Annotated in this window: 213 protein-coding genes, 1 other RNA gene, 1 pseudogene and 1 CRISPR repeat array (2 of these 216 only partly in view); of the genes and pseudogenes, 117 read left to right on the top strand and 98 right to left on the bottom strand. The window is 39.4% G+C overall.

Annotated elements, in window-relative coordinates; all coding sequences use genetic code 11:
• Positions 1-636, top strand: partial view of a phosphate ABC transporter ATP-binding protein PstB gene (gene pstB / locus I6L31_RS04220; RefSeq protein WP_370684998.1) — the 3' portion only. 279 nt of this gene lie to the left of the window's left edge; the window shows 636 of its 915 coding nt (coding positions 280-915); its start codon lies off the left edge, out of view; its stop codon occupies positions 634-636.
• A 149-nt stretch (positions 637-785) separates the two neighbouring features.
• On the top strand, positions 786-1,748 hold the full coding sequence (gene sohB, locus I6L31_RS04215) for a protease SohB (RefSeq protein ID WP_005004765.1): 963 nt from the start codon (positions 786-788) through the stop codon (positions 1,746-1,748).
• 30 nt (positions 1,749-1,778) lie between these two features.
• Here the strand turns inward: sohB and I6L31_RS04210 are convergent, their stop codons facing one another.
• From I6L31_RS04210 to I6L31_RS04170, 9 genes are all read right to left on the bottom strand, one after another.
• Entirely contained in the window at positions 1,779-2,411 is a 633-nt protein-coding gene (locus I6L31_RS04210) for a DUF2238 domain-containing protein (RefSeq protein ID WP_004988360.1), read from the bottom strand.
• An 85-nt stretch (positions 2,412-2,496) separates the two neighbouring features.
• Positions 2,497-3,885, bottom strand: coding sequence for an adenylosuccinate lyase (purB, locus tag I6L31_RS04205; protein ID WP_005004764.1), 1,389 nt, complete (start codon positions 3,883-3,885; stop codon positions 2,497-2,499).
• A gap of 78 nt (positions 3,886-3,963) precedes the next feature.
• Positions 3,964-4,701: a high frequency lysogenization protein HflD gene (gene hflD, locus I6L31_RS04200; RefSeq protein WP_004988352.1), complete on the bottom strand. Its 738-nt coding sequence runs from the start codon at positions 4,699-4,701 to the stop codon at positions 3,964-3,966.
• Positions 4,702-4,725: 24 nt separating this feature from the next.
• Positions 4,726-5,859 (bottom strand): tRNA 2-thiouridine(34) synthase MnmA, encoded by a 1,134-nt coding sequence (gene mnmA, locus I6L31_RS04195; RefSeq protein WP_004988349.1) that lies wholly within the window; start codon positions 5,857-5,859, stop codon positions 4,726-4,728.
• Positions 5,860-5,863: 4 nt separating this feature from the next.
• The gene (locus I6L31_RS04190; RefSeq protein ID WP_005004761.1) at positions 5,864-6,349 is read right to left on the bottom strand and encodes an NUDIX hydrolase; all 486 of its coding nucleotides are present in this window, start codon (positions 6,347-6,349) and stop codon (positions 5,864-5,866) included.
• Between the two features lie 627 nt (positions 6,350-6,976).
• Entirely contained in the window at positions 6,977-7,516 is a 540-nt protein-coding gene (locus tag I6L31_RS04185) for a gamma carbonic anhydrase family protein (RefSeq protein ID WP_005004756.1), read from the bottom strand.
• Between the two features lie 175 nt (positions 7,517-7,691).
• On the bottom strand, positions 7,692-8,840 hold the full coding sequence (dacC, locus tag I6L31_RS04180) for a D-alanyl-D-alanine carboxypeptidase PBP5/6 (RefSeq protein WP_005004753.1): 1,149 nt from the start codon (positions 8,838-8,840) through the stop codon (positions 7,692-7,694).
• Between the two features lie 113 nt (positions 8,841-8,953).
• On the bottom strand, positions 8,954-9,355 hold the full coding sequence (locus tag I6L31_RS04175; RefSeq protein ID WP_004988340.1) for an MCR_0457 family protein: 402 nt from the start codon (positions 9,353-9,355) through the stop codon (positions 8,954-8,956).
• Positions 9,356-9,505: 150 nt separating this feature from the next.
• Positions 9,506-9,880 (bottom strand): MCR_0457 family protein, encoded by a 375-nt coding sequence (locus I6L31_RS04170; RefSeq protein ID WP_004988337.1) that lies wholly within the window; start codon positions 9,878-9,880, stop codon positions 9,506-9,508.
• Positions 9,881-9,981: 101 nt separating this feature from the next.
• On the opposite strand from I6L31_RS04170, the gene surE reads away from it, so the two are divergent.
• From surE to I6L31_RS04155, 3 genes are all read left to right on the top strand, one after another.
• Positions 9,982-10,749 (top strand): 5'/3'-nucleotidase SurE, encoded by a 768-nt coding sequence (gene surE / locus I6L31_RS04165; protein ID WP_004988335.1) that lies wholly within the window; start codon positions 9,982-9,984, stop codon positions 10,747-10,749.
• A gap of 144 nt (positions 10,750-10,893) precedes the next feature.
• Complete coding sequence (locus tag I6L31_RS04160; RefSeq protein ID WP_004988332.1) at positions 10,894-11,742, top strand: peptidoglycan DD-metalloendopeptidase family protein; 849 nt, start codon at positions 10,894-10,896, stop codon at positions 11,740-11,742.
• A gap of 108 nt (positions 11,743-11,850) precedes the next feature.
• Positions 11,851-12,780 carry a LysR family transcriptional regulator gene (locus I6L31_RS04155; RefSeq protein ID WP_004988328.1) on the top strand — a complete coding sequence of 310 codons (930 nt, stop codon included), beginning with the start codon at positions 11,851-11,853 and terminating at the stop codon, positions 12,778-12,780.
• Between the two features lie 133 nt (positions 12,781-12,913).
• On the opposite strand, the gene I6L31_RS04150 is transcribed toward I6L31_RS04155, so the two are convergent.
• Complete coding sequence (locus I6L31_RS04150) at positions 12,914-14,125, bottom strand: aspartate aminotransferase family protein (RefSeq protein WP_004988324.1); 1,212 nt, start codon at positions 14,123-14,125, stop codon at positions 12,914-12,916.
• Positions 14,126-14,286: 161 nt separating this feature from the next.
• Between I6L31_RS04150 and grxD the strand changes: the two genes are divergently transcribed.
• A complete protein-coding gene (gene grxD / locus I6L31_RS04145) occupies positions 14,287-14,628 on the top strand; it encodes a Grx4 family monothiol glutaredoxin (RefSeq protein WP_004988322.1) in 342 nt (113 codons plus the stop codon).
• Positions 14,629-14,697: 69 nt separating this feature from the next.
• On the opposite strand, the gene I6L31_RS04140 is transcribed toward grxD, so the two are convergent.
• From I6L31_RS04140 to ahcY, 6 genes are all read right to left on the bottom strand, one after another.
• Positions 14,698-15,933 (bottom strand): multifunctional CCA addition/repair protein, encoded by a 1,236-nt coding sequence (locus I6L31_RS04140; protein ID WP_004988319.1) that lies wholly within the window; start codon positions 15,931-15,933, stop codon positions 14,698-14,700.
• A 94-nt stretch (positions 15,934-16,027) separates the two neighbouring features.
• Positions 16,028-18,298, bottom strand: a complete 2,271-nt coding sequence (locus tag I6L31_RS04135) for an NADP-dependent malic enzyme (protein WP_004988316.1) — start codon at positions 18,296-18,298, stop codon at positions 16,028-16,030.
• A 144-nt stretch (positions 18,299-18,442) separates the two neighbouring features.
• Positions 18,443-21,304 (bottom strand): GGDEF domain-containing phosphodiesterase, encoded by a 2,862-nt coding sequence (locus tag I6L31_RS04130; protein ID WP_005004749.1) that lies wholly within the window; start codon positions 21,302-21,304, stop codon positions 18,443-18,445.
• A 149-nt stretch (positions 21,305-21,453) separates the two neighbouring features.
• Positions 21,454-22,179, bottom strand: coding sequence for a 16S rRNA (uracil(1498)-N(3))-methyltransferase (locus I6L31_RS04125; protein ID WP_004988312.1), 726 nt, complete (start codon positions 22,177-22,179; stop codon positions 21,454-21,456).
• Positions 22,180-22,201: 22 nt separating this feature from the next.
• A complete protein-coding gene (metF, locus tag I6L31_RS04120) occupies positions 22,202-23,038 on the bottom strand; it encodes a methylenetetrahydrofolate reductase [NAD(P)H] (RefSeq protein ID WP_005004747.1) in 837 nt (278 codons plus the stop codon).
• 131 nt (positions 23,039-23,169) lie between these two features.
• Complete coding sequence (ahcY, locus tag I6L31_RS04115) at positions 23,170-24,552, bottom strand: adenosylhomocysteinase (protein ID WP_005004744.1); 1,383 nt, start codon at positions 24,550-24,552, stop codon at positions 23,170-23,172.
• A gap of 253 nt (positions 24,553-24,805) precedes the next feature.
• On the opposite strand from ahcY, the gene I6L31_RS04110 reads away from it, so the two are divergent.
• From I6L31_RS04110 to I6L31_RS04100, 3 genes are all read left to right on the top strand, one after another.
• Positions 24,806-25,348: a cysteine peptidase family C39 domain-containing protein gene (locus tag I6L31_RS04110; protein WP_005004741.1), complete on the top strand. Its 543-nt coding sequence runs from the start codon at positions 24,806-24,808 to the stop codon at positions 25,346-25,348.
• Positions 25,349-25,516: 168 nt separating this feature from the next.
• The gene (locus I6L31_RS04105; RefSeq protein ID WP_005004740.1) at positions 25,517-26,482 is read left to right on the top strand and encodes a DUF4424 family protein; all 966 of its coding nucleotides are present in this window, start codon (positions 25,517-25,519) and stop codon (positions 26,480-26,482) included.
• A gap of 300 nt (positions 26,483-26,782) precedes the next feature.
• Entirely contained in the window at positions 26,783-28,729 is a 1,947-nt protein-coding gene (locus I6L31_RS04100; protein ID WP_005004738.1) for an oleate hydratase, read from the top strand.
• A gap of 53 nt (positions 28,730-28,782) precedes the next feature.
• Here I6L31_RS04100 and proP read toward each other — a convergent pair whose 3' ends face one another.
• Positions 28,783-30,264 carry a glycine betaine/L-proline transporter ProP gene (gene proP, locus I6L31_RS04095; protein ID WP_004988297.1) on the bottom strand — a complete coding sequence of 494 codons (1,482 nt, stop codon included), beginning with the start codon at positions 30,262-30,264 and terminating at the stop codon, positions 28,783-28,785.
• Between the two features lie 533 nt (positions 30,265-30,797).
• On the opposite strand from proP, the gene I6L31_RS04090 reads away from it, so the two are divergent.
• Positions 30,798-31,850: a sensor domain-containing diguanylate cyclase gene (locus I6L31_RS04090; RefSeq protein ID WP_005004734.1), complete on the top strand. Its 1,053-nt coding sequence runs from the start codon at positions 30,798-30,800 to the stop codon at positions 31,848-31,850.
• 30 nt (positions 31,851-31,880) lie between these two features.
• On the opposite strand, the gene I6L31_RS04085 is transcribed toward I6L31_RS04090, so the two are convergent.
• From I6L31_RS04085 to I6L31_RS04065, 5 genes are all read right to left on the bottom strand, one after another.
• On the bottom strand, positions 31,881-32,270 hold the full coding sequence (locus tag I6L31_RS04085) for a carboxymuconolactone decarboxylase family protein (RefSeq protein WP_004988292.1): 390 nt from the start codon (positions 32,268-32,270) through the stop codon (positions 31,881-31,883).
• Positions 32,271-32,349: 79 nt separating this feature from the next.
• A complete protein-coding gene (locus I6L31_RS04080; protein WP_005004733.1) occupies positions 32,350-34,836 on the bottom strand; it encodes an acyl-CoA dehydrogenase in 2,487 nt (828 codons plus the stop codon).
• Between the two features lie 603 nt (positions 34,837-35,439).
• Positions 35,440-36,156: a tRNA (guanosine(46)-N7)-methyltransferase TrmB gene (gene trmB, locus I6L31_RS04075; RefSeq protein WP_005004732.1), complete on the bottom strand. Its 717-nt coding sequence runs from the start codon at positions 36,154-36,156 to the stop codon at positions 35,440-35,442.
• A 99-nt stretch (positions 36,157-36,255) separates the two neighbouring features.
• Positions 36,256-38,184, bottom strand: coding sequence for a sensor histidine kinase (locus I6L31_RS04070; protein ID WP_005004729.1), 1,929 nt, complete (start codon positions 38,182-38,184; stop codon positions 36,256-36,258).
• A complete protein-coding gene (locus tag I6L31_RS04065; protein WP_005004727.1) occupies positions 38,130-38,837 on the bottom strand; it encodes a response regulator in 708 nt (235 codons plus the stop codon). The genes I6L31_RS04070 and I6L31_RS04065 overlap by 55 nt, the downstream gene beginning before the upstream one ends.
• Before the next feature lie 171 nt (positions 38,838-39,008).
• Between I6L31_RS04065 and I6L31_RS04060 the strand changes: the two genes are divergently transcribed.
• The 4 genes from I6L31_RS04060 to I6L31_RS04045 all read left to right on the top strand — a co-directional run bounded on the left by I6L31_RS04060 (position 39,009) and on the right by I6L31_RS04045 (position 45,359).
• A complete protein-coding gene (locus I6L31_RS04060; RefSeq protein ID WP_005004723.1) occupies positions 39,009-41,510 on the top strand; it encodes an ESPR-type extended signal peptide-containing protein in 2,502 nt (833 codons plus the stop codon).
• A 62-nt stretch (positions 41,511-41,572) separates the two neighbouring features.
• A complete protein-coding gene (locus I6L31_RS04055) occupies positions 41,573-42,781 on the top strand; it encodes an IS256-like element ISAba26 family transposase (RefSeq protein WP_000343018.1) in 1,209 nt (402 codons plus the stop codon).
• 55 nt (positions 42,782-42,836) lie between these two features.
• A complete protein-coding gene (locus tag I6L31_RS04050; protein WP_005004720.1) occupies positions 42,837-44,255 on the top strand; it encodes a YadA family autotransporter adhesin in 1,419 nt (472 codons plus the stop codon).
• 492 nt (positions 44,256-44,747) lie between these two features.
• Complete coding sequence (locus I6L31_RS04045; protein ID WP_005004719.1) at positions 44,748-45,359, top strand: glutathione binding-like protein; 612 nt, start codon at positions 44,748-44,750, stop codon at positions 45,357-45,359.
• A gap of 49 nt (positions 45,360-45,408) precedes the next feature.
• On the opposite strand, the gene I6L31_RS04040 is transcribed toward I6L31_RS04045, so the two are convergent.
• The 6 genes from I6L31_RS04040 to I6L31_RS04015 form a co-directional block, all read right to left on the bottom strand.
• Complete coding sequence (locus tag I6L31_RS04040; protein ID WP_005004715.1) at positions 45,409-46,107, bottom strand: hypothetical protein; 699 nt, start codon at positions 46,105-46,107, stop codon at positions 45,409-45,411.
• Between the two features lie 85 nt (positions 46,108-46,192).
• Positions 46,193-46,978 (bottom strand): thiazole synthase, encoded by a 786-nt coding sequence (locus tag I6L31_RS04035; RefSeq protein ID WP_005004712.1) that lies wholly within the window; start codon positions 46,976-46,978, stop codon positions 46,193-46,195.
• A 12-nt stretch (positions 46,979-46,990) separates the two neighbouring features.
• The gene (gene thiS / locus I6L31_RS04030; RefSeq protein ID WP_004998328.1) at positions 46,991-47,188 is read right to left on the bottom strand and encodes a sulfur carrier protein ThiS; all 198 of its coding nucleotides are present in this window, start codon (positions 47,186-47,188) and stop codon (positions 46,991-46,993) included.
• Positions 47,189-47,199: 11 nt separating this feature from the next.
• Entirely contained in the window at positions 47,200-47,565 is a 366-nt protein-coding gene (locus tag I6L31_RS04025) for a DUF423 domain-containing protein (RefSeq protein ID WP_005004709.1), read from the bottom strand.
• Between the two features lie 111 nt (positions 47,566-47,676).
• The gene (gene rpoH, locus I6L31_RS04020; RefSeq protein WP_004988265.1) at positions 47,677-48,543 is read right to left on the bottom strand and encodes an RNA polymerase sigma factor RpoH; all 867 of its coding nucleotides are present in this window, start codon (positions 48,541-48,543) and stop codon (positions 47,677-47,679) included.
• Between the two features lie 133 nt (positions 48,544-48,676).
• Complete coding sequence (locus I6L31_RS04015; protein WP_005004706.1) at positions 48,677-48,913, bottom strand: sulfurtransferase TusA family protein; 237 nt, start codon at positions 48,911-48,913, stop codon at positions 48,677-48,679.
• A 390-nt stretch (positions 48,914-49,303) separates the two neighbouring features.
• Here I6L31_RS04015 and I6L31_RS04010 point away from each other — a divergent pair, with 390 nt between their 5' ends.
• A complete protein-coding gene (locus I6L31_RS04010; RefSeq protein WP_004653893.1) occupies positions 49,304-49,516 on the top strand; it encodes a cold-shock protein in 213 nt (70 codons plus the stop codon).
• A gap of 104 nt (positions 49,517-49,620) precedes the next feature.
• Positions 49,621-50,772, top strand: coding sequence for an ATP-dependent RNA helicase RhlB (rhlB, locus tag I6L31_RS04005; RefSeq protein ID WP_004988257.1), 1,152 nt, complete (start codon positions 49,621-49,623; stop codon positions 50,770-50,772).
• Positions 50,773-50,867: 95 nt separating this feature from the next.
• Here rhlB and I6L31_RS04000 read toward each other — a convergent pair whose 3' ends face one another.
• Positions 50,868-51,245 carry a hypothetical protein gene (locus I6L31_RS04000; protein WP_004988255.1) on the bottom strand — a complete coding sequence of 126 codons (378 nt, stop codon included), beginning with the start codon at positions 51,243-51,245 and terminating at the stop codon, positions 50,868-50,870.
• A 208-nt stretch (positions 51,246-51,453) separates the two neighbouring features.
• Here I6L31_RS04000 and I6L31_RS03995 point away from each other — a divergent pair, with 208 nt between their 5' ends.
• The 13 genes from I6L31_RS03995 (at position 51,454) to I6L31_RS03935 (ending at position 64,417) form a co-directional block, all read left to right on the top strand.
• The gene (locus tag I6L31_RS03995; protein ID WP_005004702.1) at positions 51,454-52,029 is read left to right on the top strand and encodes a nitroreductase family protein; all 576 of its coding nucleotides are present in this window, start codon (positions 51,454-51,456) and stop codon (positions 52,027-52,029) included.
• A gap of 35 nt (positions 52,030-52,064) precedes the next feature.
• Positions 52,065-53,138 (top strand): NAD(P)H-dependent glycerol-3-phosphate dehydrogenase, encoded by a 1,074-nt coding sequence (locus tag I6L31_RS03990; protein WP_004998322.1) that lies wholly within the window; start codon positions 52,065-52,067, stop codon positions 53,136-53,138.
• Positions 53,139-53,203: 65 nt separating this feature from the next.
• Positions 53,204-53,659, top strand: coding sequence for a SixA phosphatase family protein (locus I6L31_RS03985; protein WP_004988250.1), 456 nt, complete (start codon positions 53,204-53,206; stop codon positions 53,657-53,659).
• A gap of 23 nt (positions 53,660-53,682) precedes the next feature.
• On the top strand, positions 53,683-54,822 hold the full coding sequence (gspL, locus tag I6L31_RS03980; protein WP_005004698.1) for a type II secretion system protein GspL: 1,140 nt from the start codon (positions 53,683-53,685) through the stop codon (positions 54,820-54,822).
• Positions 54,822-55,301 carry a type II secretion system protein GspM gene (gene gspM, locus I6L31_RS03975; protein WP_005004687.1) on the top strand — a complete coding sequence of 160 codons (480 nt, stop codon included), beginning with the start codon at positions 54,822-54,824 and terminating at the stop codon, positions 55,299-55,301. The genes gspL and gspM overlap by 1 nt, the downstream gene beginning before the upstream one ends.
• 91 nt (positions 55,302-55,392) lie before the next feature.
• Positions 55,393-56,397: a quinone-dependent dihydroorotate dehydrogenase gene (locus tag I6L31_RS03970; protein WP_004988247.1), complete on the top strand. Its 1,005-nt coding sequence runs from the start codon at positions 55,393-55,395 to the stop codon at positions 56,395-56,397.
• A gap of 3 nt (positions 56,398-56,400) precedes the next feature.
• Positions 56,401-56,988: a CvpA family protein gene (locus tag I6L31_RS03965; RefSeq protein WP_004988245.1), complete on the top strand. Its 588-nt coding sequence runs from the start codon at positions 56,401-56,403 to the stop codon at positions 56,986-56,988.
• 24 nt (positions 56,989-57,012) lie between these two features.
• Complete coding sequence (gene purF, locus I6L31_RS03960) at positions 57,013-58,551, top strand: amidophosphoribosyltransferase (protein WP_005004686.1); 1,539 nt, start codon at positions 57,013-57,015, stop codon at positions 58,549-58,551.
• A gap of 82 nt (positions 58,552-58,633) precedes the next feature.
• Complete coding sequence (locus tag I6L31_RS03955; RefSeq protein WP_005004685.1) at positions 58,634-60,523, top strand: M48 family metalloprotease; 1,890 nt, start codon at positions 58,634-58,636, stop codon at positions 60,521-60,523.
• An 89-nt stretch (positions 60,524-60,612) separates the two neighbouring features.
• A complete protein-coding gene (locus I6L31_RS03950) occupies positions 60,613-61,281 on the top strand; it encodes a hypothetical protein (RefSeq protein WP_005004683.1) in 669 nt (222 codons plus the stop codon).
• Between the two features lie 150 nt (positions 61,282-61,431).
• Complete coding sequence (locus I6L31_RS03945) at positions 61,432-62,391, top strand: 2-hydroxyacid dehydrogenase (RefSeq protein WP_005004680.1); 960 nt, start codon at positions 61,432-61,434, stop codon at positions 62,389-62,391.
• A 143-nt stretch (positions 62,392-62,534) separates the two neighbouring features.
• Positions 62,535-63,947 carry a M48 family metalloprotease gene (locus I6L31_RS03940; RefSeq protein ID WP_228128623.1) on the top strand — a complete coding sequence of 471 codons (1,413 nt, stop codon included), beginning with the start codon at positions 62,535-62,537 and terminating at the stop codon, positions 63,945-63,947.
• Positions 63,948-64,057: 110 nt separating this feature from the next.
• Positions 64,058-64,417 carry a hypothetical protein gene (locus I6L31_RS03935; protein ID WP_034698744.1) on the top strand — a complete coding sequence of 120 codons (360 nt, stop codon included), beginning with the start codon at positions 64,058-64,060 and terminating at the stop codon, positions 64,415-64,417.
• Positions 64,418-64,529: 112 nt separating this feature from the next.
• Here the strand turns inward: I6L31_RS03935 and I6L31_RS03930 are convergent, their stop codons facing one another.
• On the bottom strand, positions 64,530-64,976 hold the full coding sequence (locus I6L31_RS03930; protein ID WP_004988228.1) for a GatB/YqeY domain-containing protein: 447 nt from the start codon (positions 64,974-64,976) through the stop codon (positions 64,530-64,532).
• Positions 64,977-65,007: 31 nt separating this feature from the next.
• Positions 65,008-65,223 (bottom strand): 30S ribosomal protein S21, encoded by a 216-nt coding sequence (rpsU, locus tag I6L31_RS03925; RefSeq protein WP_001136722.1) that lies wholly within the window; start codon positions 65,221-65,223, stop codon positions 65,008-65,010.
• Positions 65,224-65,368: 145 nt separating this feature from the next.
• Here rpsU and tsaD point away from each other — a divergent pair, with 145 nt between their 5' ends.
• Positions 65,369-66,385, top strand: a complete 1,017-nt coding sequence (gene tsaD / locus I6L31_RS03920) for a tRNA (adenosine(37)-N6)-threonylcarbamoyltransferase complex transferase subunit TsaD (RefSeq protein ID WP_004988225.1) — start codon at positions 65,369-65,371, stop codon at positions 66,383-66,385.
• A gap of 85 nt (positions 66,386-66,470) precedes the next feature.
• Here tsaD and I6L31_RS03915 read toward each other — a convergent pair whose 3' ends face one another.
• The 5 genes from I6L31_RS03915 to I6L31_RS03895 form a co-directional block, all read right to left on the bottom strand.
• Positions 66,471-67,562: a porin gene (locus tag I6L31_RS03915; RefSeq protein ID WP_004988223.1), complete on the bottom strand. Its 1,092-nt coding sequence runs from the start codon at positions 67,560-67,562 to the stop codon at positions 66,471-66,473.
• Between the two features lie 254 nt (positions 67,563-67,816).
• The gene (locus I6L31_RS03910) at positions 67,817-68,230 is read right to left on the bottom strand and encodes an HIT family protein (protein ID WP_004988221.1); all 414 of its coding nucleotides are present in this window, start codon (positions 68,228-68,230) and stop codon (positions 67,817-67,819) included.
• A 112-nt stretch (positions 68,231-68,342) separates the two neighbouring features.
• On the bottom strand, positions 68,343-68,612 hold the full coding sequence (locus tag I6L31_RS03905) for a YARHG domain-containing protein (RefSeq protein WP_004988220.1): 270 nt from the start codon (positions 68,610-68,612) through the stop codon (positions 68,343-68,345).
• A gap of 84 nt (positions 68,613-68,696) precedes the next feature.
• Positions 68,697-69,569: an NAD(P)-dependent oxidoreductase gene (locus tag I6L31_RS03900; RefSeq protein WP_004988219.1), complete on the bottom strand. Its 873-nt coding sequence runs from the start codon at positions 69,567-69,569 to the stop codon at positions 68,697-68,699.
• Positions 69,570-69,572: 3 nt separating this feature from the next.
• Positions 69,573-70,670: an alpha/beta fold hydrolase gene (locus tag I6L31_RS03895; RefSeq protein WP_155237301.1), complete on the bottom strand. Its 1,098-nt coding sequence runs from the start codon at positions 70,668-70,670 to the stop codon at positions 69,573-69,575.
• Between the two features lie 143 nt (positions 70,671-70,813).
• Between I6L31_RS03895 and I6L31_RS03890 the strand changes: the two genes are divergently transcribed.
• The 8 genes from I6L31_RS03890 to I6L31_RS03855 all read left to right on the top strand — a co-directional run bounded on the left by I6L31_RS03890 (position 70,814) and on the right by I6L31_RS03855 (position 77,270).
• Positions 70,814-72,004, top strand: a complete 1,191-nt coding sequence (locus tag I6L31_RS03890) for an O-succinylhomoserine sulfhydrylase (RefSeq protein WP_004988216.1) — start codon at positions 70,814-70,816, stop codon at positions 72,002-72,004.
• A gap of 34 nt (positions 72,005-72,038) precedes the next feature.
• The gene (locus tag I6L31_RS03885) at positions 72,039-72,368 is read left to right on the top strand and encodes a YbaB/EbfC family nucleoid-associated protein (protein WP_004988215.1); all 330 of its coding nucleotides are present in this window, start codon (positions 72,039-72,041) and stop codon (positions 72,366-72,368) included.
• 24 nt (positions 72,369-72,392) lie between these two features.
• A complete protein-coding gene (gene recR, locus I6L31_RS03880) occupies positions 72,393-72,989 on the top strand; it encodes a recombination mediator RecR (RefSeq protein ID WP_004988213.1) in 597 nt (198 codons plus the stop codon).
• 253 nt (positions 72,990-73,242) lie between these two features.
• Positions 73,243-74,385: a ribonuclease D gene (locus I6L31_RS03875; RefSeq protein WP_004988211.1), complete on the top strand. Its 1,143-nt coding sequence runs from the start codon at positions 73,243-73,245 to the stop codon at positions 74,383-74,385.
• Between the two features lie 111 nt (positions 74,386-74,496).
• On the top strand, positions 74,497-74,802 hold the full coding sequence (locus I6L31_RS03870) for a YcgL domain-containing protein (RefSeq protein ID WP_005004668.1): 306 nt from the start codon (positions 74,497-74,499) through the stop codon (positions 74,800-74,802).
• On the top strand, positions 74,795-75,196 hold the full coding sequence (locus I6L31_RS03865) for a hypothetical protein (RefSeq protein ID WP_005004667.1): 402 nt from the start codon (positions 74,795-74,797) through the stop codon (positions 75,194-75,196). The genes I6L31_RS03870 and I6L31_RS03865 overlap by 8 nt, the downstream gene beginning before the upstream one ends.
• Before the next feature lie 22 nt (positions 75,197-75,218).
• On the top strand, positions 75,219-76,070 hold the full coding sequence (locus I6L31_RS03860) for an AAA family ATPase (protein ID WP_004988203.1): 852 nt from the start codon (positions 75,219-75,221) through the stop codon (positions 76,068-76,070).
• 12 nt (positions 76,071-76,082) lie between these two features.
• A complete protein-coding gene (locus I6L31_RS03855) occupies positions 76,083-77,270 on the top strand; it encodes a vWA domain-containing protein (RefSeq protein ID WP_005004663.1) in 1,188 nt (395 codons plus the stop codon).
• A gap of 373 nt (positions 77,271-77,643) precedes the next feature.
• Here the strand turns inward: I6L31_RS03855 and rplI are convergent, their stop codons facing one another.
• The 10 genes from rplI to ppsA form a co-directional block, all read right to left on the bottom strand.
• Complete coding sequence (rplI, locus tag I6L31_RS03850) at positions 77,644-78,090, bottom strand: 50S ribosomal protein L9 (protein ID WP_004988199.1); 447 nt, start codon at positions 78,088-78,090, stop codon at positions 77,644-77,646.
• An 8-nt stretch (positions 78,091-78,098) separates the two neighbouring features.
• Positions 78,099-78,326 carry a 30S ribosomal protein S18 gene (gene rpsR, locus I6L31_RS03845; RefSeq protein WP_004988197.1) on the bottom strand — a complete coding sequence of 76 codons (228 nt, stop codon included), beginning with the start codon at positions 78,324-78,326 and terminating at the stop codon, positions 78,099-78,101.
• A gap of 11 nt (positions 78,327-78,337) precedes the next feature.
• Complete coding sequence (rpsF, locus tag I6L31_RS03840) at positions 78,338-78,727, bottom strand: 30S ribosomal protein S6 (RefSeq protein WP_004988194.1); 390 nt, start codon at positions 78,725-78,727, stop codon at positions 78,338-78,340.
• A 180-nt stretch (positions 78,728-78,907) separates the two neighbouring features.
• Positions 78,908-79,786, bottom strand: coding sequence for a heme o synthase (gene cyoE, locus I6L31_RS03835; RefSeq protein WP_004988191.1), 879 nt, complete (start codon positions 79,784-79,786; stop codon positions 78,908-78,910).
• Positions 79,787-79,796: 10 nt separating this feature from the next.
• On the bottom strand, positions 79,797-80,126 hold the full coding sequence (gene cyoD, locus I6L31_RS03830; protein ID WP_004988185.1) for a cytochrome o ubiquinol oxidase subunit IV: 330 nt from the start codon (positions 80,124-80,126) through the stop codon (positions 79,797-79,799).
• Positions 80,126-80,746 (bottom strand): cytochrome o ubiquinol oxidase subunit III, encoded by a 621-nt coding sequence (cyoC, locus tag I6L31_RS03825; RefSeq protein WP_004988184.1) that lies wholly within the window; start codon positions 80,744-80,746, stop codon positions 80,126-80,128. Before cyoC ends, cyoD begins: the two co-directional genes overlap by 1 nt.
• A gap of 4 nt (positions 80,747-80,750) precedes the next feature.
• Positions 80,751-82,739 carry a cytochrome o ubiquinol oxidase subunit I gene (cyoB, locus tag I6L31_RS03820; RefSeq protein WP_004988183.1) on the bottom strand — a complete coding sequence of 663 codons (1,989 nt, stop codon included), beginning with the start codon at positions 82,737-82,739 and terminating at the stop codon, positions 80,751-80,753.
• Between the two features lie 3 nt (positions 82,740-82,742).
• Positions 82,743-83,804, bottom strand: a complete 1,062-nt coding sequence (gene cyoA, locus I6L31_RS03815; protein ID WP_004988182.1) for a ubiquinol oxidase subunit II — start codon at positions 83,802-83,804, stop codon at positions 82,743-82,745.
• Between the two features lie 293 nt (positions 83,805-84,097).
• Positions 84,098-84,862, bottom strand: a complete 765-nt coding sequence (locus I6L31_RS03810; RefSeq protein ID WP_005004658.1) for an RDD family protein — start codon at positions 84,860-84,862, stop codon at positions 84,098-84,100.
• Positions 84,863-84,930: 68 nt separating this feature from the next.
• Positions 84,931-87,318, bottom strand: a complete 2,388-nt coding sequence (gene ppsA / locus I6L31_RS03805) for a phosphoenolpyruvate synthase (RefSeq protein ID WP_171064976.1) — start codon at positions 87,316-87,318, stop codon at positions 84,931-84,933.
• A gap of 149 nt (positions 87,319-87,467) precedes the next feature.
• Here ppsA and ppsR point away from each other — a divergent pair, with 149 nt between their 5' ends.
• On the top strand, positions 87,468-88,304 hold the full coding sequence (ppsR, locus tag I6L31_RS03800) for a posphoenolpyruvate synthetase regulatory kinase/phosphorylase PpsR (RefSeq protein ID WP_004988177.1): 837 nt from the start codon (positions 87,468-87,470) through the stop codon (positions 88,302-88,304).
• A 109-nt stretch (positions 88,305-88,413) separates the two neighbouring features.
• Here the strand turns inward: ppsR and I6L31_RS03795 are convergent, their stop codons facing one another.
• Entirely contained in the window at positions 88,414-89,415 is a 1,002-nt protein-coding gene (locus I6L31_RS03795; RefSeq protein ID WP_004988173.1) for an LLM class flavin-dependent oxidoreductase, read from the bottom strand.
• A 153-nt stretch (positions 89,416-89,568) separates the two neighbouring features.
• A pseudogene (locus tag I6L31_RS03790) lies at positions 89,569-89,997 on the bottom strand (hypothetical protein).
• Positions 89,998-90,361: 364 nt separating this feature from the next.
• Here I6L31_RS03790 and prfA point away from each other — a divergent pair.
• Both prfA and prmC read left to right on the top strand, forming a co-directional pair.
• Entirely contained in the window at positions 90,362-91,450 is a 1,089-nt protein-coding gene (prfA, locus tag I6L31_RS03785; protein WP_005004653.1) for a peptide chain release factor 1, read from the top strand.
• Positions 91,450-92,271 (top strand): peptide chain release factor N(5)-glutamine methyltransferase, encoded by an 822-nt coding sequence (gene prmC / locus I6L31_RS03780; protein WP_005004652.1) that lies wholly within the window; start codon positions 91,450-91,452, stop codon positions 92,269-92,271. The genes prfA and prmC overlap by 1 nt, the downstream gene beginning before the upstream one ends.
• Before the next feature lies 1 nt (position 92,272).
• Here prmC and I6L31_RS03775 read toward each other — a convergent pair whose 3' ends face one another.
• From I6L31_RS03775 to I6L31_RS03765, 3 genes are all read right to left on the bottom strand, one after another.
• Positions 92,273-93,112 (bottom strand): ABC transporter permease, encoded by an 840-nt coding sequence (locus tag I6L31_RS03775; RefSeq protein ID WP_005004650.1) that lies wholly within the window; start codon positions 93,110-93,112, stop codon positions 92,273-92,275.
• A 3-nt stretch (positions 93,113-93,115) separates the two neighbouring features.
• Complete coding sequence (locus tag I6L31_RS03770; RefSeq protein ID WP_005004648.1) at positions 93,116-94,087, bottom strand: aliphatic sulfonate ABC transporter substrate-binding protein; 972 nt, start codon at positions 94,085-94,087, stop codon at positions 93,116-93,118.
• A gap of 231 nt (positions 94,088-94,318) precedes the next feature.
• A complete protein-coding gene (locus I6L31_RS03765; RefSeq protein ID WP_005004645.1) occupies positions 94,319-95,359 on the bottom strand; it encodes an AraC family transcriptional regulator in 1,041 nt (346 codons plus the stop codon).
• Between the two features lie 153 nt (positions 95,360-95,512).
• On the opposite strand from I6L31_RS03765, the gene I6L31_RS03760 reads away from it, so the two are divergent.
• The 3 genes from I6L31_RS03760 to I6L31_RS03750 all read left to right on the top strand — a co-directional run bounded on the left by I6L31_RS03760 (position 95,513) and on the right by I6L31_RS03750 (position 99,397).
• Entirely contained in the window at positions 95,513-96,283 is a 771-nt protein-coding gene (locus I6L31_RS03760) for a 3-hydroxyacyl-CoA dehydrogenase (RefSeq protein WP_004988160.1), read from the top strand.
• Between the two features lie 210 nt (positions 96,284-96,493).
• Entirely contained in the window at positions 96,494-98,134 is a 1,641-nt protein-coding gene (locus I6L31_RS03755; protein ID WP_005004642.1) for an AMP-binding protein, read from the top strand.
• 130 nt (positions 98,135-98,264) lie between these two features.
• A protein-coding gene (locus tag I6L31_RS03750; RefSeq protein ID WP_223235881.1) for an IS3 family transposase occupies positions 98,265-99,397 on the top strand; the annotation gives its coding sequence in 2 pieces (ribosomal slippage) (positions 98,265-98,517 and positions 98,517-99,397; 1,134 coding nt in all).
• A 95-nt stretch (positions 99,398-99,492) separates the two neighbouring features.
• Here I6L31_RS03750 and I6L31_RS03745 read toward each other — a convergent pair.
• Positions 99,493-100,071 (bottom strand): flavin reductase family protein, encoded by a 579-nt coding sequence (locus I6L31_RS03745; protein ID WP_005004636.1) that lies wholly within the window; start codon positions 100,069-100,071, stop codon positions 99,493-99,495.
• A gap of 241 nt (positions 100,072-100,312) precedes the next feature.
• Between I6L31_RS03745 and I6L31_RS03740 the strand changes: the two genes are divergently transcribed.
• The 3 genes from I6L31_RS03740 to aroC all read left to right on the top strand — a co-directional run bounded on the left by I6L31_RS03740 (position 100,313) and on the right by aroC (position 103,181).
• On the top strand, positions 100,313-100,501 hold the full coding sequence (locus I6L31_RS03740) for a hypothetical protein (protein ID WP_051062665.1): 189 nt from the start codon (positions 100,313-100,315) through the stop codon (positions 100,499-100,501).
• Between the two features lie 53 nt (positions 100,502-100,554).
• A CRISPR array of direct repeats spans positions 100,555-100,813; the repeat unit is 28 nt; unit sequence TTTCTAAGCTATCTATGCGATAGGAAAC.
• Positions 100,814-101,065: 252 nt separating this feature from the next.
• A complete protein-coding gene (prmB, locus tag I6L31_RS03735; protein ID WP_005004631.1) occupies positions 101,066-102,076 on the top strand; it encodes a 50S ribosomal protein L3 N(5)-glutamine methyltransferase in 1,011 nt (336 codons plus the stop codon).
• Positions 102,077-102,089: 13 nt separating this feature from the next.
• Positions 102,090-103,181: a chorismate synthase gene (aroC, locus tag I6L31_RS03730; protein WP_005004630.1), complete on the top strand. Its 1,092-nt coding sequence runs from the start codon at positions 102,090-102,092 to the stop codon at positions 103,179-103,181.
• A gap of 62 nt (positions 103,182-103,243) precedes the next feature.
• On the opposite strand, the gene I6L31_RS03725 is transcribed toward aroC, so the two are convergent.
• Entirely contained in the window at positions 103,244-103,729 is a 486-nt protein-coding gene (locus tag I6L31_RS03725) for a hypothetical protein (RefSeq protein WP_004988150.1), read from the bottom strand.
• 36 nt (positions 103,730-103,765) lie between these two features.
• Complete coding sequence (locus I6L31_RS03720) at positions 103,766-104,824, bottom strand: linear amide C-N hydrolase (protein ID WP_004988147.1); 1,059 nt, start codon at positions 104,822-104,824, stop codon at positions 103,766-103,768.
• A gap of 523 nt (positions 104,825-105,347) precedes the next feature.
• Here I6L31_RS03720 and I6L31_RS03715 point away from each other — a divergent pair.
• From I6L31_RS03715 to I6L31_RS03705, 3 genes are all read left to right on the top strand, one after another.
• Entirely contained in the window at positions 105,348-105,584 is a 237-nt protein-coding gene (locus tag I6L31_RS03715; RefSeq protein WP_004988145.1) for a hypothetical protein, read from the top strand.
• A gap of 634 nt (positions 105,585-106,218) precedes the next feature.
• Entirely contained in the window at positions 106,219-106,461 is a 243-nt protein-coding gene (locus tag I6L31_RS03710; RefSeq protein WP_004988139.1) for a hypothetical protein, read from the top strand.
• A gap of 72 nt (positions 106,462-106,533) precedes the next feature.
• Positions 106,534-106,782, top strand: a complete 249-nt coding sequence (locus I6L31_RS03705; protein ID WP_004988137.1) for a putative hemolysin — start codon at positions 106,534-106,536, stop codon at positions 106,780-106,782.
• 56 nt (positions 106,783-106,838) lie between these two features.
• On the opposite strand, the gene I6L31_RS03700 is transcribed toward I6L31_RS03705, so the two are convergent.
• The 3 genes from I6L31_RS03700 to I6L31_RS03690 all read right to left on the bottom strand — a co-directional run bounded on the left by I6L31_RS03700 (position 106,839) and on the right by I6L31_RS03690 (position 109,379).
• The gene (locus I6L31_RS03700; protein ID WP_004988135.1) at positions 106,839-107,639 is read right to left on the bottom strand and encodes an undecaprenyl-diphosphate phosphatase; all 801 of its coding nucleotides are present in this window, start codon (positions 107,637-107,639) and stop codon (positions 106,839-106,841) included.
• A gap of 495 nt (positions 107,640-108,134) precedes the next feature.
• The gene (locus tag I6L31_RS03695; protein WP_005004626.1) at positions 108,135-109,001 is read right to left on the bottom strand and encodes a VOC family protein; all 867 of its coding nucleotides are present in this window, start codon (positions 108,999-109,001) and stop codon (positions 108,135-108,137) included.
• 159 nt (positions 109,002-109,160) lie between these two features.
• Entirely contained in the window at positions 109,161-109,379 is a 219-nt protein-coding gene (locus tag I6L31_RS03690; protein WP_004988129.1) for a hypothetical protein, read from the bottom strand.
• 582 nt (positions 109,380-109,961) lie between these two features.
• Here I6L31_RS03690 and I6L31_RS03685 point away from each other — a divergent pair.
• Complete coding sequence (locus I6L31_RS03685; RefSeq protein WP_004998228.1) at positions 109,962-110,297, top strand: hypothetical protein; 336 nt, start codon at positions 109,962-109,964, stop codon at positions 110,295-110,297.
• A 228-nt stretch (positions 110,298-110,525) separates the two neighbouring features.
• A complete protein-coding gene (locus tag I6L31_RS03680; RefSeq protein WP_005004624.1) occupies positions 110,526-110,834 on the top strand; it encodes a hypothetical protein in 309 nt (102 codons plus the stop codon).
• 112 nt (positions 110,835-110,946) lie between these two features.
• On the opposite strand, the gene I6L31_RS03675 is transcribed toward I6L31_RS03680, so the two are convergent.
• Positions 110,947-111,876, bottom strand: a complete 930-nt coding sequence (locus I6L31_RS03675; protein ID WP_005004623.1) for an AraC family transcriptional regulator — start codon at positions 111,874-111,876, stop codon at positions 110,947-110,949.
• A 186-nt stretch (positions 111,877-112,062) separates the two neighbouring features.
• On the opposite strand from I6L31_RS03675, the gene I6L31_RS03670 reads away from it, so the two are divergent.
• Entirely contained in the window at positions 112,063-113,298 is a 1,236-nt protein-coding gene (locus I6L31_RS03670) for an alkane 1-monooxygenase (protein ID WP_005004622.1), read from the top strand.
• 57 nt (positions 113,299-113,355) lie between these two features.
• Here I6L31_RS03670 and I6L31_RS03665 read toward each other — a convergent pair whose 3' ends face one another.
• The 5 genes from I6L31_RS03665 to I6L31_RS03645 all read right to left on the bottom strand — a co-directional run bounded on the left by I6L31_RS03665 (position 113,356) and on the right by I6L31_RS03645 (position 118,695).
• Positions 113,356-113,847: a GNAT family N-acetyltransferase gene (locus I6L31_RS03665; protein ID WP_005004621.1), complete on the bottom strand. Its 492-nt coding sequence runs from the start codon at positions 113,845-113,847 to the stop codon at positions 113,356-113,358.
• A gap of 91 nt (positions 113,848-113,938) precedes the next feature.
• Positions 113,939-115,144 carry an acyl-CoA dehydrogenase family protein gene (locus I6L31_RS03660; protein ID WP_004998221.1) on the bottom strand — a complete coding sequence of 402 codons (1,206 nt, stop codon included), beginning with the start codon at positions 115,142-115,144 and terminating at the stop codon, positions 113,939-113,941.
• A gap of 15 nt (positions 115,145-115,159) precedes the next feature.
• Positions 115,160-116,443 (bottom strand): acyl-CoA dehydrogenase family protein, encoded by a 1,284-nt coding sequence (locus I6L31_RS03655; protein ID WP_171064997.1) that lies wholly within the window; start codon positions 116,441-116,443, stop codon positions 115,160-115,162.
• Positions 116,444-116,686: 243 nt separating this feature from the next.
• On the bottom strand, positions 116,687-118,060 hold the full coding sequence (locus I6L31_RS03650) for an ABC1 kinase family protein (protein WP_004988110.1): 1,374 nt from the start codon (positions 118,058-118,060) through the stop codon (positions 116,687-116,689).
• 329 nt (positions 118,061-118,389) lie between these two features.
• Positions 118,390-118,695: a hypothetical protein gene (locus I6L31_RS03645; protein ID WP_004998216.1), complete on the bottom strand. Its 306-nt coding sequence runs from the start codon at positions 118,693-118,695 to the stop codon at positions 118,390-118,392.
• Between the two features lie 462 nt (positions 118,696-119,157).
• Between I6L31_RS03645 and I6L31_RS03640 the strand changes: the two genes are divergently transcribed.
• The 10 genes from I6L31_RS03640 (at position 119,158) to I6L31_RS03595 (ending at position 130,780) form a co-directional block, all read left to right on the top strand.
• Entirely contained in the window at positions 119,158-119,898 is a 741-nt protein-coding gene (locus I6L31_RS03640) for a HesA/MoeB/ThiF family protein (RefSeq protein WP_407652499.1), read from the top strand.
• A 47-nt stretch (positions 119,899-119,945) separates the two neighbouring features.
• On the top strand, positions 119,946-121,244 hold the full coding sequence (locus tag I6L31_RS03635; RefSeq protein WP_005004617.1) for an ABC1 kinase family protein: 1,299 nt from the start codon (positions 119,946-119,948) through the stop codon (positions 121,242-121,244).
• 17 nt (positions 121,245-121,261) lie between these two features.
• The gene (gene folB / locus I6L31_RS03630; RefSeq protein WP_005004615.1) at positions 121,262-121,642 is read left to right on the top strand and encodes a dihydroneopterin aldolase; all 381 of its coding nucleotides are present in this window, start codon (positions 121,262-121,264) and stop codon (positions 121,640-121,642) included.
• The gene (locus I6L31_RS03625; RefSeq protein WP_005004613.1) at positions 121,599-122,054 is read left to right on the top strand and encodes a 2-amino-4-hydroxy-6-hydroxymethyldihydropteridine diphosphokinase; all 456 of its coding nucleotides are present in this window, start codon (positions 121,599-121,601) and stop codon (positions 122,052-122,054) included. Before folB ends, I6L31_RS03625 begins: the two co-directional genes overlap by 44 nt.
• 291 nt (positions 122,055-122,345) lie before the next feature.
• Entirely contained in the window at positions 122,346-124,043 is a 1,698-nt protein-coding gene (kdpA, locus tag I6L31_RS03620; protein ID WP_005004609.1) for a potassium-transporting ATPase subunit KdpA, read from the top strand.
• Between the two features lie 6 nt (positions 124,044-124,049).
• Entirely contained in the window at positions 124,050-126,074 is a 2,025-nt protein-coding gene (kdpB, locus tag I6L31_RS03615) for a potassium-transporting ATPase subunit KdpB (RefSeq protein WP_370684948.1), read from the top strand.
• A 9-nt stretch (positions 126,075-126,083) separates the two neighbouring features.
• Positions 126,084-126,680, top strand: a complete 597-nt coding sequence (gene kdpC, locus I6L31_RS03610; RefSeq protein ID WP_005004603.1) for a potassium-transporting ATPase subunit KdpC — start codon at positions 126,084-126,086, stop codon at positions 126,678-126,680.
• A gap of 57 nt (positions 126,681-126,737) precedes the next feature.
• Positions 126,738-129,395 carry a sensor histidine kinase gene (locus I6L31_RS03605; RefSeq protein ID WP_004988071.1) on the top strand — a complete coding sequence of 886 codons (2,658 nt, stop codon included), beginning with the start codon at positions 126,738-126,740 and terminating at the stop codon, positions 129,393-129,395.
• 10 nt (positions 129,396-129,405) lie between these two features.
• Positions 129,406-130,110, top strand: a complete 705-nt coding sequence (locus tag I6L31_RS03600) for a response regulator (RefSeq protein WP_004988069.1) — start codon at positions 129,406-129,408, stop codon at positions 130,108-130,110.
• A gap of 112 nt (positions 130,111-130,222) precedes the next feature.
• Positions 130,223-130,780, top strand: a complete 558-nt coding sequence (locus I6L31_RS03595; RefSeq protein ID WP_004988067.1) for a DUF2799 domain-containing protein — start codon at positions 130,223-130,225, stop codon at positions 130,778-130,780.
• A 69-nt stretch (positions 130,781-130,849) separates the two neighbouring features.
• Here I6L31_RS03595 and coq7 read toward each other — a convergent pair whose 3' ends face one another.
• The gene (gene coq7, locus I6L31_RS03590) at positions 130,850-131,485 is read right to left on the bottom strand and encodes a 2-polyprenyl-3-methyl-6-methoxy-1,4-benzoquinone monooxygenase (protein ID WP_004988065.1); all 636 of its coding nucleotides are present in this window, start codon (positions 131,483-131,485) and stop codon (positions 130,850-130,852) included.
• A gap of 4 nt (positions 131,486-131,489) precedes the next feature.
• On the bottom strand, positions 131,490-132,809 hold the full coding sequence (locus I6L31_RS03585) for an MFS transporter (protein ID WP_004988063.1): 1,320 nt from the start codon (positions 132,807-132,809) through the stop codon (positions 131,490-131,492).
• A gap of 166 nt (positions 132,810-132,975) precedes the next feature.
• Here I6L31_RS03585 and I6L31_RS03580 point away from each other — a divergent pair, with 166 nt between their 5' ends.
• The 7 genes from I6L31_RS03580 to I6L31_RS03550 all read left to right on the top strand — a co-directional run bounded on the left by I6L31_RS03580 (position 132,976) and on the right by I6L31_RS03550 (position 147,128).
• On the top strand, positions 132,976-135,729 hold the full coding sequence (locus I6L31_RS03580; protein ID WP_004988061.1) for an autotransporter assembly complex protein TamA: 2,754 nt from the start codon (positions 132,976-132,978) through the stop codon (positions 135,727-135,729).
• A gap of 23 nt (positions 135,730-135,752) precedes the next feature.
• Entirely contained in the window at positions 135,753-140,285 is a 4,533-nt protein-coding gene (locus tag I6L31_RS03575; protein ID WP_004988059.1) for a translocation/assembly module TamB domain-containing protein, read from the top strand.
• A gap of 282 nt (positions 140,286-140,567) precedes the next feature.
• Positions 140,568-141,095: a DUF4124 domain-containing protein gene (locus I6L31_RS03570; RefSeq protein ID WP_004988056.1), complete on the top strand. Its 528-nt coding sequence runs from the start codon at positions 140,568-140,570 to the stop codon at positions 141,093-141,095.
• Positions 141,096-141,193: 98 nt separating this feature from the next.
• The gene (locus tag I6L31_RS03565; protein WP_010588644.1) at positions 141,194-141,553 is read left to right on the top strand and encodes a hypothetical protein; all 360 of its coding nucleotides are present in this window, start codon (positions 141,194-141,196) and stop codon (positions 141,551-141,553) included.
• Positions 141,554-141,699: 146 nt separating this feature from the next.
• Positions 141,700-141,969 carry a hypothetical protein gene (locus tag I6L31_RS03560; protein ID WP_004988050.1) on the top strand — a complete coding sequence of 90 codons (270 nt, stop codon included), beginning with the start codon at positions 141,700-141,702 and terminating at the stop codon, positions 141,967-141,969.
• Between the two features lie 285 nt (positions 141,970-142,254).
• Positions 142,255-144,894, top strand: a complete 2,640-nt coding sequence (locus tag I6L31_RS03555; protein ID WP_004988048.1) for a bifunctional aconitate hydratase 2/2-methylisocitrate dehydratase — start codon at positions 142,255-142,257, stop codon at positions 144,892-144,894.
• Between the two features lie 71 nt (positions 144,895-144,965).
• A complete protein-coding gene (locus I6L31_RS03550) occupies positions 144,966-147,128 on the top strand; it encodes an ATP-binding protein (RefSeq protein ID WP_005004599.1) in 2,163 nt (720 codons plus the stop codon).
• Positions 147,129-147,269: 141 nt separating this feature from the next.
• Here I6L31_RS03550 and I6L31_RS03545 read toward each other — a convergent pair whose 3' ends face one another.
• The 3 genes from I6L31_RS03545 to rbsK form a co-directional block, all read right to left on the bottom strand.
• Complete coding sequence (locus tag I6L31_RS03545; protein ID WP_005004597.1) at positions 147,270-147,755, bottom strand: Lrp/AsnC family transcriptional regulator; 486 nt, start codon at positions 147,753-147,755, stop codon at positions 147,270-147,272.
• A gap of 225 nt (positions 147,756-147,980) precedes the next feature.
• Positions 147,981-148,250, bottom strand: a complete 270-nt coding sequence (locus I6L31_RS18290; protein WP_005004595.1) for a VOC family protein — start codon at positions 148,248-148,250, stop codon at positions 147,981-147,983.
• A 215-nt stretch (positions 148,251-148,465) separates the two neighbouring features.
• The gene (gene rbsK / locus I6L31_RS03535; protein WP_005004590.1) at positions 148,466-149,386 is read right to left on the bottom strand and encodes a ribokinase; all 921 of its coding nucleotides are present in this window, start codon (positions 149,384-149,386) and stop codon (positions 148,466-148,468) included.
• Between the two features lie 263 nt (positions 149,387-149,649).
• On the opposite strand from rbsK, the gene I6L31_RS03530 reads away from it, so the two are divergent.
• Entirely contained in the window at positions 149,650-149,997 is a 348-nt protein-coding gene (locus I6L31_RS03530) for a hypothetical protein (RefSeq protein WP_004988028.1), read from the top strand.
• A 68-nt stretch (positions 149,998-150,065) separates the two neighbouring features.
• On the opposite strand, the gene glnG is transcribed toward I6L31_RS03530, so the two are convergent.
• Both glnG and glnL read right to left on the bottom strand, forming a co-directional pair.
• Entirely contained in the window at positions 150,066-151,541 is a 1,476-nt protein-coding gene (glnG, locus tag I6L31_RS03525; RefSeq protein WP_004988027.1) for a nitrogen regulation protein NR(I), read from the bottom strand.
• On the bottom strand, positions 151,528-152,637 hold the full coding sequence (gene glnL / locus I6L31_RS03520; protein ID WP_005004588.1) for a nitrogen regulation protein NR(II): 1,110 nt from the start codon (positions 152,635-152,637) through the stop codon (positions 151,528-151,530). Before glnL ends, glnG begins: the two co-directional genes overlap by 14 nt.
• 340 nt (positions 152,638-152,977) lie before the next feature.
• Between glnL and rimO the strand changes: the two genes are divergently transcribed.
• From rimO to lpxA, 12 genes are all read left to right on the top strand, one after another.
• Positions 152,978-154,321, top strand: coding sequence for a 30S ribosomal protein S12 methylthiotransferase RimO (gene rimO / locus I6L31_RS03515; protein ID WP_004988023.1), 1,344 nt, complete (start codon positions 152,978-152,980; stop codon positions 154,319-154,321).
• 58 nt (positions 154,322-154,379) lie between these two features.
• Positions 154,380-155,108 carry a UMP kinase gene (gene pyrH, locus I6L31_RS03510; RefSeq protein ID WP_004988022.1) on the top strand — a complete coding sequence of 243 codons (729 nt, stop codon included), beginning with the start codon at positions 154,380-154,382 and terminating at the stop codon, positions 155,106-155,108.
• 80 nt (positions 155,109-155,188) lie between these two features.
• On the top strand, positions 155,189-155,743 hold the full coding sequence (frr, locus tag I6L31_RS03505) for a ribosome recycling factor (RefSeq protein WP_004988020.1): 555 nt from the start codon (positions 155,189-155,191) through the stop codon (positions 155,741-155,743).
• A 4-nt stretch (positions 155,744-155,747) separates the two neighbouring features.
• Positions 155,748-156,497, top strand: coding sequence for a polyprenyl diphosphate synthase (gene uppS, locus I6L31_RS03500; RefSeq protein ID WP_005004586.1), 750 nt, complete (start codon positions 155,748-155,750; stop codon positions 156,495-156,497).
• Positions 156,498-156,500: 3 nt separating this feature from the next.
• Entirely contained in the window at positions 156,501-157,322 is an 822-nt protein-coding gene (locus I6L31_RS03495; RefSeq protein WP_005004584.1) for a phosphatidate cytidylyltransferase, read from the top strand.
• Complete coding sequence (gene ispC / locus I6L31_RS03490) at positions 157,323-158,519, top strand: 1-deoxy-D-xylulose-5-phosphate reductoisomerase (RefSeq protein WP_005004582.1); 1,197 nt, start codon at positions 157,323-157,325, stop codon at positions 158,517-158,519.
• Between the two features lie 2 nt (positions 158,520-158,521).
• Complete coding sequence (rseP, locus tag I6L31_RS03485) at positions 158,522-159,877, top strand: RIP metalloprotease RseP (RefSeq protein WP_005004579.1); 1,356 nt, start codon at positions 158,522-158,524, stop codon at positions 159,875-159,877.
• 39 nt (positions 159,878-159,916) lie between these two features.
• Positions 159,917-162,439 carry an outer membrane protein assembly factor BamA gene (gene bamA / locus I6L31_RS03480; RefSeq protein ID WP_005004577.1) on the top strand — a complete coding sequence of 841 codons (2,523 nt, stop codon included), beginning with the start codon at positions 159,917-159,919 and terminating at the stop codon, positions 162,437-162,439.
• A gap of 56 nt (positions 162,440-162,495) precedes the next feature.
• On the top strand, positions 162,496-162,996 hold the full coding sequence (locus tag I6L31_RS03475; RefSeq protein ID WP_005004574.1) for an OmpH family outer membrane protein: 501 nt from the start codon (positions 162,496-162,498) through the stop codon (positions 162,994-162,996).
• A gap of 3 nt (positions 162,997-162,999) precedes the next feature.
• Complete coding sequence (gene lpxD, locus I6L31_RS03470) at positions 163,000-164,070, top strand: UDP-3-O-(3-hydroxymyristoyl)glucosamine N-acyltransferase (RefSeq protein ID WP_004988005.1); 1,071 nt, start codon at positions 163,000-163,002, stop codon at positions 164,068-164,070.
• Positions 164,071-164,077: 7 nt separating this feature from the next.
• Entirely contained in the window at positions 164,078-164,563 is a 486-nt protein-coding gene (gene fabZ / locus I6L31_RS03465) for a 3-hydroxyacyl-ACP dehydratase FabZ (RefSeq protein WP_010588642.1), read from the top strand.
• Positions 164,560-165,348, top strand: a complete 789-nt coding sequence (lpxA, locus tag I6L31_RS03460; protein ID WP_004988003.1) for an acyl-ACP--UDP-N-acetylglucosamine O-acyltransferase — start codon at positions 164,560-164,562, stop codon at positions 165,346-165,348. The genes fabZ and lpxA overlap by 4 nt, the downstream gene beginning before the upstream one ends.
• A 64-nt stretch (positions 165,349-165,412) precedes the next feature.
• Here the strand turns inward: lpxA and I6L31_RS03455 are convergent, their stop codons facing one another.
• Complete coding sequence (locus I6L31_RS03455) at positions 165,413-166,297, bottom strand: YbgF trimerization domain-containing protein (protein ID WP_005004571.1); 885 nt, start codon at positions 166,295-166,297, stop codon at positions 165,413-165,415.
• A 376-nt stretch (positions 166,298-166,673) separates the two neighbouring features.
• Here I6L31_RS03455 and ffs point away from each other — a divergent pair.
• Positions 166,674-166,770: signal recognition particle sRNA small type (gene ffs, locus I6L31_RS03450), an RNA gene on the top strand.
• A 10-nt stretch (positions 166,771-166,780) separates the two neighbouring features.
• On the opposite strand, the gene I6L31_RS03445 is transcribed toward ffs, so the two are convergent.
• From I6L31_RS03445 to I6L31_RS03430, 4 genes are all read right to left on the bottom strand, one after another.
• On the bottom strand, positions 166,781-167,266 hold the full coding sequence (locus I6L31_RS03445; protein ID WP_004998127.1) for a regulatory protein RecX: 486 nt from the start codon (positions 167,264-167,266) through the stop codon (positions 166,781-166,783).
• Between the two features lie 51 nt (positions 167,267-167,317).
• Positions 167,318-168,364, bottom strand: a complete 1,047-nt coding sequence (gene recA / locus I6L31_RS03440) for a recombinase RecA (RefSeq protein WP_004998126.1) — start codon at positions 168,362-168,364, stop codon at positions 167,318-167,320.
• A 159-nt stretch (positions 168,365-168,523) separates the two neighbouring features.
• On the bottom strand, positions 168,524-168,964 hold the full coding sequence (locus I6L31_RS03435; protein WP_004987998.1) for an RNA-binding S4 domain-containing protein: 441 nt from the start codon (positions 168,962-168,964) through the stop codon (positions 168,524-168,526).
• Positions 168,948-169,655 (bottom strand): HAD-IA family hydrolase, encoded by a 708-nt coding sequence (locus I6L31_RS03430; RefSeq protein WP_005004567.1) that lies wholly within the window; start codon positions 169,653-169,655, stop codon positions 168,948-168,950. Before I6L31_RS03430 ends, I6L31_RS03435 begins: the two co-directional genes overlap by 17 nt.
• 13 nt (positions 169,656-169,668) lie before the next feature.
• Between I6L31_RS03430 and I6L31_RS03425 the strand changes: the two genes are divergently transcribed.
• Both I6L31_RS03425 and I6L31_RS03420 read left to right on the top strand, forming a co-directional pair.
• Complete coding sequence (locus I6L31_RS03425) at positions 169,669-170,529, top strand: 3'(2'),5'-bisphosphate nucleotidase CysQ family protein (RefSeq protein ID WP_005004565.1); 861 nt, start codon at positions 169,669-169,671, stop codon at positions 170,527-170,529.
• A 59-nt stretch (positions 170,530-170,588) separates the two neighbouring features.
• On the top strand, positions 170,589-171,332 hold the full coding sequence (locus tag I6L31_RS03420; protein ID WP_005004562.1) for a histidine phosphatase family protein: 744 nt from the start codon (positions 170,589-170,591) through the stop codon (positions 171,330-171,332).
• On the opposite strand, the gene I6L31_RS03415 is transcribed toward I6L31_RS03420, so the two are convergent.
• Entirely contained in the window at positions 171,327-172,319 is a 993-nt protein-coding gene (locus I6L31_RS03415) for an acyltransferase family protein (protein WP_005004560.1), read from the bottom strand. The genes I6L31_RS03420 and I6L31_RS03415 overlap by 6 nt on opposite strands.
• Positions 172,320-172,398: 79 nt before the next feature.
• Positions 172,399-172,668, bottom strand: coding sequence for a 30S ribosomal protein S20 (gene rpsT / locus I6L31_RS03410; RefSeq protein ID WP_004987979.1), 270 nt, complete (start codon positions 172,666-172,668; stop codon positions 172,399-172,401).
• A 209-nt stretch (positions 172,669-172,877) separates the two neighbouring features.
• On the opposite strand from rpsT, the gene I6L31_RS03405 reads away from it, so the two are divergent.
• From I6L31_RS03405 to I6L31_RS03390, 4 genes are all read left to right on the top strand, one after another.
• A complete protein-coding gene (locus I6L31_RS03405; protein ID WP_005004558.1) occupies positions 172,878-173,543 on the top strand; it encodes a Rossmann-fold NAD(P)-binding domain-containing protein in 666 nt (221 codons plus the stop codon).
• An 11-nt stretch (positions 173,544-173,554) separates the two neighbouring features.
• On the top strand, positions 173,555-174,067 hold the full coding sequence (gene rraA, locus I6L31_RS03400; RefSeq protein WP_005004556.1) for a ribonuclease E activity regulator RraA: 513 nt from the start codon (positions 173,555-173,557) through the stop codon (positions 174,065-174,067).
• A gap of 15 nt (positions 174,068-174,082) precedes the next feature.
• Positions 174,083-174,865, top strand: a complete 783-nt coding sequence (locus tag I6L31_RS03395) for a glutathione S-transferase N-terminal domain-containing protein (protein WP_005004555.1) — start codon at positions 174,083-174,085, stop codon at positions 174,863-174,865.
• Between the two features lie 168 nt (positions 174,866-175,033).
• Positions 175,034-175,975, top strand: coding sequence for a Dyp-type peroxidase (locus I6L31_RS03390; RefSeq protein WP_004987972.1), 942 nt, complete (start codon positions 175,034-175,036; stop codon positions 175,973-175,975).
• A 185-nt stretch (positions 175,976-176,160) separates the two neighbouring features.
• On the opposite strand, the gene I6L31_RS03385 is transcribed toward I6L31_RS03390, so the two are convergent.
• The 5 genes from I6L31_RS03385 to I6L31_RS03365 form a co-directional block, all read right to left on the bottom strand.
• Entirely contained in the window at positions 176,161-177,831 is a 1,671-nt protein-coding gene (locus I6L31_RS03385) for an FMN-binding glutamate synthase family protein (protein ID WP_004987969.1), read from the bottom strand.
• A gap of 114 nt (positions 177,832-177,945) precedes the next feature.
• Positions 177,946-179,118 (bottom strand): ribosomal protein uL16 3-hydroxylase, encoded by a 1,173-nt coding sequence (locus I6L31_RS03380; protein ID WP_005004554.1) that lies wholly within the window; start codon positions 179,116-179,118, stop codon positions 177,946-177,948.
• A 103-nt stretch (positions 179,119-179,221) separates the two neighbouring features.
• Positions 179,222-179,818 (bottom strand): Type 1 glutamine amidotransferase-like domain-containing protein, encoded by a 597-nt coding sequence (locus I6L31_RS03375; RefSeq protein WP_005004551.1) that lies wholly within the window; start codon positions 179,816-179,818, stop codon positions 179,222-179,224.
• Positions 179,819-179,842: 24 nt separating this feature from the next.
• Complete coding sequence (locus I6L31_RS03370) at positions 179,843-180,436, bottom strand: Maf family protein (RefSeq protein WP_005004549.1); 594 nt, start codon at positions 180,434-180,436, stop codon at positions 179,843-179,845.
• Entirely contained in the window at positions 180,436-180,819 is a 384-nt protein-coding gene (locus tag I6L31_RS03365; protein WP_004987958.1) for a DUF2237 family protein, read from the bottom strand. The genes I6L31_RS03370 and I6L31_RS03365 overlap by 1 nt, the downstream gene beginning before the upstream one ends.
• Positions 180,820-180,957: 138 nt before the next feature.
• On the opposite strand from I6L31_RS03365, the gene I6L31_RS03360 reads away from it, so the two are divergent.
• From I6L31_RS03360 to I6L31_RS03345, 4 genes are all read left to right on the top strand, one after another.
• Complete coding sequence (locus tag I6L31_RS03360) at positions 180,958-182,145, top strand: phosphoglycerate kinase (RefSeq protein ID WP_005004546.1); 1,188 nt, start codon at positions 180,958-180,960, stop codon at positions 182,143-182,145.
• Between the two features lie 135 nt (positions 182,146-182,280).
• Complete coding sequence (locus I6L31_RS03355) at positions 182,281-182,568, top strand: hypothetical protein (protein ID WP_051070639.1); 288 nt, start codon at positions 182,281-182,283, stop codon at positions 182,566-182,568.
• A 122-nt stretch (positions 182,569-182,690) separates the two neighbouring features.
• Positions 182,691-183,728, top strand: a complete 1,038-nt coding sequence (fba, locus tag I6L31_RS03350; RefSeq protein WP_004987944.1) for a class II fructose-bisphosphate aldolase — start codon at positions 182,691-182,693, stop codon at positions 183,726-183,728.
• An 87-nt stretch (positions 183,729-183,815) separates the two neighbouring features.
• Entirely contained in the window at positions 183,816-184,670 is an 855-nt protein-coding gene (locus tag I6L31_RS03345) for a DMT family transporter (protein WP_005004541.1), read from the top strand.
• 553 nt (positions 184,671-185,223) lie between these two features.
• On the opposite strand, the gene nfsB is transcribed toward I6L31_RS03345, so the two are convergent.
• The 3 genes from nfsB to I6L31_RS03330 form a co-directional block, all read right to left on the bottom strand.
• Positions 185,224-185,877, bottom strand: coding sequence for an oxygen-insensitive NAD(P)H nitroreductase (gene nfsB, locus I6L31_RS03340; protein WP_005004528.1), 654 nt, complete (start codon positions 185,875-185,877; stop codon positions 185,224-185,226).
• 114 nt (positions 185,878-185,991) lie between these two features.
• Entirely contained in the window at positions 185,992-186,711 is a 720-nt protein-coding gene (locus I6L31_RS03335) for a UDP-2,3-diacylglucosamine diphosphatase (RefSeq protein ID WP_005004526.1), read from the bottom strand.
• A gap of 18 nt (positions 186,712-186,729) precedes the next feature.
• Complete coding sequence (locus I6L31_RS03330; protein ID WP_004987932.1) at positions 186,730-187,239, bottom strand: peptidylprolyl isomerase; 510 nt, start codon at positions 187,237-187,239, stop codon at positions 186,730-186,732.
• A 168-nt stretch (positions 187,240-187,407) separates the two neighbouring features.
• Between I6L31_RS03330 and I6L31_RS03325 the strand changes: the two genes are divergently transcribed.
• Both I6L31_RS03325 and I6L31_RS03320 read left to right on the top strand, forming a co-directional pair.
• Positions 187,408-189,135 carry a glutamine--tRNA ligase/YqeY domain fusion protein gene (locus tag I6L31_RS03325; RefSeq protein ID WP_005004524.1) on the top strand — a complete coding sequence of 576 codons (1,728 nt, stop codon included), beginning with the start codon at positions 187,408-187,410 and terminating at the stop codon, positions 189,133-189,135.
• Positions 189,136-189,285: 150 nt separating this feature from the next.
• Positions 189,286-190,056 (top strand): hypothetical protein, encoded by a 771-nt coding sequence (locus tag I6L31_RS03320; RefSeq protein WP_005004522.1) that lies wholly within the window; start codon positions 189,286-189,288, stop codon positions 190,054-190,056.
• A 16-nt stretch (positions 190,057-190,072) separates the two neighbouring features.
• Here the strand turns inward: I6L31_RS03320 and I6L31_RS03315 are convergent, their stop codons facing one another.
• Positions 190,073-190,603 carry a lecithin retinol acyltransferase family protein gene (locus I6L31_RS03315; RefSeq protein WP_005004519.1) on the bottom strand — a complete coding sequence of 177 codons (531 nt, stop codon included), beginning with the start codon at positions 190,601-190,603 and terminating at the stop codon, positions 190,073-190,075.
• Between the two features lie 167 nt (positions 190,604-190,770).
• On the opposite strand from I6L31_RS03315, the gene I6L31_RS03310 reads away from it, so the two are divergent.
• Positions 190,771-191,544 carry a phosphodiester glycosidase family protein gene (locus tag I6L31_RS03310; RefSeq protein WP_005004518.1) on the top strand — a complete coding sequence of 258 codons (774 nt, stop codon included), beginning with the start codon at positions 190,771-190,773 and terminating at the stop codon, positions 191,542-191,544.
• 26 nt (positions 191,545-191,570) lie between these two features.
• Here I6L31_RS03310 and I6L31_RS03305 read toward each other — a convergent pair whose 3' ends face one another.
• From I6L31_RS03305 to putA, 4 genes are all read right to left on the bottom strand, one after another.
• On the bottom strand, positions 191,571-191,798 hold the full coding sequence (locus I6L31_RS03305) for a hypothetical protein (RefSeq protein WP_004924955.1): 228 nt from the start codon (positions 191,796-191,798) through the stop codon (positions 191,571-191,573).
• A gap of 251 nt (positions 191,799-192,049) precedes the next feature.
• A complete protein-coding gene (gene trmA, locus I6L31_RS03300; RefSeq protein ID WP_005004516.1) occupies positions 192,050-193,135 on the bottom strand; it encodes a tRNA (uridine(54)-C5)-methyltransferase TrmA in 1,086 nt (361 codons plus the stop codon).
• A 76-nt stretch (positions 193,136-193,211) separates the two neighbouring features.
• The gene (locus tag I6L31_RS03295) at positions 193,212-193,682 is read right to left on the bottom strand and encodes a GrpB family protein (RefSeq protein ID WP_005004513.1); all 471 of its coding nucleotides are present in this window, start codon (positions 193,680-193,682) and stop codon (positions 193,212-193,214) included.
• A 96-nt stretch (positions 193,683-193,778) separates the two neighbouring features.
• Complete coding sequence (gene putA / locus I6L31_RS03290) at positions 193,779-197,549, bottom strand: trifunctional transcriptional regulator/proline dehydrogenase/L-glutamate gamma-semialdehyde dehydrogenase (RefSeq protein ID WP_005004511.1); 3,771 nt, start codon at positions 197,547-197,549, stop codon at positions 193,779-193,781.
• Positions 197,550-197,683: 134 nt separating this feature from the next.
• Here putA and I6L31_RS03285 point away from each other — a divergent pair, with 134 nt between their 5' ends.
• A complete protein-coding gene (locus tag I6L31_RS03285) occupies positions 197,684-198,172 on the top strand; it encodes an Lrp/AsnC ligand binding domain-containing protein (RefSeq protein WP_004998069.1) in 489 nt (162 codons plus the stop codon).
• 32 nt (positions 198,173-198,204) lie between these two features.
• On the opposite strand, the gene putP is transcribed toward I6L31_RS03285, so the two are convergent.
• The 5 genes from putP to I6L31_RS03260 all read right to left on the bottom strand — a co-directional run bounded on the left by putP (position 198,205) and on the right by I6L31_RS03260 (position 204,052).
• Positions 198,205-199,698 carry a sodium/proline symporter PutP gene (gene putP, locus I6L31_RS03280; RefSeq protein ID WP_004987912.1) on the bottom strand — a complete coding sequence of 498 codons (1,494 nt, stop codon included), beginning with the start codon at positions 199,696-199,698 and terminating at the stop codon, positions 198,205-198,207.
• Positions 199,699-200,077: 379 nt separating this feature from the next.
• Positions 200,078-200,779, bottom strand: a complete 702-nt coding sequence (locus I6L31_RS03275; RefSeq protein ID WP_004987911.1) for an SIR2 family NAD-dependent protein deacylase — start codon at positions 200,777-200,779, stop codon at positions 200,078-200,080.
• Positions 200,780-200,908: 129 nt separating this feature from the next.
• The gene (locus I6L31_RS03270) at positions 200,909-202,204 is read right to left on the bottom strand and encodes an MFS transporter (protein ID WP_004987908.1); all 1,296 of its coding nucleotides are present in this window, start codon (positions 202,202-202,204) and stop codon (positions 200,909-200,911) included.
• 362 nt (positions 202,205-202,566) lie between these two features.
• Positions 202,567-203,484, bottom strand: a complete 918-nt coding sequence (locus I6L31_RS03265; RefSeq protein WP_005004510.1) for an alpha/beta fold hydrolase — start codon at positions 203,482-203,484, stop codon at positions 202,567-202,569.
• Positions 203,485-203,509: 25 nt separating this feature from the next.
• A complete protein-coding gene (locus I6L31_RS03260; RefSeq protein WP_004987904.1) occupies positions 203,510-204,052 on the bottom strand; it encodes a PadR family transcriptional regulator in 543 nt (180 codons plus the stop codon).
• Positions 204,053-204,177: 125 nt separating this feature from the next.
• Between I6L31_RS03260 and I6L31_RS03255 the strand changes: the two genes are divergently transcribed.
• The 3 genes from I6L31_RS03255 (at position 204,178) to I6L31_RS03245 (ending at position 207,944) form a co-directional block, all read left to right on the top strand.
• A complete protein-coding gene (locus I6L31_RS03255) occupies positions 204,178-206,202 on the top strand; it encodes an NADPH-dependent 2,4-dienoyl-CoA reductase (protein WP_005004509.1) in 2,025 nt (674 codons plus the stop codon).
• A 63-nt stretch (positions 206,203-206,265) separates the two neighbouring features.
• Positions 206,266-206,673 carry a nuclear transport factor 2 family protein gene (locus I6L31_RS03250; protein ID WP_004987897.1) on the top strand — a complete coding sequence of 136 codons (408 nt, stop codon included), beginning with the start codon at positions 206,266-206,268 and terminating at the stop codon, positions 206,671-206,673.
• A gap of 185 nt (positions 206,674-206,858) precedes the next feature.
• Positions 206,859-207,944, top strand: coding sequence for a YheT family hydrolase (locus I6L31_RS03245; RefSeq protein WP_005004508.1), 1,086 nt, complete (start codon positions 206,859-206,861; stop codon positions 207,942-207,944).
• Between the two features lie 79 nt (positions 207,945-208,023).
• Here the strand turns inward: I6L31_RS03245 and I6L31_RS03240 are convergent, their stop codons facing one another.
• Positions 208,024-208,476, bottom strand: coding sequence for a hypothetical protein (locus I6L31_RS03240; protein ID WP_005004507.1), 453 nt, complete (start codon positions 208,474-208,476; stop codon positions 208,024-208,026).
• Positions 208,477-208,702: 226 nt separating this feature from the next.
• On the opposite strand from I6L31_RS03240, the gene I6L31_RS03235 reads away from it, so the two are divergent.
• From I6L31_RS03235 to I6L31_RS03205, 7 genes are all read left to right on the top strand, one after another.
• Positions 208,703-210,340, top strand: a complete 1,638-nt coding sequence (locus I6L31_RS03235; RefSeq protein WP_005004504.1) for a CTP synthase — start codon at positions 208,703-208,705, stop codon at positions 210,338-210,340.
• A 25-nt stretch (positions 210,341-210,365) separates the two neighbouring features.
• Complete coding sequence (gene kdsA, locus I6L31_RS03230) at positions 210,366-211,223, top strand: 3-deoxy-8-phosphooctulonate synthase (RefSeq protein ID WP_005004502.1); 858 nt, start codon at positions 210,366-210,368, stop codon at positions 211,221-211,223.
• Between the two features lie 97 nt (positions 211,224-211,320).
• On the top strand, positions 211,321-212,610 hold the full coding sequence (eno, locus tag I6L31_RS03225) for a phosphopyruvate hydratase (protein WP_004987883.1): 1,290 nt from the start codon (positions 211,321-211,323) through the stop codon (positions 212,608-212,610).
• 12 nt (positions 212,611-212,622) lie between these two features.
• Entirely contained in the window at positions 212,623-213,012 is a 390-nt protein-coding gene (gene ftsB / locus I6L31_RS03220; RefSeq protein WP_005004500.1) for a cell division protein FtsB, read from the top strand.
• Positions 212,978-213,697, top strand: a complete 720-nt coding sequence (ispD, locus tag I6L31_RS03215) for a 2-C-methyl-D-erythritol 4-phosphate cytidylyltransferase (protein ID WP_005004499.1) — start codon at positions 212,978-212,980, stop codon at positions 213,695-213,697. Before ftsB ends, ispD begins: the two co-directional genes overlap by 35 nt.
• A 188-nt stretch (positions 213,698-213,885) precedes the next feature.
• Positions 213,886-215,157 carry a D-amino acid dehydrogenase gene (locus tag I6L31_RS03210; RefSeq protein ID WP_005004494.1) on the top strand — a complete coding sequence of 424 codons (1,272 nt, stop codon included), beginning with the start codon at positions 213,886-213,888 and terminating at the stop codon, positions 215,155-215,157.
• A 134-nt stretch (positions 215,158-215,291) separates the two neighbouring features.
• A complete protein-coding gene (locus I6L31_RS03205; protein WP_005004493.1) occupies positions 215,292-217,199 on the top strand; it encodes an esterase/lipase family protein in 1,908 nt (635 codons plus the stop codon).
• 3 nt (positions 217,200-217,202) lie between these two features.
• On the opposite strand, the gene I6L31_RS03200 is transcribed toward I6L31_RS03205, so the two are convergent.
• Positions 217,203-218,231: an ABC transporter substrate-binding protein gene (locus I6L31_RS03200; RefSeq protein WP_005004491.1), complete on the bottom strand. Its 1,029-nt coding sequence runs from the start codon at positions 218,229-218,231 to the stop codon at positions 217,203-217,205.
• Positions 218,232-218,822: an ANTAR domain-containing response regulator gene (locus I6L31_RS03195; RefSeq protein ID WP_004987864.1), complete on the bottom strand. Its 591-nt coding sequence runs from the start codon at positions 218,820-218,822 to the stop codon at positions 218,232-218,234. It lies immediately after the preceding gene.
• 447 nt (positions 218,823-219,269) lie between these two features.
• Between I6L31_RS03195 and I6L31_RS03190 the strand changes: the two genes are divergently transcribed.
• From I6L31_RS03190 to moaCB, 9 genes are all read left to right on the top strand, one after another.
• Positions 219,270-220,619, top strand: coding sequence for an MFS transporter (locus tag I6L31_RS03190; protein ID WP_004987861.1), 1,350 nt, complete (start codon positions 219,270-219,272; stop codon positions 220,617-220,619).
• Between the two features lie 42 nt (positions 220,620-220,661).
• Complete coding sequence (nirB, locus tag I6L31_RS03185) at positions 220,662-223,208, top strand: nitrite reductase large subunit NirB (protein ID WP_005004489.1); 2,547 nt, start codon at positions 220,662-220,664, stop codon at positions 223,206-223,208.
• A gap of 11 nt (positions 223,209-223,219) precedes the next feature.
• Positions 223,220-224,866, top strand: coding sequence for a nitrite reductase small subunit NirD (nirD, locus tag I6L31_RS03180; protein WP_005004487.1), 1,647 nt, complete (start codon positions 223,220-223,222; stop codon positions 224,864-224,866).
• An 82-nt stretch (positions 224,867-224,948) separates the two neighbouring features.
• A complete protein-coding gene (locus I6L31_RS03175; RefSeq protein WP_005004486.1) occupies positions 224,949-227,729 on the top strand; it encodes a nitrate reductase in 2,781 nt (926 codons plus the stop codon).
• Positions 227,726-228,334, top strand: a complete 609-nt coding sequence (mobA, locus tag I6L31_RS03170) for a molybdenum cofactor guanylyltransferase (RefSeq protein WP_005004484.1) — start codon at positions 227,726-227,728, stop codon at positions 228,332-228,334. Before I6L31_RS03175 ends, mobA begins: the two co-directional genes overlap by 4 nt.
• A gap of 113 nt (positions 228,335-228,447) precedes the next feature.
• Positions 228,448-229,488 carry a GTP 3',8-cyclase MoaA gene (moaA, locus tag I6L31_RS03165; protein ID WP_005004483.1) on the top strand — a complete coding sequence of 347 codons (1,041 nt, stop codon included), beginning with the start codon at positions 228,448-228,450 and terminating at the stop codon, positions 229,486-229,488.
• Between the two features lie 2 nt (positions 229,489-229,490).
• The gene (locus I6L31_RS03160) at positions 229,491-229,742 is read left to right on the top strand and encodes a MoaD/ThiS family protein (protein ID WP_004987846.1); all 252 of its coding nucleotides are present in this window, start codon (positions 229,491-229,493) and stop codon (positions 229,740-229,742) included.
• A 1-nt stretch (position 229,743) separates the two neighbouring features.
• Positions 229,744-230,241: a molybdenum cofactor biosynthesis protein MoaE gene (locus I6L31_RS03155; protein WP_005004482.1), complete on the top strand. Its 498-nt coding sequence runs from the start codon at positions 229,744-229,746 to the stop codon at positions 230,239-230,241.
• Between the two features lie 35 nt (positions 230,242-230,276).
• Positions 230,277-230,686: the 5' portion of a bifunctional molybdenum cofactor biosynthesis protein MoaC/MoaB gene (gene moaCB, locus I6L31_RS03150; RefSeq protein WP_004998023.1), read on the top strand. Its footprint extends 514 nt past the window's final position; the window shows 410 of its 924 coding nt (coding positions 1-410); it begins with the start codon at positions 230,277-230,279; its stop codon lies beyond the right edge, outside the window.

The raw sequence follows: 230,686 nt of genomic DNA, 5'->3' as shown, positions 1-230,686 counted from the left end.
GGTAAATCAACATTCTTACGTACCCTGAACCGTATGAATGATACGATTGATAGCTGTCGTGTGACGGGTAAGGTATTATTGGATAATCACGACATTTATGATCCAAACTTGGACGTAGTGTTACTACGTGCTCAAGTTGGTATGGTATTCCAAAAACCAAACCCATTCCCAAAATCAATTTTTGACAACGTTGCTTATGGCCCTAAGTTACATGGCTTGGCACGTGATAAATACGATCTCGAAGAGATTGTTGAAAATAGTTTGCGTAAAGCAGGTTTGTGGGATGAAGTCAAAGATCGTTTGAATCAGCCAGGCACAGGCTTATCGGGTGGTCAACAGCAACGTTTGTGTATTGCACGTACTATTGCGGTTAGTCCAGAAGTGATCCTGATGGATGAACCTTGTTCGGCACTTGATCCAATCGCAACGGCTAAAGTAGAAGAATTAATTTCTGAACTTTCTAATCAGTACACCATTGCGATTGTAACGCACTCGATGCAACAAGCAGCACGTGTTTCTGACCGTACCGCATACTTTCATTTGGGTGACTTGATTGAAGTCAACTCTACTGAAAAAGTCTTTACTCAACCTGATCATCAGTTGACTGAAGCGTATATTACGGGTCGTTTTGGTTGATTCTGTTCTGTTAAGGAAAGCACCTTTGGGTGCTTTTTTTATCGAAAAAATGGCTGTATATCATCTTGTTTTCAAAAGTCATATTGAAATTTTCTAGTTTAGCCCTCATCTTTTGTTCATAAACAGGAACTGTAGAGAATAAACAGCTTATGCTATTTCATTTACCTAAATTACCCGCTGAACTCCATGTCAGCCATTTAAACGCGCGAGTGAATGAACAGCGTAAAAAAATAGCTCAAACCACTGCGTCAAAATTCGAGCTATTACAATTAACTCAACAACTGGCGAAAGAATCCAGATCGCGTAAGAAAAATAACCAAAAAGTCTTTGTACTCGATTTTAAAGGTGATATTCAGGCATCTGCTGTTGATCAACTACGTGAAGAAATTACACTGGTATTAGCAACTGCCAAAGCAGGAAAAGATCGTGTAGTGGTTCGTTTAGAAAGTCCAGGCGGCATGGTACACGGTTATGGCTTGGCAGCAGCACAATTGGTTCGTCTGCGTGATGCAGGGTTTCATGTCACCATTGTGGTCGATAAAGTGGCCGCGAGTGGTGGTTATATGATGGCCTGTATTGCGAGTGAAATTATTTCAGCGCCATTTGCCATTTTAGGTTCGATTGGTGTTGTGGCACAGGTTCCAAATTTTAATCGTTTGCTGAAACAGCATAATGTCGATTTTGAACTGTACACAGCGGGTGAATACAAACGTACCGTGACCATGTTTGGTGAAAATACGCCTGAAGGTAAAGCCAAATTTGAAGAAGAGTTGCAACAAACGCATGCGCTATTTAAGCATTTTGTGGAGAAATATCGTCCACAACTGAATGTTGAGAAAGTTGCAACAGGTGAACATTGGTACGGACAAGATGCTTTAGATTTAAATCTGGTGGATAAATTACAAACATCTGATGAATACATTTTGGGCTTATTGCCACAACATGATGTCTATGTCATTAGCACACGTAAGCGTCCAACCTTAGGTGAAAAGCTTGGACTGCAAGCCGCGCAATTGGCGGATCATTTGATTCCAACTGTAATGAATAAATTTGTGGAAAGTTTGAGTAAAGCGAATAGTAATTTGGTTCAAATGCGTGATCCTAAACTTTAATTTTTTTGCTGCATCTTTAAAAGCACTCGATTAAGAGTGCTTTTTACTGAACAGATATTGTCCCAAACCATAGATTATGGTTCCAATCGTTGCCATGAGCATATCTTTATGCGCATCCCACATATCACCTTGTTGTCCATTATATTTTTCAGCCGCTTCAGGTGACATGCCGATCGCGATGGCCCACTCTATGAGTTCATAGGCCATACTGGACGCCATGACAAATTGTAAGACGAGCAAAAATAAGGTACGGGGTTGGGCTGTTGGAAACCAAACTTGAAAACAACGATAAAAAAATGGATAGAGCAAAAAGCCATAGCTAAAATGTACCAAACGATCATACATGTTGCGCTGCCATCCAAAAAAATGATCTAAATCAAAATGGAAAATCGCTTTAATCCAGTCGTTATAAGGTACATAAGAATATAAATAATGAGCTGCCAGAATATGAATAAATAGAAAACCCAGATAGAAACTAAAACTTAGAAAATCTAAGCCAATTTTTTTAAAGCTAATCACCAATAAAATAAGCATCAAGACAGTCCCCACTTGATGCAATAAATATGATTCAACTTCTAGGGGATGAATGCTGGCAATCGCAATTTCAATAAAAATAAGCAGAAAGCCAAGCCAGTGTCTTAGGGTAAATTTTTTCTCAATCATATCGAATCATTCTTTTTTGTTTGTAATAGGCGATAAAAAACGGAACCATTTTACAATGATTCCGCTCTATTTTAACTGATATCGATTAAAGCTTATTGATTAAATCGTTGATTTGTTGAGCTTGTTCTGCTGCATTTCCCGTATAGGTTGCAGGAGTCAGTTCAGCAAGGCGAGCACGTTCATCAGCCGGAACTTGAGCAAGTTCCTCACCATTGACAAAGTTCACCATCATGTCACGGGTCATTGCTTGACCACGCGTGAGCGCTTTTAATTTTTCGTATGGTTTTTCAACATTGTAGCGACGCATCACCGTTTGAATCGGTTCAGCCAGAACTTCTTGAGCTTGGTTTAAATCTTCATTTAAGCGATTTGCATTTAACTCAAGTTTACCAATCCCTTTTAAGCAAGCATCAAAGGCAATCAAGCTTTGAGCAAAACCAACACCCATGTTACGAAGAACAGTAGAGTCGGTTAAATCACGCTGCCAACGCGAAACAGGGAGTTTCTCACCTAAATGACCGAGTACTGCATTGGCAATACCTAAGTTACCTTCAGAGTTTTCAAAATCAATTGGATTGACTTTATGTGGCATGGTTGAAGAACCCACTTCACCATCTTTTAATTTTTGCTTGAAATAGCCAAGAGAAATATAGCCCCAAACATCGCGGTTAAAATCGATCAAAATCGTATTATAACGACGTAGTGCATCAAATAATTCCGCCATATAGTCATGCGGCTCAATTTGCGTAGTGTATGGGTTAAATGCCAAACCTAAAGATTCAACAAATGCTTGTGCATGTGCCGCCCAGTCAATCTCTGGATAAGCTGACAAGTGCGCATTGTAGTTACCTACAGCACCATTGATCTTGCCAAGTAATTCAACATTTTCGAACTGTTTGATTTGGCGAGCCAAACGATAGGCAACGTTCGCCATCTCTTTACCCAAAGTAGTTGGACTTGCAGTTTGACCATGTGTGCGAGATAACATGGGTTGGTCAGCATGCGTCGTCGCCAAAGCTGCAATCGCATTCAAAATTTGTTTCATACTAGCGATTAAAACTTCACGACCATTTTTAAGCATTAAAGCATGAGACAAGTTGTTGATGTCTTCAGATGTACAGGCAAAGTGAATAAATTCACCTGCATCTTTTAATTCATTAATATTGGCAATTTTTTCTTTTAAAAAGTATTCAACTGCTTTTACATCGTGATTGGTAGTGCGTTCAATCTCTTTAATACGATTGGCATCATCTTCAGAGAAATTGCTTACAATGGCATCTAAAGCGGCATTGGTTTCACTTGAAAATGCTGCAACTTCAATGATTTCTGGATGGTTTGCAAGCGCTTGTAACCAACGCACTTCAACAGTCACACGAGCATGAATTAAACCAAACTCAGAAAGATAGGGACGTAAAGCATCACATTTGCTTGCATAACGTCCGTCAAGTGGCGAGAGTGCGGTGAGCGCGTTCATACAGGTTCCTTCATATCCCTCCTTTTGTTAAGAGGAGGCTAGGTGGGGTTTAAATATAAAATAAAATTTGTTGCAACATCAAAGTTCGACCATTTGATACTGTAAACGAGCGAGTGTTTGAATGTCTTGAAGCAATTTACGTTTGCTAAAAATCATATTCCATGAGCTACCACCTAACTGCCGCCAAAGATGCGCCATTTGCAATCCAGTAAATAGACAGGCTCGGATACGGTTGGTGTGATTGCTATCTTTGAAAGCTTCAGCGTTGCCGCGAACCATGATGCGCGGATTAATCTGACCTGCTGTCTCGACATAGGTTTGCGCAAGGTTGGCAATAATACTCGGATGTAAATAGTTATTATCGAAAAATGACAGTTGTTTTAAAATTTTTTGCTGTGATTTTTCAATAATTTCAACATATTCTGGGTTTTTGTAGACTTTCTTTTCAAGTTGCAACAATGACATGGCATAAGTCATAGGCAGCTTGGCATTTGAGAGTTTAGGTAAACGCGATTTCGGTGAGCTTGAAAAAGGTTGAGTAATACTACTTTCCAGTGTTTTTAAACCCAGTGAAATATCGGCAAGCTGATGAAAGAAATCCAGTGTTTGCGTACTTGAATTCATAGCAGGGCGTATATTGAGACAGGCCTTAATCAGTTGTTCAAAGTAGAAGTTTCCACTTTCACCAATACTTTGTTGACCTGTCATCGCTGTCATGTGGGTCAACTGCGCGGCCTGAAAGACACCCGCAAGCGCCAAGGCACGGTTTTGACGTACATTCAGTGCTTGAGGCTGTTGAAAAGGGGTGTCAACCATGCCTAAGATTCCTTCATATATACTTTAAATAAAATCGGGTTTGGGTGCATTGGTGTTCAAGATTACACCGCCACCTAAACAGATCTCATCGGCGTAAAATACAACGCTTTGTCCTGGCGTGACCGCCCGCTGTGGTTGATCAAACTCAACACGAATACCATTTTCAGTATTTTCATCACGATAAATGGTACACGCCTGATCAGGTTGACGATAACGGGTTTTGGCTGTACATCGAAAACCCGAAGTCGGGATCTCTTGCTCACCTGCCACCCAGTCAATCGACTCACTCCAAAGCTGTGTGCTTTGCATAAGCGGATGTTCATGACCCTGACCAATCACCAGTCGATTATTGGCGATATCTTTATGTAGTACAAACCATGCGCCTTCAGGTGCATTCTTCAAACCACCTAAACCAATACCACCACGTTGACCCAGCGTATAGTACATTAAGCCGTGATGTTCACCAACCTCTTGACCATTATCCAAAACAATTTTTCCGGGTTGAGCAGGTAAATATTGTTTAAGAAAATCATTAAAGCGACGTTCACCAATAAAACAAATACCAGTCGAGTCTTTTTTCTTGGCTGTTGCTAAATCAAGTTGTTCCGCGATTTTACGCACTTCTGGTTTTTCAATTTCGCCCACAGGAAATAAGGTCTTATTAATTTCTCGACCATGAACCGCATGCAGAAAATAGGTCTGATCTTTATTATTGTCGACGCCACGTAATAAAGGTGCATAACTTTCACCACGTGAGTTTTGCAGACTTTCACCACGACGTGCGTAATGACCTGTGGCAATAAAGTCTGCACCTAAGGTCATCGCATGATCTAAAAATGCTCGGAATTTAATTTCTTTATTACAGAGGATATCTGGATTTGGGGTACGTCCCGCAGCGTATTCAGCAAGAAAATGCTCAAACACACGATCCCAATATTCCATGGCAAAGTTAGCCGTATGGAGCTTAATACCAATTTTATCGGCAACCGCTTGGGCATCTGCCAAATCTTCTAGTGCTGTACAGTATTTCGTTCCATCATCTTCTTCCCAGTTTTTCATGAAAAGACCTTCAACCTGATATCCTTGTTGAAGTAAAAGTGCAGCAGAAACCGATGAATCGACTCCACCAGACATCCCGACGATGACGCGTTGTGACATAGGATTAAGCATCCAGATTTGAAGTGAAAGAAGGAGAGTGGTGCTCATAAATGAGCGATAAAGGAAAGCGTTGACCGCTTAAAGCATCTTGAATGGCTTTGGTGACCAACGGACTACGTGCGCGAGCTGTTTCCTGCAATTCATCCAGATTCATCCAGACAGCGCGGACAATACCTGTATCTAATGTCGCATTTAGGTCAACATTGACACTTTGCGCTAAAAAGCAAAAACGGTAATAGGTCCGATCTGGAAACATCGGTGGTGTATAAGTATATATGCCAAGCAAGGCATCAATTTCAACCGTATGGCCTGTTTCTTCAAGAGTTTCACGAATCGCAGCTTGGATCAGGGTTTCACCAGATTCAACATGACCCGCAGGTTGGTTGAATACGGTATGGGTCACGCCTTCGCTATGTTCTTCGACAAATAGAAAACGTCCATCTTTTTCAACAACCGTGGCAACGGTAACGTGCGGTGTCCAAATGGTCATAAAAAGCACCCTGATTTAAAAGCAGTATGATACAAAATTTGGGGCGCGGTGGCTAGGCTGCATCTACTATTGGCGACAATACTTACGGACATTGAGAATGAAAAGAAAGTACAGTGCAAAAAACACACACAGAAGGTATTGTAAACTCATGATGATTGCACTGATATAAGGGTGTGAAAATTGCCTTAAATAAGTGAAGTATGCGCCTTTTTTTGAAAAGTCTGGCATACGATCATCAAGTAAAAACCAACTTAAGCACATAAAAAACAGTATAAATAAGAAAAAGATAATTCCTAAAATGCCAAAAAAACCGCGGTACTTAGGATTAAATTTGGAATAGTACAATCTCAGATTTTTTCGTTGTATAGCGTTGAGTGTAATGACTAAATAATTAAAAAAACAAAGAATTAGTGTAATCAATGTACATATTGCGAAAAAGTCATTCAGAAATTTGTGCTGGTTTGAAAGCTTCGTCACCATAGTGGTGTGGAGTAATCCAGAAAAATTAAAATCGAAACTCACAAAGATCAGCGCAATCATCAATGGAATAAGATAGAAATAATAATAAGGCACGACGTTATCGAGATAAATTAAAAAAATAGGCGTATCTCGGCGTGTTCTCATTGACTATAATTCCTTCAAATAATTATTTTTCACCTTCACATAATTCTGCGCTGAATAAGGTAAAAAGGCTTTTTCTTTATCGGTTAAAGGCCGTACTTTTTGAACAGGACTTCCGACATACAAATATCCACTTTCCAAAACTTTACGTGGTGGAACCAAACTGCCTGCACCAATCATCACATCATCTTCAACAGTCACATCATCCAAAATCACGGTATTGATGCCGATTAAAACACGATTGCCAATTGTACAACCATGTAAAGTCACATGATGACCAACGGTGACATCTTCACCAATAATTAAAGGAGAGCCTTCAGGTTTGCCAGTTTGCTTATGTGTCACATGTAGCATGGAGTGATCTTGCACATTGCTGTTTTTACCAATGCGAATATGATTAACATCACCACGAATCACCGCGAAAGGCCAGACAGAAACATTTTCAGCCAATTGAACATCTCCAACCACCACAGACATTTCATCGATATAACAACTCTCATCAATTTGTGGATATTGATCTAAATAAGGTCGAATGTTTTGGGTCATGGTGAGCTTCAAAGTCAAAGATTAGGGAATTATAAAATAAAAAAGCATTCAGACTAAGTGCCTGAATGCTCAAATGACTGACTTTAGACTTCTTTCACCATTGTTTAAACTCTCTTTATTTTTCTCCCAGAGGCAGAAATAAAAGGGCCTGATGAATGAAGTCTTTTAAACATGATTAAAATAAGTTACTAAAAAACATTTTGATATGATCGATCATACGCGCTAAGAAACCTGCTTCTTCTACAGGCTTTAAAGCCACAAGTGGTTTTTCAGCAATGACTTTACCATCAAGACTTGCCACCAATTTACCTACCACTTGACCTTTCGCCAAAGGCGCATTCAGTTTAGGCTGAATCACCAGTTGAGTTTTGATGTTATCCGCTTGACCTTTCGGCATAGTAACATTGAAGTTTTCAGCTAGACCAATTTGAACTTCATCTTCCTTACCAAACCAGACTTTAGCTTTTGCTAAAACTTGATTTGCAGGTTGAACATTGACGGTTTCAAAGTTAGAAAAACCCCAAGCCAATAATGTACGTGTTTGAGAAGCACGTTCATTCATGCTTGGTGTGCCAAAGATCACAGAGATTAAACGCATAGGACCGCGCTTACTTGATGTGGTCATACAAAAACCAGCTTCGTTGGTATGACCTGTTTTTAAACCATCAACGCTTGGATCTGTATAAAGTAACGCATTACGGTTACCTTGTTTGATTCCATTAAAGGTAAATTCTTTTTCAGAATAAATCGGGTAATATTTTGAACTGTCTTTGATAATATGTTGTGCAAGAAGCGCCATATCCTTTGCAGAAGAATAATGACCGTCAGCAGGCATCCCTGTTGAGTTAATAAAGTGAGTATTGGACATGCCAATACGCTTAGCTTCCTGATTCATCATGTGGGCAAACGTTCCTTCGTTACCTGCAATATGTTCAGCCATTGCAACAGAAGCATCGTTACCCGATTGCACAATAATACCGCGTAACATTTCCAGAACGGTCGCTGTACCATTTAAAGGAACGTACATACACGATTCTGCACTGCTGCCACGACACCATGCGGATTCGTTCATGCGAACGCTTTCATTTTCAGTCAATTCACCCTTTAAAAGTTTTTGCTCAATGATATAACTGGTCATCATTTTGGTCATTGAGGCAGGGGCAAGATGTTCGTTTTCATTCTTCGATGCGAGAATTTGCCCCGTCTCATAATCCATTAAGACATAAGATTTATTATTTAATTCTGGGGGTGAGGATAAAACAGTTGCTGCATAGGTAAATGATGGTAAGAGTATAAGTGCAGCAAAGGTGCTTTTTTGAATCATTCTAGGCGTTCCGATAACTTGTGTGAAGCAGACGAGCCTAGCATTTTAGGATAAAGCCAAGCCGACTTCTACGTTAAAAGTCGGCTTATTTCATACATATTGTAAATAATCAGTTATTTCGAATAATAATTACGGACATCATCGCAAATTTGACGATTGTCATCATCAGATGCTTTTTTGGCATCTGCACGAGCTTCTTTCAAAGCAGGTTGAAATTCTTTGCTTTTAGCACGTTTCTTTAAAACCTCAACAGCGTTTGGTTCATTGTTCAAATAAGCTTTGACCAAGTTTTCATAAGCTTTATTAAACTTTAAATCCTTACCAATCAGGCTTGGACATACCTCAGACAAGACATAAATTGCCGCAAGTTCTTGAGGGGTAACGTTATCAGAAGTTGGAGTAACTTCAATTTGTTCAGATTCAGCTTTTTTGTCTTTGGCAAAGGCAGTGCTGGTGAAAACGCTAGAAGCGAGGAGAAATGATAATCCAGCTATTTTAAACACATTTTTTTTCATAAAAACTCAAACTCAAATAAGACTTAAAGAATTTGAATCACTTATAGCATGAAAAGCAGTTTTAATTTGTATCTTTGCTGTAGAACTTATGCAGAACTAGGTTCTAAGTAATTGAATTATTTAGAACCAAAATTTGACCAGATCGACAACTTATTCTTGATAACTTAAAACATCTTCACATACTGTTTTTTGTTCATCAGTCGAAGTTTCTTTGAGTGTTTGATGTGCGTCAGCCAATAGAGATTTATATTCAGCATCATTTTGTAATGCTGCAAACGTCATATTTTGACCCGAATAGGCTTTTAGATTAGTTTGAATCAATTTTTGAATATTTTGCTCAAATGTCGCATTTTTCCCAATCAGAGTAGGGCAAACTTCACTTAAAACTTGTGTTCCTGCAATATCTTCTTTGACTAAAGCATTACGTTCTGCCTGAGACAATGCTTCATTTGCAAATGCCATTTGACTAAATGTGATTGCCGTTAAAGTAAATAAACAAAAGCGTGATATAAATGACGTTCTCATGGTTTCACAAAATTATTAATGAATTTAGTCGCTAAATATATATAATTCAATGAATATTTCAATTGAATAACCTCATCAGTCATTTATCGAGATCGTGTTTTGTGAATATTCTTATAGCCAACGATGATGGTGTCTTTGCACCCGGCATTCAGGCGCTTGCGCAAGCTTTAAAACCCTTAGGTCGTGTTGTTGTGGTCGCTCCAGAAAGTGAGCGAAGTGGATTTTCTAGTGCGTTGACCTTAGATCGTCCTTTACGCCCCATTCCAATTGCGCAGGATGTCTGGGCAGTCAATGGTACACCGGCGGATTGTGTCTATCTTTCCATGAATGGTTTGTTCGATTTTGAATTTGATCTGGTTGTGAGTGGCATTAATAGCGGGGCAAATCTCGGTGATGATGTGCTTTATTCAGGTACAGTCGGTGCTGCATTTGAAGGACGTTTAATGAAACAGCCTGCAATTGCTGTGTCTCTGGCGGGTAGCAATGTGCGGTCTTATGAACATGCAGATGATTATGCAGTTGCCGCTCAATGGGTACATGATTTTATCGCGCGAGGCTTACCACAGTTACCGCCTCGTCATATTTTGAATATTAATATTCCAGATGTGCCGAAACTTATGGGTGAAAAGATCACATATCAGGGGCTTCGTGCACAGTCTAAGCCAATTACGAGCCATGTTGATCCGCGTGGTCGGCAAGTGTACTGGATTGGACTCGCTGGTGAAGCGGTGACAGATCCTAAAAGAACGCCTAGCCATGCCCAGTCCGATTTTTTTGCAGTTGCCAATGGTTATGTCAGCATTACGCCTATTCAGATGGATGCTACTAACTATGCAATACTTGAAGATTTGCAAAAATCATTATCTTGATCTATTTGAAAATAAACCCATCGTTAAACAGTGCAGAATGTTATAACTTTGTGAAAATTAGGACGATGAACGTGCGTCTTCGTCCTTTTTTGGTACTCTTAGCGCAAATGTCTGTTGTTTTATATTGATGAGAGAGGGAGATCGATGCCATTGCTTCGACATGAAAGTGAAATCGCGTTTATTTCAAGCCATAGATTTCTAAAAAAAATAATGATGTCTGTGGCGGTTGTCTCCGCACTTGCAATAACAGGTTGCGCTTCTAAGCCGCAAATTTCAAATTCAACCCGTGTAATGAATTCACCGGATTATTATACGGTGCGCTCAGGAGATACCTTGAGTGGAATTGCTGCGCGTTATGGTTTGAATTACATCAATATTGCACAATTAAATGATATCGCGCCACCATATCGAATTTATGTCAACCAGTCCTTACGTTTAAAAGGTTCAGCAGCCAAACGTACCACGACGACGCAACCTATTACCCAAGCTGCACCAATACAACGTCAAACGATTGCACTGCCTACAACACCATCGACGACCACACAGACGACATCTCGTTCAGTCACTCCAGCTGTTGCACCTGTAACAACAGCACCCGTTATTACAGCAACGCCAACTTCAACCAGTTTACGTTGGGTAAAACCATCGGCTGGACCCGTGATTCAGCAATTTAATCCAGCAACAAATGTAAAAGGTCTACGCTATGGTGGAAATCTAGGTGACCCAATTTATGCAGCGGCAAATGGACAAGTTGTCTATGCTGCGGATGGACTTAAAGAGTACGGTAATTTAGTGTTGATCAAACATATTGATGGCTACATTACGGCTTATGCGCATAACAGTAAAATGCTGGTTAAAAGTGGCGATAACGTCACAGCAGGACAAAAAATTGCGGAAATGGGCTCATCTGGCACCAATCGCGTCATGTTAGAGTTCCAAATTCGCTTAGATGGTAAACCCATTAATCCTGCAAATATTATCCCAATGAACTAGTTGAAAGTTGAAATTAAATAATGCAAAAGCTAAATTTCTCCGTATAATACAATGAGATGCCTTTATCAAATAATGATAACTGCATCTCATAAGTTTAGAGGGAAATTTATGTTAGATCAACTTCGAGCAATGGGAGTGTTTGCTTGTGTTGTAGAGAAAAGTTCGTTTAGTGGTGCCGCCCGTGATCTGGGTATTACCACCAGTGCAGTGAGTCAACAGATTCGGTCTCTAGAGCAGGACATGGAAGTAACACTTCTTCACCGTTCTACCCGTAAATTAAGCTTAACTGAGGCTGGACAAGCTTTTTTCCACAGTTGCCAGGAAATGCTAGCTGCTGCGGAACGTGGCAAGATTCGTATTAATGAATTGCGAGATGATTTGGTTGGAGATTTGCGTATTGCAACCACTCCCGAATTAGGCGCCTTACATGTTGTCCCAGCTTTATCTCACTGGATGTCTGCACATCGTGGACTATCTGTAAATTTTGAAGCAGATCATCGATATATTGATCTTATCGAAGGGCGCATTGATATTGCCATTCGTATGAGCCCAAAAATTGAGGATCAAAACTTAACCATTATTCCAATGGCACGTGTCGATCAGGTTTTGGTCGCTTCACCGAGCTATTTGAATCAATCAGCCCCCATTTCGCGTCCTGAAGATTTAAAGAATCATGATCTGATTCCTGTAAATCTAATGAATAATTACCAGCACTTTTCATTTCAGCATGCTACAAATGGTGAGTCCGTAACGATAGACATGAAAACTCGTCTACAAACGAATAATGTTTTTGTCGCGAAATCTTTATGTCAACAAGGGCATGGTTTAACCAGAATTCTGTACTTGGATGTACAAAAAGAGCTTGTAAATGGTTCTTTGGTTGAAGTCTTACCAGATTGGAATCTACCCGCTTTTACACTGTATGCAATTACGTCTAAGCGTGAACAACAGCCGATGAAGATTCATCGTTGTCTGGATGCGTTAAAGCAGTATTTTAGCCAGTTACCCGGTGGACGAACTTTTCAGGAAGCCTCTTAAACGCATCGTATATCCGTAAATACAGCAGGTAAAAAATCGAGTTATGCCAATAGCTCGATTTTTTATTTTTTAATGTCGATAAAAAAGCCACAACATGATTGTGGCTTTCAAACAGACGCTTTTAACTTAAAACTTAAGCTAAAAATTGCTTAATGGCTGGAACTAAACGCGATAATAAATCATCAGCTTGTTCTTGAGTCATATTTAGAGGGGGCAGTAAACGTACTACAGAACCCGCGGTAACATTGACAATCAATTTATATTCTTCACGTGCGATAGCGACCATTTCAGGGCAGGCTTTTGGTAATTCAACACCAATCATCATCCCAAAACCACGCACTTCGACATTTAAACCAGAAAGTTGCCCACGTAACTGCTCGACAATGTAGCTTCCCACTTTTGCAGCATTTTCTACTGCATTCTCTTTCTGAATCGTATCAATCACCGTATAAACCACACGTGAACCTAGCACAGTTCCACCATAGGTTGAACCATGGCTACCTGGCCCGAGTATGCCTACCGCTTTGGCTTGAGTCATTACAGCGCCAATAGGAAAGCCATTTCCCAAACCTTTAGCAGTCGTTAAAACATCTGGAACAATATTGGTATGTTGATATGCAAAATATTGACCTGTACGACCATTTCCAGTTTGGATTTCATCTAGCATCATGAGCCAATTATGCTGATTACATAGAGCGCGAACATCTTCTAGATAGCTAAAACCCTGCGGTGCAGTATTGATCCCACCTTCACCTTGAATCGGTTCAATCAAAATCGCGACAATATCGGGATGTTGCAAAGCAACTTCCTGCAATGCTTCCAAATCTCCGAAAGGCACACGAATAAATCCTTCAACTAGAGGAAAAAAGCCTTCCTGAACTTTACTGTTACCTGTTGCAGATAGCGTCGCCAATGTACGCCCATGAAAAGATTTTTCAGCAACGACGATTTTAGGATTTTGAATGCCTTGTTGGCTGGCGTACTTGCGTGCAATTTTAATTGCGCCTTCGTTAGCTTCAGCGCCGCTATTGGAAAAGAAAACTTCCTGCATGCCTGAAACTTCGGCCAGTTTTTGTGCCGCAGCAGTTTGCCACGGGATTTCAAATAGGTTGCTGGTATGAATTAAAGTGGCTGCCTGTTCAGCAATCGCTTCTGCAATAACAGGATGCGAATGACCTAAGCCACAAACGGCTATACCTGTGAGAGCATCCAGATATTCTGTGCCATCTTCTGTATAAAGATAAGAACCTCGTCCTCGTACAAAACTGATCGCTTGGCGGCCATAGGTTGCCATCAAATGTGAAGGTTGATCAGGTTGTACAGGGGCGAGAGTAATGTGATTCATGACGAACTCTTATCTGTTGAATAAAAGGAAAGGGTTTATATAAGCAAAAACAACCGCAGAATGAAAGGGCTAAACGAAATTAAAATAGAATTATCATGTTCTATCCTAACAAACACACTGGTTTTAGGTATAATAGTCGCAGAATAGTTGAGGATTTATCTATGACTGAACAAGCACGTGACACCGAAGCACTGATTCGCGATCAAATTGCTAAGCACTCGGTTTTACTTTATATGAAAGGCACTCCGCAGTTTCCACAATGTGGGTTCTCTGCGCGTGCGGTTGAAGCACTCAGTCAAATTGGTCGTCCATTTGCCTATGTGAATATTCTGGAAAATCCAGATATTCGTGCAACACTGCCACAAATTGCGAATTGGCCGACTTTCCCACAGCTTTGGGTCAATGGTGAGTTGGTCGGTGGTAGCGATATCATGCTGGAAATGTTCCAAAATGGTGAGTTAAAACCTTTAATTGAGCAATATAGCCCAGCGCCAGAAGCTTAATTTAAGCCATTGATAAAAAAAACCTGAGATTTTCTCAGGTTTTTTTTATGCAATTTTATACCGTGCAATCTAAACGTTATTCTCATGTTGCTGTTTGAGATCAGCCAAAGCATCAATTCGATATTGAATGAGCATTTCACCAATCTCTGCGCCATGAATATCTTCAGGCAAATCTGAAGCTTTAATTGAACGGACAATATGCATGGCTTTACGCATATATTCTGCTTGTGGATACGCACGATCTTCTAAACCTAATCGACCGCGTGCATCACATTCACAGGCTTGAATAAACGCTTCAACTCGTTCAGGACGTCTTAGAACATCCAAACGTTGCAGTAAACGCCATAGGGTTCCTGGTTTTAAGGTCATAGCCTGATGACATTTTAAATGTTCTTTACAGACTGAAACTGCCAATTGTTTAAGTTGTGTTGGAACTTTTAATCGATCAGATAAATCTTGAACAGGTGCAACACCACGTTCTTCGTGCATGATATGACGTGGAAGTTCATCAATAGGCGTAAGTGCTTTACCCAAGTCATGTACTAAAACCGCATAGCGTACATCAAGTGAGTAATGGGCATTACACGCTTGTTGCAAGGCCATCAAGGTATGAATGCCACAGTCAATTTCAGGATGGTATTCAGGGCGTTGTGGTACACCAAATAAAGCTTCGATTTCTGGAAATAAAACTTTTAGTGCGCCACATTGATGTAAAACTTCAAAATATACATTGGCATGAGTTTCCATCAAGGCTCTGGAGGTTTCTTTCCAGACACGTTCAGGTGTGAGCGCATCTAATTCACCAGACTGACTTAATTGTTGCATCAAATTCAATGTTTCTGGAGCAATGCTAAACCCGTATTGAAAATAACGTGCTGCAAATCGTGCAACTCGTAATACGCGAAGCGGATCTTCTAAAAAAGCATTGGATACATGACGTAGCAGTTTAAGTTCCAGATCTTGTCGACCACCATAAGGATCAAAAATCTCACCTGAAGTTTCATCCATCGCAATGGCATTAATCGTGAGATCACGTCGAATCAAATCATCTTCAAGTGTGACGTCTGGATCGGTAAAAAATTGAAAACCATGATAGCCGATACCCGATTTACGTTCGGTACGCGCAAGGGCGTATTCATCTTTGGTTTGTGGATGTAGAAATACAGGAAAATCTTTACCAACAGGCTGATAGCCCTGATCAAGCAATTGCTGTGGTGTTGCTCCCACCACGACATAATCTTTTTCGTGATAGGGGTGCCCAAGTAAAAAATCGCGTACGGCACCGCCTACTAAATAAACATGCATGAAAAAACCTCTGTTCTTAAGCTCATGATGCTACAGAACAGAGGTTTTCTCAAGTCACAAAGTTAAGCTTTTCTAATCTCTTAAGTTTAAAGAATTAGCCACCGCTTTGCTGAATTTCTGCGACAGTCAATGCTGTCATATTCAAGACACGACGTGTTGTTGCGGTTGGTGTCAAAATATGCACAGGTTTTGCTGCACCCAGTAAAATAGGCCCAATCGTGACATTGTTCCCAGAAGTGGCTTTCAGTAAGTTAAAGGAAATATTCGCTGAATCCAGATTCGGCATGATCAACAGATTTGCAGAACCTTTGAAACGCGAATTTGGAAATGCAAAGTGACGAATACTTTCATCAAGTGCTGCATCACCATGCATTTCACCTTCAACTTCTAGCTCAGGCGCGCGTTCAGATAACAAGCGATAAACTTCACGCATTTTTTTCGCGCTTGGATCATTCTGGTCGCTACCAAAGCTTGAATGCGAAAGCAAAGCAATACGTGGCGTAATACCAAAACGGCGAACTTCTTCAGCAGCCATAATGGTCATATCCACTAATTGCTCTGCGGTCGGATTAGTATTCACATAGGTATCAGCAATGAACAGATTACGATCTTCTAGCATCAATGCATTGAGGGTAAAGAAGTTGTTTACACCTTCTTTAAGTCCAATGACATTGCTCACAAAGTCGAGATGGATATCATAACTACTATATGTACCACATAGCATGCCATCCGCTTTGCCAAATTTAACCAACAATGCGGCGATCAGTGTCGAGCGGCGACGTGCTTCACGTTGCGCGTATTCCTCTGTAACACCTTTACGTTGCATGGTGTGGTGATAATCTTTCCAAAACTCTTCATAGAGCGGATTTTTTTCTTGGTCTACAATCTCAATATTAGTGCCATGTTCTAAACGTAAGCCTAGTTTTTTGATATTGTTTTCGATGACCGCTGTACGACCGACCAAAATTGGAAAGGCAATGCCTTCATCTACTGCGATTTGTGCAGCGCGAAGGACACGTTGATCTTCACCTTCTGCATACGCAATACGTTTAGGATCAGTTTTTGCTTGAGAGAAAATCGGTTTCATCATAAACGCTGAGTTATAGACAAACTCAGACAATTTTTGACGATATGCTGCAAAATCTTCGATCGGACGAGTGGCAACACCTGAATCCATGGCTGCTTTTGCAACGGCAGGCGCGATTTCAAGAATCAAACGCTGATCCAATGGACGAGGAATCAGGTAATCACGACCAAATGAAGCAGATTTCTCACCATAGGTTGCAGCATCTGCTTCTACGTGTGCCATACGCGCGATGGCATGCACACAGGCAATTTTCATTTCTTCATTGATCGTGGTTGCACCTACATCAAGTGCCCCACGGAAAATGTAAGGGAAACAAAGTGCATTGTTTACCTGATTTGGATAGTCTGAACGACCAGTCGCCATAATGACATCAGGACGAACTTCGTGTGCATGTTCAGGTAAAATTTCAGGATCTGGATTTGCCAATGCAAAGATGATTGGATTTTCTGCCATTTCCTTGACCATTTCTTTGGTCAAAATACCTGCCGCAGAAAGACCTAAGAACATATCCGCACCCGCCATAACTTCATGAAGTTTGGTTTGTGGAATATCTTGAACATAGCGCTTTTTAGAATCATCTAGACCATCACGAGACGTGGTTAAAAGTCCACGTGAATCGGCAACGGTGATGTTTTCTTTACGCACACCAAGTGCACATAATAAATCCAGACAAGATAATGCTGCAGCACCAGCGCCTGACGCTACAATTTTAATGTCTTCGATTTTTTTGTTGACCAGTTGCAGTGCATTTAATAATGCTGAACCCACAATAATACTGGTTCCATGTTGGTCATCATGAAACACAGGAATATTCATGCGTTCACGAAGTTTTTTCTCTATATAAAAGCATTCTGGGGCTTTGATATCTTCGAGGTTAATACCGCCAAAAGTAGGTTCTAAAGCAGCAACAATGTCCACGATTTTATCGGGATCATTTTCTGCAATTTCAATATCAAAAACGTCTACGCCCGCAAATTTTTTAAAGAGAACGCCTTTACCTTCCATAACAGGCTTAGATGCCAAAGGTCCAATATTACCAAGACCTAAAACTGCCGTACCATTACTGACCACTGCGACCAAATTTCCGCGCGCAGTATATTTTGCCGCTGTAGAAGGATCGCGTTCAATCTCTAAACATGGAGCTGCAACTCCCGGAGAATAAGCAAGAGCCAAGTCATGCTGATTGACAAGTTGCTTGCTTGGTGTAACGCTGATTTTCCCTGGAGTAGGATGTTCATGATAATACAAAGCAGCCTGTTTTAATGATTGATCGTCCATCTGAATCTCGATTGTTACAAGAGTTAACTAGTGAATGCTTGGGTGTAACGGGTAAAGCCGTTCGAATATAACATTAGTTGGGCTTTACGCACAGTCAAAAACTATCAATTTGCTTAGAACTCACGGTTTTCAAAGCGGAATAAATTATTCACCCACACATTTGTGGGTTTTTAAAAACTCAGTACTCTTTTCAGGATTGAGCGGTTTAGAAAATAAAAAGCCCTGCAAAATATCGCATTTTTGTTGGTTCAAAAAGTCAGCCTGTTCTTGTGTTTCGACACCTTCAGCCACTAAAGTCAGGTTCATGGCTTTGCCCATGGCAATCATGGCGCTTACGATAGCTTCCTGTTTTGGATTTCCAATTTTAGAAATAAAACTACGATCAATTTTTAAAATATCAATTGGGTATTCGGTTAGATACGCCAAAGAAGAATAACCGGTTCCAAAGTCATCCAGCGAAATGAAAATTTCTCTTTGCTTAATTTCCTGTAACATTTCCTGAACGATTTCAGAGCTGTCCATGAGTGAAGACTCTGTAATCTCAAGTTCTAATTTTTTACCGTTAATTTGATAATACTGCATGGCATCATCCAGATCGTTGAGCAATTGACCGCGATGAATCTGCTGGGCGACGACATTGACTGAAACGCAAATATTTTTAAAACCTAAATCGTCCCAAATCCTGATTTGTTTGGCGGTTTCCATGATCACAAATCGACCAATATCAGAAATAAGGCTGGTTTCCTGTGCAATTGGAATAAAGAGGTCAGGTCCAATTAATCCGCGGGTTGGATGATTCCAGCGCGCCAATGCTTCAAAGCCATAAACATCGTGGCTTTGTGCGCAAACTTTAGGCTGATAATAAACGACCAGTTCATTATTTTTGATGGCATTACGTAGTTCACGTTCAATATTCACGCCTTGAGTTAATAATGCTGATTTTTCAGGTGAATAATAACAAACGGTATTGCCACCTAAGCGTTTAGCATCATTTAAAGCTTGTTCAGCGTGATTATTTAAACTGTCAATTTGACGACCATGTTCAGGATAGTAAGCGACGCCCATCGAAACAGTAACCACAATGTCATGACCTTGAACATGAAAAGGTTCAATAAAACTTTCAAAGATACGAGAACAATGCTGTTCGATAGAGGGGCGAATATGTGAAATTTCATAAAGAATAGCAAAGTCATCGCCATTTAAATGGGCGACCAACAGTGCTTCAGGTGTAGTTAAACGCAAACGTTGTGCGACTTTTTTTAATAACTCATCACCACCATTATTGGTCAGAAACTCATTTAATGTTCTAAAACGGTCGATATTAAAACGAATGACTGCGAACTGTTTAATTGGATCTTTTTGACTCACTAAATACTGATGAAGCTGATAGTTATAATAAAAACGATTTGGCAGATCAGTGAGTGTGTCGTAATTTTCCAGATAAGATAAACGTTGTTCTTGGCGTTTTTTCTCAGTTTGATCAGAGACAATGCCGATATAATTAATAATTTGGTCATTGTCATTTTTAACAGCATTGATATGCGTCCAGATTGAGACTTCTTTGCCTGATAAAAAATTCTCGTTTAATTCACCATCAAATTCACCTTTTTGTAAGAGTTGCTTAGTGATATTGAGGTGCATGTTTTTTTGTTGGAATTTATCATTTTGGGTAATATCAAATAAATGCTTGCCCAATATTTCCTGTTTTTTAAATCCAGTGAGTTGCTCATAACAAGGATTGGCATCGACATAGCATAGATTTTCATCCAGAACGAATATGCCTTCGGCTGCCTGTTGAACGACACTAGCCGCAAGTTTGAGTCGATCCTGATCTTTTTTCTCTTGGCTGATATCGCGTCGAATACCTACCATTCGCAAAGGAATGTTACTTTGTGGATGGCGCAAAACCACCTGACCGACTTCCTGCACCCAGTACCAATGATCGTCATATTGAATCCGCATGATCACATCAAAACGTGATGTGTAGCCTCTTAAATGTCGATACAGTGCTCTTTTGACAAACAATAAATCATCAGGATGGATAATTTTTTCAAGATAACTTTGATGTGATTTCCAATCTTTGGTAATCCTATCTTGTTCTGGTGTGGTCAGTTCGATTTTACGGTGTTCAATATCCCAGTGCCACGGGCGAATTCCTGCAATTTCATGAGCTAATCTTAAATTTTGGGCGTTGTTTTCTAATCTTTCGTTCATCTTTTCAATATCATAAGTTCTTTCTTTGACTTTTTGCTCAAGGAGTTGATTATGCAGTTGCAATTGTAGTTCAATTTCTTTGGATTTATCCATTTCAACTTGTAGCTGTTGATAAAGTTCATCGGTCCATTTAACTTGCTCTTCGGCATTTAGTTTGAGTTCTTTATTTTTGAAAAATAAAATCGACATTCGCCGTTTATTACGATGAGACGCAAATGCACTAAAAACAAAAATGATTAAGATAAAGTTATATGCCACATAAAATAAAGAATAAGCTGTTTGTGGATGAGCAAACTGCGAAATAAACAGAGGCAAAATAGTAGGTAAAAAAACCAGAAAAAAAAGTCTGAGAGATTGAGTGAGATAAGTCAGACAAATAATCCCAGTAATCATGTATAAGACTGAACTTAAGGTTAATACATGAGCTGCTGTTAAGGGGGGATTAAGCGATGTCAAATTAAAATTGATTAATAAGATGCCTGTACCAATGACTACACCACTACCGAAGCAAATAAATTGCATCCAACGATTAGCGCTGTTGAGACCATAGTGATTTTCTTTAAAATAAAACTCAGAAATGCTCCAACAAATTATAAAAAATAAACTGCTAACAGCAATCCAGATATTAAAACACAAAGAAGAAACAGGACTATAAAATAAACGATATAACAAATAGTCAAAAATACAGAGTAAAAATAAATTAATGAGTAAGGCTTTACTCTGTCTGATCGAGCTTTTGATATGAGCTGTATCGACATGATCGTACAATTCAGTTTCTTGTGGTTCAGACATATAAATATGTTCCGGTTAAATTTCACACAACAATTAAGTGAATACAAAAATAAAATCAGAATACTTTTTTAATGTTAATGAAGGTGTTTGTTAATGTCGTTTTACGTTGTCATACCTAACATGGAAAATCAATATTTGTTTCGACTAAATTAGTCGGCTTTTGACAAAAAATGATAGTTCAAAATTGAAAGCGCAACGACAGGTGCTGTTTCTGTACGTAAAACTCTTTCCCCAATACACCAGTTTAGAAAACCGTTTTCATTAGACTGTTGGATTTCTGCTTCGCTGAGCCCACCTTCTGGACCAATGAGCAGGGCAATCTCAGATAAACTATTAAGTAAAACATTTTCTTGGTCTTTGTTGGGTGCTAAAACAAAACGAGAAGATGGGAGTTCAGAAACTAACCATTCATCGAGAGAAATCGGAGCGAGAATTTTAGGAACACGGTTCATACCGCATTGTTCACACGCTGCGATTGCAACAGATTGCCAATGTTCAATTTTCTTTTGGTCACGCTCATATTTAAGTCGCATTTCACAGCGTTCGCTGGTTAACAGTTGAATCGTTGATACGCCAAGTTCGGTTGCTTTTTGAATCGCGTAATCCATGCGATCACCTTTACTCATCACTTGACCTAAAAGCACTTGAAATGGCGGAGTTCGATCAGTGGGATCAAAGTGATCAACAGAGACAAATGCATTTTTTTTATTAATTTCAGTGAGCGTTACAAGATATTCACCACCTTTTCCATTGAAAAAGATGGCTTGCTCTTGCTCTTTTGCACGAAGCACACGAACCCAATGATGAAATACTGACTCAGTTAACTCTATAGACTGATTGGTATCTAACTCTGTTTCAATATAAAAGCGATTCATAATTGGGTAAGGCTCGTACAAATTAGTTTAAACCGAGATCAACAACGAGTTGTCGAGTAGGTTCAGTTTGGTTCATTGAATAGAAGTGAAGTGTTGGGGCACCACCTGCGATTAAACGTTCGCAAAGTTTAACAATAACTTCATGACCAAAAGCTTTAATGCTTGCACTGTCATCGCCATAGGCTGCAAGTTGTTTGCGAATCCAGCGAGGAATTTCAGCGCCTGTACCGTCAGCAAAACGAATGAGGTTGCTGGCGTTGGTAATAGGCATAATCCCGGGTGCAATTGGAATCGTAATTCCTTCTTTTTCTAGGCGTTCAATAAAGTAGAAATAGGCATCTGGATTGAAGAAAAACTGGGTAATGCCTGCATTTGCACCTGCGTTAACTTTCTCGACAAAACGCTTGATGTCTGCATCAAATGTTTCGGCCTGCGGATGCATTTCGGGGTAAGCGGCGACTTCAATATGAAAATGATCGCCTGAATGCTCACGAATAAAACGTACTAGGTCTTGTGCATATGGGAGTTCACCCAGTCCAACTTGACCTGATGGTAAATCACCACGTAACGCGACGATACGATTAATACCTTGTGATTGATACAAGTCTAGGAGTTTAGCAATACGAGATTTATCATCGCCGATACAAGAAAGGTGAGGGGCGACCGCTGTGCCTTTACCATTAAAGTCATTGATGGCTGCTAAAGTGCGTTCACGCGTAGAACCACCCGCGCCATAAGTAATCGAAAAAAACTCGGGGTTGAGTAGTTGGAGTTCTTGGTGAACAATTTTTAACTTTTCTGCACCAGCGTCAGTTTTTGGCGGGAAAAATTCAAAAGAAATAGGAACACGTTTCGTCATTTCAAATCCTTTTTTATTTCTTTTCACCTCTCCTAAATCCTCTCCTGAGAGGAGAGGACTTTTTGATATTCATTCGGGTAATGAATATTCCCTCTCCCTTAGGGAGAGGGTTAGGGAGAGGAAATTAAAACTTAGTATTTATAAGCGTCAGATTTGAATGGACCTTCAACAGGAACGCCTAAGTAATCTGCTTGTACTTGAGTCAATTGGGTTAATACACCGCCAAAGCCAAGTACCATTGCAGCAGCAACTTCTTCATCTAATTTCTTAGGAAGCACTTCGACACGAATCGCTGCTTGTTTTTGATCAGATGGTAAGTCAGCAAATTTTTCAGCAAATAAATGCATTTGACCTAATACTTGGTTTGCAAAAGAACCATCCATAACGCGTGATGGATGACCTGTTGCATTGCCAAGATTGACTAGACGACCTTCAGAAAGCAGGATCAAGTAATTGCTTTCGTCTTCTGAACGATACACTTGGTGGACCTGAGGTTTAACTTCCACCCATTTGTAACCACGTAAATAAGCGGTGTCAATTTCGGTATCAAAGTGACCAATATTACAAACCACTGCACCTGCTTTTAAGCTATCTAACATTGCAGAATCACAGACGTGATAGTTACCTGTTGTGGTCACAACAAGATCAGTATTGCCTAACAAGTCGTGGTTGATGTCTTCTTTCTTACCTGTTTGCACACCATTTTTGTATGGAGATACAACTTCGTAACCATCCATGCAGGCTTGCATTGCACAAATCGGATCAACTTCAGTGACGCGAACGATCATGCCTTCCTGACGTAACGATTGAGCAGAACCTTTACCTACGTCACCATAACCGATCACCAGCGCACGACGACCAGAAAGTAACATATCTGTTGCGCGTTTGATTGCGTCATTTAAAGAATGGCGGCAACCGTATTTGTTGTCATTTTTAGATTTCGTGATTGAATCATTGACGTTGATTGCAGGTACTTTAAGAGAACCATCTTTCCACATTTCAAGCAGACGTTGTACGCCTGTAGTGGTTTCTTCAGTAATGCCGTGAATTTTTTCTAAAAGTGCAGGGTATTTTTCATGAACAAGTGCAGTTAAATCACCGCCATCGTCCAAGATCATGTTGGCATCCCACGGTTTGCCATTGACATTGATCTGTTGTTCTAAACACCACACATATTCTTCTTCAGTTTCACCTTTCCAAGCGAAAACAGGAACACCACTTGCAGCGATTGCCGCGGCAGCATGGTCTTGAGTAGAGAAGATGTTACAAGATGTCCAACGAACTTCAGCGCCAAGTTCAACCAAAGTTTCAATCAAAACCGCAGTCTGGATTGTCATGTGGATACAACCCAAGATTTTTGCGCCAGCAAGAGGTTTTGCTGCTGAATAACGTTTACGCAAACCGATCAAAGCTGGCATTTCTGCTTCGGCAAGTTTGATCTCTTTACGACCGTAGTCCGCTAGGGAAATATCAGCAACTTTAAAATCTGTAAATGAAGCATTAACCGCGTTCATCACGATCTCCTTTTTTAAAAAACAAATATTGATCATTCAGTTCGCGGATGCCGTTATTCTGTGAAGCGTGATTACTGAGTTTTCAACTGCTTCAGACGTCGAGCCTAGCGATTTCACATGATTATTTTTAAAAATCAGCTTGTGAAAAAGTCGCAGCATCCCTCGATTGGTGGCGCTATTGTACTGATAAATTGTTACAGTGCCAACGCTGTTTTGTGTATGATTCGCATAAATGTAATGCGAGTTCAACGTGATGGCGCTAGAAATTCCAGAGTCCTTAGTCAACCTTGAAGCCAACTGTGGCATTTTTGCACTGTGGATGTTATTTCAACATCATGGCGTTGAAATGGATATCTCGGAATTGATACAGGCAACTCAACATGATCAAGAATATGGCACGTTTACCATTGCTTTAGCGGTCGCATTAAAAAAATTTGGTTTTAATGTGTCTTTCTATACAGATCCTGATCCTTATATCGATGACAGTGAACGTTTAATTTATCAACAAGCCCAAGCTTTAAATATCCCAATACATTCGGCGCTCACTTATTCCGAAATTCAAGGGGCAATTGAAAATGGACAAATGGCCATTGTTTCTTATGACACTTTGGATGGTATAGGCAATCAGTCCTTAGTTTATTCGATGGATGAACAGGAAATTTGTTTCTTTGACAGTTTTGATCCGATGCCAGCTTTTTTATTTGAACAGCAACGTGATGCAGAGGGAATTTGTAGACAAGTAATTTTAATTAATGATCAAGAGCTAAAGTTAATGCAATCTACAAAATTCAGTTAGAAGAGACAAAAACAGAATTTTTGAAATATGGTGTGTCAATCAAAAGCAATAGAATTTCTTTTTAAGTTCCTTTTACTTTACCTTAATGAGCCAAAATAAACGGATCAAATAATGCTAAAAGAAGTTTCATAATGTAGATAATTTAAATAAAGTAGAGAGATCATCATAATGATTAAAAAAATAACATGTCTTGGTTTGATTGGTATTTTTACTGTTCCTATTTTATATGCAAATGATTCAACGGGGTATGTTGCAACTGGTGGAGTCGCTTATGTTCAAAATCCAAACATCAGTATGCAAAAAGAAAATCTATTTATCAGTAAAAAACAAATTCGTGTTGAATATGAGTTTAAAAATCTAAGGTCTCATAATATTCAGGAAAATATTTTATTTCCTTTGCCTAAAGTTGGGAATTCACGTGAAAGTGATTTTGCTGATACAGATGCTTTTATTAATAGTTTTAAAGTAAAAGTCAATCAAAGACCTATCAATGCATCGGTGCATGTGCGAGCTTTTTTGCCCGCGTTGAACCAAAAAGGTGAGATAGATTGGACGAAAGATTCGATTGATGTGACTCAAGAATTAAAACAATGTGGCTTGAGCGATCAAGAGTTGATGAATCCGTGGACACAGAAAATCAGTGATGAGGTGTTAAATCAACGTATTTTCCGCTGCCAACAGCCTAAAGTACAAAAACTAATTAAACCCTATCATCCAGAGGATTCCATTTATTGGGAGGCACAAGTTATTTATAGCTGGCAACAAGTCTTTAAAGCCAATAGTGTGACGCATGTTGTGCATCAATATCGGCCTTTGGTCGGTGGTTCGGTCTATCTTGACGATGGAATAGCAAAAGATCACTGTGTCAACCAGAGCTTTAAAAATGCACTCAACAAAATGCCAAATAAAAATCCACCTTATATGGGATTGAGTTATATTTTAAAAACGGGAGCAAACTGGGCGAAATCGATTGGAAATTTTAACATGATCATTGAGCGAGATAAAAATGAATTGATTTCACTCTGCTGGAAAGGAAATATACAAAAAATAAATGCAACTCAATTCAAAATCTCAGAGAAAAATTTTAAACCGACAGAGGATGTAAATATTATTTTTGTGCCATTATTAAGATGAGAAAATAATATTATTCATTCAAAATGAAAATTTTAGAAGAAATAGAATAGACTTCTTTCATCATTGTTTAAACTCTGTTTATTTTTTTCCATAGGGAAAAATAATAAGAACTTATGCAAGAAGCCTAATATATCTTTAAAATCACTTTATTGTAAAAATAGACTAAATCAATAGAATTTAAGAGACAGCCAGATCAAATACAAAGTTAATACAGAACTTGGCTAAAAATAGTGATGGATATGATCATACTAATAGGCTCATAAATAACATATTTCAGATAATAAATCCGAAGAGGAACTCATGAGTAAAATTACTTCAAAATTTGATAAGGTTCTCAATACATCACAATTCCATGGAAAGATGGTTCACGAACCAGACTCGAGTACGGAAACTTATCAAAACTCAGCTGATATCACGACACCACCAGCCGACTATATCGGTAATTATCAAAGAAATCGCGGTATTGGTTCTGACCAATATCAAAACAGTAAAATTTATATTGTTGGGAGTGGTATCGCGGGTTTATCAGCAGCTTATTATTTCATTCGCGACGCACAAATACCCGCATCCAATATCATTTTCATAGAACAACTCCATGTTGATGGCGGTTCATTGGATGGTGCAGGTAATGCCCAAGATGGCTTCCTGATTCGTGGTGGTCGCGAGATGGAATTTGCCTATGAAAATATCTGGAACATTTTTCAGGACATTCCTGCATTAGAGTTGCCAGAACCTTTTAGTGTGCTGGATGAATATCGTTTACTCAACGATAATGATCCCAACTTTTCCAAAGCACGATTGATCCATCAACAAGGTCAGGTACAGGATTTTAATAAGTTTGGTTTATCTAAGAAAGATCAACTTGCGATTGTCAAATTACTTCTCACCAAAAAAGAAGATCTGGACAATACCAGTATTGAAGAATATTTCAGTAGCGAATTTTTAGCATCGAACTTTTGGACTTTATGGCGAACCATGTTTGCTTTTGAAAACTGGCACAGCCTACTCGAATGCAAACTTTATATGCATCGTTTTTTACATCAACTTGATGGTTTTAAAGATATGACGGCGCTAGTATTTCCAAAATACAATCAGCACGATACCTTTGTTAAAACCTTAGGGCAATATTTAAAGAAAAAGGGCGTTACTCTTCAGTTGAATACTTTGGTTAAAGATGTAGAGATTGAGCAAAAAGGGAAGGAAAGCATCGCAAAATCATTATTAATAGAAAAAGATGGCAAAGAACAAAAAATTGATCTGACTGAAAATGATTTTGTGGTGATTACTACAGGTTCAATGACTGAAGATACTTCGTATGGTAACAATACGACTGCGGCAATGAGTAAAGTGGACAATAGCACGAGTGGTCAAAGTGCAGGCTGGTTACTCTGGAAAAACTTGGCAAAGAAATCTCCAGTATTTGGCAAACCTGAGAAGTTTTGTAGCAACATTGAAAAATCATCTTGGTTGTCCGTTACTTTGACGTGTAAACCGTCAGCTTTTGTTGAAAAACTGAAAGAATACGCGGTTAATGATCCGTACTCTGGTAAAACGGTTACTGGAGGAATTATTACAATTACAGATTCAAACTGGTTGATGAGCTTTACCTGTAACCGTCAGCCGCATTTCCCCGAGCAGCCCGATGATGTATTAGTGCTTTGGGTATATGCCTTATTTATGGATAAACAAGGCAACTATGTTAAAAAGACCATGCCAGAATGCACAGGTAATGAAATACTGGCAGAGTTGTGTTATCACTTGGGAATTGTTGATCAACTAGACAATGTTATTGAAAACACCATCACCCGCATTTCCTTTATGCCATATATTACTTCAATGTTTATGCCACGTGCTAAAGGCGATCGTCCACGTGTAGTGCCTGAAGGATATAAAAATTTGGCCGTGGTAGGGCAGTTTGTAGAAACCAATAATGATGTCGTTTTTACTATTGAAAGTTCAGCTCGAACAGGACGTTTAGCTGTTTATAAACTTCTTAATATTGATAAACAAGTGCCAGATCTTTCGCCTTTGCAATATGACATTCGTCACCTAATTAAAGGTGCAAAAACCTTAAATGACGGTGGGCCATTTCCAGGTGAACGTTTACTCAGACATGTGTTGAAAGGCACTTATTATGAACATATTTTGCCAAAAGATGCAGCGCAACCAGAAACCGAATCATTTTTATCTGAACAGTTTGGACATTTTAAAGACTGGATCAGTTCTATAAAAGAAAAAGCGAAATAGATCAGAAAAAACAAGACCCTAATTAGGGTCTTGTTTTTTTATAGGAGAAAAAGCTAATCAATATCTGGATGCTGTTTGGCAAGATGATCTCGTTTTTCCTGTAATTCTTCAATTTTTTGATCAATCTGCTCAATCTTCTGTTCTATATTTTCATGATATTGTTCCAGTAATTCTTCCGCCTCTTCGCAATCAGCTGCCATTGGTGTTGCACCTTTGAGAGGTAAATTGGCTGTTTCTTTCAGGTAAAATGCGGTCATAATTCCAAATACGCCACATAACATTAAATAGTAAGCTGGAACCATAATATTCTGCGTAGTTTCAACCAACGTAGCGGTAACGGTTGGTGTTAACCCTGCAATTACCACCGAAATATTAAACGCAATGGCAAGCGCACTATAACGAATCTCGGTGGGAAATAGGGCAGGCAAAGTGGATGCCATCACACCAATCAGCATATTGAGCGAAAGTGCCAAAATTAAAAGGCCTAGAAAAATTAAGTAGACATTATTGCTATCAAGTAAAAGAAAGGCAGGATAAGAAAATAAAACCAATGCAATACTGCCTGCAAATATAAAAGGACGACGGCCAATTTTGTCACTAAACATCCCAACAAAGGGTTGAACAAAAAGCATTCCGACCATAACGGCAATAATGATCAATACCCCATGATCTTCTGAATAGCCTAAGTTATGCGAAAAATAACTGGGTAAATAAGTAAGCAGCATGTAATAGGTGACATTAGTACAAATGACCAGACCAACACAGACCAATAAACTACGCTTATGTTCGCTCAATATTTGCTTGAAACCAATTTTTTTAGGTTTTTTTGAATCTGATTGATTTTCAGTATGTGCTTGAAAAGTAGGGGTTTCATCAAGAGATTGACGTAAATACAGTCCTATTAAGCCCAAAGGTAAAGCCAGATAAAAGGGAATTCTCCAACCCCATTCCATAAAGGCAGTTTCACCCACAGAAAAACTGATTAAGGAAACAACCCCGGCACCCACCACGAAACCTAAGATTGAACCAAAATCGAGCCAACTTCCCATGAAGCCGCGTTTCCGATCGGGAGAATACTCAGCTACAAAAATGGCTGCCCCTGCATACTCACCCCCAACTGAGAAGCCTTGCGCAATTTTGACAATCAACAATAAGATCGGCGCCCAAATCCCAATACTTTCATAAGATGGAATCAAACCGATACCAAACGTACTCACAGACATGATAATAATGGTAATGGCTAAAACTTTTTGTCGTCCGTACTTATCACCTAAGCGACCAAAGAATATTCCTCCTAACGGTCTAAAAATAAAAGGAATGGAGAAAGTTGCAAGCGCAGCAATCATCTGCACACTGGGGGATGAATTGGGAAAAAATACTTTACCCAGTACATAGGCAACATAGCCATATACACCAAAATCGAACCATTCAATTGCATTACCAAGTGCGGCAGCCTTAATCGCTTTTTTGGTTTTTTCATAATCAACAATTTCAACATCATCTATTTCAAGAGGTTTTATTTTTCTTTTGGACATAGTGGCTTATTTCCTGAGTAATCACAATTTGATGTAGTTTCACGAGCTCTAGCAATTCAACAGCGATTTATGTTAACAATTCATAAAGATCATCTTTTCAATATCACGTTGGAAATACACAAAACCATAAGGATTGTATGTGTATTATTTAAAATGATTAAATATCAGAGAATTATAATTTTAGAATGATCTTTAAATTTATGTGTTGCGTGATGATGAAGAAAATGTGTGCCTATGATGTAAATATGTAATTTGATGCGAAAATTTAAATAATAGCGCTCAATTTTAGAAATATAAAAATAGGAATTATTCTAAAGCACCATAAATAGCAAAAAAGTGTCGCAATATGTCAGTTCTTATTTTTTTGTTGTAAATAAATATTCTTTAATTAAATTTTTTTTAAAAAAATTGGTATATATATACATTATTTTATGAATAAAATATGGTTAGAATCATGTGGTTGACGTACCGTTGGATAGGCGGCTTAGCAATAAGCAATTCGTTTTATCATTGAATAGAAAGTCCTAATGACCATGCCATATATAAAAACGGATGAAGCGATATTACTTGAACGCAGCAAGCGATATGTTCATCGTATTTTTTTAATGCGGCAAACGGGAACTATTCTGTGTTTTTTATCCATTTCTTCAGTTCTTCATTATTTAAATTACTCTTTATTTGTATATATCTTACTGGGTATTAATGCCTTTATTTGGCCCACAGTGGCTTATGTGTATGCTAAAAGCAAACAAGATGCAGTGAAAACCACAAATATGAGTTTAGTGGTCGATGCTGCTTTAGGGGGAATTTGGGTTGCCGTGATGGGGATTAGTCCTTTTCCATCATTAATTATGGTCGCGATTTTAATTTCAGATCGTTATGCCGCAGGCGGTTGGGTCATTTTAAAACCCTCTTTGATGGCTATGCTAGTTAGTTGTTTGGTCATGTGGGTATTGTTAGGTTTTCATGTGAATGTCGATTTTGATAGTCGCATTGTCTGGTGTTCACTACCTTTAGCAACACTCTATATCATGTTTTTAAGCGTATTAACCCGAAATCTTGCTGTGCAGTTAATCCATAAAAATCGAGAATTTGAGCGTATTGCCCTAATGGATCCGCGTTTGCATATTCCCAACCGCCGTTTGTTTGAGCAGCGTCTTTCTTCAATTTTTATCCAAACTCAGAGAAATGGAACGCATGCACATTTGATGTTGCTAGATGTCGATGACTTTAAATATATTAACGACACTTATGGACATGAGGCAGGGGATTACTTTTTAGCCGAAATTTCCAGTATTTTAAGGCATTTTATTGGCCCTGAAGATACGCCAGCTCGTTTTGGTGGCGATGAACTTGCCATTATTGTGGTAGATCGAAGCAACGATGAAATTTTAATACTTGCTGAAAATATTGCAGCTTGTATCAAGAATATCCGATTACAAAGTGATGAGCATTTTTCTGCAAGTATTAGCATCGGAATTGCATCTGTAGAGACTGCACAAACAGTCTCTGAATGGTTTGGTCTGGCAGATAAAGCGCTTTATTATGTCAAACGCAATGGTCGAGATGGAATCCAGATTTATTAGCAATAAACATATGTATTGGTAAAATCTGATTTAAGTTTGATTATTTTGATATTCCTGAATCACTTCTAAGGCTGCGCGAAATGCTTCTTGGGCTGCTGGCGCACCGCAATAAGGCAAACTATGCAACAGTGTCTCCTGTATTTCCTCAATGCTGCAACCATTATTTAATGCGCCGCGTACATGGCCTTTTAGTTCTGTAGGTGCTTTAAGTGCGGTTAACATGGCAAGGGTAATCAGTGAGCGATACTTACGAGGTAGTACACCTTCACGTTGCCATGTAGATCCCCAAGCATGTTCATTAATCCAGTTTTGCAAAGGGGCTGTGAACGGTACGGTATTGTCCTGAGCACGTTTAACAAATGATTCGCCCATCACTTCAGTTCGAACTTTTAAACCATTTTCATAATCTTGTTGTGACATCATCTTTCCTATAATTTGCAAAAAACAAAAGCGTCCGTAAACGCTTTTATCACATTATCAAAGTGGCTGAAAGACTCAATTAATCCAGAGTTGCTTCACCTGTAATAGGCATATGTGGATTTTCAAGCTCAAGATCATGATTGAGTTCCATGTCAAAAATATCAGTGAGCATACTGTCATAACGTTTAGCATTATAAACGATCAAACTTTGAGCCTCTGCTTCAGTTATAAAGTTCGTCGCAACAGCATCTGTAATATGCTCTTCAAAAGTTAAACCTTTAAACTGATCTTTAGATTCTGCTTTTTTGAATTTATGCCAAAGTGGTTCAATTTGTAATAGCATTTGAAATGCTGACTCCATACGACCTGTGACATCGTTAGCATCCTGAGAATAATACACATGTTTTTTCAGTTGCTCACGGAATGGATTTTCCTGCATGATCAGTTCTGCAACTTGTTGTTTGAGTTCATCGCTTGGTTTAGCAAGAGGTCGTCCAAGTGGGAAACAAACAAACTTAACCAGTGCTGCACCCAGCTTGATTGGGAAATTTTCAAACAAGCCATAAAATGCTTCTTGCACTTGATAAAGCGATTTCTCTAGGGCTAATTTTGCATGTAATTGCTCTGCTTCAGATTTGGCGCCGTTGGCATAAAATTTTAAAATAGAAGAGGCAATAAACAGATAAGCATGAATATCGGCTAAACGCCCAGATAACATTTCTTTGCGTTTGATATCACCTGCTAGTAAACCCAATGACATATCAGCGGTTAAAGCCAAGTTGGCACTGAGGCGGTTGATGATTTTATAATAAGGCTGAGTAAAATCATCTGAAATTACAGGGGCGTCATTTGAGCCACCAGTAAAACCATAGGCAAATGAACGTGCTCCACGATTAAAGGTATAACCTAAGTGTTTAAATAAAATTTCGTGAAATTGTTTGAGTGCGCTTGGTTTATCATCGGATTGCAATAATTGCAATTCTTCAAATAAATAAGGATGACAACGCATAGAACCTTGACCAAAAATCATTAATGAGCGGGTCAGAATATTTGCCCCTTCAACGGTAATTGCGACAGGAATGGCTTGATAAGACAGTGCTAAGAAGTTACGTGGTCCAAGCTGAATTGCACGTCCGCCAACCACGTCCATCCCATGATTCACCACTTTGCGCATCGTCTCGGTGGCATAATATTTGGCCATCGCGGTCATCACCGCAGGTGTGCCACCTTGATTCAGTCCACACGTGACCAAATAGCGAAACGACTCTAACATGTAAGCATCACTGGCGATGTCACTGGTCGCTTCCTGTACACCCTCAAACTTACCGACAGAAAGTTTGAATTGTTCACGAACTTTTGCAAATGCACCAACCGTTAAATAAGACATTTCACCTGCCGCAGTTGATAAGGCTGGTAACGAAATACCACGACCTACACCCAGACATTCCATCAACATGCGCCAGCCTTTACCTGCATTTTTCGGGCCACCAATAATATAGTCAATCGGAATAAATACATCCCGACCTTCTACTGTTCCATTCATGAATGGAGAGCCAGGATAATGTCTTGGGCCAACCTCAACGCCTTCATGATTTGCAGGAATCAAGGCGCAAGTAATACCGTATTCTGTTTTAGATGTATCACCAAGTAAACCATCAGGGTCATAAAGTTTAAAAGCTAAACCCACCACAGTTGCTATTGGAGCAAGGGTAATCCAACGTTTAGAAAAGTTCATACGTAAGCCAAGAACTTCTTCACCTTCAAATTCGCCGTAACACACCACGCCTGTATCTGGAATTGCACCTGCATCAGAACCAGCTTCTGGACTAGTCAAACCAAAACATGGAATTTCAGTGCCAGCAGCTAAACCCGGCAAATAACGCTGCTTCTGTTCATCTGTCCCATAATGCATGAGTAACTCACCCGGCCCCAAAGAGTTAGGAACCATACAACTCACGGCTGTGGTCAGTGAGCGAGAGGCGATTTTACTCATGATGCGACTTTGTGCGAAAGAACTAAACTCTTTACCGCCATAAGATTTTGGAATAATCAGGCTTAAAAAGCCTTTATCTTTAATAAACTGCCAGACATGTTCAGGCAGGTCTTTGGTTTGATGATGAATTTCCCATTCATCCAGCATGCTACATAACTGTTCAGCTTCGTTGTCAATAAAAGCTTGTTCTTCTTCTGATAACTGTGGAAATGGATACGCATTAAAAGTGTCCCAGTTGGGCGCTCCCATAAATAACTCTTTTTCCCACCAGCTTGTACCTGCTTCAAGCGCTTCCTGTTCAGTGGTACTAATACTAGGCATAGAATTGCCTAAGCTATTAAATGCGGGTTTTGTAATCAAATTAAAACGGAGAGGATCAATTAAGACCACTAAACTGAGCAGGATTAGGGGGATACCTAATAATAGTGACCAAGCTGTAAAAATAAATGCGGAAGCAATCGCCACAACAATAGTCACGATACTACCCACAGTTCTGGATAGGCTAAAATAGAAAACAGCCCAAATGGCAAAAAGCTGTACCAAAATAGCAACGATAAACAGGAAAAAAGTCATACTTACTCCTTGGGTAGTTGCATTTTATATCAAATCAATGCGTTAAAAGTGATGGAAAAGTTCTTAACTTTTTGACTTAAATCAATGATGTATCAGTATCTATACAAGAGAAATCTTTATAAAATGAATAGCTTAATTTCCCTGTTTTTTGATAAAGCTAAAAAGTTGTTTTTTGTTCTTCTTATAAATAGTTTATTTTTTCTATTTTTCGCATAACAGTTAGGTTATTGATTTGTCACAAAAGGTTATTGAAAAATAAAATCTATATTTCGATGTATGCGCGTAAAAATGATTCAAAGTCATACAATTCAAAATACGTAAATTTTGTGATGTTTCAATTAAATTTAATGTATAGGCTTATTTTTAGAAATTCTTTTTATTTTTCCCTAGGGGAGAAAAGTAAAAAGATTAAATAAGGATAAAGAAGTCTCATATAACATCTTGCCCGTTACTAAAAGTGATGAAATAGCATGGATAAGTTGTTATACATGAATCAGTGATGTTGGATAGATCTGAAGACATTGAATTGTTATTTGTTTCTTTGAGGTTATGTTTTATCATTGAAGTTAAGCACTTATTTTATCAAATAAGTGCTTAACATTTTTACTGAACTTTTTTGAAAATAAAGTCATTAATTTTATGACCTGATTCTAAACCACGACGTTCAAATTTAGTTTGAGGTCTCCAATCTGGACGTGGATAACTATTGCCTTTACCCGCCAGATTTTCAAGATTTTCTCTATGATCTAAAACTTCCAGCATCCACTCAGCATAAGGTTCCCAGTCAGTTGCGGCATGAAATGTACCGCCAATTTCGAGCTTTTGTTCCACCAGTTGCATACGTTCATGGATAACGAAACGACGTTTGAAATGGCGCTTTTTTTGCCACGGATCTGGGAAATAAAGCTGAACACAATTAATACTATCATCTGGCATTTCACGAAGGACTTGAATCGCGTCGGCATCCAGTACACAAAGATTTGTGAGTCCCGCCATACCTGCTTCATAGACGCATTGTGCAATACCTGGTACATGCACCTCAATACCCACATAATTACGTTCAGGATTGGCTTTAGCCATGAGAACTAATGAACGCCCCATTCCAAAACCGATTTCAACAGTCAATGGACGTTCAGGGTGTTCAAAATGCTGACGTAAATCCCCCACTGGATATTCCAAAATTAAATGCTGATATTGTTCTAATGCGGTACGTTGTGATGTATTTAAGGGCGCAGAACGGCGCATAAACGTCACAATTTCACGATGCTCAGGCAAATTATCCAGTTCAGTAATTTGCACTTCTAACTGATCAGTCGACATAATTTGGGTAGGACTCAAAAATCTGAATGCCGTATTTTAAAGGCTTAATAGTTGAAGTCAAACCTAATCTGGCAATTACTGTCTGGTAAATCAAAACTTTTAAAGCTTGACCCGAATCAGGGTTTGTCCCATTTCTGAATGTATTTCAAATGTTCCGCCTATACGATTGACCCTAACTTGCATACTTTGTAAGCCGACATGTAAACCTTGTTGGACTGAACTTGGGTCAAATCCAACACCATTATCTTCAATTTCAAGGATTAGTTGTTGATACTCCTGAAATAAACTGACTTTAACCAACGTAGCATGGCTATGTTTAATGATATTAGTTAAAGCCTCTTCTACCACGCGAGCAAGCGTCAAGCACTGTAAAGCAGTCGGCTCTTTTAGCCATTGTTCTGCTAACTTCCAATTAGATTCAATTTCAAGTTCCTCAAAAAGTTGTACAAAACGTCGTCGTATCGAGGAAGCCCAAATCACTGGAGTTTCTGGTACTTTTGCGCCAATTGTAGAGCCACTATCAATCACTTGACGTAGATCATTACGTAATAGTTTTAAAATGGATAAAACATGCTGCTTATCAATCTTGTCTTGTTTATCCACTAAAATCATAGAACGTACCAAAGACCCACCCAAACCATCATGCAGTTCATGAGATAAATTGAGTCGTTCTTGTAGACGCATATTTTCGATTTCAAGTTGATGTTTTTTATCTAAAGAGTTTTTTAAATCGGCGCTCACTCGCTCTACGCTTTGTGTCAATGTTTGATTAAATTCTTCAATATGATTAACGTTTTGTGCGATCCGCCAAGCTAATATCATAGAAATCGCTAAAGCAGTTAACGGTGCTGCAAAAGGGGTAATATAAGTATGTTCAGTATTTTGGGTCAAAATCAGATAAACGTCATGCACATTGATCCCAATAAAACCAAGTAAAATTAGGGCAAGGAAACGGATATCTGCTTTAGGGGTTTTATAAGCAATCCATTGATAGAAAAAACAACATCCTAAAAATACAATGACCGCAAATAAAAATAAGCTAAACAAAACGAGTCCTAAATACGCAGGTGAAACAATAAATAAAACGATGACGCCGATTAAGCCTATCAGCCATAATATTTTTTCAGTCTTGTTATATTTTTTTCCAGCAAATCGCCATGTGTAAATCGTAAAAGAAATTACATAGCCCACCAGAAACAACATATTAATTCTGGCAAGTTGCAAAGTATGAAAAAATGGATAAGTCTCCGTTGTTAAAATATTGCTGATAAAAAGTCCCCATAGCAAAGAAGCCAAAGCAAACCAACCAAAGGTTGAGTCTTTTCTACGCAGTAGCCAAACTAGAAAAGCAATAGCACCAAGCGTTAGGGAAATAACTAAATTAATAAAATACAGCGTGCGATGTTCAAATACATATTTTGAATTTTGTTCAATAATGGCATGTGGCGTACCAATATAAACGTTGCCTAACCCGGGACTTTGTGTAGCGACTCCTATCACCCGAATGAGGATTTCGTTTTGACCTCGTTTGAGCTCAGAATTAGGTAATACCCAGTAACGTGGCATATTCCAACTACGACTTAAAGGTTCGACTAAATTTTTATCGCGCCAAATTAAATGTTGGTTTAAATAGACTTCTCCTGCCATATTGATGCTGTCAATATTTAAGGCAAGTGGTTCAGTCTGAGAAGTTTGACAGGCTTTTGACCATAAAATGCGATACCAAACTATACCAGAATAATTTTTCCAACGATTTTCCCAAAAATCAGGTAATTTTACATTTTGCCAATTTTTTAGTTGATTGATATTTTTAGTTTGGATGTTGGGTGAAGTTTGAATCGCTTGAATTGTGCTAATTTTTACCTGACAGTTATGATCTTTGGGAATCAACACCAATTCATCAAGGGAAGAGGCGGCATAAAGCGGTGAATGGCTACTAACTAAAATCAATACAAAGCAAATAAAAAACAATCTTAATCGAGTAAACCAAGTGATCTTGCAGTATCGACTGCTTTGATGCGTGTACATACTGCAAGTTTCCGATAAATGTGCTTGATATGAGACTCAACGGTATAACGTGACAAATTGATCTGGCTGGCAATTTCTTTATTACTTAAACCTTGGGCAACCAGTAATAATATTTCATGTTCACGTTTGGAAAGTAAAGCGTCATCTATCTCATTTTCAATATTTTTTTTCTCAGCTTGCTCATGAGATAAAGGAAGTTGTTTTAAAATTTGACGAGCGATAAAAGGATCGATAGGCGCTCCTCCGCGCAAAATACTGCGGATAGATAATGCAACTTCAATATCATCGCGTTCTTTTAGAACATAACCCGTTGCTCCAGCCATTAGGGCATTCAAAATAGCATCCTCAGTGCTCCATGCTGAGATCACTAAAATCGCGATGGTGGGATCATATATTTTTAGTTGTTTGATAAACTCTATACCATTGCCATCAGGTAAACCCAAATCAACCAGAGCCAAAGATGCAGAATGTTGTTTCAGTCGCTCATGAGCCTGAGCGAGCGTTTGGGCAAAAATAAGATTTTCTGGTAAGTAGCCAATCCCTAATAATATTTCTTTTAGTCGTTTTTGTATCAGTGGTTCATCCTCAACCACAATCACAGGAACAGGTAAAACCAAGTCTGGGTCCAGCATTACATTACTCAAAAGCTTCATATCTTCCCCTAATTTGCCGTTATTTTTTTAGTTTTTATATCCCTGAGATTGGGTATTTTCCGATGAGTAACCAAAATATCACTAATTTCAGGGATATCGCAAAACTTGTGATCATGATCAAATAATAAGTACATAAATTTTAATCATAAAATAAGCGGTGGGGATGGACATATGAACAAGATTTTTAAACTAATCTGGAATAAATCACTGGGGCAAATGGTGGTGGTTTCGGAAAATGCCAAAAGTGTGGGGAAAAAAGAGAGTAGTACTGGGTCGGTGGTCAGTACGGAAACTTTAAATTTAGATACAAATAAATCTCGGATACTTGGTTTGCAAACTCTGGTTTTGAGTATTGCAACGATTATGGGGACAGATGCTTGGGCAGGGAATATTGTTCAAGGTGTAAGTTGTACCAGTGGTAATGCTCCAAGTATAACCTTAACTACGGATAATCAAGTAAGTTATGGCACTGGTTCAGGATTATGGCCACAATCAGCCTTGAATGTTTTTACTGGTGATAATGCTGTAATAATAGGAGGGGATTGTAATCATTTGACATGGGGTCTTAATAATGCTGTGGCTATAGGAGGAGCTGCTGCATCAATTAATGGTGTGGCTATTGGAACTGAAGCACTTGCTTATCAACAAAATAGTATTGCTTTAGGTTATCAAGCAAAAGCGATGGGTAAAAATAGTATTGCGCTTGGAGCAAATTCTATAGCAGATAGAGCTAACAGTTTTTCGGTTGGAAGTACGACTACGCAACGTCAAATTATTAATGTTGCAACACCAACTCAAGCAACAGATGCAGCTAATAAAGGCTATGTTGATACTGCAATTGCAGCCATTCCAACAGCAGTGGCAAGTGATAACTACGCCCGTAGTTCAACTGATACTGCTTTAGGTGCTGCATCAAGTATAGCCTATAATGCACAAAGTAATGGAACACAACTGACCAGTGTCGGGGGAATTACAGTTACCGCAACAACGACTAATATCGATGACATCACGTCATTTACATTACCTGATGGTACTGTCGTTACAGATGTGAACCAAGTAGCTGCTTTTAAAAATGCTGCCAAAAAAGGCGCTAATATTGCCATCGGTGGTTATAGCTCATCTATTGGATTCTCCAATATCGCTTCTGGTTTCTTAAGTAATGCGATAGGATCTTCTAACAAAGCTTCAGGAAAATATAGTAGCGCGATAGGTGATGGAAATACGGCAACAGGTGAGGCAAGTAATGCAATCGGACGATTTAATTTAGCCGAAGCTAATGGTAGTAGTGCTTTAGGGTATTGGAATACTGCATCTGGGGAATCGAGTAATGCTGTGGGTAATTCAAACATTGCATCAGGCGAGTCTGCTAGCGCTGTAGGTGATTCCAACAGAGCGCAAGGAAAGCAAAGTAGCGCATTCGGCTCTGATAATACTACAAATGGTGAGGCGAGCAGTGCTATTGGTGATTATAATCGGGCAATGGCTAATTTAAGTAGCGCCATTGGTTCTAATAATATTGCATTGGCTGATTCTAGTAGTGCGGTAGGTAGAAGTAACACAGCGTCAGGGGATTCTAGTAGCGCATTTGGTAATTCAAACACTGCATTAGGTAGCTCAAGCAATGCAATAGGATCAAGTAATACTGCAAACGGTATGTTCTCCAACGCAATTGGTAGTCAAAATACTGTAAATGGTGTGTTTAGTACTGGTATCGGTTTTAATAACAATGTTACTCAAGGTGAAAGTGTTGGCTTAGGTATTAGTAATACTGTTTCTGGGAAATGGAGCAATGCAGTCGGTAGTTATAATAAAGCAACAGGCACAGCAAGCTTTGCAGCGGGTTCACAAAACTTGGCAAAAGGTAGTGGTTCAACCGTTCTGGGGGCAGCAAGCGGAATGTACTACGATCCGCAAGATGATAGTACTAAGCTCACCGCCATTAATGGAATACAAGTTCAAGCAACAGATTTAACCACTTCTTCGATAACTCAGATTGGTGATGTGAGTGTTACTTCTGATCAAGCTTTAGATTTTGAAAAAACTCTTCGAAATGGTGGTTCGATCGCATTTGGTGATCGTAGTGCTGCGATTGGTTCACATAATATTGCATTAGGTGGTCAAAGTGCGGCAGTGGGTTATGACAATCAGGCCTTGGGTGTAAATAGCACAAGTCTAGGTACTTTAAACAAGGCAACAGGTGGTGTGTCCACTGCTGTGGGTTCAAATAATACAGCATCCGCTATTTATAGCAGTGTTTTTGGTAGTAGTAGTCAGGCTACAGCCTATGGTTCAACTGCGATAGGTCATGATTCTTTAGCCGATGAAGCGAATACGATTTCCGTTGGACGTAGTGGTGCAGAAAAACGGATTACCAATGTTGCAACACCAACTCAAGCAACAGATGCTGCTAATAAAGGCTATGTAGATACTGGTTTGGCTGCTAAAACCGATAAAACTGTATTTGATACATTAAATAGTAAAGTCAATGATGCAACGACAGGTTTAGATACGAAGGCATCAATGAATGCATTAACGACAGGTTTGTCTAATACATTAACTGATGCCAAAAGTTATGCAGATCAGAAGGATTTGGTTTTAGATGGCAAGATTACGACTAATGCAAATGAAATTGCTGCCTTACAGACAGGTCTGGGCAACATGGGACTGTTCTAAATTTTGTGTAAGTACTTAATTTTCATTTATCCTTCAGAGGATAATTACAAAAGGTACTTCACATGGATGAAGCAACAATCAAAAGTATGGCTGCCGAATTGGCTAAAGGTCTAAAAACACCAGAAGACTTAAACCAAATGACAGCAGTCTTTAAAAAATTCATGATTGAAACTGCACTCAATACTGAACTTTCAGACCATCTCGGTTATGAAAAGCATCAGCCCAAGAAAGGCTCAAATAGCCGTAATGGGTTTAGTTCTAAAACCATTACAACTCAAGATGGACAACTGGCTTTAGATATTCCCCGTGATCGAGAAGGTTCATTTGAGCCACAAATTATCAAAAAGCACCAAACACGCATCACCAGTATGGATGACCAAATCCTCTCACTGTATGCAAAAGGAATGACTAATAGGGAAATTGTAGCCTTCTTCAAAGAAATGTACGATGCCGATGTGTCAGCATCTCTCATCAGCAAAGTTACCGATGCTGTGATTGAGCAAGTGACTGAGTGGCAAAATAGAGCCTTAGATAGCCTTTATCCTGTTGTCTATCTTGACTGTATTGTTGTCAAAGTCCGTCAGCACTCCAATGTGATTAACAAGTCCGTATACCTTGCTTTAGGCATCAATATGGATGGGCAAAAAGAATTACTGGGTATGTGGATTGCTCAGACAGAAGGTGCCAAATTCTGGCTGTCAGTCATGACAGAGCTAAAAAATCGAGGAGTACAGGACATTCTTGTTGCCTGTGTAGATGGATTAAAAGGCTTCCCTGACGCGATAGCCTCTGTTTACCCTCATACTGATATTCAACTGTGTATCGTGCATGTTGTACGCAATAGCCTGAGATTTGTAAGCTGGAAAGACTACAAAGCTGTTACGTCGGGTCTGAAAGCGATTTATCAGGCAAGTACAGAGGAAAATGCTTTAAAATCCCTAGACATCTTCTGTGATCAATGGAATCACCAGTATCCCAAAATTGGAGAATCCTGGCGGGCCAATTGGGAAAATATCCGAACGATCTTTAGCTATCCAGCCGAAATACGTCATGCAATTTATACAACAAATGCGATTGAGTCGTTGAATAGCGTAATACGCCATTCAACGAAGAAAAGGAAAATCTTTTCATCTGATGACTCAGTAAAGAAGGTCATTTACTTAGCAACATCAAATGCTGCGAAGAAATGGACGATGCCAATTCAAAATTGGCGTTTAGCAATGAATTGGTTTACGATTCAGTTCGATGATCGATTAAAAGATCATTTATAAAAAATGGAACTTACACAAAATAATTTACAGGCTCGGCAACATCTCAACTAATGCGGTGGTTTATGACAATGCCGCAAAAGAAACAATTACTTTAGCTGGTCAGAGTGGAACAAAACTGACCAATTTACAAGCAGGTGATATCAGTTCAAGCAGTTCTAAAGATGCAGTTACAGGTGGTCAGCTTTATACGACCAATCAAAATATCAATACACTATCAACGCAGTTTAATAGTAGCGCAAATCAATTAGCTTCTGTATTAGGTGGCGGAGCAGGATTCAATAATGGCGTATTTACATTACCGACCTTTACGATTCAGGGCACAAGCTATTCTAATATTGGTGCAACCTTTGGTGCTGTGAATAATGAATTAACCGCGTTAAAAGGTTCTGTGAGCAATTTAAAAAATTATGTTGACCAGCAAGATGCCAAAACTTTATCTGATGCAAATACCTACACGGATACACAAAGCTCAGGCACACTGGCAAATGCAAAATCTTATATTGACCAACAAGATGCAAAAAATCTAAACGATGCAAAATCTTATACAGATCAACAAACCTCACAATCTTTAAATGACTCAAAAAGTTACACCGATCAACAAACCACAACTGCATTGAATGATGCCAAAACTTATACCGACCAACAAACAACATCAACTTTAAATACGGCTAAATCCTATACTGATCAAAAAGTAGCAGATGCAGGACAATATATCAGTATTGGAGGAAATGGCGCTGGTGCAACTACAAGTTCAAATGCAACTGGCAAAAACTCAACAGCAATAGGACCAAACACTGTGGTTACAGGAAATAACTCAACCGCTGTGGGTGTGAGTAATACTGTTTCTGGTAATGGATCAGGTGCATTTGGAGATCCAAATACAGTCAGTGGTAACGGCAGTTATGTGGTTGGTAATGATAATACTGTCAACGGGGATAATACCTTTGTGTTAGGTAATAACGTTAATACTGAAGCTAAAAATGCGGTGGTATTGGGTAATGACTCAACTTCAGATCGAGACAATACAGTTTCCGTTGGTTCAAGCACAAATCAGCGACAGGTTACTCATGTTGCAGCAGGTACGGCAGACACAGATGCTGTTAATGTTGCGCAAATGAACAAATCAAGTTCAGACACGCTTTCAAGCGCAAACAGCTATACAGATACTCGTTTTGCAGGTTTGGAAAGTACATTTAAAGATTATAGCTTGCAAACAGAACGCCGTTTTCAGGAGGTTGATAAACGTTTTGACCGTCAGGGGGCGATGAGTGCAGCGATGATGAATATGGCAACCAGTACAGCTGGTTTGCGTGGGCAGAACCGCATTGGGGTTGGTGCTGGTTTGCAAGGTGCGGAACAAGCTGTTGCAGTAGGCTATCAACGTATGATTAATGAAAATACCAGTTTGAGTATCAGCGGAGCACTCAGTAAAGAGGAAAGTTCGGGCGGTGTCGGTGTTGGTTTTAGTTGGTAAAGCAATGTTTTAAGCAGTATGAAAAACCAGTCTACAGTGACTGGTTTTTATTTAATATTAAATCGTCAAAAAATTGAAAATCTCGTAAAAATCACCAATTTCAGGGATGTTTTTAACTAAAAAAGCACTATACATTGAATTTAAGTTTTAACGTTAGTTAGAACTTAAATCTTTGTAACGCTAGAGGGAGAAATGTCACTTTATAATTATGATAACATTCTAATAACAGCATTATTTTAGACCAGTCTATTCCGCCAATATGACTGGTTTTCCTTTTTATTTTAGTAAATTTTAGAAAGTTCATTTTTTCGTCATACACTTGAGTAAACATAAAAGACAACGTTTTTGACTTGAAAAAGTTAGTCTTTTACACAATAGTTTAATGGTATGTATTTTTAGGTTACGACGTTTTTAAAATTTAAAACGTCTAGGGCTTGAAAGTTTGAGTAAAGCGCTTTAAAACAGTGAAGAGAGCTATAACAAGGATTATTTATGAAGTTGTATTATTCACCTGGTGCATGTTCATTGGCTGCACATATTCTTTTGAATGAAATTAATGTTGATTTTGATCTGGAAAAGGTTGATTTAAAGACACATAAAACAGAAAAAGGCGCTGACTATTACGAGATCAATCCAAAAGGTTATGTGCCTGCACTTGAAATTACACCAGGATTGGTTCTCACTGAAAACGTTGCCGTGCTTCCTTTTATTGCGCAGCATGACCCAGCTCAGAATTTGATTCCACCATCAGGTCTAGGTCGTGCCAAAGTTTTGGAATGGTTAGGATACCTAAACTCAGAATTGCATGATGCTTATGCAGTATTCTTTGGTGGTGCATTAGATAACGAAGCAAAAGAAAAAGCTTATGCTGAAGTTGACCGATTATTGACTTATATCGATAAAGCCATCGCTGAGTCAGACCATGAATATCTAGTAGATGATGGCTTTGGGCCAGCCGATGCTTATTTATTCGTGCTTACAAACTGGTCAAATAGCATTGAACACGATTTAAGCCCTTATACCAATATTGTTGCTTTACGCAATAAAGTGGCTGAACGTCAATCAGTCAGTATTGCCATGCGTGATGAAGGTTTAATTGCTTAACTCTCTGATCGCATTTAACAAAAAGGCCTCAATGTGATTGAGGCTTTTTTTATTGAAATTCAGGTGGTTCTTTGAAATTTATTTGTTCTAACTTCAAATCATAATGCTGTTTTAAAGTGCGCCATTTAGTTTTTATTGGCTGCTGAACATCTTCAAACTCATTTTCACCTGATATTTCTTTTAATTTTCCTGTAGAGAAGTTAATACTGAGTGAGTTTTGTTCACCAGAAGCGCGATGGAAACTCATTTGGTCAAAACCGATTAATTTAAACGCGCGATCTTGGTATCGAAAGCTAAAAGTATTGTGGGTGACATACCATGAACCACAGCTTAACCAGTAATGTAAATTTATTTTTAAAATACCTTTTGAAATAGTTACTCCACCATCTTCTAATGGATCGGCAAGACAAGGGGAGTCTGCATCATTCTCACTTGGCAATTGTTGATTCTTACTGATCAATTGATAGCCTTGAGTTGTTTTAAATAAAACTAATAAGCTTCTAGGATTGATGTTAAGTTTAGGGCTTCCTAAACTATCATTGCTCAGAATATTTTTTGGATTATTCTCTTCAATGACCAGAACAATGTCCTCTAGACCATCACGATTTAAATCTCCTTTGACTGTTTCAAGTATTTTCCAGTGTTTAGGAATAAATTGTTGATATTGTGTTGGATTGGGATTGGCACGAACGCTGGTGGTAAAACTAAAACAACCCAAACTAAAAATAGCAAATATGGCTTTAAGCATATGAAAATACTCTTATTGTTTATTCTTGAAATAAAAAAGGATTCCGAAGAATCCTCTTAAAATACGTCTTAGAGAAATATAGGCCTTATTTAAAGAAATAGCCAGTTTCAGGAGAGCTGGCATTGGCCATGCGTTTACGTGGCATACGTCCAGCTAGATAAGCTTCGCGACCTGCTTCAACGGCTTTTTTCATGGCAGAGGCCATCAATATTGGATGTTGTGCAGCGGCAATAGCGGTATTCATAAGTACGCCATCACAGCCTAACTCCATTGCAATGGCAGCATCACTTGCAGTCCCTACACCTGCGTCAACCAAAACGGGTACTTTGGCATTTTCTTTAATGATCGAAATGGTATGTGGGTTTAAAATCCCTAAGCCTGAACCAATCAAACTGCCTAAAGGCATAATCGCAACACAGCCCATACTTTCCAGTTCTTGTGCGACAATTGGATCATCAGAGGTATACACCATGATCTCAAAACCATCATCAATCAACGTTTGAGCGGCTTTAAGTGTCGCCGTAATATTTGGATATAAGGTTTTTTCATCACCCAAAACTTCAAGTTTGACCAGATTATGACCATCAAGTAATTCACGTGCCAACATGCAGGTACGCACAGCACTCTCTGCATCGAAACAACCCGCAGTGTTGGGTAAAATGGTATATTTTTCAGGCGGAATGACGGAGAGTAAATTTGGCTGATCAGGATGTTGTCCAATATTTACCCGACGAATTGCTACTGTCACGATCTCAGCGCCACTGGCTTGGATCGCTAAATCAGTTTCATTGAGGTCTTTATACTTGCCTGTGCCTACGAGTAGGCGAGATTGAAATGTACGTGAACCGATGATTAAAGGTGAATCTTGCATGGCTTGCTCCGTTTAGCCGCCGCCAACAGCGTGAATAATTTCGATACGATCATGATCTGAAAGGGGAGATTGTTCCAGTTTGCTTTTTGGAACGATTTGCTCGTTTTGTTCAACCGCAAATCGTTTACCTTCAAGTGCCAGTTCCTGAACCAGTTGCAATAAGTTATGGCAAGCGGTTTGTGTCAGCTCACCATTCAAATAAATTTGCATGTGTTTTTCCATTATTTCGCGTATTTTAGGGCATTCCACGCAAGAACTAACCAACCTAAAATCATAAATACTCCGCCAAGTGGAGTAATTAAACCGAGTCCACGCGGTAAGCCCAATGCCATGATATATAAAGAGCCACAGAATAATAAAATACCGATTTGAATCAGAACAAAGGATGCTTTAATTGAAAATTGAGGACTTGTTTTAGACAAAATACCTAGCGCAAGTAAACCTAATGCATGATAGAAAAAATATTGTGTTGCTGTTCCCCACCAGCCCAGTTGTTCTGGTGTAGCAAAAGCCTTGAGGCCGTGAGCGCCGAAGGCCCCCAATATAACAGCCAAAGCAAGATTAACAGCTGCGATTGCGATCCACATAAGCTGAAATACTTAAAAAAAGACCTAAACACCTTAGCATAAATCCTATGCGCTAAAAATACTTAAGACCAATAAAAAGAGGCAGATGCCTCTTTTTAAATCTGGAAAAATCTAACTTGCAGACATGGCGACTTTGATTTTTTCCATCGCATTTTTTTCAAGCTGACGAATACGCTCTGCGGAAACATTGTATTCAGCCGCAAGCTCATGCAAGGTCGATTTGTCATCGTCCAGCCAACGGCGCTGTAAAATATTACGTGAACGATCATCAAGCTGATTCATGGCTTCATATAAAGCAGAGCTACTTTGTTCTTCGTAGTCTTCATTTTCCACTAAACGAGCAGGGTCGTAACGGTTGTCTTCCAAATATAGCGCAGGTGCGACATGAGTTGAATCATCGTCATCATCACCTTGTGCTTCAAATGCAGCATCATAAGCCGTTAAACGACCTTCCATTTCTAGCACTTGCTCAGGAGTGACATTTAAGTCAACGGCAATCGCTTTAGCTTCTTCTAGTGTTAATTTTTTGCTCGACTTTTTCAGACTACGCAAATTAAAAAATAATTTACGTTGTGCTTTCGTTGTGGCAATTTTGACAATACGCCAGTTACGAATCACATATTCGTGAATTTCAGCTTTGATCCAGTGAACGGCAAATGAAACCAAACGCACACCCATATTCGGGTCAAAACGCTTAACCGCTTTCATCAGGCCGAGATTGCCTTCTTGAATCAGGTCACCCTGCGGTAAACCATAACCCGCATAGCTGCGTGCGATGTGGACGACAAATCGCAAATGCGACATCACCAACATTTTCGCCGCATCCAGATCCTGATCATAATAATAACGCTCAGCCAGTTCTTTCTCTTGCTCAGCGGTCAAAATTGGAATTTGATTAACAGTGCTGATGTAAGCACCGAGATTTACACCGGGCGCAGATAAGGACAGGGGCATCAATTGATTGCTGCTGTCACTCATGAGTTCTCCTTATAGGATGATGGTATAACCAATGATTTCATCTTAATGCGAAGCAAGTTCATAATTAAGGAAAATTGGGTAGAGAAATGTAAAATTTTATACACGAGTTAATCTAAATATCAAAACGATATATTTAGGATTCAATCAAATAATGAAATTCGTGCTCAGATACTCTGATGAGCTCACAACTAAGCTGATGTAGTTCGCAATAACGTAATACATCAATTTCACTATGGGGGTCAGAAGATTTCAAAAGCAAAACCTGATGATCTGCCTTTTTTAAATGACGTTTAAGCATCAGCAGCGGCATTGGGCATGGCTGACCAATTGCATTAATTTCAGTAGCGGGAACGGGATTTGAATCACTCATCCTTAAAAATATTTAGCGACATTTATGAATAATAATTTTATCAAATATTTGCACAAATGTGCAAAAAGTCGTGCGCTATATCCAGCGTAGATTTTATCGGTAATAAAATTTTTGTGAGGGAGTTTAAAAAATAATCAACAATTAATATAGAATTATCTAAAAAATTTCTATTAATTGTCATAAACCCGTGTTAAGCTCGAAGCGTTTTAGGATTAACCAGTATAACAAATCATTGTTTTACTAAACCTATAACAAATGGATGTAACCGGAAATTGTTGATAGTTTTACAGAATGATTACAAGCTTTGAAATAATAACGAATTTTAAACTTGTTTGCTCTGCTGTTTGCAACACCGGAAGGTCCTTTATTTTCACTTCTGAGGATTGACTTATGACAGCTCGCGAACAAGGCGTTGTTAAATGGTTTAACGACACTAAGGGTTTTGGCTTCATTCAACGTAATGGCGGCGACGACGTATTTGTACATTTTCGTGCAATTATGGGTGACGGACATCGTTCGTTACGTGATGGCCAACGCGTTGAGTTTAGCGTTGTGCAAGGACAAAAAGGTTTTCAGGCTGAGAATGTACAGCCTTTAGACTAATCAACATGTTGTCATGTTGAATAACGCCTCAATTTTTTAATTGGGGCGTTTTTGTTTTATACTATCGCTCTCATCAGAGTGATTAACAGTTAGAGCACGAGTATATGGTATCTGGTTTTGAAACCTTGAATCTACATCCGCAACTTAAAAAAGCGATTGATGCATTAGGGTTTAAGCAAATGACCCCAATTCAGCAAAAGGTTTTAACATATACACTGGCAGGGCACGATGCTATTGGTCGCGCGCAGACAGGAACGGGTAAAACGGCAGCATTTTTGGTCAGTATCATCAATGACTTGCTCAATAATCCGATTCAGGAACAACGCTATCGTGGTGAGCCTCGCGCTTTGATTCTTGCGCCGACTCGTGAACTGGCATTGCAAATTGAAAGTGATGCTAAAGAACTGACCAAATTTACAGATTTAAAATTACTCACCTTGGTTGGCGGTGTGGATTTCGACAAGCAAAAGAAACCATTGAATGCGAATTTTTTGGATATTCTGGTCGCGACACCTGGTCGTTTGATAGATTTTATTGAACAAAAAGAAATCTGGCTTGATCAAATCGAATTTTTGGTGATTGATGAAGCAGACCGTTTACTGGATATGGGTTTTATTCCTTCGGTAAAACGTATTGTGCGTTATTCGCCGCGTAAAGAGGAACGTCAGACTTTAATGTTTTCGGCTACCTTTAGCTATGATGTCCTGAATCTGGCACGTCAATGGTTATTTGAACCCGTGACTGTTGAAATTGAACCTGAACAAAAAACCAATAATGACGTTGAACAACGCGTTTATGTGGTGGAGAAAAAAGATAAATATCGTTTGCTCCAAGATATTTTACGTGATGAGCCTATCGATAAAGTCATGATTTTTGCCAATCGTCGAGATCAGGTGCGCCGTTTATATGATCATCTAAAAAAAGATGGCTATCGGGTAGGCATGCTATCGGGCGAAATTGCGCAGGACAAACGCTTGAAAATGCTTGAGCAATTTAAGCAGGGTAAAAATAACATCATGATTGCAACGGATGTTGCGGGACGTGGTATTCATGTCGATGGTGTATCGCATGTGGTGAACTTTACTTTGCCTGAGCAGTCTGATGATTATGTGCATCGTATCGGTCGAACAGGGCGAGCGGGTTCACAAGGCGTTAGTATCAGTTTTCTTTCTGAAGATGATGCGTTTTATTTGCCAGAAATTGAAAAAGCCATTGGTAAAAAGTTACCTTTAACTCGGTTGGAAGGTTATTGCTAGTTAACATTGCTTGAATGTTTATTTATAAAAAATGCGCTCAATATTTTTTAGAGCGCATTTTTTATTGTACATGAAAAACGAGCTGCTCGTTAAGGTTAGCTCGCCTTGCAATAAAAGGTAAGTGTGGTTTGGTAATCATCATCTTTAGCTAAAGACGCATTTTTCCCTGAAATAGAGCCGATAACACTGGCTGCTGCTTCAACCATTTTTCCAGTGTCTTCATCCACTACACCTTTGAGTACGCCGTTATAGTTGGTTTTCTCATCGACGACGATGGCTGTACTGCGTTTGCAGGTTTTATTGGCAGCATCAACCGCATTGTTTTTTGCAATTAAGTTTGTTTTTCCAACACCTGTCACTTCAAACTGATTATTTTCTTTTTGAATTGCAGCTGTGGAAGTCGGATTAGATGCACAAGCGGTCAGTAAAAGGGCTGACACAGTCAGTATGCTGGCGGTCATTTGTGTTTTCATAAACCAGTCCTTCTGAAATATTAAAAATGAACCATTTTAGTTGAACATAAAATTTTCTATTTATTTTGAGTATGTTGTATAGGTTTTGATGGTTTTGTGCAGTATAGATGTCAAATTGGTGAAAACTGAATAAATGCCCAGATTGACATGGCAGAAATAAAAAAGAATATGCTAATCTAGTTTTGTTTTCTCTATTAGATCAATGTTCATGACGGATTTAGACGTAAATACGGTTCATCAAAATATTCATCAGCGTCAATCAATTGGGCATCTTGTTGAGCCTGCTCCTTCGTCGCAACAATTACAAAAAGCGTTCGAAGCTGCTCTGACTGCGCCAGATCACCATCGCCTCAAACCTACTCGATTCATTGTCATTCAACCCGAGCAACGTGCGAATTTTGGAGAAAGTTTATCTCAGGCACTGGCGGATTTGGGTGAAACTGATCCAGTTCAACTTGATCGAGTTAAGCAACATCCTTTTCGCGCACCTTTGTTGGTCATTGCGGTTACTCAATTTCAGGATCATCCCAAAGTTCCATTGTTTGAACAGACCTTGAGTTCAGGTGCTGCGATTCAAAATTTTCTGCTGTCGTTACAGGTACAGGGTTTTGCGAGCATGTGGCGTTCGGGCGCAGTGGTAGAGTCGACGTGGTTAAAGCATCATTTAGGATTGGCTGATCGTGATTTGATCTCAGGCATTATTTACATTGGTACTGCTGCAAAAGCAATTGCGCCACGTGCAGAGGTGGTTATAAGCGATTTCGTCACGAATTGGCAGTCTTAACAAGAATATATGGGTGTTGTAGGAATAAAAAACGTATGACGGAATTAAATTTTTCAGACTTGGTTAAGCCAGTTGAAGTGGATAAAAAAACAGCGCTCAGAATTACCGTATTAGGTGGTGGTAGTTTTGGTACTGCAATGGCAAATCTCGCTGTACGCAATGGTTGCGATACTATGATCTGGATTCGTGATCAGGATGCCGCAGATGATATTAATCGCAGTCATATCAATAAGCGTTATTTACCAGATTTTAATTTAGAAACGGGTTTACGTGCAGTCTGTGATATCGAAGAGGCTGTTTGTGATCGTGACATCATTTTAGTTGCGATACCAAGCCATTCTTTCCGTAATGTACTTAAACAAATTTCCCCCTTTATTACTTCACAGGCGGTTGTTTCGCTGACCAAGGGAATTGAAGCCGATACGTTCAGCTTTATGAGCGATATTATTCGGGAAGAATTACCAGAAGTTCCCTACGGTGTACTTTCTGGGCCAAATCTTGCCAAAGAAATTATGGCGGGTATGCCTTCAGGCACAGTGATTGCCAGTCACTCTGAACTGGTGCGTTATGCCGTACAGCATGCTTTACATAGTGCTTTATTTCGTGTTTTTGGTAGCGATGATGTGCATGGCGTAGAACTGGGGGGTGCACTGAAAAATATTTATGCAGTCGCGATGGGAATGGCGGTAGCTTATAATATTGGTGAAAATACCAAGAGTATGATCATCACACGTGCTTTGGCAGAAATGAGCCGTTTCGCTGTAGAATTGGGTGCAAATCCTCTGACATTTTTGGGTTTGTCGGGCGTAGGTGATCTGTTTGCGACTTGTAATAGTCCACTCAGTCGTAATTATCAAATTGGTTATGCTTTAGGTTCTGGTAAAACGCTGGAACAGGCGACTAAAGAACTTGGACAAACGGCGGAAGGCATCAATACCATTGTGCAGGTGCGTAAGCGTGCTCAAGAGCTTGATGTATATATGCCAATCACCAATGCTTTGTATGAAGTGATCTTTGAGAATGCGCCAGCTTTAAATATTGCACTTGCGCTTATGAAGAATGGGCATCGTAGTGATGTTGAGTTTGTACTGCCGCATCATGAAGTGTAATAGCCTGTTTATAAAAACTGTCATAAAGACTTGTTATCATAAAGAAAGATTAAAAAGGAATGGTTATGCAACTGACTTTAGTTCGTCATGGAGAGGCAGCTCCTCCTGTAGATGGTAATGATGCCAAGCGACCATTGACTGCATTGGGCCATGCTCAGGCTGAACAAACGGCACAATATCTTAACGGGATTGTAAGCCCCGAAGTTTTTGTTGTGAGCCCTTTACTGCGTGCGCAAGAAACGCTTGGTCATATTCAGGCATATTTTCCTGAAGTTCCTGTTTTACTTTGTGATAAGATCAAACCAGATGATGATGCAGAAGATGCGATAGACTGGCTATCCCAACTTCCATTTGAATCTGTTGTTGTGGTGTGTCATATGAATGTTGTGGGGCATATTGCTGAACAGCTTACACATGAGAACTTTAATCCCTTTGCTTTGGCTGAAGCACGTATTTATCGCCAAAGTGTGATTGCCAATGGATTGTCAACACAAGAACATAGTTTTATACCTACGCTATAATGAAAACACGGTACTTATAATTTATGCTGTATTTATGGATGCCTGAAGCCAATGGGGCTTGGTTTTGGTCAACAGGTGAAAATTGGTTACAGGCTTCCAGCCTTGAGCAGCTGATTCATGATTTGCAACCGCATCAAGGAGAAGAGACTGTTGTTTTCTTTTCTAGTCGTCATATTCAGATTTTGCAACAACAGATCACCAAAGCTCATGTGAAGCAATTGGGGGTAGATGGGATTAAATATCTCATGGAAGAATATGTCACTATGCCGGTTGATCACATGCGAGTGGTTCACCATTTTGAATCGCCAGTTCAATTAACGATCTTGGCCGTTGCACAAAATTTAGTTGAAACATGGCAGCATGCTTTGAACTTGTTGCCGATTAAACTGGTCGCTTTACTCCCTGATTTTCTGATTGTGCCTGAACCTGAACAGAATAAAGTCAATCTGGTCCATTTGCATGGACAGACTTTGGTGCGTGAAAATCGCTACAAAGGTATGGTGATTGATGATCTTGGGGTTTATCTTGAATTTCAAGCCGCTGATACTTTTTATCATTATAGTAATCTGACCGCACAACAACTTGATCTGCTGGCAAATGTTTCTACGGCAGAAACCCGTGAACCTTTTGATTATCAGTTTCAAAAAATTCAAAAATCGAAGCAGCATCCATTCAATGTATTACCCAAAGCCAAAAATGAAAGCAAAGTCTCTGGTTATTGGAAAGCATGTGTTGCTGCTTTCATCGCAGTATTGATTGTTCAGTTAAGTTACGATGCTTTACGTTGGTACAAATTAAAAAAGCTGGCGAACCAGACAGCGACACAGGCCGTAGATCAATATAAATACTGGTTTGGTGCCAATAGTCGAGTGACTGAGCAAAATATAAAAAGTATGTTTGAAAGCCAGTTGAGGATGAGCCAAAGCGGTGACACGACAGCTTTAAATTTATTAAGTAGAGTCGGTCCCATTTTGATGCAGCGCCAAATTGTTGCGCAGCAAATAAGTTATAGCGCTTCGTCTTTGAGCATGTCATTAAAAGCCAATTCTGCCAATGATTTGCAAAATTTAACGCAGCAGCTTAATCAACAAGGGTTTAAAGCAGAACTAGGGAATGTTCAGGCGGATGGTGCAGGCGCAATTGGGATGGTAAAAGTACAATAATGAACACGATAACTCGAATTCAGCAAGGTTTTGATCAAAAAGTCGAACGTATTATTGATGCTTTACAACACATGTCTGCGCGTGAACGTTATATGGTGATTTTCGCCAGCATACTGGTGGTGGTTGCATTAGTGGGTTTTTCACTTTGGAAAATGCACAGTCTGGCAGATCAGCAACAAAAGCGAGTCAATGAGCTTAAAGATTTAATGGTCTGGATGCAAAGTAATGCAGTAACTATGAAACCTGCTTCAGAAAGCCAATTGAGTTTAGCTGAGAAAGTTCAGCGGGTTTCACAGCAGCAGGGGTTAACTGTGTCATCTCAGCAAATGGGAGATCAATTGCAAATTGTCGCAGAACATCAAAATTATGCGGTTTTAGCGAATTTTATAACGCAGCTTGCACAAATGGGCCTGTCAATTGAAAAAATGGAGATGGTGTCGAGTAATAATCAGATTAAATTAACGGCTACAGTACAATAAGGTCTCAAAATAAAAGGCTTGCAAGCATGGTGTTTTATCTGCGCTATGCCTATAATATGCCTACCTGAAAAAGCAGTAGACTTTGATTGATATGTTATATTCGCTTGCTCGCCCAATGTTGTTCTCCTTGTCACCCGAGCGTGCCCATGAACTTACCTTATCACTTTTGAAGTCCGCCCATAAAATTGGATTAGCGCGTCAGCATATTGCACCAAAACCTGTGACTTGTATGGGTATAGAATTCCCTAATCCTGTAGGTCTTGCAGCAGGTCTGGATAAAAATGGCGCTTATATTGATGCATTGGCAGCTATGGGTTTTGGTTTTATTGAAATAGGCACCATTACTCCGCGTCCACAAGCTGGAAATCCACAGCCACGATTATTCCGTATCCCAGAGGCAAAAGCCATTATTAACCGTATGGGGTTTAATAATGATGGGGTGGATCAGTTGATTGAAAATGTCAAATCGTCAAAATTTAAAGGCATTTTAGGGATCAATATTGGTAAAAATGCCGATACACCAGTTGAAAATGCAGTCGATGATTATCTGATTTGTCTGGAAAAAGTTTATCATTACGCATCGTATATTACGGTCAATATTTCTTCGCCAAATACCAAGAATCTACGTAGCTTGCAAAGTGGTGATGCGCTCACCGAGTTACTGGAAACGTTGAAACAACGCCAATTAGAACTAGCAGAACAGTATCATCACTATGTTCCATTAGTACTTAAAGTTGCACCTGATTTAACTGAAGAAGATATCGAATTTATCGCAAATCAATTATTACAGTTTAAAATTGATGGCTTGATTGTGACCAATACTACTTTGTCTCGTGTAGGCGTGGAAAGTTTGCCTTATGGGAATGAAGCGGGTGGTTTATCTGGTGCACCTGTGTTTGAAAAAAGTACAGAATGCTTACGTCAGTTTGCAAAACGTTTGAATGGTCAAATTCCTTTGATTGGTGTGGGTGGAATCACCCAAGGTGAACATGCGCTTGCAAAAAAAGATGCGGGTGCTAGCCTTGTACAAATTTATAGTGGCCTCATATATACAGGTCCAAGCCTAATTAAAGATTGCGTGAGTGCTTTCAACTAAGTGATGAATACACTGGATATCATTATTCTGATACTCCTGCTCATTGGAGGGCTAAACGGTTTGCGACAAGGATTCGTAAAAGCCTTTGCGAACTTGATTGGTTGGATATTGGCACTGATTATGGGTGCGAAATATGCCAGCTTTTTGGCGCCAAGCATGGGGGTGTTAAGTCATGACCCCGTTGTCCAAAAGATTGCGGCATTTGCATTTATTGTTCTGATGATTATTGTCCTTACGTGGATTGTGACAGCTATACTCAATTTGATACTTAAAAGTATGAGTCTCGGTCCATTAAATCGTTTGGCTGGTGGTGCTTTTGGGACATTAAAAGGCTTATTGATTGTACTGGTGACCATGCAAGGTCTTGGTCCATGGGTCGAAAGCTCTCCACATTGGAAACAGTCCAAATTTGTTCAAGTCTTACTGCCTTATGCGCCGTTAGCAACCGAATTATCGAAAGATGCTGCCAATGAAGCATTACAGCATGTGACATCGGAAGGGAGTTTATTTCATCGCCCTTCACATGAGGTGGCTGAGTCTGATTTAGACAAAGATCAGTCCAGTCATTCAACCCAAAATCCTTTTTATTAATCCTAGCCCGTCTGCGAGGTTGCTATGTGTGGAGTAGTTGGTATAGCTGGTAAAGCACCCGTTAACCAAATGTTGTTTGATGCATTAACGATGTTGCAGCATCGTGGACAGGATGCAGCTGGGATCGTGACTTGTCATAATGGTCGTCTTTTCCTGCGTAAAGACAATGGTATGGTGCGTGATGTATTTCATACTCGTCATATGCGTGCATTGATTGGTAACTATGGGATTGGTCATGTGCGTTACCCAACTGCGGGTTCGGCAAGTAGTGCTGAAGCACAGCCATTTTATGTAAACTCTCCATATGGGATTACACTGGCACATAATGGTAACTTGACCAACGCTTCTGATATTCATGATGATCTGTTTAAAACAGATTTGCGTCACATGAATACCGACTCTGATTCTGAAGTTCTGCTCAATGTGTTTGCTCACGAATTGCAAAAGAGTGGCACTTTAAATCCAACCGCAGAAGATGTGTTTCATGCAGTGAAGCGCGTTCATGAGCGCTGTAAAGGTGCTTATGGTGTGGTTGCCATGATCACGGGGCATGGTTTGGTGGGTTTTCGTGATCCAAATGGAATTCGTCCACTCATTTATGGTTCGCGTGAAACGGAACTGGGCACTGAATATATTATTGCTTCTGAATCAGTTGCGATTACCGCACTTGGCTTTAAGATTGAGCGCGATATTCAGCCAGGTGAAGCAATTTTCATTAATGACCAAGGTGAGCTTTTCACTCAACAATGTGCTGCTGAACCAAAGCATCGTCCATGTATTTTTGAATATGTGTATTTTGCGCGTCCAGATGCAATTATCGATGGAATCTCAGTCTATAAAGCCCGTTTAAAAATGGGTGAAAAACTGGCACATAAAATTTTGCGTGAATGGGGTGAGGAACACGATATTGATGTCGTGATTCCAATTCCAGATACCAGCCGTACTTCTGCACTTGAACTGGCGAATATTTTGGGTGTGAAATTCCGCGAGGGTTTCATGAAAAACCGTTATATCGGTCGTACCTTTATTATGCCAGGTCAACAGCAACGTAAAAAATCAGTACGTCAAAAACTCAATCCAGTTGAACTTGAGTTTAAAGGTAAAAATGTATTGCTTGTGGATGACTCGATTGTTCGTGGTACCACGTGTAATGAAATCATTCAAATGGCGCGTGATTCGGGTGCCAAGAAAGTTTATTTCGCTTCTGCTGCGCCTATGGTGAAATATCCAAATGTCTATGGTATTGATATGCCAGCAAAAACTGAGTTAATTGCGTCACAACGTAGTGTTGAAGAGATTCAGGACATTATTGGTGCTGATCGTTTGATCTTTCAGGATTTGGAAGATTTAAAAAATGCAGTTCGTACGAGCAAAGTACCTGATTTGACAGAGTTTGATAGTTCGGTCTTTGATGGTATTTATGTGACGGGTGGCATCGATCAGACTTATCTAGAAAACCTAGAGCGTAAGCGTAATGATTCAGCCAAAAGTACAGATGGTTATATAGATGTCAATATTGATGCTGCTTCCGTTGATTTAACAGGAATCAAAGAAGAGTTATAATATAAATTCTGTGGGAAAAAGCGGGTTTTTCCCGCTTTTTTCATTTATGATGAGGCAACAATGTAATCAGGACATATTTACATTGAAAGAAGTCAGTCATTATCTCGTTGAAAATAAAAATATGATGTGGTCGGCAAGCATGTGCGTGGTCGCGATGCTGCTGACAATGTTCATCTTAAATACCACGCTTGGACTTTTGGTTCATTACTTTGATTATAGTCAGTCTATTTTTTGGCATAGCCTCAGTCCTTATTTGATTATTTTATTGTTTTTTATTGTGGTGAGTTCCGCCATTTACGAACTCTATATTTTTCGAGAAGGCGGACATTCTTTAGCGAAGCAATTAAAAGGTCGTCGTTTAGATTTATTGGAAAATACGCCAGAAGAAAGCGTCGCCCTTAAAATTTCTCAAGGTTTGGCAAAAAAGTTTCAAATTGAAACGCCAGTATTATATGTTTTGCCAGATGAAGTTGGAGTCAATGCCTTAACTGCTGGATTTGATCAGCGTAATGTGGTCATTATCATGACGTGGGGAGCATTGCAAAATCTGGATGAAGTTGAATTATATGGTTTGCTAAGCCATGAATTTAATCAGATTTTATCTGGTGAAGCGGTAGAAAATACTAAACTTAAAATCTTATATAGTGGCTTGATTACTTTTAGCCAACTAGGTAGTCGAATTGCAAAACGAGGTTTTAAGCCTTATCAAAAAAATAAACATCGCAAATTTGAAACATTCTTTATTGCAGTCGGTGGGATTATCTGGCTATTAGGCAGTATGGGAGTGCTGATTACACGTTTGATCAAATACTTAACTTTAAGTGGTCGAACTTTCCGTAATGACTATAAAACCATGCAGCTTATTCAAAATAATGCCAATACTCAAACTTTACTTCGAATCTATGTCCATCATGCAGGCTCGCAAATTCATAGTGTATTTTCTGAATCTATTGCACATATGTGTTTTGCCAACTCGTTGAGCCCACAAAGCTGGTTGAATATTCACCCGAGTATTGAAGATCGTATTTATGAACTTAATCCAACGATTTTGCAGGAGTTACAACTTGAGAATCTTAAAAAGTTAAGAAATCGTCCGCTATTTAGTTTATTTCGTTCACTTGAAGAAATGGATGGTAATGTTCATACACCGTGGATATCACCACAGCCATTACCATTATTGCGTTTATCGCCCATTAGTTTTGCTTTAAATGATGCTATTAAGCCGCTTAAGGCTGAAATACGCCAAAATATTAAGCGTCCTGAGTTAATCCAAAGAGCATTGCAGACAGCGACAGGATCGCGTGAAGTGATGGTTGCAATCTTGATGATTCGGCAATATCGTGAATTTCTTCCACAAAATGCCCAAGTCAGCCGTGCCATTGTGGATGCCTTGCTTTATTTGGATGGGCGTGTGCATGTTCAGATTTTTCATGAAGCCTGTCGTAATATTGGCTCACTTCCAGCCAGTATCGCACGACAGTTTTTAACTCGTTTGGCTTTAATTATTCAAGAAGACGGTGAAGTCGGTTTACTGGATGCTTTGCTTTTGGAGAAGGTGAAATTTGAGCTAAATCTGATGCCAGTCCATATGCCGACCTCGATTGAAGAAGTTAAACCACAAATCGTTCGTTTAATCGATGCATTGCTACATGTACAGCAAATTAATAGTCCCAATCAGCTTGAAGTGCGTGATCGTATTCTGAGCCATATTTTGACTTTGGAAGAAATGGTATGGTATGAAGAAATCTCGGATGAACCTATTGATCTGGCTGAAATTCTGAATGATTGTGCGGGTTTATTGTTACGTGATCGACTTAGTATATTGGGTATTGCCGAAATGTGTTTATGGAGTGATCGTATTATCACTCAAGACGAACTGGATGTTTTAGAGTTGTTATATTGGCGATTTGGATTTGAGACTGGGGATATTGTCGATCAAATGCAAAAGAAAAATACCCTGATGATTATTTAAACGACACTTAATCTCTGTTTCGATCAAAGCACTGAAAAAGCCTATAAAGCAGAGTAGAATAGCGTGGAAATAGAGGCAATAGTGTAAATATGACAGGGCAGCAGCGTAATATTTTGGCGGCAATGGGGGTGGATGTTTGGATTCCACGAGCAATGTTATGTCAAAAAAAGCCGCCTGTTTGTTCTTGGCGTGATCAAATTCCCCCCGAAGATCATGTGGTTGTCGCTGTGGTCAATCAGCAAGTGCTAGATGCATCTCAAACAAAACAAGAGTTGACAAAACACATTGAGCCGATTGCTCAGTTAAAAGATAGACAACCACCTACAACAGTTGTTGAAATTGAACAGTCTACTCTGGAAACTCCTACGAGCACCTTGCCAAAAGATCAAACTGTTGTGGTCATGCAACAGGCTTTTACATTAGAAGCATATTGTCTTGATCAGGTCATTATCGTGGTTGAAAGCTCACAATTATCCAAACAGCAAAGACAACTCTGGACGAATATTCAATCTTCAGTATCGGGCTATTACCATGAATTAAAATGGCCATTACCGCTTGAAAACTTTCGTGACGGGCGGGGTGTACACGCTTATATTCAAGGCTTTTTAGATGCGTTGGCGCTGGATAAACGTATTTTGATTTTGGGACAACTTGACTTTATTTCTCACGCTCAGAGCATGCAACTTGCTAGTTTACAGGAAATGATTGATCAGCCTTTACTCAAACGCCGTCTATGGCAACTGATGTTAACCCAATAAAATTTCATTTCTTGATATGTTAGAGCATGGATTTCTTTCATAAATCCTTTTTATTTCTCCATATTGGAGAAGAAAAACGGGTTCAATAGTTAAAAGAAATCTAGTATATCTCTCACTTTAGATATTTAGCTTATTGAATAAGGATGTGTAATGAAACAGAAAGTCGTCGTTTTTAGTCAAATTGATGCAACGGTTCTGGATCAACTTGAGCGCGATTATCATGTGGTGGTATTAAATCCCAAGCAAGGTGACATCAATGAGCAAATTCGTACAGAAGTCGTAGATGCTGATGCCATGATTGGAGCGGGTCGTCTACTCAATGAAACCAATCTGGCACCTGCACAAAAATTAAAAATCATTTCAACCGTGAGTGTGGGCTATGATAATTATGATGTGGATTACCTCACAAAAAATAATATTTGGCTAGCCAATACGCCCCATGTATTGACAGAAACAACTGCGGATCTGGCTTTTACTTTGTTGGTTAGTGCTGCGCGTAAAGTCCCTGAGCTAGATCAATGGACAAAAAATGGTGAATGGAAGCGTACAGTCGGCCCTGCTCAATTTGGACAGGATATTTTTGGTAAAACACTCGGTATTATTGGACTAGGGAATATTGGTGCAGCAGTCGCACGACGCGGCTTTTATGGCTTTAATATGAATATTCTGTACCATAATCGCCGCGAAAAACTTGAATTGGCACAGCCTTTAAATGCACGTTATTGTGGTTTGGATGAACTTTTAAGTCAGTCAGATTTTGTTGTGGTTGCGGTAGATTTAAATCCTGAATCCAAAGCACTCATGGGTAAGGCGCAGTTTGAAAAAATGCAATCTCATGCCGTGTTCGTAAATATTGCACGTGGTTCAGTGGTGGATGAAGAAGCTTTAGTTTATGCCTTGCAACAACAACAAATCTTTGCCGCAGGTCTGGATGTCTATCAAAAAGAACCATTACAGTCATCACCATTATTTAGTTTACCTAATGTGGTGACATTGCCGCATATTGGCTCTGCGACTGCCGAAACACGTTTGAAAATGGCAAAACTGGCACATAAGAATCTAGTCGATGCACTGGAGGGAAGAACCCCACAATATCTTGTAAATGGCTAAATTTGCTATAACACTTTATTGCAAATGCTTTGAGTTTCCAGTGTTATATTGGGGGTGCTGACGAAATTATTTTGATCAGTTATCCCTTATTTTTGATGAGAGATCATGATTTGAAACATGTGGCAACTGTTTTGACGTTATCTATGCTGACTGGAGTTGCGCAGGCACATTCCGATTATTTCTATCAATCTGCTACTTCTCAGGTAGAAGTGCCTGAAATTGGAAGCGGTATCGGGTTGATCGATCAACAAAAAGAAAAAATGATTGGAGAGAAAGTTTACCGTCAGGTTCAAAGGCAGTTGCCTATTTTGCATGATCCATGGCTTGAGGATCAGTTTTTTCGAGTGTTCGCTCAAATACTCAGTCAGACGCAATTGGGTCAGCCCATTGGAATGGTGGTAGTCAATGATCCACAAATTAATGCATTTGCTGTTCCGGGTGGGCTATTTGCCTTAAATTCGGGTTTAATTGCGTCTGCGCACAATATTGATGAAGTTGCAGGGGTGATGGCGCATGAAATTGCCCATGTCAGTCAGCGACATTATAGTCGATCACAAGAAGCATTTAAGGGGCAGGGCTTATTAGCCCTTGCAGGGATTTTAGTGGGTGCTGCAATTGCAGCACAGACCAAATCGGATGCTGGTGCTGCGGTTATGTTAGGTACACAAGCCGCTTTGATGGATAATCAATTGACCTATAGTCGAAATCAAGAGCGCGAAGCAGATCGTATAGGTATGCAATATATGTATGCCGCGGGTTATAATCCACAAAGTATGGCTGATTTTTTTGAAACCATGAATCGTTCTACAAGTCGATTAAGCTATCTGCCTGATTTTTGGATGACGCATCCACTGACTTCTGAGCGGATGAGTGAGTCGCGTTTGCGTGCCAATCAGTTTCCTAAAGTGAAGTCCAAATTGTACGATCCTGATTTTCAGATTTTAAAATGGTATACCTTGGTTGAAACCAATCAAGTCACAGAACAATTATTGCAGATTCAAGTGAATCAAAATAACAAACCTGCTCAACTGGCCATGAGTGCTTTTTATAACAATCAGGGTGATTATGCCAAAGCGCAAACTATGCTTGATGGGGTAAAGACAACTTTCCCGAGCAATACTCTGATTAGCATCTTACAAGCTGATATTTATTTAAATCAAAATAAACTGGATGATGCTTATCAGGCAATCATCAATACCCAGCGCACCATGCCCGAAAATCGTCCTTTAGCATATAAGCTCGCTGAAATCCTGATTCGACAAGGTAAAAGTGCCGAAGCACAGACACTAGTACAACGATTTATCAATACCAATAATAAAGACATCGAAGGATGGCGATTACTACAACAAGCTGCCAATGCAGATACCCAATCATCGCTAAGAACCGTCAATGTCTTGCGCTATCGAGCTGAAGTAGAATATTGGTCTGGTTATGAGGAAAATGCGATAAAGTCGATGTTACATGCGCAACGTTTAGCAAAAGGCAATAATGCCATGAGTGCCAAGATTGAAGATCGTTTAAAACAAATGCAGTCAGAGCGGTTATTGAAAATCTAATTTAAGTATAACTCTGGTTGATCTAAAAGCGTCTTTCAATATGAAATTTACGTTGCAAAAAATATTTTAGCTATTAAGCTAACATGAGAAGTATGATATTGATTATAGTTATGAAAAAGTTCACATTATTGTTAAGTTTAGTGATTTTGGGGCAGTCAATTTTTGCGGCACCGCCTGAACGTTATATACGCTCAGTTGAAAAAATTTCGAATACTTATAATACGGATATGCGTCATTTTTTACGCTCACTCAATCCACAACAGACGCAGTTTACTCCAACACAACAAACGCAATTTTGTGGCATTGTGAATCAATATGTGCAAGATTTATATCAGGTTAATGATCAATATCGATCAGACTTACCGCTTTCTTATGCGAAAATGACAAAACAGGATTTTATTAATCAGGTGATGGCATCAAAAGAAATGCAAATTTTGAAAAAATATAATATTCAGTGTCATTTGCAGTAAATAAATACATTCAGAAAGAAATTTATAGTCGACTCATTTAATATGAATCTCATCAATCTATTCTAAAAATTGTATGTGAAATAGACAAGTGGCAAATCAAGCTAAATATCAATTAGCCTAGTTTTGCTTTAATTTTTGCAGATACTTGTGCAGGATCGGCACGTCCGGCTATGATCGGACGTAGAGAGTTCATCACCTTACCCATATCTTTCATGCTAGTAGCACCTTGAGCAGCAATCGTTTGCTCAATGAGAGAATCAAGCTCTTCCTCAGTCATAGCTTCTGGTAGAAATTGGGATAACACCTCAATTTCGGCTTGTTCTTTACTAGCTAAATCATCACGGCCTGCGCCTTCAAAGGCTTTGACCGATTCTTTACGCTGTTTAATTTGCTTTTCAATGACCGCAAGAACTTGCGAATCGTCAAGCTCTACGCGCTCATCGACTTCGATTTGCTTAATTGCTGCCTGTAAACCACGAATCACCGTTAACTTATTCATTTCTTTAGCACGCATAGTGGCTTTTAAAACTTCAGTTATTTGGTTCTTCAAAGTAGTCATTTAATTATCCAGACAGTCAATCACAAATTAATTAGTAAAGGCGAGTAGTACGTACAGATTCGCGTGCCAATTTCTTTTGGTAACGCTTAACAGCAGCAGCTTTTTTACGCTTACGTTCTTGAGTCGGTTTTTCGTAGAACTCGCGCTTACGAACGTCAGCTAAAACACCAGCTTTTTCGCATGAACGTTTGAAACGACGGATTGCTACGTCAACTGGTTCGCCTTCTTTCAACTTAACTTGTGGCATGTAAAATCCTCTAGATTATGGATAACATCGAGCGCAGGATTGCCTCGATGACAAGTGAAGCTCAGTATTTTACTCATTTACAACTGATATCACAAGTCTATAATAGCGTTGGCAGAATTTTAGTCGTAAAAATATAGGCATTTTAATGATTGTTTTAGGCTTGGAAACCTCTTGTGACGAAACTGGCTTGGCGATTTACGATAGCGAGCAAGGACTGCGTGGACAGGTGCTTTACAGTCAAATTAAACTCCATGCGGAATATGGCGGTGTGGTGCCAGAACTAGCCTCACGTGATCATGTACGTAAACTCATTCCATTATTGAACGAACTGCTTGCGCAAAGTCAAATCGATAAAAAAGACATTGATGCAGTCGCCTATACCCGTGGCCCAGGTTTAATGGGTGCGCTGATGACAGGTGCATTGTTTGGACGAACATTGGCGTTGGCATTGAATAAACCTGCGATAGGTGTGCATCACATGGAAGGGCATATGCTTGCGCCATTGTTATCTGCCACGCCGCCAGCGTTCCCTTTTGTGGCACTACTTGTATCTGGTGGTCATACCCAGCTAATGGCGGCTTATGGCATTGGTCAGTACGAACTACTTGGTGAATCTATTGATGATGCAGCAGGTGAAGCATTTGATAAAGTCGCAAAAATGATGGAGTTACCTTATCCCGGTGGGCCAAATATTGCAAAATTAGCCTTACAGGGAGATGCTCAAGCTTTTGATTTTCCGCGCCCCATGTTACATCAAGGATTGGACTTTTCATTTAGCGGTTTAAAAACAGCAGTTTCAGTTCAGCTAAAAAAATTGGGCGAAGAAAATCGTGATGCAGATATTGCGGCATCCTTTCAAGAAGCGATCGTGGATACTCTGGTTAAAAAATCCGTCAAAGCTTTAAAGCAAACGGGATTAAAACGATTGGTGATTGCAGGTGGTGTTAGTGCCAATCTGCGCTTACGTGAACAATTAGAAACGTCTTTGCAAAAGATTAAAGCCCAAGTCTATTATGCAGAACCCGCTTTATGTACCGATAATGGCGCCATGATCGCTTTTGCAGGGTATGAGCGTTTAAAAGCTGGACAACACGATGGGCTTGAAGTGACCACAACACCAAGATGGCCGATGACTGAGCTTAAAAATCCGAATGCAGTATAAGCACAGAAAAAGCATTTAAAAATCAATTAAAAATAAAAGGGTACAATCTATGGACTGTACCCTTTTATTTTTTTGTAGCGAAGTATTAGAAGTTATATTCCATACCTACGCCAACAACAGTTTTCTTGTCATCATCAGATAACCAGTCACGTTTTTGTTGCGCCAATACGCCATAAAAACGAGCTTGTTTATTGAAGTTATAATCTACGCCTAAGCCATATTGAGAAATTTTACGATCTGAGCGATTGTCGACAGAGGTATTTGATTCAATATATTCACCTTTGATTTTCCAAGGTGTAGAAGCAATTGCATAAGCAGCGGTTAAACCCCATGCATCTTCTTCAAGACCTTTATACGACGTTACAGTTGTACCACTTGTGGTCGATACTGTGTCATCAGTAGGTTGAGCATTTTGCCATAAAGCACCGAATACTAAACCATCGACACCTGCTTTTGCCAAATCAATAGAACCTGTTACACGAACAGCGTCTGAATAGATACCAGAAAGACTGTAGGCATTATATTTACCAGCTAATCCAAAATTACCCGCAATACCAGCAGCCAATCCATAATCTTTATTTTCATAAGTTAAAGAAGTTGAGATCCCATCTCCAAAGCCATCACGCTTACCTTCTTTACCCAAGCTCGTATTATCAGTTTTGGTATCTTCGCCTTGTTGCGCCATGATATTGAACTGTAAGCCTGGAATAATCAGCTCTTTATCTGTTTCAAAGCCAATCGCGTTATTTGAACGCTCTTCACCATGAAGAACAGAAGTCATATCTAAGATCGTGTGATCGTTGAAGATATCCTGATTGTTACCCGCATTTGTTTTAAAATAAGTATCGTAACGACCAGCTTTTAAAGTCCCGATTTTATTGAATTTTAAACCTAAAAAGCGGTTACGCATACTTAAGTCAGTATCTGAACCTGAACCATCTGTAGAGATTGCCCATTCAGCCAAATATACAACAGATACTTTGTCTGTTAATTTTTCTTCACCTTTTACCCCGATACGTGAAGCATTTGAATTAAGTGCAGTGACATCATTTCCTGCAAAATCACTGTTATCAACTTGGTCTAAGGTAACATTAAGTTTACCGTACAAAGTTGGCGCTGCTTGCGCTGCGGTGATGCTAAGCGTTGATACTGCGGCAGCGATAAGCAATTTTTTCATTGAGATTTCTCCAAAACACAAGTTCAGTGGCATATGCCCAAATTCACTATTTTTTTAAAGTTTGCTTATGTACAAAAAATTACAGAAGCTCACCAACTTGCTAAGCAGTATCTTTAAACTTTGTTACAAATGGGTGAAAAATACGTGACAGTTTGATGACAGGTGATGGATTGAAATTTATTTTAATATTTGATTTTATTGTTTTTATATAAAAAAAGGAGCCTAAGCTCCATTTTTATAAACCTTAATTTTACTCAAAGTTCAGCTTTTATCTTTTCTGCAAGGGTTTTAATTTTTTCCTGATCACCCATTTGTGCGGCATGACGACCCAATTGATGAATAGAGCTAGGAATCAGATGAAAATGCACATGTGGAACGGTTTGACCCGCAGCTTCACCAGACAGTTGCATTAAAACAATACCTTTAGCATCCAGTGCTTTTTCAATGGCTTGAGCAACTTTTTGTACGACTTGAATGGTATAAGCCGCTGCTTCAGGGGGCAAATCAAGTAAAGTCACCGCAGGAGTTTTAGGGATGACCAAAGCATGACCATCCGCCTGAGGCATAATGTCCATAAATGCAAGTACCTGATCATCTTCATATAACTTGATTGCTGGAAGTTCACCGCGAATGATTCGGGCAAAAATATTCTGCTCATCGTAGGCCATATTATTATCCTTCAAACCTCTAATACATTTTGATATTTGATTTCTTTCATAAGCCCTTTATTCCTTTTTTGAAAAGAATAAAGAGGGACTAATCAGTGATCAAAGAAATTTATTATTTACAGTTTAGCTCTTTCTGACGCTGTTCAATCTGGTCAAGACGTTGTTGTTCTTTATCAGAAAATTTGGGTTTGGTGGTATGACAGTTTTCATTTCCATATTTAGCTTTGGCTTCTGGATCTTTAAAACAAAAACCTTTTGATGCATAGATGAGGTTAGAGTCATCCTGAAGTTTTTTGCATTCTTGATCGGATGTTGCAGCGTGCACTGAGACACCTGCAAGGGTCATCATTCCAGTAAAAAGTGCAACAGCGAACTTATTCATGAGGGTATCCTCTTTTCATCGGTGTAAATGTAACGACCTATGTCTAAATATAGGGGCTTTACAGGAAAAAGCAATGTTGAATCATTACTCTAGTGTAATTTTACTCCACGATTCATACATTTTTATGGCAGCTGAGAAGTCGCTATTTTCTTCAGCAGTAAGACTGGCAGCTTGAATTAGACTCTGTACTAAAGCAATTACTGGCGCTGGTAAGTTGGCATCACGAACCAGATCTAGTGCAATACCTGTATCTTTAGCGAGTAGTGGTAATCCAAAAGTCACAGGAAAACTACGATTCAAAATACGTTGCGGCAATACAGTTTCGGTCACACCACTTTTTCCGCTTGACGCGTTAATGCAGTCCATAGCTTCTGTCAGATTGACACCATGCGCTTTCAGTGTGGTAAAGCCCTCAGCAACAGACCATAGATTAACTGCGAGTAACATGTTGTTGACCGCTTTTACCGCAAAACCTGCGCCTGATGTGCCGACATGTTTAATCAGTTTTCCAAATGCCTGAATAGCGGGCAACGCACGTTCAAAAGCAGCCTGATCTCCACCCACCATAACCGTTAATGTTGCATTATCTGCACCAATGGTTTGGCCGCTGACAGGCGCATCTAAAAAATCAATATTTTCAGTTTTGAGTTGTGTAGCGAGTTTACGAGCTGAATCAGGCACACCACTGGTACAGTCGACCCAAATGCTGCCTGATTTTAATTGAACACTATTGATCAAATGTTCGACATCAGCACTGGTCGGTAAACATGAAAAAATGATGTCTGCCTGTACCGCTTGCGTTAAATCAACCGCTTGAGTTCCATATGTAGCTGCATGTTGTTTGGCTTTGTCCATATTTCGATTCCAGACATACACGGTATCGAAATGTTTGGGTAAATGCGATGCCATGCGATAACCCATCGCGCCAAGACCAATAAATGCAACTGATTGAACCATAATCTACTCTTTTGTTATCTGCGTTGAACGTTGTGTGAGCCAATCTTTAAATATGGGCCAAAACTCATCGGAACTGGCCTGACTGGACATGAGTCCTAAATGCCCACCGGGAATTAGAGTAAACGTGACATCACTACTATTTGTCAATTGGGTGAGGGGTTTTACAGCATCTGCTGTAACCAATTGATCACTACGACCTGCACCCACCAACAATGATGATCGAATATTTTTTAATTCAATAACTTGATCTTTAAGATGAATAATGCCTTTTTTAAGAGGATTTTGTAGCCAGACATTAAATAACATGTCCTGATTAATTCCACCTGGATAATCGATCATATTATTTAAAAAATTACCGAGTGTGGCATGTTCCTGCACCAGTTTTTTATTTTCAAGGTTTTTTAAAAGTTGTATATGACCATCAATCCAGCCTTTCGGATCAAGAATTTTAAAACCCAACGCATTTAAAATTCCTGGGGTGTGAATTAAGCGTTTGGGTAGTCCGTTATAAATTCGTTGCTGTAATTTTTTATGTCGATCGATAGTTTTATGCATAAATTGATAAAGTTTACCAATGCGTCCAGATGCATAACTATCAATTGGGCTTCCTAAAACAATCAAATTTTTAACGTAATTTGGCTGATTGAGCGCACTGTATAACAACACAAAAATACCCGCCATACTCCAACCATGCAGTGAAATTTGATCACTTTGAGAATGTTCACGAATCACTTGAATATATTCAGGCAGTGCTTTACTGACAAAAGATAAAAAATTGAGATGACGATCTTGATAAGTTAAACGACCCCAATCTACCAGATAGACATCAAAACCATGTTTTTGAAAGTATTGAATCAGTGAGCGATAAGGATAAAGATCATAAATCGCCATATTAATCGCCAAAGGTGCAACAAAAACTAAGGGTTCTTTATAAGATTTGTCGGCTGCTGCATAATAACGAACTCGCGTCTGCCCAAACTCTGCAATCACTTGATAGGGTGTTGTTTGTGATAAAACCAGAGATTCTTCATGAAAAAGACGCGCTGAAAGATGTTTAAGTTTGATTTGCTGATGATGGATAAGTGATTTGAATGATTCCATTCGTTGCATATTTCTCAGATCCAAAAAAGTTTGGATGAAGTCTAAGCGATAATTTGATCTTTTACCTTGACCTTAAATACCGTAGAAGCTCAAAATGTTGGCAGTTTTTCCACTTGAGCGGTCTTTAGACTGAGAACAAAGCAATGCATAGCCAAAACGATGAATTAGAATACCAGTTAGATACTCTTGCAATCCGTACAGGGCATACCCGTAGTTTTGAAGGTGAACATGCTGAACCTATTTTTCTGACCTCGTCTTTCGTATATGAAAATGCAGCAGAAGCGGCTGCCAAGTTTTCTGGCGAAGTGGCGGGAAATATCTATTCTCGTTTTACCAATCCAACCGTGGCCATGTTTGAAAAACGTCTTGCTGCAATGGATGGAGCTGAACGTGCAGTTGCGACGAGTTCTGGTATGGGTGCCATTTTATCTGTTTGCATGGCTTTTTTAAAAGCAGGGGATCATGTCATTTGTTCTCGTGCCGTTTTTGGCTCAATCGTGGCATTATTTGAAAAATATATCGCAAAGTTTGGTGTTGATGTCACCTTTGTCGATTTAAATGATCTGGATGCATGGAAAAATGCGATGCGCCCAGAAACCAAAATTTTGTTTATCGAGTCGCCATCCAACCCTTTGGCTGAAATTGCTGATATTCCACTCTTGGCCGATATTGCTCATGCTCAAAATGCAATGTTAGTAGTGGATAACAGTTTTTGTACGCCAGTTTTGCAGCAACCTTTAAAATTGGGTGCAGATTTGGTGGTTTATTCAGCCACTAAATATCTGGATGGACAGGGTCGAGCTTTAGGTGGTGCTGTGACAGGCAACCATAAGTTACTCGAAGAAGTATTTGGTGTGGTGCGTACACTGGGCCCATCGATGAGTCCATTTAATGCTTGGGTGTTCTTAAAAGGTCTGGAAACTTTACGTTTAAGAATGAAAGCACACTGTGAAAATGCGCAACAGCTTGCTGAATGGCTTAATCAGCACGACAAAGTTGAAAAAGTGTATTATGCGGGTTTGCCTGAACATATTGGTCATGAGCGTGCAGCCAAACAACAAAATGGCTTTGGTGGTATTGTCTCTTTCGTAGTAAAAAGCGGTCGTGAAGGCGCGTGGAAAGTCATCGATAATACTCAGTTTATCTCGATTACAGGTAATCTTGGCGATGTAAAATCAACAATTACCCATCCTGCCACGACGACTCATGGTAAATTGTCACCTGAAGCAAAGCAGGCAGCAGGCATACAGGAAGGCTTAATTCGAGTTTCTGTAGGAATTGAAAATATTTCAGATATTATTCGCGATATTGAACGTGGTTTAGCTTTAATTTGAACTTATTAGTTTTAAATCTTTTGGAGAAAAATTTATGAACATTAATATGCTCATGCAGCAAGCACAACGCATGCAAAAAGATATGGAAGCCAATGCCAAAAAGGCAAAAGAAGAGTTGGCTAATACTGAGGTTAAAGCAGAAGCAGGCGGCGGGTTGGTTAAAGTGACCATGACAGGTCGCTTTGTGGTTAAACGTGTCGAAATCAGTCCTGATTTACTTCAAGACGAACCAGATATGATTGAAGACTTAATTGCTGCCGCAGTAAATGATGCCGTTCGTCAGGCAGAACTGGTTGCGGATGAAAAAATGAAAAGTGCAAACTCAGGCATGGGTTTACCTCCTGGCTTAGCAGGTATGTTCTAAGCAGATTTTATCAGAGGAATATCTGTGTTTAGTGATCGATTTGAACAACTTGTTCAAGCATTACGAGTTTTACCCAGCGTTGGGCCGAAATCGGCTCAACGTATGGCATTACATTTACTGATGAAAAATCGTGAAGGTGCTTTTGGTTTGGCACACGCTTTACATGAAGCCTCTTCGCATATTCATGAATGTAAAATATGTCATTCTCTGACTGAAAATGAAATTTGTGATATTTGTCTTTCCAATGATCGTGATCAACAATTGTTGTGTGTGGTTGAATCTCCAGCCGATGTCATGGCGATTGAGCAAAGCGGTAGTTTCCGTGGGAAATACCATGTATTGGGTGGGCATTTATCTCCACTTGATGGCATTGGTCCCGAAGAAATCGGCATTCCTTATCTGATTCAGCGTCTAAGTGAAGGGCAGATTGAAGAAGTGATTTTGGCGACCAATGCGACTGTAGAAGGTCAGGCAACCGCGCATTATCTGGTAGAAGCTACCAAGCACTTACCACTGAATATGACGCGTATTGCTCAAGGCGTACCGCAAGGTGGTGAACTTGAATATGTCGATAGCCATACTTTAAGTCAGGCCGTTCATAATCGTATGCGTATGAAATGAGGCATTCTTGTTTCATACTTTTAGCTTTTAAGTTCAAATTAAACCAGACTCTGGATTGATTCTTCATGTTGTAAAGCGATACAAAACTGAAATTTATTTGAGAGAGAAAGGGCTTAAAAAGTTAATTAAAAAATATAATGATAATTTCGTTCAAAAAATAAAGCATTAATAACGTTTTGGCTAGAATATTCTCAAATTGTAGTGTTATATATACAGACGCAGTTAACTGCGCTAGTTGTTAAATCGAGAAAACATGTTTCATTTTATTCAGCAGCAAGATGATTTTGCTCACGTTCTTCAGCAAATGGATCAATATCCAGAGTATGCTTTGGACACCGAATTTATTAAAGTTGATACGCTTTGGCCAAAGTTGGGTGTATTCCAGATTAATGTGAATGAGCAAATCTATTTACTCGATGGTGCTGCTCTGGATTTAACGCCTTTTTGGAATAAACTCTATCTTGCCAAGCAAAATATTTTCCATGCTTGTGGTGAAGATATTGATCTGATTTATCATTATGCTCAGCAAGATGTGTTGGAAAATGTATTTGATACACAAGTTGCTTTGTCATTTTTAGGGCATGGTTTACAGGTCAGCTATCAAAATGCCCTGAAATTAATTTTAGATATTGAAATTGACAAAGATCAGACTCGTTCAGACTGGTTGGCACGGCCTTTAACGACTGAACAACTCAATTATGCAGCCAATGATGTCATTTATTTGTTTCAGCTTTCAGATCAGCTTAAAGCGCAATTACAACAAAAAAATAAATATGATTTTGTACTCGAAGATTGTCAAAGTCTAACCAAAGAAATTGCCAGAGAAACGCCTGTTCATCTACTTTATACTGATATTGGAAATTATCGTCACTCACGTAAACAATTGATGCAATTACAGCAGCTTAGTGTCTGGCGTGAACAACTGATTAAAGCCTTGAATCAGCCGCGTAGTTTTATTTTAAAAAATTCAAGCATGATTGATTTGGTAGAGAAAAATCCAAAAAATAATTTCCAATTATCCCATATTAAAGATATTCGCCCAAATATTATTCGGGAACATGGCAAAACGATTCTGGATTTGCTTAAATTTCTGCCACTAGAAAATGAATGGCCATTACGTTTGGCACGACCCATTAAACAATGCTCAGAAAATGTCAGCATGAAAATGCAACAATTGATTCAAAACGTGGTGGATACGACCGAAATTCCCAAAGAAGTTCTACTGCGTAAAAAATGGATGAATGCACTGTATCAACACGTTGTTTTTCATGGGGATGAGCAAGATTTACCAGAATATTTACTCGGCTGGCGTTATGAACGATTAACCCAGCCCCTGATCCAGATTCTGCGTGAAGATGAAGATTTTTTAATGAACCAAATGCAGGTAGCGCGATAAGTCTTGAGAGCCAAATGATCTTTCAGGACGACTGTTGGGTTACGATTCGCTAATGTCACCACCGAATTTTTGATGTATGCTTTTTAGCAAGTGATGAGAGTTTAGTAAAATATGCACTGTGATATTTATAGATCGAGCAAAAAAGATGAAATGTACATTTATATTGCTCGTCCAGACTATCCAAATGATGAGGTCGAAGGAAAAGATCCTTTAGAAAATGTTCCTGAAACGATTCGACAGGCTTTTGGCCGACCAACATTTGTCATGCATCTTGAACTTTCTCAGTCACGAAAACTGGCGCGTGTCAACGTGTTACATGTGATGGATTCACTACAAACCACTGGCTTTTTTATTCAAATGCCACCAGAAGGATTTATCAATCCAACCGATGAACCAGAGGGGTTAAGAGGTGCTTGATCAACTCAGTGCAATATGGAACGGCCTGTTGTCCTCACTTGATTCAGTTCCAGAAGATAGTATTGCTGTGACAGTCTATGTCGTGGGAACCATTATTGTCTTATGGTGTTGGTATGGTGTGGCAAAACGACTTCCTCATCTCTTGGGTGGAATTAGTTGGATCGTTCTGTTTGCAATTTTAGCGACACCGACTGTTTCCGATGGTGCAAATGCAGAAATCGCACCTGCTATTTTTGGGGTGTTATTTGGTGTTTTAACCAAAGAGCAAGCACTGGTATGGGCGAATGTATCGCTTATTCTTTTGGTCACTGGGGTGGGGTTAATTATCGGTTATTCGTGGTCGAAATATCGCATGAACAAAGTGGCTTCTGATGAAAGTCGCGCGTCCATTTAAGTAAAAAAATAAAGGTTATAAGATGGCTGTTGATTCACAACATTTCTCGGGTACAGATCAGTACATCGCAACGGATAGCTTAAAACTTGCTGTTAAAGCTGCACGTGCGCTACAAAAACCATTATTGGTCAAAGGTGAGCCGGGTACAGGTAAAACACTACTTGCAGAACAAGTCGCTGAAAGTTTGGGTTTAAAACTGATTACATGGCACATTAAGTCCACGACCAAAGCGCAACAGGGTTTATATGAATACGATGCTGTATCGCGTTTACGTGATAGCCAGTTAGGTGATGATCGGGTTTATGATATTAAAAACTATATTAAACCTGGGAAATTGTGGGAAGCGTTTACCAGTGAAGAGCGCTGTGTTTTATTGATTGATGAAATTGATAAAGCAGATATCGAGTTTCCAAATGACTTGTTACATGAACTAGATAAAATGTCGTTTTATGTTTATGAAACAGGGGAAACGATTACCGCTATTCAGCGCCCGATTGTGATCATTACTTCAAATAATGAAAAAGAATTGCCAGATGCATTTTTGCGTCGTTGTTTCTTTCATTATATTGAGTTTCCTGATGAAGCGACCATGCGTGAAATTATTGCGGTACATTTTCCAAAAATTTCAACGACACTGGTGAGTGAAGCATTACAAATTTTCTTTAAATTACGTCAGGTACCAAATTTAAAAAAACCGCCATCGACATCTGAATTGATTGATTGGTTAAGTTTGCTGATGGCCGATGATATGCCAGAAGATGTGCTGCGCAATCACGACAAATCTAAAGCCATTCCGCCGCTGTATGGTGCATTGATTAAAAATGAACAAGATGTACAACTGTTAGAACGACTCGCCTTTATGTCACGTCGTTAAGGGTGGTCGCTTATGTTTGTGCGGCTGTTTTATACCCTCAGAAAATATGGCGTTCCTGTTACGACGCGTGAACTCATTGATTTAAATCAGGCTGTCGCTGAAGGACTGGTCTTTGCAGATCAGAATGAATTTTATCAACTTGCTAAAACCATTTTGGTCAAAGATGAGCGTTTCTTTGATAAATTCGATCGTGCGATTAAGGATTATTTTGACGGGATAGAAACCTTCGATCTGGATGAATTACTGAAGCAAGTCCAAAAGATCCCCAAAGAATGGCTGGATTTGGAGCTACTGGAGAAACATTTAACTCCTGAACAAAGAGCTGCGCTACAAAAAGCAGGTTCTTTGGAAGAACTGATGAAAATGCTGGAAGAACGTTTACGTGAACAGCATAAAAAACATCAGGGTGGCAATCGAATGATCGGTACAGGTGGTACATCGCCTTTTGGTGCGTTTGGGGATCATCCTGAAGGCGTGCGGATTGGTGGACCTGGCCGAAAACGTTCAGCAGTTAAAGTCTGGGAACAACGGAAATATCAAAATCTGGACGATGAACAGATTTTGGGAACACGTCAGATGCAACTGGCTTTACGCCGTTTACGCAAATTTGCACGTCAAGGTGCAGCGGAAGAACTTGATGTTGATGGTACAATCCGTGAAACTGCAAAGCAGGGCATATTGGATGTACAATTAGTTCCTGAAAGACGTAACCGTGTTAAAGTGCTGATGCTTTTCGATGTTGGCGGCTCGATGGACTCTTATATCGCACAATGTGAAAAACTTTTTAGTGCTGCCAAAACTGAATTTAAAACACTGGAATACTTCTATTTTCATAACTGCCTGTACGATTATGTTTGGAAAGATAATCATCGTCGACAAGCAAGCCGTTTGGAAACATGGGATCTATTTCATAAATATGGACGCGATTACCGTGTGATTGTGGTTGGTGATGCGAGTATGGCACCTTATGAACTACGTTCGGCAGGTGGTTCAGTTGAATATATGAATGATGAAGCAGGCGAGGTTTGGTTGCGTCGTTTGCGCCAGCATTTTGATAAGATTGCATGGCTAAATCCAGAAGAAGAAAATTATTGGCATTACACACAAACTATCAGCTTAATTAAGCAAATCTTTGATGATCATATGTACCCGATGACTTTAAAAGGAGTTGAAGATCTAACGCGTTATTTATCGCGTTAAAACTCACTGGGTTGGGTAGTGCACATTAAAAATGAATTGGTGCATATTGTTGTGTGGACTTTATATTGATACTTGATTTTTAGTAGTTCAAACAAAAATGCCTGATGAATTTCATTGGGCATTTCATCGTTTAGAATCAGAGGATATCGATGCAACTTATCGCTCTCTGCAAACTCTATACTCAGATATAAATAACTTTCTATGCTTTACAATGCATTACTGAATACTTTCAAAGCAGGCTTTAATTTTAGAGTATTGCTTGAGTAGTAGTTGTTATTATGCTTTTCAAGTTTAGATAAAATCAGATTTATTTAGAAATTAATGAACAATAAAAAAAGAGCATGCAAAGGCATGCTCTTTTTTCTTACAAAAATTACTCAGATACGATAGTAACGAGAACTTCTGCAACAACATCATGATGCAATTGGATTGCGATGTTGAATTCACCAGTGTGACGAAGCGCACCATTCGGTAAACGAACTTCTGCACGGTCTACAGTAAGACCAGCATTAGTTAATGCGTCAGCGATGTCACGAGTACCGATAGAACCAAATAGTTTACCTTCATCACCCGCTTTCGCAGTAATGACGATATTCACTTCGTTCAATTGATCAGCACGTGATTGAGCAGCAGCTAATACTTCAGCTTCTTGCTTCTCAAGTTCAGCGCGACGAGCTTCGAAAGCAGCAGTGTTTGCTTCAGTAGCAGCAACAGCTTTACCCTGAGGGATCAAGTAGTTACGGCCAAAACCAGCTTTAACTGATACTTTGTCACCAAGTTTACCTAGGTTCTTAATGCGTTGTAATAAGATAACGTCCACAGCTCACCTCACTTATGGTTGTCAGTGTACGGAATCAAAGCCAAGTAACGAGCTTGTTTAATCGCAAGCGCTAATTGACGTTGATAACGAGCTTTAGTACCAGTGATACGGCTAGGAACAATCTTGCCGTTTTCAGTGATGTACTGTTTTAAAGTGTCGATATCTTTGTAGTCGATGTACACAACATTCTCAGCTGTAAAGCGGCAGAACTTGCGACGACGGTAAAAACGTGCCATTGATGTTCTCCTTAAGCTTCTTCAGCAGATTCGTGTGATTGCTGTGCTTCTTCACGTTGAGCTTTACGCGCACGTTTTTCTTCAGCACTTTTAGCAAGTAACGATTCTTCAGTGATTGCGTGTTCACGACGAATGATGATGTTACGAATGATTGCGTCGTTATAACGGAACAATTCTTCTAATTCATCAAGAGTCGTTTGACCACATTCAACATTCATAAGAATGTAGTGTGCTTTGTGAATTTTGTTAATTGGGTAAGCCAATTGACGACGGCCCCAATCTTCTAAACGGTGAATTTGACCATCAGCTTCTTTGATCTGAGAGATATAGCGTTCAACCATACCTACTACTTGATCGCTTTGGTCTGGATGTACCAAAAGTACGATTTCGTAATGACGCATTGTCAGCTCCTTACGGTTTGGACAGCCCCTAACATAAAAATTAGAAGCAAGGAGTCATAACTGGAATAATGAATTCAAGTTAAGCCGCATAAATTGCGAAGGGTGAATTATATAGAAAAGTGCAAATAAAAACAAATGGTTTTCAGTGCAAATCAGGATAAATAGAAATCTTCCTCTCTATTAAAAGAGAGGAAGATGTGGCGCAGGTGAATGGTAAGTAAAGCTAAAACTTACACTGAGTAAGGTAATTAAGATTACCGAATACAGGAAAAAGCGTTTTGCCCAAATCTGATCATTTTCAGCTTTAAAACCAATGAGTGATAAATAAAGCCAATATGCAGTTAATGCATTAAACGTGATGAGAAAAAAGACATTGGTATAACCAAAACAGTAAAGCCCATTGAGAACTGCCGCAAAAAGTACAATGTAAATGACACATTCAACTTTGGTTCTAAAAATAGAGCGCGCTACTGGTAAAATTGGGATACCTGCATTTTTGTAATCATCAAAGCGGTAAATCGCAATTGCCCAAGAGTGGGGCATCTGCCAAAGACCATAAGCTAAGAAGATCAGTAAAGCCGCTACATCAAATTCATTGGTGACGGCAACATAACCAATGACAGGAGGGCTCGCTCCAGAAATACTACCAATCACGGTTTGATGAATCGTGGTACGTTTAGACCAGAGGCTATAAAAGCCCACATAGACAACAAAACCAATTACAGCAAATAAGAATGAATAAGGATTCACTCCAAACCATAAAATGCTAAAACCAATTACTCCAAGCACACTGGCATAGACAAGTGCAACGGATGGAGAAATCGTTTTTTTAACTAAGGCACGATTTTGAGTTCGTTGCATTTTGTGGTCAATGTCTTGATCAATTACATTATTGATGACACAACCTGAGGCTACAACAAGCGTTGTACCTAAGAGGGTGAGGATGAGTAAGAGGAAATCTACATGTCCTTGGGCGGCTAAGAAAAAGCCGCCCAAGGTGGTAATGAAATTACCAAACAGAATTCCTGGTTTAGTCAGGAATAAATATTTTTTCAACATGACAAACAGTTTAGAGCATCATATTGAAGTGTAGATAGTTCATGATCCATACAGAACCGATCAAAAGAACGGCAATACATAGAATAGTATAAATGAATGCAATCAAATTCCAGCGTTGTTCAGAAGATGTATTCATGTGTAAGAAAAACACAAGTTGTACAAGTACCTGAGCAACTGCTGTAATTCCGATAACGGTCATTAATAGACCGCGGGAAAATCCACCTGCCATCACCATCCCAAATGGGATGATGGTGAGCAGAACAGATAAAATAAACCCTACAGTGTACTGTTTAACGTTACCGTGAGATGCACCAGCAGCATTATGATCGTGACTACTCATTAGAGAACTCCCATCAAGTAAACGACGCTGAATACACAGATCCATACGATGTCAAGGAAGTGCCAGAATAAACTTAGGCAAGCAAGACGACGTGTATTTGGTAATGTCAGACCTTTGGTTTTGATCTGATACATTAATACAATCATCCAGACCAAACCAGAAGTCACGTGAATACCGTGCGTACCAACCAGTGTAAAGAATGCTGATAGGAAAGCACTTGTGCTTGGACCATGTCCTTCGTGAACTAAATGATGAAATTCATAAAGTTCCATACCAATGAACGATGCACCAAAGATAAAGGTGATAAGTAACCACATAATCACTTGGTTAACGTTCTTTTTGTACGAAGCCAGAACTGCAAAACCGAAAGTGACAGATGAGATCAAGAGAGCAAAGGTTTCAGTTAAAACAAAACCTAAAGACTCACCAAATAGCTCATGTGCACTTGGTGTACCTGGTGGAACATGGCTGCTCAAAACAGCGAACGCGATGAAGAGTGTACCGAATAAAATCAAGTCACTCATCAAGTATGTCCAGAAACCAAAGACCGTTAAGTCGGTATCATCATGTTCATGATGACCGTCATGGCCATGGTTGTCGTGATGAAGTACTTCAGCCATATCCTTAGTCCTTCTTCAAGTGTTTTTCAAGTAATGCATAGCGTTCATTTTCAATGCGCTCAACTTCAGCAGCTGGTACATAGTAATCCACTTCTTTAGTGAATGAACTACGAATAAAGCTGATAATAGCCGCAATGAAACTTACTGCAACAAGCCACCAAATGTGCCAGATCAATGCGAAGCCCATCAATGTAATAAACATTGCAATGATGAAACCAGCTGCACGATCAGTTGGCATATGAATGTCTTCATATTTGGCAGGACGTGCATACGCAACACCATTTTCTTTGTCAGTCCAGAAACGGTCTACACCATTTGCTTCAGGAACTTGTGCAAAGTTATAAAATGGAGCAGGAGATGAAGTCGACCATTCAAGAGTACGACTGTCCCATGGATCGCCTGTGTAATCCATGTTTTGATGACGTTGTAGGAAACCTACAATAATTTGCATCAAGAAACACGCAATACCAATCGCAACCAACACAGCACCAAATAATGCAATCGCTAGATATGGATCCCATTCAGGGTTGTCATAGGTATTCAAACGACGTGTCATACCCATGAAACCAAGGATATAAAGTGGCATGAATGCAAAATAGAAACCAAAGAACCAGAACCAGAATGCAGCTTTGCCCCAAGCTTCATTTAACTTCCAGCCAAACATTTTTGGCCAATAGAAAATGATACCAGCGAACATACCAAATACCACACCACCAATAATCACGTTATGGAAGTGAGCGATCAGGAACAGTGAGTTGTGTACAAGGAAATCCGCAGGTGGAACTGCCATTAATACACCAGTCAAACCACCGATACCAAAGGTCACAAGGAAGCCAAGTGTCCAGAGCATTGGTGTATCGAAAGAAATACGTCCTTTGTACATGGTAAATAACCAAGAGAAGATTTTAACCCCTGTAGGGATTGCAATAATCATGGTCATAATACCGAAGAATGCATTAACGTTTGCACCCGCACCCATGGTAAAGAAGTGATGTAACCATACAACGAATGCCAATACAGTAATGGCGATTGTTGCATATACCATTGATTTATAACCAAACAATGCTTTGCGTGAGAATGTCGCAACAATCTCTGAATACAAACCAAATGCTGGCAATACCAAGATATATACTTCTGGATGACCCCAAGTCCAAATCAAGTTCACATATAGCATTGGGCTACCGCCAAGCTCATTGGTGAAGAAATGGAAACCGAAATAACGGTCAAGGGTAAGCATGGCAAGTGTTGCTGTAAGTACAGGGAATGATGCGATGATCAGAACAGCTGTACACAATGATGTCCAAGTAAAAATTGGCATGTCCATCAGTTTCATGCCAGGTGCACGCATTTTAATGATGGTCACAAAGAAGTTAACACCAGATAAAAGCGTACCAAGACCAGAAACCTGAAGTGCCCAAATATAGTAGTCAACACCAACACCAGGAGAATACTGAATGCCAGAAAGAGGAGGATAAGCCATCCAACCTGTCGCAGCAAATTCACCCAGTACAAGCGAAGCCATCATTAGACCAGCAGCACCAGCAAACAACCAGAAACTTAAAGAGTTAAGTAATGGGAATGCAACATCACGCGCACCAATTTGTAGAGGCACAGAAATGTTCATCATACCTACAACAAGACCCATCGCTACGAAGAAGATCATGATTACGCCATGCGCAGTAAAGATCTGGTCGTAGTGGTCTGGATGTAGATAACCTTCACCGCCACCTTTAGCAAGGAACAGTTGAAGACGCATCATGATCGCATCAGCAAAGCCACGCAATAACATGACCACAGACACAAGGATATACATGATACCAATTTTCTTATGGTCTACAGATGTAAACCATTCTTTCCAGAGATATCCCCATTTTTTGAAATAGGTGATACCGCCTAGAACAGCAATTGCACCAATAGCCATTAAGACCATTGTCACTAGTACAATTGGCTCTTTAGGGATAGAGTCCCATCCGAGTTTACCTAATAACAACATGGCTTATTCCTCTACAGAAGCAGTTGCATGTGCATTAGCATCATGAGCTTGCGAACCATGTTCAGCATTTGCTGAATGGTCTGTACCGTGATAGTTGCTCATATATCTGTTAATGACAGTTTCAAACAAGTTTGGTTCAACTGAAGAATAGTAAGTCACTGGGTGTGGCTTATTCGGGAACGGCTTCATTGCTTCAGCTTTTTCTAAGGCTTCTGTATCACCAGCAGCCTCGGCACGATGTACCAGTGCTTCAATCTGATGTTTAGAACGATCCCCATCTTTCAGTGTCGCAAGTTCAGCTTGATCAAGCGTCGCTTTCTGAATAGCTTCAGCATTAATGCTTGTACCTTTACCAGCTTTAACAGCTTCTACCCATTGAGCAAATTGAGTTTCAGTTACACTATGAGCTTTAAAGCGCATTTGTGAGAAACCATAGCCTGAGTAGTTAGACGAGAAACCACGATATTCGCCAGTTTCATTCGCTAATAAATGGAGATGAGTTTGCATACCCGCCATTGCATAAATTTGGCCACCTAACGCAGGAATGAAGAATGAGTTCATTGTAAAGTTAGATGTAATTTTAAAGCTTAATGGTGTTTTCTCTGGGAAACGTACTTCATTTACTGTCGCAATATTTTGTTCAGGATAAATAAAGATCCATTTAAACTGTTCAGCAATAACTTGAATGGTTAAAGGGGCTTTATCTGAATCTAGCGGACGGTAAGGGTCGTACTTGTGGGAACCCCACCAAGTTAACCAAGCTAAAATACCAATAATAATGACAGGAATACCCCAGACTACAATTTCAATTGCAGTTGAGTGTGCCCATGTAGGTTTATAGTCTGCATCTTTATTTGACGCGCGATATTTCCAACCAAACCATAACGCCATAATGATTGAAGGAATTACAACCAATAGCATTAAGTAGATCGCAGTCATCATCAGGTTACTTTGACCTTCAGCAACTGGACCTTTAGAGTTTAGAAGTACTAAATCACCACCACACCCTGTTAAAAGTGCGGAAACCGCCGATAAAGACAATACAGCTAAAATCGTTTGTCTCATTTTACAACCTCGGTGAAGAGTCCCATTCCCTAAGTAAATTGGGGATAGCGATAAAAGTGTCGCATGATGGAGAAGAATGAATCCTGTTACAGAACATATTTCTCAATCATGTGACACAGCTATGTTGTAGGGCATTATGCCTGATATCGTGAAACTAAGCTACTTGAAAGTGACGTTAAATATTTGTTATGACACCTGATTTATCTGCTTGTTTTATCTTTTGAATGCTGGCTTAAAAGTCAATTTTTTTCATGGATTTATCATAAAAAAGGAGTGAATGATCACTCCTTTAATTATTTTTTAATATTGATGACTTTGGTTTTTGCTAGTCTATCATGCAAACTGTTGTTTCCTTTGGAAAAAAATAAAACAATATCTGCAATAAAAACAATGACCAAAAGCGGTAAAAGGCTTATCAACTGTGAAATGATAATAAATAGAAATGAGCGTACAAAAAAACCGCGAAATTGCCCAGGAAGCTGATTGGTCGTTGCATCAACAATTTGCAAATGGAATAATTTTTTACCAATAGATTGACCAGAACGAGCAATAAAATAATTTTGTAAAAATAACAAGCCAAGTGTGTAGATGAGTAATGCGACTGGAACCCATGTAGGCATGTTGTCGCGCATGGCTTCAGCAATTTTAATTTGCTGTTCAACATCAAAACTAGTGGTTTGTTGAAGTAGATCATGCGGTAAAAAGAGCATTGTCACAATAATTTGCGGCAAAATCAGCAAAGCTAAATCGATAAGCTTGGCCGAAATACGCTTGCTCACAGGAGCAGCCGTTGCTTTGGCTGTCTGATTGACTTTAATGTCACGGATGACATCATTTTGACTGTGGGCTGGGGCATCAAAAGTAGAATTTGTTGTCGAGTTTACAGGTTGGTAGACAAGTTTACCTTGAGTGAGTTCACCTAAGGCTCTCCATTCAGTCATACCTTCGTGCCATGCTAAGTCGGTCAATAGCACTTGTTGGCTAGCGAGCATCTGGTTCAGTTGTTCTAATGTATAAGGACCAGCCTGTTGGTTATTTCTTGCCAAGTAAATTTGCATAAGTTTTAAATCTCAACAGCTTAAAGATGAAAAAGACCCCGCGCGAGGGTCTTTTTGATAAGATTAAGTTAGGCTTGCTTGTCTTTATCTTCCGCTAGGAAGAACCAAGTTTCAAGTACTGAGTCAGGATTGAGTGAAACTGTTTCAATGCCTTGCTCCATCAGCCATTTAGCAAGATCTGGATGATCAGATGGACCTTGACCACAAATACCTACATATTTCCCAGCTTTACGACAAGCATGAATGGCCATTGAAAGCAGGGCTTTAACGGCTGGATCACGTTCATCAAATAGATGAGAAACAATACCAGAGTCGCGGTCTAAACCGAGCGTTAATTGAGTTAAGTCGTTAGAACCAATTGAGAAACCATCAAAATGTTCAAGGAATTGTTCAGCCAATAATGCATTGGTTGGTAATTCACACATCATGATGATTTTTAAACCATTCTCACCACGCTTCAAGCCATTTTGAGCTAAAAGTTCAATGACGCGTTTTGCTTCAGAAACTGTACGCACAAATGGAATCATGATTTGAATATTGGTCAAACCCATTTCATCACGTGCTTTTTTCAAGGCACGGCATTCAAGTTCAAAGCAATCGCGGAAGTTGTCAGATACATAACGGCTTGCACCACGGAAACCCAACATTGGGTTTTCTTCTTCTGGTTCATAGAGTTTACCGCCAATGAGGTTAGCATATTCATTGGATTTAAAATCGGACATACGAACAATGACTGGCTTTTCAGCAAAGGCGGCCGCAAGTGTTGCAATACCTTCAACCAGTTTTTCTACGTAGAATTCAACTGGAGAAGAATAACCTGCGGTACGTGCCATGACTGCTGCACGTGTTTCGCGTGGCAAGCTTTCAATATTCAGTAAGGCTTTAGGATGTACGCCGATCATACGGTTAATAATGAACTCAAGACGAGCCAGACCAATACCACCATTTGGAATTTGAGCAAAGTCAAATGCACGATCAGGGTTACCGACGTTCATCATAATTTTGAACGGAAGTTTTGGCATAGATTCAATCGAGTTGCGTTGAATTTCAAAATCCAGCGCACCTTCATAAATAAAGCCTGTATCACCTTCAGCACATGAAACAGTAACTTCCTGACCATCGGTTAGGACTTCTGTGGCATTGCCTGTACCCACAATCGCAGGAACACCCAGTTCACGTGCAATAATAGCAGCATGACAAGTACGACCACCGCGGTTAGTCACGATAGCAGCGGCACGTTTCATGACTGGTTCCCAGTCTGGATCAGTCATGTCTGAAACTAGCACGTCGCCAGGTTGAACTTTATCCATTTCTTTAATCGAGGAAACAACGCGTACTTTACCAGAACCAATACGTTGACCGATTGAGCGACCTTCACATAACACAGTGCCACGTTGTTTAAGTAGGTAACGTTCCATCGTGCCTACGTTTTGACGGCTTTTTACAGTTTCAGGACGCGCCTGAACAATGTAAATTTGACCATCATCGCCATCTTTTGCCCATTCGATGTCCATTGGCGCACCGTAATGGTCTTCAATGATCATGGCTTGTTTAGCAAGCTCTTGAAGTTCATGGTCATTTAAAGCAAATTGTTGGCGATCCTGTTTTTCAACATCCACCACCACCACTGATTTACCCGCTGAACCTTCTTCACCATAAATCATTTTCTGGTGTTTAGAGCCGAGGTTGCGACGTAATACAGAGTGTCTACCATTTTTAAGCAGCGGTTTTGATAAATAAAATTCGTCAGGGTTAACAGCACCTTGAACGACCATTTCACCTAAACCATAAGATGCTGTAATAAATACGACATCTCGGAAACCAGATTCGGTATCCAATGTAAACATTACACCCGCAGCACCTGTTTCTGAACGAACCATGCGTTGTATGCCAGCAGACAAAGCTACAATGTCATGAGCAAAGCCTTGATGCACACGGTATGCAATTGCACGGTCGTTATACAAAGATGCAAATACTTCTTTGATGGCAATCAAAATATTATCGATGCCACGAATATTCAGAAAAGTTTCTTGCTGACCAGCAAAAGAAGCGTCTGGTAAATCTTCAGCGGTCGCAGATGAACGAACGGCAACCGCGATATCAGGGTTGCCGTTTGAAAGTGCATTAAAAGCGTCACGAACTTCTTTTTCTAATGCTGGAATGAGAGGAGTATCTACAATCCATTGACGAATTTTTGCGCCAGTTTCGGCAAGAGCATTGACATCGTCAACATTCAATTGATCGAGTTCTGCTTGAATTTTTGCGTTTAGACCGCTTTGTTCAAGGAACTCACGATAAGCAGCAGCAGTTGTGGCAAAGCCACCCGGTACAGACACACCAGCATTGGATAAATGGCTGATCATTTCACCTAGAGATGAGTTTTTCCCACCCACGAGTTCGACGTCGTGTTTCCCTAATTTTTCCAGACCGATTACGCGCGCTTCCAAAGTTTTCACTCCACTTTTCCAGTATTAATTACTATCTTGGCATGAAGAAAAGATATTAATGTGCTTAGGATTTTGATTTACTCTAAGCGACAGTCATGTAAGATCAGCTTACTATAAAGATTATATAGCACTAAGACAAATGTTTGAGGAGATTTTTCATGTCAGATAGTAAACAAATTAAGCGGAGTGTGTTTTTTATTTCAGATGGAACCGCGATTACGGCTGAAACCCTCGGACATTCTTTATTAGCGCAATTTCCCAACGTGGATTTTGATATTCATATTATTCCGTATATCACCTCAGAAGAAGCGGCAATGAATGTGGTTGCTGAAATTAATAGTTGCCAGTCTAAAGACCAGACTTTGCCATTGGTGTTCGATACGTTGGTCGATCCGAATGTGCGTGAAATCATTAACACTGCCAAAGCGGTGAATCTCGATGTGTTTGAGGGTTTAATTAGCAAGTTAGAACAGGAGCTTGGCACACCGCCGACAACTTTGGTCGGACAGACTCATGCCGTGACGGATTCTGAATATTATAAAGCTCGTATTGATGCAGTTCATTTTGCTTTGGACAATGATGATGGTGCTCGTACACGTCACTATGATAAAGCCGATATTATCTTGATTGGGGTATCCCGTTCGGGTAAAACACCAACGTCGATTTATCTGTCATTACAATTTGGAATTCGTGTTGCAAATTATCCACTGACCGAAGAAGATCTAGATGACAATCGCTTACCAAAAGTATTGAAAGAACATAAAAATAAGTTATTTGGTTTGATGATTGATGCGGAACGTTTGGTCGCAATTCGTAATGAACGTAAAGCCAATAGTCGCTATGCCAGTTTTAGCCAATGTCAGATGGAGTTGCGTGCCATTGAAGGAATTTATATTTCAGAAGGAATTCCATATTTAAATGTCACGGAAATGTCGATTGAAGAAATTTCAACACGTATTTTACAAAAGACAGGCTTGAAACGCCGTATTGGTTAAAAAGTTTACAAACAATAGATCTAAATCCTTCAGTATTTCTGATCTGTGGTTGTAAGGAGAAGGGAAATCAATGAAAAATCATTAATTTCCCTTTTTTAGTTAAACAATTTTAGCTGTTTTTGATATCCATCAATAAACTAAAGTTTTCGAGTCGCTTTTCAGTGTCATAAATATCACAAGTGAAAATGAACTCATCAACATCTACATGTTCTAACAAGTCTTGCAGACCAGCTTTCACCGTTTCAGGTGAACCAATTTGACCCAATGCATAAAAGTTATTGACGGATATGCGCTCGGCAGGTGTCCAGATATGATCCATAGACTCCACAGGTGGTTTGAGTTTTAAACTTTGTCCACGCATTAAACCCAGTACACGTTGATAAGCACTGGTGGCTAAATGTTGTGCTTCGGCATCTGTTTTAGCTACTACAGTTGGAACGCCCATGGAAACATACGGTTGTTCTAGATATTCAGATGGTTGAAAGTTTTCTCGATACAACTGGACAGCCTGTGACAGCATACGCGGTGCAAAATGTGATGCAAACGAATAGGGAAGACCTAAACGAGCCGCGAGTTGTGCACTAAATAAACTGGAGCCCAACAACCAGACGGGAACATGTGTTCCGTGTCCTGGGGTTGCTACGATTTTTTGATTGGGTTCAGGGTCTTTGAAATATTGCAAAATTTCGAGAACATCTTGAGGAAATTGATCTTCAGTTTCCTGACGACCACGACGTAAGGCTCGCATGGTCAATTGATCTGTGCCTGGTGCGCGGCCTAAACCTAATTCAATACGATTGGGATAAAGCGTTGCTAATGTACCAAACTGTTCTGCAACCACCAATGGCGCATGATTAGGTAACATCACTCCACCAGAGCCTAAACGTATCGACTGTGTATTTGCAGCAATATGACCCAGTAATACAGCGGTCGCTGAACTGGCAATACCATCCATATTATGGTGTTCGGCCAGCCATAAACGTTCATATCCTAGTTTTTCTGCATGCTGAGCCAACTCCAAAGCATGATGCAACGAAAATTGAACTGTTTTATCATTACGGATAGGCGCAAGCTCAAGAATTGAAAACCGTGTTTCTTTTAAAGAAGCCATAAAAAATTCTCAGAACTATATATCGTCATTTTACGATTTATCTAAAATTATGTATATCGTTTTTTTTCGATTTATGCAGTGATTTGTAACTTAACAATAATGACCAAAAAAAGCACCCAGAAGGGTGCTCGACTATTTGAATCATACAACGTATTAACGGTGACGATAGTGACGATGGTGTCTGTTCCAACTACGTGAGTTGTTATAGCGTTTTTCTTCAGCTCTATCTTTAGAAATTTTATTTCCTTAAGCTGAACCGCCTGCGGCGCCTAGGGCTGAACCAATATATCCACCTGTTGTGCCACCCATATTTTTACCAACGGTATAGCCACCCACACCACCTAAACCACCACCAATTGCAGATGAAGTACGATTACGTTTATTGCTTGCAACGGCTGCACCACCCGCACCACCAATCATGGCACCAGTATTACCGCCCATTTGATTGCCTAAGGCTGTACCAACCACACTCCCTAATGCTGAAGTTGCCGCAACACGTGTGGTATTGTCTGCATGTGCATTGATTGCAAACATTGAAGAAATTGCCAATACACCACTTAATAATAAGTTATTTGCCTTCATCTCAAATCTCCGTGTCCCAACAGCAGGACTTTATCTATTTCGTTGCAGCAAATGTAACAAAACGATTCACTTTAATTGTGGAGATTATCGTTGTTATTTTTACAATGTAGCTGCGTTTTGTATGCTTTCTATTAAAAGTGTCTATTAAAACGGCAAAAACGATTGATTTATTGCCTAATGTGAAGAAAAAGTGAAAACTCAAACTTGGAATGTACTTAAGAGCAAGCAAATATAAGCTGATCTATGTTCTTTAACAGTCATAATCGGTAAACTATGCGCACTTTTAGCTTTGACCTGATCGCAAGCACTTCATCATTCAAGCGTTGCGCTGATCGATTATTTTTATTTTGAGATACTTCCACTTATGAAAGAATCATTACGTTTACGACTGGATCAACTCTGTGATCGTTATGAAGAGTTAACGGCATTATTGGCAGATGCGGAAGTCATTTCTGACAATAAACGTTTTCGTAAATTATCCCGTGAGCATAGTGATCTTTCTGAAATGGTCGAAGTGTGGGGCAAGTATCGTCAGGCTGAGCAAGATATTGTGACTGCCGAAGACATGCTCAATGATCCTGATTTTAAGGATATGGCTCAAGAGGAAATCAAGGAAAATCGCGTCTTGATTGAGCAACTCGAAGCTGATCTGAATATTTTGATGATTCCTAAAGATCCCAATGATGCCAATTCTGCTTATTTGGAAGTCCGTGCGGGAACTGGCGGTGATGAGGCTGCAATTTTCTCAGGTGATTTATTTCGTATGTACAGTAAATATGCTGAGTCTCAAGGTTGGCGTATTGAAGTATTGTCTGAAAATGAAGGCGAACATGGCGGTTATAAGGAAGTCATCTGCCGCGTCGATGGCGATGGTGTCTATGGTCGTCTAAAGTTTGAAAGTGGTGCGCATCGTGTACAGCGTGTTCCTGCAACTGAGTCACAGGGACGAGTACATACTTCTGCCTGTACAGTCGCGATTTTACCTGAAGTAGATGTGGATACGACGGTAGATATTAATCCTGCTGATTTGCGGATTGATACTTATCGTGCATCGGGTGCAGGGGGGCAGCACATTAATAAAACCGATTCGGCGGTGCGTATTACTCATATTCCAACGGGTGTGGTGGTGGAGTGTCAGGAAGAACGCTCACAGCATAAAAACAAAGCCAAAGCAATGGCGTTATTGGTTTCACGTCTGGAAAATGCCAAACGTGCTGCACAGGAAACAGCAACTTCTGAAATGCGCCGTGATTTAGTTGGATCAGGCGACCGCTCAGAGCGTATTCGTACCTATAATTATCCTCAAGGTCGTATGACTGACCATCGTATCAATCTAACTTTGTATAAGCTGGATGCGATTATGGAAGGTGATTTGACGGAACTTTTGGATAGTTTACATCGTGAATATCAAGCAGATCAGTTAGCGATGTTGGCGCAAGAGAATGGTGGATAATGAACATTGGGCAAGCTTTAAATCTGCGCGGTGAAACTGACAGTTATGAACGTCAGGAAGCCATGTGGTTGCTTGAACACATCTTGAATCTGAGTGCTATTGAGCTAAAAATGCGTCAAATGCAAGTTTTGACGCATGAGCAAGAACACACCTTTTTAGATGGTCTGATGCGACTCTCTAAAGGTGAGCCACTGGCTTATATTACGGGTTCGCAACCGTTTTGGAGTCTGGATTTAAAGGTTACACCAGATACATTAGTTCCGCGTCCAGATACTGAAATTTTAATTGAAACGGTTTTATCGTTAAATTTACCTTTTCAAACTTCGATGGTGGATTTAGGCACGGGGACAGGTGCAATAGCGTTATCTCTAGCCAAAGAGCGTCCTGACTGGAAAGTTTTAGCAACCGATATTTACTTTCCAACGCTTGAAGTCGCTCAGGAGAATGCTCATCGACATGCGTTGAATCAAGTTCAATTTATTTGTAGTACATGGTTTGAAGCCATTCCTGCGCAAAAGTTTGATTTGATTGTGTCTAATCCACCTTATATCGATGCACAGGATGAACACATGCTGAATCTGGGAACAGAACCTCGCCGCGCATTGGTCGCAGAGCATCAAGGTCTTGCAGATCTGGAACTGATTATTGATCAAGCACCCAAGTGGATGAATATTGATGCATGGTTAGTGCTTGAACATGGTTATGATCAAGGGGACATGGTTCGTCAATTGCTTCAAAAACGGGGCTTTACTCAAGTTCAAACCCGAAAAGATTACGGTGGAAATGATCGTATTAGTTTAGGAAAACATCTGCCAAGATAACTTATTTGGGGATACTTTCTCGCCATCTGAGTAACCATTGTTCTACAGCTTTCATAATGGTATCCGTTATTTTTCCCAATAATGCCAGTAAGATAATAGCCAAAATAACAATATCGGGTCGTGAAGTTTCTCGTCCATCGCTCAGCAGATAACCAATGCCTTGTGTTGCTGCAATCAATTCAGCAGCAATCATAAACATCCATGATAAACTCAAACTATTACGCAAGCCTGTTAAAATTCCTGGCGAGGCGGCAGGTAAAATAATTTGAACAATGCGTTCAAAGTGATTCAAACCATATACTTTTCCCAACTCGACCAATTTGGGATCAACATTTTGAATTGCTGCAACAGTATTGGTATAAGTTGGGAAAAACGCACCAATGGCAATCAGCGTGAGTTTTGATCCCTCATCAATTCCTAACCATAATAATAACAGTGGGATCCATGCCAGACTGGGAATGGATTTAATCGCTGAAAAAGTAGGGTCAAGATATTCTTCAACCTGTTTATTAAGGCCTACACCGATCGCAAACAATAATCCAAGACCACTGCCGATGGCAAATCCAGCAAAAACACGCCACGTGCTAATATAAATATGTGTCAATAAATCTGCATGAGCCAAATCGATAAAAGACTGCCACAGACTACTTGGTGCCGGTAACAAATAGGCATCAATCGCACCACTTCGCACCAGAAACTCACAAATGAATAAAAATATAACAGGCAACAAAAGCGCTTTATACCAACTTTTAAATTTGCTGGGTTTATGGCGCTGTTGATCTTGAAGGGCAGCCTGAGCCAAACTTCTGTTTAGCTCAGACTTAGAAATTGAATTTTGCATAGATTACTTAACAACCTTTTGAGCAAAACGAGGATCAAACAACTGATCAACCACTTGATTAACATTGGTGCCTTTGCGTACTAGATCTTCTTCAACCAAAATATTTCCTGCGCGTTTCAGGGCTTGTGACTGTTTTACAGACGGGATATTTTGTTCAAAATTGGTTCGGCTTAATTGCAGTTTTGCAACGGCAAGCGGTAACTTTGATTCGCGAGCCAAAAGTTCGGCAGTTTTGTCTGGATTGGCGATTGCCCATTTTCGTGCCTGTTCATAAGCTTTGATCACAACCTCAATCGCCTCAGGACTTTGTTTGGCAAAATCTTCTTTAACGCTTAATACGCCATAGCTATTAAAATTAACATTTCGATAGAGTAATCTTGCACCTGATTGAATTTGTGCAGCAGCCATAAGTGGATCGAGTCCAGCCCAAGCATCCACTTGACCTCTTTCAAGTGCTGTTTTGCCATCTGGATGCTGTAAATGCACAAGTTGTACATCTCGTTTAGTCAAACCAACGCTATCTAGTGCCTGCAAAGTAAATAAAAATGGATCTGTACCTTTGGTTGCTGCGATTTTTTTGCCTTTTAAATCTTTTAATGATTTTAATGGAGAATCTTTAGCAACGACCAGTGCAGTCCATTCAGGTTGACTCTGGATATAAACTGTTTTGATCGGGCTACCATTGGCACGACTGAGAACAGCTGCTAAACCGGCAGTAGAGGCAAAGTCACTGCTATTGCTATTGAGATATTCCAAAGAGCGATTACTGCCTTGACTAAACACCCATTTAATTTCAGTGTTTGGTAGTGCCTTTTCCAATAGTTTTTGATCTTTCACAATTAAACTAGTAGGCGCATAGTAGGCATAATCCAGCTTTAGTGTTTTGGGAATAGCTGCAAATGCAGTTGCGGTAAATGTTGTTGCAAGAACCCCAGTGATGAACAATTTTAAGTAAGGTTTTTTAAATGATGACATGCCCAAGTCCAATCTGACAAATAAATGAAATTTCTCAAATATTTGCATGAGAATAGCGTGTTCCAAACACAGATATTTTGCTTAGTAATGCATGTTCTTGAATAAACACTATTTTTTTGATTTAATAATTTGATTTTAAAGTGTTTTTATGGAAATAAGTGGGTTATTATATATTCTGATTAACTGATAATAAATGTGCATATAGCGTTGGATAAATCTGGTTTAGACGTTTTATTCTAACGGGTATTTTGTTTGGCGATAAGCACTTGGATTGACACCCGTCCATTTTTTAAAAGCACGATAAAACGCACTTGGATCATGGAAATTTAAGGCATCACTGATATCCTGAATACAATCTTCAGTTTTACTTAAACGCTCAATCGCAATATCACAGCGGATGTCATTTTTAAGTTGTTGATAACTGATATTTTCAGCTTTTAAACGCCGTTGAATGGTTGCTTCAGACATGTTTAACTGCTGCGAAAGTTCTTTAAGTTCTGGCCAAAGCGCGGGATGATGTTTGATAAGATGTCTACGAATCATCAGACTTAGTGCATTTTCATTTTTATAACGTACTAATAAATTCTGCGGTGTCTGTTTTAGAAATTCATAAAGCGATTTTTTATCTTTTTTAATTTTAATCTGTAAATAATCCGCATTGAATTCCACGAGATTAGATGCTGCATCAAATTCGATATTTTCACAAAAACGGACATAATAATCTTGCGGATAAGCGGGCTTAGCGCATTTCAGACTAATTTTATCAATCACAATTCGTTGATCCGCTAGCCAACACAATAAACCATGAATCAACATTAAAAAAGTTGCATAACTGAACATCCGTTTAGTGTGAGTTTGATCATGAATGATCAAACATGCCAGATTTTGTTCAACTTTAAACTCTGATTGGATATCATCCAGAAGTACAGAAAAAAACTTTAAAATATCGGTTAAGGCTTTTTCTATTGTATCCGCATGCATGACCATTTTTACTAACAATTGATAACTACCACGTCGCATGGGATGAGAGTCCATTCCAAAAAACTCATCATCCATATGATTAGCCAACTCAATCCAGAGTTGTGCATAAGCCGAAACTGGAATTCTGGCTTTGGGGAAGTTTAAAAGCTCAGCTGAAATCCCCGCCTGTTGTACTATTTTTTCAATATTAAAACCGCGCGAATGTGCCACACTCAAAGCTTCATTGACCAATGCAATAGAAATGGTTCCTTTATTTGAAGGGGAAATATTTGACTGTGCAATCCGTTGCATGTATGACCTGACACTCAGAATTAAAAATTTTTTAAATGATGAAAATGTCCAAAAACCGCAGAACATTTGAGGTTTTTTGAAATTGTACTGTAAAAGTTGAACTTTTACTCTGGAGCTGATGTCAGATTAAATTAAATCACGTGGAAATTGGCAATGAAAATACAAGGAAAACATTTCATTATTACAGGTGGTGCCTCGGGTTTGGGGGCTGCAACGGCTGAATGTTTGGTCGCGCGAGGTGCTTATGTCACCTTAGTTGATATGAATGTTGAAGCTGGACAGGCTCAGGTTGAGAAATTAGGCGGAACAGCGGATTTTGTTGAATTAGATGTGACCAATGAGACAGAAGTCGAGCAGTTTTTTAAACAAACATTACACCAGCATGGTGCAATTCATGGCTTAATTAACTGTGCTGGAATAGGCCCATCTGCAAAGGTGGTGGGTAAAGAGGGTATTCATGATCTGGCATTGTTTAATAAAGTTTTAAATATTAATGTCACAGGGACTTTTAATATGCTGCGTTTTGCAGCAGAAGCCATGACACATAATACTGCAATGCCTGAAGATGAAGATCGAGGTGTGATTATTAATACTGCTTCTGTGGCTGCTTTTGATGGTCAAATTGGTCAAGCTGCTTATGCGGCCTCCAAAGGCGCAGTTGTGGCGATGACTTTACCAATTGCACGTGAATTGGGGCGTCATGCTATTCGGGTGGTTACGATCGCACCCGGTATTATGGAAACGCCTATGCTCAAAGCTTTGCCACAAAATGTTCAGGATTCACTGGGTCAAATGGTGCCTTATCCATCGCGTTTGGGTAAACCAGATGAATTTGCAAGTCTTGCAGTGCATATTATTGAAAATGCTTATCTGAATGGTGAGGTAATTCGTTTAGATGGTGCCATTCGAATGGCACCCAAATAACACCAAGATTATTTAACTCAACATGCCAAAGCCCTCAATTAGATTGAGGGCTTTGGAAATTGAAAAAGTAAATAAAGCAGTTTAAGTTGGATTTGATCACCAGCAAAAAACATCGTTGGATGTTTTACGATAACAAAAATGGACAGGACATATAGATCAAATTTTGAATGATCTGTATGCATTAAAAACGGAATAAAAGAGGTTTTCGGGATGAAGACACTGACACAAGCCTATGCGGAATTTGATTTAAATCAACTTATTCAACAGCAACTTAACGGACATGATCAGCGCATTAATGCTTTTGAGGAGTGCTGTGGTAGATATGTAGGTCATGACAAAGTGGCTTTGATCTGGGGAGGAAAAAACGGAGAACAGCAATCATATACCTTTGATCAACTTGCTGAATATTCAGGGAAATTAGCCCATTATTTTAAGTCTATCCATCTTCAGGCAGGAGATTGCATCGCGGGATTATTGCCACGTACCCCCGAGTTACTCATCACGATTTTAGCAACTTGGCGTATTGGCGCAATTTATCAACCCTTATTCACTGCATTTGAATCCAAAGCCATTGAGCACCGTTTAGAAACAGCCAAAACCAAACTGGTGGTAACCAATACTGATCAACAATCTAAACTCGAAAATTTAAATATTAGCCAAATTTTGACTGTCAAAAATATTGATGATGATCAGAACCAAGAAGATTTCTGGAGTGTGATCCATACATTTGATGCCGATTGCCCAATTGAATATCACAGTTTCGATGATGATTTTTTAATGATGTTTACTTCTGGTACAACGGGTTTGGCCAAATCTGTTCCTGTGCCATTAAAGGCAATTTTGGCATTTAAAGGCTATATGACACATGCCGTGGATTTGCGTGATGAGGATTCATTTTGGAATCTTGCTGATCCGGGTTGGGCTTATGGACTGTATTACGGTATTACAGGGCCTTTGAGTTTAGGTCATGGCATTCTGATGGATGAACAAGCTTTTAGTGTAGATCGGGCCATTGAACTGATGAAAAAATATCAGGTCAATAATCTTACAGGTTCTCCGACTGCATTTCGCATGTTTTATGGTTTTAAAGAAAAGTTTGATGATAGTGTCAAACAGCATTTAAGGGTCGTGAGCAGTGCAGGCGAGCCTTTAACACCAGAGGTGATCCATTGGTTTAAACATGATCTCAATGTCTATATTTATGATCAATACGGACAGACTGAACTCGGCATGGTGATTGGTAACCACCATGCTTTAGAACATGTAATTAAAATTGGTTCTGCAGGTTTTGCTATACCGGGACATCGTTTTGTAGTACTTGATGAAAATCATCAAGAACTTGGGGAAGGCGGGATCGGGGTATTGGCGATTGACTGTGATGCGTCACCTTTGCTTTGGTTTAAAGGTTATGGGGGTAATAACCGAAAGTCTTTTGTAGGCAAATACTATATTACGGGTGATACCGTACAGTTAAATGAACATGGAAGTATAGATTTTGTTGGGTGTGCTGATGATGTCATTACAACGTCAGGCTATCGTGTGGGCCCTTTTGATGTCGAAAGTACATTACTTGAATGCGAAGAAGTTTTAGAATCTGCGGTGATTGGCAAACCTGATCTGGCGCGAACTGAAATTGTTAAGGCATTTATCGTATTGAAAAGCCAATATCAAGCGACAGAACAGCTCAAAGAAAAACTACAAATGTATGTTCGCGGGCGTCTATCTAAACATGCCTATCCGAAAGAAATTGAATTTGTAGATGCGTTACCCAAAACAGTGAGTGGTAAAATTCAGCGTGGTATTCTTAAACAACGAGAAGTTGAACGAATGCAACCGCTTTGCACGAGTTAAATTTATCTTAAACAGGATGGAGATAGTTCATATTTGAGAGTTAGAGGTGGATCAGGAAATTTGAACAACACTTATAAGTGATATTTTGCTCCCCAAATGATGTTATAAACATCAATATATGGAGTATTTTATGGCACGTAGACCAAGAAGAAATCATTCAAATGATTTTAAAGCTAAGGTAGCACTTGCTGCGATTAAAGCAGAAAAAACACTTGCTGAATTGAGTGCTGAATTTGATGTTCATCAAAACCAAATTATCGACTGGAAAAATCAACTGATTTCAGCTTCCTCGCAAGCTTTCGATCAATCAAAAGCTCCAACAGAACCACCCATCGATCTAAAAAAACTACATGCAAAAATCGGTGAGCAGGCATTAGAAATTGATTTTTTAGAAGGTGTGTTGAAGAAACTGGGCCGCTTCAACCACAAAAGTTAATCGATGACTCACTTCAGATTTCAGTATCTAAGCAAGCTCAGCTGCTGAAAGTCTCCCGTGGTTGTTATTACTATCGCCCAAAACCTGTGAGTGCATCAGATCTGAAGCTAATGCGGTGTATGGATGAGTTACATATGCAATACCCTTTTGCAGGTAGCCGGATGATGCGTGATTTGTTGAATCGTCAAGGACATCATATAGGACGACGTCATACACGTACTTTAATGAAGAAAATGGGCATTAATGCGTTATATTGCAAACCAAATTTAAGCCAGGCTAATCAAGCTCACCGCAAATATCCATATCTGCTCAAAGGATTGGCTATTCAGCGCAGTAATCAAGTGTGGTCTACGGATATAACGTATATCCCTATGGCAAAAGGCTTTGTTTATTTATGTGCTGTGATTGATTGGCATAGCCGCAAGGTACTTGCGCATAGAGTATCGATTAGTATGGAGGTTACATTTTGCATAGAAACATTAAATGAAGCTATTGAAAAATATGGTCGACCTGAAATATTTAATACAGACCAAGGCAGTCAGTTTACCAGTGATGCATTTATTGATGTATTGAAATCAAATGGCATTCAAATCAGTATGGATGGTAAAGGTCGATGGGTTGATAATGTGATGGTTGAACGATTATGGCGGAGCGTTAAATATGAAGAGGTGTATCTCAAAGCCTACAGCAATGTTTTGGATGCGAAGAAGCAATTAAACGCATATTTTGAATTTTATAATTTGAAACGACCTCATTCGAGTCTGGACAAAATGACTCCAGATGAGTTTTACTATGACCAGCTACCACAACAAAATAAGGTAGCTTAACTAGAGCAGAGTATCACTTATAAATAAGCTTTTAGTTGTTCAAACATGTGGGACCACCTCTGTTCTCCATCTACTTGTTTTAACCATCAGTTTTTTTATAAATTGGCTTTAACTTCATCGCCAATTGTATAGAAAGTCCCACCCGCAATATAATGCAAACTTTTTAAACTTCGGTGTGCATCTGAAAAATACCAATGTCCATCACGAAATACGCGTGAGTCCGCCCAAGCACCCATCACAGAGCCAATAAATAAATCATGCGCTTGCTGATTATGGGGCTCAGGAATGACTTTACAGATCAGCCAAGCAATACAACCTTCAACCAAAGGTACACCAGAATCATCAGGATAAAAGAGTTGAGTTCCACAAAGCTCTAATTTATTCAGCTCATCAAACTGGCTGATGCTACCTAATTGATAGGTCATATCCAGTTGTGCTAAACAGGGAACCTGTAACGCGAAATAGCCATTCTTTTCAATAATTTTTCGAGTCTTCGTCGATTTATCTAAAACAACGGTCACTTTTGCAGGACTAAATTCTAAAGCGCACGCCCATGCTGCGGCCATGACATCAATATCATCATCATCTTGAGCGGAAACCAGTACAGTAGGGCCATGATTAAGTAAACGATAGGCTTTTTCGAGTTCTACCTTTTGAATATCTGGATTTGTCATTTTATTAAGCTCATCTTTTTAAAATGCTTATATATTGGCAGAAGATTTTAAGAAAATAAGCGAATTTTAAAAGATCTATACACTATGACGTCTTTCATCATTGTTTAAACCCTCTTTATTTTTCTCGCATAGGCAAAATGAAAGGGGTTTATGAAACAAGTCTATTCAATGGTTTCTATTTGCTATTTTGCGTTTTAAAATTGGAGTTGATATCGGCAAATACTGATTTATAGAAAATCCAATGTTCATCAAATTTATTTTAGGATGTATTTTCTCTTTGGGACTGATGGGATGTCATAGCTTGAATGCCAAATCTCAAGCAACAGAAGAAACGCAGGAATGTTTGGCTTATCGGGCCATGATGACTGCACCGATGGATCCTTTAGCGATGCAGCAATTAAAAACAAAATGTTTGGAGTCTCGAAAATAAATTATCTATGCGATAGGAAGCCCTTCGGGTGCTTTTTTATTGCCAAAAATCGGTTTCTAAACTATCTATGCGATAGGAAACCTGTGTATTTGGGTTCAAAGATCGTTTGAACTTTTCTAAGCTATCTATGCGATAGGAAACCAAAACCTGCTTCATCATCAGGCTTTCTAAGCTATCTATGCGATAGGAAACGTTTCTATTCTATTGCAGGGGCGCAATGGGAATTTCTAAGCTATCTATGCGATAGGAAACCAATACTTACTTGATGCATCTCCTTTGCGATATTTCTAAGCTATCTATGCGATAGGAAACTATAAACTCTTATTAATAAATAATTTAATAACAATAAGTTATTTTAATAATTTGATATTATGCTTTAAAAACAAGTTAAAGTATAAGCGTATGATTTTATTATATTATTAAAGAGTAAGAAAAATATTGATTTAAAAAGAGCAATAAGTCAACTTGATTTAAAATTGAATCCACTCGCTTTAGGCATTAAAAAGCAAGACAAAACAAGGTATCATAAGCCGTTTTGCATCATCATCTTTTGGAGACCCCTGAGTGGAGCGACCGACCATTAATCCTGAACAATTACAGGAAGCCGCAGAAAACTTAACAACAATTCGTGATTTTATTCGTTTTGGAGTGACTGCATTACGTCAATACGATGCTCATTTAGGTCAGGGAACCGAAGATTATTTTGCAGAAAGCTCTGCGCTAGTTTTACAAACGCTTTCTTTAGAATGGGCCGCAGATGCCGAGATTCTGGATGCAAAACTTTTACCAAGTGAAAAAGCTGAATTTTTAAGTTTGCTTGAGCGCCGTGTTAATGAGCGTATTCCGACCTCTTATTTACTTAATCTAGCTTACTTTGCCAACAAGCCATTTTATGTCGATGAACGTGTATTAATTCCGCGTTCACCTATTGCTGAATTGATTGAACAGCGTTTTGCACCGTATTGTCTGGATGAACATGGCAATATGCATGAGGCAATAAATAATTTACCTGAAAACTCAAATCCTAAAACTCCGCAACGTATTTTAGATATGTGTACAGGTTCAGGTTGTATTGCAATTGCTTTGGCTTATGCATTTCCAGAGTCGGAAGTGGATGCAACTGATATTTCCAAAGATGCGCTTGAAGTCGCTGCGATTAATACAGAGCATCACGATAAACAATATCAAGTTGCGCTATTAGAATCTGACTTATTTTCAAAAATTCCTGCCGAAAATCAATATGATTTAATCGTTAGTAATCCGCCTTATGTAGATGCTGAAGATATGGCAGATTTGCCTGAAGAATTTTTACATGAACCAGAACTGGCTTTGGCGGCAGGTCAGGATGGTTTGGATCTGGTACGTAAAATGTTGGCTCAAGCGGCAGATTATTTAACTGAAGATGGTTTAATTGTCATTGAAGTAGGAAATTCTGAATGGGCAATGCGTCAGAATTTTCATACCATTGACTTCCACTGGTTGACCTTTAAAAAAGGTGGTTCGGGTATTTTTGCTTTAACCGCAGAGCAATGCCGCCGTTATCAGCGTTTATTTCAAGAATTTTTAGAAGCTTAAAGGAGTTGTAAATATGGCAGGGAATAGTATTGGACAACTCTTTCGTGTGACCACCTGCGGTGAATCACATGGTGCCGGCTTAATGGCGATTGTCGATGGTGTTCCACCGGGACTTGAGCTGTGTGAAGATGATTTGCAAAAAGATTTAGATCGTCGTAAACCGGGAACCTCCAAATTTGCAACGCAGCGTAAAGAACCTGATGAAGTTGAAATTATTTCAGGGGTTTTTGAAGGCAAAACGACAGGAACATCGATTGGTTTACTCATTCGCAATACTGACCAGAAATCGAAAGATTATGGCAATATTGCTCAAACCTTTCGCCCGGGACATGCGGATTATACCTATACGCAAAAGTATGGTTTCCGCGATTATCGTGGTGGCGGACGTTCGAGTGCGCGCGAAACAGCAATGCGTGTTGCAGCGGGTGCAATTGCCAAAAAATATCTTGCTGAAAAATTTGGTATCGTGATTCGTGGTCATGTCACCCAAATTGGTAATGAAATTGCAGAAAAACTGGACTGGAATGAAGTTCCAAATAATCCATTTTTCTGTGGTGATGTCGCTGCCGTACCGCGTTTTGAAGCCTTAGTGACTTCTTTACGTGAACAAGGTACAAGCTGTGGCGCAAAACTGGAAATTTTAGCCGAAAAAGTTCCAGTGGGTTGGGGTGAGCCTGTATTTGACCGTTTAGATGCTGATATTGCACATGCCATGATGAGCATCAACGCTGTAAAAGGTGTAGAAATTGGTGATGGTTTTGCTGTAGCAGGTCAGTTTGGTCATGAAAGTCGAGATGAGTTAACCACAGACGGTTTTCTTGCTAATCATGCAGGTGGTATTTTAGGTGGTATTTCTAGTGGACAAACTATTCGTGTCGCTATTGCCCTTAAACCAACCGCAAGCATTACCACTTCAGGTAAAACCATTAATCTGGATCGTGAAAATACCGACGTATTAACCAAAGGTCGTCATGATCCTTGCGTGGGTGTTCGGGCAACACCTATTGCGGAAGCGATGCTTGCGATTGTTTTGATGGATCACTTCATGAGAAACCGTGCGCAAAATGCGGATGTCGTTGCTCCATTTGCACCAATCGAATCTTAAGTTAGTCTTATATAAAAAACTCACCATCATCTTTCGGTGAGTTTTTTATTGTAAAAATAGATTTAAGAAGAATATACACCGACAAAATTTTGGTAAGCAGATGAAGCTCGACCATCAATATACATTGGTCGTTTGATGGCACCGTGGTCTGTACTAATTTGAACATCAATGCGTTTTGCATTTTTAAAGTCATTTAAAAAACTACTTGGCACAACAATATGGTTCGATGAGCGTTTCGGTTCTAAACGGCTGATATATTCAAGTTCAGTGGGTTGTGCTGGGGTATAACTTAGGTGTTTACCATCCACGATAAAAGTTATTTTTTTGATATCATAATAGAGATAACTACTATTTAAACGCACATCGATACGAAGTTGATTTTTATTCCCCGAATTCCATGAGGCCGCCATAATCGGACACTGTTCGTTCGGTTTACATAGTAATAATCCTGCTGTTGCTAATCGATCAGTGTTACTTTTATTTTCAGGAACAGTGGCACAACCGTGTAATAAAATGAAAGCTGTCATTAGTCCAACTATTTTTTTCATTTCAGATTTCCCCTTAAATATGTTGTATTCATTTTCTTAATCTTCATCTATGCCCAGAAAATGAAAGGGTGGTGCCGTTTTGAATTGTGCTGTTGCATCACCTGCATAGATATTCTCTTGATTTTTACCTAAATCTAACTTACGTGTCACCCCATCTTTGAAATTAATTTTGTTAAGATCGACCCAGAAACTATTCGGTGAAAGCGCAGATTCGAAAAAGTAAAGTTTACGCTTATGATCAACGACCGTACGCCAGCGGGTTGAAGAGATATTGGGTTCTTCATGAGTATTTAGCCCATAAGGGACAGAGACATTTCGAATAACACTGAAAACGGAGGCAAGTGCTTCTTTAGGATCATCATTTTTAGGAATCGCATTGATATAAAAAGAAGCTCTGGCAAAACGATCTGATGCGCGATTGGTGCCTGGAAGAAAAATCGTTCCACCAATTTGTTTCCAATATTCATTGAGTGCAAGTTGCTCATCAAAAATAGGAGAGTTGGTCATTACTTGATAACTTGAATCATGATGAATGACTTGCTTACCGTTAATATATTCAACTATTGCATTGTCTCCTGTTTTATCAGAAATAGATAAGTGTAAGGTCGTTAAACGTTTCTCACCCGGCACGGCATCAGTAACGATAATAAACGGTTCTTTTTGCAGAGCTTTGACTGCTTCATCGACAGTTGCAAAATTATCTAAGACATATTGCGCCCATGCAGCAATCGTCAGTTTGGGTTTATCCGATTTGGTTCGATCTGGATATTGAGATTCAACAAGCCAAAGCAAGTTGGCATTTAAGCCTGCTTCATTCACACCATCTGTAGTTGAAATATCGTAACCTGTTGCAACTACACTGCCATATTTAGAGGTCCAATGAATCGAATTTTTCCCCACATTGCCACTGCGTTTTACACCACTAGGCAAAATCCATAAGTTGGTGCCGACATCCTGTTTCCAGTCCATAGAGCGGGCAGTAATAATGGTTTGGTTATTCCCTTGATACACCACCCGCGTACAACTTTCTGCTGTAAGGGATATCCAAAATAAACTACCGCCGATTAAACTACTTATGAGTGCTTTTTTAATCATTGTCATGTCCTCTTGTGAAGTATTTTTAATGCTTTTTTATGAGTTATGTCATTGGTTAATTTAGCGTGATTTATTTTGAATGGATGATTTTTTAACAAATTTCAGCATAAATGCTTTATGGCAGTTTGCTTATTTATTATTTTGTAAGTAAAAATTAATTTATTCTTTAGCGAAATTATATATTTTGATATTATTTTAACTTTATGTAGACTGGTCTGTATGTTTTTAATATAATATGTCCAATCTACTCAGTTCTTAAATATCAGAATTTGCTCATAATAATTTTTTTCTAGTATCAATTTTATTTGATGTGATATTAGATGTTTAATAAATACAAATATTTAGCCAATTTTGTTAAGATCAAGAAAGTACTCGATTTACCAGTTGTGCGTTTTATGGCCTGCTTCTTCCCCAAGTGGCAGGTTTTTTTTATGCTCAAAATCTATGTCAAAAAGCAGCACTCATTCATATTTTTGTAAAAATTGAATGTTAAATTAATTTGAAAATCAAAGGGCATTGCGCAATGAAAAAAACCAATGAGACTAACTTAGATTATTTAAATAATATTATTGATGATTTTAAAGATACTAAAGAAAAGCCCAGTAAAATTTTAATAGGTTATAAAATATATGCTGAACTAATGAATGATGCTAAGTTCAAAAGCGAAATACTAGAATCTGCTTTAGATCCGAATAAACGTAAATATCGAAAATTAAAAATAAAAATTACTCAAGATGAATATCAACTTAAAATTGAATAACGCTAATGATTGTCTAAATAATCTTTTGAGAAATAAGCCATTTTTTGAATGGCTTATGATTTGAATTTGTTCCAAATGTTGTTCGAGATTATGTGTTTTCAAAATCTTTTCATTGTTTCGAAATCTTTTTTAAAGCTTGCCAATGATTCTATTGGCAATCGAATTATTGATCTTTGTATTTGATAATAATTTAAAAGGAAAAAAATGTTTTGATGAGAGTGCTCAGTTTGATCATTGAACTCAGGCTCGTTCAATTCTTCTAATTTAGTCTTTACAAGATACTCAAAAAATACGTATATAAGGCCATATCTCCAGAAAAAACATAGATTATCTTCCAATATACACAACGTATGGTTAAGTCTCTATGGAAACTAAGATTACAGTCCTACCGACTTTTCCGATTGACTTAGCAGTAGATCGGGTGAATAGTATTTCATAAAAGCTTGGCATTAGACTTCTTTCATGATTGTTTAACCCTCTTTATTTTTCTCCCATTAGGACAAATAAAAGTAAGCTACGAAAGAAGTCTATTCAAATTGATGATTTTTTAAGAATTGTTTTGTTTATTAATTGTTTATATATCTGGTCAAGCTTTGTAAAGCAGTAAACAATAAGCTGAAAAGGTTTAAATAGTATGGATAAAATGAGAACAACAGTAAAATATGTCGTGCTCAAAGGTGATGATTATCAACTCGGAACTGCTTTACATGAAGAGCATCTGGATGCGGGGAGTACATATTTTGACAATATACCTTCTGTGGTGACTTTTAATGGGCGTGATTTTCGGGTCAAGTATAAAGAGTTGATACGCAAACAAACCTATGATGAAAATGATGAATCTCAACACATTTTAGTGAAAATGATTGCAATGAACTAACTAAATTTAACAGTTTAAAATTTAAAATCGCGGATAATCTATAAAGTTTAAGTTGAAGTGTGAAATCAAATAATGACTAAAAAGATCTTATTTATTCTATGTGGCGGCACTCTTGTTTTATCTGCTTGTAGCACGACCAAGACACCTACGCCACAAAAAATTGGAATGCCTAATCCAGCAAGTCAGTACTGTATCGATCAAGGCGGTAAGTTGGAGATGAAAAAAAATGCAAATGGTGATGCTTATGCCAATTGTATTTTACCAGACGGTCGTGTCATTGAAGAATGGCAATTATTTAGACAAGATCATCCTCAAAAATAAGACACAAAAAAAGCTCAGAAAACATAAGCATTCTGAGCTTTTTTATGAATCAAAATTTATAACATTACAAACATAATAATCAGACCCAAAGCAATCCGATACCAAGCGAAAACACGTAAAGTATGTTTTTCCACAAAACGCACTAAAGCTTTTACTACAAATAATGCAGCGAGAAAAGCCGTGATAAAACCAAGTGCTATATTGGTCATATTATCCGCGGTGAGTATATTTGCATTACGAATTAAATCAAAGGTTGCTGCACCGAGCATTGTAGGCATCGCCAGAAAAAAAGAGAACTCGGTTGCTGCTTTACGTGAAAGTCCTGCGAACATCCCACCTACAATCGTTGCACCAGATCTTGATGTCCCAGGGATCATGGCAACACATTGAGCCAGACCAACCAATAGCGCCTGTTTAAAGGTGATTTGAGTGGCTTCCGTAGTTTTATGATCAAACTTGATGGATTCTGCCCAGAAAATAATTAAACCACCCACAATCAATGCAATGGCGACAACTAAAGGGCTAAACAGTACAGATTTAATAAAATCGACTGCCATCACACCAATAATGACCGCAGGAAAAAAAGCAATCAAAACACTAATACAAAAGTGCCGCGCCTCTGCATCCCCACTAAAAAAACCTTTAATCAAATCGACGATTTTTTGTCGGTATAACCAGCAAACTGCCAAAATTGCACCTAACTGAATCACGACTTCAAACACACGTCCACTATCAGAATGAAAATCAATCAGATGACCAAAAAGAATAAGGTGTCCAGTACTAGAAATAGGTAAAAACTCAGTTAGGCCTTCAATTAGTCCTAAAAAGAGAGCCTTAAAGGCTTCAAGGTGTTGCATGGATGATTACTCATGAATCAGATTTAATGATATTAATTAAAAAGAAAGGTGAGAGTGTAAGTAAAAAACTAAATATTTTTCAAATCATAACAGCCTTACTTTTATTCTTTTTTAAGAAATAGAGTTTTCTTAAAGTTCAAAATTGTATACGCATTAGCGCAAGGATCGAATAGATGGTTCGGTTTCCATTGTTAATATTTGTGAAAATTTTATCATTGGTGAAAAGCTAATGCTTTTTTCCAGTCTCAGGCGCAGGGAACTTATAAAATACCACTTAAATTAATGAGAATCATTTGCAATTGATTGTGCATTCTTGTATATTAGCGCCACTGGAAAGTTTCATGGGCTTGCCAGACATAAAAAGACTACTTCAGTAGTCTGTACAGCGTGATCCTTAACAACCCCATTGTGTTGAGCAATGGGTTTTTTTATCAAAGTCGTTAAGTGCAATTGAATGTCTTTCATACTGACCATTGATCTAAACAGAATGATTGATCATTTGATTGCATCTTCAATTTCCTGAATATTAATTTTTTGCATACGAAACATCGCATTCATGGCGCGTTGGGAAATTTCGGAATCCGAGCTATTAATTAACTCAATCAGACGTTTCGGAACAATCTGCCAATGTATGCCGAATTGATCTTTCAGCCAACTACATTGCATCGCTTGACCACCATGTTGTAATAACGCAGACCATAAGTGATCCGTTTCCATTTGGCTTGATGTTTCTACAACTAGGGAAATCCCTTGGTTAAAACCGAAACGATGTGAATAAGAGGAATCCATACAATATAAAATATAATCATCAATTATAAATTGCGCGTGTTGTACATATTCAGGATTCTCTGAACGATTTTCTCCGTCTTTATAACGCATGATGCCACTGACTTCAGAATTGGGGAAAATTTGCGTATAAAATTGCATTGCATGCAGTGCTTTTCCTGCATTGTCTTCAGTAAACATTAACGTTGGAATCAACTGTTGAGTATTTAAGTCTTTTCTTGTATCCAAATAAAGTTGCCATGAAACGCCAAACCGATCCTGCACCCAGCCATACATCTCGCTCCAAGGATAACGATCCAAAGGCATTAAAATTGAACCACCATCGATCAAATGATCCCAATAATATTGAATTTGCTCACTAGACTGGCTTAATAACATCAAGGAGATAGATGGATTAATCTGAAATTCAAGATCAGGTCCACCACTGAGTAGCATTAATCTTTGATTAAAAATAGAGAGTTGTGACACATAGTCATTGGTTTGCAGTAGCTGCGCGTTAAACAATGAGCTATAAAATTCTGCTGCCTCACTGCGGCCAGATTTTAACCATACACAGGGATAGATATCATTATTCATCGTTATACTTTTTTTATTGTGTTGATGATTATTTTATCAGTAAATTGGGTAAATCTTAACCAAAAATTTAAAACTATACATCACGATTGAAAATAAACGCGACTAATATCTATGTAGAGCATTTTGGTACAGGAATCAATCCAATACCAAAATTAATCATTAAGAAGATGACTTTTGTTGTTCAAGTTGTTGTTTTAAATATAAATCAACATAGTATTTTTCAGTGTAGTCATCTGCATATTGGTTCGCCTGACTCCGCGTTTTAGTCTTCTCAGTCTTTTCTATAAGACCTGATTCAGGTGAATAAAGGAGCACCCACCATTGTCGATTAATACGTCTAACGTTGAAAAGCTCTTTACTATATTTACGTTTTGCCATTGTGAATCATGTGATGGAAAATATTGAGACCAGTTCTACTTGAGCCTTACACTTAAGTCAACACAGACCTTAGGTAACTGCTCAAATTTTATAAAAATAATGAAATCTCTTAAATTTTAAATAAATAGACTTAAAAAATGAGGCAAGAAATAGAGTTAATACATGAAATTTACTGTAAATGTAGTGTTGTCTTTTGTTAAGTTGCAAAAGTCAAATTTAATTTAATTATCAATACAAGATTTTGATATTTAATAAAATTTCTTAAATTTTAAATTGTAAAAAATGCTTACTAATTATACAATTGTAAGCTATTTCTCACAATCTTGTAAGCCAAAAGCTTATTCATTTGAAATCTCATGAAACTATACTCACTCCAGCACATCAAAAAGGCATCTTGACTATTAAATAGAAAGCTGAATATTAACTGAGAGATCTGGAAAAAATAATAAAGATATCTTTATTAATATAAATCGTCTAAATAATAGAGAAGAATCTCAAATAATCAATTGATGTGCCAATATCTCTCCTCTTTGGGGGAGGAGGAGAGATAATTATTCAATCACTAATCTATAGGGTATTGGTATGTTCATCATTAAAAATATATTTGTATTTTTATTATCTATCGTTTGTTTATGCCTAATGCTCATTGTTTTTAATTATTTAGGATTTATGAAAATCATAAACCTTGTTGTTTCTTCAGTTATTTTTGGAACTTTTATCACCTTATATTTTAAGGAGATCAAATTATGTATGACTCTATTTGCGCTGTTTTTTGGTGCAATGTTATGTATAAGTCAGACTATGGAAGTGGTTCTCATGTTTTTAATTACGCTGTTGGTCTATTTTACAATTACCACGATGATGCCAAAGCTAAAAAATATACAAATCAAAATTAATCAGCCTATAGGAATGGATTAATTTTTAAACAAATAGAACCAGCATTTATTTTATCTTGTAGATAAAAGAATACATTATTTCCAATAATCATTATAAATTCAAATTTTAATAAAAAATCTAACCAAGATAAAAAAAGATGTTTTTAATATTATTAAAATATATTATAACGCAGATATTTTTGAATCAAAAAACGGTTGCTTTGCCCTAAACAGCAAGGGTATGGCATAAAAAATTTAATGAAGGATTGTAATGTTAAGAGTTTTTTTTATTGCTTGTTTGCTTGTACCTAACTTTGCTTTTGCCTTGTCTCCAGATCAGGAGTGTCAACAAATTGCTGAAGTCGCAGCAGCAGTGATGCAACAACGTCAAGATGGTGTACCTTATTCGACTCAACAGCGAATTTCACAAGAATTTAGTTCCGAAGAAACCAAAGAATTTTATATGGATATTGTTGAAGATGCCTATACAGAAAAACAGTTAAATACCGATACCGCCAAAGAACAAGCCACTCAGGCCTTTGGCAAATCTTATTATGATCGTTGTATGGCTCCAGAATAAATTTTAGGTACTATATCTCTGTTTAAAAAACAATAAATAGCAGGAAGACTGTGATTTATCCAATAAAAGTAAGTGAAGACTTAGCTTAAGTTTTATAAAATTACAGCGTTATCTAATCTTGCATATAGTTTTGCCGATATTGTTTAGGTGAAAGATCAAATTGTCGCTTAAATGCTTGACTAAACGCGGTTTCCGATGAGTAGCCGACATTATTGGCAATCTTTTGAATCGTGAGATTGCTCTCTCTTAATAACTGGCTGGCAAGACGTAAACGATGTTGTTGTAAATATGCTAAGGGTGTTTCATGAATGATGCTTTGAAACAGACTGGCAAATTTTGAACGAGACATGCAGCATTGTTCTGCAAGGGATTCAACCGTCCAAGGGTGTTCTGGACGACCATGTATTACAGCAAGTGCACTGGAAAGCTCAGGATGACTTAAAGCATTTAACCACGAGCCTTGATCATCAAGCTGAGAAATATAATCTCTGACACATTCGATCAACAAAATACTCATCAAATGATCAAAAATTTTATCGCGGCCAGGTTGGATCCGTTGCGTTTCTAGTGCCACAAAGTACAAGCCGACTCGCAGCCATTCTGGCCCAGTCGAACTCATGGCATGATGAATATGAATATAAGAGGGAAGTGCACTCAGTAAAGGTCGTGCCATCAAAGTATCAATATGGCAACGTACCGTAAAAATTAATGCAGATTCAGAGGATCGAGTTCCGATTTCAATTGCATCGTCCCGATGACCTTTAAAAAAATCACTAACATCTAAACTATCGGTCAGTTTGTTGTCCTGACTATTTGAGCCATGATGGGCATTTCCAGATGGAATTAAAACAATATCGCCAGCCTGTGCAGTTAAACTGGTATTTGAATCAATTTTAAAATGAATAGAACCCATTAAAATAATATGCGCAATAACAGCATGCTGTTCCTGCATGGAAAATGCCCATTCTCCCTGCGCTTTTATATAAATATATTCAGATTTATTTAAATGAATATCGTCAAAAATTTTGCTTAATGCATCCATATTCGTTTTAAGTTTCTTTTTCCAGTATTGAAAGACAAAAGCAATCAGATAAAAAATGTGATTTTAGGACAAAAAAATGGTCGAAAATGCCAAAGACTTTTACATAGGTTTTTTGGACGCATGCAACTGTCTTTCAAAGTATAAATTCAACAAGATACAGATATCAAGAAAGAAAGGATGCGAGACATGAATGCTTCAGTAAAAGTCCAGCAAGAATTGCTCACCGTAGCTTCAAAGTCAAAATTAGAATTAGATCGTAAACGTTATATGTGGATGTTAGGGCCAGCTTTACCTGCCATTGGGATTGGTATTTTAGCGGGTTATCAATTTGCACCACGTCCATTGAAAAAACTTTTTGCTTTAGGTGGTCCAATTGTATTACATGTGATTATTCCGGCCATTGATACCATTATTGGTAAAGATGCCAATAATCCGACTAACGAAGATATTAAGTTACTGGAAAATGATCCATATTATGCCACTTTAGTCAAAACTTTTATTCCATTACAATATGCCGCAAATGTTTATGCCTGTTATATTGCCAGTCGTAAAGAAACCTCATTTTTAGATAAAATTTTAATTGGTATCTCTATGGGAGCGGTGAACGGTATTGCGATTAATACCGCCCATGAACTCAGTCATAAACAAGACCGTATTGATCATCTCTTGTCTCATATGGCCCTTGTTCCGACAGGATATAATCATTTCCGCGTTGAACATCCTTATGGACATCACAAACGTGCTGCGACACCTGAAGATCCAGCATCTTCACAAATGGGCGAGACATTTTATGAGTTTTGGCCTCGTACGGTATTGGGTTCTTTAAAATCAGCTATTGAAATTGAAACCAACCGATTAAAACGCAAGGGTAAACAGTTCTGGTCTAAAGACAATGAACTGCTACAAGGTTGGGCAATGAGTGCTACTTTCCATGCCTCAATGGTTAAATTATTTGGAAAAGGGGCAATTCCTTATCTAGCAACTCAGGCATTTTATGGCATCAGCTTGTTTGAAATCATTAACTATATTGAACACTATGGTTTATTGCGTCAGAAAAAAGCTGATGGTAACTATGAGCGTACCATGCCAGAGCATAGTTGGAACAACAATAACATCGTGACTAATTTATTTTTATATCAGTTGCAACGTCACTCAGATCATCATGCTTATCCAACTCGTCCATTTCAGGCATTGCGTCATTTTGATGAAGCGCCTGAGCTGCCAAGTGGTTATGCGAGTATGTTATTACCTGCATTGATTCCGTCAATGTGGTTTAAAATGATGGATAAACGTGTTTTTGATCACTACAAAGGTGATTTGAACAAAGCCAATATTTACCCTAAACGTCGCGCTAAAATTTTTGCGAAGTTTGGTTTAGTCGATAAATCATTGCAAACTGAAGAAAACTCGACCAACTCATAAGTTTTATCTAAGTTTTCCTTGAACAGCCCTAATTGTGTTTAGGGCTTTTTTTATAGTTTAAGCTTCCAACGCTTTTAGCATCCAGATCTCACAGGCTTGACTGTGACCAGTCTGACCACGTGATTGAGCTAAGTGTTGAAAGCCTAATCTTTCATACAAACTGACTGCCTCTTTAAGTGTCGCTGTTGTTTCCAGATAACAATCATGGAAACCTTGTGCTTTGGCGAAATCAAAACATTGCTGTAAAAGTTTTTTAGCAAAACCCTGACCGCGTAAGACAGGCAAGAAATACATTTTTTGAATTTCGAGTAAAGTGGAGTCTCCCAATAATGGCGCAATGCCACCACCACCCAACACGTTATCATGTTGATCTACAATCACCCAGTATTGACTGTTGGGATGATGATAAACCTCAGACATTTGATCCAGTATTGGGTCCGAAACTGCAAATCCTGCATCTGTGGCTAGACCATATTCTTTTGAGACTTCACGGATGACCTGAGCAATTTTGGGATCATCCTTGGTTTGGATAGGACGTATAAAATACATTGATAAGCATGAATAAAAAAGTGGAATCGAATTTAGCTTAAATCCAGATTCCACTCAAGTCGATTTATTTTCAATAAAATATCGGTGAATATTATTTTAATTCACTGGAAGATTTACCAAGTTCGCGACGTGCAATAATCAGTTGCTGGATTTGCTGTGTTCCTTCAAAAATATCCAGAATCTTGGAGTCACGTGCCCATTTTTCCAGTAATTCATCTTCGTTATAACCTACACTGGCTGCCAACTCGACACATTTTAAGGTAATGTCGTTGCCAATTCGACCTGCTTTGGCTTTGGCAATAGAAGCTTCCTTGGAGTTTGGCTTTTTATTATCTGCCATCCATGTGGCTTTTAAAGTCAGTAAACGGGCAGCTTCCCATTCAGCTTCCATCCGATAGATTTGAGCAGCAATATTAGAGGTCTGCAAATAAGGCGTTGCATAGTCTGCTTCAAGCTCATCTTTAAAAATTTCTTTAATACGCTCTAGTGAGGCTTTGGCACAACCGACGGCCATTGCTGCAACCAGTGGACGGGTATTATCAAACGTTTCCATCACACCCGCGAAACCTTTAGCGACATCGACTTCAGCATTGCCTAACAAATTGGCCGCAGGAACACGACAGTCGATAAAGCTAATCGCCGCTGTATCTGAGGCTTTAATCCCTAATTTATGTTCCAGACGCTCAACTTTCATGCCCGGTGTACCTTTAGGAACCACAAAGGATTTAATTGCGGCGCGACCTAATTTACGATCCAGTGTTGCCCATACTACAACAGAGTCAGCGCGTTCGCCAGAGGTCACAAAGATCTTTTCACCATTCAAGATATAATCGTCACCGTCTTGGGTGGCGGTGGTTCGAATGGCAGCAGAATCAGAACCACAACCCGGTTCGGTAATCGCCATCGCAGCCCATGTGCCTTTAAAGCGTTCGAGTTGCTCATCGTTAGCAACGGCTGCTATTGCTGAATTACCTAAACCTTGACGGGGCATACTCAGTAATAGCCCTGTATCTCCGTAGCACATTTCAATGATGCTGAGTGCTGTAGATAGATTGGTGCCATTACGGTTGCCTTGATCCTGACTTTCATTGCGTTTTCCTGCTCCAGCCGCGCCAGCATTCATGCCTTCGCCACCTTCATTCATCCCGTCAACCAATGAGGCGAGCATATCCAGTTCTTTGGGATAAGCATGTTCAGCTTTGTCATATTTACGTGAAATAGGACGTAAAACATTCAGTGCAACTTCATGCGCCTGATCAATCAGCATCTTAAATTTTTTAGGATTTTGTAAATTCATTTTATTTTTCTCCGATTAAGCATGCAGACCTGAATGTAAAATTGCTGTAGCACGTAAATCACGATACCAGCGCTCAACAGGGTGTTCTTTGGTAAAACCATGACCACCTAAAACTTGTACGCCATCCGTGCCAATTTTCATGGATTTTTCAGCACATAATAAACGTGCCAGATATGCTTCACGGTGGAAGGGTTGACCTGCTTCAGCCAGACTTGCTGCATTTAAAATCAACATACGCATGGCATCGATTTCAATCGCCATATCTGCGATCATAAATGCGACACTTTGACGATGTGAAATTGGTTCTCCAAATGCAGTACGTTCATTGGCGTAAGTAATACAGTAGGCTTTGGCTGCTTCACATGTACCGACTGCCATTGAACACCACATTAGATTGCCTAGATCAATAAATGCGCTGTAATCAAATTCTTGATCACCCAAACGTGTTGCGGGTGTATTTTGAAAGTTCAATGTGACTGATTGAGTAGCTTTAAGTCCCATTGCAGGCGAGCTTTTTAAATGGATACTATCGTCACGCTCTACAACGAAAACATCGGCATGACCATTGAAATCCGCACTGACCAGCAATAAATCAGCCGTTTCCCCTAAAACGACTAACGTTTTTTCGCCCGTAATATAAAACTGATCATGGGTTAACGTGGCTTTGGTTTTGAGTTTAAATGGGTTAAATGCAGGCGTGTTTTCCTGTACTGCAAAGGTTGCCTGAATCTTGCTATCTTCGGCAAAAGCAGTCAGATACTTTGATTGAACCTCTTCGGAACCCCAGCGGGTCAGGGCATTGATCACGCTGAATGTACTGAGTAATCCTGCGGTTAAACTAAAATCACCCCGTGCCAGATGTTCTGCGATCAAGATATTACTCACAATATTTTGTTCTGCTGCCACACCACCTAAGGCTTCAGGAAGGGCATAGTAATTAAGTCCTAAATCTTCGATATATTGCCAAAGTTCATCTGGGAATTTGGCATCATGATCGGCTTGATGCGCAAGTGGAGCCAAAACTTCTTGTGCAAATTGAGACATGGCCTCAACGGTCATTTGTTGTTCTTCAGTCAGGCTTAAATCAAACAGGTTTTTTTGCTGATTTGGCAAGCGTTGACGATCAATATTTTGAGGTTTAAAGGCTTTTTGAGTATGACTCAGTGCTTTAAATCCTGTTTTTGAACCTTGGTAAAGTGATTTTTCTATCAACTTGCGTAGTTTAAATTGGTCCAGTAAATCACTGGATGCCATTTTTGTCAGTAATGAAAGACCAAAACCTTGGGCTTTATTGACCATATTCGTCATTGCGCTGCATCCTTCGCAGTATTAATTATTGTTTTTATGCTGACATGCCTTAAATCAAAAAACCATGTCAGTGCTGACAGTGATATTTGAGGATGATAAGTGGAAAATAAGAAAGATGATATCAATCTAATCTTATGAATTTTATATGAAAATAAAAAAAGAATCGGAAAGTCAATTTAAAGAATTGACTAGGCTGACAAAGTTACAACCTAGTCGAGTATAAATTATCTATTTTTAAGCGTATTTGCGGATCATTTGTCTGACATTGGTTCTTGCATCAATGACGGTCATAAACGTGTAGGCACCGATGAATTTACGGCTGATAAACATAAACTCTTTAGGGGGAACTGAAAAGTAACGTGATGCCATCGATTTGCTGGCTTGTTGCATGACGCGGCTATGTAGTTGACTCTTTTTCCAATTGTAACGTTCTTGTTCATCCATCAAACCTTGTGGCATGTCAGGATTATTTTCAGGGCAGCTAAATGCTTCAGTGGCAAGTAAAAACACTTTAGCCATGTCGGGTTTGATCGCTTGTGGAATTGAATCAAAAAATTCATAGCCTGTCATGGCTTTGACCATGGCATCGGCATCATGATGATAGCCTGCTGTGATTAAGCTTCGAGCGACATTTAACAAGTGGTCATCAAACTGACGAATAGCACCAAAGTCGAGCAATACAATCTTGTCCTTGATATCATCACCGTTGCCTAAACGTACCAAATAATTGCCAAAGTTTGGGTCGGTTTGCATTTCGCCCCATTCAAAAATTTCGCGAACTGCGATTTCGAGCGATGCTTCTCCAAGCAGATTGCGACGTTCCTGTGGTAATGACAGCATCACGGGACTATTGATTGGAACACCACGTTCAAAGGTCATGCATAAAATTTTATCGGTACAATAATCATCAATAATATGTGGCACGACATAACGAGGATCATGTTTAAGACGTTCTGCAAAGCGTCGTGTAGTTGCTGATTCTATGTCATAACTAACTTCGCGATGCATCATTTCACGGACTTCTTCAAACCACTGATCGAATTCACGGGTTTGAGGCACCATACGTGTCAGCTTGAGCATATTTTTAAATAAGCTCATATCTGAATCAATCGCTTCGGCAACGCCTGGATACTGGATTTTTAAGACCAATTCTAGTCCATCAGATTTACGTGTGGCACGATGGACCTGAGCCAGTGATGCAGTCCCAATCGGTTCATGATCAATAGTCAGTTCATGAAGTTTATCGCCGAGTTGTTCTTGTAAATGTTCTTTGATCGCTGGCCATGCGAGCGCAACAGTCTGGTTATTAAGTGTGTTAAGTGCCTGAGTAATTTCTTCTGGCAAAAAATGTTCGCCGTAGAGCGCCATCATCTGACCGATTTTAACAATCGAACCTTTGAGTTTTCCAATTTCTGAAACTAAATAATTTGCCTGTTCTGTCATCGCTTTTTTACGTTTTTTTTCTTTTTCTTCGTCACTTGAAAAAAAAGAAGACGCATTTGCCGTTGCCCAGCGAGTACCCGCAAGCAATGAGGCTTTAGCGATAGATAAGCGTCGATCCATAGATGATGTTTTTAGGTTCTTAAGCTTATCGTTCTGATCAGACATATAAAATCCTTGCTAAAGTCATGCAGAGTCAATGAGTATAATTGTAGCGAATATTACATGCTATGACCGTATTAAAACAGTTAGAGTGGAAGAATGTTTATCTGAAATTTTTGGATAGTACAAAAAATATTCAAATTGAGGCTGTGAGCATATTTGTAGCTCAGTTTTTTATGCAATCTGCACGAACTTCGAGTTAAATAGAAAAGCAAATTCAGTCAATAAGTGAACAATAGCCTTTTTTACAAGACATGTTTATTTCTCCCTATTTAGGAGAAACATAAAGAAGATTTAAACCATGAGAAAAGAAGTCTAAAAGATCGATTTACACTCTACATACGAAACTTGATTTTAAGACTCTCGCGCATTTTTAATTGATTGACATGACTTAAAATATGCTGATCAATCATGGCCTGAACAGATCGATGCATAAAGCCTAAGGCATAGCCCTTGACAATAATAATACTCGGTAAGGTGAAGAAGAAATACTTTGCATCTTCAAGTGATGCATCTTCAAAAACACCATGAGAGTTTAAGGCATCACAAAAATACTGTTTCTCAGCTTTAACATGGCCTGAATCTACATCATTCCAATAGTTTTCACGCATTGCAAAAAGATTGTTGTGTTTATAGCTCATCGAATTAGAAAATCTCTACCAAGAAATGAAGGAGTAGGAATAAGACACTCAGTTAAAAGTCATCCTGATGTCAAATTTAGTTTAAATGAATTTGCTGAAAGTACAATTTTAAAGCACAAAAAATTGTTATAAATGCGTGAAAAAATCTTCACATTTGTCAAACTTTAGTTGTGGTGATGAGACAACTTAGAATGTTCAAACCCTGTATTTGATCAATTATAAGGTTACTAAGATAGCTTTTTTGTCTAAAAACTTAATTTGATAAAATACCATAGACTTTTTTCATCATTGTTTAAATCCTCTTTAATTTTTTCTCATAAGAAGAAATAAAAGGGACTCATGAAAGAAGTCTAATATGAAATGAAACGCTATTCTTTTGATAAGATGCTGTAGTTAAATATCGATGAGCATAAATACGTGATTGATCTGCCAAATTCTGAGTTGGAACTAAGTGATAGTGAAATGCATCTGTATAGCCGTCAGATTTTACTAGAGGGTTGGGATATAGAAGCTCAGGAAAGATTAAAGCTTGCCAATGTCTTGATTGTCGGTGCAGGTGGCATTGGTTGTACCAGTGCCGAATTGTTGGCTCGGGCGGGGGTTGGAAAATTGACGATTATTGACCCAGATACAATCGAAGTCAGTAACCTACAACGCCAAATTGCGTTTACACCGCAAGATTTGGGTCACTATAAAGCTGAAGTTTTAGCAAAACGGCTGATGCAAATAAATCCCTATATTCATATTGAGTATTTAACGGTTCTTCTTGATCAGTCAAATGTAGACGATCTGATTCAACAGCAGGATTTAGTTTTAGATGGGTGTGATAATTTTACAACCCGTTATTTGGTCAATGCCACTTGCAAAAAACATTTAGTTCCTTTGATCAGTGCTTCTGCGATTGGTTTTCAGGGGCAGTTATTTATGGTGGATGCAGATTCAGCCTGTTATGAATGTTTATTTCCTAAAGAACAATATAGTAATGAAGGGTTGCGTTGTGCTGAATCAGGTGTACTTGCAACGACCCCTGTCATGATAGCGTCATTACAAGCACATCACACATTGCTGTTTTTAGGACTAAATTTAACACCTTTAAAAAGTAAACTCTTGCTTTGGGATGGTTTAACACTTAAACAACGTATTCTTCATTTTGAAAAAGATACAAATTGCCCAATTTGTCAGGCAAGTTTATCGGTAAACTAAATGAAGTTTGATACACTGCCTTAATAGACTAAATCACATTGAATGATATGAAAAAAAATATTCTGTTTGACGGATTTCGTTCCGTTGCGCGTATTGGTGAAACTGCTGTGGTGGCAGCTAAAGCGGGTATTAAATACGCGACTGAAAAGCCAAGTAATGCCAAGCTTATGCGTGAAACATTTGAGTCATTAGGTTCGACTTATATTAAACTCGGTCAGTTTATTGCGAGTACGCCTTCACTTTTTCCACGCGAATATGTTGAGGAATTTCAAGGCTGTCTCGACCAAACCCCCACTTTGCCATTTAGCTATATTCAGGAAGTTCTGGCAACTGAGTTTGCTGGTCGTGATCTCAGTGAAATTTTTACTTCGATTGATGAAACACCATTGGCGTCAGCTTCGATTGCACAAGTGCATGCTGCAAAGCTGACCACTGGTGAAGATGTCGTTATCAAAGTTCAAAAACCTGGTGTTGAAACTATTTTATATACGGACTTGAACGTGGTGCATTGGGCGACCAAAATGCTAGAAAAAGCCATTCCGAAAGTTAAGTTTGCTTCACTGTCTGAAATTGTAGATGAAATCAAAACACGCATGGTACGTGAAGTTGATTTTATTGAAGAAGCACAAAATCTCGATGATTTTGTTGAATATTTAGAGATTACTAATAATCTGGCAGCAACTGCACCGAAAGTGTATCATCAGTTTTCAACGCGCCGTGTATTGACTATGGAACGCTTATATGGCGTATCTTTAACTGATTTTGAGGTGGTTAAAAAATACGCCAAAGACCCATCACAAGTATTAATCACTGCCATGAATACATGGTTTGGCAGTTTAATGCTGTGTAAAAGCTTTCATGCAGACTTGCATGCGGGTAATCTCATGTTGCTCGAAGATGGACGTATTGGTTTTATTGATTTTGGTATCGTTGGGCAACTAAATCCCGAAGTCTGGACTGCATGTTTAGCCTTTATGGATGCTTTACAAAAAACTGATTACACCGCAATGGCTGAAAACATGCTGAAAATGGGCATGACTCATACAAAGATTGATACTCATGTTTTGGCGCGTGATCTTGAGCGCTTATTTAGTGGTGTTTTACTTGCCGATCCTCAGGAAATTTTGACTTCAAAACCGTCTGATTTAAATGACATTATGCTAGATATGGTGGCTGTGGGTGAGCGTCACGGGATCAAATTTCCGCGTGATTTTGCTCTGTTGTTTAAACAAATGCTGTATTTTGATCGTTTTATGCGCGTCCTTGCACCGTATACCGATATTTATGCAGACCAGCGTTTGAAAATGGTTCAAACTATAGAGCCACAATCGTTGTTTAAACATTAATTTTGAGTTAGATCATCATGGATGCCATTGTTATTGAAGGTTTAAAGGTCAATACTGTAATTGGCTGTTTCAATTGGGAACGGCAAATTATTCAACCTTTAATGCTGGATTTAACCGTTCATGTTGATTTGAGCCAAGCAGCTAAATCAGATCAGCTTGAGCATACTTTAAATTATGCTCAAATCTGTGAACTTGCTGCTCAAACCATTCAAAAAGCACAACCGAAATTGATTGAGCATGCAGCTCAACTGGTTTTGCAAGTGCTTTTCGAGACGTTTTCAGCGATTCAATCTATTATTATTACCATTCGTAAGCCTGCCATTATTGCAGAAGCCAATTCTGTAGGAATTCGCCTTGAACGCCAACGAAACGATTTTTGCCCTCGCATTGGCGAGTAATTTTGATCCAGAATCACATTTTCAGATTGCCTATCAAACCATTCAGTTATGGGGTGAGGTTACATTTTCACATGTTTATCAGATTCCGTGCCGTGATGGTGTTGGAGCGAATTATTGGAATTCAGCCTGTCTGTTAAAATCTCTCAAAAGCCGATCTGAGATTGAAATCGCGCTGAAACAACTTGAGGCTCGATCAGGTCGTATTCGACCATCACATCAGATTTCGCTCGACGTTGATTTGATTGCGTGGGGAGATCATCTTGGTGAGATGCAGTTTAATCCTAAAAAAATGCCACTCGCAGTAGACGTCAAAATTCCACTTTATGAGTTATGGAAAAATGCTGTGCTATACGTTTCGGAGTACGATTTTCCACAGATTGATTTTCAAATCAAGACTCAAACCCATTCATGATCGTAATGGTATTTATCTGATTTACAAAATAAATTTTGATGATCACTTTTTACGTTTATAAGATTTTACGCAAAATTTACGCCAGTTAAACTCTCTGCAATAGAGAGTTTACGGACATTATACGCATACTGAGATTCGGGAAATCCGTTTCAATTTCAGGAATATAATAATGTCTAGCGTCTATGTCGGTAGCATTTTTAGCTCTACACTCGAAGGGCAAAGTCTAAAAAGTCTTCAATCATTATTCACATTTCAGGTGATAAATCTCTGTCATTTACAGGGGATTTTGTCATGCTAGAACTCTATTTATTACTTGCATTAGTCATCTTACTTGCTTGGCCATTGGGTAAATATCTGGCGAAGGTCATGGCGAATCAGCCGATGAAATCTGATGTCATGTTTGGTTGGATTGAAAGACCTATTTACGCGATTTTGGGGATAAAGCCAGAGCAGCAGATGGGACTTCGCCAATATGTCGCTGCATTTTTAGTAAGTTGTGTAGTGTTATTGGTTTTATCAACTTGCATTTTTATGACCCAAGCATGGCTGCCGTTAAATCCAAATCAGGCCCCAAATATGAGTTGGGATTTGGCTTTACACACCACAATTTCTTTTTTAACCAATACCAATCAACAACATTATTCAGGTCAGGCTCAACTGTCATATTTTTCACAGATGACAGCAATTGTGGGTTTGCAGGTGATTACCCCGATGATGGGCTTGGCTTTGGCTGTGGCAACGCTTAGAGCTTTTTTTCTACAGAAAAAAAATAATGATAATCTGACTTCTGAATCAATCCAATTGGGAAATTATTGGGCAGATTTAGTCCGTCCTACGGTGCGTTTCTTAATGCCATTGTGCTTAATCTGGTCATTATTATTGAATTGGCAGGGGGTTCCTGCAACTTTTCAGGGTGGTCCAGAAGTACAAGTACTAGATCATTCTGTAGAAAAACAATTACAAAAAATTCCACTAGGCCCTGTTGCTCCAATGGTTGCCATTAAGCAATTAGGCAGTAATGGTGGTGGTTGGTACGGGCCAAACAGTAGTGTACCACTGGAAAATCCCACACCATTTTCAAACTTTCTGGAAATGCTGGCAATTCTCCTCATTCCAGTCTCATTGATTTTTATGCTGGGATATTTCACTCAACGTAAACGCTTTGCCGTGTTTGTGTTTGGAACCATGTTGTTGATGTCTGTCCTTTCAGCGACCGCATCAATCTGGTCAGAAAGTTTATCTGAGACTGCACATCAAATCACAGTCATGGAAGGTAAAGAACAACGCTTTGGTGCCGCATCTTCTGCATTATGGGCAGCAGTCACCACGCAGGTAAACAATGGTTCGGTCGATATGATGCATGACTCATCTGCACCATTAACTGGATTGGTTGCTCTGAGCAATATGTTGATCAATGCGATCTGGGGCGGGATTGGATGCGGTTTACAGCAATTTATCGTTTATTTGTTACTTACCGTGTTTATCGCTGGGTTAATGACTGGGCGTACCCCTGAATTATTTGGTCGTAAAATTGAAGCGGCTGAAATTAAGTTATTGGCCATTCTCATTTTGCTACAACCGATTGTGATTTTAGCTTTTACTGCAATTACGCTGGTTAATCCTGCCATATCGGGCATTAGTAATGCGGGTGCGCATGGAATTAGTCAGGTGTTTTATGAGTATGTGTCTGCATTTGCCAATAATGGTTCGGGTTTTGAAGGCTTGGGTGATAACACAATCTGGTGGAATTTAAGCTGTAGTGCAGTTTTATTACTGGGGCGTTTTCCAGCCTTGATTATTCCTCTCATGATTGCTGTTCGTCTTGCTCAGAAACGTCAGGCTCCTGAAAGTTCAGGAAGCTTAAAAGTAGAAACACCCACTTTTTCATTGACCTTAATTGCGGTCGTCATCACTTTAACCTTGTTGCAATTTATGCCGATTTTAGTCCTTGGGCCAATTGCGGACTATCTCAGTATGCAGTTGGGTTAAGGAGGAATAACTATGTCAACTCAAATTCAGTCTCAACAAACGACTCAACAGCGCATCGAAGCGATAAAAAGTGCTTTTGTCAAATTACTGCCTCAACACATGTTGAAAAATCCAGTCATGGGTATTGTCTGGTTAGGCACACTAATTACGGCATTTAGTACACTGGCAGGCTATACCGAATGGCTGTTTGGTAGTCTAGTTACGATCATACTCTTTATAACTGTATTATTTGCCAACTATGCAGAAGCGATAGCTGAAGCCAGAGGTCGTGGTCAGGCCTCTTCATTGCGTCAGGCACGACAAAATTTAGTCGCAAGAAAACTGGAATCATTACAGAATCGTACAACACATGAAATTGCGGCCACTCAGCTTAAAATTAATGATTTTATTGAAGTTCATGCAGGCGAGTTAATTCCTGCTGATGGTGAAATTATTGAAGGCTTTGCCACCATCAATGAAGCAGCGGTGACGGGTGAGTCTGCGCCTGTATTGCGTGAAGCAGGAACAGATCGATCAGGTGTGATTGGTGGTACTAAAGTCTTGACCGATTCTATTATTGTGCAGGTAACTGCCGATTCGGGAAATAGCTTTTTAGATCGCATGATTGCTCTGGTCGAAGGTTCAAATCGTCAAAAAACGCCTAATGAGATTGCATTGGGTATTTTACTCATGGTGATGACATTGACTTTTGTCATGGTCGTGGCGAGTTTGCCTTTTATCGCCAGCTATTTGCAGATCAGTATCAGTCCAGTGGTTTTAGTGGCGTTATTGGTGTGTTTGATTCCAACCACGATTGGTGGACTGCTGCCTGCGATTGGCATCGCAGGGATGAATCGAGCACTCAAAGCCAATGTTCTAGCAAAATCTGGTAAGGCTGTTGAAGTTGCGGGTGATATTGATGTCTTGCTTTTAGATAAAACAGGAACGATTACCTATGGTGACCGCCAAGCGACTGCATTTTATCCCCTGACATCGGTTTCTGAGGCTGATTTAAGAATGGCAGCTTGGGTGAGCTCTTTGGCTGATCCAACCCCAGAAGGTAAATCGATTGTTAAACTGGCAAGAGAACAAGGCTTGCAAGCGATTGAGCCTGAGAATGCTGAATTTATTGCGTTCAATGCTTCATCACGTATTTCAGGTGTCAATCTGGAAAATGGTCAACAGATTCGTAAAGGTGCTCTAGATGCGATTTTAAAATTTGTACAGCACTCGCAAGCCGATGTCGAGTTAAAAGCTCGAGTTGAACAAGTTGCTTCAAAAGGTGCAACGCCATTGGTGGTTGCCAATCAACAGCACATTTTAGGAGTAATTGAACTCTCTGATGTGATCAAGCACGGTATTAAAGAAAAGTTTGCCCGTTTACGCGAAATGGGTATTAAAACCGTGATGGTCACAGGCGATAATCCATTGACCGCTGCTGCAATTGCGGCGGAAGCAGGTGTGGATGATTATATTGCAGAAGCACGTCCTGAAGATAAATTAGCATGTATTCGTAAAGAGCAGCAAGATGGTCATCTGGTCGCCATGGTGGGAGACGGAACCAATGATGCACCTGCATTGGCGCAGGCAGATATTGGTTTGGCCATGAATTCAGGCACTCAGGCTGCTAAAGAGGCGGGGAATATGGTTGATCTGGACTCTGATCCAACCAAACTCTTGGCTGTGGTTGAAATTGGTAAGCAACAATTGATTACGCGCGGTGCACTGACCACTTTTTCATTGGCTAATGATGTATCCAAATACTTTGCAATTTTACCTGCACTATTTGCTGCTGCCATTCCACAGATGCAAAAATTAAATATCATGCAGCTTTCTAGTCCACACAATGCGATTTTGGCTGCACTGATTTTCAATGCGATCATTATTCCATTACTGATCCCAATTGCTTTGCGCGGTGTGAAATTCAAACCCTCGACAGCAACTCAATTATTACGCCGTAATATGCTGATTTATGGTGTAGGTGGCGTGATTTTACCGTTTATTGCAATCAAAGCCATTGATCTTATTTTAGTTCATATTTTAGCTATATAGGAGTAGGACATGAAATCATCAGTACAATATGTTGAACCTCGTTCTGCAATATTACGTCCTGCTATTGGGCTAAGTTTGGTCAGCCTTTTAGGGTTCGGTTTGCTCTATAGCAGTGTGGCAACAGGACTAGGGCAGTTACTCTTTCCTGTACAGTCTAACGGAAGTTTGATTGAAAAGAGTCAGAGGATTGAGGGTTCCTCACTGGTTGCACAGAATTTTCAAAATCCTCGCTATTTTATGTCACGACCTTCGGCTGCAAACTATGATCCGATGGCATTATCAGGAAGTAATCTGGCGGTGACGAATCCTGATTTAAAGAACAAGATTGAACAGCGATTGGTTGAGGTTGCACAACAGAACCATATTGCCAAAAATCAGATTCCAAGTGATTTGGTCACTGCCTCTGGTAGTGGAATAGATCCGCATATTAGTCCAGAAGCAGCGCAATTGCAGGTGGAGCGAATTGCACAATTAAGGCATTTATCAACGCAGCAAGTAATAGATATTGTCCATCAACATACTGAATCGAAACAATTTGGACTGTTGGGACAAGCGCGTGTAAATGTGCTTGAATTGAATCTGGCTTTAGATCAACTTCATCCATAACCATAAATGGATCAAAATCATTTGATACAGGGACGTATTTTTGAGTGAAATATCAATATGACCACAGCACGTGAAGATCAGGCTTCGGCATTACTGAATCATGTTCAGCGCTATCAGGCAGGGCGTTTGACCGTTTTTTTAGGAGCGGCTCCGGGCGTTGGTAAAACCTATGCCATGTTAAGCCGTGCGCAGGAATTATCGCGCCAAGGTGTTGATATTACAGTTGGTATTGTGGAAACTCATGGTCGGGCTGAGACCATTGCCTTAACTGAAGGTTTAAAAATATTAGCACGTAAAAAAATTCTTTATAAAGAGCAATATTTTGATGAAATGGATCTGGATGCCATTTTAACCTTGCGTCCCACGATAGTCCTTGTTGATGAACTGGCACATCGTAACATTCCCAATAGCCGTCATGAGCGGCGCTGGCAGGATGTGAATGAACTGTTAGATGCTGGCATAGATGTATTTACCACCATGAACATTCAACATCTGGAAAGTTTGAATGACGTGGTTTATCAGTTGACAGGGATTCGGGTTTCAGAAACCGTACCAGATCGGGTGTTTGACCGTATTCGCGATATTCGGCTGATCGATTTGCCCGTAAATGAACTGATTGAACGCTTGCAGCAGGGTAAGGTTTATCTGCCTGATCAGGCGCAATCGGCTTTACAACGTTTTTTTAGTATTCAAAATTTGACAGCTTTACGTGAATTGGCGATGCAATTTGTCGCAGAGCATGTCGAGTCGGATTTGAGAGAAACTTATCTTGCGCAAGGCACGTGTTCAATTCCGTTAAAAAATGAGATGATGGTCGCGATTGATGGACGAGGTCAGTCAGAATATTTAGTACGAGCAGCCAGTCGTTTTGCTGAAAAACGAGCATTGTCATGGACGGTAGTACATGTGGCTCAGGAGAGTTTTTACGCCGATCAAAAAAAATATGCGCCTGTTCAGTTGGAAGTCGAACAGGCATTTCAATTGGCACGTCAATTAGGGGGGAGAACCGAAATTTTATATGGTGTTAAAGTGGCTCAAACATTGAATGATGCGATTCAGGAAAAATCAATTTCATCCATGATTTTGGGTTATCACCCATCTACAGGCTTAAAACTACTTTTTAAAAGACCGCTTCATTCCATTTTATTAGAAAAAAATCAGCGACTTGAAGTAGTGTTGGAACCTTTAAGTGATAGCATTAATCAAAAGCCATTAGGGCAAGATGTTTACTTCTCTTTATTGAGCTTAAAAGAAATTTTCTTCATTTTGATGGTGACATTTACAAGTATTATCTTGGCACGAATAGCGGAAGTGTATGTCGGAGTCGATGATTTATCGATTATTTTTATCGTGGCCGTATTATTGGTTGCGACCAAGACGCGGATGTTGGCAGCGGTGATTACCGCCATGCTTTTTTTCTTTGCCTATAATTTTTTCTTTATCGAGCCGCGTTTTACTTTCCAGATTTCAGCTCATCAAGGTGTTGTCACCGTTATTGCCTACTTAGCTGCCGCGTTGATAGCCAGTCGTCTTGCATCACGCTTGCGGCAACAGGTATTGTCACTTCGGGCAGCGAATGCCTATAGCAGTCGTATGCAGGATGTCACCGCACGATTATCCAGTGCAGTTCATTTAGATGATGTCATTCAGATTGCACAAACCGCTTTTCAACAACAGTTTAATTTTCCTGTCTGGATCATGATTGCACAAAATAACATGATTCATTCTGATCGAGCATTAAGCGATAAAGAAAGAATTGCAGCGGATTGGTGTTTGAAGCATCAACAAGGCTGTGGCAAATATACCGATACACTTAGCCAGATTGACTGGTGGTTTATGCCACTTTTAGCTCAGAAACAAAATCTGGGAGTATTGGGACTAGATTTAACTCAGCAACGGATTGCTTTGAATGTGGAGCAAAAACGCCTGATCGAATCGATGGTCGAACAAATTGCCCAATCCATGTTGCGTACTCAACTGGTAGATGAACTGGAACAAGCGAAAATTATGGGTGAGACCGAGCGACTTCGTTCTGCATTACTTTCATCAGTTTCACACGATTTACGATCACCTTTGGCGTCGATGATGGGTTCTGCCGATACCCTGAAAAATTATCACTCTGCTTTGTCTCAAGAGGATCAGGATACATTGCTTGATACGATTCGTCTTGAAGGTGAACGGCTAGATCGCTATATTCAAAATCTATTGGATATGACCAGACTGGGTCATGATGGTCTCAAACTAAATCGTGACTGGATTGGTCTGGATGAACTGATAGGTTCAGCAACTCAACGGCTAAAACGCTATATGCCTGAGATCAAGATTGATATTCAGCGGGCAGAGCAACCGATAGAACTATATGTGCACCCTGCCTTGATTGAACAGGCAATTTTTAACGTGCTGGAAAATGCCGCAAAATTTTCTCCTGTGGATCAGCCGATTCAGGTGCGTACTCGAAAATGGGATGATCAGACGCTACAAATTGAAATAGAAGATCGCGGTGTTGGAATCCCCGAAGATGAACGTAATCGAATCTTTGACATGTTTTATACGATGGAACGTGGAGATCGGGGACGCTTTGGAACAGGGCTTGGACTCACTATCGTCAAAGCAATCATTGGTGCTCATATGGGTGAAATCGCAGCGACAACAGGTAGCGATCAACAGGGAACACTGATTAGAATACGTTTACCTATTCATCCAGAACAAACATGAATTAAAAAAAATGAATCAGACTCTACAAAGTTCCGTTGAAACGCGCATCGTGGTGATTGATGATGAGCCACAAATCCGAAAATTTCTGGACATTGCCTTACGTGCACAAGGCTACAAAACGATGCTTTGTGAAATAGGGATGAAAGGACTGGAGGTGCTTGCAACTCAAGGAGCGGAATTGGTAATTCTGGATTTGGGTTTGCCTGATCTGGATGGGCGTGAAGTATTGCAGGAGCTGAGAACCTGGTCGAATGTGCCAGTTATTGTATTGTCTGTCCGTGCTGATGAGCAGGAAAAAGTTGCTTTACTGGATGCAGGTGCAAATGATTATATGACCAAGCCCTTTAGTGTGCCCGAACTTATGGCGCGGATTCGGGTTGTACTACGTTCGCAGGCTACAACTGGGGTAAAAGATCAGATCGATTTTGATGATCATCATTTAAAGGTTGACTTGGCACAGCATCAGGTTTTTATTCAGGGAAATTTGATTAATCTGAGTCGTAAAGAATTTCAACTTTTGGCGTTATTATTAAAACATCGAGGGCAACTCGTGACTCAACCACAATTGCTTAAAGAGCTTTGGGGGCCAACGCATCAGGAAGATACGCATTATCTTCGAATCTTGGTGGCAAAGTTGCGTAGCAAACTAGGGGACGATGCACTACAACCTAAATATATAGAAACGGTAGCTGGTGTGGGATTGCGATTTATATAAACGATGTTTATTTTTAAAACAACTATTGAATCGTCTTATAAAGTTTGACTATGAATGATGCCATACTTGTTCATTCATTAAATGTATCTTATAAAATGTGTAGCTCGGGTTAATGATGAAAATAACAATTTTAGGTCTGGCGATTGCGTCTGTTTTACTTTCAGGTTGTGCCGCAATGAGTCTGGATGAATGTAAAACAGCAAATTGGGTAGCAGTTGGTGAAAAAGATGGTTCGAATGCGCAGGAACGTCGGCTAGATCAATATTATAAAGCCTGTTCAAAAGCAGATATCAAGCCAAATCAGATTCAATATGAACAAGGCTATCGCAAAGGGCAAACATACTATTGTCAACCCGAGAATATTTTTTATGAAGCACTAAAAGGCAATGGCAATTATCAAGTTTGCCCTGTAGAAACTCGTGGTCAATTAAGGAGTTACGATCAGGCTGCACGAGAGTACTATAATGCTGAACAAGATTATCAGCGTTATCAGGATCATTTCAAAGAATATTCACGCAAATCTTATGATGACAAACTTAAACCAGAAGATCGTGAGCGATATCGCAAACTCCTAAAGGAGCTGCAAAATGATTCTGACCGAATTAATCGTGACTATCGTGATGCGATTCGAGATCTGGAAAGGTTTAAATATCAACATGGCTTGAAATAATCAAAAGCTCTCTCAAGTTCAGTGAGAGGGCTTTTTTAGACTCTTTAGTTACTTATTTAATTGATTAAATTAAACATAATAACTGGTCTTGGTCATCAGCTTTGAAATTGCAGTCATGGTGATTTTGACAGGAAAAGGTAAATCAACACCACCTGCATTTAGTGCGGTATCGCGATGATGCAATTCATCTTCATTCATTTGCTCTAAAATACGCTTTGAACGTTCATCATAAGCGGGTAATTGATTTAAATGATCGATCAAATGAGCACTCACTTGACGCTCAGTTTCCGCAACGAAGCCCAAACTATATTTATCACCTGCAATACCTGCAATTGCACCCATGCCAAATGAAAGGCCGTACCAGATGGGATTGAGTAAACTAGGGACGCTATCTAGCTCTTTTAAGCGATCTTCACACCAAGCCAGATGATCTTGTTCCTCAATTGCGGCTTGTTCCATTTCACGGCGTACATTGGGTAGTTTTGCAGTGAGCGCCTGACCATGATAAAGCGCTTGCGCACAGACTTCACCACTATGATTGACTCGCATCAAGCCAGCGACATGACGCGCATCACTGACTGTTAGCGGCGCATCAGTTTGTTCGGCTGGGTTGCTGCGATGCGCCGCAGTCGCTCCAGGAACTAAACTTCTTAATGCTTGATCGAAAGAGTTGATCAATCGGTCGATACCCGTATAGTGACGCATGGAATTAATCCTCCAGAGAATCATGTGCTGAATTTAACATGGGTGGTAACTTACGCAGTAACCAAACTGAAAAAATAGCACTCAAGACAGCCGTAATAATAAAAAGAATTTTAATGTCAATTTTTAAAATACTTAAAATAATAATTGAAAATACTGCTGATGACACCATAAACACAGCATTCAAAATATTGTTTGCAGCGACAACGCGCGCGCGATGCGAACGCGGTGAATAAGCCTGCATCATGGCATAGAGTGGCACAATATAAAATCCACCGCTAATCCCTAATAATGTGACGGCAAGCATGACATGATAATACACCCATCCTGAGGTAAACATCTCTTTTAAAGAAAGTAACGCGCCTGTTTTTTCTGGGACAAACGCCAGACTCGCAGCCAGATAAAAAGCAAAGACTGTTAGACCAATTGCACCAATTGGCACCATTTTGATATTCAGTTCGGATCCACCAATTTTACGGCAAAGCAACGAACCTACTCCAATCCCGACTGAGAAAAAAGTCAGAAGGAGACTCACGACATTTTCCGAGGCATGTAAATTTTGCTGAGTCAGTTGTGGAATTTGCGTCAGGTAGGTTGCGCCATAAAACCAGTACCATGAATTACCCAGTAAAATCGTAAAAATTAAAGGAATACTTTTGGCATATTTGATGGTTTGAAAACTGGTTCTAAAAAAATTCCAGTCAATTTTTAAATCAGGTTCAGCAATTTTTTGCGGCAGAATAAAGCGACTACACATATAACCAAGCACTGCAATGCTGACTACAGTGATGCTAATCCAAGTCAAATTACCATGCGATGAAGAAATCACTGCGCCACCCAAAATCATACCCAGCAAGATCGCAATTGATGTTCCAGATTGAAATAAGGCATTGCCAGACATCAATTCATTGGGCTTTAAAATCTCAGGCAAAATCGCGTATTTGATTGGACCAAAAAAAGTGGAATGAACGCCCATCAAAAATAAAGCCACCATTAACAGAAATAAATGTCCTGTTATAAAGCCAACAGAACCAATCAGCATAATGATAATTTCAAGAATCTTAATCGCACGAACCAGACTGGCACGTTCATACTTATCTGCAATTTGGCCAGCAGTGGCAGAAAAAATAAAATACGGCAAAATAAATAAAAGTGCTGCAAGGTTGTTTAAGGTGCTTACGCTGGCAGATTGTTGGCTGATGAGCCCATATGTAATGACAAGTAGCAACGCCTGTTTATAAACATTATCATTCAACGCACCGAAAAACTGCGTTAGAAACATAGGTAAAAATCGACGTGATGTCAGAAGGTTGCTGTCATTTTTCATTTTTTAAAACTTCATTGCGATTTATTAAGAAATGTGATGAATTTGTTAAACCACCTTGAAAATCATGTATGATATTTTTGACGGTTGATACATTGAAAAATCAATTGATTTCCGTGTATTTATATACATTAAAGCGATTCCGATTAAAATAAGCCTAGAGTTTTACATGCTTGCAAATATTAAATTTAGACATACAACTCTTGCCCAATCTGTACGTTTTATTTTAAATGTGCATGATATCAATAAATTCATCTGTTCAAGCATGCTGTTGAGTTTATATTTTTCGCCTGTTGCTCATGCTGAAAGTATTTCAGATACCTCTATTTCTTCAAGTTTAAGTCAAAGTTTTCAGTCAGAAATAGCCAATACTCAACAAAAAAATAGTACTGATGCTGTAGCCATTCAACCCGATCAGACTACATCTAGCAATCCTCAGCATGTTGCTGATTTGTCTTCGGTCAATTCTTCTCAGAACCTATCTCAACAAGATAGTGAGGCTTTATTACAACAACAAGAACAAGCTGGAAATAAAATTGAGGCATTTAAACCGATAGAATTTGAAGATCTACAAGATATACCTGAGACACAAGTTGATGCCAATATGGCAAACGAAATCTTTAAGGTGGCGGAAGAAGCCAAACGAGAAGCTGCTAACGCTAGAAATGGGACATCCAAAGTTGCAGAAACGGGTGTTAGCGCCCCAACAGCGCAGGAGCTTGCCCAAATTAATCAAGCGCCTGTGAATGTTGATAGCTTAATGCAACACATTCAATCTGATCAGCAAATTACGGTTGAAGCGAATAGTTCAGGACGTTCGTTAAATGATATTGCTGAAGTGCATGCCGATAACCAAGATGAAAAAGTCGGTTTTTTTCGGCGCATTCTTTATAAAATTAGACCTTCTCGAAGTTTTAATACAGCTAAAGCTGATCCTCGGATTAGTGCAGAAGTGGTCGGAGCACCTGCTGACTTGGCAGCAAATATTAGCGCCAAATTATCTAGTTATACTCAGGAAGCCTTTGGTGATTTTAATGCAGCCTTACCTCAATTACGCAGTTTAAGTAATCAAGCTGCTCAGGCTGTGGGCTATTACAATGCCAAGTTTAATTTTGAAAAAATCAGCGATAGCAAAGTCAAAGTTACCGTGACACCAAATAATCCAGTTAAAGTTGAAGAGCAAAATATTGAGTTTTCTGGAGCAGGCGCAAACACTCCACAATTTCAGGTCATTCGTTTAGTACCAGATCTGGATGTCGGTGATATTTTAAATCATGGTAAATATGAACAAACGAAAAGCCGTATTGTAGAATCAGCTTCAGATAATGGTTATTTTGATGCTTATTGGCGTTTACATGATGTCAAGGTGAAACAACCAGAAGACACCGCAGCGATTAATTTAAAGTACGAAACAGGTGAGCGTTATAAGCTGGGCAATGTCGAATTCAGAATGAGTGACCCATCGAAAAAATTACCATTAAAAATGAAAGTCCTGAAAAGCATGACGCCGTGGAAAGATGGGGATGATTATGCTTTTTGGCGTGTGAATACATTAGCCAATAACCTGACCAATTCGCGTTATTTTAATTATACCTTGGTCGATACCATCAAACCTGATCCAATTGAAAAGCCATTGGAATTACCACCTGACTTACAAGAATTGGTTGATCAGCAAAAAATTGAAGAGCAGCAAGTGGCTTCCTTGCAAAAAGCGGATGCAAAATCTGGTCAAGAAGTCACGCAAAATGTAGCTGATGAAACTCAATTTGCGGGGACTCAGCCAACTGATCAGCAAAGTGAAAAATCACAAGCTGAACAACAAAAGATGCAGCAACGTGCTTCTGAAAATGACCAATTACAGGCTCAGGCACGCGAAGAAAAGAAAGTGCCTGTCATCGTGACCTTAAATGCTGATCGTTTAAACAGTGTGGAAACAGGTATTGGTTATGGCACGGATACTGAATTTCGTATTCGAACTCAATACCGACGCGCCATTGTAAATAGTTTGGGGCATTCTTTTGACGCTAACCTTGAACTATCAAAGATACGTCAGGCCATAGATGGGCGTTATAGTATTCCCTATAAAGATCCAATTAATGATTATATTAATCTGGTTGGTGGATATGAGCGTGAAGATCGTGATGACATCGGCCCTGATGTGAGCCTAGAGACTGAATCTGCGGTATTCGGGGCAGAACGCATCATCAAAAATCCGCTAGGAGGATGGCAACATAGTTTTGGTTTTCGCTATCGACTGGATCGCTTAACTCAGCATGGTGTTGTGGATAGTGATGATATTCCTGATGCATTTAAAGTCCCGGGTTCAGATGCAGAACAAGAAGCTTTATTGTTCGGATATGAACTTTCAAAAACAACGAGCAATAGCAGTATTAACCCAACGCGCGGGTTTAAACAAAGTTATAAAGTTGAGTTGGGGAGTGAGTCATTATTGTCCGATGCCAATATGGCTATTTTAACCGCGGGTTGGCGTTTTATTTATTCCTTGGGTGAAAACGATGATCATCAATTTGTCGGACGTTCTGATTTAAGTTATATCTTTACCGATGATTTTGACAAAGTTCCTTATAATTTAAGATTTTTTGCTGGCGGTGACCAAACCATACGTGGTTTTGATTATAAAAGTCTTTCTCCAGAAGAATATGGCTATAAAGTCGGTGGACAAGCACTGGCTGTTGGTTCACTTGAATATAACTACCAATTTAAGGATGGCTGGCGCGCAGCGTTATTTTCGGATTTTGGTAATGCTTATGATGAAAAATTTAAAAATGATACGGCTTATAGTGTAGGCGTGGGAATTCGCTGGAAATCACCTATTGGTCCAATTCGACTGGATGTTGCATCAGGGATTTCCGATGATAATCATCCAATTCGATTGCATTTCTTTATTGGTTCACAACTTTAAAATAAATTTGACTCAGGATTATTATGGCTGACGTAGAACAACCGGCTACTCCTACACCTCCTAAAAAGCGTCGCATTCTGAGAAATGCACTTTTGACGCTGCTTATTGTTATTATATTTTTAGTGGCTGCTTTAGGTGTGATGTTTACCACGGATCGGGGCAGTAAATTTCTGCTAGATCGGGTCATGGAGCGTCAACATATTCTGAGTTACGAGTACGATGGCGGGAATCTTTTAAAAGGTATTATTTTAAAAAATATTTGGGTGAAACTAAAAGATCTGGACGTCAAAATTGACAAAGCCGATGTGTCTTTGGGCTGGCGCGCAATTTTGAGTAAAGAGATTCACTTAAGACGTGCAGATGTACGTAATTTACAAATTATTAGCCATTCTCCACCGAGTAATGAACCTTTCAAATTTAGTGAAATTAAATTGCCATTTGTGTTACGACTGAATGAGGCTGAAATTGATCATCTAGTGATCCAAACCGTCAAATCGAAAGTCGATTTTCATGATATTTATCTTGAAGATGCAGTTTGGTCGGGGACAGAACTAAAATTTGAAAATTCCCGTATGAATATGGGCTACCTTGCGGTAGACAATGCCACAGGAAAAATGACATTTAATGGTAAATATCCTCTAAATGCGCGTGCAGATTTAATTATACCTTCGTTAAAAAGTTTAAATATTGATACGATTAAAGTCGCGGCAAACGGAAGTTTAGACACTATAAAAGCAGGCGTTGCAACCAATACCCCAGATTTGCTGACAGGTTGGGTGGTGGTTCATCCTGTGCGTGAAGGCGTGCCGATGTTTGGTCAGCTTAATTTTAAAAATTATCATTGGCCATTACTCACAGAGCAAAAATTATTTTCTAAGGATGGTACGGCCAAGTTTAAAGGAAATGTAGACAAACTGGATCTGGATCTGGCAACAGACTTAAAGGGCGAAAATATTCCAGAAGGTCAGTACACCTCATTAATGTCTACCGATCTGGTTAATGGTCTCGATATTCATGACTTTAATGGTCAACTCATGCAGGGTTTTGTGAGCTTAGCAGGACATGTTGGCTGGCATGATCACGTCACTTGGGACGTCAAAGGACGCCTGAATCATCTTAATCCAAAAGATAAAGTGATTCCTCAAGCAATCGTCGACTTTTTACCGCCATCGTTGGATGCCAATATCGCATCAGCCGGTTCACTCGAAAAAGGCACAGCGCTGACCGCAAATCTTGATTTTGATAAGTATGAATCGTGGTTAGTTAAACTTAATCAGGCTCAGACTACACCACAAAAAACAGCACAACAAAAAGCATCGCAACAAAACGTTCAACCGATGATTCTGGATGTTTCATGGAAAAATATTGATCGTGCCATGCCTTATATTGGTTGGCTAGATAGTGATGAAGGACAGGTCAATTTGGCCTTGGTGGAAGGTAAACAAGATATCCATGTCGCGACCAATGTCCGTACGCATGAACAAGCGACGTTGCCTGCGGGTCAATATGAAGCGCGCTTGAATTTAAAAGATAATATCTTGAATGTTCCTGCATTTACCTATCAGTCGCTTCAAAAAGGTAGTTTGAGTGGTCAGGCTAAAGTTGAACTGCCATCAGAAAAGCGTCAACTTAAATGGAATGCCATTTTAAATGCGAAAGACTTTAATCCACAAACGATTACTACTGCCGCGCCTGTAAATTTGCTCAATGGTGAAATCAAGGCAAATGGTTATGCCAAGCCGAATCAGCAGATTATCCAATTTGATGCGATCTCATTAAAAGGTCGTATGGCAAATTCTACTCAAAATGAAATGATCGAACTGACTGGAAAAAGTACTGCTGCAATCGTTTTTCATGATGAAAAATCGGGTGGTGGATTTAAAGGTTTTGCAGTTCGCTATGATGGTGGTCTAAATGCATTTAATCAGGGCAAAGGCTTACTTAAGTTTAATATTTCAGGAACGCCAGATTTTATAAAAATTGCTGAATTACAGCACAATGGTGTTGCGGGTAAAATATTTGCATCAGGTTCGGTCAATTTAAAAAATGCAATTGGTTGGGATATTAATGCTTCACTGGTTCGTTTTAAGCCACAATATTTTGTTTCTAGTGTTAAAGGTGAGCTCTCTGGTAACTTAAAAACTCAAGGACTCTGGGCTGAAAATTCCAAACGAATTAATATCGAAAAACTCAATATGGCGGGCTTTTTAAATAATAAAGTCGTTCGTGGTACGGGTAATCTATCGATGATAGTGAACTCTAATCAAAAAGGATTTTTACCACAGCAATTTGAGGCAAATAACTTATTCTTGGCCTATGGTAAAAATCAGGTACAGGCTTCTGGTAATGCACAAAACTTACGTTTGAAGGTCAATGCACCTGCCATGTATGAACTTTATCCTGGATTACGTGGTCGTACTTATGGATATTTGAATGTTCAGGCTCAACCAAGACTAAAAGCGACTGCAAATTTGGTGGTCGATAATTTTGGTTTTGGTGATATTAGTGTCAAAAAAATACAAATATTGGGAGAACTCCCAACTTCTGACACCACGCCAACGTCATTAAAAGCGACGTTAGATGATTTGCATCGTGGTGGACGTCAGATCCAATACGCAGGTATAACTTTATCGGGTACGCGTAAAGCACATCTGGTTCAGTTACAAGGCTGGAACTACTATTCAAAATTTTATGTGCAACTGGCAGGTGGTTTTAACCAAAATAATGACTGGCTTGGACAAATTCAACAGGGTATTTTTGACTCGCGCCGTGCTGTATTAAAGCAACAGCAAAATGCTGCGGTTATTTATAGCACAGGCAATCAGGAATTATTTGTTGGACAGCATTGCTGGGCTAGCCAAAATAGTCAGCTTTGTCTGGATCAGCCTTTAAGAGTCAGTAAAGCACGAGGAAATCTTTCAGTTGTAACCCGAGATCTGGATTTAAATGATTTCGCAGCATTTATGCCAGAAGGTTTAGCCATTACAGGTAAGCTCAATGGCTATGCTAAAGCATCTTGGGCAAATGGTGCTCAGCCCAAACTCGACGCGCAATTAATCACTCAAAATGGTGAAATTGGATTGGCTGCTACCGACCCTCAAGATCCTGCATCGACTTTAAGTTATGATCAGCTCAGTGTGATTGCCAAAAGTGTCAGTCAGGGCCTATTGTTAAGATTAGATGTCAAAACACCAGAAATTGGTACAGGCTATGCCAAAGTCATTATTAATCCTTATCAAACCCCTATGCCAATGAATGGAGAAGTGGCCTTTGATAATGTGCAACTTAAAGTGCTTAAACCTTTCATTAGTGATGTCCGTTCAATGAATGGAACTTTAGCACTGGCTGGAAAGATAAATGGAACTTTGACTCAGCCCCAAATTACAGGTGATTTACGTCTAAAAAATGGTTCGATTAGTATGATGTCATTGCCTGTCAATCTTACTAATATTCAATTGTATTCGGCGATCCGTCAGGATAACGCTACAATTAATGGAGCGTTTAATAGTGGACGTGGCGTTGGACAACTGACAGGAAATATCGACTGGAAAAATGATCCACGTGTTCAATTAAATTTGAAGGGTGATAATCTACTTGTTCGTCAAGCACCATTGATTACCGCGATTGTCAATCCAGATGTATCAATGGATGCCTATCCGCTAAGTAAACGACTGATCGTAAATGGAAAAATAGATATTCCTCGTGCTTTAATCTCTATGCCAGAAGCAAGTGAACCTGTGGTGGCAGTTTCATCTGATGTACGGGTTGTTAGAGATGGACAGGATCAACTTGCGATCTTAAAAGCAGCTAAACCGTGGGATATTCGTGCAGATGTGTCGGTCAATATTGGTAGTGAAAGAGTGATCTTTCAAGGCTTTAATAGTCGGATTCCTTTGGTGGGTCGCCTCAATTTATCGCAACGCGGACTTGAAACTGCGCTACGCGCAAGTGGTGCAATTGGTGTTAGCCAAAAAGTTAAAATAGAAGCGTATGGACAAAGCCTAGATTTAAATCGCGCGATTGCTCGTTTTAATGGGCCAATTTCTAATCCGACATTAGATGTTGATGCCAACAAATCTGTTCAAGGCAGTACAGTGGGTGTCCGTGTTACAGGTACGGCCGCTGTACCCAATATCCAGATTTATAATGATGCAGGTTTATCGGAGCAGGAAGCTCTCAATGCACTGGTGACAGGTCGTATCAATGAGGGTAATAGTGGTTTAAGCAACACAGCGGGCTTTAAATCAGATGTTAACAACACGATTGCCGCAGCTGGGATTAGTATGGGCTTAGGTGGTACTCGTGCACTTACCAATCAAATCGGACGCACTTTTGGCTTAAGTGGTTTGGCATTAGACGCGCAGGGTACTGGTGATGATACACAGGTGAGTCTAACGGGTTATATTACTCCTGACTTGTTTATTCGCTATGGCGTAGGTGTGTTTACGCCTGTGAATAAATTAACTTTACGTTACCAAATGAATAAACGTCTTTATCTTGAAGCCAGTCAATCTTTGGAACGTGCAATCGATTTGTTCTATAACTGGCGTTTTTAAGAACTTAATAAATAAGCCGCTTTCGAGCGGCTTATTCTAGACAAATAAAATAATAGTTGTATTTAACATGCCTTAATAACATCTATGTTTTGAATTAAAAAAAGTACCATCAAATAAAAATTTTTCCATTCGACTTGAGCTTGGATATCTATTCAAGAATTTAAACGCAAGTATTTATTTTTGAGCTACATTATTGTGCATTTTTCTGAATAATATTAATATAAAGTATTGAATTTAAATGATTAATTTTAATAAAATTGTGGCAAATTAGGGAAAGTAGAGATGAATTCTGTCATTTATGGACGATTTTGGGCAGTCATTAGTTTAATGCTATTAGGTTGTACGTTACACACAAACGCTCAGCAATATTATAAATGGGTAGATGCGCATGGCGTAACCACGTATTCAGCAACGCCGCCGCCTACACAACGCTCAAATGAGCCACAACTTGTATCGCAAAAAAACACTGCGTCTGATCACGATAAGGCTAAACCAGACAATTTTAAATCCAATGCAGCTATCGCCGATGAATATTACAGCCCCTACAAACAAAATAATAAGCAAACTGTAAAACCTGTTACCGTTGAAAAAGAAAATGCAGTTACAGTAAATAAAGCTGGAAGCAGTCAAAGTGCCGCTCAGAATAAAGCTTCAACAAAGAAACAAAGTTATGTAATCAAAGACTGTAATGGTGTGCGCTGTAGTGATCATAAAGGACATAATTATAATAAAGTCACAGGCAATACTTATTTGTCATCTCGTGGCGGTGTCTGTCAAATGAGCGGAACTCGAATGGAATGTAATAAATAAAAAACTAAAAATTTCACCAAAGATTTTAACCGAATAGCTTTTGGAAAATATGACAATATTCAGTATGATGATGCCACCAGATTAAGTTCAGTGTAATGATGAAAAAAGTTCTGTTTCTTGTTTTAGGTGTTGTACTTGCAGGCTGTAGTGAAAAGAAACCCTTAACGCCTGAAGAACAATGGCATGGCTACTGTACCAGTATGGGCAACGCGGCACGTTCAATTATGCTTGATCGTCAAAATGCAATCGAAAAAAACCAAGCTGTTGAACACGCAAAGAAAATTGAAGATGAAATTACTCGTACATTTATCTTAAAAATTATTGATGAAGTTTATGCCTTACCAATTGCAGAACTTCAAAATAATCCAGATGAAGCACGAGAAAATATTCGTAAGCAAACTACAGAGCAGTGTATTGCAACACCGCATGACAAAATGCCCCATTATAAACCGTTCTAAGTGAGCGGTTTTTTTTAATTGATGGATTTATAATCAATATTGAGCAGTTACAAAGTTATTGAGTATTTTTAAAAGCTTGATATAGATAATTTTATAAAAATAAAGAATAATAAATTGACGAATAATTATACGATAGGAGAGCAAAGATGGAAGTTGTTGCTTATCTGCATAATGCTGATTTGTTGCTCGAAGACACCCAAGGTGTTGCGGTCATCGGCGGTAGTAGTTACGTCTTAAGTGTAGGCGATAAAGTTTATATCAAGGAAGTCATTGATGAAAAGGCCAGACTTTATGAGGTTACGATCTCATTTGCGAGCGCTAATCATGCAATGTTACACGAAGACGAAGTCCAGATTAAATTTGAGGGAAATCGGGACGCATTAAATCAATATTTACAAACCACCACAGTCCACTAAGGTTTTATAGTTTTTCTCAACAAAATCAGGCAACATGGGTTGCCTTTTTTATTGATCTAAATCATGGCAAAGCCAAGTGAATCAGTTATCGCCTGTATTTTCCTCGTTTTTGTATAGCGAACTGTCAAGCACTATTTCGCTATAAAATAATGAGAATCACGAAGAAACACGGCGCTTGCATTAACTTTTGACTTGATTTTTAGTAAAATTTTGCTGTCCATATTATTTGCAAAGCTTTGCTAGGCAGGAATTGCAAATAATTTTTTAAAAAAGAGGAATAACACTGTGCTAGAAGCTTACCGCCAACACGTTGCAGAACGTGCCGCACTCGGAGTCCCACCGAAGCCACTTGATGATGCGCAAACTGCTGATTTGGTTGAATTGCTAAAAAATCCACCAGCAGGTGAAGAAGCTTTTCTTGTGGACTTGCTTGAAAACCGCGTTCCAGCGGGTGTTGACCAAGCTGCTTATGTAAAAGCAGCATTTTTGTCAGCAGTTGCAAAAGGTGAAGCGACATCTCCATTAGTTTCTAAAGAACGTGCAGTTTACTTACTTGGCACAATGCTTGGTGGTTATAACGTCGCTCCTTTAGTTGATTTGCTTGATAGTGCTGAACTTGGTGGTTTGGCGGCTGAAGCATTGAAAAAAACACTTCTTGTATTTGATGCGTTCCATGACGTTGCTGATAAAGCAAAATCGGGCAATGCCAATGCAAAAGCTGTTTTACAATCTTGGGCAGACGCTGAATGGTTCACTAGCCGCAAAGATGTTCCTGAAGAAATCAAGCTAACTGTTTTCAAGGTTACAGGTGAAACCAACACTGATGACTTGTCTCCAGCCCAAGACGCATGGAGCCGTCCAGATATCCCATTACACGCAAATGCAATGTTGAAAAATGAGCGTGATGGTATTAACCCAGAAAAACCAGGTGAAGTTGGTCCACTTAACCAAATTAAAGACCTGATCGCTAAAGGCAATCAAGTTGCTTATGTGGGTGACGTTGTAGGTACTGGTTCATCTCGTAAGTCTGCAACTAACTCTGTGCTTTGGTTCTTTGGTGATGAAATTGTACACATCCCGAACAAAAAAGACGGTGGTTACTGCTTAGGTTCAAAAATCGCACCGATTTTCTTCAACACTATGGAAGATGCAGGCGCACTTCCTGTTGAAATCGATGTTTCTGACATGAACATGGGCGATGAAATTACACTGAAAATTGACCATGCTGCTGCGAAAGTCACAGCGTTCAAAAACGGTGAGCAAATCGCTGAATCTGAACTTAAAACGCCAGTTCTTTTAGATGAAGTACGTGCGGGTGGTCGTATCAACCTCATCATCGGTCGCGGTTTGACGACTAAAGCACGTGAAGCTCTTGGTCTTCCTGCTTCTGAATTGTTCCGTACCCCAGTACAACCTGCTGACACTGGTAAAGGTTTTACTCTAGCTCAGAAAATGGTTGGTCGCGCATGTGGTCTTGCAGAAGGTCAAGGGATTCGTCCGGGTACTTACTGTGAACCTAAAATGACAACTGTTGGTTCTCAAGATACGACTGGTCCAATGACACGTGATGAGTTGAAAGACTTAGCGTGCTTAGGCTTCTCAGCTGATCTTGTGATGCAGTCTTTCTGTCACACGGCTGCATATCCAAAGCCAGTTGACGTGCAAATGCAACATTCACTACCAGACTTCATCATGAACCGTGGTGGTGTGTCGCTTCGTCCGGGTGATGGTATTATTCACTCTTGGTTAAACCGTATGTTAATGCCTGATACCGTTGGTACTGGTGGTGACTCACATACACGTTTCCCAATTGGTATTTCATTCCCAGCAGGTTCTGGTCTTGTTGCGTTTGCAGCAGCGACTGGTGTAATGCCACTGGATATGCCTGAATCTGTCCTTGTGAAGTTCAAAGGTAAAATGCAACCGGGTATCACTTTACGTGACCTTGTACATGCGATTCCTTACTATGCAATCAAGGAAGGCGATCTTACTGTTGAGAAAAAAGGTAAGAAAAACATTTTCTCTGGTCGTATCCTTGAGATCGACTTGACTGAAATGGAAACTGACCTGACTGTTGAGCAAGCATTTGAATTGTCTGATGCATCTGCTGAACGTTCTGCTGCGGGCTGTGCGATTACACTTTCTGAAGAGAAAGTTGCTGAATACTTGCGTTCTAACATTACCATGTTGAAATGGATGATTTCACAAGGTTATGGCGATGCTCGTACGATGGCGCGTCGTATCGAAAACATGGAAAAATGGTTGGCTAATCCATCACTTCTTAAAGCTGATGCTGATGCTGAATACACCAAAGTCTATGAAATCGATCTTGCTGACATTAAAGAACCTGTTCTTTGCTGCCCGAACGATCCAGATGATGCAAAACTTCTTTCTGAAGTTCAAGGTGACAAAATTGATGAAGTATTCATCGGTTCTTGTATGACTAACATTGGTCACTTCCGTGCAGCAGGTCAGCTTTTAGATAAAGTACCGGGTGGTTCACTTTCAACTCGTCTTTGGTTAGCTCCTCCAACACGTATGGATGAACACCAGTTGATGGAAGAAGGTCTATATAACATCTACGGTAAAGCGGGCGCACGTACAGAAATGCCAGGTTGTTCACTTTGCATGGGTAACCAAGCACGTGTAGCACCGAATACCACTTGTGTATCGACCTCTACTCGTAACTTCCCGAACCGTTTAGGTCAGGGTGCAAATGTTTACCTTGCTTCTGCTGAGCTTGCTTCTGTTGCTGCTGTATTGGGTAAACTTCCAAGCCCAGAAGAATATCAACAGTATGCTGCTCAAATTGACAGCATGTCTGCTGACATCTACAAATATTTGAACTTCGATAAGATGGGCGAATATACAGATGCTGCAAACACTGTAGATACCAAGAAAATTGCTGCGGCTCAGTTAACTTAATAATTTGATTATTAAGTTTAAATGAGTAAAGATAAGGGCTGAGTAATCGGCCCTTATCTTTGAGTATAAAAATGAATAGAATTTTAAATGTAAAATTAGAAAACTGTTTTGGTATAGGTAAATTAGAGAAAGAGTTTAAATTCACACCTAAAGAAAGAGCTCAATTAATATATGCGCCAAATGGTACAATGAAGTCGTCATTTGCTAATGTTTTTGAATATTTATCTAAAGATCAAAGTGGTCAAATCAAAGATAGAATTTTTTCTGAAAAAGCAACGATATGTGACATCAAATTTAATAATCAAAATCTCAATAAAGATATGATTTTAGTTATTAATGCTGAGACAAAAGTATCTGAAAATTCTATAACGAAATTTATAGCGAAAGCAGAATTAAAGAGCCGATATGATGAAATATTTGCAGAATTATTAGGTGAAAAAGCTAAATTTATAGTAGCACTGAGAAAGCAATCAAGAAGTACAGATTGTGAGCATGAGTTAGAAGCTGTATTCAGGCATGGTGAAACTTTTTTTGAATATTTATTGAGAATAGAAAGCCAATTGTCAGAGAAACATGAAAGTTATAATTTTAAATATAATGATATTTTTGATAAGGGTAATAAAGTAAAAAAATTTTTAGAGTCTAATGAGAATTTATTAGATGAATATTTAAGCCGCTATACTGATTTATTAAGCAAGTCTAAGTTTTTTAGTAAATCAAATAATTCTTTCGGAACAACTCAGGCTACCAATTTACTAGATTCATTAAGTGATAACTCTTTTTTTGAGGCTGGACATAAAATTACTATAAATGCAAAAGATTTTATTAATTCAAAAGATGAACTTGAGAGTCTCATACAGGCTGAAAAAGATCAAATTTTAAATGATAAACAGTTGTTAAGTAGCTTTGATAAAGTAGATAAAGCGTTAGCGAAAAACGCAGAGTTGAAAAGTTTCAAAAAATTGTTAGAGTCGAACTCAAGTTTGCTTATAGAGCTAATAGACTTTGAAAACTTTAGACAAAAAATATGGTTGAGTCATATCTCTGTAATTAAATCGGAGGCAGATCAAATTCTAAGTATTTATAAAGATCGGAAAAATGAATTACAACAAATAATCGATAGTGCGAAAAGTGAGGTTGAAAAATGGGAAGAAGCGATAGAGTTATTTAATTCAAGATTTTATGTGCCTTTTACTATAAAGCTAGAAAATCAGTCTGATGTAATACTTAAAAGTGATATTCCTAAATTGAAGTTTGTATATAAGGATAGAGAAATTCCTAATAATAATGAAGATGTTCTTTTAGATGTACTGAGTAGAGGAGAAAGTCGAGCATATTATATTCTTAGATTTTTGTTTGAAATTGAGTCTAGGTTGAGTTTAAATGAAGATCTCTTAATGATTTTTGATGATGTAGCAGACTCATTTGATTATAAGAATAAATATGCAATTATAGAGTATATTAAAGATTTGCTGGAGAGACCTAATGTAAATGCCATAATTTTGACACATAATTTTGATTTTTATAGAACAGTAGCTAAGAGATTATTTTTAAAAAAAACTAGTCATATCGCAACCAAATGTAGTCAAGGTGTTGTGGAGATTAAACAGGGGAAATATTTTGAAGATGTCTTTAAAAGTATATTTGTAAAAAACTATCATGTAAAAAAGATTTTTATTGGGATTATTCCATTTGTTAGAAATTTATTTGAATATCTTAATAAAAATGATGAATATAGTTTTCTTACAAGTTGTTTGCATATTAAAAGTAATACCCTAAATCTGACAGTACAAGAAGTTCATGATATTCTAATTCTTGCAATTCCTGAAAAAAAAGATATTACTTTGGAATTTGCAAATCAAAAAATTATTAATCTAATTTTTAATGAAGCTGATTCATTGAAGATTGGACTAAATGAACATTCATCAGATTTAGAGGATAAGCTACTTATAGCAATTGCCTGTCGATTAAAAGCTGAAATTTATATGATTTCACAATTAACAAATGATGAAAAAAATGAGTTAAATCAGATTTCTGAGAATCAAACACAGAATTTATATCAGAAATGTAAAAATAAACAAATTGATATTAATATTCTTAAAGTTTTGAATAGAGTAAATTTAATGACGCCTGAACACATTCATATTAATTCTTTTATGTTTGAACCATTAGTCGATATGTCAATGAATCATCTTGTTGACTTATATGAAGAACTAAAAGCTTTAAGAGCCTAATTATTCAGTAAATATATGAAAAAGCCCCGCATATTAGCGGGGCTAGTCGTATATGAATCAAGTCATATACTGTATGAGGCTCATCTCAAACTGAGCGTATTAAACCATAACTTTGATGGCGTTGCAGTAAATATCTTAAACTTATTCAATCATCATAAAATCTGCCGAGTTTGCAGATTTAAGCGGACGTAAGGCAAAGGTAGAGCGGGTATGACGTATTCCTTTGATTGAGTAAAGTTTCTTTCTTAAAAAACGCTCATAGTGTTCAGCATCCTTCACGGCGACTTTGACCAGATAATCATATTCACCTGTTACCAAATGCGCTTCAATCACTTCGGGAATATCTGCCAACGCCTGACTAAACTGTTCAAGCATCTCATCATCATGGCGTTCTAGCGTAATTTCAATAAAGAATAAATCCTTAATCCCAATTGCTTTTGGATTAATATTAGCCGTATATCCATCGATGATTTTTAAACTTTCTAGCCGTTTTAAACGTGTCCAACAAGGAGAGGAAGATAAACCAACCTGTTCTGAAAGTTGCGCAATCGTCAGCCTGCCATTTTGACGTAACGCAGATAAAATTTTCCGATCGATACGATCTAGTGTGTGTTCTGTACTGTTCAAAACTTAAACCAAAGGAAAATATTCTATTAAAGTCCAATATAAAGGAATTTTATGCCGACTAACATAGAAAATTTGAAACAATTAAGGAATTATTTCTTATTAATTAAAGATAAAATTATTTTATAAATCAAAGGCATTAGGGTGATGACTTTGATTAGGCAATGAGTATGTTTCAAGTAAGGGTGACTTTAAACATGCTCATTGCTTTTTTATTTATTTTAAATTTTAAAATTGGATGATGACAGAAGGTATATTGCGTTGAGCTTCTCCGTGATACACAAATTCTATGTTATTCCCATCTGGATCAATGACAAACGCTGCATAATATTTTGAATGGTAAGTCCGTTCAGCTGGTTTGCCATTGTCTTTGCCTCCATGAGTAAGGGCAGCTCGATAACAAGTATCTACAGTAGCACGATCTTTCGCTTGAAAAGCTAGATGATGTCGCCCAGTCAATATGCCTTGAGCAGCAGGGCTATTTATTGAAGATATCACTAATTCATCAGCTCAAGAGAAATCTTCAGATGTTGTGATGATTGGGATATCCAAAACTTTCATGATAGCACTATAAAAATTTTGGCTTAATTCTAAATCATGAACAACAAGTTGGATGTGATCAATGAGTCGCCCACGATGTAATTGAGTTTTCATGGATTTATTTTATCCTGTATATAAAAATCGATTTTTACTTTTTAAGTTTTTATTTGGGTTTATAAGAATGCTTCAATCTCAGAGCGATAGGGAATAGAAGGTTGTGCGCCATATCGAGTCACAGCAATTGCAGCTGCTGCATTGGCAAATTTGGCAGCTTGCTGATTTGATTGACCTTCCAGTAATGCTGTTGCAAACGCGCCATTAAAAGTATCTCCAGCCGCAATGCTATCGACGGCATCCACTTTAAAAGCAGGAATTAATTGTCCTTGACCAAACTCACTTAACCAAACACCTTGAGCGCCCAAGGTGATGACAACCGTTTTAATTCCATATTGGTGAAGAATATGTGCAGCATTTTGTACGTCATCCAGATTGTTAATCTTCACGCCTGTTAATTTTTCTGCTTCTGTTTCATTGGGGGTAATGATATCAATCAGGTTTAAAAATTCTGGCGCTAAGGCTTGAGCAGGCGCGGGATTCAGAATAACCTTTATGCCAGAATGTTTCGCAATAGTTGCTGCGGTGATCACGCTTTCGATAGGTGTTTCCAGTTGTAATAATAATATTTTGGCATGTTGAATCAGGTTTTTATGTTGATTGACATAATCCATACTGAGCGCTGCATTTGCTCCAGCATGGATACCAATAAAATTATCGGCATGTTGATTAACAAAAATTAAAGCAACGCCAGTATTTTGATGAGCAACATTTTGCAGCGCCTGTACATTGACATGATCTTTTTGAAGTTGGGTTTTGATATTATTGCCAAACTCGTCATCACCAACACAGCCAATGAAGGCAACATTAGTACCGCTGCGGCCAGCAGCTACTGCTTGATTTGCTCCTTTCCCACCAAAAGCAACTTTATAATTTTTAGCTGTAAGGGTTTGTCCAGCCACAGGAAAATCATCAACATTTAAAATATGGTCAACATTTGCACTTCCTGCAATCACTAAGTCGGCATATTGATTCTTCATTTTTCAAATTCAATTTTGATAATTATTGCTGAATTGTAACAAATGAAAATTTTGATTAAATTACAAATATGTAAGAGAAAAATTATCTTTTTGTTTTTTAATGAGTTTAATCCAACTAAAAGAGTTGGTTTATATTTATCGATTTTTCATATTGTGAGAATTTGTATAATTAATCATGATTCTTAAGAAAAAATTAAGCTAAAATTTTTAAAAATAAATGGTGACATAAAAATGAATGATAAACCTTTAAGGAGTAGATCAAGATGAATCTCGAGTATAGCCATAAACCAAATTATTATTTTTTTGCGCATAAGCTCGTGTTGTTTCTTGAAGGTGAAGTAAGAAAACATCCAGAACATTTGCGTGAAACTTACAATCTTCATGAAATCTATGATTTGTTTAACCATGACTTTGCTTCGACCAGTACAAATCTTGAAGGGATCTTAAATATTGCAGATGAATATGTCATTGAAACAGCTTATGGTGCACAACCTTTGATTTCAAAATATCGCATCATTGCTGAAAATCATATTCTTGAGCTTGATTTTAATAGCAACGCCATTAATGAATTGATTGCAGGTAAATCGATTCATTATCCTCAAGTAGCGTAATGTCATATTTTCTCCCATAGTAAAGGGCAGCCATTTAGCTGCCCTTTACTATATTTAAGATTGCTATTTTATATTTCAGCTTCTTCTTCGGCATCATCTTCAGCCGCGATACCGAGTTCCTTTAATTTACGTGTAAGCGTATTACGCCCCCAACCGAGTAACTCTGCTGCATGGCGTTTACGACCACGGGTTTGTTGTAGCGCAGCATTGATCAGGGTGCGTTCAAACATTGGGGTGGCGATATCTAAAATTTTCATTTCGCCATTTTTCAGTTTTTGAATCGCCCATTGACCCAATAACTCATCCCAGTGGTGCAATGAAATGCGATCTACACCCGCTGCGGTTGTGGCTTGTTCACCTGATTTTTGAATTGGAATTTGTTTGAGCTCAGAAGGGAGGTCTTCTGGATAAACATCACGTCCAGTAATCATCACTGTCAGCCAGCGACAGGTGTTTTCGAGTTGACGAACATTACCTGGCCATGGCAACTGCTGCATATAATCTGTGGTTTCTGGGCGTAAAATTTTAGGGCTAACACCGAGTTCTTTACCCGCACGTGCCAAAAAGTGCTGTGCCAGCATGGGGATATCTTCGCTACGATGTGCCAGTTTTGGAATATGAATGCGAATGACATTTAGACGATGATACAAGTCTTCGCGGAAACGTCCTTCATTGACTAGTTTTTCCAGATCCTGATGGGTTGCAGCAACAATTCGTACATCAACCCGTACCGGAATATGCCCACCGACACGATAAAATTCGCCATCAGCAAGTACACGTAGTAAACGTGTTTGCGTTTCAAACGGCATATCCCCAATTTCATCAAGGAACAGCGTACCGCCATTGGCTTGCTCAAAACGACCTTGGCGTTGGGTGTTCGCGCCAGTAAAAGCACCTTTTTCATGACCAAAAAGTTCAGTTTCAATTAGATCTTTTGGAATTGCGGCCATATTCAGCGCAATAAAAGGCTTGCTACTACGTGGTGAATGCTTATGTAGTGCATGTGCAACCAGTTCTTTACCTGTGCCTGACTCACCATTAATCAATACTGTAATGTGGGATTGTGATAATCGTCCAATGGCACGAAACACTTCCTGCATCGCAGGGGATTCACCAATAATTTCAGTAGATTGAACTGGCGTTGTGGTTTTTGCTGCTTCTTGCTGCTGAAGTTTATTGACATGCAAGATGGCACGATGAACCAATGCCAACGCTTCATCAATATCAAACGGTTTTGGCAAATATTCAAAAGCACCTGTTTGATAGCTTGATACCGCAGACTCAAGATCGGAATGTGCCGTCATAATAATGACAGGTAGATCTGGATAATTATTTTTGACTTTCCCTAAGAAGGTCAAACCATCAATACCGGGCATACGAATGTCAGTGAGGATTACATCAGGCGCATCTTCAGCCAATTGGTCTAATGCCGTCTGCGCTTCTTCAAAACTGGTCACATCCAAACCTTCTTCCTTGAATGTTTTTTCCAGTACCCAGCGCATGGCGCGGTCATCATCAATTACCCATATTTTATTTCGCGACACGGTCTGACTCCCAAGGTAAATATAAGCTAAATGTAGTTTTTCCAGCCACGGACTGACATTCAATCATTCCGTTGTGTTGATGCATAATGTTCTGTGCAATACTTAAGCCAAGTCCTGTGCCTTTGGCTCGTCCTGTCACTAAAGGATAGAACACAGACTCTAAAATATCTTGCGGAACGCCAAGGCCATTATCCTCAATGTCGACACGAACTGCGGATCGGTTTAATAAACCATTAATGGTGACAAGGCGTTGAATACGGGTTCTTAAAATCAGCTCAGGTTCATGATCCACAAAAAATTCTTTATTTTCTGTCATCGCTTGAATGGCATTCACGCTAATATTGAGCATGACCTGAATCAGTTGATCACGGTCTGCTTTGACATCTGGCAGTGATAAATCATAATCACGAGTGATTTTAATTTTTTTCTTGGTTTGATTGGCCACCAGAGAGCGCACCCGTTCCAAAGGTTCATGTACATTGACATCTTCATAGCTTGGAAGCTGGCGGGAACCGAGCATGGTATCGGCAAGATTTCTTAAGCGATCGACTTCATTGATAATGATATCGGTAAATTCTTCGTATTTTGGATCATTTAAGCTACGTGCCAGTAATTGAGTCGCACCACGAATCCCTCCTAAGGGATTTTTGACTTCATGGGCAATACCGCGAATGAGCTGACGGGCAACCTGATGTTGTTGTATCAAATTTTCTTCTTTAGAAATTTTAAGCATCCGATCAATTGGATTGAGTTCTATTAATAGTAGCGGATGATAATTTTTGCCTGTATTGAGCGCCGAAACTGAATAATCGACATGAATATCCTTAAAATTTACACTGATTATTGCTTCGCGTCGTGTGTAATGCTGCCCTGAGTGTAGCGTATTGATGAGTGCTTCATGGGTATTGAAGCTATCATTCGGTGAATGTAATAAGTTAAGCACAGGCAAACCTGATGCGCGTAATAAGCTAATATCAAACAACGCTTCACAAGAAGAATTGAGATAAAAAATATTCAGGTCGCTATCGACCAATAATATGGCAGTAGTAAGGTTATCGACCAAAAGCCGATAGTCAATGGTCTCTCTTTGATCCATTAGAAAATGTTTCCTGTCTTAAAATAGCGCAATGACATTTTCATTTAATCCAGTTTTTCCCTGTAATGGGACATAAGTTAAGCAAAATGTACGCCAACTTTTTGCGTAAAAGAACTTGTTCTCAAGCTTGTATTAAAAATGAGCAAAATAGACAAATTATGATCGATTTAAAAACAAGTTGGGTTAGATGGCATCTTAAATTGAATCATAATGGTGCAATAGTTGTTTTTAATAAAAATATTGGTTGTATTTTGGTGCATTAAACGAACTGTGCATATTCCACCTGTTTTTATTGCGAGAAACGTCATACAATACGCGGATTCTAGTGGAGCGCAGATTCATGAAGTCCCCCAAAGTCGGTTTTGTATCTTTAGGTTGTCCTAAGGCATTGGTAGATTCTGAACGAATTTTAACTCAGTTACGTACTGAAGGTTATCAGGTCGCATCAGATTATGATGGTGCTGATCTAGTTGTAGTCAATACCTGCGGTTTTATTGAATCTGCGGTACAAGAATCATTAGATGCAATTGGCGAAGCCATGAGTGAAAATGGTCGTGTGATTGTGACGGGGTGTTTGGGCAAAGATGAAGATAAAATTCGTCAAATGCATCCGAATGTTTTAAAAGTCACAGGTGCGGCAGCCTATCAGGATGTGATGGAAGCGGTACATGAATATGTACCTGCGCCACCGAAACATAATCCTTTTGTTGATCTGGTACCTGAACAAGGCATTCGACTCACTCCAAAACATTATGCTTATTTAAAAATTTCGGAAGGCTGTAATCATCGCTGTACCTTCTGCATTATTCCAAGTATGCGTGGTGATTTAGTTTCACGTCCTGTCGGTTCAGTGCTTGAAGAAGCAGCAGCGCTTAAGCGCGCGGGTGTTAAAGAAGTTTTAGTCATTTCTCAGGATACTTCTGCTTATGGTGTAGACACCAAGTACAAGCTTGATTTCTGGAATGGTCAGCCTGTAAAAACCAAGTTTTATGATATGTGTGAGGCACTCGGTCAATTAGGAATTTGGGTGCGTTTGCATTATGTTTATCCATATCCACACGTCGATGCAGTCATCGATTTGATGGCTCAGGGTAAAATTCTTCCTTATCTTGATATTCCTTTTCAGCATGCCAGTCCGCGCGTCTTAAAATTGATGAAGCGACCAGCCCATAGTGAAAATACCCTTGAACGCTTAAAAACATGGCGTGAAAAATGTCCAGATTTGGTGATTCGCTCAACTTTTGTAGTGGGTTTTCCAGGTGAGACCGAAGAAGATTTTCAAATTCTTTTAGATTGGTTGCAAGAAGCGCAGCTTGATCGAGTTGGTTGTTTTACATATTCGCCTGTTGAGGGTGCGACAGCCAATGACTTGCCAGATCATGTACCTGAAGAAATTAAGCAAGAGCGTTATGAACGTTTCATGCAGGTTCAGCAGGCCATCTCGGCAGCTAAATTGCAAAAACGGATTGGTCAAACCATGACTGTTTTAGTTGATAGTCTGGAAGATGAATATCCTGTTGCGGTTGCACGTTCTTATGCTGATGCGCCTGAAATTGATGGCAATGTCTTTGTCGAAGATATTGATAAATCAAAAATCCAGTCAGGTGATTTACTTGAAGTCGAAATTACTGATGCAGATGAATACGATTTATTTGCAAAGTTGATTACAATCAAATCAGCTTGATGATTGATGTTGCAACAAACAAAATTTATTTTTAACACATTGTTTTTTGGAGCTTACCATGGCGGATTCTAATAGCCCCCGTTACTCACGTATTCTACTTAAACTTTCTGGTGAGGCATTGTCGGGCAATAAAGACATGGGAATCGATGCACAAGTGCTTGATCAAATGTCATTGTCAATTGCTCACTTGGTTGGCTTGGGTGTGCAAGTGGGTATCGTTGTTGGTGGTGGAAACTTGTACCGTGGTAGCCAATTACAAAAAGATGGTCTAGTGGGTCGTGTAACGGGTGATCAGATGGGTATGCTGGCAACCGTTATGAATGGCTTGGCACTACGCGATGCTCTGGTTCGTCGTAATATCAAGACACGTTTGATGTCTGCACTCTCAATCGGCACCGTGGTTGAATCTTATTCGAGCCGTGATGCGATTCGCCATTTAAGTCAGGGCGAAGTATGTGTATTCGTTGCAGGTACAGGTAACCCATTCTTCACCACAGATACAGCGGCTTGCTTACGTGGGATTGAAATTGAAGCCAATTTGATTTTGAAAGCCACTAAAGTTGATGGCGTATATAACAAAGACCCAAGCAAATATGATGATGCGGTAAAATATGATCATTTAACTTTTGATCAAGTGCTTGATGAAAAGTTGGGTGTGATGGATTTAACTGCGATTTGTCTGTGTCGTGACCACAATGTACCGTTGCAAGTTTTCGATATGAATAAAGCTGGCGCACTATTATCTGTGGTGATGGGCGAAAAAGAAGGAACTCATGTTACGAATTAATGTACGTAACCTAGAAAGCTCTTTATACTACTCGACTAATTTAGCAATTACACCTTGAATGAATAAGTAAGGAAGATCATATGATTAACGATCTCAAACAAGACAGCGAACAACGCATGCAAAAAACCCTTGAATCTTTAGAGCAAGGTTTTGCGAAAGTGCGTACTGGCCGTGCTCATCCATCCATTCTAAACGGTGTAATGGTTTCTTATTATGGTTCGGATGTTCCACTGAATCAGGTGGCAAACGTAGGTATTGAAGATTCACGTACTCTTATTGTTCAGCCATTTGAACGTACAATGGTTTCGGCAATTGATAAAGCAATTCGTGAAAGTGATTTGGGTTTAAATCCGATTACGGCTGATGCAATCCGTGTACCTTTACCAGCTTTAACTGAAGAAACACGCCGTGATATGCAAAAAGTGGCGCGTTCAGAAGCCGAAAATGCCAAAGTTGCCATTCGTAACATCCGTCGTGATGTATTAGGTGATATCAAATCACTGCTAAAAGACAAAGAAATTTCTGAAGATGATGAGCGTCGTGCAGGTGATGATATCCAAAAAATCACCGATAAATATGTTGCCGAAGTTGATAAACGTTTGGCAGCAAAAGAAGCTGAATTGATGAAGGTCTAATTTTATGACCGCTTCAGAAGAGCTTCATCTTCCGCAACATGTTGCCATCATTATGGATGGCAACAACCGTTTTGCTAAAAAAAATCAAATGCAAAAAGGAGATGGGCATCGTGAAGGCAAAAATAGTCTAGATCCAATTGTTGAGCATTGTCGTAACAAAGGGATTCAGGCATTAACCGTATTTGCATTTTCCAGCGAAAACTGGAATCGTCCACAGTATGAAGTCGATTTATTGATGAAATTGCTGGAAGAGACGATTCATGAACAGTTACCTCGAATGGAACAATTTAATATTGCCTTGCAGTTTATTGGTGATCGTTCTCGTCTATCTCCACATTTACGTGAATTGATGTTGCATGCAGAACAGCAGACTGCTAGTTTTGACAGCATGACACTGACTATTGCGATCAGTTATGGTGGGATGTGGGATATTGCCCATACAGCAAAGCACATTGCACAAGACGTAAAAGCAGGCGTATTAGATGTAGATCAAATAGATGCTGCACTTTTTAATCAGCGGATTAGTTTAAATAATCTGCCGGCTGTTGATTTGCTGATTCGTACAGGTGGTGATTATCGTTTGTCCAACTTCCTGCTTTGGCAGGCTGCTTATGCTGAATTGTATTTTACCGAGACACTCTGGCCTGAGTTTTCTGTAAAAGAATTTGATCGTGCTTTAGATGTGTTTGCAGGACGCGAACGTCGTTTTGGTAAGACTTCTGAACAAATCCACCAAGAGAAAATTGAGAATTAATAAATGTTAGAGCGGATAATTACCGCATTGGTACTGGTAGCGGTAGTACTTACTTGTATGTTTGCAACCAGTTCTCACTATCCAATGTTTGGCTTAATGATTGTAGCCGCAGGGGTGGCTGGCTATGAATGGTTTAAACTCATGCCTAGAGATACGGCATTATTTAAACCGAAAGCGTGGGCTTATGGACTGATCGTCGCGCTAATATCTGCGCTGGCGCTTTATTATAATGAAGTTGCAATCCTATTATGGTGTGCATCAATACTCACTTGGCTGGTGAGTAGCTTTTGGGTCAAGGCTTATCCTGAATACGATGGCTGGTACAACGCTTCGCTTTATCTTCTTGGGCTGATACTGGTCAGTGCGGCAGTTACGGCAATTTTTGAAGTTTGGCAAAGTTCCCCATGGTGGTTGATGTACTTGTTCCTGTTGGTATGGGGAGCGGACTCAGGTGCTTATTTTGTTGGGCGTAAGTTTGGTCAAAATAAGCTAGCGCCAACAGTGAGTCCAAATAAATCGGTTGAAGGATTGATTGGTGGGATAGGGCTTGCGATCATTATTATTATTGTGGTGCAGGTCAATTATCTTAACTTAACATTTGCCCAGCATTTGCTGTTTCTAATTTTGTCTGTGGTGACTGTTTTTGCTTCAGTGTTGGGTGATTTGTTCGAATCTATGATTAAGCGTCGTGCTGGTATTAAGGATTCTGGGCGTATTTTGCCGGGCCATGGTGGTGTGTTAGATCGTATCGACTCTCTACTTGCAGCAGCGCCTATCTTTGCAGCGGGCATGTATCTATTAAAACTTATTGGCGTAGATCTATAAATGACTCAATCTGTTTGTATATTTGGTGTGACGGGTTCAATTGGTCAAAGTACGTTAAAAATATTGGATCGTCATCCAGATAAATATACGCTTTTTGCAGTAACGGCTTATAGTCGTATCAAAGAACTGGCTCAAATATGCAAACAGTATCAGCCTAAAATTGCGGTTGTACCCGAATCAAAAGTCGATGAATTGCGTACCGAGTTGCTTGCATTGGGTGTTTTTGATATTGAGATATTGGCTGGGGAACAAGGCTTAATTACTGTTGCTGAAAGTTCTCAGGTTGATATTGTCATGGCTGCAATTGTTGGAGCGGCTGGACTTTTACCTACACTGGCTGCAATCAAAGCAGGTAAAAGAGTGTTGCTTGCCAATAAAGAAGCATTGGTGATGTCTGGTGAAATCATGATGCAAGCTGCACGAGATCATCATGCTTTATTGTTGCCCGTCGACTCTGAGCACAATGCAATTTTTCAGTCTTTACCGCAGAATTATTTAAATATTGAGCGTAATGGTCAGCCCCAGTTGGGGGTTTCGCAGATTTTACTTACCGCTTCAGGTGGCCCATTTTTAAATCATACGCTTGAACAATTACATGCGGTGACGCCACAGCAGGCGTGTAAGCATCCAAATTGGTCTATGGGACAAAAAATTTCTGTTGATTCTGCAACTTTAATGAATAAAGGCTTGGAGTTGATTGAAGCGTGTCATTTGTTTTCAATATCTGAACATTTTGTTACAGTTGTAATTCACCCACAAAGTATTATTCATTCAATGGTTCAATATATTGATGGTTCAACTTTGGCACAAATGGGAAATCCTGATATGTGTACGCCGATCGCACATGCATTAGCATGGCCTGAGCGGTTAGACACGCATGTTCCTGCACTTGATTTGTTTACACATTCACATCTTGATTTTCAGCAACCCGATACTCAAAAATTTCCTGCATTGAATTTGGCTCGTCAAGCCATGCGTGATGGTGGTCTCGCACCCACGATCTTAAACGCTGCAAATGAAATTGCGGTTGCGGCATTTTTAAATTTGAAAATAAAGTTTACTACGATTCCAGAAGTGGTTGAGCATACGCTTAATCACGTGCAAAATGGTTCGGCACAGAGTATAGAAGCTATTTTGGATACAGATCGATTAGCCCGTGATGTTGCGCATCAATTCGTGGCTAGCGCAGGAGGCTGAACATGAATATTTTGTTTATCATTGTTGCAGCAATTCTGTTGCTGGGGCCTCTGATTGCCATACATGAGTTTGGACATTATTGGGTGGCACGTAAGCTGGGTGTTAAGGTTTTGGTGTATTCGATTGGTTTTGGTCCAACTTTGCTAAAATGGACATCGAAAAAATCAGGGATTCAGTATCAACTTTCAGCATTGCCACTGGGCGGTTATGTCAAGATGCTGGATGAACGTGAAGGTAATGTCGCTGAAGCTGATTTACCTTATGCGTTTAATCGTCAATCTCCTTGGAAAAGAATTGCGATTGTCGCAGCAGGGCCGCTGATTAATTTATTGTTTGCTATCGTTTTATTCTGGATGTTATTCCTTCCATCTCAGGAACAGTTAAATACACGTATAGGCAAAATTTTACCTAATACACCTGCCGCGCAAGTCGATTTGCATGTGGGCGATAAAGTGTTAACTGTAGATGGAGAGCAAACACCTACATGGGAAAAGTTAAATTTTGCTTTGGTTGACCGAGCGGGTGAAACAGGTCAAATTTTGATGACCGTAGATCGTGACGGTACCCAAAAGAGCGTTGCGCTTCCTATTCATAATTTTCTCAAAGATCAATCTCAGTCTGCTTTAGATATTCTTGGATTTTTACCCTATCGTCCTCAAATGCCCGCGGTGATTCATCAGCTCAGTGAGGATGGTGCTGCTATTCGTCAAGGGATGAAGGTTGGCGATCAAATCCTTTCCATCAATGGCATTAAAATGAATGACTGGTTTGATGTAGTTGATGTCGTGCAGAAGTCCCCTGAAAAACTGCTGAATATTGATGTGCTTCGTAATGGGCAAATGGTTCATTTGCAAGTCATGCCGCAAGGTAAACGTGACAATATGGGCAATACCACTGGTATGCTTGGTGTGCAAAGTAACCCTGCTAAAGTCAATATTCCTAACGAATACAAACAAACGATTCAATATAATCCAGCTCAGGCCTTAGTGATGGCAGTGGATAAAACCACTCAAATTTCTGGCATGATTTTAAACTCGATCGTCAAAATGTTTAGAGGTTTAATTGGACTTGAAAATTTATCAGGCCCAATTACTATTGCTAAAGTTGCTGGGCAAAGTGCTGAAATGGGATGGCAAACGTTTATCTCGTTTATGGCATTGATGAGTGTAAGTCTTGGAATTTTAAATTTATTACCGATCCCTATGTTGGATGGTGGACATTTGGTTTATTATTTTATCGAAGCAATTCGCGGTAAACCTGTTTCCGAACAAATACAAATGATGGGCTTAAAAATTGGTATGGTACTGCTCGGCAGTATGATGCTCTTGGCTCTCTTTAATGATTTTATGCGTTTATAACGTTTAGATGGAAAAATTAACTTACTGGAAAAATCTGGCATGCGGCACACACATTTATTAATGCCTTTGGCACTTGTTAGTGCTATGGCGGCAGTACAACAAGCATATGCAGCGAATGACTTCATTGCACGAGATATCAAAGTCGAAGGTTTAGTTCGCCTCACTCCTGCAAATGTTTATACCATGTTGCCGATAAACAGTGGCGATCGTGTTGACGATCCAACCATTGCTGATGCCATTCGTACGCTTTATGCGACTGGTCTTTTTGATGATATTCAAACTTATAAGCAAAATGATATTTTGGTCTTCAAGGTTGTAGAGCGTCCTGTTATTTCAAAAATTGAATTTAAAGGCAACAAGCTCATTCCCAAAGAAGCTCTGCAAGACGGCTTAAAGAAAATGGGCGTTGCCGAAGGAGAAGTTCTTAAAAAATCTTCTTTGCAAACTCTTGAAACAGAACTTGAGCAACAATATACACAGCAAGGTCGTTATGATGCGGACATCAAAGTCACCACGACAGCTCGCCCAAATAACCGTGTAGATTTAACCATCGAATTTTATGAAGGTAAGCCTGCAAAAGTCTTTGATATTAATATTATTGGCAATACTGTATTTAGTGATGATGACATTAAACAGGCTTTTGCAGTCAAAGAATCTGGCTGGGCTTCTATTGTTACTCGTAATGACCGCTATGCCCGCGAGAAAATGGCGGCGAGCCTTGAAGCATTACGTGCTTTGTATTTGAATAAAGGCTACATCAACTTTAATATCAATAATTCACAGCTCAATATTAGTGAAGATAAAAAGCATATCTTTATTGAGGTTTCTGTTGATGAAGGTCAGCAGTTCAAGTTTGGTGAAACTAAATTTTTAGGTGATGCGCTGTATAAGCCTGAAGAGTTACAGGCATTAAAGATTTATAAAGATGGCGACACTTATTCGCAAGAAAAAGTAAATGCGGTGAAGCAGTTATTATTGCGTAAATATGGAAATGCAGGCTATTACTTTGCTGATGTAAACGTGGTTCCGCAAATTAATAACGAAACCCGCACAGTTGATATGAATTACTATATCAATCCGGGGCAGCAGGTGACAGTACGACGCATCAATTTCTCCGGAAACAGTAAAACTGCTGATGAGGTTCTACGTCGTGAAATGCGTCAAATGGAAGGCGCACTTGCAAGTAATGAAAAAATTGATCTTTCAAAAGTTCGTTTAGAGCGTACAGGTTTCTTTAAAACAGTTGATGTGAAGCCTGTTCGTGTGCCCAATTCGCCTGATCAAGTCGATTTGAATGTCAATGTTGAAGAGCAACATTCTGGAACGACTACACTTGCAGTTGGTTACTCTCAAAGTGGCGGTGTAACATTCCAAGCAGGGTTAAGTCAGACCAATTTCTTGGGTACAGGTAACCGTGTTGCAATTGATTTATCACGCTCTGAAACACAGGATTACTATAACCTGAGTGTAACTGATCCGTATTTCACTATTGATGGTGTGAGTCGTGGTTATAATGTCTATTATCGTAAAACCAAACTGAATGATGACTATAACGTCAGTAACTATGTGACTGACAGTATCGGTGGTAGTTTAAGTTTTGGTTATCCAATTGATGAAAACCAGAATGTGAGTGCATCGATTGGTGTGGATAATACCAAAGTTACCACTGGTCCTTATGTGTCAACCTATGTTCGAGATTACTTGCTTAAAAATGGCGGTAAGGCAACAGGTCAGGGGTCATATTGTAGTGGTACGTATGAGCTGAATTCAGATACAAACGCATACGAATGTAAAGATGCCAATGGTACTGTAATTGATATGACTCCATTTGATAATGCATTCGAGGGTGAATTCTTTACCTACAACTTGAATTTGGGTTGGTCATACAATACTTTAAATCGTCCGATTTTCCCTACTTCGGGTATGTATCATCGTTTAAATCTTGAAGTTGGTTTACCAGGTGGTGACGTTGATTATCAAAAAGCCACGTTTGATACTCAGGCTTATTTCCCATTAGGTCATGATTTTGTACTTCGTGGCTACGGTAAATTCGGTTATGGTAATGATTTGCCGTTTTATAAAAACTTCTTTGCAGGTGGTTACGGATCGGTACGTGGTTATGATGTCAATACACTGGGACCTAAGTATCCGGGTGTAACTTATAACGAGAGTAGAACGCGTGATTGGGATCCAGAAGAAGTCGGTGGCAATGCTTTAGTACAATTTGGTACTGAGCTTGCTTTACCTATTCCATTTAAAGGGGACTGGGCACGTCAGGTACGACCTGTAATATTTGCAGAAGGTGGTCAGGTTTTTGATACACAGTGTAAAACTGCTTCAGGAAATCTTTATTTGAATGGTTCTACCACGCCTGTAGATGCAAAACAATATTGTAAAGATAACTATAATCTGGATTTAAGCAATCTTCGTTATAGTGTGGGTGTTGGCTTTACGTGGATTACCATGATTGGTCCTCTGTCATTAAGTTATGCATTCCCATTAAATGATAAAGATGGTGATGAAACCAAGGAAATTCAGTTTGAAATCGGCCGTACTTTCTAGTACGGTCTTTGATCAAATAATTAATTGTTGAAATACTCCTGTATAAGGAAATCAAAATGAATAAATTATCAGTAGTTTTATTGGGTATGGGTTTGTCTATTTCTGGATTGACACAAGCCGCAGGTGTGGGTTTTGTTGATTTAGCAAAAGTTGTCGATAGCAGTAGCTATCTTAAGCAACAAAATGCAAGCTTAAATCAGTCAGTTAAACCGACGACAACCAAACTGGAACAGCTTGGTAAAGAGCTAGATGCATTACGTCAAAAAGCGGAAACTGAAGGTCGTAATATGAAAGAAGCTGATGTTCAAAAACTTAAGCAGCAATATCAGACCAAATTAAGCGAATTCAACTCGACCCAGCAAGGTTTGCAGACTCGTGTTCAAGGTACTTTACAAACCATGAACAACACTTTTGAAACTCGTGTGAAACAAGCGGGTGAACAACTTCGTCAAGAAAACAATTTAGACTTCATTTTGAATAAAAATGCTGCGGTTGCCTATGACGCTAAGAACGATTTAACTGATAAAATGATTCAAAAGGTTAATGCAATTAAATAATCAATGAAAGCACGTAGTTATCGTTTAGAAGACTTGGCTCATCTTGTTCAAGGTGAGTCTTTTGGTCATAAAGACCTTTCTCTGACTGGACTTGCAAGTCTCGAACACGCACATCCAAATCAGATTTCATTTGTGAATGGCGACAAATATCTCGAAGCAGCACAAGTCTCGAAAGCAGGCGCATTAATTGTCCCTGCCGAATTAAAACAACAGTTAGCGCAACATCAAAATTTTATTGTAGTTCAAAATCCCTACCTTGCTTTTGCTCAATTGACTCATGTTTTTGAAAAGAAAATTGAATCCATAGGAATTGAAAGTACTGCACAAATCCATCCGTCTGCCATTATTTCAGATAGTGCTTATATTGGTCATTATGTGGTGATTGGTGAGAACTGTGTGGTCGGTGACGGTAGCGTTATTTTGGCAAACTCTACGTTGAATGATTTCGTTGAAGTTGGTAAAGATTGTTTTATTGATTCACATGTGACTTTAACGGGTGAAACCAAGATTAAAAATCGCGTTCGAATTCATGCCAATTCAGTGGTCGGTGGTGAAGGTTTTGGTTTTGCACCCTATCAGGGAAAATGGCATCGTATTGCTCAACTAGGTTCAGTTCAAATTGGAAATGATGTTCGAATAGGTTCAAATTGTAGTATCGATCGCGGGGCTTTGGACGATACAATTTTAGAAGACGGCGTCATTATTGATAACCTTGTGCAAATCGCGCATAACGTTCACATTGGTACAAATACGGCGATTGCTGCAAAAACGGGAATTGCAGGGAGTACCACTATTGGCAAAAACTGTATCATTGGTGGGGCGTGTGGACTTGCAGGGCACTTAAACATTGCTGATAATGTAACACTTACAGGAATGTCAATGGTCACAAAAAGTATTTTTGAAGCAGGAACCTATTCTTCAGGAACAGGACTTTTTGAAAATAGTCAGTGGAAACGCACGATTGTTCGCTTTAGACAATTAGCAGATGTGCCATTGACCCAAATACTCAAACGACTCGATCATATGCAGACTCAAATAGAGTCTCTTGAATCAACCTTTAAATTGCGTAAATAGAAATATGATGACTGAGTCTAACACTCCCGCGTTTACGATCCCTGAATTGCCAATGTATATTCAAACTATTCGTGAATATCTGCCACATCGTTATCCATTTTTACTGGTTGACCGTGTGGTTGAAGTAACTGAAAATTCTATTGTTGGTTATAAAAACGTGTCAATCAATGAAGAATTTTTACAAGGACATTTTCCTGAATATCCAATTATGCCGGGCGTACTTATTGTAGAGGCTTTGGCTCAAGTTTCAGGTGTTCTTGGTTTTATCATGAATAATCAAAAGCCAAAAGCGGGTTCTTTGTTCCTTTTTGCTGGAGCGGAGAAAGTACGTTTTAAAAAACAGGTTGTTGCAGGAGATCAGCTCGTCTTAAAGTCTGAGTTGGTGATGCAAAAACGTGGTATTTACAAATATAATTGTACAGCCACAGTGGATGGCATTGTAGCAACGACCGCTGAAATTATGATTTCGCACCAGATAACAGAGCAGGCATGAGTAATAACGACTTCATTCATTCTACCGCTATTATTGACTCATCTGCAGTAATTGCCCCAGATGTCCAAATTGGACCTTATTGTGTCATTGGGCCTAATGTGAGCATCGGTGCAGGGACTAAACTTCATTCACATGTCGTGATTGGTGGTTTCACACGGATTGGTGAACATAATGAAATTTTTCAGTTCGCCAGTGTGGGTGAGATTTGCCAAGATCTAAAATATAACGGCGAAGAAACTTGGCTTGAAATTGGTAATCATAACCGTATTCGTGAACATTGTAGTTTGCATCGTGGCACCATTCAGGATAATAGTTTGACCAAATTGGGTAGCCATAATTTACTGATGGTGAATACACATATTGCTCATGACTGCGTGGTGGGTGATCATAATATTTTTGCCAACAATGTCGGTGTGGCTGGTCATGTTCACATCGGTGACTATGTGGTCGTGGGTGGAAACTCAGGAATTCATCAGTTTTGTAAGATTGATTCTTATAGTATGGTGGGTGGGGCATCTTTAATTTTAAAAGATGTGCCTGCTTATGTCATGGTTTCAGGTAATCCAGCGCATGCGTTTGGGATGAATGTTGAGGGTATGCGTCGCAAGGGTTGGTCAAAAAATGTGATCAATGGCTTACGTGATTCTTTCAAAATTATCTATAAGTCGGGTTTAACCACCGAACAGGCACTAGATAAAATTCGTACTGAAATTTTGCCAGAAATATCTGAAGTTCAATTGTTGATTGATTCAGTTGAATCATCCAAACGCGGTATTATTCGTTAGTTAAGTATCTTATAGAAATAAAAAAGACACATTTGAAATGTGTCTTTTTCGTTTTTAAGTGATGCTATTTTTTAACAAAACCGGCTTCTTCAGATTGTGGATAGCTGGCAAGTAGTTTGTTTTTGTATTGTGTAGCTACAGCTGCTTTGTGATCTACATCTTTGGCAATGCTATATAACTGATATAAAGAACGCGGTGCTTTGCTTGATGTTGGATATTTATCAGCGACAATCTGATAATTCTTTTTGGCTTGAGCATAATTGACAGGATCAGTTGCTAAATGAAATTCAGCCAGCCAAAAATAGGCATTTGGTGTGTAGATACTATTTGGATGATTCTTAATAAAGTTTTCCATTGGTGCAATTGCTTTTTTTGCACCGCCTTGTTTATAGGCATCAAGCGCAACGGTATATGCTGCTTTGTCTAATTCTGTTGAGTCTTTATTTTCTGACGATGCTGAATTTGTATTACTCGTTGAACTTGTAGCAGGAGCAGGCTGCTGATTCGTTTGAGCCACTGGTGCGACAGGTGTTTGTTGAGGAGTCGCATTTATAGGAGCTTGTGTATTCTCACTGGCTACTGGTGCGGCACCGTTTGCGTCAGTTGTTGCATTTTCATCAGTTGCAGCACTATCTGGATCTACTTTTTGATGGAGTAGCTCCAGACGTTGATCCAGATCAGTATAACGGTTAGCCAAATCTTTTTTTAGCTGATCAATCGAATGAGCTTGTTCTTCCAGTTGTCCGCGCAATGTACGGATATCATTTTCAAGTTGTTGATTTTTTTGCATCAACTGCCAGTTAAGATTGGTCGCGACAGGTTGATCATTTACAACTGACGTTGATCCAGAGTTAGATTGGCTTAATCCACGGGATTCAATCGGAACATTGGCGTAAATAGAAGAACCACAAAGTAGGGTAATCGCGAATAAAGAATGCTTTTTTAGCATAAGCCACAATCCATAATTTTAAATAGAACGTCAAGCAGTTGTTTTTTATTCATTCAGTCATAAAAAACAAATTGAAAGCAAATGCCATTAAAAACACCCCGCCATAGAATTGCAATAAGTAATTACAATATTTTAGCATTTTCATTTTTGATGCTGTTTGACAAAATTAATTTCACTCAAGAAATAAAGCGATGAAATGGTATTGGCTTTGAGTTTGAAAAGAATGCTTTTATAGCCACATAGAAAGATGAAAAATAAACAAATCCTTAAATTTGTTGATGATTTAGTCAATTGAAACGAAAACCGCAGGAAAATTTGAGATAGCACTTGCAACACATTTAAAAATCTCTATACTCTGTTCTTGCAATGGTAGCCCTGCTGGTGGCTTCGCAATTGTACTCTGTGAACCCCGCCAGGACCGGAAGGTAGCAACGGTAGCAGATCTATGATGTGCCGAGGTTTTGCTAGTAGGGTTACCACCAGTTACTCTTCTTCAGTCGTTCGACTAATCGCTTTCATAATCACATTCATATCAAAACCGCGATATTGCAAAAATCGAATTTGTTTGGCTTTTTGTTTCGGATCTTTTTCTATCTGAGTTCCAAATTTCTTAACTTTTAGCTGATAAGCCTGCTCAAACCAATCAACGTCCTGAATATCTTCTAAAATTAAATTGCTATCCAGTTGTTTGTGCTTGAGTGCCTGTTTAATTCGATTTGGGCCTTTGCCTTTGCGTATTTGGCTAGACAACACCATTTCAGCCACACGTTGATCGCTCTGGTATTGCCGTTCTGATAGCTCCTCAACCAAGGCTAGAACTTCATCACGATCCTGCGCATATAGACTAAGTTTTTCGATCAACTCTGCTTTTGCATATTCCTTACGTGTTAGCAGTGCAAAAGCGTAAGAACGCAAACGTGTGCCTGTAAGAAGCGGTTTATTTGCTTGATCATCTGAATTTGAATACATCAGGTCATTCCAAATGAAAAACGCCCCGCAGGGCGTTTGATGATAGCTGAATTAGCTTTCTAAAAAGTCAGGTTCTTCTTCTTCAACTTCAGTGCTATTTGCAACTGGCGTACTGGTCAGTAATTGATCGCGAATCTGTTTTTCAATTTCCTGCGCAATCGCGGGATTTTCTTCAAAATAACGAATCACGTTATTTTTACCCTGACCAATTTTGTTGCCTTGATAAGAATACCATGCACCTGCTTTTTGCACGATTTCCTGTTGCACCGCTAAATCCACGACTTCACCTAGTTGATTGGTGCCTTTACCATAAAGGATTTGGAAAAGTGCTTCTTTAAATGGAGGTGCCATTTTGTTTTTGACAACTTTGACTTTGGTTTCAGAACCAACAATCTCGTCACCTTCTTTGACCTGTCCAACACGACGAATATCTAAACGTACCGATGCATAGAACTTAAGTGCATTACCACCAGTCGTGGTTTCTGGACTACCGAACATGACGCCAATCTTCATACGAATCTGGTTAATGAAGATCACCATACAGTTCGAACGTTTGGCATTACCCGTGATTTTACGCAATGCCTGACTCATGAGACGAGCTTGTAAGCCCATGTGTGAGTCGCCCATTTCGCCTTCAATTTCAGCGCGAGGAGTCAGTGCCGCAACAGAGTCGACAACAATCAGATCAATTGCCCCTGAGCGCACTAGCATGTCCGCAATTTCAAGTGCCTGTTCACCATGGTCAGGCTGTGAAACCAATAGATTGTCGATGTCCACGCCAAGCTTACGTGCATATTGTGGATCAAGTGCATGTTCAGCATCGATAAACGCGCACGTACCGCCCGCTTTTTGACATTGAGCAATGGCTTGTAAGGTCATTGTGGTTTTACCTGATGATTCAGGACCATAAATCTCAACAATACGGCCTTTTGGCAAACCACCAATACCGAGTGCAATATCCAGTGTCAGTGAGCCTGTGGACACCGCTTCAACTGCTTGTACCGTGTTGTCACCTAAGCGCATCACTGTATTTTTACCAAATTGTTTTTCAATCTGGCTCAAGGCCGCGTTTAATGCCTTGCTTTTATTATCATCCATCTCACAACCTCAAAACTGTGTAATATCACTATCATTCAAAGTGGATGTATCGAATTTTAACCTCGTTCCACCTGTGTATAGTGACAGATTTATTTTTAATATTCCATGTCAAGATGATGTCAGTACGACATAATATGACGTGTATAAAAAGCCATTCAATTAATCATCATGATAAGACCATGACTGGTCAAATTGTTGATCATTTTCTTGTTTAAACTTGCTGATTTGTCGACGATCTTTTTTGGATGGACGATGATCAGGTCGCGCTAGATTATGCAATTTTCTTTGTGCTGCAATCAACTCCCGACGCGCTAAACTGACTTCTGTTTCTTCATATAATAATTGAGCCACAGGCGCAGGACCACGTGTTGCTGAGAGTGCTTTAATCACCACGGTTTTCTTTTCAAATCCTTGCATGATGGTAAGTTCCATTCCGACACGGATTTCTTTAGAAACTTTGACGCGTTCACTGTCATGGTGGACTTTACCACCTTCAATGGCGGCTTTGGCAATGGAGCGAGTTTTAAAAAAACGTGCGGCCCAAAGCCATTTATCGACTCGCATTGAGTCATTGGCATGTTGTTCAAGCTGTTTTGACATCAATATCCTTAACTTGAGATTGAGGTAAAAAAGAAATTAATTCCATTAAATGATGGATGGCAGGGTAGTCTAAACTGGACGAATCTCGCGCAGGTTTTAAACTGGAAGGCTGTGTAATCGTAATCAGTTGTTCGATTCCAAATTCTTTGGCGCCTTGGAGCACCTGTGCTGTGTCATCGACCAGAATCACCTGAGCTGGATCAAACGGGTGCAATTGTTGCAAAGCCTGCCAAAAGCCAATATCTTCTTTGGCATGGCCCAATTGCTGGCTACTGACCATGAGTTCAAAATAAGGGCGAAGTGCAACATTTTCAAGTTTAAGCTTTAAACTTGCCTGATCGGCATTGGTGACCAGCCAACAGCGATAACCTTGATCCTGAAGCTGTTGCAAAAGTTCAAAACAACCTAATCTCGGTTGAATCTTGTGTTGAAATTCCTGTTGTAATTTCAGGACATCTACGCCGACTTTTGCTGTCCAATAGTCTGATGAATACCAAGATAATGTATGCTTGTGCTGTTGGTAAAACTCAGATAAGGTCTCGTGACTTTGTTGCAAGGTACATTGATGAACTTGTGCATGACGTTCAGGCAGACATTGATTCCAGATAAAGTCATCAAAACTTAAGTCGAGTAGCGTGCCGTCCATATCAAATAGGACAATAGGTAAAGTTGAAGAATTACAATTTGGCATAACAGGATAATCTATGTTTATTAAAACTCATGCGCCACAAGATACATTGATTATGCAATTGTTACCTGTGTTGCAGCAAGCGAGTCAAATTCTCTTTGAAGAATACCAAAGTTATACCACAGGAAGCGAGTTCAATATTCATCAGAAAAGTGATCAATCACCTGTGACGCAGGCAGATTTAAGAGTTAATCATTTTTTAATGCAAGCCTTGGCTCAAGTTCAGCCTGTATATCCTGTGTTATCCGAAGAAAGTGATAATGTGGGTCGACACGAATGGTCAACCTGCTGGATGCTTGATCCTTTGGATGGAACCAAAGAGTTTATTCATAAACGCGATGAATTTACCATTAATTTAAGTTTAATTGAAAACTCGAAAACCAGTTTTTCGGTCATTGTCGTGCCTTGTGAACAACAAATGTATTTGGGTTATCTCGATGATCTCCCGTATAAATATCAGTTTAATCATGGACAATGGTGGCGTTATCAAAATGCCAAAAGCTCTCCATCTCAGACCTTACAAATTGGTTTAAGTCATAGCAGTAAAAATCCGAAGTATGCGCAATTCATTGGGTTTATTGAGCAACAGAATCATGCCGTAATTCGTCGTGAAGCAGGCAGCGCTTATAAATTTTGTATGATGCTTGAAGGTGAGATTGATCTTTATCCAAGATTTCATCCGACTTCGGAGTGGGATACCAGTGCAGGTCAGGGTTTACTAGAAAGTATTGGTGGTGGTTTAGTCTCATTACATGGGCGGCCATTTGAATATAACCAGCGTGATACGGTGCTCAATGCAGGCTTTTTAGCATTTACCACCCCAGAAATAAAAGATTTAGCATTAAATGCGCTAAAGCATGTGCAGATTACAGATTGAGAGTTTTAGCCTGCATGTTATAGTGAGCAGGTAATGAAAATGACAACATAAGATGATATATGGCACTTAAGCTATTACCTCCCAGTATGCTACAGGCGATTGATTTATTGCCTGATGGCAATGTTCCTGTGACACTTTTTACTCGGCATTCGATTCGTGAAATTGTCAATGGACAAGGCTTGGCAGGTTATGATTTACAACTTACTGAATCTGGTCGAGTATTGGCAGAGGAGTGGGGTGCCTGTTTGATTGAAAATACAGGTCGAATGATTCAGCACTGTATTTCAAGCCCGATTCAACGCTGTATTGACACAGCCGCATTGATGATTGAGGGAGCTGATCGGGTGACTCCCACCAGTAATACCCATACCATTGAGATTGTTGAGCAAGGCTTATTGGTTGAACCGGGTAGTTTTGTACTGGATATAAAAAAAGCCGCGCCTTATTTTCGAGAACAAGGTGCGCTAGGGTTTATTAATAGTTTTGTCAATAACGCCTTACCCGGAATGAAGCATCCGATCACGGGTGTATTTGATGTACTAGAGCTGATTTATAATACTCATCCAAATGCTTCAAATGGTTTAAGTCTGGCGGTAAGTCACGACACGATTATTGCTGCGATTGTTGCGGTGATTTCGGGTCGTAGTCAGATTGATAAAGAAGATTGGCCTGCAATGATGGAAGGCTTATTTGTCTGGTTTGAGGGCGATGACTTTCTGAATAGTCAATTGAAATGGATTTGGCGTGGCGAAGTACATCAGTTGAATGTCAGTGATTTTATTCAGCCAAATCAGCGTTTATAAAAACCGCTTATAAAAATATTGCATGAGTTTCAGTAAAAACTGGGTGATATGCATCGCAATGTATTGAATCGATCTGGACAAAAATCTCGCTTTTAAAATGACGCATAATAAGATGCTGATGATTAAACAAAATACCAGATTGGGCATCCAATTCGTTGAAGAGAATGTGATCAATTTAGTTAAGATAATGATAAAAAAACCGTGCAGTAAGTAAATGGCTAGAGTATTTTCACCCATGCTCCTCAAAATATCTGGGAGTTTGGATGCATACGCAAGTGAAGCAATTATTCCGCAACTTGCGATCATTAATAGCCATAAGCGCGTTAAAACTCCGTGAACAGCCTCTACTTGTAACTGTTGATAAGACAAACTTCCATATAACCAGTAAGGATTGGGGCTGAGTAAAGCCAGCAAAGTGATTGATATTATTATGCTTGCAGCCGCAATCCAGAGTGAATACTTGGTATTTTGTATGTAGTGTAAAAAAGATTTACCATAAAGTGCGCCAGCCACAAAAAATGGCAGGAACACAAAAATCCGTCCGATGGAAAACAGATAATTATTGAATGGAGATAGCCCGATACCTAAACTTGCGAAAATGGCAATAAGCAAAGGATAATGCGTTTTCAAGAGTAACGGTGTGATTAGACTCCAAGCCACCATTCCCCATAGATACCACAAAATCCAATACGGTTTGATCACCCAATTTAGCCAGTTTTGAGTGTGTTGCCAAAAGGATTCAAAGCAAAAATAAAGAATTTGAAACAACACTGCGAGTACAGCAAAAAATAAGACTTTTTCAAATAATTTATGATTTTTAAACAATAAGCCTGAGACAAAAATAAAAGCAGGCATGTGGAAACTGTAGATAAATGCAAGTAATGCGCTGTTTGGATCATTCCAGCCAATGAAACGTTCTAAGCAGTGACCCAATACTACCAGAAAGATGAGTAAACCTTTGACTTTGTCTAAATGGGGATTACGCATATAAAAGAAGGGATGAGCTTTAAATTTATTATTTTCATGGCAATAAAAAAAGCCCAGTAGGGCTTTCTTTATTTGCTGCTTAGTTAGAAGCTAATGCTTTAACTTGAGCGTTTAAACGGCTCTTATGACGAGCAGCTTTGTTTTTGTGGATGATGCCTTTATCAGCCATACGGTCGATGACAGGAACAGCTTTTTTATAAGCTTCTGTAGCAACAGCATAATCACCAGATGCGATTGCACTTACAGTACGTTTGATGTAAGTACGAACCATAGAACGCAAGCTTGCGTTGTGTTTACGCGCTTTAACGTTTTGACGCGCACGTTTTTTTGCCTGAGCAGAGTTTGCCACTCTTGCACTCCTTGAAATTTGATTGGTCTGGGCGGGCTGAAGTTTCACTGGTTATAGTTAAAACTATCACCAGCCCGTAAACAAGTGCCATATTTTGATGAATTGGTGCGGCTAAGTCAAGTCTTGAGACGTTTTTGCAACGTTTTTGATGGTGATAAATTTTCAGGAACAGGCTAAATTAAAGCGAAAATAAGTAGGCTGGTTAAAATATGACAAATATGAACAAAAAAGCATTGGTGATTGGTGCGACTGGATTGGTCGGAAAAGCATTGGTAAAACAATTACAAGCAGCGTCAGAGTTTGAATCTGTCACTGTGGTGGTGCGAAAAGAGTTAGATGAATTTAAAGTATTTTCCAAAGTCAGTCAGTTTGTACTCGAAGACTTTTTGTTACTCAATGATCAGGATGTCAGTGGCTATACACATGCTTTTAGTTGTTTGGGATCGACCATTAAAAAAGCAGGCTCTAAACAAAAATTTTATGCGATTGATTATGAAATCAATGCACATTTTGCAGATTTACTGCAAGATAAAGAAACACATTTGCTTTTGGTGAGTGCGATGGGTGCAAATTCATCTTCAATATTCTTTTATAATCGGGTCAAAGGGCTGCTTGAAGATTATTTGAAGACACTCACACTCAACAAACTTTCAATCTTTCATCCTTCTTTATTGATTGGTGAGCGAGATGAGCAAAGACTTCTCGAAGGCGCGGCACAGAAGATATTTTTGCTGCTCAAAGACACCATTAAAAAACCATTGATGTATAAGCCTGTGACTGTGGAGCAATTGGCGCATATCATGATCATCGCTGCAAATACACAAATGGAATGCTTTAAAATTTATGATAATTTAGCCATACAAACTACTTCATAATGGAGAACAACATGAGTCTAGTGCCTTTCGTAACTTGTGATTTACTTGATGATCATCCTGATAAAGACATTCAGGTTGTAACCCCTTCACTGGATGGACGTTTTTTTAAGAGTTACGGCGCACGTAAAACATTTGGTGGTCAAATTGTGACAGTAAAATGTTTTGAAGATAATTCACGTGTTAAAGAGTTGCTGGCAACGGACGGAACAGGAAAAGTGCTGGTGGTAGATGGCGGTGCGTCGATGCGCTGTGCTTTGATGGGCGATATGATTGCTGAGTCAGCGGTAAAAAATCACTGGAACGGTGTGGTCATCTATGGCTGTGTACGTGATGTTGATGCGATTGCTGAGCTGGATTTGGGCGTACATGCATTGGCTGCAATTCCACAAAAAAGTCACCGCAAAGGCATAGGCGAAGTTGATGTAAATCTTTATTTTGGTGGCGTAGCATTTAAGTCTGGCGACTTTATTTATGCGGATAACAATGGCATCGTGGTCGCTACAGAGCAACTCGTCAATTTATAATAATAGGATACCTTTATGGTGATTCATCAAATAAAAGTCTTGCAATCGCTTGCATCAAGTCTGGCAGAGGGCGGTCGTGGAGTTAGTGGTACGCCATTTCCAATTCAGCCTGCAAAACCACTTAAATTGTATGAGTTTGAAGGATCACCATTTTGCCGTCGTGTTCGAGAAGCGATTACCTTATTGAATCTTGATGTCGAAATTTATCCTTGTCCCAAAGGTGGACAAAAGTACCGTCAAATTGTGAAAGAAAAGGGAGGAAAATTACAATTTCCTTTTCTGATTGATGAAAATACAGGAGATCAGCTTTTTGAGTCTCAGGACATTATTCATCATCTTTTTAAATATTATGGGAAAACTGGAAAAACGCCAGCGAAATATAGCCATTATCCAAAAATCCCTGTGCCTGAGTTTGCCGGAACACTTCTAAACATGGCACGTGGAGTCTGGGTGGATAAGAAGATCGTTCATCGTGCTGCACCTGAACAATTGCTTGAGTTATGGAGTTTTGAAGCCAGTCCATACTCACGTATTGTTCGTGCGACGTTGACCGATTTAGAAATTCCTTACATTTTACATAATGTACCAAAGGAACGCTGGCAAGATATGGGACCTGCGGTCTTACGTTTAAAACCCGGTAAATATGAGCCTTTGGCGGGTGGCAAGCGTGAAAAAATGTTGCCTAAAATGCAAGGAAAGATGCAAGTGCCTTATTTGGTTGATCCCAATACAGGGATTAAATTGTTTGAATCCGCTCAAATTGTGAAATATCTAAAAAAACAATATGGCAAAGCATAAGTTACCTGAATCTATCAAACACGTATAACTTTAAAGCTATGCGTGTTTTTGTTTGTATTTTGCGCAAGCGAAATATTTTAAACGAAGTAGCTGCAAGCTTTTTTATACTTTTATATACAATATGTTAAATTAGTAGAAGAACAAAATGCTCAGACAAGGCAGAGGTTTATGACATTGACTCGAGTTCAGCCTGTTACCAGTCGTCCAGGTGAAAATGCTTTATTTATTGTATTGGGGCTGTCTTTAACAGATGGTGTAAAAGAAAAAGTAATCGATTTTGCTGCAAATTTTTCAGCATTAACCCGTAGTTTAAGAGCGCGTTATCCTGATGATAACTTTAATGCTGTTTTAGGCTTTAGTTCTAACGCATGGGATATGTTATTTGCGGGTCAGCCTAAACCACACGAATTAACCACTTTTAAAGAAATTAAAGGGCCCAAATATACGGCTGTTTCAACGCCCGGCGATTTATTTTTTCATATTCGCGCTGATCGTCAGGCCTTGTGCTATGAACTTGCCAGCATTATTCATGAGCAACTCAAAGATTTAACTCATCCTGTCGATGAAGTTCATGGTTTCCGTTATTTTGATGGTCGTGCCATTATTGGATTTGTAGATGGTACTGAAAATCCTGAGCCTGAAATTGCGGCTGAATATGCACTGGTAGCTACAGAAGATCCATTATTTACGGGTGGAAGCTATGCTTTTGTCCAAAAATATGTGCATGACATGGATAAATGGCGAAGCCTAAGTGATGAAGAACAGGAAAAAGTGATTGGTCGTAAAAAGTTTAATGATGTTGAACTGGGCGATGATGTAAAACCGGGTACAGCACATAATAATGTCAGCAAAGCCTATGATGATGAAGGCAATGAACTCAAAATTATGCGCGCCAATATGCCATTTTCTAATCCAAGTAAGGGTGAATATGGAACTTACTTTATTGGTTATGCCAATAAATTTAGTACGACTCGTCAAATGTTAGAGCATATGTTTCAAGGCAACGCTGAAGGGCATTTAGATCGTTTACTAGATTTTAGTACTGCACAAACGGGAACATTATTCTTCGTTCCTACAGTCGATTTTCTGGATGATTTAGGCGATGAATAACTAATTCATTGATACGTGTAAAAATAAAACCCAAGAGAGTCATCTTCTTGGGTTTTTAATTAAGGCTTTTAATCAGGGTGGTTAAATAGACTTCTTTCCTCATTGTTTAAAGCCTCTTTATTTTCTCCCATAAGGAGAAATAAAAGGGACTTATGAAAGAAGTCTAATATTTAATCAGCTAAACATTAAAATCGTTCAGCCATGGCCATGTTCCACATCCGATAATAAAAGTTTTCATCATCTTTTTCATGGCAGTCTAAAAGTTCACCGCCTTTAAAGAAAAAGTGCAATTGCGCGTAGTTCTTAATTTCACGATCATTCAAGCGTTGTGCCAAATGATGCGCCTTAATTTCCGAAGGATGCTGCAAACCTGCTGCTGCAATCATCTCAGAGAGTGCATGCAGTGTATTTTTTTGGAAATGAAATACACGATCGGCTTTTGTTGGAACATCAATCGCTTTTTGGCGGTCTTTATCTTGGGTCGCGACACCAACTGGACATTGATTGGTATGACAGCTTTGCGCTTGAATACAACCTACTGCAAACATAAAGCCGCGTGCAGAATTGACCCAATCTGCACCCAATGCAAAGGTACTTGCAATATCAAAAGCACTAATAATCTTACCACTGGCACCTAATTTAATCTGATCTCGTAAACCTGCTCCAATTAAAGTGTTATGCACAAACTGTAAGCCTTCACGCAGCGGTGTTCCGATAAAATCACTAAATTCGACAGGCGCAGCTCCCGTACCACCTTCAGAGCCATCCACCACGATAAAATCTGGAATAATTTGGGTAGCAAGCATGGCTTTGACAATGCCCATAAATTGCCATGGCTGACCAATACACAGTTTAAAACCGACAGGTTTTCCACCTGAGAGTTCACGTAATTGCTGAATAAAATGCATCATCTCGATTGGCGTGTTAAACGCAGAATGCTTTGGTGGAGAAATACAATCGCGGTCGCGCGGAACTCCCCGAATTTCAGCAATTTCCTCAGTGATTTTATTCTTCGGCAAGATTCCGCCGTGTCCCGGTTTAGCGCCTTGCGAAAGTTTGATCTCAATCATTTTGATTTGCGGAAGTGCAGCCTGTTTTTTAAATTTTTCAGGATCAAATTTTCCGTCCAGTGTGCGGCAACCAAAATAACCACTGGCAATTTCCCAGACGATATCGCCGCCATTTTCCAAATGATAAGGACTTAAACTACCTTCGCCCGTGTCATGATAAAAATTTCCCATTTTTGCACCTTTATTCAGCGCACGGATCGCATTGGCACTCAAGCTACCAAAGCTCATGGCTGAAATATTCATGATCGATGCGCTATAAGGCTGCGTACACTGGTGATTGCCAATTTCAATCCGAAATGTCTTAGGATCAGCAGGTTCACATGGGGTGATTGAATGTACCATGAAGCGATAATCATCTTGATAGACATTGATGATAGAACCAAAAGGTTTGTCAGCATTTTCATTTTTGGCGCGTTGATACACTAAACTGCGCTGCATGCGTGAGAAAGGCAGGGCATCCTGATCAGATTCAATAAAATATTGGCGGATTTCAGGACGGAAATCTTCAAAGAAAAACCGAAAATGCCCCATGATCGGGTAGTTTCTTAAAATAGAATGTTTATTTTGTAAAACATCATAAAGCCCCAGCAGGCTGAGTAAACCTGTAATGAGCCACAATCCATTTAGAAAAGTATCAGAAACAAAATAATAAATATAATGCGGCGCATAAGAGATGCGAAACCAACTAATGCTGATGGCAACAATAATGCACAGGAACCAGACTGAATGCCGTGAAAAAAAAGTATTTAAAAACTTATGTCGAATACTTTGGGTGAGATTGGCCATTAAAACAATATTCCTTTTTTATTGTCATCTAAATTAGCCAACAAGCCAGCTTAAGCTCAAGTAATGAATTGTTAGAGCTGAGAATTATTCTAAACTCCCAGCTCAAAAAATAACTTACTCTGTTTCTTCTTCGGGTGGTAGCAACATTAAAACCGAGTCATTGAGTAATTGGGTAATATCCTCAAGTATCTCTTGTTGATTCAAAGATTGATCAAAATTCAGAATTTCACCGTCGGCCAATCGTTTTAAGCTTTGTTGAAAGACTTCTGAAATACAGCATTCTTCACCATTTGCCCAAAAAAGTAACTGTCCATCTTCTTCAGTATATAAAAGCCGTGAAGCGGGTTCCAGTCGCAGCTCATATCCAGTATCCAGAATCTCAAGCAAATCATCTGTTTCAATTTCATCTGCTTCTGGAATATTGTCAGGATATTTAGGTTCAGACATCAGCGACATCAGCGCATGTTCAAAGTCACTGGAATGTTGTAATTGCTCCAGTACTTTGGCTTTGAGATAAGCCAGCTCATTTGCCGTGATTTCTCCAATAGCAGAGCTTTGATCGCGAACAATATCCAATAATGGATTTTTTAATAAACTATTATCGGCAAATTTGTCACTGACACGATCCATCATGGTCGCGATATTTGGCATGCGAAAACCAAAGGAAAAGGTTAAACAATCATCCTCTGCGACACCGTAATGTGACAAACCGGGCGGCACATAGAGTAAATCGCCTGGAGCCAACACTTCATCAAAATCAATTTCCATCTCTGGAAGGAGTTTTAACGGCTGATTTGGCACAAACTCAGTTGAAGCATCACACATTTGCCCGAGTTGCCAACGACGATGACCATAACCTTGAACTAGGAAAACATCATAAAAGTCAAAATGTTGGCCTACAGAACCGCCTTTCGGGGCATAAGACACCATAATGTCATCACGTCGCCATTGGGGAATAAATGGAAACTTGTTCCAGAGTTCTGCCAGATCAAAAGAATAGTGATCGACCGCCTGAACCAATAAAGTCCACAGTTTTGGCATCTTCTGAAAATCACCTTTGATCAATGGAGAAGACTTGACAGTCCATTGATTTGGGTCTTTATCTTTTTGTTTGAGTAGACGCGCAGAAACGGTTTCTTCTAAAGCCAGTTCTTTAACATCATCAGGCTCAAGAATATGGATAATTTCTGGCATAGCATTACGAACCAGTAATGGTTTTTTTTGCCAGTATTCAGTTAAAAATTGTTCTGCGGTAATTCTGCCTAAGACATCAAGAGATTTGGACATAACACAAAAACCAAAATATTTTGTATATTGTTCAATAATCGTTATCAAGTTACAAGATGATGCAAGATTGAGCGGGTAAACAGATATCAATTTTTTAAAGTATTTATTGGTCGTCAACGATAATAAATTGATCGTTATCTATTGGTTTTATGCTTAATTGTGAAAAATAGTTGGTGTAAATTTGATGAGCAACCTCAATAAAAGGTTCATTGTTGAAATGAGGAAGCGGATAGAAATCGATTAAATTCAAGCCTTGTGTATCACTAAGCTGTGGTGCTTTTTTTATATCATCCATCAACTGGATATAATCAATATCTGGGGCTAAAACAATACTACCCGCCGAACTTCCAATATAGGGTTTTCCTCGATTAATCCAATCAGAGATAAGCTGATCTGCACCCGTACGTCTCAGCTCTTGCAACAAATAAAATGTATTGCCTCCAGAGATAAAGATGTAGTCACTTTCTGACAATATGGTTTTCATTGATTCAAATGTAGAACAACTTATATCAAGTTCGTTAATATTTAAACCTAAGTTTTTGAAGGCAAGTCTGTCATTTTCAACGTATCCACGATAGTCTTCGACCAAAGATGCGGTTGCAATAAATGCGACAGATCTATCCTGTAATGATTCATTTAAAAAGACAGCTAAATGTGATGAAACATCAGCAAATGACGCAGCTAAAAATATTTTTTTCATGATTCGTTCCCATTTTAGTTAAAGTTATGGAATCACAATATTTAATTGCCTCAAATAATAGCATAGCTGAATTAAAGGTAGTCCCATCAGTGTCGTTTGATCATTTCCCGACATGGATTCAAATAAACTAATGCCCAAACCTTCGCAGCGAAAACTTCCTGCACATTGCAAAGGCTGTTCAATCGCGACATAACGCTGAATTTCATCCAGTGTAAGCTCACGAAATTTAACCTGATAATGTTCAACCAGTGTTTTTTCAAAACCACTTTGCGCATGTTGAATACTAAGCCCTGTACTAAAACATACCGTTTGACCTGAATTCGCTATAAGTTGCTGAACAGCATTTTCAGGGGTTAATGGCTTACCAATAAAATCGAGTGGGGCATGGGTTCGCCAGGCCACTTGGTCAGAACCGATTACAATCGCATCTGGATATTGTTCTGCAATCACTTTAGCCTTTTCAAAAGACAACCGTCGTGCAAGCGCATCGGCATGCGTTTCGCCTTTTGCTGATTCATCAATATCTGGTGAAATACAGCGATAAACAACACCTAGCCGATCCATTAGCGCTTTACGTGTTTGGCTACCAGAGGCCAATATAAGTTCAGAATGACTCATTAAACCGCGTATTCCATCAGGACATCTAAAGGCACATAGCTTAAAACCGATTGATGACATGCTTGTAACTTAATCGGCGGTGCAAAACCTGCCTGATAGGCTTCGACCCAGCGGGTCACACAAATACACCAAAAATCACCTGGCTTCACCCCAGGGAAATCCACTTCTGGAAGTGGCGTAGTCAGATCATTGCCCACTTTTTGTGAGTAACTTAAAAACTCTGAAGTCATTTCTGCACATACGGTATGTTGCCCAAGATCACTCACCGCAGTATGGCAAAAACCATTACGAAAATATCCTGTTATCGGATCAAAACAACAGCTTGCAAGTGGTTCGCCTAAAACATTCAAGCGATTAATTTTTGGATCTGGATGAATAGACATAGGCCTTCGTCATAAAAACAACTGAACCTATCATAATCAAAAGTTTATCTTTCTACAGCTTTTCTACAAAAAAACTAACTTTTTTTAGTGCAATCATTTAAAATTGGCGCGTTTTTAAATCTATAAAGAGAGCAATACATGAATTTTCAGCGCATGACTGACCTAGATTTAGCAGGCAAACGTGTCCTTATTCGTGAAGATTTAAACGTGCCTGTCAAAAATGGGGAAATTACCAGCGATGCACGTTTACGTGCTGCATTACCAACGATTCAGGCTGCTTTAGAAAAAGGCGCTGCGGTCATGGTGTTCTCTCATCTAGGCCGTCCAGTGGAAGGTGAGCCAAAACCAGAACAATCTCTTGCACCCGTTGCAGCATATTTAAGCAAAGCATTGGGTCAAGAAGTAAAACTCCATACAGACTATCTAGATGGCGTTGACGTCGATGCGGGTCAGGTGGTTTTATTTGAAAATGTACGTTTTAACCACGGCGAAAAGAAAAACAACGCAGAATTGGCACAAAAATACGCTGCGCTTTGTGATGTATTTGTGATGGATGCATTTGGTACTGCACACCGTGCAGAAGCCTCAACCGAAGGTGCAGCACGTTACGCAAAAGTAGCTGCGGCAGGGCCCTTACTTGCAGCTGAATTAGATGCTTTGGGTCGCGCACTTCAAACTCCTGAAAAGCCAATGGTTGCAATTGTTGCAGGTTCTAAAGTTTCAACCAAACTGGATGTTTTAACTTCGCTTTCTGATATTTGCGGTCAATTGATTGTCGGTGGTGGGATTGCCAATACCTTCTTGGCAGCCGCTGGTTTCAATGTAGGCAAATCATTGTGCGAAAATGATCTAATCGATACAGCCAAAGCAATCGCAGCCAAAGTATCGGTTCCACTTCCAACGGATGTGGTGGTCGCTGATGTAGCAGAAATTGATTTTTCTGACTTCCTCGGTTCATTAGCAAAAGCAAAAGCCGTTGTGAAGAAGGTTGAAGATATTGCAGACAATGACATGATTTTAGATGTTGGTCCTGAAACGGCAAAAGCATTTGCTGAAATCTTAAAAACGGCTAAAACCATTCTTTGGAATGGCCCAGTGGGCGTATTTGAAGTCGATCAGTTTGGTGAAGGAACCAAAATACTGTCATTGGCAATTGCTGAATCTGAAGGATTCTCTATCGCAGGTGGCGGTGATACCTTGGCTGCAATTGATAAGTATGAAGTTGCAGATAAAATTGGTTATATCTCCACAGGCGGTGGCGCTTTCCTTGAATTTGTTGAAGGTAAAACCTTGCCCGCAGTCGCTGTCTTGCTTGAACGTGCTTAAGTACATATAGATTTACTGTCATAAATTTGAAACAGGTCGATTGATATCGGCCTGTTTTTTCATTTTAGATTCATATAACTGTCATATAGTTGCAATAAACTAAACGCGCTTAGTAATCAGTTGTGAGAAAACATGATGAAATTGAAATTAGTTTTAGCTGCAATCGTTGTTATCCCTTTAACTTTAACGGCTTGTGCTAAAAAAAATGATGCACCTGCATCGCATGAAGGTCAAGCTGCACCTGTTGAAGAAAAAGTCACCCCAGAACAACAAGCGGCTATTGATGCACTCGACAAACCTATGATGGATGAAAAAAATACAGATATTCCTGAATCTGTTGCTAATGCTCCTGCGGATGCTGCAACACCAGCAACGGAAGAAGAAGCAGCCGCTGTTGAACAAAAACAAGACAAAGCACAGTAAGTTATGTAGGCTTTTGTTAAAAGTCCCTGCCTATGCAGGGATTTTTTTTGAAATCCTGTGATTTGTTGCTGATTTGAAACAAATGACAAGGTAGAATATGTCGCACTACCTGGGAGGATATTATGGCACTTATTTCATTGCGCCAGCTCTTGGATCACGCCGCAGAACATACCTATGGCGTACCAGCGTTTAACGTAAACAACTTAGAACAAATGCGCGCAATCATGTTGGCCGCGGATGCAACCAATTCACCTGTTATTGTGCAAGCTTCGGCAGGTGCGCGTAAATACGCAGGTGCACCATTCTTGCGTCATCTTATTTTGGCAGCAGTTGAAGAATGGCCACACATTCCAGTGGTGATGCATCAGGATCATGGTACAAGCCCAGATGTCTGCCAACGTTCTATTCAGTTGGGCTTTAGCTCGGTGATGATGGACGGTTCATTGGGTTCAGATGGTAAAACCCCAATGGATTATGACTACAACGTCGATGTCACTCGCCGTGTGGTACAAATGGCACATGCTTGTGGTGTATCCGTAGAAGGTGAAATCGGCTGTTTAGGTAGTCTTGAGACTGGTTTGGCTGGTGAAGAAGATGGTGTGGGTGCGGAAGGTGTCCTTGATCATTCTCAGCTTTTGACTTCTGTTGAAGAAGCAACACAATTTGTTGCAGATACCAATGTCGATGCTCTAGCAATTGCAGTGGGGACTTCACACGGTGCATACAAGTTTACTCGTCCACCGACAGGCGATATTCTTGCGATTGATCGTATTAAAGAAATCCATGCTGCACTACCAAATACACATTTGGTGATGCATGGTTCTAGCTCTGTACCTCAGGAATGGTTAAAAATCATTAATGAATACGGTGGTAATATCGGGGAAACTTATGGTGTACCAGTTGATCAGCTTGTAGAAGCGATCAAGCACGGTGTACGTAAGATCAATATTGATACCGATTTACGTTTAGCTTCGACTGGTGCAATTCGTCGCTTTATGGCGGAAAATCCAGCCGAATTTGATCCACGTAAATACTTCGCTAAAACAGTTGATGCAATGAAACAAATTTGTATCGATCGTTACGAAGCATTTGGTACAGCGGGTAATGCAGATAAGATTCGTCCAATTTCTTTGGAAGTCATGGTCGATCGTTATAAATAATTGATCATTTAATGATTCGATTCTGAAAAAAGCCCATACGTGGGCTTTTCTTTTATCCACAAAAAGATAAAACCACGAGAGAGCAAGATGGAATTAATTGCATTATCAGCATTATGTAGTGTCTCTGTTTCTATTTTACTGAAATGGCTAAAAGAAAAAGGATTTGAGCCGATTCAGATAATTGTCTGGAACTACCTCAGTGCAAGTATACTTTGCTTTTTCTGGTTTAAGCCTGATCTGAGTCATTTATCTTTACAGCATACGCCGTGGTGGTTAATTATTATCTTAGGTTTAATTTTACCCAGTATATTTTTATGTTTGGCAAAATCTCTACAATTTGCAGGAATTATAAAAACAGAACTGGCACAGCGTTTATCCGTGGTATGGTCTTTATTGGCTGCATATTTTATTTTTCATGAAAATTTTAATACCTTAAAATTTGTGGGTATTGGTTTAGGTTTAGCCGCAGTTTTAAGTATTATTTTGGCAAAAGGGAAAACCCAAAATTCCAGTCATTATCATAAATCGATCATGGCTTTAATCGGCGTATGGTTAGGTTATGCGCTGGTCGATATTCTGCTTAAATATACCAGTAGTTTAGGTCTACAGTTTTCAGTCACGTTAAATTTGATTTTTATTATATCATTTATATTTTCATGTATTTATGTGGGTTTTATCTTAAAACAGCCATGGCTGACCAAGAATATGATGGCTGGTTTAGTCTTAGGTGTTTTAAACTTCAGTAATATTGCGCTATACGTTAAAGCACATATGTTGTTGAAAGATTCTCCTGCGATTGTTTTTGCTGGCATGAATATTTTAGTCGTGGTATTTGGTATTGTAAGTGGTTTGATTCTATTTAGAGAGAAAAGCAACTGGATGACTGTGCTAGGTTTGGTTTTAGGAATTACTGGTGTGGTTTGTTTAGCGCAAGCAATGTAATAATCTCATATTTTTCTTGCAAACCATTTTAAACAAATGCAGTAGAAAAGTGCAGGAACAATAGACTTTTTTCATAAGCTCTTTTTATTTCTCCCTATGGGAGAAAAATAAAGAGGGTACAAACAATTATGAAAGAAGTCTACTAGTCAGTAAAATGGTGGAAAAGAGACTATACATTTTCCACCACGGATCTGGAATGCTCGCTGCATGCAAGAAGTTGATAAATAAAAGGGCGTAGCCACAATGAAAACACTGATTAAAATCGTCAATAAGTTCAAAAAATAATAATGATTTAAAATAACGGAAATCAAAAAAGCAATCGGTGCGCCGATAATACAATAAATGAAGTAAACAATCATTGTACCCATCAAAAAAAATCCAATATTTTGTAGTGTATATGGAGAGTTGACTGAAGTAAAATAAATGAACAGAAAAACTAAAAGTAGAATTGGGATGATTATTTAATAATTTCAAGATGATATTTCATTATTATACATTTATTAAATGTCATCATCAGCATTTATGAAGCCAATGATGACGGAGTTATAAAATATTAAAGCTGAGTAAAAATGACTTCATCACTTAAACGCGATTTTGGTAATTTGGCATTAAAGTCAGTTTCACTTCGATAACCTAAGGCAACAACCACTGAAGCACGAAAGCCTTTTTCTGTTAAGCCAAACTCTTCATTTAGCACATCTTCATCAAAACCACCCATTGGTGTCGCGTCGATGCCTTCGAGTCCCGCTGCGAGGAGTAACTGGCCGAGGGCAATAAAAGTTTGATTTTCCATCCAACCAAACAGATTTTTTTGTTCGTTACGATAAAAATCGACATAACCTGCACGTGTTTCACGTTGACCTTGTTTGGCTTTTTCATCCTTAAAACGACCGTTGAGATCATCCTGTTCAAGCAGTTGTTCTAAATGTTCAGGTGTTGCATCAATAAGGGTACAAAATACAATCGTATGGGATGAATCCAAAACTTTTGGAGCATTGTAGGCATAGCGTCCAGTCAAGGCTTTAGCTACGCGTTGCTTCGCTTCTGTACTTTCAGCAATTAAAAAATGCCAAGGTTGAATATTGACTGAAGATGGGGTTAGGCGTAGAACTTCCAATAAACGCTCAAACTGTTCGCTCGGTATTTTTTTTGATGGATCATAAGCTTTGGTGGTATAGCGACTTTTTGCGGTATCTAATAAGTTCATGATCATTCACCTAATTTGTAAGGGATATACATAGCTGATGATCATAAATCGAAATTTAAACAGATGAAATATTTTTCAATAAAAATCAACGGAACAAAAAAGAATGAATAAAACTTAAGCGATTTGCCATTTGATAAAGTGTGGTTGTCCGTACTCATCGACTTCTAAAATCATGGCTTCACTGGTTTGTTCGCGCCAGTCGCCTAAAACAATTCTAAGTTTGTTTTCTACTGGATGAATTTCAGGACGATGCGTATGTCCATGAATTAGATAATTAATATTTTCTAAAGCTTCGATAACCGCCTGATCATTCACATCCATGATTTCATAAGATTTTTGTTGTTTATTTTCTCGACTTTTTTTGCGAAAGCCATTGGCGAGTTTTTGTCTAAAACTGAGCGGCGTTTTCTTCAAAAATGCAACCAGATAAGGATTGCGAATAATCTTTTTAAATCGTTGATAGGCTACATCATCGGTACATAAAGCATCACCGTGTTCGAGCCGATACTGCTGACCTGCAATTTCAAGCGTGTAAATATCTGGAAGTAAAATTCCATGAAATTGCTTTAAAAAATCCTGACCTAAGGCAAAATCACGATTACCTACTTGGAAATAAATTTGATTACCTGACGCATCAAAATTTTTTAATGCATCAATAATTTCATCTAACCATGGGGCGGTATAGTCATCGCCAATCCATGCATTAAACCAATCACCTAAAATATAGAGTTGGGTATTTTTATTCTGATAATGGCGTAACAAATCTAAAAACCCCCGAATCAATCGAGGGTGTTCAGGTGACAAATGTAAATCTGAGATAAACAGATAAGTCACAAAAAATGCCGTTTAAAATTATTCAGAAATAATTTTAGCAGATTCGATCACAACATTTTCTAAAGGAACATCAGCGTGATAGCCACGGTTACCTGTACGAACATTTTTAATGTCGCTTACCACATCCATTCCTTCAACAACTTTACCGAACACTGCATAACCCCAACCTTGAGCTGTTTTGCCAGTATGGTTAAGGAATGAGTTGTTTTTCACATTAATGAAGAATTGAGCAGATGCAGAGTGAGGTGCTTGAGTACGCGCCATCGCAATAGTACCTTCGTCATTGCTTAGACCGTTATCCGCTTCGTTTTCAATTGAGTCACGAGTGGCTTTTTCTTTGAAGTTTTCATCCATGCCGCCGCCTTGGATCATAAAACCATCAATCACACGATGGAAAATTACACCATCATAGAAACCATCACGAACATATTCCAAGAAGTTAGCAACTGTTTTAGGCGCTTTTTCAGTGTTAAGCTCAAGAACAATACGACCTTTGTTGGTGTTTAATTCGACTTGAGGAAAACTCATTACATAATCTCCTAATCATGGACATGAAAGCCATGGGTTTTTTGGTTGAGAGAAGCATAAGCAAACTGTAAACTACATAGCAAGTAAAAAACGTAAATTTCTTTGTTAAAAAACAAAGATTGCGTTTCATTCAGTCAAATTTTAACTGTAAAGAAGTGAAATATTTATATGAAGCCAAATGATGTTGTTTCAACTGTGCCCAATTCTCCGACATCGAATACTCATGCATCTGTCGATTCTGCGCAGCAAGAACAACAGGCGGGCTTAGATTTTGTACGTCAGGTCATTACTGATGATTTAGCCAGTGGCAAAACTAAAACAGTGGTGACTCGTTTCCCGCCAGAGCCAAATGGTTATTTACATATTGGTCACGTCAAAGCGATTTGTTTAAACTTTGGGGTTGCAGAAGAATTTGACGGGTATTGTAACCTGCGTTTTGACGATACCAACCCAGATGCAGAAGAACAAGAATATGTCGATGGTATTGAAAATGATGTGAAATGGCTTGGCTTCGAATGGCAAGGCGAGCCACGCTATGCGTCGGGATATTTTGATCAACTCTATGCGTGGGCAGTTCAATTGATTGAACAAGGCGATGCTTATGTCGATTTGCAAAGTCCTGAAGAAATTAAGCTGAATCGTGGCAATTTTGTTGAACTTGGCAAAAACTCGCCGTATCGCGATACAAGCATTGCTGAAAACCTTGCGCGTTTTGAAAAAATGCGTAATGGTGAGTTTAAAGAAGGTGAAGCTGTTCTTCGCGCCAAGATTGATATGACAAGTACCAATGTACATATGCGCGATCCGATTTTGTATCGTGTCTTGCATTCTGAACATCACCAAACGGGTGATAAATGGAAAATGTACCCGATGTATGATTATGCGCATCCATTGTCGGATGCAATTGAAGGAGTCACACATTCGCTGTGTACATTAGAGTTTCAGGATCACCGTCCGTTTTATGACTGGATCATTGAAAAAGTGCACTCTCAAGCTGTGCCACGTCAATACGAATCTTCTCGTTTAAATATTGATTACACCATCACCTCTAAGCGTAAATTACGCCGTTTAGTTGAAGGTGGTTATGTCAATGGTTGGAATGATCCACGTATGCCAACTGTGGTCGGAATGCGTCGTCGTGGCTTTACACCAGAAGGGCTGCGTGATTTTAGTCGCCGTGTTGGGGTGTCTAAAACTGATGGTATTGTCGATGTTGCCATGCTTGAGTTCTGTATTCGCCAGTCTTTGGAAAATACCGCAGCGCGTGGTATGGCTGTACTGAATCCACTTAAAGTCACCTTGACCAATTTACCAGAAGAACTGGATTTAAAACATGCGCGTCATCCAAATGTAGACATGGGTGAACGTGTGATTCCTTTGACACGCGAAATCTATATTGACCGTAAGGATTTTGAAGAAGTGCCGCCAAAAGGCTTTAAGCGTTTGGTTCCTGACGGAGAAGTGCGTTTACGCCATGCCTATGTCATTAAATGTGATGAAGTGATTAAGGATGCCAATGGTGAAGTGATTGAGTTGAAATGTTCAATTGATCCAGAAACTTTAGGTAAAAATCCAGAAGGCCGTAAGGTGAAAGGTGTGATTCATTGGGTTTCTGCAACTAAAGGTGTTCCTGCTGAAGTCCGTATTTATGAGCGTTTATTTACAGAAGCGGCTCCAGATGCAGATGATGACTTTTTGGCACATCTAAACCCTGAATCTTTAAACGTAGTACAGGCTTATATTGAACCTGCACTGGCTCAAGCAAAACCTGAAGATCGTTTCCAGTTTGAGCGCGAAGGTTATTTTGTGGCAGATCAATATGATCATACTTCAGCAAAACCTGTGTTTAACCGTATCTTAGATCTTAAAGATAGCTTTAAAGCTGAGAAAAAATAAGGCAATGCCTTATTTTTCGTCAGACCTCAAGTAGATGAACGCTAGTTTTTCATGATTTATGATGTTGTTAGTGCTAGATCGTGAAAAGTAATATTTATTTTTACAGTTCAATCAAGCCTCTACATGTAGAGGCTTTTTTATGGTTATCCAATGTTTATTGCAAAATTACTGATTGTTCCTTTTTTTATTCTTTTGGTGAGTCTAGCGGGGCGGCGCTGGGGAACTAAAGTCGCTGGTATATTAAGTGGGATGCCTGTGGTTGCAGGGCCAATCGTGGTACTCATGGCAATTGATCAAGGGATGGGATTCGGTTTAAATGCAGCGATAGCGGGTATTTCAGGTGTTGTGTCTTTACTAAGTTTTGGTATTGCCTATTGTTGGCTCAGTCGATCTTGTCACTGGAGTGTCTCGTTTCTGGGAGGTATCCTTGTATGGATAATTACAGCGACTTTACTGACTTTTTTACCACAGAATCTCTATGTGGTGAGTTTGGTGGCGATACTGGGGTTAATGCTTACTCCATTTCTTTTACCTGCATTGAGCACTATTGTTGTCCCTGCACGTCAGTTTAATGATTTACCTTTAAGAATGTTGGCTGGTGGTCTATTTACCCTAGTGGTTACGGCATTGGCTTATGTTCTCAGTAGTCAATGGAGTGGATTACTTGCGGTATTTCCCATTATTGGCTCCGTCATGGCTATTTTTACGCATATCATGCAGGGAAGTGGAGCCGTTACCATGCTTTATCATGGAACAGTGAGGGGGTTATATTCGTTAACAGTCTTCTTTATCGTTTTAGCTGCTGGCTGGGCATCTTTTGATTTTTGGCAAGTGGTTGCAGTGGGTGTTTTTATAGCGATTTTGGTTCAATTGGCTTTTTATGGTATCGCCCGAATATCAACAATTATGATCAAAACCTAATATCAGTATTGATCATTTATTCTTTATGATCTTGTTTATAAAACAAATAAGTGGGCATTTGCATTTTCGCTTTATCGCGCAATTTTTTCTTGATGTATAAAACCAGAGCAGAGCATGTGGTGGCAATGGTCAGGTAAAAACTATTCATATAACTCATCATTGAACTGATATAGCCCAATGTGGTGAGTCGATTCATCATTTTCACTACTTGAGGACTGCTTTCAATGCCCGTAATTGCCCAACTACATAAATGTTCGCAGTTATTAATGATCAAGTGATAATAATTTTCGTGCATACGCGAACGCATACGCCGTACCACGACACGTCCTTTATATTTTGGATGATGGTAATAACGGACATGGATTTTTTTTCCGTGAGAAAACTGTTCGAGCGTGGTGATCTCAATCGGTTTCTTTTTAAAAAGATGCGCCAATCCTGAATAATGGATGACACGTCCACGACCTGCGTAAATTCCGTGGTGGCTATAACCTAGATGTTTCACAATAAGATGAGAACCTATTGGAAACCGTTTGACCGAATGCTGCATATTCACCAGATCCAATAAAGTAAATCACTGTATTGTATTGCGATGATACAGAGCTGATTATAACCATTATAGTGTGAAAGTGTTCTATAAAAGTGCAAAAAAACTTACTTTGAGCCTATTTTACTTGGTATCGTGCTCAAATGATTCAGCCATAAAAGAGTAGTAAAATGTCGAAGTGGAGAAGCGTTTTAAAATCTGTGGTTGTTTTACCGGTTTTATCGACCTTGTTTACTCAATCAAATTACGCCAGTGAACGGTTTGATTATCAGAGAGTTCAGCTTACTCAAGCTGGCGTAGATGCCGATGTCATCCAAGTCAAAAAACTATCCGATCTTCAATTATTTTTAAATGACCCATCGCAGCAGCCTTTACTCAAATTTGAAAATATTAAAAAACAACTTCATTCTTGTCAGCGCTTAGAATTTGCGATGAATGCAGGCATGTATCATCCAGATTATGCGCCTGTTGGGTTGTATATTGAAAATCGGAAACAACTTACAGCATTGAATGAGCAACAAGGTTTTGGAAATTTCTTTATGCAGCCCAATGGTGTCGTGGCGTGGAATGATCAGCAGGCTGTGATTGAAACCACACAAGATTTTAAAACAAGTCGCTTTAAAGCTAATTATGCCACCCAATCTGGGCCAATGTTGATCATTGATGGAAAAATCAATCCAAAGTTTTTAGCTGATTCTGATTCGTTAAAAATTAGAAATGGTGTAGGGATCAAAGATAATACATTGTATTTTGTGATCACACGCAATCGCGTTAATTTTTATCAGTTTGCCCAGTTTTTTAAAGAACAATTAAAGATAGACAATGCGCTGTATTTGGATGGTTCAATCTCAAGTTTATATCTTCCTAAAATTTACCGAGAAGATCGTCGATATAGTTTGGGGCCGATGATTGGGTTAATTAATTCTAAAGTTTGCAGATCATAAAAAAACCGCCAATGGGCGGTTTCATTTTACTGTACGGGATGATGGTTAATCTCGTTCAACTCTTTGCGGCTATAACCACGAGATACCAGTACTTTCTTAATCCCTTTGATGATATCTTCATCGGTCGCTTTTGCTAACGCAGAGACTAACTGCTCGTTGGTTTTACATGAACAATCATTTTCAACACAAGCAATCTGGTTCTTATGCTCGTTATTGATTTCATCTGCTGAAAACAGCTTTTGCCAAAAACTCATAGAGCCTTCACATTCAACTTAACATAGCTCGAAATATAGCCAAAATAAAATAAAATACAAGTCAACTAAAGTGATAAAAGCAGCAAATAAACTCTAAATTTTCCGATGATAACACTTGGATTTAACGAAATTATGACAGTACGAGGGGCTTGATCTTTGTTTTATATCATATTTTTATATTTAAATATGTATAAAGAATAAAGTGTTATCTAAAAACCCTTTATTCTAAAAATTACATTGCAATAATTTGTTTAAATTAATTCGAGCAATACACCTGATTCGACATGATGAGTAAATGGAAACTGATCAAACAAAGCAAAGCGAGTGATACGGTGCGTTTTACTTAAAGTTTTTAAATTGTCATACAGCGTATCAGGGTTACATGAAATATAGAGAATACGCTTAAAACCTGTCAAAAGTTTCAGGGTTTCATTGTCAATGCCTGCACGTGGTGGATCAACAAATATCGTATCAAACTCGTAGCTTTGAATATCGATATTGGCTTCTAGTAAACGTCTAAATTCACGTTCGCCTTGATAAGCCTGTGTAAATTCTTCGGCAGAGAGTCGTGCAATCTGAATATTCTCAATCTGATTTTGCTCAATATTCCACTGTGCGGCATAGACTGAACTTTTAGCCAGTTCTGTTGCCAACACTCGGCGAAAATGTAAGGACAATGGCAGGGTGAAATTGCCATTACCACAATATAGTTCTAGTAAATCCTGATTTGAGCCTTTGACGACGTCACATGCCCAGCTCAACATTTTTTGGCAAACTTGTGCATTGGGTTGGGTAAAGCTGCTTTCGATTTGTTTGTATTTAAACGTACGACCATGCACATTGAGTTGTTCAACCACATAGTCTTCGCCAATGATGACTTTTTGACCGCGGCTACGACCCATAATTTTAATATTGAGTTTTTCAGCGAGTGATTTCGCCGCAGTTTCCCATTGGTCATCTAACTTGCGGTGGTAAATGAGGGTTACCAGCATTTCACCGCTTAAGGTGGCTAAAAAATCAGCTTCAAAAATCCGTTGCGATAAAACAGGATTGGCTTTTAATTCCTGTAATAATTTAGGCATGAGTTCATTGATGCTTTTGTCTGCAATTGGAAATTCATCTACCCGCACGACTTCTTTTTGTTTACCATCTTCACCGCGTTCAAACATGGCATAGAAAAGATCATCCTCGGTATGCCAGATCCGAAATTCTGCACGCATCCGAAAATATTGCTCAGGAGATTCAAATACTTCAAGTTCAGGCGCATTAAATTCTGCAAATTGCTGCGTGATCCGTTCAATTTTACTTTGAAGCTGTTGCTGGTAAGTTTGCGACATAAATAGGAAAAATAACAAGATGAGTCAAAGCGCAAATACTAGCAAAAAAACCGATGAACCGCGAGAAAACTTGGATTTAATCCATTTGTAAAACGTGTTCAATAAATGCAGATTTGTATCTTCGATAGATTTCTGGGTCTGAATCTAAACAATGAATTTTCAATCGATTATATTGTTTAACTAATTGAGAATTTGCACATAATTTATCTCGAAAACTGAGAAAAAATTGAAATATAGAGTTTTGAACGACGACCTGTAATGCAACTTCTTCATGTGGTGAAATCAGCATACAAAGTTCATTTGTTCTTAAAGTATCTTGCTGTTCGACAAATCCAAATTTTTTAAGAGCTAGAATTGCATGATCAAATTGAGCTTGTTCTATTTCTACATAAATATCCAAATCACCTTTGGACATTGCATGAGGTATTGAGGATGAACCAATATGCTCAATTTTGGATAAAGGAAGTATTTCATGAATGCATGTTTGATAATGGCGAAAACGATCTTCACATTGAGGTTGATAATCCTGAGCGTTGTAGAATTTCATCTTTATTTTTATAAAAAGAAATTATCATCTTAAAGCAAACGCCCCAAATGTTAAATATTTAGGGCATTTACTTAAAAGCGATGATACAGGTCTGATTTATTCAGACATGGTCATCAAACTTGCATTACCGCCTGCGGCAGCAGTATTGACACTGATTGCGTGTTCAATCACAAGACGTTCAAGCGGAATAACTTGCTCTGAATGTTGCAGATGAGTAATGCCTACAATTGCACCTTTACGATTGGCAATTTGCGTTTGTAATGTCTGCAACTCATCAATCGAACCATGATGAAGCACTGCATCAAAATCCCCATGCTCGACATGACCAATTTCAATGATCGACTGACGGACTGCTTTAGGTAACTGTTGTCCAAATCTTTGCAAGAATGGATGATTTTCCAATAACGCAACCTGACTGTTGACTGCAAAAATCGCCAGCATTTGATGAATCAAATCCAGTTCATTTTGAGCAAGTGCCAACACGCGTTTTCGCGGTAACATCATATAACGATTGGTTTCACCTGTCGGGCCTTGTAAGTCAAAAGCATGACCCACATTCATCGGCACGACACTTGGAAACTTTTGCTCTGGATACTGTTGTTTTACCCATGCAAAAAATTCACGGAATAACGCCAACTGTGGTAATGGCTCAGAGATTTTTTCTGCCTTCACACCAAATGGAATTTGCAATGCTTTTTCAGAACAATCGGCCATGAGGCGATAAAGATAGAGTGGGCCACCCGCTTTAGGACCTGTACCTGATAAACCTTCACCACCAAAAGGTTGCACACCGACCACAGCACCCACAATATTACGGTTGATATATAAATTACCCACTTCTGCATGTTGCACCACCGTATTGATCGTTTCATCGATACGAGTATGCAAGCCCATTGTTAAGCCATAACCTTTGGCATTAATACGTTCAAGAAGCTGTTGTACTTCGCCGTGTTTATAAGTAATGACATGCAAAACTGGACCGAAGACTTCACGCTCAAGATCATCAAGATTTGGAAGTTCAATCAATGTCGGTGCAACAAAAGTTCCCTGATTGAATTCGGCTTGTTGGGTTGCATCATCATTTAAGATTAGCTGATGTACAGGATAGCCTTTGGTGCGCATTTTTCGGATATGCTGATCAATGGTTTGCTTTGCTTCTAAATCAATCACAGGACCAATATCTGTTTTTAAGATAAATGGATTGCCCATGATCAATTGTTGCATTGCACCTTTGAGCATGGTGACCAGCGTTTTGGCATTGTCCTCTTGTACACATAAAATACGTAGGGCAGAGCAACGTTGACCTGCGCTGTCAAAAGCAGAGTTGACTACATCAATGACCACTTGTTCAGTCAATGCTGATGAATCAACAATCATGGCATTTTGACCGCCAGTTTCCGCAATCAGAGGAATAGGTTGACCTGTTGGTGTTAGGCGTTTAGCGACAGTTTTTTGCAAAATCTTGGCTACTTCGGTTGAACCGGTAAACATGATGCCTTGAATTCGATCATCAGCACTCAGTTTGGCACCAACAGTTTCACCACGACCAGGCAATAGCTGTAATACATCGGTTGGAATACCTGCTTCATGTAGCATTTGCACCGCTTGTGCCGCAATCAGTGGAGTTTGCTCCGCAGGCTTGGCAATCACGCAGTTGCCTGAGGCTAAGGCTGCTGCGATTTGACCTGTAAAAATTGCCAGTGGGAAGTTCCAAGGACTAATACACAGCACTGTACCCAAAGGCTGCATCTGAGTGGTTGGATTGAAGCTTTCAATCTGCGTGGCGTAATAACGTAGAAAATCGACCGCTTCACGGACCTCTGCAATGGCATTGGCATAGGTTTTACCTGCTTCACGGCACAGTAGAATCATCAACTCTTGCATCTGTGATTCCATCACATCCGCCGCTTTTTTAAGCGCGATTGCACGTTGACTTTTTCCAGTATTTGCCCAGCGTTGTTGCGCTTGGATCGCTGAATTTAATGCAACTTCGACATGCTCAAGGGTTGCTTCCTGAACATAGCCAACGATATCTGCATGAATGGCTGGATTTAGCAACGCTTGTGGGCTGACCTCGACCTGATCAACAGATTGAGCAAGTAAGGCTTTGCTTTCCCAGACTTTATTTTCAAGCTGCTGTGCAGTTTCATTTAACGCTGCCAAAGTTGCATCATTGGCAAGATCGAAACCTTTAGAGTTTTGACGAGAATTTCCATACATATTAAGCGGTAATGGAATAGCAGGATGTTTTAAACCGACTTGACCTTCACGTGCAGCAATATTTTGAATGTCTTTAAATGGCGATTGAATCAAATCTTCAATCTTTAAGTTTTGATCAGCAATACGATTCACGAATGAAGTATTTGCACCATTTTCCAATAAACGACGAACCAAATATGCAAGTAAAGTTTCATGGTTGCCTACAGGTGCATAGATGCGACATGGAATACCGAGTTTATTGTCACTACGAGCGCCTACGACTTGTTCGTACAACGGTTCGCCCATGCCATGCAAGCATTGAAATTCGTATTGACCCACATAGTATTTTGATGGATCTGCCAACTGGTAAATGGTCGCAAGTGATTGAGCATTATGTGTGGCAAACTGTGGGTAAATTTGTTCAGGTGCAGCCAAAAGTTTTTTGGCACAAGCAATATAAGACAAATCAGTATGGACTTTACGAGTAAAGACAGGGTAGTCATCCATACCATCGATTTGGGCTTTCTTGATTTCGCTATCCCAATAGGCACCTTTGACCAAACGAATCATTAAACGCTTTTGGCTACGTTTGGCTAGATCAACCACATAATCAACCACATAGAAGCAACGTTTTTGATAAGCCTGAATCACAAAACCAATGCCTTTCCATCCTGCAAGTTCTGGTTCAAAGCAAAGTCGCTCTAATAATTCCAGTGAAATTTCCAGACGATCTGCTTCTTCGGCATCAATGTTTAAACCGATATCATATTTTTTTGCAAGCTGTGCCAACTCAAATACTTTGCCATAAAGCTCATCATGTACACGTGCAATTTGTGAACGCTGGTAACGCGGATGCAATGCCGAGAGTTTGATCGAAATACCCGGGCCATCGTAAACGCCTTTGCCATTGGATGCGCGTCCAATCGAATGAATCGCCTGCGTATAATCGTTAAAATAACGCTCAGCATCATGATCGGTGAGGGCTGCTTCACCCAACATATCGTAAGAGTAGCGGAAACCTTTGTGTTCAAGAGATTTGGCGTTGTCGAGTGCTTCTTCGATGGTTTCGCCTGTCACAAACTGCTCACCCATCATCCGCATCGCAACATCGACTGCTTTACGGATGACACCACGACCGCTACGTGCAATGATCGAAGTCAATAAACCAGATAAACTACCTTGCTTCGGCGTTTCCATCAGTTTACCCGTCAGCATTAAACCCCAAGCTGCGGCATTGACAAACATCAAGCTACTTTGACCCACATGGTCTTTCCAGTTGCCTTGATTGATTTTGTCACGAATCAGTAAGTCGCGTGTTGCTGCATCAGGAATACGGAGCAAAGCCTCAGCTAGACACATGAGGGCGATGCCTTCCTGAGACGAAAGCGAAAACTCTTGTAATAAACCCTGAACAATCCCTGCTTTGCCCGAAGAGGTTTTGCGTTCGCGTAACGCATTGGCAAGATCAAATGCCAATTCATAAATTTTATGATCAAGTTCATCTGAAATCGCAGCCGCTTCAAGCAGTGTTTCTACAGCTTCAGGTTCTGGACGACGCCATGCAGTATTTATACGCTCTTCTAGTTCACTTTTTTCTTTAAATTCAGTGATATATCCGAAATGAGGTTTTGCTGTGTCCATATTTGGGTCGGTATCCATCATGTTCATGTCAAATTCCAGTGACGATCTCACTCAAATCTTGTGAGATAGGTTTAGATAATTTATCATTGCAAAATAATTACCGAATAACTCACTATAATATGGGTATTTTTTAGTGAAATATTTTGTTTTGGGGCTTATTTATGTCGCTAGATCGTGTGGATTTAAAAATTCTTGATATTCTTCAAGAAGATGGAAAGATTTCAAATACTAAATTGGCTGAAGAAGTTAATCTTTCTGCAACGGCTGTTATGGCTCGAGTCCAAAAGCTGACCAAAGAACAATTTATCATTGGATACGAGGCAAAATTAAACGCAGAGAAGCTGCATGCCAGTTTTTTGGTCTTTGTCGAAGTTTTGCTCGATAAGACCACAGCGAACGGTTTGAATGAATTTATTGAGGCGGTAGCGGAGTATCCTGAGATTGTAGAATGTCATATGACCAGTGGTGGATTTGATTTCTTGATGAAAGTGCGTAGCGCCAATATGGAAGAATACCGTAAGTTTGCAGGAGAGATTTTATGGCAACTTCCTGGTGTGAAGGAAACGCGGAGTTATCCTGTGATGCAAGTGGTAAAAGAAACCTCAAAAATTAAATTACCCAAGCGCAATATAAAAAAAGGGACTTCGTAAAGTCCCTGATTTTAAAAATAAATTTTTAGCAATTATTTTGATGCATGATACAAACGATCTGCTTCTTCAAAACGATCAGTAACTTCTTTACCTGGTTGTTTACCTAACAGGCTCACCACGATAATGGTGATGGTTGCTAAAACGAAGCCCGGAATAATCTCGTAAATCCCTGTTGAAGCGAACAGATTTTTCCAGCCAATGACGACGACTGCACCGACGATCATGCCTGCCAAAGCGCCGTTTAAGGTCATGCGTTTCCAGAACAATGATAAAATAATCAGCGGACCAAAAGCAGCGCCAAAACCAGCCCATGCATAGGCAACCAAGCCCAGCACCTTACTTTCAGGATTACTGGCTAACCAGATCGCAAAGACTGAAATGGCAAGTACCATTAAACGACCGACCCAAACCAGCTCTTTTTGCGATGCATTTTTACGCAGAAAAGATTTATAAAAATCTTCTGTCAGGGTACTTGAACAGACCAAAAGCTGACAGCTCAAGGTACTCATCACCGCAGATAAGATTCCTGCCATGATAATTCCAGCAACCCATGGATTAAATAGGATCTGGGCCAGTTCCATAAACACCAATTCTGAATTGCCGCTAACTTTGCCTGCAAGTTCTGGGTGCAATTGGAAAAATGCGATACCAAAGAAACCTGCACCTACTGCGCCACCCAGACATAAAATCATCCATGACATGCCAATACGACGTGCGGCCGGAATAGATTTAACCGAATCTGCGGCCATGAAACGGACTAAAATATGTGGCTGACCAAAATAGCCTAAGCCCCATGCAGTTGCAGAGATAATCGCAATAAAACTCACGCCAGACAGCATGTTGTATGCATGTGGACGTGCTTCATTGATCAGCTGAGAAACATGTTGTTGACCATCACCAATCGCGAGATACGCAAAGATCGGGGTGAGCATCAAGGCAAAAAACATCATGCCAGCCTGAAAGGTATCCGTCCAGCTAATGGCGAGGAAGCCGCCGATACATACATAGCTGATGGTTGCAATCGCACTGACCCACAAAGCGGTGTGATAATCCATACCAAAAATGGTTTCAAACAAACGCGCCCCAGCGACCATGCCTGAAGCGCAGTAAATTGAGAAGAAAATCAAAATGATGAGGGCAGACGAGACACGTAATAATTTTTTGGTGTCATGAAAACGATTGGTAAAATAATCTGGTAGTGTGAGCGCATTTGACTGGACTTCAGTATGTACACGTAAACGACCCGCAACAAATAACCAGTTGAGCCAAGCACCAATAATCAAACCAATGGCAATCCAGGCTTCTGAAAGCCCAGACAAATAAATCGCGCCAGGTAAGCCCATGAGTAACCAGCCACTCATGTCTGATGCACCAGCCGATAATGCAGTGACGAAACTACCGAGGCTTCGTCCACCTAAAATATAATCTGAAAAGTCTCTTGTGGCTCTGTAAGCGTAGAGACCAATACAGACCATTGCCACGATGTAGAATATAAACGTGATAATGGTTGGATTGATAGAATTCATGTGTGGGACCTATATCCATATGTGCATTTACGCAAGTAATCAACCAGTCCAAACAAAAAATTTGGTTGCCTAAAAATAAGGCGTTGATTCAAACACGGATGCCAAAATAATAACTGTTAATTTTAAGTATATTTTATGTAATTTTGTGTAAAAATATCTTGTGCAAAAATATTATTTAATATCTTTTATATTTCAATTAATTGGAAACTTTGTCTTGATTTTGTTTTTAGAATAGATGATCAAATAAGCAAAAGTGGAATATATTTTAATCAAAATGCTGAGTGAATGATCAATCTTGTAATTTTATTGTGACGCAAAAATAGACGAATGAATGATTCAAAAATAAAAATGGCCTGTAATTTTCAATCAAATCTAAAAATTAATCCTGCTTGAGTTGTTCAAAAAGTTGTTTCATCCCTTTAGATGCAGTTTTTTTAATTAAATGATATTGGGAAGGTACTCTTGAGTAATCCACTTGAGGATCGATATACAAAGCGTCGCAGTGAGTTACAATTTCATGGATCAGTCCTGCGACGGGATAAACAGTTAAAGTTGAACCGATCACAATAAAAATATCGGCATCCTGTAACAGTTGAATTGCTTCATCATAAGCAGGAACCGCTTCACCAAACCAGACCACGTGCGGACGAAGCGGATAACCTTCAGCACAGCGATGGTGCTCTAAATCCAGTTGCCAACCTTCTATGGGATAAAAGTCTTGAGTGAATTGTGCGGTTGGTCCAGAGCTTTTGGCTAAACGAATATTACCGTGTAAATGTAGAACTTGGTTTGAGCCTGCACGTTCATGTAAATCGTCAATATTTTGTGTAATGATCTGAACGTTATAATCTTGCTCAAGCTTGGCAATATATTGATGAGCAATATTGGGTTCGGCATTGATGATCGTTTTTCGTCGTTCATTATAAAAGCGTTGAACGATTTCAGGATGACGTTGCCATGCTTCGGGCGTTGCAACATCTTCGATTCGATAATTTTCCCAGAGTCCATTGCTGTCACGAAAAGTGCTAATGCCACTTTCTGCGCTCATGCCTGCACCAGAGAAAACCACTAATTTTTTCATTTTGCTTCGCCGCATTTTATTTACTTCACTATATAAAGGTATAAGCAAATGAATCGATCGACAAGTCACAAGATGATATACCGAAAAAAATCCGCCACTTTTGGCGGATATTTAAAATGATCAAATTACTTACTTGTCATGATGTAAGTATTCAGGTTCTTTTGGCAGCCTAAAACTACACAAGAAACAGATAATCAACATCACAATCACATAAATGAAGAACTCATTTTCAACGCCAGCCTGTTTAAATTGTAATGCAACCGCAGGGGCTGAACCGCCAAAGATTGCATTGGCCACAGCATAAGAGAAACCAACACCCAATGCACGAACATGCGGCGGGAACATTTCAGCCTTAATCAAGCCACTGATCGAGGTATAGAAACTGAGGAACATCATCAAGAAGATGAGCAGTAAAGTCACGATCACAGGGGAGTAACTAAAGTGTCGCATGGCAATGACCATCACGGGATAGATCAAAATTGCACTGCCTGCACTAAAAGCCAACATGGATGCACGGCGACCAATTCGGTCTGAGATTGCTCCAAATAAAGGTTGTGCAATCATGTAAACAAACAGGGCGCAGGTCATCATATAGCCAACGGTCTTACCGTCAATGCCTAAGCTTGTAATGTAGGTTTTTGAATAGACAGTAAGGACGTAAAAAGTCAATGAACCTGCTGAGGTATAACCCACGACCAATAAGAACGTTGCCCAATGCTTTTTGAACAGTTCACGTAAAGAACCTGATTCTTTCTTTTCACTGTCTTCGTGGGAAAGCGTTTCTTCGAGTTTACTTCGAGCTAATAAAGAAATAATGGCGGCAATACCACCGATCACAAATGGAATACGCCAGCCACCGTCCATGAGTTGTTGCTCACTCATAAACGCAAGTAAAATGACACCTACTAAGCTTGCTAATAATTGACCACCTGAAAGCGTCACATATTGGAAAGAAGCATAAAAGCCACGGTGACCTTTGAGTGCAATTTCACTCATGTAGGTTGCAACAGCACCATATTCACCACCCACCGATAAACCTTGTAAGAGTCGAACCATGAGTAATAGAAATGGTGCAACCATACCGACTTGTTCATAAGTGGGTAATAATGCAAAAAGAAAGGAACTGACAGCCATTAAAGCAATCGAAATTACCATCGACTGTTTTCGACCATGTTTATCTGCAATCCGCCCAAATAACCAACTACCAATGGGGCGCATAAAGAAACTTGCTGCGAATACACCCCACACATAAATTCCCTGTGCAGTGGAGTTCATATCTGGCGCTGTTAATGCATGCTGAAAATACATCGCAAAAACTGCATAGATATAAAAATCGAACCATTCAACTAAATTACCAGAGGAAGCACCTACAATCCCTAGTACACGTTTTTTCTTCTCTTCTTTGGTATAAACGACTTCGCTCATATAAATATCCTATGTCCATTTATTCCTAATCATTTGCTTTGTTGCCAAAGCTTTTGCCCTTAATAAAACTAAAAAATATAAACGACGATTTAGGATACTCCTGTTGCAAAGCTTGGTTCTATAGTAATAAATTACAATTTATCCGGTGATCTAAAAAATATGGTAATATTCATAAAAATAAACTCTATAAAACAATAAATTGAGTTGTTTGTAATGCTTTAGTTGAATCGATCATTATTTGAATAATAAAGCATCATGTTGTCTGCTTAAATTAATGCTCACCTTGTCATGATCAATCGTTTGAGTGATTTTAATCAGGGTTGCTCAAGCTGCTTTATGAAAGATTTGAAGCTAAGTGTTCTTTATAAAGCTTCGAGCCGATTTAGAAAATTACGAATTTCTTGACTAAACTTTTTGGGTTCTGTGAGTAAAGGCGTATGACCTGAACGTTTAAAATAAATAGGTTGGGACTTTTTAACGCTTTTGGCAATAATGGTTTGACCTGTTACAGGATATAAAGATGAATTTTTACCAATAAAAAAGGTGGTTGGACATTCAAGTTGAGCAATTGCTTGACGATAATCTTCTTGATGATTCAAGTAATTTTTTACATACCAGTGTAAGTAGTCAATCCGCTGGATAGGGAGCAGATATTTTTGCAAGGGCGGTTTGTTTAATGCGAGTTTAAAGACCATTGGGCTATATTTATTGCTGCTTTGTAGTTCAATAAATTCTGACCACAGTTGTACCAATTGCTGTCGTTGTAAAAAAGGTAAGTCATTTAAATCAAGCACATTCGGGTATTGATTCAATAAATCATCAAGTGCAGTCAGCAAAAATTTAAAATCTTGATGTTTTTCACCAAAAAGACCAAATTGCCATGATTCGTCGACTGTAATTTTGGGTGTCTGATCGATGTGTAAATATGCTTTTAGCTGCTGTGCCAGATTGCCATGTTGCATACCATGCATTGCTGTGGTCGCACCCATTGAGTAGCCGATTAGAATAAATTGCTGAAGATTTAATTGTTGTATTAATGTCTCAACATCTCGCCAATGACTAGAAATAGCATCTAATTCTTGGGGAATCGCACAGTTTTTAGAGCGACCAAAACCGCGCCAATCTGGAATAATAAACTCGTATTTATTTAAGTTTGTGAAAATAAAAGGAAGCCATTGCCAACTGACCATACCGAGTCCTGATAAAACGACAACAGGTTCTCCACGTCCAATACGGCGTACAAATAACTGTTCCTGATCAGGCATGGTATGAAAAGGCATGTTTTATTCCTCGTATCAAAATAATTTAACTGTTCTCAAATTGTTGAAGCTGTGGAATAACATCCTCCAACCAGTCAATCCAGCCTTTTTCCAAGTTTATCCCAAGTTCGAGTATTTTTTTATGAATAAATAAGACTCGGTCTTGTTCCTTCTGATCCTTAAAGTCTTTTTCATACATATTTTGGTAAATTTCAAGTTTATTTTTATGTAAGAATAGATGACGTTCCAGTTCTAGCAGAATTTGATTTCCGCCTAATTGTGCTTCGGCACGAAGTCGAACCATCAGATCTTCACGTAGTTGGGCAGGCTCACTTTTTTGAATCAACCAATCTGCCAGTTCAACTCGTCCAGGCTGTTCAACCTGATAGGTTTTTTTACGGCTATGTTCACTTTCTTCTTCAATGGTCGAAATCCAGCCTTTTCCCAACATATTATTGAGTTCACGATAAATTTGTTGATGACTCGCATTCCAGAAAAAACCCATGGAACGGTCAAAACGACGTGCCAATTCAAAACCTGTACTTGGTTTTTCCAGTAAGCTGGTGAGTAAAACGTGCGACAGTGACATGGCAATCCATAACATTTTGTGACTGATAGGATTATGCAATATGTTGCATAAAAAATAAAATTTGATTATAAGTTTATGCAACAAATTGCATAAAGCAAGCCAGAATAGCAAGCGAAGGAGTTTTTATGTCGTCATATCCGCATTTATTAGCCCCATTGGATTTGGGTTTTACCACTTTAAAAAATCGTGTCTTAATGGGTTCCATGCATGTGGGCTTAGAAGAAGTGCCAGGTGGATATGAACGCATGGCTGCATTTTATGCAGAACGCGCCAAAGGCGAAGTTGGCTTGATTGTGACGGGCGGTATTTCACCTAATGATGACGGTGTGACTTTTGCGGGTGGTTCTAAGCTAGATAGCATTGAAGAGGCTGAACATCATAAAGTCATTACACAGGCGGTACATGACGCAGGTGGTAAAATCGCTATGCAGATTTTACATACAGGTCGTTATTCTTATCAGCCTGAAAATGTTGCGCCTTCAGCCATGCAGGCTCCAATCAATCCGGTTAAACCGAAAGCTTTGAGTTCTGCTGAAGTAGAACAAACGATTTTTGATTTTGTGAACTGCGCCAAACTTGCTCAATATGCAGGCTATGACGGTGTTGAAATCATGGGGTCAGAAGGTTATCTCATCAATGAATTTATTGCGCAACGTACTAATCACCGTGATGATGAATGGGGCGGAAGCTATGAAAATCGTATTCGTTTTCCGATCGAAATCGTAAAACGTACTCGCGCGGAAGTGGGTGAAAACTTTATCATTATTTACCGTTTATCAATGTTAGATTTGGTTGAAGGCGGTTCAACGCTTGAAGAAGTGATTCAACTTGCCAAAGAAATCGAAAAAGCAGGCGCAACGATTATTAATACGGGTATTGGCTGGCACGAAGCACGTATTCCAACTATTGCGACCAAAGTTCCTCGTGCTGCATTTACTTGGGTGACAGAAAAATTAAAAGGTGTGGTTAAAGTTCCGCTTATTACTTCAAACCGTATTAATACGCCTGAAATGGCAGAGCATGTCTTGGCTCAAGGTCATGCAGATATGATTTCAATGGCGCGTCCAATGCTGGCTGACTCTGAATTTGTATTAAAAGCAAAAGAAGGGCGTAGTGATGAAATCAATACTTGTATTGGATGTAATCAGGCTTGTCTGGATCATATTTTTTCTATGCGTACAGCAACTTGCTTGGTCAATCCACGCGCTTGCTATGAAACAGAGCTGATTTTTAAAGAAGCATCAGCCAAAAAACAAATCGCTGTGATTGGTGCAGGTCCAGCAGGTTTGAGTTTTGCTGTTTATGCCGCCAGTCGTGGACATCAGGTTAAAGTTTTTGAAGCCAGTCATCAAATTGGTGGACAATTTAACATTGCTAAAACTATTCCTGGCAAAGAAGAATTTTACGAAACCCTACGCTATTTTAAACGACAAATTGAACTTCAACCCAATATTCAACTGGTATTAAATCATACTGCGACGTTTGATGAACTGGTCAATTCGCAATTTGATGATATCGTGGTTGCAACTGGGGTAACACCGCGTCAACTCCAAATTGATGGAATCGATCATCCTAAAGTATTGAGTTATATCCAAGTGTTACGTGAGAGAGTGCCTGTAGGGCAACGTGTTGCCATTATAGGAGCTGGTGGTATTGGTTTTGATACTGCTGAATATCTGACGCAACAAGGTGAAAGTGCCAGTGTGAATCCTGAAAAATTCTATGATGAATGGGGAATCGACACCACTTATGCGCACGTGGGTGGTTTAAAACAACCCGAGTTAGAGCCATCTGAACGCGAAGTTTTTTTATTACAGCGTAAAGATTCTTCTGTGGGTGCAAATTTAGGTAAAACTACAGGCTGGATTCATCGTACAGGTTTAAAACATCGCAATGTCAAAATGATTGCAGGTGCGCATTATCAGAAAATAGATGATGAAGGTTTACACATTTTGGTCGGTGACAAAGCAATGACTTTGGCTGTAGATCATGTGGTGATTTGTGCAGGACAGGAATCTTATACCGCCATGTATGATGCATTGCATCAAAGTGGCAAAACTGTACATCTCATTGGTGGTGCCAAAGAGGCGGGTGAGCTAGATGCTAAACGTGCAATTCGTCAAGGTGCGGAGTTAGCTGCGAAGCTGTAAATGGATCACAAAGAGCATTTTTCAAAAATGCTCTTTGCTTTTTTAAGTGACAAGGAAAATGCAATGACAATTGAAACTACAAAACAAGCTTTGGAAAAATGGCATCACATGGTCAAGTCGGGTGATTTATCCGACTTAACTGATCTATTGGCTGAAGATGTCGTGTTTCGTTCACCTGTTGCGTATCAGCCTTACGAAGGGCAACAAGTGGTTTATTTTATTTTGACCAATGTGATTCAGGTTTTTGAAGATTTTACTTATCACCGTGAGTTTTATACTGAAGACGGTTTAAATGTTGTACTTGAGTTTAGTGCCAATGTCAGTGGAAAATCATTAAAAGGCATTGATATGATTCGCTTTAATGAACAAGGTCAAATTGTTGATTTTGAAGTGATGATTCGTCCAAAAAGTGGTTTGGCCGCTTTGGCGGAAAAAATGGGTGAACGATTTGCCAAGTATCAAGCCAGTTAAAGAATGAAATAGCCTAAGCAACTTTTAAAAGATCTAATATCAATATCGCTTAAAAGTGGTAAGGCAATACCATCATTGACCACACAGTATTGAGTTCATTGGGGTGAGAAAATCTAAGCAATATGGTTAAGGTTGCACAGTAACTGCGACAACTATTTCACTCATTGACAAAGGTGTTATCGAATATGGGTCTATCGATTTTAAACAGAATCAAAATTTTGGGTTCAGAATTATTTGACTCGGTTGTTGGCGCCGAACAACCTAAAATCTATTATGACCCGAATGGGACGATTAAAGATGTTTTGGGAAGACTTCCTCAACTAAAGCAAAAATATCGACCTACGCCGTGGCTGAGTAACAACCATGTTCATTTACTTTATTTTGATCTCATTAAAAAGAAAACCATAAAGTTAAATTATGATCGGATTGATCAACTTACGATGCAAGATGGCGGCATTACCGCAATTGCTTGGTACGGTTATGATCTTCCACCTGAAACCCCAACCATAGTGATCATGCATACCATTACAGGAACACCTGAAAGCATGCGCGAATTGGTCAAAGATTTGCACGAATATACAGGCTGGCGAATAGCACTATGTTTACGACGTGGTCACGCCGGTTTAGCTATGCCTGTGCCGCAGATTTCATTGTTTGGATCAACCCCTGATTTGAAAGAGCAACTGTTGCATATCCAACGTTTATTTCCAGACTCAAACTTATACGCCGTGGGATCTTCCGCAGGGACAGGGCTTTTGGTGCGTTATCTGGGTGAGCAAGGTTTAAATACGCCATTTAAGGCGGCATTTGCCATGTGTCCGGGTTATAACACTGAAATTGGCTTTAAAAATGTTCATCCTTTTTACAGCAAGATAATGACCAAAAAATTATTTAAATATTTTATTGATCCTTATCAACAGACATGGAGTCAAACGGCTTCACTCAAAAAGGTGTTGGCAACCACGAATCTTGAAGAATTCGAAAAAGAGTATTTTGAAATGGCAGGCTTTGAGGATTATCAGAGCTATTGTCAGGCCATCAATCCAATTTATGTATTTGAAAATGTGAAAATCCCATTGATCATTTTAAATGCAGAAGATGATCCTGTGTGTTCAATTAAAAATTTAGAACCCTATAAAGATGTCATTCAGAAAATGGACAATATTGCCGTCATTACTACCAAAAAAGGCAGTCATTGTGGTTTTTATGAGGGATTGGGTACGCGATCTTGGGCGGCACGACTCATGGCAGATTTTTTGAAAAACTATTAGATTCAATATTGTTTATAGATTGAGCACAATAAAAAAGCAGATAAGTCATCCTTATCTGCTTTTTATGCGGCATTAAAACTTAGTTTTTTAATGCAGGTGTAGCTGCTGCAATTGCTGCTGCAACTGCATCATCTTCACTTTGAGAGCTATTATTGCTGCTTGATTTAGTTGAAGCTGTTTGCTCAGTGGTTGGTTTGACTGATTCGGTTTTCACTTGTTCTTTTTTTGCAGGTTCTGATTGTGGATATTCATAACGATGATCAGCTGAATCATTTGTAGTAGATGGTGATGAAACTTCACGGCGCACTTCTGTGGTCGTATTTGGTGTTTCTTCACGTTCTACTTGAACCTGAGTTGGAATGTCTTGTTGAGTTTCTGCACTATCAAGCGATTTAAACTCAGTAGGTTGTTGCTCCTGAGTAGTGGTCTCCACTTGTTCTTGCTCTTCTTCTTTAGGTGGTTCTTTTTTAACACATGCAGTTAAAAGGAGACCTGTCGCAATCGCGCCACAAATTAAAAGTTTCTTATTCATACTTGCACAAATCTATGCTTAATCGAGGTGGAGTCATTATAACAGCAAATATAAGATTGAAAATCCTAGTCATGCCACCTAATTTTTTATCGAAAATGCTGATAGAATAGCCAATTGTTTATTGTTCTATGAATTGCGGCGGATTGACTTTGCTTTATAGGTACAGAGTAAAGTAAAATTGCCCAACATTGTAGGCCGATTTAGGCTCGATTGTACGAGAAACTCAATGACCCATTTTATTTTCGTGACTGGTGGTGTGGTTTCATCACTAGGTAAAGGTATTTCAGCTGCTTCAGTTGCTGCACTTTTAGAAGCCCGTGGTTTAAAAGTGACCATGGTAAAAATGGATCCATACATTAATGTCGATCCGGGAACAATGAGTCCCTTCCAGCATGGTGAAGTTTTTGTCACAGAGGATGGTGCCGAAACTGACCTAGATTTGGGTTATTACGAACGTTTCCTACGTCGTGCGAAAATGACCAAATTGAACAATTTTACCAGTGGCCGAGTTTACCAAGATGTTTTAAATAAAGAACGTCGTGGTGATTATCTTGGTGGTACGGTACAAGTGATTCCACATATTACCGACAATATTAAAGAGCGCGTATTAGCCGCAGGTGAAGGCTATGACGTCGCCATTGTTGAAATTGGCGGTACTGTGGGTGATATCGAATCACTTCCTTTTATGGAATCTGTACGTCAGTTGATGGTTGAGCTGGGTCATAAGCGCACGATGTTGATGCATTTGACATTGCTTCCTTATATTAAATCTGCTGCTGAACTTAAGACCAAGCCAACACAGCATTCTGTAAAAGAGTTGTTGTCTATTGGTATTCAACCAGATATTTTGATCTGTCGTACTGAACACGATGTCGACGCCGACACCAAACGTAAAATCGCACTGTTTACTAATGTTGAAGCACGTGCAGTTGTCGTATGTAAAGATGCAAAAACCATTTACCAGATTCCACGTGATTTCTATGAGCAAAATGTTGACGATTTAATCTGTGAACGTTTTGGTTTTAATGAATTACCTGAAGCAGATCTGACGGATTGGGATCAGGTGTGTGAAGCATTATTTAACCCTGAATACACGGTTCGTGTAGCAATGGTGGGTAAATATGTTGAGCTTCCAGATGCTTATAAATCGGTCAATGAAGCTTTATTGCATGCGGGTATTCAAAATCGTGTCAAAGTTCAGATTGACTATGTTGATGCTGAAAAATTTGAAGATTTAGACACGTCTGTATTGGACAGCGCTGATGCAATATTAGTTCCTGGTGGTTTTGGTGAGCGTGGAACTGAAGGCAAAATGAAAGCCATTCAATATGCACGTGAAAAACAAGTTCCATTTTTAGGGATTTGTTTGGGTATGCAACTTGCAGTGGTGGAATATGCCCGCCATGTAGCAGGTATGGCCGATGCAACTTCAACTGAGTTTAATCGCACCACTAAATTCCCAGTGATTGGTTTGATTACCGAGTGGTTAGATGAACGTGGTGAATTACAGCAACGTAGTCTTGAGTCGGATTTGGGTGGAACGATGCGTTTAGGCGCACAAAAATCCGAGTTGGTCGAAGGCACCAAAACACGTGAAGTGTATGGTAAAGCTGAAATTACTGAACGTCATCGCCATCGTTATGAAATGAATAACCGTTTCATTGAGCCACTTGAAAAAGCAGGTATGAAGATTTCGGGTTATTCAACCGCACAACATTTGGTAGAAACAGTGGAAATTCCTGAACATCCTTGGTTTATTGCTGTACAATTCCATCCGGAGTTTACAAGTTCACCTCGCGATGGACATCCATTATTTGCAAGCTTTATTGATGCTGCGAAAAAACAGTATCAAAAGAGCAAGTAATCGACGCATGAACTAGGAAGTTTAAATGTCACAATTAAAACCACAAGAAATTGTACGTTTAGGCGATATACAAATGGCAAATCATTTGCCATTTGTATTATTCGGCGGTATGAACGTATTAGAATCAAAAGACTTAGCCTTTGAAATTGCAGAAACCTATATCGATATCTGCAAACGTCTTGATATTCCTTATGTATTTAAAGCCAGCTTTGATAAAGCCAATCGTTCTAGCCTGCATTCATTTCGTGGTCCAGGGCTAGAGAAAGGTATTGAATGGTTAGGTGAAATTAAAAAACAGTTTAATGTGCCGATTATTACCGATGTGCATGAACCATATCAGGCTGCACCAGTTGCTGAAGTTGCTGATATTATCCAGTTGCCTGCATTTTTAAGTCGTCAAACTGATCTGGTTGAAGCGATGGCAAAAACTCAAGCCATTATTAATATTAAAAAAGCCCAGTTTCTTGCCCCACATGAAATGCGTCATATTTTGCATAAATGTCTTGAAGCAGGAAATGACAAGCTGATTTTGTGTGAACGTGGTTCAGCATTTGGTTATAACAATCTGGTTGTCGATATGTTGGGCTTTGACATCATGAAAGAGATGAATGTCCCTGTGTTTTTCGATGTCACCCACGCTTTGCAAACCCCAGGTGGTCGTTCTGATTCTGCGGGTGGTCGTCGTGCACAAATCACGACTTTAGCACGTGCAGGCATGGCAACAGGTTTGGCTGGTTTGTTTTTGGAAGCGCATCCTGATCCAGACGTTGCCAAATGTGATGGACCATCAGCTTTACGTTTATCGCAACTAGAGCCATTTTTAGCACAAATTAAAGAATTGGATACCTTAGTAAAAGGTTTCAAAAAATTAGACACCCACTAAGTTTTTTACATGTAGATCGATTGATGACAATCATATTTTTATTGTCGTTTAAGCTGTAAATCACTTATTTCATATTCATTTAACCGAGGAATTGTTCATGAGCCAAATCGTTGACATTCGTGCACGTGAAATTTTGGACTCTCGTGGTAACCCAACCATCGAGGCTGATGTCATTTTAGAATCTGGCGTTGTTGGCCGTGCATGTGCACCATCTGGTGCTTCAACTGGTTCTCGTGAAGCTTTAGAACTACGTGACGGTGATAAAGCACGTTATTTAGGCAAAGGCGTTAAAACTGCGGTGAATAACGTAAATACGATTATCCGTGACGCTTTAGTGGGTAAATCAGTATTTGAACAAAAAGACATCGATAACACGATGATCACGCTTGATGGTACTGAAAACAAAGAAAAATTAGGCGCTAACGCAACTTTAGCAGTTTCTTTGGCTGCTGCACGCGCGGCTGCTACTGAAAAGAAAATTCCTCTTTTCCAATATATCGCAGATTTACGTGGTCAAACTACTTTGACTATGCCTGTACCAATGATGAACATCATCAATGGTGGTTCACATGCAGACAACAACGTTGATATTCAAGAGTTTATGATTGAGCCAGTGGGTTTCACTTCATTTGCTGAAGCATTACGTGCGGGTGCTGAAATCTTTCATTCCTTAAAATCAGTTTTAAACAAAAAAGGTTTAAACACTGCTGTAGGTGATGAAGGTGGTTTTGCTCCGAACTTGCGTTCAAATGAAGAAGCCATCACGGTGATTCTTGAAGCAATTGGTCAAACGGGTTACAAAGCAGGTTCTGACATTATGCTTGCACTTGACTGTGCATCGTCTGAATTCTACAAAAATGGTCAATATATTCTTGCAGGGGAAGGCAATAAAGCATTCACAAGCAACCAGTTCTCTGACTATTTAGCAGGTCTTGTAAATCAATATCCAATTATCTCGATCGAAGATGGTTTAGATGAATCTGACTGGGAAGGTTGGAGCTATTTAACTTCGATTTTGGGTGATAAAATCCAATTGGTGGGTGACGATTTATTCGTTACAAATCCAAAGATTTTACAACGTGGTATTGATGAGAAAGTGGGTAATTCAATCCTGATCAAATATAACCAAATTGGTACTTTGACTGAAACTTTAGATGCGATCTATCTTGCTAAAGCGAATGGCTATAGCACCGTGATTTCACATCGTTCTGGTGAAACAGAAGATTCAACCATTGCTGATTTGGCAGTGGGTACCGCAGCTGGTCAAATCAAGACTGGTTCACTTTGCCGTTCTGACCGTGTAGCAAAATATAACCAATTACTTCGTATTGAAGAATTGACTCATGCTGCATATCGCGGTAAAGCTGAGTTCAAGGGTTTAAACTAATCTTTGGATGCTATGTTAGAAGTATTTAAATCGACTTCGAGCAAATTGATACTGTTACTCGCCATCGTTTTGGTGGCGTGTTTTCAGTACAGTTTCTGGTGGGGAGAAGGTGGTTACTTTGCTCACCAAACTTTACGTCAGCAAATTACACAACAAGCTGAAATAAACGAAGAATTGAAAGAAAGAAACCGTATTTTAGCGGCAGAAGTGTTTGATCTTAAAAATGGTAGTGAAGCCATTGAGGAACATGCGCGTTTGGATTTAGGTCTGATTAAGCCTCGTGAGACTTTTGTACAAATGAGTACCATCAGTACCCATTACAAACCGATTTATATTGATCCAAATGCCAAAGTCGACATGGAAACCAATGAAACCCCACCAAGTCCAGATGTCCCAGATTAAATTGTGGGCAGTGATTCCTGCTGCGGGTTCAGGAAGTCGTTTTTCTAAAACTGAGCTTAAACAATATCAAACGATTCAAGATCAAACGGTACTTGAGCATACGATTGATCGACTGAATGCATTACCTTTACAAGGCTATGTATTGGCGATTGGTGCACAAGATACGGTGGCTAAAAATTTAAATTTCGCTGCATCTGAAAAAGCACATTTTTGTCTGGGCGGTGCTGAGCGTGTGCATTCCGTTTTAAATGCTTTGCGTTATTTGGCTCAGATTGCATCGGATGATGATTATGTCTTGGTGCATGATGCTGCACGTCCATGTGTAAGTGCTGAAAATTTAAAAGAATTGGCAGATTACTGTGTTGAGCGTGATACTGCTGCTATCTTGGCAATTCCTGTACGTGACACTTTAAAGTTTGTGAGTGATCAACATATTCAAAACACGGTGAGTCGTGATCATTTATGGCAAGCCCAAACACCACAAATGGCGAAACTGGGTGTGCTTCGTGATGCCATTGAAAAAGCATTAAATGGTGGCATCAATATCACAGATGAAGCCAGTGCACTTGAGCATGCAGGTATTTCAGTCGATGTGGTACAAGGACGCTCAGATAATATCAAAATCACTTATACAGATGATTTAGAACTAGCACGTTTGATACTGGCATCACAACACGTCTTGTAAGCTATCTAAATAAGAAACTGAATTGTAATCATGATTGACAAGCGTTCACACAACACGGCTTGTCATCTGCTTTATTCAGAATTAATTTAAAAATATTCTATATTTAAACTTTAACCATTTTATTGCCTTTTACTTATTAAAATATAGAACAACTGATTCCATTCAATTGATAAAAAAGCAGGCCTTGTATGCATATTATCGTGTTAGGTGCAGGCGTTATTGGAACTACTTCCGCATATTATTTGAAACAGGCAGGGCATGAAGTCACCGTGATTGACCGACAGCCGGGCGTAGCTTTGGAAACCAGCTTTGCCAATGCAGGACAAATTTCACCAGGATATGCCTCACCGTGGGCTGCGCCGGGTGTGCCACTAAAAGCATTTAAATGGATGTTTCAGCATCATGCACCATTAACGATTAAAATCACAGGGGATATGTACCAGTATCACTGGATGGTACGGATGCTGGCGGAGTGTAATATCCATCGTTATCAAATTAATAAAGAACGCATGGTCAGAATTTCAGAATATAGCCGTGACTGTTTGGATGAGTTACGTCATGAAACAGGCATCCATTTTGATGAGCGCCAGTTGGGAACATTACAACTCTTTAGAAAACAACAGCAATTAGATTCGGCCGAAAAAGATACTCAAGTCCTGAAAGAAGAAGGTGTACCTTATCAATTGTTGGATAAACTGGGCGTGATTCAGGCTGAGCCTGCATTAGCCAAAGCAACCGTTGATTTTGTTGGTGGGTTGCGTTTACCTAATGATCAAACAGGTGATTGTCAAAAATTCACTGTAGAGCTGGCAGAACTTGCGCAAAAGCAAGGCGTACAGTTTTTGTTTAACCACAGCATAGATTATCTTGAAAAAGACGCTGATCAAATTAGTGCAGTTGTTTTGCAAAATGGTCAAAGAATCAAAGGCGATGCCTATGTGATGGCTCTCGGAAGTTATAGTCATGAAATGCTAAAACAGATTGGGATTTTTGCGCCTGTTTATCCACTTAAAGGCTATTCGATTACCACGCCCATCATTGATGCAGCTATGTCTCCAGTCTCGACCATTTTAGATGAGAGTTATAAAATCGCTTTAACCCGTTTTGACGATCGTATTCGCGTAGGTGGTATGGCAGAAATTAATGGTTTTGATCGTTCTTTGGATACTTCGCGTGAAGATACGCTCAAGATGGTTTTACATCAATTATTTCCGTATGCCAGTGATTTGGATCAGGCAAGTTTCTGGACAGGACTGCGACCTGCAACACCAGATGGCACACCCATTGTAGGCAAAACTAAATATTCCAATTTATTTACAAATACTGGGCACGGTACACTTGGCTGGACGATGTCTTGCGGTTCTGCCAAACTTTTAGCCGATTTGATCTCAAATCGAACGCCACAGATTCAGGCAGATGATTTAAGTATTGAACGTTATGAAAAACTTGCGCATATTTAGATCCTTTAAATTTTGGTCAGACAATCAAAAGTTCAAATCTTGATCTTGAGCTTTATGATCAATTTGGACCCGAGTTTTTACAACGTTAATCCAGCATCCATTTCATAAACTCGCGCTGATTTGGGGAAAAAAGCATGCGTGACTGTGTGATTCATCTAGCTAAAATAAGTTTTGTCATAGTGACAATGATAAGTTCAAGCTGTCAGTTGGTTCAATTACGTGAAAATCAACTGAGTCAGTCTTTAGATGATAAGATGACGAGTATATTAACTAGTCAGCATTTAAGTTCGGCAACGGCGAACATTATTTACTTGACGAATTTTAATCAAAAAAAATGTTTGGCGGAATTTGATCAGTGCTTAAAAGCAGTCGAGGGCATTCACTCGAATGATAAAGATGCCTACCATGCGGCGTTAAGTGAGCTTTATTTAGCAAAAGCGCTTGAATTAGAGTCGCAATGTCAGCTGACAAAAGCATCTCAATGTAGTGATCAAGAATTGCGCTATCTTGATCAAAGTTTAAGGCATAGCTATCATTATTTATTTGCATCTACAAACACACCTTCACATCGTGCTTTTGATTATCGTCAGAATCAGGTTCGTATTTTTTACAATGTTGCACTTTCAAGATTATTGTCTCGATATTCTGAGCTTCATCCACAAAGCTATATTCCTGATAGCATTTCGATTGCAGGTCACCAATACAAAATTGATACCTCACAGTTTCCACATCTAAAAGATCATCGTATTGCGAAACTAAAATCTAGCTATAATATGAATTTTTCAGGTTTTCATACCGTAAACCGTACAGATGGTTTAGGTGCGGAATTTGTGATTGAATTTGCAGAACATTATAAAAATAACGGTTTTATTTTAGATCCAGTTTCGTTTTATCAAAACTCACTTTCTCCTAATATTCATGCTCCCAAAGTATTGCCATTGAGCGCTTTGATGGTGCCTGAAGATGAACGTATTGCTTACGATACTCAAAATACTAACTTTAAAATTCGCTTGATCGATCCTTATCTCTATCATCAAGTAGAGGTGAATCAGGCAGATTATACGTTAACAGCAAATTATTCTGCGCCATTTGGCTATTGGCTCGCGCAAAATCATTTGGGTAAAGCAGGTTATTGGACATTACTTAATAAAGAAAATGACTTGTTAATGCCACATTTATATATGCTGGAACCATACAATCCAAATAAAAAAGTGATTGTTTTTATTCATGGTTTAGCCAGCAGTCCAGAGGCTTGGGTTTCTTTAACCAATGATATTATGGGCGATCAGGAGCTTCGTGATCACTATCAAGTCTGGCAGATTTTTTATTCAACCAATATGCCGATTTTTGAAAGTCGCTATCAAATTTATACCTTATTGACACAAGCCTTTCAAAATATTGAGATAAATAATCCTCCTGTACAACATGCTGTGCTGATCGGGCACAGTATGGGCGGCGTGATCAGTCGATTATTGGTGAGTAATCAAGATATTTCGGATGCCGCGATTGCCAAAATGTCCAAATCACAATCTGCTATGTTGAATCAGCATCCAGTGATTCGTGAGCGATTTGTCTTTAAAGCAATTCCAAACTTTTCTCGTGCGATTTTTATTGCGGCTCCACATCGTGGAACAAATTATGCAGATCGTTGGTTCACCCGTTTAGCACGGAATATCATCAAAATTCCCAACGAATTTTTTGAAAATGTACAATCGGATTCTTTACTGGATAAAACCAAAACAGTACGGCATCGAGGCTTAATTGAAAATGGAGCAAGTAATCTCAGTGAAAATTCAGATTTTATGCTTCTCACTCAAAATGTAATGCCTGCACAGTCAGTCAAGTATCATTCTATTATGGGTAATGTAGCGCATTCAGAATTACCTTCATTTATGAATGACGGCATCGTGCCGTATCGCAGTTCACATCTAGAAGGTGCTAGCTCAGAAAAAATTATTCGCGGTGATCATTATGTACAAATGACCACTTCTGCAATCAATGAAATGCGACGGATTTTATTACTGCATTTAGAGCAAGACTAAATTTTAAATATATGCAAGTGCTCGTTGAAAGGTTGCATCATCGATACACTTTTGACTAAATTGTTTAATCAATGACTGATCCACCGTTGAATCATTCACTGGATGATTCCATTTGTACATTTGTTCAAAGAGCCAGACAAAGTGTTCAATATTGGGTGAAGCTGAGTCCTCTACAAAATGTCGAATAATGGATTCAATGGCATAATACTGATGGACATGAACCTGTGGTGAACATTCAAAACGGATAATATTAAATTCGCTTAATAACTGCCAAACGGGTTCAAAATTTTCTAAAGTTTCCAACTCTTTTTGCGCTTTAATCACGGCGGCAGTCAGTGCTGTTAAGCTATTTGGATATTTAAGTGCCCATTCTTCAGTCACGGCTAAAACTTTATCAGCAATAGCAGGAATAATGTCGCGACTCGATGCGACAATTTGACTAACACCTTCTATTTCACCTTGTGTGTTCCAGGGTTCTCCAACGCAGAAACCTTCAATATGACCAGATGAAAGCGCTTCTACCAAATAAGGCGGTGGCAGCGTTTTCAACATAATATCATAAGCCAAGTTTTCATCAGCTAAAGCCAGCCATTCGCGTAGACAATAATGATGAATCGAGTGCTTAAATACATGTGCTAAGGCGACAGATTGTTGTTGATGTATATGCTTTACTAACTTTTTCGCCGTGATTTTGGCAGAATCAGTGCTCTGAATAGAAAGGGTATAACTTAAACTTTGACTTAAACTGATATATGCACGATTAATACTTAAAACCAAAGGCGTTTTGAGTGGTATGCCAATTTGGTCATCCGCAATTGCAGCGGCAGGCAACATGGCTGATAAACAATGTGCTGCATCCAATACCCCAAAAGCGAGACGATCCCGTAAACTCGCCCATGATGCTTCTTTGACCAGTGTCACGTCCAAGCCAAACTCTTCAAAAAAACCGCGTTGTTTGGCCCAAAGTAGTGCAATACAGTCCAAAAGAGGAATATAACCGAGCTGGATTTTAGTTTTTTCAAGCGGGTTCATTCAATCCTCCTTCAATGGGTGGTGAAGTAATTGTTGCGCATCAATCAAACGTCGTGCCATATCGCCCATCGTAATACGATGACTCATGGCATTTTTCCTGAGTAACTGAAAAGCAGTATCTTCAGCAAGATGATGTAATTGCATTAATAATACTTTAGCTTTTTCAATATCTTTGCGATCTGCTAATTTAAGTTTGGTTTCTTTAAGGTCACTTTCAAGCTGCTTATGTTTTTTATATTGTTCGATCGAAATTTCTAAAATAGTGTCTAAACGAGCAGGATCAATACCATCTACAATATATGCGGTTACACCTGCTGCAATCGCCTGTTTGATCGTATCTTTATGGGTATTTTTGGTAAATAGAACAGTAGGCAAATCAAAATGACTGACGCAACTCTCGATCAAATCACGATGTGGATGATCCATGTCTAGAAGAATCACATCGGCTTGTAATTGTTCAAGTTGGAAGTCGTTTAAGTGTTCAAGTGTTAAACAGGCAACCACATCAAAATCATGCGCACGTAAATTCTGCTGAACAAATTCAGCACGTTCAAAATCATCATCAATCAGTGCAATTTTTAGTTTTGACATAAGATATCGAATATGAAGATTGATCGCTTAACATATTGTAAGCGAAATAGATTAAAAAATTGTTAGCAAAATCGATGCCATACATAAAAAAAGCGATTTAAAAACAATTTTCTATAGTTTTTAAATCAGTTTGACCTTTTATAGCGCAAAACAGAATCATTTTGATGCAATAATCTGAGACACAATCTACTTAATGAAATTATTAAGCTTTTGAGTTTAACGTAATTCATAGTTTAAAAATTTAAATTTTATTTATATATTTCAAGTTCTTAAAACCATTTATACTTTTATTTTTAAAAATTGGCACAACACTTGCTATATCTTTAATGAGTCAAAGACGACTCAAATTGAAAATTTGTAAGACGGCCAACGACGTCCGTTCTGATCGATTGCCAATGCAGCATTAGCTGTACAGCCCATATTACGTTCAGTTCAGGAGAGAAGGCGATGTCTTCAAATTTAGATTTAACAGCAAAAAAAGCGACTAAAATAAACTTATTCAATTTTAGTGTTCCAGCGATGCGAGCCTTCCATATGAGTTGGCTCGCTTTTTTTGTCTGCTTTTTTGCGTGGTTCGCTTGCGCACCGCTTATGCCAGTCATTGCAGGTGAATTTCATCTGACTAAAGACCAGATTGCCAATATCAATATTGCCGCTGTCGCAATTACGATTTTAGTGCGCTTAATTGTGGGACCTTTATGTGATAAATACGGACCACGTAAAACCTATACCGCTTTGTTATTGATCGGCAGTATTCCTGTGTTTGGGGTTGCCGCATCCAATAGTTATGAATCCTTTTTATTCTTCCGCTTACTGATTGGTGCCATTGGCGCAAGTTTCGTCATCACTCAATACCATACCAGTATTATGTTTGCACCGAATGTTGTTGGTACGGCCAATGCGGCTTCTGCGGGTTGGGGAAATGCAGGCGGCGGTGCAACTCAAGCGATTATGCCATTACTGCTCTCGGCTTTAGTGATGTTCGGCGTCGAGCAAGCAATGGGCTGGAGAATTGCCCTGTTGGTACCTGGCATTATGATGGTGATCGTCGGTATTTTGTACTGGAAACTTACACAAGATGCACCCCAAGGTAATTTTGCCGAACTGCGTGCGCAAGGTGTTCAAATTGGAAGTGATAAAAAAGGCGGTGTGGCAATTTTGATGCATGCAGCACGTAACTATCGGGTCTGGATTTTATTTGGTGCCTACGCTGCTTGTTTCGGTATTGAAATTTTTATTCACAACATTATCGCGATGTATTACGTCAATAACTTTAGCTTTAGTCTAAAAGAGGCTGGTTTTGCCGCAGGGATCTTTGGTTTGCTGGCTTTGTTTGCACGTGCTTTGGGTGGGATTGTCTCAGACAAAGTTGCCCTTAGAAAAGGTCTGGATGGTCGTACTAAAGTGTTATTTGTGATGATTTTAGGTGAAGGGTTATTTCTGATTTTATTCTCTCAAATGAATAGCGCGATGCTGGCGATTATCGCGATGACAGTATTTGCTTTATTTACACATATGGCTTGTGGTGCAACTTATGCCTTAGTGCCGTTTATAGATCGTGACGCTTTAGGAGGCGTAGCTGGAATTATTGGTGCGGGTGGCAATGTGGGTGCGGTTGCAGCAGGTTTTCTACTTAAAGGAATGTTGGATATTCAAACCTGTTTGATGGTGCTGGGTGGCTTGGTGGTTATTGCCGCAGGGTTTGTAATGCTGATTCGTTTCTCGACTGAGCATAAGGTCAAAGAACAACGCCTATTTGAACAGGCTGTTCTTGAACGTAACAACCTTGCTTCTTAAAGCATTTCAAACAAATTTGACATCATTCTCAGGAGACAGCCCATGAAACTCGTTATGATTGGTCACGGTATGGTCGGCCACAAATTCATCGAAGCCATTTTAGAAAAAGCAGATGACGAATTAGAAATTACTATTCTTGCTGAAGAACCACGTATTGCCTATGACCGCGTACATTTGACTGAATACTTCTCAGGAAAATCAGCAAAGGATCTATCATTGGCACGTTTTGACTTTGCTGATGCACATGGTATCGATTTACGGCTCAATACTAAAGCTGTTGCTATTGATGCTGCTGAACAAACCATTACCACCAATTTGGGTGATGTGATTCACTACGATAAATTGGTTTTAGCAACTGGTTCTTATGCCTTTGTCCCGCCAATTTCGGGCAATGATCGTCAAAACTGTTTTGTTTATCGTACCATTGAAGATCTGGATGCAATCCGAGCTGCAAGCTTAAATGCCAAATCAGGCGTGGTGATCGGTGGTGGTTTGCTGGGTTTAGAAGCTGCCAAAGCCTTACGAGATTTAAACTTGGAAACCCATGTGGTCGAATTTGCACCGCGTTTGATGGCGGTACAAATTGATGACTTAGGTGGCAAGGTTCTACGTCATAAGATTGAAAATCTGGGGGTAAAAGTTCATACCCAAAAAGCCACTCAATGTATTGAAGATGGCTCAACACATCATCACATCATGAAGTTTGCCGATGGTAGCGAACTTGAAACCGATATTATTTTATTTTCTGCGGGGATTCGTCCGCGTGATGAACTGGCGCGTTTAAGTGGATTGGCGATTGGCGAACGTGGCGGGATTAAAATCAATGATTATTGCCAAACCTCAGATGACAATATTTATGCGATTGGTGAATGTGCGCTTTGGGACAATAAAATCTTTGGTCTAGTTGCACCGGGCTATGACATGGCACGCATTGCAGCAAAACATATTCTGGCGGAAGAAACTCATTGCTTTGCTGGTGCAGATATGAGCACCAAGTTGAAGTTGATGGGCGTCGATGTGGCATCGGTGGGTGATGCACATGGCATGACGCCTAATTCACTCAGCTATTTTTATGCTGACGAAGATGCCTTGATTTATAAAAAAATCGTGGTTGATGCAGATAAAAGCAAATTGTTGGGTGCGGTCTTAGTTGGTGACGCCAAAGAATACAATGATCTGCTGCAAATGATGCTGAATGGTTTAACACTTCCAGAAATGCCTGAAAGTTTGATCATGCCGGGTTTTGCCGATTCAGGTGCAAAAGCAGGTGGAAGTGGTGTGGATTTATTGCCTGATAGCGCCACCATCTGTTCATGTAACAATGTCTCTAAAGCTGATATTTGTCAGGCAATTGCTGTCGGTTCAACCTCTTTGGGTGCTTTGAAAAAATGTACCAAAGCTGCAACGGCTTGTGGGGGATGTGCGCCACTGGTCACACAAGTGTTAAAGTCTGAGTTACAACGTCAAGGTGTAACCGTCAATAACCACATTTGTGAACATTTTCCATACTCGCGCCAAGAGTTATATCACTTGGTTCGTGTCAATGAAATTAAAACCTTTGATGATCTCATTCAACAACATGGTCATGGTTTAGGCTGTGATATTTGTAAACCAACGGCTGCAAATATTTTAGCATCGTGCTGGAATGACTTTGTACTAAAACCAAGTCATGCAGGTCTACAGGACAGTAATGATTACTACTTGGGTAATATACAAAAAGATGGCTCTTATTCTGTCGTACCACGTATGGCAGGCGGTGAAGTCACACCAGATGGTTTAATCGCCGTCGGTCAAATCGCCAAAAAATACAACCTGTATACCAAAATCACAGGCGGTCAACGTGTTGATTTATTTGGTGCGCAAATTCATCAATTACCGTTTATTTGGGAAGAACTCAATGCCGCAGGTTTTGAGTCAGGTCATGCTTACGGCAAATCATTACGTACCGTGAAATCATGTGTGGGTAGTACATGGTGTCGTTATGGTGTGGATGATTCTGTGGGTTTGGCGATTGAACTGGAAAATCGTTATAAAGGCTTACGTTCACCACATAAGCTAAAAATGGCAGTTTCAGGTTGTACCCGCGAATGTGCTGAGGCGCAGGGCAAAGATGTGGGGGTGATTGCCACAGAAAAAGGCTGGAATCTGTATGTGTGTGGGAATGGTGGGATGAAACCGCGCCATGCCGAATTATTGGCTTCTGATCTTGATACCGAAACCCTGATTCGTTATATCGACCGTTTCTTTATGTTCTACATCCAAACCGCAGATCGTTTACAACGCACCAGCGTGTGGCGTGACAATATGGAAGGTGGTCTGGATTATCTCAAATCGGTCATCGTCAATGATTCATTAGGATTGGCTGAAGAGCTTGAACGCCGTATGAGCCACGTCGTAGGAACTTATCAGGATGAATGGCGTACCGCAGTTGAAGATCCTGAAATCCGTAAACGCTTCCAAACTTATATTAATGCTAGTGCAGATCAACAAGCTGATCCACATATTCAATTTACTAACGTTCGCGATCAGATTCGCCCTTTGAATGATGCAGAGCGTTCAGAAGATCGTATTCCAATGGTTGAAGCATAAGGAGAATAGAAATGACAAATCTAAAAGACATGAATATGCTTCCAGAAAATCAATGGGTCGATGTATGCAATCTGGATGACATTACACCTAATACAGGGGTAGGTGCCCTTGTTGAAGGTCAATCGGTAGCGCTATTTCGTGTAGGTCATGAAAAGCGGATCTATGCACTCAGCAACAAAGACCCATTCAGCCAAGCCAATGTCATGTGTCGTGGCATTATTGGTGACATACAAGGTGAGCGGGTGATTGCATCGCCGATTTACAAACAACATTTTAGTTTAGCGACAGGACGCTGTCTGGAAGATAAAGACCAGAAACTTCTGGTTTTTCCAACCAAAATTGAAAATGGTCGGGTTTGGGTCGGCACAGTTCCACAAAAAACCTATATTACCAATAACGGTATTTCTCAAGACAAACTGAAATTGGTATTGATTGGGAATGGTTTAGCAGGAATGCGTTGTCTTGAAGATTTATTGGACATGGCACCAGAGCGTTATGAAGTGACCGTGATTGGTGAAGAACCATGGGGAAATTATAACCGTATTATGCTATCGCCTGTGTTATCAGGTGAGAAAACTATCGAAGATATTATGCTTCATCCACATGCATGGTATAGCGATAAGGGCATTAAATTTATTGCTCAGGATCCTGCGGTCAAGATTGATCGTACCCGAAAAGTCGTCCACACTGAGAAAGGTGAGCGTATTGATTATGATCGCTTGATCATTGCCACAGGTTCGAAACCTTTTATTCCGCCTGTTCAAGGGGCAGATTTAAACGGTGTGATCAGCTTCCGTGATATTTATGATGTAAATACCATGGTTAAATATTGTGAAACCAAGAAAAATGCAGTGGTGATTGGTGGTGGACTGTTAGGGCTTGAAGCCGCTTATGGTTTGAAACAACGTGGCATGAATGTGACCGTATTACATTTGATGGATCGAATTATGGATCGTCAATTGGATAAACGTGCTAGTGAAATGTTACGTCATAGCATCGAACAAAAAGGGATCCAGATCATCACAGAAGCCAACACGGAAGCTTTACTTGGCAAGGATGGTCATGTCAATCAGGTTCGCTTAAAAGACGGAACAATTCTTGATGCAGATTTGGTGATTTTTGCGGTGGGAATTCGCCCGAATATCGCTTTGGCGCAAAGTGCGGGACTACGTTGTCATCGCGGAATCTTAGTCAATGACACCATGCAAACCTTTGACCCAAGTATTTATGCGGTAGGTGAATGTATCGAGCATCGTGGTCAAACTTTTGGTTTGGAGGAACCACTTTGGGGACAAGCATTTATTTGTGCAACTCATTTGGCTGAACATGGCAGCCTAACGTTTAAATCGCCAACTGTTCCCACTCAATTAAAAGTCAGTGGTGTGGATGTGTTCTCGGCAGGTCGTATTGATTTAGAACAGAGCGATGCATCTGCAATAAGCAAGGAAGATTATGAAGACATCATTTTGAATGATGATAAACGTCAAATTTATAAGCGTATCATCATCCAAAAAGACAAGGTAATTGGAGCAGTTCTGTTTGGTGACACCGAAGATGGCATGTGGTATGCCGAGCTCATTGCAGATCAAACACCTGTTTCTACCTTTAGAAACAAGCTGTTATTTGGTAAGGATTTTGCAATGAAAAAGGTGAGTTGATTCAACTTGGCTTAGGATCAATGGCTTCTAAGCCAAAATTAGTGTGTATGTGGTATAGGTAAATTGGGTAAAAGGAGCAGTCATGAACAGTATTCAAAATTTAGAACACAGTCGCTCCGATCAAGCAGAAATTATTATTACAAAAACAACATGTCCCTATTGCGGTGTTGGCTGCGGTGTAGATGTCAATGTCCAACATAAAGCGCACGGCACTATGGTAAAAGTGGCAGGTGATATCGATCACCCTTCAAATTTTGGACGTCTTTGCATTAAAGGCAGCAATCTGGCCGACACATTGGGTTTAGAAACTCGTGTATTGGAGCCTATGTTGGGTCGTAAAGATCATCGTCAAGTCACGCCATGGGAGGCCGCAATTGAGAAAATCGCCACACAGTTCCAACACTGTATAGATCAATATGGGCGTGACAGTATTGCCTTCTATGTCTCAGGGCAGTTACTGACAGAAGATTATTATGTGGTGAATAAATTCGTTAAAGGCTATTTAGGCACCGCCAATATTGATACCAATTCGCGCTTATGCATGTCATCTGCGGTTGCGGCACATAAACGTGCTTTTGGTGAAGATATCGTTCCCGCCAGTTATGAAGACTTTGAACATACCGATATGGTGGTTTTAGTCGGTTCCAATACTGCATGGTGTCATCCCGTACTGTATCAACGTATCATGCAAGCGAAAAGTCAAAATCCAGATTTATTTGTAGTAGTGGTCGATCCACGTTTTACCAGTACCTGTGAGCAAGCGGATTTACACTTGCCGATTTTACCTGGTCAGGATGTAGCGTTATTTAATGGTTTATTTCAGCATTTATATCAAAATAATCATGTTGATCATCAATTTGTTGAAAAACATACCGAAGGTTTGGAAGCACTGTTAGCTGCCAGTGAAAGCGAACAAGATATTCATGAACTAGTAAAACGTACAGGAATTTCAGCAGAAAAATTACAATTATTTTTTGATAAGTTTGCCCAGACTGAAAAAGTCATGACGCTATTTTCAATGGGTGTCAATCAATCTTCTCAAGGGGTGAATAAAGCCAATAGCATTATCAATTGTCATTTACTCACTGGAAAAATTGGAAAATTAGGTGCAGCGCCGTTTTCAATGACAGGTCAACCCAATGCCATGGGCGGGCGTGAAGTGGGTGGTCTTGCAAATATGTTGGCGGCACATCTGGATATTGATAATCCATCACATCAACATCTGGTACAAAGTTTTTGGAAGAGTCCAACCATTGCAACACAAACGGGTTTAAAAGCAGTTGATTTATTTCAGGCCATAGAAAGTGGAAAAATTAAAGCCGTCTGGATTATGGCAACCAATCCTGTCGTAAGTTTACCTGATGCAGAGCAAGTTAAACGTGCATTAGAAAAATGTGAGTTTGTGGTGATTTCTGATATTTGTGCCGAAACCGATACCACAGCATATGCAGATGTTTTGCTTCCTGCTTTAGGATGGGGCGAAAAAGATGGCACTGTCACCAATTCTGAACGCCGTATTTCACGGCAACGCGCATTTTTAGATTCACCTAAACAAGCCAAAGCGGATTGGTGGGCAGTTTGTGAAGTTGCAAAAAAACTTGGTTTTTCAGGTTTTGATTTTAACAATACCTGTGACATTTTTAATGAGCATGCTGCTTTATCAGCTTATCAAAATGCCAGTATCGAACAACGTGACCAAGTTGAACATTTTCGTTATTTCAACTTAAAAGGTTTGATGAATTTAAGCGTAGAGGAATATCACCAACTGCCACCCACACAATGGCCTGTTTGGGAGAAAAGTCAACGTATTGCGGTTGAGCAATTATTTGATCGAGGTGATTTTAGCCATAAAAACAAAAAAGCCAAACTGATCGCAACCCTTGCTATTGATCCTGTCCATACGATTTCAGAAGATTATCCTTTAATTTTGAATACAGGACGTATTCGTGATCAATGGCATACCATGACCCGCACAGGTTTATCTGCCAATCTCACCACGCACCGTGCTGAACCATTTTGTGAAATACATCCCAATGACGCCCTAAAATTTGGTATTCAAGATAAAGCCTTAGTTGAAGTCCGTTCAGAATGGGGCAGTTGCGTATTGCGTGTAACACTTGATCAAGGTGTACGCCGTGGTCAAATTTTTGCACCGATTCATTGGACAGAACAAGTGGCTTCAGATGCCCGTATTGGTAAAGTCGTCAATCCAGTGGTCGATGCAATCTCTGGTGAGCCTGAATTTAAACATACCCCAGTTGCAATTCAAACATTTCATACCACTTGGCAGGGCGTGTTATACGTCCGTGAAGGTGTTGAGCAACATATTCAGACTTCTTTACAACAATGCGCGTGGTGGGCAAAAATTAAAACGGCAAAAGCCTTTCGTTATGAAATCGCGGCTCGTCAAAGTTTTGATCAAACGCAAAATAATTTAAAAAACTTTTTACCGTTCATTGATGAAACATATGAATGGTTAAGCCTTGAAGATCGATCATCACAACTTAGTCATAGTGTTATTTTGCAAGATGGCATCTTAATTGCTAGTTTATATATCGCACCAGCAGATTTGTTACCTGATCGGGATTGGGTGGCAGGTTTGTTTAAGCGTGAGCGTTTGAGTGCATTACACCGTAAGGCTTTATTGGCGGGTACGCCAATTTCAGTTACAAATAGCGATGGACCATTGGTATGTAGTTGCTTTAAAGTCGGTAAAAACAAGATTATTGAAGCCATTAAAACGCAAAATATTACTCATGAAAAACAAGTCACCGCCTGCTTAAAAGCGGGTGGAAACTGTGGTTCATGTTTACCTGAAATTCGTGGTTTGATTAAAAGTTGTCAGCAGGAGGCTGAAATATGAAAAAATATCCTCTTACAGACTTGGTCATTTTGGCGGGTGGTCAGGCAAGACGCATGAATGGTGTCAATAAGTTATTGCAAACTTTTGATGATCAAATGCAGCTTTTAAAACTCTACAACACGTTTAAAGATCAGGTGGGCGAAGTTTGGATTAACAGCCACCGAGATACTCGACTATATCAGCAGATTATTCCAAATATTCAATGCTATGCAGATGATCAGGCCGGTTTTTTAGGACCATTAATGGGAATGAAAAGTGCGTGGTCGCATGTACAGGCGAATTATGTATTGTTTATTCCTTGCGATGTAACTTATATTCCCACTAAAGTGCTGCAAACACTGCATGATACCTTACTTCAGGATCAACATGCCTTGATGTCTTATGTGAATATCAATGGAGATGCGCTTTATCCGTTTTGTTTGATGAAACGAAAAAGTTGCACAGTTCTGCAACAGCATTTACTTGAAAATCAACTGAGTTTAAATAAATGTCGAAAAGATTTACACGCGCAGGTTGCATATTTCCGTAAACATCGATTATTTTTTCATAGTATTAATTCATTGGATGAATTACAGCAATATAAGCAATTGAATTATCTGGCATAACAATGGAATACTTTATTACTTATAGCGGTTTAAGTGACACAAAGTATAAACCCGATTTGTTAATTAATCATGAGATAATCAATGTGTTCACACGATGACAAGAGTATAAATACATGAATGGAATCGTTTCGTTAAACCCATCGATTTTTCAGGATCAATATGGGCGCAATAAACGGAAACTTCGAATTTCCGTTACGGATCGTTGCAATTTCAAATGTATGTATTGTATGCCAGAACATCCAGAGTGGATGAAAAAACAAGATTTACTGAGTTTCGAAGCACTTTATCAATTCTGTGATTTTATGGTGCAAAACGGAATCGAAAAAATCCGTATCACAGGGGGAGAACCCCTTATGCGTTTAGGGGTGGTTCACTTTATCCGTGATTTGCAAAAGCTCAGAGTTAAAGGTTTAAAACGAATTTCAATCACGACCAATGCGCACTATCTGAAAAAATATGCACATGAATTAAAACTTGCAGGTCTGGATGATCTCAATATCAGTCTGGACAGTCTTGATCCTGAACAATTCTTATTTTTAACCAAGAAAAAATTAAAACCCGTATTGGATGGAATTGCCGCGGTACAAGACGTAGGTTTACCATTTAAAATTAATACTGTGTTGATGAAAGGTAAAAATGATGACCAGATTTTACCGATGGTCAACTGGGCAAAACAGCATAAGATTCCACTTCGATTTATTGAGTTTATGCCGTTAGATGGTGATCAACACTGGACACAAGCCGATGTGGTTACTGAACAGGATATTCTTAATACCTTATCCAGTCAGTTTCAAATTCAAGAATTACAACAAGAACATGAACCCGCCCGATTATATCGCCTAGATGATGAATATGATGTCGGAATTATTTCCACGATTAGCCATTCTTTTTGTGGTGAATGTGATCGTATCCGTCTAACGGCTCAAGGGGAGCTGTATAACTGCTTATTTGCAAGGCAGGGTCTTATGCTTAAACCCTTACTGGATCAATTGGTCACTGAAAAGGATGAAGTGATCAGGCAGGTAGCGAATCAAGCGTTGTATCAGCAAACTTCAACTTATATCTGGCATAAAGCCAAAGGTTTTCATAGCCTCAACCAGCAAACACAAAATCAACAACCCCGCAAAATTAGTATGCACATGTTAGGAGGATAACCATGTCGGGTATTCAGGTCACAATTGACGCTTATGGTGCGATTGAGCGCCAACTTCCTCCGCAATTAGTATTGGATTATCCAACTGAAATTTTGGTCGGTGATGTGCTAGATCAAATCAGCCAGCAATATCCACAAGCAGAAAAGGCTTTGGAACGATGTGCCTGTGCAATTGGTGAGGATATTATTCCGCGTCAAACCACGTTAAAACATGATTGTACGTTAGTGCTTTTATCACCTGTGGCTGGAGGTTGAGATGAAAGAGTTTCAGCGGGTACAGTCACAAGATTTAAGTTTAGACAATTTTGATTCGATTAGCGAGTTTCCTGAATGTGGCGGAATTGGGATTTTTCAGGGAACTGTGCGTAATCATCATGAAGGGCGAGCAGTAACTGCCTTAAAATATACATCTTATACACCAGTTGCGGAAAAGATGATCCGTCAGATTGAGCAGGATATTATCCAAAAATACGGGGTGGCTTATGTGAGAGTCATTCACCGAATTGGTACTTTGGGTATTGGAGGAACAGCCATTATTGCAGTGGCCTACGCAGCACATCGCCGTGAAGCCTTTCAAGCCTGTGAAGAAGCCGTAGAGCGAGTCAAACATGAAGTCCCCATCTGGAAGGAAGAGTTTTATACAGATGGGAGCAGTCAATTTGTAGAAGGGTGTTGTATTCGTAAAGATCATGACTCAATCGAGCATAATCATACCCATTCAGCGCATCATAAACATCATCAGCATTCACATTGACAACATTAGCATTAACGTTATTTACGGAAATTTAAATGAAAAACGTAGGCATGAAACCTGAAAGTTATCGAATTGCCGAAGCTCAAGCGATCCTATATGCGCCACCACACTGTATTGAGTTATTACGTCAGGGAAATACTGAAAAGGGCGATGCACTGAAAACAGGACGTATCGCAGGGATTTTAGCAGCAAAACGTACCGATGAATTGATTCCGCTATGTCATCCGTTGCCCATTTATCGTGCCGAAGTTGAATATGAGTTACATGAAAACTTTGTAGAAATTTTAACAACGGTTGAAACCATCGGACCGACTGGGGTCGAAATGGAAGCATTAACTGCTGCTAGTATCGCGGGTTTAACGTTATACGATATGCTCAAACCCCATTGTGAACCCGAAGATCTGGTGCTAGATCAATGTAAGTTACTGAAGAAAAAAGGCGGAAA

Source organism: Acinetobacter septicus (assembly GCF_019355975.1).
GTDB lineage: Bacteria > Pseudomonadota > Gammaproteobacteria > Pseudomonadales > Moraxellaceae > Acinetobacter > Acinetobacter ursingii.
This window is presented reverse-complemented; position numbering and strand designations above follow the sequence as displayed.

What these genes read in the sequence shown, in the direction of transcription:
- I6L31_RS03425 (WP_005004565.1), top strand. Translation starts at nt 169,669, where the DNA reads ATGTTTATTAAAACTCATGCGCCACAAGATACATTGATTATGCAATTG.
- I6L31_RS03240 (WP_005004507.1), bottom strand. Translation starts at nt 208,476, where the DNA reads ATGAATAAGAAACTTTTAATTTGTGGCGCGATTGCGACAGGTCTCCTT.
- I6L31_RS03560 (WP_004988050.1), top strand. Translation starts at nt 141,700, where the DNA reads ATGGAAGTTGTTGCTTATCTGCATAATGCTGATTTGTTGCTCGAAGAC.
- I6L31_RS03580 (WP_004988061.1), top strand. Translation starts at nt 132,976, where the DNA reads ATGCTTGCAAATATTAAATTTAGACATACAACTCTTGCCCAATCTGTA.
- I6L31_RS04110 (WP_005004741.1), top strand. Translation starts at nt 24,806, where the DNA reads ATGGCGCTAGAAATTCCAGAGTCCTTAGTCAACCTTGAAGCCAACTGT.
- I6L31_RS03950 (WP_005004683.1), top strand. Translation starts at nt 60,613, where the DNA reads ATGACAGGGCAGCAGCGTAATATTTTGGCGGCAATGGGGGTGGATGTT.
- I6L31_RS03645 (WP_004998216.1), bottom strand. Translation starts at nt 118,695, where the DNA reads ATGAGCTATAAACACAACAATCTTTTTGCAATGCGTGAAAACTATTGG.
- I6L31_RS03770 (WP_005004648.1), bottom strand. Translation starts at nt 94,087, where the DNA reads ATGTCATCATTTAAAAAACCTTACTTAAAATTGTTCATCACTGGGGTT.
- I6L31_RS04100 (WP_005004738.1), top strand. Translation starts at nt 26,783, where the DNA reads ATGAGTAAAATTACTTCAAAATTTGATAAGGTTCTCAATACATCACAA.
- eno (WP_004987883.1), top strand. Translation starts at nt 211,321, where the DNA reads ATGAGCCAAATCGTTGACATTCGTGCACGTGAAATTTTGGACTCTCGT.
- I6L31_RS04070 (WP_005004729.1), bottom strand. Translation starts at nt 38,184, where the DNA reads ATGTACACGCATCAAAGCAGTCGATACTGCAAGATCACTTGGTTTACT.
- kdpC (WP_005004603.1), top strand. Translation starts at nt 126,084, where the DNA reads ATGAAATCATCAGTACAATATGTTGAACCTCGTTCTGCAATATTACGT.
- I6L31_RS03680 (WP_005004624.1), top strand. Translation starts at nt 110,526, where the DNA reads ATGTTAAGAGTTTTTTTTATTGCTTGTTTGCTTGTACCTAACTTTGCT.
- I6L31_RS03970 (WP_004988247.1), top strand. Translation starts at nt 55,393, where the DNA reads ATGTTATATTCGCTTGCTCGCCCAATGTTGTTCTCCTTGTCACCCGAG.
- I6L31_RS03265 (WP_005004510.1), bottom strand. Translation starts at nt 203,484, where the DNA reads ATGCCTTTTCATACCATGCCTGATCAGGAACAGTTATTTGTACGCCGT.
- I6L31_RS03725 (WP_004988150.1), bottom strand. Translation starts at nt 103,729, where the DNA reads ATGAAAAAAATAGTTGGACTAATGACAGCTTTCATTTTATTACACGGT.
- I6L31_RS03320 (WP_005004522.1), top strand. Translation starts at nt 189,286, where the DNA reads ATGTTTATTGCAAAATTACTGATTGTTCCTTTTTTTATTCTTTTGGTG.
- rhlB (WP_004988257.1), top strand. Translation starts at nt 49,621, where the DNA reads ATGGTATCTGGTTTTGAAACCTTGAATCTACATCCGCAACTTAAAAAA.
- I6L31_RS03270 (WP_004987908.1), bottom strand. Translation starts at nt 202,204, where the DNA reads ATGAGCGAAGTCGTTTATACCAAAGAAGAGAAGAAAAAACGTGTACTA.
- I6L31_RS04150 (WP_004988324.1), bottom strand. Translation starts at nt 14,125, where the DNA reads ATGAATCACATTACTCTCGCCCCTGTACAACCTGATCAACCTTCACAT.
- I6L31_RS03360 (WP_005004546.1), top strand. Translation starts at nt 180,958, where the DNA reads ATGAATTTTCAGCGCATGACTGACCTAGATTTAGCAGGCAAACGTGTC.
- ispC (WP_005004582.1), top strand. Translation starts at nt 157,323, where the DNA reads ATGACTCAATCTGTTTGTATATTTGGTGTGACGGGTTCAATTGGTCAA.
- I6L31_RS03965 (WP_004988245.1), top strand. Translation starts at nt 56,401, where the DNA reads ATGAATACACTGGATATCATTATTCTGATACTCCTGCTCATTGGAGGG.
- I6L31_RS03640 (WP_407652499.1), top strand. Translation starts at nt 119,158, where the DNA reads ATGCATCTGTATAGCCGTCAGATTTTACTAGAGGGTTGGGATATAGAA.
- I6L31_RS03935 (WP_034698744.1), top strand. Translation starts at nt 64,058, where the DNA reads ATGAAAAAGTTCACATTATTGTTAAGTTTAGTGATTTTGGGGCAGTCA.
- kdpA (WP_005004609.1), top strand. Translation starts at nt 122,346, where the DNA reads ATGCTAGAACTCTATTTATTACTTGCATTAGTCATCTTACTTGCTTGG.
- trmA (WP_005004516.1), bottom strand. Translation starts at nt 193,135, where the DNA reads ATGTCGCAAACTTACCAGCAACAGCTTCAAAGTAAAATTGAACGGATC.
- I6L31_RS03355 (WP_051070639.1), top strand. Translation starts at nt 182,281, where the DNA reads ATGAAATTGAAATTAGTTTTAGCTGCAATCGTTGTTATCCCTTTAACT.
- I6L31_RS03195 (WP_004987864.1), bottom strand. Translation starts at nt 218,822, where the DNA reads ATGTCAAAACTAAAAATTGCACTGATTGATGATGATTTTGAACGTGCT.
- I6L31_RS04045 (WP_005004719.1), top strand. Translation starts at nt 44,748, where the DNA reads ATGAAGTTGTATTATTCACCTGGTGCATGTTCATTGGCTGCACATATT.
- nirD (WP_005004487.1), top strand. Translation starts at nt 223,220, where the DNA reads ATGACAAATCTAAAAGACATGAATATGCTTCCAGAAAATCAATGGGTC.
- I6L31_RS03675 (WP_005004623.1), bottom strand. Translation starts at nt 111,876, where the DNA reads ATGGATGCATTAAGCAAAATTTTTGACGATATTCATTTAAATAAATCT.
- I6L31_RS03205 (WP_005004493.1), top strand. Translation starts at nt 215,292, where the DNA reads ATGCGTGACTGTGTGATTCATCTAGCTAAAATAAGTTTTGTCATAGTG.
- I6L31_RS04025 (WP_005004709.1), bottom strand. Translation starts at nt 47,565, where the DNA reads ATGTGGATCGCAATCGCAGCTGTTAATCTTGCTTTGGCTGTTATATTG.
- I6L31_RS03650 (WP_004988110.1), bottom strand. Translation starts at nt 118,060, where the DNA reads ATGTCTGATCAGAACGATAAGCTTAAGAACCTAAAAACATCATCTATG.
- uppS (WP_005004586.1), top strand. Translation starts at nt 155,748, where the DNA reads ATGACCGCTTCAGAAGAGCTTCATCTTCCGCAACATGTTGCCATCATT.
- lpxA (WP_004988003.1), top strand. Translation starts at nt 164,560, where the DNA reads ATGAGTAATAACGACTTCATTCATTCTACCGCTATTATTGACTCATCT.
- I6L31_RS04085 (WP_004988292.1), bottom strand. Translation starts at nt 32,270, where the DNA reads ATGTCACAACAAGATTATGAAAATGGTTTAAAAGTTCGAACTGAAGTG.
- I6L31_RS03715 (WP_004988145.1), top strand. Translation starts at nt 105,348, where the DNA reads ATGAAAAAAACCAATGAGACTAACTTAGATTATTTAAATAATATTATT.
- I6L31_RS03600 (WP_004988069.1), top strand. Translation starts at nt 129,406, where the DNA reads ATGAATCAGACTCTACAAAGTTCCGTTGAAACGCGCATCGTGGTGATT.
- aroC (WP_005004630.1), top strand. Translation starts at nt 102,090, where the DNA reads ATGGCAGGGAATAGTATTGGACAACTCTTTCGTGTGACCACCTGCGGT.
- I6L31_RS03660 (WP_004998221.1), bottom strand. Translation starts at nt 115,144, where the DNA reads ATGAATTTACAAAATCCTAAAAAATTTAAGATGCTGATTGATCAGGCG.
- I6L31_RS04065 (WP_005004727.1), bottom strand. Translation starts at nt 38,837, where the DNA reads ATGAAGCTTTTGAGTAATGTAATGCTGGACCCAGACTTGGTTTTACCT.
- I6L31_RS03475 (WP_005004574.1), top strand. Translation starts at nt 162,496, where the DNA reads ATGAATAAATTATCAGTAGTTTTATTGGGTATGGGTTTGTCTATTTCT.
- I6L31_RS03775 (WP_005004650.1), bottom strand. Translation starts at nt 93,112, where the DNA reads ATGCAAAATTCAATTTCTAAGTCTGAGCTAAACAGAAGTTTGGCTCAG.
- purF (WP_005004686.1), top strand. Translation starts at nt 57,013, where the DNA reads ATGTGTGGAGTAGTTGGTATAGCTGGTAAAGCACCCGTTAACCAAATG.
- grxD (WP_004988322.1), top strand. Translation starts at nt 14,287, where the DNA reads ATGACTGAACAAGCACGTGACACCGAAGCACTGATTCGCGATCAAATT.
- purB (WP_005004764.1), bottom strand. Translation starts at nt 3,885, where the DNA reads ATGAACGCGCTCACCGCACTCTCGCCACTTGACGGACGTTATGCAAGC.
- lpxD (WP_004988005.1), top strand. Translation starts at nt 163,000, where the DNA reads ATGAAAGCACGTAGTTATCGTTTAGAAGACTTGGCTCATCTTGTTCAA.
- cyoE (WP_004988191.1), bottom strand. Translation starts at nt 79,786, where the DNA reads ATGTTGAAAAAATATTTATTCCTGACTAAACCAGGAATTCTGTTTGGT.
- I6L31_RS03915 (WP_004988223.1), bottom strand. Translation starts at nt 67,562, where the DNA reads ATGAAAAAATTGCTTATCGCTGCCGCAGTATCAACGCTTAGCATCACC.
- I6L31_RS03190 (WP_004987861.1), top strand. Translation starts at nt 219,270, where the DNA reads ATGTCTTCAAATTTAGATTTAACAGCAAAAAAAGCGACTAAAATAAAC.
- putA (WP_005004511.1), bottom strand. Translation starts at nt 197,549, where the DNA reads ATGAACATGATGGATACCGACCCAAATATGGACACAGCAAAACCTCAT.
- I6L31_RS03310 (WP_005004518.1), top strand. Translation starts at nt 190,771, where the DNA reads ATGTCGAAGTGGAGAAGCGTTTTAAAATCTGTGGTTGTTTTACCGGTT.
- I6L31_RS04060 (WP_005004723.1), top strand. Translation starts at nt 39,009, where the DNA reads ATGAACAAGATTTTTAAACTAATCTGGAATAAATCACTGGGGCAAATG.
- kdsA (WP_005004502.1), top strand. Translation starts at nt 210,366, where the DNA reads ATGTCACAATTAAAACCACAAGAAATTGTACGTTTAGGCGATATACAA.
- I6L31_RS04185 (WP_005004756.1), bottom strand. Translation starts at nt 7,516, where the DNA reads ATGACCCAAAACATTCGACCTTATTTAGATCAATATCCACAAATTGAT.
- I6L31_RS04035 (WP_005004712.1), bottom strand. Translation starts at nt 46,978, where the DNA reads ATGCAAGATTCACCTTTAATCATCGGTTCACGTACATTTCAATCTCGC.
- I6L31_RS03530 (WP_004988028.1), top strand. Translation starts at nt 149,650, where the DNA reads ATGAATCTCGAGTATAGCCATAAACCAAATTATTATTTTTTTGCGCAT.
- I6L31_RS04015 (WP_005004706.1), bottom strand. Translation starts at nt 48,913, where the DNA reads ATGAGTGATTCAAATCCCGTTCCCGCTACTGAAATTAATGCAATTGGT.
- I6L31_RS03885 (WP_004988215.1), top strand. Translation starts at nt 72,039, where the DNA reads ATGAACATTAATATGCTCATGCAGCAAGCACAACGCATGCAAAAAGAT.
- I6L31_RS03495 (WP_005004584.1), top strand. Translation starts at nt 156,501, where the DNA reads ATGTTAGAGCGGATAATTACCGCATTGGTACTGGTAGCGGTAGTACTT.
- rraA (WP_005004556.1), top strand. Translation starts at nt 173,555, where the DNA reads ATGAGTCTAGTGCCTTTCGTAACTTGTGATTTACTTGATGATCATCCT.
- I6L31_RS03755 (WP_005004642.1), top strand. Translation starts at nt 96,494, where the DNA reads ATGAAGACACTGACACAAGCCTATGCGGAATTTGATTTAAATCAACTT.
- I6L31_RS04130 (WP_005004749.1), bottom strand. Translation starts at nt 21,304, where the DNA reads ATGTCTGAACCACAAGAAACTGAATTGTACGATCATGTCGATACAGCT.
- I6L31_RS04125 (WP_004988312.1), bottom strand. Translation starts at nt 22,179, where the DNA reads ATGAATCGCTTTTATATTGAAACAGAGTTAGATACCAATCAGTCTATA.
- I6L31_RS03720 (WP_004988147.1), bottom strand. Translation starts at nt 104,824, where the DNA reads ATGATTAAAAAAGCACTCATAAGTAGTTTAATCGGCGGTAGTTTATTT.
- putP (WP_004987912.1), bottom strand. Translation starts at nt 199,698, where the DNA reads ATGAATTCTATCAATCCAACCATTATCACGTTTATATTCTACATCGTG.
- rpsF (WP_004988194.1), bottom strand. Translation starts at nt 78,727, where the DNA reads ATGCGTCATTACGAAATCGTACTTTTGGTACATCCAGACCAAAGCGAT.
- I6L31_RS03365 (WP_004987958.1), bottom strand. Translation starts at nt 180,819, where the DNA reads ATGTCTATTCATCCAGATCCAAAAATTAATCGCTTGAATGTTTTAGGC.
- I6L31_RS03405 (WP_005004558.1), top strand. Translation starts at nt 172,878, where the DNA reads ATGACAAATATGAACAAAAAAGCATTGGTGATTGGTGCGACTGGATTG.
- I6L31_RS03575 (WP_004988059.1), top strand. Translation starts at nt 135,753, where the DNA reads ATGGCTGACGTAGAACAACCGGCTACTCCTACACCTCCTAAAAAGCGT.
- I6L31_RS03160 (WP_004987846.1), top strand. Translation starts at nt 229,491, where the DNA reads ATGTCGGGTATTCAGGTCACAATTGACGCTTATGGTGCGATTGAGCGC.
- I6L31_RS03740 (WP_051062665.1), top strand. Translation starts at nt 100,313, where the DNA reads ATGTTCATCAAATTTATTTTAGGATGTATTTTCTCTTTGGGACTGATG.
- I6L31_RS03765 (WP_005004645.1), bottom strand. Translation starts at nt 95,359, where the DNA reads ATGCAACGGATTGCACAGTCAAATATTTCCCCTTCAAATAAAGGAACC.
- I6L31_RS03390 (WP_004987972.1), top strand. Translation starts at nt 175,034, where the DNA reads ATGACATTGACTCGAGTTCAGCCTGTTACCAGTCGTCCAGGTGAAAAT.
- I6L31_RS03255 (WP_005004509.1), top strand. Translation starts at nt 204,178, where the DNA reads ATGTCGTCATATCCGCATTTATTAGCCCCATTGGATTTGGGTTTTACC.
- ppsR (WP_004988177.1), top strand. Translation starts at nt 87,468, where the DNA reads ATGTCAGATAGTAAACAAATTAAGCGGAGTGTGTTTTTTATTTCAGAT.
- I6L31_RS03375 (WP_005004551.1), bottom strand. Translation starts at nt 179,818, where the DNA reads ATGAAAAAAATATTTTTAGCTGCGTCATTTGCTGATGTTTCATCACAT.
- I6L31_RS03370 (WP_005004549.1), bottom strand. Translation starts at nt 180,436, where the DNA reads ATGAGTCATTCTGAACTTATATTGGCCTCTGGTAGCCAAACACGTAAA.
- I6L31_RS03655 (WP_171064997.1), bottom strand. Translation starts at nt 116,443, where the DNA reads ATGGTCAATAAAGCCCAAGGTTTTGGTCTTTCATTACTGACAAAAATG.
- cyoC (WP_004988184.1), bottom strand. Translation starts at nt 80,746, where the DNA reads ATGGCTGAAGTACTTCATCACGACAACCATGGCCATGACGGTCATCAT.
- folB (WP_005004615.1), top strand. Translation starts at nt 121,262, where the DNA reads ATGGATGCCATTGTTATTGAAGGTTTAAAGGTCAATACTGTAATTGGC.
- I6L31_RS03685 (WP_004998228.1), top strand. Translation starts at nt 109,962, where the DNA reads ATGTTCATCATTAAAAATATATTTGTATTTTTATTATCTATCGTTTGT.
- I6L31_RS03330 (WP_004987932.1), bottom strand. Translation starts at nt 187,239, where the DNA reads ATGAGTTTTCCTCAAGTCGAATTAAACACCAACAAAGGTCGTATTGTT.
- rpoH (WP_004988265.1), bottom strand. Translation starts at nt 48,543, where the DNA reads ATGAGTGACAGCAGCAATCAATTGATGCCCCTGTCCTTATCTGCGCCC.
- I6L31_RS03435 (WP_004987998.1), bottom strand. Translation starts at nt 168,964, where the DNA reads ATGTCAAAACAGCTTGAACAACATGCCAATGACTCAATGCGAGTCGAT.
- I6L31_RS03570 (WP_004988056.1), top strand. Translation starts at nt 140,568, where the DNA reads ATGAATTCTGTCATTTATGGACGATTTTGGGCAGTCATTAGTTTAATG.
- recA (WP_004998126.1), bottom strand. Translation starts at nt 168,364, where the DNA reads ATGGATGATAATAAAAGCAAGGCATTAAACGCGGCCTTGAGCCAGATT.
- I6L31_RS03275 (WP_004987911.1), bottom strand. Translation starts at nt 200,779, where the DNA reads ATGAAAAAATTAGTGGTTTTCTCTGGTGCAGGCATGAGCGCAGAAAGT.
- I6L31_RS04155 (WP_004988328.1), top strand. Translation starts at nt 11,851, where the DNA reads ATGTTAGATCAACTTCGAGCAATGGGAGTGTTTGCTTGTGTTGTAGAG.
- thiS (WP_004998328.1), bottom strand. Translation starts at nt 47,188, where the DNA reads ATGCAAATTTATTTGAATGGTGAGCTGACACAAACCGCTTGCCATAAC.
- I6L31_RS03690 (WP_004988129.1), bottom strand. Translation starts at nt 109,379, where the DNA reads ATGGCAAAACGTAAATATAGTAAAGAGCTTTTCAACGTTAGACGTATT.
- I6L31_RS04190 (WP_005004761.1), bottom strand. Translation starts at nt 6,349, where the DNA reads ATGACCATTTGGACACCGCACGTTACCGTTGCCACGGTTGTTGAAAAA.
- I6L31_RS04090 (WP_005004734.1), top strand. Translation starts at nt 30,798, where the DNA reads ATGCCATATATAAAAACGGATGAAGCGATATTACTTGAACGCAGCAAG.
- I6L31_RS04170 (WP_004988337.1), bottom strand. Translation starts at nt 9,880, where the DNA reads ATGAGAACGTCATTTATATCACGCTTTTGTTTATTTACTTTAACGGCA.
- I6L31_RS03760 (WP_004988160.1), top strand. Translation starts at nt 95,513, where the DNA reads ATGAAAATACAAGGAAAACATTTCATTATTACAGGTGGTGCCTCGGGT.
- sohB (WP_005004765.1), top strand. Translation starts at nt 786, where the DNA reads ATGCTATTTCATTTACCTAAATTACCCGCTGAACTCCATGTCAGCCAT.
- I6L31_RS03745 (WP_005004636.1), bottom strand. Translation starts at nt 100,071, where the DNA reads ATGACAAATCCAGATATTCAAAAGGTAGAACTCGAAAAAGCCTATCGT.
- I6L31_RS03710 (WP_004988139.1), top strand. Translation starts at nt 106,219, where the DNA reads ATGGATAAAATGAGAACAACAGTAAAATATGTCGTGCTCAAAGGTGAT.
- I6L31_RS03550 (WP_005004599.1), top strand. Translation starts at nt 144,966, where the DNA reads ATGAATAGAATTTTAAATGTAAAATTAGAAAACTGTTTTGGTATAGGT.
- I6L31_RS03595 (WP_004988067.1), top strand. Translation starts at nt 130,223, where the DNA reads ATGATGAAAATAACAATTTTAGGTCTGGCGATTGCGTCTGTTTTACTT.
- prmC (WP_005004652.1), top strand. Translation starts at nt 91,450, where the DNA reads ATGAACATTGGGCAAGCTTTAAATCTGCGCGGTGAAACTGACAGTTAT.
- metF (WP_005004747.1), bottom strand. Translation starts at nt 23,038, where the DNA reads ATGACGAAACGTGTTCCTATTTCTTTTGAATTTTTCCCGCCAAAAACT.
- nirB (WP_005004489.1), top strand. Translation starts at nt 220,662, where the DNA reads ATGAAACTCGTTATGATTGGTCACGGTATGGTCGGCCACAAATTCATC.
- rseP (WP_005004579.1), top strand. Translation starts at nt 158,522, where the DNA reads ATGAATATTTTGTTTATCATTGTTGCAGCAATTCTGTTGCTGGGGCCT.
- I6L31_RS04010 (WP_004653893.1), top strand. Translation starts at nt 49,304, where the DNA reads ATGACAGCTCGCGAACAAGGCGTTGTTAAATGGTTTAACGACACTAAG.
- I6L31_RS04175 (WP_004988340.1), bottom strand. Translation starts at nt 9,355, where the DNA reads ATGAAAAAAAATGTGTTTAAAATAGCTGGATTATCATTTCTCCTCGCT.
- I6L31_RS03795 (WP_004988173.1), bottom strand. Translation starts at nt 89,415, where the DNA reads ATGGCTTCTTTAAAAGAAACACGGTTTTCAATTCTTGAGCTTGCGCCT.
- I6L31_RS03695 (WP_005004626.1), bottom strand. Translation starts at nt 109,001, where the DNA reads ATGAATAATGATATCTATCCCTGTGTATGGTTAAAATCTGGCCGCAGT.
- proP (WP_004988297.1), bottom strand. Translation starts at nt 30,264, where the DNA reads ATGTCCAAAAGAAAAATAAAACCTCTTGAAATAGATGATGTTGAAATT.
- prfA (WP_005004653.1), top strand. Translation starts at nt 90,362, where the DNA reads ATGAAAGAATCATTACGTTTACGACTGGATCAACTCTGTGATCGTTAT.
- I6L31_RS03910 (WP_004988221.1), bottom strand. Translation starts at nt 68,230, where the DNA reads ATGGCCTACGATGAGCAGAATATTTTTGCCCGAATCATTCGCGGTGAA.
- I6L31_RS03250 (WP_004987897.1), top strand. Translation starts at nt 206,266, where the DNA reads ATGACAATTGAAACTACAAAACAAGCTTTGGAAAAATGGCATCACATG.
- I6L31_RS03445 (WP_004998127.1), bottom strand. Translation starts at nt 167,266, where the DNA reads ATGTATTCAAATTCAGATGATCAAGCAAATAAACCGCTTCTTACAGGC.
- I6L31_RS03455 (WP_005004571.1), bottom strand. Translation starts at nt 166,297, where the DNA reads ATGCTAAAAAAGCATTCTTTATTCGCGATTACCCTACTTTGTGGTTCT.
- I6L31_RS03890 (WP_004988216.1), top strand. Translation starts at nt 70,814, where the DNA reads ATGCATAGCCAAAACGATGAATTAGAATACCAGTTAGATACTCTTGCA.
- gspL (WP_005004698.1), top strand. Translation starts at nt 53,683, where the DNA reads ATGCTGTATTTATGGATGCCTGAAGCCAATGGGGCTTGGTTTTGGTCA.
- I6L31_RS03395 (WP_005004555.1), top strand. Translation starts at nt 174,083, where the DNA reads ATGGTGATTCATCAAATAAAAGTCTTGCAATCGCTTGCATCAAGTCTG.
- I6L31_RS04040 (WP_005004715.1), bottom strand. Translation starts at nt 46,107, where the DNA reads ATGCTTAAAGCCATATTTGCTATTTTTAGTTTGGGTTGTTTTAGTTTT.
- I6L31_RS03210 (WP_005004494.1), top strand. Translation starts at nt 213,886, where the DNA reads ATGCATATTATCGTGTTAGGTGCAGGCGTTATTGGAACTACTTCCGCA.
- I6L31_RS03870 (WP_005004668.1), top strand. Translation starts at nt 74,497, where the DNA reads ATGCACTGTGATATTTATAGATCGAGCAAAAAAGATGAAATGTACATT.
- cyoD (WP_004988185.1), bottom strand. Translation starts at nt 80,126, where the DNA reads ATGAGTAGTCACGATCATAATGCTGCTGGTGCATCTCACGGTAACGTT.
- I6L31_RS03385 (WP_004987969.1), bottom strand. Translation starts at nt 177,831, where the DNA reads ATGGCCAATCTCACCCAAAGTATTCGACATAAGTTTTTAAATACTTTT.
- rbsK (WP_005004590.1), bottom strand. Translation starts at nt 149,386, where the DNA reads ATGAAGAATCAATATGCCGACTTAGTGATTGCAGGAAGTGCAAATGTT.
- I6L31_RS03905 (WP_004988220.1), bottom strand. Translation starts at nt 68,612, where the DNA reads ATGAATAAGTTCGCTGTTGCACTTTTTACTGGAATGATGACCCTTGCA.
- I6L31_RS03940 (WP_228128623.1), top strand. Translation starts at nt 62,535, where the DNA reads ATGCTGACTGGAGTTGCGCAGGCACATTCCGATTATTTCTATCAATCT.
- rpsU (WP_001136722.1), bottom strand. Translation starts at nt 65,223, where the DNA reads ATGCCACAAGTTAAGTTGAAAGAAGGCGAACCAGTTGACGTAGCAATC.
- I6L31_RS03990 (WP_004998322.1), top strand. Translation starts at nt 52,065, where the DNA reads ATGACGGAATTAAATTTTTCAGACTTGGTTAAGCCAGTTGAAGTGGAT.
- I6L31_RS03875 (WP_004988211.1), top strand. Translation starts at nt 73,243, where the DNA reads ATGTTTCATTTTATTCAGCAGCAAGATGATTTTGCTCACGTTCTTCAG.
- I6L31_RS04140 (WP_004988319.1), bottom strand. Translation starts at nt 15,933, where the DNA reads ATGCATGTTTATTTAGTAGGCGGTGCCGTACGCGATTTTTTACTTGGG.
- I6L31_RS03315 (WP_005004519.1), bottom strand. Translation starts at nt 190,603, where the DNA reads ATGCAGCATTCGGTCAAACGGTTTCCAATAGGTTCTCATCTTATTGTG.
- I6L31_RS03430 (WP_005004567.1), bottom strand. Translation starts at nt 169,655, where the DNA reads ATGCCAAATTGTAATTCTTCAACTTTACCTATTGTCCTATTTGATATG.
- I6L31_RS03605 (WP_004988071.1), top strand. Translation starts at nt 126,738, where the DNA reads ATGACCACAGCACGTGAAGATCAGGCTTCGGCATTACTGAATCATGTT.
- rimO (WP_004988023.1), top strand. Translation starts at nt 152,978, where the DNA reads ATGAAGTCCCCCAAAGTCGGTTTTGTATCTTTAGGTTGTCCTAAGGCA.
- I6L31_RS04000 (WP_004988255.1), bottom strand. Translation starts at nt 51,245, where the DNA reads ATGAAAACACAAATGACCGCCAGCATACTGACTGTGTCAGCCCTTTTA.
- I6L31_RS03235 (WP_005004504.1), top strand. Translation starts at nt 208,703, where the DNA reads ATGACCCATTTTATTTTCGTGACTGGTGGTGTGGTTTCATCACTAGGT.
- I6L31_RS03985 (WP_004988250.1), top strand. Translation starts at nt 53,204, where the DNA reads ATGCAACTGACTTTAGTTCGTCATGGAGAGGCAGCTCCTCCTGTAGAT.
- moaA (WP_005004483.1), top strand. Translation starts at nt 228,448, where the DNA reads ATGAATGGAATCGTTTCGTTAAACCCATCGATTTTTCAGGATCAATAT.
- I6L31_RS03810 (WP_005004658.1), bottom strand. Translation starts at nt 84,862, where the DNA reads ATGCAAATTTACTTGGCAAGAAATAACCAACAGGCTGGTCCTTATACA.
- I6L31_RS03705 (WP_004988137.1), top strand. Translation starts at nt 106,534, where the DNA reads ATGACTAAAAAGATCTTATTTATTCTATGTGGCGGCACTCTTGTTTTA.
- I6L31_RS03895 (WP_155237301.1), bottom strand. Translation starts at nt 70,670, where the DNA reads ATGGAATCATTCAAATCACTTATCCATCATCAGCAAATCAAACTTAAA.
- cyoB (WP_004988183.1), bottom strand. Translation starts at nt 82,739, where the DNA reads ATGTTGTTATTAGGTAAACTCGGATGGGACTCTATCCCTAAAGAGCCA.
- I6L31_RS03325 (WP_005004524.1), top strand. Translation starts at nt 187,408, where the DNA reads ATGAAGCCAAATGATGTTGTTTCAACTGTGCCCAATTCTCCGACATCG.
- I6L31_RS04055 (WP_000343018.1), top strand. Translation starts at nt 41,573, where the DNA reads ATGGATGAAGCAACAATCAAAAGTATGGCTGCCGAATTGGCTAAAGGT.
- rpsR (WP_004988197.1), bottom strand. Translation starts at nt 78,326, where the DNA reads ATGGCACGTTTTTACCGTCGTCGCAAGTTCTGCCGCTTTACAGCTGAG.
- I6L31_RS03930 (WP_004988228.1), bottom strand. Translation starts at nt 64,976, where the DNA reads ATGACTACTTTGAAGAACCAAATAACTGAAGTTTTAAAAGCCACTATG.
- I6L31_RS03305 (WP_004924955.1), bottom strand. Translation starts at nt 191,798, where the DNA reads ATGAGTTTTTGGCAAAAGCTGTTTTCAGCAGATGAAATCAATAACGAG.
- I6L31_RS03635 (WP_005004617.1), top strand. Translation starts at nt 119,946, where the DNA reads ATGAAAAAAAATATTCTGTTTGACGGATTTCGTTCCGTTGCGCGTATT.
- mobA (WP_005004484.1), top strand. Translation starts at nt 227,726, where the DNA reads ATGAAAAAATATCCTCTTACAGACTTGGTCATTTTGGCGGGTGGTCAG.
- ftsB (WP_005004500.1), top strand. Translation starts at nt 212,623, where the DNA reads ATGTTAGAAGTATTTAAATCGACTTCGAGCAAATTGATACTGTTACTC.
- bamA (WP_005004577.1), top strand. Translation starts at nt 159,917, where the DNA reads ATGCGGCACACACATTTATTAATGCCTTTGGCACTTGTTAGTGCTATG.
- I6L31_RS03945 (WP_005004680.1), top strand. Translation starts at nt 61,432, where the DNA reads ATGAAACAGAAAGTCGTCGTTTTTAGTCAAATTGATGCAACGGTTCTG.
- I6L31_RS03585 (WP_004988063.1), bottom strand. Translation starts at nt 132,809, where the DNA reads ATGAAAAATGACAGCAACCTTCTGACATCACGTCGATTTTTACCTATG.
- I6L31_RS03200 (WP_005004491.1), bottom strand. Translation starts at nt 218,231, where the DNA reads ATGAACCCGCTTGAAAAAACTAAAATCCAGCTCGGTTATATTCCTCTT.
- I6L31_RS04160 (WP_004988332.1), top strand. Translation starts at nt 10,894, where the DNA reads ATGCCATTGCTTCGACATGAAAGTGAAATCGCGTTTATTTCAAGCCAT.
- fabZ (WP_010588642.1), top strand. Translation starts at nt 164,078, where the DNA reads ATGACTGAGTCTAACACTCCCGCGTTTACGATCCCTGAATTGCCAATG.
- ahcY (WP_005004744.1), bottom strand. Translation starts at nt 24,552, where the DNA reads ATGAACGCGGTTAATGCTTCATTTACAGATTTTAAAGTTGCTGATATT.
- I6L31_RS04105 (WP_005004740.1), top strand. Translation starts at nt 25,517, where the DNA reads ATGATTAAAAAAATAACATGTCTTGGTTTGATTGGTATTTTTACTGTT.
- I6L31_RS03420 (WP_005004562.1), top strand. Translation starts at nt 170,589, where the DNA reads ATGGCACTTAAGCTATTACCTCCCAGTATGCTACAGGCGATTGATTTA.
- I6L31_RS03295 (WP_005004513.1), bottom strand. Translation starts at nt 193,682, where the DNA reads ATGAAATTCTACAACGCTCAGGATTATCAACCTCAATGTGAAGATCGT.
- I6L31_RS03670 (WP_005004622.1), top strand. Translation starts at nt 112,063, where the DNA reads ATGAATGCTTCAGTAAAAGTCCAGCAAGAATTGCTCACCGTAGCTTCA.
- dacC (WP_005004753.1), bottom strand. Translation starts at nt 8,840, where the DNA reads ATGATTCAAAAAAGCACCTTTGCTGCACTTATACTCTTACCATCATTT.
- I6L31_RS03855 (WP_005004663.1), top strand. Translation starts at nt 76,083, where the DNA reads ATGTTTGTGCGGCTGTTTTATACCCTCAGAAAATATGGCGTTCCTGTT.
- I6L31_RS03260 (WP_004987904.1), bottom strand. Translation starts at nt 204,052, where the DNA reads ATGTCACTGTCGCACGTTTTACTCACCAGCTTACTGGAAAAACCAAGT.
- I6L31_RS03995 (WP_005004702.1), top strand. Translation starts at nt 51,454, where the DNA reads ATGACGGATTTAGACGTAAATACGGTTCATCAAAATATTCATCAGCGT.
- I6L31_RS03900 (WP_004988219.1), bottom strand. Translation starts at nt 69,569, where the DNA reads ATGGTTCAATCAGTTGCATTTATTGGTCTTGGCGCGATGGGTTATCGC.
- mnmA (WP_004988349.1), bottom strand. Translation starts at nt 5,859, where the DNA reads ATGTCACAACGCGTCATCGTCGGGATGTCTGGTGGAGTCGATTCATCG.
- glnL (WP_005004588.1), bottom strand. Translation starts at nt 152,637, where the DNA reads ATGGATCAAAGAGAGACCATTGACTATCGGCTTTTGGTCGATAACCTT.
- trmB (WP_005004732.1), bottom strand. Translation starts at nt 36,156, where the DNA reads ATGTCGACTGATCAGTTAGAAGTGCAAATTACTGAACTGGATAATTTG.
- I6L31_RS03565 (WP_010588644.1), top strand. Translation starts at nt 141,194, where the DNA reads ATGAAAAAAGTTCTGTTTCTTGTTTTAGGTGTTGTACTTGCAGGCTGT.
- I6L31_RS04210 (WP_004988360.1), bottom strand. Translation starts at nt 2,411, where the DNA reads ATGATTGAGAAAAAATTTACCCTAAGACACTGGCTTGGCTTTCTGCTT.
- ispD (WP_005004499.1), top strand. Translation starts at nt 212,978, where the DNA reads ATGAAACCCCACCAAGTCCAGATGTCCCAGATTAAATTGTGGGCAGTG.
- coq7 (WP_004988065.1), bottom strand. Translation starts at nt 131,485, where the DNA reads ATGCGTCACTATACGGGTATCGACCGATTGATCAACTCTTTCGATCAA.
- I6L31_RS03175 (WP_005004486.1), top strand. Translation starts at nt 224,949, where the DNA reads ATGAACAGTATTCAAAATTTAGAACACAGTCGCTCCGATCAAGCAGAA.
- I6L31_RS03665 (WP_005004621.1), bottom strand. Translation starts at nt 113,847, where the DNA reads ATGTATTTTATACGTCCTATCCAAACCAAGGATGATCCCAAAATTGCT.
- cyoA (WP_004988182.1), bottom strand. Translation starts at nt 83,804, where the DNA reads ATGAGACAAACGATTTTAGCTGTATTGTCTTTATCGGCGGTTTCCGCA.
- I6L31_RS03345 (WP_005004541.1), top strand. Translation starts at nt 183,816, where the DNA reads ATGGAATTAATTGCATTATCAGCATTATGTAGTGTCTCTGTTTCTATT.
- frr (WP_004988020.1), top strand. Translation starts at nt 155,189, where the DNA reads ATGATTAACGATCTCAAACAAGACAGCGAACAACGCATGCAAAAAACC.
- I6L31_RS03700 (WP_004988135.1), bottom strand. Translation starts at nt 107,639, where the DNA reads ATGCAACACCTTGAAGCCTTTAAGGCTCTCTTTTTAGGACTAATTGAA.
- hflD (WP_004988352.1), bottom strand. Translation starts at nt 4,701, where the DNA reads ATGGTTGACACCCCTTTTCAACAGCCTCAAGCACTGAATGTACGTCAA.
- gspM (WP_005004687.1), top strand. Translation starts at nt 54,822, where the DNA reads ATGAACACGATAACTCGAATTCAGCAAGGTTTTGATCAAAAAGTCGAA.
- pyrH (WP_004988022.1), top strand. Translation starts at nt 154,380, where the DNA reads ATGGCGGATTCTAATAGCCCCCGTTACTCACGTATTCTACTTAAACTT.
- I6L31_RS03285 (WP_004998069.1), top strand. Translation starts at nt 197,684, where the DNA reads ATGTCGCTAGATCGTGTGGATTTAAAAATTCTTGATATTCTTCAAGAA.
- I6L31_RS04080 (WP_005004733.1), bottom strand. Translation starts at nt 34,836, where the DNA reads ATGACTTTTTTCCTGTTTATCGTTGCTATTTTGGTACAGCTTTTTGCC.
- tsaD (WP_004988225.1), top strand. Translation starts at nt 65,369, where the DNA reads ATGATTGTTTTAGGCTTGGAAACCTCTTGTGACGAAACTGGCTTGGCG.
- I6L31_RS03860 (WP_004988203.1), top strand. Translation starts at nt 75,219, where the DNA reads ATGGCTGTTGATTCACAACATTTCTCGGGTACAGATCAGTACATCGCA.
- I6L31_RS03155 (WP_005004482.1), top strand. Translation starts at nt 229,744, where the DNA reads ATGAAAGAGTTTCAGCGGGTACAGTCACAAGATTTAAGTTTAGACAAT.
- I6L31_RS03245 (WP_005004508.1), top strand. Translation starts at nt 206,859, where the DNA reads ATGGGTCTATCGATTTTAAACAGAATCAAAATTTTGGGTTCAGAATTA.
- fba (WP_004987944.1), top strand. Translation starts at nt 182,691, where the DNA reads ATGGCACTTATTTCATTGCGCCAGCTCTTGGATCACGCCGCAGAACAT.
- I6L31_RS03415 (WP_005004560.1), bottom strand. Translation starts at nt 172,319, where the DNA reads ATGCGTAATCCCCATTTAGACAAAGTCAAAGGTTTACTCATCTTTCTG.
- I6L31_RS03380 (WP_005004554.1), bottom strand. Translation starts at nt 179,118, where the DNA reads ATGTCCAAATCTCTTGATGTCTTAGGCAGAATTACCGCAGAACAATTT.
- nfsB (WP_005004528.1), bottom strand. Translation starts at nt 185,877, where the DNA reads ATGAACTTATTAGATACCGCAAAAAGTCGCTATACCACCAAAGCTTAT.
- I6L31_RS04135 (WP_004988316.1), bottom strand. Translation starts at nt 18,298, where the DNA reads ATGGACGATCAATCATTAAAACAGGCTGCTTTGTATTATCATGAACAT.